Origin of the sequence: Persephonella marina EX-H1, from assembly GCF_000021565.1 — a bacterium.
Lineage (GTDB): Bacteria > Aquificota > Aquificia > Aquificales > Hydrogenothermaceae > Persephonella > Persephonella marina.
Genome location: NC_012440.1, coordinates 1,320,648 through 1,551,333 on the forward strand (window position 1 = coordinate 1,320,648; position 230,686 = coordinate 1,551,333).

The following is a 230,686-nucleotide window of genomic DNA, read 5'->3' on the forward strand; positions in this document are numbered from 1 at the left end:
GCAGGAAAACTGATTTTGTCTCACTTAATGCCGGTTTTGCATTCCATGCTGTAGGAGTTGTTGATTCAGTCAAAGAAGGTATTGAACTTGCGAAAGAAACCATTTATTCTAAAAAAGCCTATGAGATTCTGGAAAAATTAAGAGAATACTCTAAAGGAGGTTAAAGGTGGAACTGGTACTTTCTGGATTTATAGCAGGAGCATTTTTTATCCTTATGATTATTATGTTCTGGCTTGGTTATAAGGAGGCTTACAGACACAAGGTTGAGGATCCTGTTAAGATTGAGGAATTTTATGCAGGTGAAGGCTGGGATAACGATACCCTTTTTGCCTATAAAAAGATCGTTGATACCATTCACAGAGAACTTAATGATGAGGAGCAGAAGTACTTTATGTATCTTGTGGAGGAAGGTTACAGAGGAGACTTCCTTATAAGAAAGTTTTTAGAGTTCTCAAGACAGTTTAAAGAACATCATTAAAGGAGGATATTAATGGCCTGCAGGGAGTTAGAAGGTAAGCTCGCATTTATAACAGGTGGGAGCAGAGGGATTGGAAGAGCTATAGCACTTAAGCTTGCTGAGATGGGATCTGATGTGATCATAAACTACTACAAAAATAAAGAGAAAGCTGAAGAGGTTGTGAAGGAGATAGAGAGTAAAGGTGTTAAAGGATATGCCATTCAGGGTGATTTTGGAAATAAAGATGATATAGACAGGGTTTTCAACCAGATAAAGGAAGATTTTGGATATCTTGATATATTCGTAAGTAATGCTGTTGCATCTGGAAGAGAGGTTGTTGGTGGATTTGCTCCATTTTTAAGGCTTAAAGAGAGAGGAACAAGAAGAATATTTGATATAACAGTTATGGGCTTTATATGGTCTGTTCAGAAAGCTGTTCCACTTATGGAAGGGAGAGAAGGAAAGATAATTGCCATATCATCAACAGGAACAAGGGATTATATGCCTAACTATGCTATACATGGAGCTGCAAAGTCTGCACTTGAGGCTCTCGTTAGATACGCTGCTGTTGAGTTTGGTGAGAAGGGAATTAATGTTAATACAGTTTCAGGTGGTCCTATAGATACTGAGGCTATACAGCTCTTCCCTAACTACGAAGAGGTTAAGGAAGGAACTATAAAGCTTACACCACTTGGAAGAATGGGTGTTCCTGAAGATATAGCAGGTGTTGTTGGATTTCTATGTACAGAAGATGCTAAATGGATACAGGGTCAGACAATAATTGTTGATGGTGGACTTTCACTTGTGAGGGGTCGTTAATTTGGGAGCGACCCTTTCTGTATCATCTCTGAAAGGGAACTTATAGTCATAGATATATCATTTATCTGAGTGAGAAGTTCCTTTTCTATCTCTTTTATCTTTGAAGGTTGATCTATCGTTTCCTCAAACTGTATAAGAAGCTCTCCTATGGCATCAACTATATGTCTGTTCTTTACAAAAAGATCTTCCATGAATATGGGGATATTTGTCTCTATCATAGGCAGTGTAAAGAGTATCCAGGCAAGGGTCTCAGATGTAATGATGGATATATGTTTCAGCAGGTGAGCATCCTCCACCTCATTTATATGCTTTATAAGATCGGTGGTTTTTTTCAGACTTTTTGAAAATCTATCAAAAATAAACGCACTATCCTTTAGTGTAAGCTCCTTTTTCTCATTTATTATTGAGTTTATCTCTGCCTTCTGGCTTATTATGTAGCTCTCTAAATCACCTAAAAGGTACTCAACATAAAGATTATTCTTTCCCATTACTCTTTACTTATGTATTTTTTGATCATACTCTTAATCTTCATCATAGTTTTTGTGTGTATCTGAGATATTCTTGATTCTGTAAGTCCTAAAACCTCACCTATCTCCTTCATAGACAGCTCTTCATAGTAGTAAAGTGTTATAACAAGTCTTTCTCTTTCATTAAGCTTAGAAATTATATCAGAAATGATTTTTTTCAATTCTTCCTCTTCAACATACTTGTCAGGTGTATCGTCATTTATTGATATGATCTGCCACAGTTTCGTATTTGCGTCCTCATCAGATCCAACAGTTGTATCTATAGATATAAGACCGCTGTTTGATATCTTCTCAGCATACTTCATGTACTCCTCAACATCCATACCTAAATACTCTGCGATCTCCTCAGGTGTAGCCTCCCTTCCCAGTTTTTGTTCAACCTCTAAGATAGCAGCCTCAATATGTCTTGCTTTCTGTCTCACGTTTCTTGGAACCCAGTCAAGTTTTCTGAGAGAGTCTATTATCTGACCTCTTATTCTGATCTCAGCATATGTTGATAGTTTAACACCTTTTGATGGATCGTATTTGTTGATCGCATCAATCAGACCAAGAACACCTGTGTTTATCAGATCCTCCTCAGTTACAGTTGGAGGAAGATTCTCCTGCTTCAGGCTCTGGACGATATAGTTGATCTTTGGTAAAAACTCCATGATAATCTCGTTTCTCTCTCTGTTTGAAATCTTCATCTTTTCCTCCTCCTTAATCAAACTTAAGATTTATCCAGTTATTTAAGATTCTTCTCCAGAAATTTTCCTTTTTTTCTGGAAGGTTACCCTCTAAAATGGCCTTTGCAACAATTTCTAAATCCTGACTGTACTTTGAGTTTGGATATCTTGATGTTAAAACGAACCTCTCCCTGATTGATTTTGAAAGTTTCTCATCTTTTCTTATACAGCCGTAGTATTTTATCGTTTTTCCTGAGAACTTCCTTATAACGTTATTTGTTGCGTTGTATATCCTTTCTGCTTCCTTTTCGTTATCCGTCATATTTACAACAAGACCAAGTTCCATGTTTCCTGTGTTGTAGTTTGATATTATCCTGCATATAGCGTAAGAGTCTGCTACAGCTGTAGGATCAGGTGTTGTTACAACAACAGTTTTATCAGCGGCAAGGCAGAAGTTAATAACACTTTCTGATATACCTGCTGATGTGTCTATAAGCATTATGTCAAATGAGTAGTATATATCCTGAAGTGAGTTGAGTATGAACATCTGCTGTTCTTTCGGGAGGTTTGCAAGCTCCTCAAAACCTGATGCTGCTGGTATAAACTTTATCCCATATTTTGAAGACCAGATTATCTCATTTATATTTTTCTCCCCTGTAAGGAGATGGAGAAGGTTGTATTTAGGTTTTTCGTTCAGAACTATATCAACATTTGCAAGTGCTAGATCAGCATCAAGTATGAGAACGTTCTTACCCATTTTCTGTAGTATGTATGCCAGATTTACAGTGAAGCTTGTTTTACCAACACCACCTTTACCAGATGTTATAGATATAACCTGAAAGTCAACAGATCTGTTTTTCTTTACCATATTTCTTAAGCTTTCAGCCTGATCTCTCATCATCTGTAAACCTCTACAAGCTGTGTAAGAATTTCAGATGCTTCTTTAATATCCTTTGGTACATCCATTCCATCGGTTATATAGCTGATCTTGTAATTCCAGTTTAGAATTATGAAAATAAGAGGAATACTGTTCTGTATCTCATCGTATTTTGTCAGTATCAGATGATCTATATTGAATTTTGAGAAGTAGTTTATATCCTTCTCAACTATATTTTCCTTCCTTGTTAAAGGAACTGTGAGAATATTTTCAGACTGACTGCTGTTTGTTATGAAAGATACTATCTTTTCAACCTCAGGAAGCTGTTTTATATTACCCGGTGTGTCAAAGAGTATATGATCAAACTCCTCAAATGCATCTTTGTAAAGGATAAGATCCTTCTCATTTTTAATAAGGAAGAATGGTATCTGCATTATCTCACAGAACTTTTTAAGACTTTCCGATCCCCCTATCTTGTAAAAATCAAATGATGCTATGGCTATCTTTCTGTTTTTATTGAATTTCAGGATAGCTCCTATCTTTGCCACTGTTGTGCTTTTTCCAGAGGATATATTACCCAGAACGGTTATATACTTCTTTTTGAAAGGGTCTTTCTCAATCTTTTCCTGTATATCTATTCCCTCTATGTTCTCAGCTATTTTAAGGTAGATACCTTTTATCTCGTCTAACAGACTCTCTTCAAGCTTACCCGGTATCAGTCCTTTATCAAGGATTGAGAGAAGTCTTGATAGGGGGTTAAACTTATGATCTATCTTATGTATGTTTTTCTTAAGTTTTGTTTCCTTTTTTTCAGGTGATGCTGCGAGGATCTCAAATCTTCCATCAATCTCTTTTATTGAAAGGATTATTGCGTTATCTCCAAGATCCTCCCTTATCTTAACCCATCCCTCTTGAAGATTGTCAACTTGAAAGATCTTCATTTTCATCTTAATCTCCTCCGCTGTGAATATATAAAGCAAGATAAATGCCAAACTGAGAAGTGTTGTTAATAGTTAATAATTCGTAGAGAGGGATATTAAAATGCAGTCAAAAGTATGCATTTTTAGAGGTAAATGATCACAATAGCAACGGAATAATTTTTCTCATGGGATATTGAAAGACTAATATTTTCAGGGTTTAGAGAGGATTCTCTGTCCTGGAAACTGGGGTGCAGTAAAATTTCTGCAGGTTCTCCCTGCTTTCCTGTTATCTCGATATCTTTATATTTTAATTTTTTTCCAAAAGCCTGGTAGTAGGCTTTTATAAACGCCTCTTTTGCGGCAAACCTTGCAGAAAAACATTCTATCATCATTTTTTTATTTTTGCAATACCCTATCTCCCTTTCTGTAAATATCTTTCTCAAAAATGTATCTCCATATCTCTTTAAAGCATTCTCTATCCTTTTGTTCTCAACGATATCAATACCTGTATATAATCTCATCTGATCCTTCCTAAAATCTCATTTACAATCTGGTATGGAGATTTTCCTTCTGTACTGATTCTTATATCAGCCTGTGCATAAATTTTTTTTCTTTTTTCAAAAAGTTCCTTTATCTCTTTCCTGTTTTTTTTCAGCAGAGGTCTTTCATCATCACCTTTACATCTTTCAAAAACTGTTTCAAGCGGTGTATCAAGCCAGATAACAGTCCCGTTTTCTTTCATCTTTCTCATATTTTCACTGTCCGCACCAAGACCGCCACCTGTTGAGACAACAAGATTTTTAGATCCCAGAAATCTCTCAATCATTCTCTTTTCAAGATCTCTGAAGTAGCTTTCACCTTTTTCCCTGAATATATCCTTTATCTTTTTTCCTTCCTCCTTTTCTATCTCCTGATCTATATCTACAAACCTGAATCCTAATTTTTCGGCGAGAAGTTTTCCGACTGTTGATTTTCCACTTCCCATAAAACCAACAAGGTATATATTTCTCATCAGACTCCCTCTTTTAAAGATAGAACAAATGCTGTTCCTGTAAGAAGTAAAAGGCTGTAAAAAGAGTAAAGGATAGATCTGATTATACACAGTCTGTAAAGGAATCTGTTTATAAGAATGTTTGAACAGAAACCTGAGATGATAACGAGAGCAACAGTTAAACTGTAATGTTCAGACAAAAATGTTCCGGGAATAAGGTAGTCTGTTACGGAAAAAATGAAAAGATATACGATAACCCCTGAGAAAAAGATCACTGCTTTTTTTAATATTTCCATGTTAATATTTAATTTTAACACTTTTGGGGAGTGTTAATTGATTGTAAAGGTAAAGGTAAAACCAAACGCAAAAAAAGAAGAGATCAGGGAGATACAGAAGGATTATTTTGAGATAAGGGTTACAGTTCCACCTGAGAAGGGAAAGGCGAACAGCAGGGTTATAGAGCTTCTCTCAAAACACCTTAAGATCCCAAAATCAAGGATAAAACTTAAAAAAGGTGAAAAATCAAGGGAGAAGATATTTGAGATCATAGATTAAGCTACCAGTAGTCAGGTGCATTTGAGAATAAATAATAACAGCTGGCAAGTAATACCATATAACCTGTAATAATACTAAGAACTGTGTATTTTATACATTCCTTTCTGTTCAACTTGAAAATATGTTGAAAAAAACCGTATATAACAGTAAAAATCAGGATATGCGTAAATATTGATGAAAATCCTGTAGATATTCCTGTTATGTCCTGAATAAAAGCTGTCAGAAAGAATATAAGAGGAAAGGATACTAAAAAAACAGAGATACCTGACAGGAGTTTTATCACAGATCCTTTCATAGTATTAACATTGCATCACCATATGAGAAAAATCTATATCTTTTTTCAACAGCTTCCCTGTATGCTTCAAGTATAAAATCCCTTCCTGCAAAGGCGGAGACCAAAAGGAGAAGTGTTGATTTTGGAAGATGGAAGTTTGTTATCATACTGTCAACAATTTTGAAATCATACGGTGGGTATATAAATATATCGCTGAATCCTTCCTTTTTTCCTGTCTGTGCGTATGTCTCAAGTGTTCTCACAACTGTTGTTCCAACAGCCACAACTGATCTTCCTCTTTCTTTTGTTTCCCTTATAAGATCAAGTGTTTCCTCAGGTATCTGGTAAAACTCTTCATGCATCTTGTGTTTTGTTATATCCTCAACAGTTATAGGTCTGAATGTTCCAAGACCAACATGTAGTGTTACAAAGGCTGTTTTTATCCCTTTTTCCTTAAGTTTTTCTAAAAGTTCCTCTGTGAAATGCAGCCCTGCTGTTGGTGATGCTACAGCACCTTCCTTTTTTGCGAAAACAGTCTGGTAGTAATCTCTGTCTTTATCCTCATCTTCCCTCTCAATGTAAGGGGGAAGAGGTATATGACCGTATTTTTCTATGAGATATTTAATATCTTCGCCTACAAGCTGGACAACAGCCTTTCCTTCATCCAGTTTTTCTAAAAGTTTTACCCTGAAATCCTCAGATATTATTACGACCTGTCCTTCTTTTAGTCTTTTAATATTCTTTATAAGAGCTTCCCAGACATTCTCAGTTACAGGTTTTAGAAGAAATATCTCTATCTTTGCACCTGTTTCCTTTCTTCCTATAAGTCTTGCAGGGATAACCTTTGTGTCGTTTAAAACAAGGAGATCTCCCTCTTTAAGATAATCTCCTATATCCCTGAATATTCTATGTTCTATGGTTCTTTCTTTTCTGTTCAAAACCATAAGTCTACAGCTGTCCCTCGGTTCAACAGGATACTTTGCTATAAGCTCCTTAGGAAGTCTGTAGTCATAATCTGACAGTCTGTGCATCTTACTTTGTGAACCTTGAGATTATTATGAATATTAATGATAGGACTATACTCAGTACAATTGATGTTGCTAAAGGGAAGTAAAAAGTGAAGTTATCTCTTTTTATATAGATATCTCCAGGAAGTCTTCCAAGCCCAAATGGGAGCTTCTCAAAAAATGTTATAAGAACTCCTATAATCACAAGTAAAACGCCTATAAGTATTATAGTTTTTCCTAATCCTTCCAATTTTCCTTCCCGGAAATTTTTTCAAAAATATATGTCTGTCATGTGAAATTTTCCATTATATTTTTTAATCTCTCTGTGTTCTCTTTTATATTATCATCCTTAAAAACAGCTGACACCACAGCAACATTTCTACAGCCCGTTTTCAGAAGATCAGTCAGGTTTTTCTCATTTATTCCACCTATAGCAACAACAGGCTGGACCGATATTTTCATAACCTCTTTAAGTTTTTCCAGACCTGCATACACAGCATCTTCCTTTGTTGACGTGGGGAAAACTGATCCAAAGCCTATATAATCAACAGGAAGGCTGTTTGCCTTTATCACATCCTCAATCTTTTTTGTTGAAAGTCCTATGATTTTTTCAAAGCCAAGTATCCTTCTTGCAACCTCAACATCAAGATCATCCTGTCCAAGATGAACACCATCTGCATCTACAGCAATGGCTATATCAATCCTGTCATTTACAATAAAAGGGATGTCGTATTTCCTGCATACCTTTTTTATAACAACAGCCTCCTCATACATCTTTTTTGAGCTTTTATTTTTTGCTCTGTACTGTATAACGGTTGCACCACCGGATATAGCCTGTTCTATACAGCTGTAAATATCCTTTCCCTCAAGGAGTTTTTCATCTGTTATAACGTAAAGTGAAAGATCCATCCTTTCCAACTTTCTAAAACCTGCATTATTTATTATCATTTAATATTATACGATTTGATTTTGAAAAAATTATCGGTTATTCTAATAAAACGGCGTTTGACTATCGTAGCGAGGTAGGGTTATGACAGGTTACTTAGCACTGCTGATATTCTTCGTTATTGCTACAGTTATTGGAGCTGCAATGCTTATAATAAACAGACTGGTAGCTCCTAAAATCCCTGATCCTATGGAAGGTTATACATATGAGTGTGGTGTTCCTCTGTACGATAAAACATCACATCTCTCCTTAGAGCAGAAATACTATCTACTCGGCTTACTTCTCGTTCTGTTTGACCTTGAGGCAGCATTTGTTCTGCCGTGGGGTGCTGTCTTTAAAGCTATAGCTGAGATAAACCCATGGCTGATATTTATTGAGATGTTTATATTCCTTTTCATACTGATACTTGGATATATATATGCCTGGAAAAAAGGAGCGTTAAGATGGCAGTAAAACATAATAATGGGATAATACTTACTACAGTTGAGGAAGTTCTTAGCTGGGGTAGAAGGAACTCTTTATGGCCTGCATCTGTAGGTCTTGCATGCTGTGCTATAGAGATGATGCATACAGCAGCATCAAGATTTGATACTGACAGGCTCGGTATAATATTCAGAGGTTCTCCAAGACAGTCAGATGTTCTCATAGTTGCTGGAACTGTTGTTAACAAGGTTGCACCTATGTTAAAGCTTATATACGATCAGATGCCAGACCCTAAATGGGTTATAGCTATGGGAGGTTGCTCATCTGCAGGTGGACCGTTCCCAACATACGCAACACTCCAGGGTGTTGACAGAATAATACCCGTTGATGTTTATGTTCCAGGATGTCCTCCAACGCCACAGGCACTCCTCTGGGGAATACTTGAGCTCCAGAAAAAGATAAAGGCTAAAAAAGAAGGTAAGGTTTGGGAAGAGATACCTGTCAGAGAAGTGCCTACAGCTTCTCAGCCAATACCTATTAAAGAGAAATCACCTCTTGGATTTTAATAGAAGCTCCCATTTTTGGGAGCATTTTCCCCTTTCATATACCGGGATTTAAGGGGTATTATTTTGCATTTATGGGCTGATTTGGAAGAGCTTAAACTTCTTGAGGGGAAATTTTCTGATATTCAGATAGAAAAGACAGAAAACTTTACCTCAATCACGGTTAAAAAAGAAGATCTTTTAAATGCTCTTGGATTTTTAAAGGAAGACTTAGGCTATAAGATGTTTATTGATCTTACAGCTGTTGATTACTACCCGCAGGAACCAAGATTTCTCTGCGTTTATATACTTTTCTCACCTGATAAGAAGAAAAGGATAGCTGTAAAATGCTGGGCTGAAAATGATTCGGTTCCGTCTGTTATATCTCTCTGGAAAGGTGCTAAATGGGCTGAAAGAGAGGTTTATGATCTTTTTGGTATAAAGTTTGAAGGGCATAACAATCTTGTCAGAATGTTTCTGTGGGAAGGTTATAAATACCATCCTTTAAGAAAGGACTTCCCGAAAGAAGGTATACAGGAGGTCTATCTCCCATCTCTAAATCTTAGACCTGAGGAGATACCTGCTCACAACTACAGTCCCTACCATACATATGTTCCAACTATGGAAGAGCTTGAGAAAACACAGAAAAGCAGGATGGAAAAGCGGTCACAGATAGTTCTTAACTGGGGTCCTCTACATCCCGGAACTCACGGAACTATATGGTTTCTTTTTGATATGGAAGGGGAGACTATAAAGAACTGTGAGATCATACTTGGACAGCTCCACAGGGGAATTGAGAAGCTTGCAGAGGATCTGACCTATACACAGATAATCCCATACACAGACAGAATGGATTACATATCAGCTCTGTGCAGTCAGGTGGCATATGTAAATACCGTTGAAAAGCTTTTAGGTGTTGAACCTCCTGAAAAGGCGAAATGGATAAGAACTATGATGTGTGAGCTACAGAGGATAAACTCTCATCTCCTCTGGCTTGGGACATACGCACTTGATCTTGGAGCTCTTACGATATTTCTGTATGCCTTCAGGGAAAGGGAAAAAATTATGGACATAATAGAGGGAATTGCCGGTATAAGGCTAAACTCTACTTACATAAGGATAGGAGGTCTGTCTAAGGATCTGCCCGAAGGTGCTTTAGATGTTATAAAACATTTTCTTCAGGACTTTCCTGAAAAACTTGATGAGTATGAAACTATACTCACGAAAAACAGGATATGGCTCAGGAGAAATCTTAATATAGGTATTGTCAATAAAGAACAGGTTTACCAGTACGGACTTACAGGTGTTGTGGCAAGGTCTGCAGGTGTTCCTTACGATATAAGAATGTTACAGCCTACAGATGCTTATGATAAGGTTGATTTTGATATTCCACTTGGAAGGGTCGGTGACTGTTATGACAGGTATCTGATAAGAATGGAGGAGATGAGGCAGAGCCTTAGAATAATAGAGCAGTGTGTTGAAAAGATAGAAAAACTTAAAGATGATAAGCATATATCAACGGAAAACCCCTATGTTCTTCCAACACTTGATGAGGTCTTTAACTCTATTGAGTCTATGGTCAAGGATTTTAACCTCAGGATTTATGGAGAACAGGCACCTGAAGGTGAGATATATATGTCAGGTGAAAATCCAAGGGGAGAGCTTGGATTTTATATTGTGAGCAAAGGGGATGGAAAACCTTACAGGATAAAGATAAGATCAGGTGCTTTCTATAATCTCCAGATATTCCCTGAACTTATAAAAGGAAGAACTGTTGCTGATGCTGTTGCTTTACTTGGGAGCCTTGATCCAGTTGTTGGAGAGACCGACAGATAATTGTAAAACAAACACTGTTTGATTTTTAATTGAGATATGTTAAGATGTTTTAAATAAATTAGTAATGACGAGGTTAGGATGGAACTACTCGGGACGGTTATCGGCGTTACTGTGAAATCTCTGATATTTATAATCGTTATGTTCCTCGCTGCAGCTTATCTAACATTACTTGAAAGAAAATTTGCAGGTCATGTCCAACAGAGACCAGGTCCACTTCATGTTGGGCCACACGGTTTTCTACAGCCTATAGCTGATGCTTTAAAGGTTCTTACAAAGGAGGATCTTGTTCCTGATAGTGTTGATAAGGTTCTTTTCTATATGGCATCTCTTCTTGCATTTGTACCTGCAATAATGATACTTGCAGTTGTTCCTTTTGGAGAGCCTTTTACAATTTTTGGACTTGAGATCAAACCTTATGTTACAGATTTGAATATAGCTATCTTATTAGCACTCGCATTTGGTAGTTTATCAATATACGGTGTTATATTTGCAGGATGGGCTTCTAACTCAAAATACCCTATGATAGGGGGTCTCAGGAAAGCTGCTGTTCTTATAGGTTATGAGGTTGCACTCGGTTTTGCTATGGTTGGTCCTATTATGCAGGCTGGAAGTTTTTCATTAAGGGAGATCGTTGAAGCCCAGTCCGGTATGTGGTTTATAATCCCAAATATACTCGCTTTTGTTGTAATCATATTCGCGATACTTGCTGAAACTGGAAGAACACCTTTTGATGTTCAGGAGGCTGAAGCTGAACTTGTTGGTGGTTATGTTACTGAGTACACAGGAATGAAGTTTGGTCTTTTCCCTCTTGCCGAGTGGTATATAGCAACATTTGTACTTAGTGCTATTGCTGTTATACTCTTCTTTGGTGGATGGCAGCCTTTACCTTTAATGGGATGGCTTCCAATACCTGATATTATCTGGTTCTTTATAAAAGTATTCCTTCTGTTTATGTTCTTCCTCTGGGTTCACTGGACACTGCCAAGATACAGGGTTGATCAGATAACAGAGCTTGCATGGAAGGTTATGCTTCCTTTAGCTCTTGCAAATATACTTGTTGTAGCACTCTGGATAATCTTCATAGGATAGGATGGTAAAGATAAAGTACGTGGAAAGACCTGAGCTTACAAATAGGGAAAGGATATTTTTTGTTGATTTTATAAAGGGTATGAGAGTAACATTCAGAAATCTTTTGAGGAAGACTGTTACAACAGCATTTCCTTTTGAAAAATTAACTCCTCCAAAAAGATTCAGAGGAACACACGCCCACAGAGTTAAAAATGGAAAGGAACCACCATCTTTTAAGGTTATTGAGAAATTTATGGATATAGATACCGGTGAGAGCAGATGTGTTGCGTGCTATATGTGTATGCAGGCATGTCCTGTTCCATTTCTATTTAACATAGAGGCTGTCCAGCTTCCAGACGGAAGAAAGAAGGTTGTAAGATTTGATATGAACCTTTTAAACTGCATGTACTGTGGGCTCTGTACGGAAGCATGTCCCGTTGACTGTCTTATCATGACTGACATATATGAGACAGCATCTTACCACAGGGCTTCCTGTGTTTTACATATAGATGATATGGCGAAAAGAGGTATTGATTTTGATAGAAGAAGGTATGATGAACCTGATAGAATCTGGATAGATGACGATCAAAGATCTAAGTTATGGGGGCAGATTAAATGGAGTTAAACACGGTAGCTTTTTATACCTTTTCAACACTTGCTATTTTATCAGCTGTAGGTGTTGTATTTTTTAAGAACATTATCTATGCGGTTCTCTCTCTCATATCAACATTAATAATGGTTTCAGGTCTCTTCTTCACAATGGGAGCAGAGCTTATAGGAGGTCTGCAGATACTCATATATGCCGTTGCCATTGTTGTATTTTATGTTCTTGTTATATCAACAGTCCCGGAGTTTAAGGGAAGATCTGTAGATCCAAAGTATATGCTCACGTCTATTCCTGTTGGATTTCTCATATTTATTGAGCTTGCCTATGTATCCCTTTACGGAGCATGGGAAGCTAATAAAGGTATTTTCACACCTGAGGTTGTTAATGAGGTAGGTAATGTTAAGGCTGTTGCAACAATGCTTTTCACAAAGTATCTCTTCCCATTTGAGGTTGCGTCACTTATTCTCCTTGTTGCTATGATAGGGGCAATCCTTATAGGTAGAAAAGATCATGTAATAGATGAGGAGGCTGAAGGGTAATGGTTCCTTACGAGTATTATGTTGTTTTAAGTGGTCTTCTAATGGTTCTCGGGCTTATAGGTATCATAATCAGGAAAAATCTTATAGCTATGCTTTTATCCACAGAGCTTATGCTTAACGCTGTAAATATTGCCTTCGTTGCCTTTGATATGAAACTTTACGATGTTTCAGGTCAGGTTTTTGTTTTCTTCATTCTTACAATAGCTGCAGCCGAAGCTGCTGTTGGTCTTGGTCTTATTATGGCTATTTACAGACTTAGAAAAGATGTTGATGTTAACACACTCACAGAACTAAAACTATAGGAAGAGGAGCGAGATGGAGTATTTATGGATTATACCTTTTTCTCCACTGATAGCATTTATAATACTTGGTCTTTTTGGATATAAGTTTTTCAGAGAACCTTTAGCCGGTATTATAGCTGTTGGGGCCGTTGCTTTATCTGCTGTTGTCTCTGTTATAGGTTTTATTAATGTTGCCTCAACAGGTGAACACCATGTTTTGAAACTTTTTACATGGATGCCACTGGGGGATTATGAGATCTCCGTAAGTATTCTCTGGGATCCTCTTTCTGCGTTAATGACATGTGTCGTGACGGTGATATCAACATTTATATTCCTTTTCGCTGTAGGTTATATGAGAAATGAGCCTTCATACCCAAGGTTCTTTGCTTATCTATCTTTATTCGTATTTTTCATGCTGATGTTAACACTTTCAGATAACCTTGTTCAGCTCTTCTTTGGATGGGAAGGTGTTGGTCTTGCTTCATACCTCCTTATCGGTTTTTACCACCACAAAAACTCAGCGGCAGATGCTGCCTTTGAGTCATTTATAACAAACAGGGTTGGTGACTGGCTGTTCTTAACAGGTCTTATACTTGCATTTGTAACATTTGGAACACTTGATTATATAGATATCTTCAACCAGTTACCTGAGGTTGGGTACTGGACCATAACGATAATAGCACTTCTACTTTTCGGTGGTGCTGTTGGTAAATCAGCTCAGATAGGGCTCCATATATGGTTGCCTAACGCTATGGAAGGTCCAACACCTGTTTCAGCTTTGATCCACGCTGCTACAATGGTTGCAGCAGGTGTGTATATGGTATCAAGACTTATGCCTATATTCTCCGCTTCTGATATAGCACTTGATACAGTTCTTTTTGTTGGGGTTGCATCAGCGTTTATAGCTGCAACTATGGGACTTGTTCAGAACGATATTAAGAGAATTATCGCTTACTCAACGATGTCACAGCTTGGATATATGTTTGCTGCTGAAGGTTTAGGTCTTTTCAGTGAAGGGATGTTCCATCTTGCTTCCCACGCTGTTTTTAAAGCTCTCCTATTCCTTGCAGCAGGTAGTGTTTTAATAGGTATTCACCATATACTTAATGTCCAGAAGATGGGACAGCTAAGAAAGTATATGCCTATAACGGCTGTTACATTCCTTATAGGTGCTCTTGCACTTGCAGGGATACCACCTTTTGCAGGTTTCTTCTCAAAGGATCCTATTATTGAAGGTGCATACGAGATATCAAAGCTTGCATGGTTCTTCCTCTGGTTTGGTGCAGCTTTAACGGCATTTTATATATTCAGACTTTACTTCCTTGCATTTGAGAATGGGGACAGACTTGATCCTCATATAAAGGAACATGTTAAAGAGTCTCCGTGGACTATGACTGTTCCACTTGTTGTTCTTGCAACAGGTGCTGTTTTCCTTGGATTTTTCAAGGATTTCTTTGGAAACTTCCTCAAACCTTCACTTGATCCACAACATATGACATTTTTAAAAGAAGATGTGAGAATCTTTGTTGAAGAAGGTCTTTCAAGGGCTCACCATGTTCATATGGCTGAAGATGCATGGCATTTTATGACACACTCACTATCCTCACCTTTAGGACTTCTTCTGCTGTTTACAGCAATTGGTGGTATATTCTTCGCCTGGGTTATGTATCAGATCAGACTTATCAGTCCTTCAAAGGTTGCAAGGGATTTCAAACCTCTATACCTGCTTCTTTACAACAGATGGTACTTTGATTTCATATACTATGCGATATTCGTTTACGGTTACTACAGATTCTCAAAGATACTCTGGTGGATAGGTGATAAGTTCATAATTGATGGAATCGTTGATGGAACTGGAAAGGTCTCTCTCGCAACAGGTGGTGGTGTGAGACTTATACAGACTGGAAGGATAAGTGCATATGTGATGCAGATGGCTGTAGGAATAATGATATTCCTTGGAATATTCTTACTCTTTAAGTAGGGGGCTGTAGAATGAATGTAGAGTTTGTATCGGCTGGATTTCCGCTGATTACTTTAAGTATAGTGATTCCTGTAGTTGCGGCAGCACTGCTGTTTGTGTTGAAAGAAGAGCTTGCAAAACCTGTAAGTATAATAACATCAGCTATAGTTTTTCTGATCTCAACATTTATGCTTTTTGCATACGATTACAGCTCATATAAGATCCAGTTTTATGAGAAGTATACATGGATACCACAGCTTGGTGTAAGTTATGAGGTTGGTGTGGATGCTCTCAGTTTAACAATGGTATGGCTGACAGCTCTTGCTTTCCTCGTGTCTTTCATCTGGAGTACAAATATACAGAAAAGGATAAAGGAGTACTTCATATCATTTCTTATACTTGAAGCTGCCTGTATAGGTGTTTTTGTTTCATGGGATCTTGTATGGTTTTATATATTCTGGGAAGCGATGCTCATTCCTATGTTCCTCATTATAGGTATATGGGGATATGCTGAGAGAATATACGCAGCTACAAAGTTCTTTATTTATACATTCTTCGGTTCCCTTTTCCTTCTTATCGGTGTTATAGGAATGTACATATACCAGTATTTCAATAAGGATGTGCTTTCAACAAGCTATTTTGATCTTGTAAACCTTAACCTTCCGTTTAATCTTGAGATAATATTCTTCCTCTTACTTGCACTTGGTTTTGCTATCAAGGTTCCTATGTGGCCTTTCCATACGTGGCTTCCAGCTGCTCACGTTCAGGCTCCAACGGCAGGTTCTGTTATACTTGCAGCGGTATTGCTTAAGATGGGAACTTACGGTTTTGTAAGATTCTCTCTACCATGGTTCCCTGAGGCTTCAAAATACTTTGTTCCCGTAATGTTCACACTTGGTGTTATAGCTATTATATACACAGCTATGATGGCATTATCACAGACTCATATAAAGAGAATAATAGCTTACTCATCTGTCTCCCATATGGGGTTTGTTACAATCGGTACGTTTGCACTTAATATGGAAGGTATGAACGGTGCGATAATAACTATGATCTCACACGGGTTTACATCAGCTGCATTATTCCTTGCGGCAGGTTATATATACGACAGGGTTCATTCTTACGAACTTAAAGATCTTGGAGGTCTTGCCAAGTTTATGCCTGTCTTCGCAACACTTTTTATGATATCAGCTATGGCATCAGCAGGACTGCCAGGTCTTTCAGGATTCGTTGGTGAGTTTCTATCACTGGTTGGAACATTCAAGGCAAGTGTGTTAACAGCCGTTTTAGCTGGTCTCAGTCTGATTGTTGGTGCCGGTTACACACTCTGGCTTTACCATAAATCTATGTTTAAGGAGAGCCTTTTAACACCTGAGAAGATACATAGATGGGAGAAACTCAAAGATATGAACAGTTTTGAGCTTGCATCTTTTGTTCCCCTTGTGATAATGATGTTTGTTCTCGGTATATACCCTGCATGGTGGATAAAATTAATAGAAACTACTTCTGCAGCTATTCTCTCAAAGATAATAGGAGGCTAAGGGATGTCAATATTACAGCAATTAGTTTCAGGAATTGGTGTTCCTAACTTTGGAGTTATACTTCCGGAGATTATCATACTTATAACAGCTTTTATACTACTCGTTGTTGAACTGCTGATAAGAAGCAGGGTTGTTATATCAGCAATAACAGTTACAGGTCTTATCTTAGCTGCAGCTTCTGTATTTTTAATAAAGAAGGGAGATGTTACATTTTACGGACTTTATGTTGTTGATATGTTCTCACTTATATTCAAACTTTTCCTGATACTTACAACACTTTTTGTTGTTATAAATCTGAAACCTTATCTTGATTCTAAAAAATCATACTACGGTGAGTACTACTATATTATTCTTTTTGCCCTTATAGGTATGATGATAATGGTCTCTTCACCAAACCTTGTAACATTCTATATAGGACTTGAGCTTTCTGCTGTTTCCATATACATACTTGCAGGTACATTCAGAAAGGATTACAGATCAAAGGAAGGTGCATTTAAGTATCTGATAATGGGTGGTATGGGGACGGCTATAATAAGTTATGCTATAGCTCTCATATACGGAAGAACAGGATCATTTGATTTCTATACAATAGCATCACTTATAAACAGTAACAATATTGATGTTGGAATTTCAGGAGCTTTAATTCTTCTTATAATAGGTCTTGCTCTTAAGGCTGCTGCTGTTCCTTTCCATTTCTGGACACCTGACGCTTACGAAGGAGCTCCAACACCTATAACAGCTTTTATGGCGGTTGCTGCCAAGATAGCAACATTTGCTGTTATACTGAGGGTTATGGTTGAGGCTTTCCCATTTATATCAAAGGAGTGGAGCTTTGCATGGGCTATACTTGCAGCAGCTTCAATGATAATAGGTAATATCATAGCTCTGAGACAGGAAAATGTTAAAAGGATGCTTGCTTACTCATCAGTTGCACACACAGGTTATATCCTTGCTGCTATCGCTGCTCCTACAGGAATGGGATTTTCAGCACTTATCTTTTACTCTCTGATATACATATTCATGGGAATAGGTGGATTTATACTCCTCTCTGCTTTAGAGAAGAACCACAACTGGTCTAACCATATAGATGATTTTAAAGGACTCGCTAAAAGAAGTCCTATGATGGCTCTCTTTATGCTTATATTTATGTTCTCAATGCTTGGTATACCGCCTACAGTGGGATTTATGGGTAAGTTAGGAGTGTTCCTCGCTCTTATCGGTTCAGATATATGGTGGCTTGCTGTTACACTTGTTGTTATGAGTATAGTGTCTGCAGGTTACTATCTGAGGGTTGTTATATACATGTACATGTATGAACCTGTATCAAAGGCAAGACTTAACTTTGCTATGACAGAGATGTTTACTGTGGCATTTATGGCTGTTTTTGTTCTTATACTCGGAATATATCCTACAGTTTTCTGGGGAATATCAACAACATTAAGCTCATTACTTATAGCAGGTATTGGTAGATAAATGAGAGGGGAGGTCTATGTTTTGTCTTCTCCGGCTGGAGGGGGCAAAACAACCCTTTCTAATCTTCTTTTAAAAGAGATACCTAACCTGAAAAAGATAGTCACATGCACAACAAGAAAACCCCGTCCCGGAGAAAAAAACGGTATTGATTATATATTCCTGACAAAAGAACAGTTTGAAGAAAAGATAAAAAAAGGAGAGTTTTTAGAGTATGCTGTGGTTCACGGGAATTATTACGGAACACCTAAGGATCAGGTTTTTTCACAGATAGACAATGGTAATGATGTTCTTCTTGTTATAGATGTTCAGGGGATGAGGCAGATAAAATCAAATATGGATAATGTTATAACGATATTTATGATACCCCCTTCAATAGATGAGCTTGTAAACAGGATGAGAAGAAGGGGAGATAGTGACCAGGAGATACAAAGAAGACTTCAGACAGCTATGAAGGAGTTTCCAGCATGGAAGGAGTACGATTATATAGTTATAAATGATATACTTTTAGAAGCCAAAGAGGCTGTAAAACATATAATTCTCTCAAACAGATATAAAACATCAAGGTTTGATCTGAATAAAATACTTGACAGCAGATTAAGGGAATTAATGAAAGATGGATAGGATCTCAAAGATACTTTTTTATCTTTATCTCCTTTCTATATTTTTAGCCTCTGTATATCCTGTTAAAGAGTTACCAGCAGATGACAAACTTACACATTTTTTAGCTTATTTTATTCTTGCCGTTTTAATGAGATTTTCATTGAACACAGGATACTGGAGTACTTTCTTCTATGGATCTTTTTACGGCTTTTTTATAGAGACTGTTCAGTACTTCCTTCCTTACAGATCTGGTGAGTACGGAGATTTTGTTGCTGACACCTTTGGAGTTCTCTGTGGACTTTTCAGTTACTTTTTATTTGAGTTTGTTTATCTGGAATTAAAAAACAAAGAGTGATATATTATTCTATTCATACTATGTGAGGAGGTTCTGTAATTGAATAAAAGACCTTTGATAGAACAGGCATTAAAAAGGGTTAACAACAGGTATGAGCTTGTTCACGCCGCAGCAAAACTTGCCAAGGATCTGTATGAAACTGGAGCGGAGAGCTACGTAACTGAAGAGGGAATCCCTTTAAAGAAGACTGTAATATCAATAAATGAGATAGCAAAAGGAAGAGCCGTTATACTCAGGAAGGAGTAGTAGTATATGTGTATTTAGAAAAGATATTTTTTAATTACAAATTAGGAAGGTTTTTCTTCTCCTTTGCACTTTTATTCGCATTCTCAGTTTTTGCAGGAACATTCAGATCAAACTATGATACATTTCCTTACGCTGCTGTAATACTTTTTTCATACACACTGACAGCCTTTTTCTCACTTTATATAAAAAGGATTAACTTTCTTGACTTTCTCCTAGATGTTACATTTCTTTCAGCACTGATATTTACAGATTTCAATGCTATGAAATACTTTTCGGTTCTTTACCTTATAGTTCTTTTCTTCGCAGGTTTTATTCTGAAGCCTTTTTATGCTTATTTTATAGGATTTCTAGCACTGCTTATTTACGGTTTACTCTTTTTCCTTAACTGGAATTTTAAGGATGCAGGTCTTATAAATCTTCTTCTGAATGGATCAGCTTTTGGGATCATAGTTTATGCGGGGACAAAGGTTAGAGAGAAGATACAGTTTCAGGAGGAGTATATAAGGTCTCTTGAGAGGGAGAAACAGCAGGCTGAACTTTACAAAAAGCTTTACAGGATCGGGGCTGAGCTTGCACATGAGATAAGGAATCCCCTTGCTTCAATACATGGTGCTGCACAGCTTTTAAGTGAGGGAAATATTAATGAAAGACTTCTCGGTATGATAAAAAAAGAGTCTGAAAGGCTTGATCAGCTTTTAAAGGAGTTTCTGCTTTTATCAAAGCCGAGGGAGATACAGGAAAGATCAATAAATATAAGAGAGTTTTTGAAACAGCTTGTAAGTCTTTATGGAAGTGAAGACAAAAAGATAGAGCTCAGGGTTTATGGAAATCCTGTTATATACATTGATGAGAGGGAGCTACATTCAGGAATATCAAATATAATAAAGAATGCTATTGAGTGGGCAAAAAGTACTGTTATATTAAAGGCTTACGAAAAGGATGGCAATCTTATTATTGAGATAGAGGATGATGGGGAAGGTATTAAGGAGGAAGACAGGGAGAAGATATTTGAGCCTTTTTACACAAAAAGAAAATCAGGGACAGGTCTTGGACTTGCTATAGCTAAGAGGGTTTTTGTTGAGAATGGTGGTAATATTACCGTTGAGGAAAGTGATCTTGGAGGGGCAAAATTTCTTATACAGATACCATTGGTGAGGGAAAGATGAGAGCTATAGTTGTTGATGATGAGAAAAATATCTCAGAGCTTCTGAGTATTCTTTTAAGTGAGTACGGTATAGAGTCAGATATAGCCTCAACTTACAGTGAGGCGAGATCTTTTATTCAGGAAAAGTACTACGATCTGGCTCTTCTTGATCTCAGGCTTCCTGACGGATCAGGTATTGATATCCTTAAACAGATTAAGGAGAAAAACCCAAAAACTGAGGTTGTTATAATAACAGCTTTTGCTTCATCTGAAACAGCTGTTGAGGCTATAAAGTTAGGTGCTTATGACTATATATCAAAGCCTTTCAATATTAACGATCTGAGGCTGATAATAAGAAATGTTAAGGAGAAGATAGATCTTGAAAGAAGGATATGTGTTGAGGAAGAGGAGAGGTTAGAGGGTCTGGCAGGAAAGTCTCAGGCTATACAGAATGTTAAGGATACTATAAAAAAGATAGCACCTTACGATATAAACGTTCTTATCGTAGGGGAAAGCGGAACAGGGAAAGAGGTCGCAGCAAAGATGATACACAGACTCAGCAGTAGAAAAAATAAACCTTTCGTTGCTATAAACTGTGCTTCCCTTCCGGCTGAACTTCTTGAGTCTGAGCTTTTCGGTTACAAAAAAGGTGCATTCACAGGTGCTGTATCGGATAAGAAAGGTCTTATAGAGGAGGCTAACGGCGGAACATTATTTCTTGATGAGATAGGGGAGATGCCTATGCCCCTTCAGGCAAAGCTTCTAAGATTTCTTGAGGAGCAGATTATAAGGCCTCTGGGTTCAACAAAGGAGATAAAGGTTGATGTGAGAATAATATCAGCAACAAACAGAAATCTAGAGGAGGAGATAAAAAAAGGTAATTTCAGGGAGGATCTTTACTACAGACTTGCAACAATAATAATAAAGATGCCCTCTTTAAGGGAGAGAAAAGAGGATATACCTTTACTTGTTGAGCAGATACTTAAAGAGATAAAGATGAAGTACAACAAGAATATAAAAAGGATATCACCTGATTTTATGAAATATCTTATCTCCTACGATTATAAAGGAAATATAAGAGAGCTTAAAAATCTTCTTGAGAAGGCTGTTATCCTTTCTGATGGGGAAGAGCTGAACTTCATACCTGCATTTCCTGAAAAGTTCAACTCTCTTTATATAGACAACCCCGAGGATGAGTTTACAGTTAAATCATTTCCAGAAGAGGGGGTTGATCTGAAAGAGGTTCTTTCAAGGATAGAGAAGGCTTTAATATTTAAAGCTCTTGAAAAGGCTGAAGGTAAAAAATCAAAAGCTGCTGATATACTCAGACTTACATTCAGGGAGTTCAGGTATAGGCTTTCAAAGTACAGAGAAGACTCCGAAAGCTGAGAAATTCTCAATATTATTGATATATAATAATTATTTCACAAAATTTCTTATCTGGAGGCAAGAATGTCTGAAGAGATAATTGAGAGCAGAAGGGATCTTGTAAAAAGATTAAAAGAGAAAGGGATAAACCCATATCCACATAAATTCAGTGTGACAGCAAAACTTGATCAGATAAGAAAAAAGTATGAACTTCCTGTTGAGAGGGATAAAGAGTATATCCTTAAAGGAAGGATAAAAAGGGTATCTAAAAGGGAAGACAGATATATCATAAGATTTGCTGATCTGACTGAGCCTGTGGAGATACAGGTTATCTTTCCGATAGATAAGGGAAAAGTATCTCCAAACACTGTATGCTCCTTTAAGGGATATCTAGATCGTATAGATGGGAAGTTAACACTTGTGGCTGAAGAGGTTCTTGAAGGAGAAGAGGGAACAGCTGTAAGTGAGGTTAAAAGGGTTTACGATCTTGATCCTGGAAGGGAGAAGGTCAGCGTAGCTGGAAGGATCGTATCTTTCAGGGATCAGGGGAAGGCAGCGTTCGGTCATATTCAGGATGCTGACGGTAAGATCCAGATATACTTCAGAAGGGACACACTTGGTGATGAAAAGTACAACGAGGCTATGGAGATACTTGATATAGGAGATATTGTTGGTGTTGAAGGAGAGCTTTTCAGAACTATGACAGGTGAGTTAACTGTTGAGGTTAAGGATTTTAAGCTCTTAACAAAATCATTAAGGGCTTTACCTGAGAAATGGCATGGACTGAAGGATGTGGAACTGAGATACAGAAGAAGGTATGTTGATCTTATAGCAAATCCAAAGGCTAGGGAGATATTCAAGATAAGGTATAAAGCTATAAAAAGTTTGAGAGAGTTCCTTGAGAGTGAAGGTTTTATGGAGGTTGAGACTCCAATACTCCAGTCTGTTGCATCAGGTGCTATGGCAAGACCTTTTATAACACACCACAACGCACTTGATATTGATATGTACCTGAGAATAGCCCCTGAACTTTATCTCAAGATGCTTATAGTTGGAGGATTTAACAGGGTTTACGAGCTCGGGAGAAACTTCAGAAATGAGGGTATAGACACAACACACAATCCTGAGTTTACAATGGTTGAGTTTTACGCTGCCTACATGGACTACAACGATCTTATGGATCTTACTGAGAGACTTATGAGAAAGATACTTATGGACACAGTAGGAAAGCTGAAGATAACCTGGGAAGGTCAGGAGCTTGATTTTTCAAAGCCGTTCAGAAGACTTAGATTTTTTGATGCACTGAAGGAGAAGACAGGTAAAGATAAGGAGTTTTTCCTTGATGAAGGAAAGGCGAGAGAGTTTGCAAAAGAGGTGGGGATACCTAAAGCTGAAACATTAACACATCTGAAGATACTGGACAAACTATTTGAACATTTTATAGAAGAAGACCTTGTTCAGCCTACATTTGTTATAGATTTTCCAAAGATACTCTCACCTCTTGCAAAAACACACAGGGATGATCCTGATCTTGTTGAGAGGTTTGAGCTTATTGTTAACAAGCAGGAGATAGCAAACGCCTATACCGAGCTTAACGATCCTGAGGATCAGAGGGAAAGGTTCTTACAGCAGCTCAAAGAAAAGGCCGCAGGTGATGAAGAAGCTATGGATATTGATGAGAACTTCCTTACAGCCCTTGAGTACGGTCTTCCTCCAACAGGAGGTGAGGGTATAGGGATAGATAGACTTGTTATGATGCTAACAGACAGCCCATCAATAAGGGAAGTTATACTATTCCCAACATTAAGACCTGAGAAAGATTGATTTATGACAAGGATTTTAAACTTTTCTATATTTAATCTTATATAACTGTCGGAGGAAAGATTTAATTGAAAAATAGGTTTAGAGGTGCACTTGTTGGTGCTGCCGTTGGTGATTCAATGGGAATGTGTGTTGAGGAGATCCCTTTTGATGAGGTTATACTACATTATGGAGATAAGATAACAAATATATGTGAGCCACATCCAGCATCTCCAGCTTCTTATCTAAAGGCAGGAGAGACATCAAGCGAGTTTGAGATAGTTAAGATAGTTGCCCAGTCACTATCTGAGAAGAAGATCCTTGATATAAAGGATATTATAGAGAGATATATACAGTGGGAGGAGAAAGAAGAACTGCACAGCTATGTAGATCCCTACTTTCTTCTTGCTATTGATGCTCTTAAAAATGGAAGGGAGATAGAGAGAGGTGGAAGCTCAATTGAAGGGGCTCTGCCGGCAATCCCACTTGGTATGTACCATTACACAAATCCTGTACTTGCTGTGGAGGGAACAAAGGCTGTTGTTATGCTGACACACAGAAATGAGATCGTTATAGATGCTGCATCAGTTATAGCTGTTGCTATTGGTGAGCTTTTACAGGGAAAGTTTTACCTTGAGGATGAGTATCCTTACTTTATAAAACTTTTAAAAACATTTGTCCAGAAAGATGAGACAAAGTTTTATCTTGACAGGGTTGAGGCTCTCATAAAAAGGGATGCTTCCTATGAAGAGGCTGTTAATGAACTTGGTAATGGTTCCTATGCTTTAGAGGCTCTTTCGCAGGCATTATTCATATTCCTGAAAACCCCAGAAAATACGGAGAATGTTATAATACATGCTGTAAACTCTTACGGTAATTACGGTGGAGATACTGATTCAATAGGACTTATAGCAGGTGCTTTTGCAGGTGCTTATAACTCTGAGGAAAGTATCCCATCTAGATGGAAGGTATCATTGAAAAACTATAGAGAGATTGTTAAACTTGCAGATAAGCTGTACACAGTAGCACAACATTAGAGGAGGGATAGCGTTAGATGGCAAAGAAGAAGGGAAGGTTGCAGGAACAGTTTTTGAACGCTATAAGAAAGGAAAAGGTAAGGGTTAATGTGTATCTTGTGAACGGTGTTAAGCTGGAAGGAAAGATAAGGTACTTTGATCCTTTCACAATTCTTTTAAAAGAGGGACCAAGACAGGTTTTAGTATATAAACATGCAATAACAACAGTCATTCCTAAAAGAGAAATAGAGTTTGAGTTAGAAGAAGAACAGCAGTAAATCTGATAAAAATCATTTGACTGGGGGATTTTCTGCTGTTATATTATTAGTAATAGTTATCAATAAAAATAATAAAACAACCTTAAAGGAGGAAAAAAATGTTTAAAAAAGTATCATTAATGTTTGGTGCTGTTGCTGTGGTTTCGTCGACAGTATTTGCATCAGATACAGCATTACTTGAAAAGGCGAGAGAGCTTTTTAAGCCATTACCAGCTGAGATACCTGCCCCTAAAACAAACCCCACAACACCTGAGAAGGTAGAGCTTGGTAAAAAACTTTACTACGATCCAAGACTGTCGCTCAGCGGAGTTATAAGCTGTAACACATGTCACAACCTTGCAACATTTGGTGTTGATAATGTTGAAACAGCTCTCGGACACAGATTTTTAACAGGTGGAAGAAACTCTCCAACAGTTCTTAATGCAGGTTTTCATATAGCACAGTTCTGGGATGGAAGAGCCAAAACACTTGAAGACCAGGCAAAAGGTCCTATTCTTGCCCATGTTGAGATGGCAATGCCAAACCCTGATTTTGTTGTTTTAAAACTAAAAACAATCCCAGGTTATGTTGAGGAGTTCAAAAAGGTGTTTAAAAACGATCCTGATCCTTTAACATACGACAATGTTGCAAAAGCTATAGCTGCATTTGAGAGAACACTTGTAACACCATCAAGATTTGATCAGTTCCTGAAAGGAGATACAAACGCATTAACAGAAAAAGAGAAGGAAGGTCTTAAACTTTTCATAGACAAAGGATGTGCAAGCTGTCATAACGGTGTAGCTGTAGGTGGTGGAATGTTTGCAAAGTTTGGTGTTGTAAAGCCTTATCCTACAGCTGACCTTGGAAGATTTAAGGTAACAAAGAAAGAGGAAGACAAATTTGTATTTAAAGTTCCATCCCTCAGAAATATTACCAAAACATACCCTTACTTCCATGATGGAGCTGTGTGGGATATAAGGGAAGCTGTAAGAATAATGGGTGAAACACAGCTTGGAATAAAACTGACACAGGAAGAAATAGATAAAATAGTTGCTTTCCTTGATAGCCTTACAGGTGAGATTCCTGAGTCTGCAAGGACTGTCCCTGTACTACCTCCCTCAAGCAAGGACACCCCAAAGCCCAAAGCTGACTGATTATTCTTTTCTCTCCTAAACCTTTCCCCCTTTTCAGGGGGATTTTTTTGTTAAAATGAGATAAAAAAGGAGTGTTATGGGATTTTACAAAAAAATCAAAGTTAGGAATCTGGATGAGCTTGAGTCCTTTGCCACTGCTCTGTCTAAATGTTTAAAAGGTGATGAGCTTATTCTTCTAAAGGGAGATCTTGGTTCTGGGAAAACAACATTTACAAGATTTTTAGTTTCCGCAATTGATAGGGAAGCAGGGGAGTATGTGAACTCACCTACATTTTCTGTTATGAATGAGTATGATACTGAAAAGTTCAGGATATATCATATAGATCTTTACAGGGTTAAAAGCTTTGATCTTTCAGATATTCTTGGAAAAGGTATTGTTATAGTTGAGTGGCCTGAGGATCGTTTTGAGGAAATAGATATCCCACAGATAGTTTTGAGTTTTGAAATAAAAGATTATGATGAAAGGGAGATAACCGTTTATCTGAAAGGTGCTGATTATATAGCTGAATGTATATAAAAGGGGCTTAAAGCCCCGATGATTTATTCTAATATCTCTAAAACAGCTCTCTTATTCTGTTTTCTAGCAACAGCTGCTAAAAGTGTTCTTATCGCTCTTGCCGTTCTTCCCTGTCTTCCTATAACTTTACCAAGATCTTCAGGAGCAACTTTAAGCTCTATAACAGTGGTTTTTTCTCCTTCAATCTCTTTAACTTCAACTTTGTCCGGATGATCAACGAGAGATTTTGCAACAAATTCAACCAATTCTTGAAGTTTACTCATCTAACTTCCCTCCGTTAGTTTTTTCAGCTTCAGGACTATGCCTTTTGTTCTTCGTATCCAAATTGTTTCAGGATTTTTAAAGCTCTTTCTGTTGGCTGTGCACCTTTAGCAATCCATTCTTTTGCTTTTTCAACATTTATATTTCCTGTTTTTAATATAGGGTCGTATGTTCCTATATAGTCTATATACTTTGATTCCCTGGGAGCTCTGCTGTCCATAACAACCATTCTGTAAACTGGATGCTTCTTTCTCCCGGCTCTTGAAAGTCTAATTCTTACCAAGTTTCCACTACCTCCTGTTATTAAAATGGTAAATTAGGCATATTAAAAGGAAGTTTCATTTTACCAGATTTTTTCATTTTTTTCATCATCTTTTTCATCTCTTTGTACTGTTTTAAGACTCTGTTCACATCCATTATCGTTGTTCCACTTCCCCTTGCGATTCTTCTCTTCCTGCTGCCGTTTATAATATGTGGGTTTGCTCTCTCTTCAGGTGTCATTGAGTTTATTATAGCCTCTATTCTTATAAACTGTTTTTCATCAACTTTTAAGTCTTTAATCTTACTTCCCAAGCCCGGTATCATCTTAAGTACATTCTCAAGGGGTCCTAAATTCCTTATCATCTGGAGCTGCTGTTTAAGATCATCAAGTGTGAACTCAGCGTTCATCACCCTTTTAGCCATCTCTTCGGCTTTCTTCTCATCTATAGCTGTCTGCATCTTTTCAAGGAGTGTCTGTATATCACCAAGCCCTAATATCCTCTGTGCTATCCTGTCAGGATGGAACTGCTGGAAGTCTTCTATCTTCTCACCAACACCTATGAACTTTATAGGAACACCGATAACCTTTCTTACAGAAAGAGCTATACCACCTTTTGCATCACCATCTAACTTTGTGAGAATCACACCTGTCAGACCAACTCTGTTGTGGAACTCTTCCGCTGTGCTTATAGCATCCTGACCCTGCATTGCGTCAGCAACATAGAGTATCTCTGAAGGGTTTACCTTCTCTTTTATATGGACAAGCTCATCCATAAGTTCCTGATCTATATGGAGACGTCCTGCTGTATCAAGTATGATATGAGAAAGACCGGCCTCTTTAGCCTTCTGTATAACCTTTTCTGTAAGCCTTACAGCATCTTTCTCTTCCTCATCTATAAAACATGGAACATCAATTGTCTTGGCGAGTGTACAGAGCTGTTTTCCAGCTGCCGGTCTTCTAACGTCTGTTGATACGAGACCAACTTTGTATCCTTTTGATTTAAGCCATTTTGCAAGTTTACCTGCTGTTGTTGTCTTACCTGTTCCCTGAAGACCGACAAGCATTATAACTGTAGGTGGCTTTTCTGATCTCTGGAGGGGAGCTTCCTCACCTAAGATATTCAGAACTTCATCATAGATCAGTTTTATAACGGTCTCACCTGCGTTCAGACCCTTTATTACTTCCTGACCTACAAGTTTCTGTTTTAGATCGTCAAGAAAACTCTTTATAACCTCAATATTAACATCAGCTTCAATTAGAGCCCTTCTTATATCCTTGAGAGCTTCCTCAACAGTTTTTTCATCTAATCTTTTTACTCTTTTTAGCTTCTCAACTATACCGCTAAATCTTTCAGTTAATAACTCAAACATCGGTTACCCTCTTTGGAATATTTTTATTTTTATATTATCACACATCTGAAAAGCATAATAATAGTATCTTTGTATAATTTTTCAATATCTGTTTTTATCATCATTATTTTAATTATTTGATCTGTGACAATTGAAAATCTTAATCTTGAATTAAAATAATATTGACTTCAGGATGCTAAGTTATTAGCTTATTATTTAAAAGTATAAGAATTTCTTTATCTCTTTGTTTTTAAATAGGGGATGTAATGACTGTTGTAATTAGAAGCAGATTATTACTTTTTATCTTAAGTTTACTTCTATTACTTTCAGGAACATCCTATTCATCAGATAAGATATACGTGAAAAACTTTCTTATAGTTGGTAATAGAGCTTTAAACTGGGATGAGATTTACAGTATAGTTAAACCTTACAGAAACAGATATCTATCCCTGAAAGATCTGAAAGATCTAACAGACAGTATTACAAAAAAATATATAGAAAAGGGTTACATAACATCTAAAGCCTATATACCACCTCAAAATGTAAGTGATGGGATTATAATCATCAGGATTTTTGAAGGGAAAATCGGTGAGATCAGAACAGATGGAGAGTTTGACCATTACAGTAAAGAGTTTGTAAACAGGTACTTTATACCTCTAAAAGAGGACAAGGCTTTTAACAGATTCCATCTTGAAAAGGTTCTCCTTGTTCTAAACAGCTACAGTGATCTTTCAGTAAAGGTTAACGTTAAGAAAGGATCAGAACTTGGAACTACAGATTTAGAGATCAAAGTCACAAGTGATAGATATCCATTTTCTGGGGCTGTGTTTTATGACAACTATGGATCAGAGTACACAAGTAGAAACAGATACGGGATCAATCTAAACTTCGGAAATCTTTTAATAGAAGGATCAAGTCTTTCTTTAACAGGAATAGTAGGTGACAGCTATAACAAGTTACATACAGGAAGTCTCTCCTACCAGTTTCCTTTAGGTCCTTCAGGTTTACTGACAGGTTTCTTGGTTTCTGTAGGTAACAGTAATATAGGAAAGGAGCTTGCTGTTTTAAATATAAAAAGTTACTCAGAGTATTACTCAGTTTATTTCAGCTATCCTGTTTTTAAATCTTTTATAAAGGATCTTTCATTAAAAGGATCATTTAATGTTACAAACTATAAACAGTCCATACTGAATCAGACCACAACGAAAGATAAATACAGGTATATAGATCTTGGTATTGGATACATAAAATCAGGATACAGATCCCGTACAAGTTTGGATATCAAGTTTGTACAGGGATTGGGGGAAACGTTAGATGATATATTTGGAAGCAGCTCTTACAACACAAGAAGTGGTGCGGATAAGGGCTTCTCAAAACTTGAGTTCTCTGCAGTAAGGAATCAGTTGGTATCGGACAGATTTATGCTGATCTTAAGATTGAGGGGACAGTATTCTGACGATACCTTACTTTCATCTCAGAACTTTTATATCGGTGGTCCAGCATCAATAAAAGGTTATCTTTTAAGTCAGTACGGAGGAGATTCTGGATACGCTTTATCTGGAGAAGTTAGATTTATGCCTCTGGAAAGAAAGGATAGATTGCAGCTTGCACTGTTTGCTGAAACAGGTCAGGTATTTTTAAATAAAACTTCCATAGGACAGTACAAGGATAAAACACTTACAGGAGCAGGATTTGGGATAAGATCAAGACTGTGGTGGGGGATAGATCTGACAGCTGATTTGGCATTTCCTTTAGATCCTGAGGTGGATGGTGATGACAGGGAGTACAACTTTTATATTCAATTAATAAAAACGTTTTAAACAGGAGGATGCTATGACTGAAGCAACAGAACCACTTTACAAACAGATAGAGATAATAAACTCAGATATCCATAAAGATCTAAGGATATCTCCTCTGAAGGATTTTAGAAGATTTAAAAATCTAAACTCCTGTATCGTTCTCGGTGGTGAGTTTGCAGAGGCATCAAAGTTTTATCCTATAGTCTTTATAAAAACAGCTAAAGAAGGAGTGACGCCTGTCATCATTCTCGGTTTTGATCAGAACTTTTTTGTTGATGAAGATGGCAAATGGAAGGAAGGCTATTACATTCCAGCTTTTGTAAGAAGATACCCCTACATCCTCGTGGAAGAAAAAGGAGAGAAAGAGGAGGACAGAAAGCTTTTTGTTGCTGTTGATAAATCATATGAAGGATACAACGCAGAGAATGGAGAGAAGCTGTTTAACGAAGATGGAAAAAACACAGATTATCTGAACAGAATGATTGACTTCTTACGGGCTTATGATCTTGATTACAATCTGACAATGAGATTTGCTAAAAAACTTGAAGAGCTTGATCTATTCCAGACAATAGAGGCAACAATAAAAACTCCAGACAACAGAACATTTGTTATGAAAAATCTCCTTGCTGTAGATGAGAAAAAGCTTAGAGAACTTGAGGATAAGGAAGTTCTTGATCTTTTCAGATCTGGTTTTTTAGGCTGGATATATGCCCATCTTATATCACTTAATAACTTTGCGAGAATTGTGAGGTGAAAACTTTAAAATTGTTTGAGGTTTTCAGCCATGGGGAAGACAAATCTTTTAAGGAAGAAAAGATGGGATCTGTTTGAAAAGGCTGTTTTAAGAAGAGATATTTTAAAGGGAAAGTATAGATCTCCTGAAAGGGAAAGATCAGGTCTGTTCAGGATAATCGCAGGAGGTTCTGCATCAACACTGATACTTCTGTCCTCATCGTACGGTCTTCCCAAGGGAGCTACCGTCGTTTCTGGGAATGTTTCTATAAGTACAGATCCTTCAAGGATGATCATAAATCAGGCTACAGATAAGGCGATACTGAACTGGATCTCCTTCAGTATAGACAGGGGAGAACTTGTCAGGTTTAATCAGCCGGGTGTTAACTCTGTAATTTTAAACAGGGTAACAGGTCAGGATCCAACTCTGATCTTAGGTCAGCTGATAGCAAACGGAAAGGTATTCCTTGTAAATCCAAACGGTATAATCTTTGGCAGGTCTGCTGTTGTAGATGTTGCAGGTTTAGTGGTAACCACACTTAATATATCCGATAAGGATTTTCTGTCTGGAAACTATAAATTTTCTCAGATGGATGACAAGGAATTAAGTCAGATTGTTAATAAAGGTGAGATAAAGGTTTCGGAGGGAGGGTTTGTAGTTCTTTCTGCACCATCTGTTTCAAATGAAGGACTTATTTACGCAAAATTAGGTACTGTTGTTTTAGGTTCAGGAACTCAGTTTAGCTTTGATTTTACAGGAGATGGGCTTGTTACATACTCTGTGGAAGCACCTGTTGGTGAGAAGGTTCTTGATTTAGAAGGAAGATCTGTAGACACAGCTGTCTCAAACAGAGGTGTTATAAAAAATGATGGTGGTACGGTTTTACTTACAGGAGATGCTGTCCAGCAGGTGTTTTCTTCAATAGTAAACAATGAGGGCGTTATAGAGGCAAACTCACTTTCTATAAAAGATGGAAGGATTATTATTGAAGGAAACTCAGGAACTGTTAAAAATTCAGGTGTTATAGATGTATCTGCAAAAAAAGACGGTAAAGAGGGGAGTATCTCAATAACAGGGGATACTATCATAAACAGCGGTGTTATAAAAGCTGATGGAAATGATAATGCTGATGCTGGAGAGATCTATATATACTCAGAAAAGCTGACGGAGTTAGATCAGAACTCTTTAATTCAGACTGTTGGAAAAGGTAAAGACTCAGATGGTGGTTTTATTGAGGTAAGCTCGGAGAAAGAGGTTAAGTTAGGTGGGCAGATCTATGTTTACTCGGAAAAAGGAAAGGCAGGAAAAGTTCTTATTGATCCTGAGAACCTTATTATAGATACAGATTACTACTCTGCAGGTGGTGATTACCTTTTTGAAGCTACAAACAGTATCACAGTTAATCAGAATGTAACAGTATCAACGAGAAATACAGGAACTCCGACGGCTAACGGTGGAGCTCCAAATGATCAGCTCACATCCCCTTCTGTTGGAAATTCTGGAAATTTAGAGCTTAAAGCACCTAACATAACAATAGAATCTGGAGCAAAACTTCTAACATTTGCAGATTCTGGATATACATCCGGTTATCTAAAGTTAACAGCCACTGGGAGTAATACAAATATAACAATCAATTCTGGAGCTGTACTGAAAGGTGGTGATATAACAGTATCAGCAACATCTAGTAATGAGGACAGTTTTGATCCGGTTAGTGATGAAGCTGACACTGTTATTATTGATTTTCTTGATCCTTTTACTGAGTACTACGCACCTGGCAGTAAAGTAAATGCTGAGGCGATATCTAAAGTAGACATTAAAGACCAGGCAACCTTAGAGGGTAGCAGTGTAACTGTTACAGCCTCTTCAACAGGAACTGTATCATCAGAGGTTCATCTTAACCAGACTCTTGTAACATATGCAAAGGTTAAATCTCAGGCAGAGGTAAATATAGACGGTATTATAAAATCCTCTGGAACGATTGATATAAAAGCAACATCCACAGAAAATCTGATATCACACGCAACAGCTGTAAATGCAGGTCAGAGGGTCACCGGTGAGGATATCTTTATAAGTGTTGCCTATGGAAAGGGAGACCTTATATCTAAGGTCACAGTTGGATCAACAGCGGATATAGAAGGTGGAACGGTAAGTATAAGTTCAACCGGAACTAAAAATGTTTCTATAAAGGCAAAAGGTGCTGCTTATGAGGATGGAACACTAAGTGGAGCTGTGGCTGTAGCTTTCTTAAGTGATACTGTTGAGACTTCCGTAAACGGAAAAGTGAGATCGTTAACCGGTAATGTTGGTATAACCTCAACACTTGATGTAACAAAAACAGAAACTAAAACTAATGCAGCCTCAGGAACTGGACTTTTAACTCCTGTCACTGATACGGCAACATTTTTAGAGGTTAAAGGTGTCAACAAATTTATAGACAAGTATGTTCCCCTTGGTGAAGAGGGAAGCGGGAAGACAAAATTCAGTTTTTCTATAACGTTTACATATCTTGACACAAAGTCTGATGTTCTTTCGTATGTTGGCTCAGGTGGAGATATAAGATCAAATCTGAACATAGATATAAAGTCAGAACTGAAATATAAGGATAACGGTATTCTGTCAGGGGCTTCTGCTTCAGTTAATAACAACGATGAGAACAAGAAGGAATACTCAGTAGCTGGAGTAATAAATGTTGTAAAGGCTGATGAAAATGTAAAAGCCTATGTTGGGAGTAACGCGGTCTTAAATCTCCTTGGAGATCTTTCCGTTTACTCAAATATATATATACCCCATGGTTACACTCCTGCTTATAAAGATGGAATCCTTTATGACATAGGAATGGGAGATTTCTTTGATGAGGTGAGAAGTTATATCGCAGAAGTTACCCCAAACACCCTGACCCTCAGTACCTCAGGTGGTGATGTGGTCGGTGCGGCAGGAACGGTTAATATCGCTGTATTTAATGAAAAGTCTTATGCTTATATAGATTCTAACGCATCTGTAAACCAGGATGAAACTTTTGTGACAAATCCAGGAAAGGTCTCAGTTAAAGCTGAAAACCATTTTGAGTACTTCAACTACGGTGGCGATATAGGTGGAGATTTTTCAGGTCAGGATAAGACAGCTGTAGGTGGATCTTACCTTGGTGTGGATCTTACAATGGATACACAGGCTTACATAAATGATAACGTTTCTCTCAGAGCTGAAAATCTTCTTGTTAACGCCTATACAGATCTTTTCCTTGCAAACGCAGGTGTTGCAGGTGGTTTTGCAGATGAGTACGGGATAAACGGTGTATTCAATTATGTCTCACTTAATGAAACAACAAGATCTTTTGTTGGAAATGGATCTGTTCTAAATATAGGTGTGACACCTGTTGATCTAAATAACAACGGTATTTTAGATCCAGATGAGACAGAGAGCCTTGTCGTAAACGCTGTTTCCAGAAATAGAATCCTGAATGTTTCAGGAGGAATAGTAAAGTCCCACAGTGTAGGAATAGGAGCTTCTGTATCAATAAATAATATAACAAGAAATACTGAAGCATATCTTTCTGGAACTGTATACACAGAAGGTAATATAGGAGTAAGTTCAAAAACGGAAGGATGGATCTCTGCTGGATCTTTAGCAGGATCGTACACATCTCCAAACCGTTTTAAAGGTATAGAAGAGGATGATCCTCTGGATGGAGTCAGTCTTCCAAACCTTTTTGGTGAAGAGAAACAGGATGCTTCAAAACCACAGTCCGGTATCGCTATTGCCGGAACAAGCTCTGTAAACATAGTTGATAGCACAACAAAGGCATATATAGATAGTGCGATAATTTCAGGCGGTGGTATCTCCTCTGGCAGCGTAGATGTAAATGCTCTTGATAAATCTGGAATTTATGCTACAGGTGGAACTGTTGCTGTAGCAAAAATGTCAGGAAGTTCTGCAGGTCTTGCCGGTGGATTTTTCGGAAATTATATCACCACTGATATACAGAGTTATCTATCTTCATCCGATCTTGATATCTCCTTTCTCAGTTTAAAGTCTGAAGACAGCACTGTTATTATGGGTGTTGGGGCTGGTGGTGCAGTTGCCATTAACAGTGAGAGTAAGATATCCACATCTCTGGCAGGTGCTGTTTCCAAAAACAGCATAACAAAGAACATTCTTTCCTATATTTACAGCTCATCGGTTGACTCTTCTGGATCAGTTTCTACAGATGTTGCCGACACATCAGATATCATTTCAGCTGCCGGTGATGTTTCTGTATCAGGTTATGCTGCTGGGGCAGCTATCGCATTGAATACTGTTTCAGGGGAGGAGAAAGCTTATATAGAAAGTTCCGATATATCTGCGGACAGTGTTTCTGTAAAATCTGAGAGTAACGTATCGGTAAAAGATATTAGTGTTTCAGCCTCAGCATCCTTAGATAAGCTCGCTGCGGCAGCTTCGGTCTCTATAAATGATATTTCAGTTAATAACAGAAGTTATATCAGAGGTAAGAGATCATCAGGTATATCAGCTTTAAATGATATAACGGTAAGGTCTTCATCAACCCATACCATAACCATTATCTCAGGTTCGGCGGCTGTAGATAAAACGTTCTCAGGTCTTGGTATAGGTGGATCAGCTTCTTACAACAATGTTAATAATGAGGTTGATTCTTACATAGAAGGTAGCTCTGTAAGCTCTTCAGCTGGAAATCTAACTGTGTCCGCAACTCAGAGTATAGATAGTTTAACAGTTTCTGTAAATACACAGCTTTCAAAACTGAATATTGGTGTAAATCTGGCTGTAAATAATTTTAGCAACTTTACAAGATCATACATAACAGGCTCGTCAGTTGATGTTTTCGGATCTGTTGGTGTTCTTTCAACATACACGGGAAGTAATGAGGTTTACGGTGGTGTTGTTCAGGGTGGAAGTGGCGGATTCGGACTTGGAGGTTCAGGTGTTGTTAATATATACGAAAACACAACAGATGCGTATATAGACTCATCAGATATCTCAGGCAGAGGAAATAAAGGGATAACACACAGTAATGCAGACCAGAATAAAGCTGATGAGGTCTCATCAGGTGTTGTTGTTGTTGCAGATGCGAGAGAAACAGAAAAAGCTGGAACAGCTACAGCTACTGTTAATGCCAGTGGGGCTCTGGCTTTAGATGGATCTTTGAGTGTTGATCTTTTCAAAAATAGCACAAATGCCTATATAAACAGTTCTAATATAAATCAGGATAACTCAGCTGATAATCCTGTCCAGTCTGTAAAAGTTAAGGCTTACTCAGGTGTTGTTGTTGATACAGGAAACGGAGGACTTAACTTTGGTTCAAATGCAGGGGTGGGTCTCTCTGCAGGTGTTGTGAAGATCCAGAACAGAACATCATCATATATTAATAACTCCGATGTGAACAGTAAAGATGGTGGAGTTCAGGTAACATCCAGAACTCTTGAGGATATTCTCACAGTATCAGTTGCAGGATCTATATCAAAAAATATATCATTTGCAGGATCAGGTAATGTAATCTATTTAGACAGTTCAAACAGCTCATACATACATTCATCAACAGTCAAAACTGAAGGAAACATTGATGTTATCGCGGAAGATACTGTAAAAGTCGGTGATAAGGATCAGAACGGAAATTATGATGCTGGTGCTGTAGCCGGTAGTGTATCAGTTGGAGGGACAACAGTTGGTGTAGGTGGTTCTGTAAATGTTGTGAATGTTAAGAATAAAACGTATTCGTATATAATCAGCTCAACCACTGATTCAGCTTTAACAACTACAGTTTCAGCAAACTCAGATAAGCTTTTTTCCATGTATGCTGCAAATGTTGCTGCTTCTGCAACAGCAGGAATAGGTGGTTCTGTAAATGTTCTGTTGGTATCGTCAGATACAAAGGCTTTCATAGGTTCTGACGATTCTGGAAATGGTTCTGATATTAACAGTTCATTCAGAGGTGGAAGTCAGACTGTAAATGTGAGCTCTACAGATAAAACAGATTACAAAGGTGGTGTGGGAAGTGGTGAAGTATCTAAGTTAATAGCAGCAGGTGGAGCTGTAGATGTTGCGATAATAAATGTTAAGAACCGTGCCTATATCGGTGAAAATACAACTGTAAAAGCTGATTACTCCGTAGGCGTAACAGCCTACACAGAAAACAAGGTTGACTCTACAGTTATAGCCTTTGGTGGTGGTCTTGGTGGTGTGGCAGGTTCTGTGTCTATTGCTAATATAGGTAAAGCGTTTGATGCAGATCAGGATGAGGCTACAGGAGATATAGGCGGAAGTATTGACGGAAGTATAAACAGATACACAGATTTAGATTCTGGAGATCAGAGTATAAACAATGATTTAACTGATGCAAAAGCAGGACTTACAGTCTCAGATAGTGTTGATCCTGGTGCGAATTTTGAGAGTGTGACAGCAGCATTTGTTGGGAAAAATTCAAATGTTTCCTCTGGATCTGGTGGTATAAGAATAAATGCAACTGAATCAACAGCTATAAGTTCTGTTGTTGGAGCTATAGCAGGTGGAGCTGTTGGTGTCAGCGGTTCTGTCTCTGTTCAGAAGAATTACTCAAATCTTTTCTCGTACGCCGACTCAGGTTCGGTTTTATCCTCAACGGGAGATATAACATTAGATTCTTACAGAACTGTAAGTGCAGGGATAAATACCTATGCAGGTGAAGGTGGTGGTGTAACACTTGGAGCAGCTGTTTCTTACCTGTATCTCGGTGGTGATATATACTCCTTCTTAGGAGATAATACTCAGGTTACGGATACGCCAAAACTCAGCCTGAAGTCACAGGAAGTTAACAGTGCAGAGGTAAGAGCTTACGGAACACATGCAGGTGTAGCTGTTGCAGGTGGTGCTGCATCAAAGGTTGTCTTAGAAAGTAATGTTCACTCGTATACAGGAAGTGGTGTAAAGATCGGAAGTTCTGAAGATAAGAACAGGGTAAAGAATGTATCAATAATCTCTGATACAGACACAACGGTAAGAGCTTCTGCTGTTCCTGTTAATGTTGGAGCTGTGTCTGCACAGGCTGCTGTTGTTGATATCTCATATAAAACCAATGTCAGATCTTATACTGGTTCAGGAAATCAGGTGTTCATATCAGGACTCCTTGAGGTTGGATCTAAAGCAGCGTACGAGATTTACGGCTCTACAACAGGTGTTAATTTAGGAGGTGCTACCGCCGGTGCTTCAGTAACAACGATAGATATATCACCTGATCTTAAGTCATATCTGTCAGGTGGAAACAGTATAGATGCAGAAGATATAAGTATCTACTCAAAGGTGGAAGATCCATCAAACACATCTGCAGATGGTTCGGCATATGCTGAGGCTAAATCTTCAGCATCCTCAGGTGGAACACTTTTAGGTGCGAACGCTTCCGTCTCAACGGTAAATAACACAACGAACATTGAAACTTACATAGGAACAGGTTCAGATATCAGATACGGAAACAGCCTTTCCCTTGAAAGCTATCTGAAAGGAAGAACGTACAGTTATGCTACAGGAATTGGGGTGGGATTTGTTGGTATTGGTGCAAGTGTTACGGAGAACAGCTCACAGATAAATGTGAGTACAGGTTTAAGATCAGACAGTAATATTTACTCGGATAATGGAAGTTTTGCTCTTAACGCATACTCCCTTTACGGCTCAAAGGCTGAGTCTGTTGCAGGATCTGGTGGAGTAGTGGCCGGAAATGCATCTGTTGCAAAAAATGATATAACAGGAACTAACAGGGTTTATATAGATAGCGGTTCAAGACTGAAAGGAAAAACAGGAAGTATAAAATCTGAAAGAGATATTGAGTTTAACAGTTTTGCAGACAGTAAAAACGCATCTGTACTTGGTATGAGCGGTGCTTATTCAGAGGATTATATACATGATTCACATTCTAAAGTAGATATAGGTAGTGGATCATCTCTTGAATCCTACTCTTTATCTGTAAAAGCGAAGAACAGACATTCTAAAAAAGCTTCAGGCTGGTTTGGCGGAAAAAATAACTCTGAAGCAGGATCGGGAGGTGTATATTCTGGTGCGGCTTCTCTAACATCTGTAAGATTAAAGAATATAAACGCTCAGATAAATATAAATGACGGTGCTAATCTGAAATTACTTGGAAATCCTACAAACTTTTACAATCTTGAGAGTATGCTTATAGAGGCATATGGAAATATAGATCTTGACGCTAATGCAAAGCTTTCAGCAGGTGGAACTATAGTAGGTGCTAAATCTGATGTAAAGGTGGAGGCGGATGAAGGTATAGGTTCTGCTGTAAATATCGGAAATAATGTTCAGATGCAGATTAACGGAAATCTCACAATAGCTGCATCAACATCAGGAAAGGCCAGTGCAAAGGCAAAAACAAACACTTACGGTCTTGCCGCTGCAGGTCAGGGAAAGTCAAAAGCAAGCCTGGCTGTTAACGACAGTATAAAGATAAACTCCGGCTCAGATATAAGAGTTTTCGGGGATGCAACCCTTGTAGCAGGCAAAAGTTCTGGTGGAAGTGGATATATAGAGACATACGCAAATACAGATGTTTACAATAAAACCGCCTTTGCTTATAGTGGGTCTCCTGATGCTGACGCAACATCGGTAAAAAATGCGTTCATATCTGTGGGATCTGGATCATCACTTAAAACAGGAAGGGATATAAATCTGTCTGCGGAGAAAGGTTATCTTTCCGCTTATGGGTATGGAAAGGCAACCGATGCATCCAGAGAGGCTATAGAATCTATAGTTTCAACAATCTCAGAGACATTTGGTGGTGATGAAGTCTCCCTTGATACAATCGCAGGAAGCAGTGTAAAAGCAGGTTCTGGTAATGTGGAGATAAATGGACTTGTGGAAACAGGCCTTTACAGACATGTTTATATAACCTTTGGAAATGGAATGGATCCTGGTTTTTATGTTGAGGAAGAATATGATTCTGCTCAAAATCTCGTATCAAATCTTGTTCCAAATAGAGTTGAGTATGAAAACGGAAAATGGAATGTTTACGACAGGGATGGTAATTTTGTAAAAACTTTAACCCCATCTGAGCAGAGTGAGATAGGTGTAGACTGGGAGATACTGAAAGATATCAGGATCGCAACATCACTTGATAAACAGATAGAAGAGCTTAAAAAACTTAAAAGCCTTTATCCTGAACTTTCGCAGGATATAGATGCAACAATAGCAACACTTGAAGGCCAGAAAACAGATCCGGCAACAAATCAGACAACACATATCATAAAACTTAAAGATATAGTGGCATCTTCTGGTAATATAAGCGTTAGAGCTGACAACCTGTATGGTTTTGGAAGTTTAAAAGCTCCCGGCGATGTTAAGATAGAGATAAAAAACAACTCTCCTCTTCCTATTGAAGTAGGTCAGATAGAGATCCCTAAGGATTACGGTGGCAATATAGAGTTTAACGGTAAAAAGGTATCCCAGACATCAGATGTTTTACTTATAAATGATAATAAGCTACTTCCGGTTAACCTTTCTCTTCAGGATGCACAGAACAGCGAATCACCATCTATTCTTATAGAGTCCACATACAGCAAAAAATACGCTGGAACGGACAGTAACGGAAAGGTTTTCTACAAATATCCACCACCCATACTTGTTGGACCTGTCAATGCCATATCTGCAGATGATGACAGCGTATCTGTAAGTGGGGACTCTCCTACAGGTAACAAGGCTATATCAAACTTTGCAGGTTCTGTAACTATCAGAAATAATAACGGTAGTGTTTTTGTGACAGAGGATATATTTGCGAACACCATCACAATATCAGCAGGTGGAAACTTTGTTTTCAACAATCCAAAACTTGTTTTTAATGTGGCTTACTCTCCAGAATCGTACTTTTCTTCACTCCATGATTATGCAAAAGGACAGCTTTCTTCACAGAATGACGGTAATGTTTCGTCTGATAGCGACACTAATTTACAGAACAGTTACGACAGCCTTATTGCTGGAACGTATAACCACTCAAATAAATATCTCCTTGCGGGGAACAATATATTTATAAATGCTGAAATTATAAATGTTAACGGCCTTATCCAGAGCGGTATCCCTTATAAAGATATAACGATCACAGATGATATGATAAACAATGCTATAGCATCAGGAAATTACACTCTGTTTAACGGAGAGGAACAGTACGATCCGGGGAGAGATCTTTTTGTAGGTAAGTACAATGTAACGATAAACCCTGATGAGAAAAAGGTTTATGTCTCAGGTCTTGATATAACAGGTGGAACTGTATTTCTATCAGGAAAGATAGCAAATACAGGTGGTGGAAAGATAAATGTACTGGATGGATTTGGAAAAATAAATATAAACAACCAGAGCAGTTACGAACTTGTACTTGATTCTGTAGATACAGGAAATATAGAAGGAAAGGTTACCATTGTAGACAAGCTTAAAGATAACGGAACTGGAAAGTATCTTGTAACAGAGATAAGAAGAATTGGTAATGAGATAAGGGTTTACACAAATCAGGGTGTTGACTCAAACCAGGCAACAGTATTAACGGCAACTGCTACAGGCAGGACAACATCTTACAACCCGCTTTCAGGCCTGAGATACTACTGGATGGAAGGTTACACAACCTCTACCTATACCCTGACAGAGTACTATAAAGAGTTTAATAAATTCCTTGGCTTTATTCCTGTATCAGAAAGGAATTTCACTAATAATGATATAGTCAGTCAGGTCACAAGAAATCTTGGAAGTTCGGAGATTGACAGTGGATTTGTCCAGGGATTTATGAGAGATTCTAACGGAAATATAATAGCCAATCCCCCAGAGTATAACTTTGACAAAATAACAACAACGGATTATGACTTCACATTTACTGAAAACTTTTCAGGCACTAAATGGGATTTCTTAACTAAGAAAACATGGATAAGAAGGATCACTCACAATTATACAGGAACAACAACCAAATTATACTCTTCCGTTAAAGCTGATTATCCTATAGAGATTGTATTTACAGGTGAGGATGTAGGTGAAGTAAATATAAACAGTACAACAGATGTAATTCTGAAAGGAGGAATAACAAATAAAGGAGGAGCTGTAAATATAAATACAGGAGGAAGCCTGTACACAGAAAGCCTTGCTCCTATTAATGCAAGTGTAATAAATATCAATGCACCGGATTCCGTTGGAACTGTTGATAACCCTATAAGAGTAAGTGGAGATCCTGCAGTTTCCGTCGGTGCAAATCTAAATGGTGTTTATATTGACGCTGTATCAAGTAATATCCTGGTCTCAACAGGAATAAACACTGCAGGAGATCTTAGAATAAGATCTGATAAAGGAATGACAATTGTTGGACTACTGAAAGGTAAGAACATACATTTAGAGGCGGTAGATGGACAGATAACTTCAGGAAATCCATCAGATCCGTACATAAATATAGACACAGATATAGACAACGGCGGTAAACTTTATATGACAGCAACCTATGGAAATATTTATGTTAGAGAGGTAACAGGAGATCTATCTGTTAATACAGTTAGCACACTTGGAAATGTGTTTATACAGGTACCTTCAGGATCTCTTGTTGATGGAAATCCAAATGAGAATGTTGATAAGAGAACAGCTTTAGAGCTTGAGCTTCTTTATAACGATCTTGGTCTTCAGGGATTGTCAGCACAGCAGTTAAGGGATCAGCAGATAGATGCTTACAAACAGAGTATGGAGATAGAGTACGATAAATACTGGCGTGAGTACAGAGATCTTAAACTTAATCCTGACGGAACATACTCATACACACCTTATGAACCTGTGGAGTTTAAGTTCAGTCCTGAGGAAGTGGCTGCACTGAAGGCTCAGGGCTGGACAGACCAGATGATATCAGATTATGAACAGGATTTAACAAACAAATACAACACATGGGGACAGTCAGATTACGATCCTAACTTCAGTTACATACCAACACAGAGCGAGCTTGATAAACTTACAGCAAACGAATGGACGGATGATCAGTTGAACAACACTCTGCCAGCATCACTATTTAACAAGAATATAACCGATACAGAGTACAAAATTGAAGATCCAAATATAATCGGAAATAACGTAACTATTATAGCTTCGGGATCAATAGGAAAGGATAAGAAGGAGAATATCGTTTTCTACTACAACGACACAGGAAGGTACACACAGGCAGAGCTTGATGAGATTAAAAGAGCTCTTGTTGCAGCAGAAAGACAGGATATAGAGATAGACAGGGATAATGAGGTTATCATTATCAAGCAGAGGGATGATATTGATGTTGAGGCACTGGGTTCCATCCAGGCAATAGCTGGCGGATCTGTTTACATAGGTTCAGAGCTTAATGTAAATATCTCAAATATATACAGCAGAGATAACTGGGTAAGAATAAAAACAGGAGAAGGAATTTACTCAACATCACCGGGACTAAATGTTGATGCACCTGAAGGACTGATTATAGAAGCTTCAAACGGACCTATAGGAACAGAAATAAACCCTGTATCTGTTTCAGTAGGACAGGATGCAACAATAACCGCAAGGGCTTCGGGGGATATTAATCTCTTGGTACCTTATGGTGATCTTAATATAGACTATATCTACAGCAGGGGAGATGTTAATCTCGCTGTTCCTAACGGCTCAATAATTGATTTTTACAGTGATAGTACAGAAGATATCACAGCAAAATCAGTCACACTTACAGCCGGTATGTACGGCGGTCTTCCGGGAAGCTACGATAACGCACTTGATATTAACCTTACAGATGAAAACGGTAAGATCAGTTTATACGGATATGGTAGTTTCAATATATACAAGGAAAACTCCATACTGTTTGGTGATATAAATATAGGTGGCGATCTGACACCTAAAACATTCGGTGATATAACATTCACAGGTAAAGTCGCTGCCAACAGCATACAGATAGACATTCCTGGCAGTATTACAGTAAATGAGAATACAGGTATAGCAACTGTAACAGGTCTGATATTTAAATCAAACAGCGGAAGTATTGATATAAACTCATCTCTCAGCAGTAATGGATATATATCCTTAATATCAGATAAAGGTATTCACAGTTCGGGAAGGATTTACTCATCAGGGGCTATGCTCCTGAAAACACCAGGTGATATCATATTTGATGGAGATGGTGGAGCTGGATCTGGAGTTTCTCTGTTTATGGAAGCTGGAAAGAATATAAATCTAAACTCTAAAGGTGGATATTTTGCACCAGAAGTCACAATTAATGCAGGAGAAAGCTTTTACACAAACAGTCCTATATCAGGAAACACAATAGACATAAACACAAACGTAGATTTTACCGCAGATATTAATGGGTATATAAGAGGATACTCATATCTCAATATTAACGCAGGAAACTACTTCACAGCAAAAAACGGACTGTCTGCAAAAGGTGACCTCACATTAAGATCAGGAAATGATATGAATCTTACAGGCTTTTTAATAGGAGACAATATAGATATAACATCTGGAGGAAGTTTTACAGCAGAGAGTGATCTGTATATCTCAAGTATAAGCTCTGTTAATATATCTGCTGTTGATGATATATTCCTCGGTATGAAAACAACATCAAGGGGAGAGATAAATATTACAGGGAAAAATATAACCATAACAGATACTGTCCAGTCTGTTGAAGATATAGACTTTATTGAACCGGAGTTTAATTTAGAGCTTGATCTTAACAATCTTGTTGACCTGATAAACAACAACAGATCCACTATAGCCCAGTACTTAGAAAGCGGGTTTGATCTTGGACAGACCTTACAGAGATCTGAGGATATTTATATAAATCATACAGACTTCCTGAATTTAATGGGTTCAGATCTTGGTATATACGCACAGGTTAAAAGCTTTCTGTTTAATAATCAAGATCCAACAACGACACTATCCGGTGTGCCTGCCGATGGTCAGATAGGTTCAAGGCTTGTTATAAACAACCCTGTTCAGAATGTATCGTACACACCACCTTCAGTTATTGTTACTCCTTCTGATACTGACAGTGTAAATATCTCAGCTGTTAATGATATAAATATTGACACGGCTATACTCTCAACAGGAAATGTTGATATAACAGGGCAGAGCATTTATATAAAAGGTCTTGCAGGGGGTAAGTATCTCAGTATAGATGCTGGAAAAGGTATAGAGATTGGAGAACATACACTCCTTCATGGAGTGTTCAGTACAGATATCAGCTCTCCTGAAAGAATAAAAGGTTCAAAAGTGGCTATAGCAACAAATGGTGAGATGAACATATCCGCCCCAGTTATTGATATTGAAGGATTTATTTACGCATTTAACAATGTAAACCCAACTATCAAGCAGATAACAGACTATCTTGATCCGGTTTTAAATCTTGATTACATACTTAACACCCTTGATATGAATCCTTCAGTTGATGCATCAATAAATATTGCAGGTGGAGAGTCCATAAACTTCAAAGGTGCTATCGTTTCAACAGGTGGGGTTGATATATCAAGTAAAGATATATCAATGACCTCAGTAACAGCTGGTAATTACGTATCTATAACCTCACCAAGTAGTATAACAATAGGAAGTGATTCAGTTGTTTACGGTGTTACGACGATAGATATTGATGCAGGTGGAGATCTTAGTATAGATGGGTTCTTAGGTAACAACGGTATAGTTACACTGAACTCAGGTGGAGATGTTCTGATAAAAGGTTCTGCTGTCTCAATAGCTGATCTCCCACTTGATCTGGAAACGATCATAGACGCTGCAGGAAAGCTTACCGCTGGAGATGTTTATTCAGCTATCGTTGATTTTGCAGGAACTTACAACCCATCAGATTCTAACGGTGTATTCCTTAATGCACCTGACGGAGATATCACAATCTCAGGAAATTTTGTATCCACAGCTACAGCGAAATTCACAACAAACAACGTTTACATATCAGGAACTGCTGGAGCAAAGAACTTTGTTGCTGAAGTTCCTGGTGATTTCATAACTGAGGAAAGATCTATCGTTTATAACCTTGGAAAACAGATCATAGATGTTGAAGGTTATGTAAAGATAGGTGGATATCTTTCAGGAACAGGAGAGGTAAAAATAAGCTCAGATAAAGATGTTACAGTATCAGGATATATACTCTCTGTAGGAAATGTTCCATTCACCATAGATGATCTTGTAAGGGTTGTAGGAAGTAGAAATGTTGATCTTCCTTACGAAAAGGTCAGGAATTTTGAAGGAGAGTTTAATGCTCTTAATAACAACACAATAGATATTTACGCAAAAGGAAAGATTGATGTAACAGGATACATACTTACAATGGCAGATGTTACATTAAAGGCTGAGGACAGACTGAATATAGATCATGTTGTTTTAGGCAACTCTGTTACACTTGAAAGTCCCAATGATATTCCTGTAAAAGATAACACGATCATAGCATCCTACGATTTTGTAAATATAAACACACCTTCAGATGTTCAGGTAGGTGGAACTGTCGCTACAAATGGATCAGCATCAATAAACGGAAACAATGTGTTTATATCAGGTAAGGTGCTTTCAAATGATAAACTTCCTATCAACCTGAGCGATTACATAAAACAGGCTTTAGATATGACGCCAGATAGTCTGTTCAATGAACTTAAAGATGATGCTTACAATCTTACAGGTAACGATATAAATACCGTTGATGTGAACGCAAAAGGTTACGTTGATATTACAGGTGGAATAGTTTCCAATGCAAGGGTGAATATTGATGCTGGATCTTTCCTCAATGTTGATGGAATAGGGGTTGTTACTGTAAACGGTGCAGATCTTAAAGCTGGCGATACTGTAAATATCAACTCTGTTGTTAAATCTACAGAGAAGGATGTGATCATAACATCAGGTTCAGATATCTCATTAAACGGGGCTGTATTTGGATTTACAGATGTTTCTATAAATTCAGGTGGAAAGCTGATAACAGGTGAAAAAACAGCTATCTTTGGTAGAAACTCTATCTCTCTAACTGCAGATAAGGATTTGGTTTATAAAGGTTTTGCAGGTAGTAAGGATAGGATAGAGATAACAGCAGGAAAAGATATAAATCTGAAAGGTTATTTAGCTGTTTATCCAGAATTTGAGTTCGGAGACGAACTGTTCACTGAAAATACAGATCCAGGAGATCTTTACAGAAGAGTTAAAAAAACAGATGCAACTTACTCATTTAAGGACAGAGGAAATGTTAGTGTTGTCTCTAACGGAGGTAACACTGTAGTCTCAGGAACTGTTTTATCCTCAGACAGACTGTATCTGGAAGGAAAAGGAACGTTTATAACAGGTATTGTAGGAGGATACGATTTAGATATAAGATCGCCTCAGATATTTGTATCAGGTTCCAAATCTGTTATTTACGAATCAAAAGATCAGAAGATAATCTCAGATGGGGATATACTGATTGGTGGATATCTTGGAAGTGACAGTAATATAGAGATAAACTCCGGTTCAAATCTTACAGTTAACGGCTATATAGTTTCTAATGATGATCAGGCTACAGATATAGATGAGCTGTTCAGAATTACAGACGGAGATGGATCTGCAGTTGTTGAAAAAGGAAAGCAGTTTATAAAGAATTACAGGGATAATATATCAGATCAAAAAGAAAACTCTGTGCTGATCAGTTCTGGAGGGTTTACAGAGATAAATGGTGGTATCCTATCCTCTTCTGAGATCAGTGTAACCTCTGATAGTATATCAGTTAAAGGTCTCGGTGTCATAACTGAGGACAATCTAATCCTTAAATCAGGAAAGAATGTTGAGCTTTATTCAGGGGTTAAAGCATTAAAAGGTTTAGCTGAAATCTCAGCAGATGACAGGATAGTCAGAGTTGGAGGACCAAGGGAGATTGATGATCTTGATATTGAGGCTGTAAATACAGAACTTTACGGATTTAACGGTATAGGTTCTCCGTCTAATCCTATCAGAATAAGAACAGAAAAAATAAAGGCTGATTCACAGAATGGTGGGGTTTATATCGATCTTTACGGAGATTCCTACGCTGAAACGATTACGGCTGGAAATGGGGATATAAACATAAATCTTTTTGATGGAGATCTGAGATTTACAGGTATTACTGCAGATAAAGGACAGATCAGTATAAATGTTAAGAGAGGCAGTGTTACAGGAGTTGATGATCCTCATATCTCAGCAGATGGAAACACATTCATTGAAGCTGAATATATAAATTATGAAGGAGATACCCCAATCAGAATGAAGCTTGATAAAGAGATATTTGTTGTTGATTCAAAATCTGATAGATGGATGTTTGATCTGTCCCAGCCTGTTCCTGAATGGATCGTGTTTAACAAAACCCTTTACGGTGGTAGAAAACTTGATGTTGTTATGGAAGCTTTATCTTCAACAACAGTTCCACCTGAAGAGATCATTAAGATAATTGAAGAGAGGGGAATAGTTGAACCTGAAGTGAATAAAGAAAAAGAGGTGATCAACTACTCACAGTTAGAGACGGTATGGTAAAAAGATCTTTGTAACAGCTTTCTTTCCTTCTGATATAATTGATTTATGGAAAAAGTATCTCTTATTCTATGGAGAAAAAATGAGAAATATAATAAATCTGTTTTTTTCGTTCTTAATCTTTCTTTCTTCCACAGTTTACGGAGGTGAAAAAGTGATAAAAAATATACTTCCAAATAGAGTAACAATACTTTTTAAAGAGACTAAAGGGGAAGGGATAATAGCAGGAACTTTATTCATAAAAGGTGGAAGCTTTGAGGATCCTGAAGGAAAGAAAGGTTTGACGAACCTTACAGTTAAAATGCTTATAAAGGGATCAAAAAACTACTCATCATACGATATAAACAAGGTTTTTGAAGATAGCGGTGGATATATATCAACATCTGTTGGTGAGGAGTTTTCAACAATTGAGTTTGCGATGAGAACTGAGGATCTGAAAAAAGGGCTGAAAATACTGAAGGATATAATATTTAATCCTGTTTTCCCTGAGGATAAGCTGAAAATAGAAAAGGGTAATGTTATCGCACAGATAAAGGCGAAAAAAGAGGAAGGTTTCTCATACGGTTTTGATGAGCTGAGAAAGCAGATCTATAAAGGAACCCCTTACCAGTACTCACCTCTTGGTGAGATAGATGATATTGAAAAGATAACAAGAGAAGACCTGAAAGAGAGATGGGATCAGCTTTTAAACGGTAGCAGATGGGTTGTTTCTTTTGTTGGTGATATAACTTACAGTGAGGTTGAGAATGATATAAAAGATCTTTTTGAGAAAATAGATAGAGGTCAGGAGTACCAGTATCCTGTTTACAGTTACTACATAACAGGTGAGAGATGTAAAACATTAAAAAGGGAAGGAGCTCAGACAACGATACTTGTTGCTTACAATGCTCCTCAGGCTACAGACAGATATTACTTCAGTATGAAGGTTCTCAATGGGATAGCTGGAAGTGGTTTTACATCAAGGTTATTTCAGGAACTTAGAGAAAAAAGAGGACTTGCCTACGCTGTAGGCTCTTTCTTTCCAACAAGGGTAAATATGGGAAGGCTGATAGCCTATATAGGAACAGCTCCGGAGAAAACTGAAGAATCCCTTAAAGGTATAAGGGAGGTTTTAAAAGGTATTGGAAAAGGTGTTACAGATGAGGAGCTAAAGACAGCTAAGGAAAAGATAATCGGGAATTTTCTTTTAGAGCATCAGACAAGGGCAAAACAGTCGTGGTATTTAGGCTGGTTTGAGACTATAGGCTTAGGTTACGAGATGGATCAGAAATATCCGGAGTATATAAATAAGGTGACAAAATCTGACATAACAGAAACATGGAAAAGATACATTCCTGAAGGAAATATATGCGTTATAGTAAGACCATAGGAGGTTTAAATTGATCTGGTTTACAGAGTACTGGACTGAAAATGTAGGGCTTACAGTAAAAGCAGATCAGGTTAAAAAGATAAGATCAAAATACCAGGAGATACTTGTTCTTGATACTCCCCAGTTTGGAAAGATGCTGATACTTGACGGTCTTGTCCAGACAACAGAAAAGGATGAGTTTATATACCATGAGATGCTCGCACATCCAGCACTTTTAATGCATCCCAACCCTGAGAGAGTCCTTGTCATAGGTGGCGGAGATGGTGGAACTGTAAGGGAAGTTCTTAAACATAGCTCTGTTAAAGAGGTTCACCTTTGTGAGATAGATGAGGAGGTTATTCTGATATCAGAAAAGTACTTTCCCAGTATCTCTGAGAAATTAAGGGATCCTAAGGTAAAGATATTTATAGAGGATGGTAATGAGTTTCTGCAGGAGAGGCAGAACTACTACGATGTGATAATAATGGACTCTTCAGATCCTGTAGGAGCATCTGAGGTTCTGTTCAGGGAAGAGTTTTACAGAAAGGTAAAAAGCTCCCTCAGACACGATGGAATAATGGTTGCACAGACGGAGTCACCTGTCCTTCAGGAAGAGTACTTTTCAAAAGCTTACAGGGAGATAAGAAAGGTTTTCAGAAATGTTGGTGTTTATCTTGCTTATATACCTACGTATCCATCAGGTATGTGGAGTTTTACAATAGCATCTGATTTTATAGATATAACAGATACAACACGTAATATTGAAAAGGTTAAGGAATTGAAAACAAAGTATTTCTGTGATAGTATATATGCTTGTCTTTTTTCACTGCCCAGATTTGTTCAGGACATTTTGAAAAAATCTTAAAAGGAGGTAAACAATTGGCAGAAGTTTTAAAGAAGATCGCTGAGAGAGCAACGGAGAAAACAAATATCAGGCTGATTCCAAGGAATGTTGAGAGAATACTGGCGGCACTTCAGGTAACATCGGATTTCTGGAAGGTTGTTGATTATTCTGATCTGCCTGTTCCAGCAGCATCTGAGATATCAAAAGGTCTTATTGAGGAAGGGTTTGTAAAGGTAGAGAATGATGAGCTCTTTCTTACAGAAAAAGGGTTAAACCTTGTTAAAGAGTTAAATATACCACCATATGTTGATTATACATGTCAGGCTTGTGAGGGAAGAGGAATACCATTTTATGCAAATAAAGAATGGTACAGAACGTTTGTTGAGCTTGCTAAAGACAGACCGAAGGCTATACAGGAGTATGATCAGGGGTCTGTTACTCCAGAGACAACAGTTTCAAGAGTTTTATTCCTTGACTCAAGGGAAGACCTTAGAAACAGGGATATACTTGTTATGGGTGCTGAGGATGATCTGACAGGACTTGCTGTTGCATTAACAGGTCTTCCAAGAAGGGTTCTAATACTTGATATAGATGAGAGAGCTATTGATTTTGATAACAGAATATTCAAGGAGCTTGGAATAGACAACGCAGAGGCTATAAGATTTGATCTTAGAAATCCATTCCCAGAAGAATGGATAGGAGCTTTTGATGTTTTTATAACTGATCCACCGGAAACAGTTAAAGCTTTTAAAGCGTTTATAGCAAGAGGTATAGCATCACTTAAAGGGGAAGGTTCTGCAGGATACTTTGGACTCACTCTCAGAGATTCTTCTTTAAACAGATGGCAGAAATTCCAGAAAGCACTCATAAATGATTACGGAATGGTAATAACAGATATCGTTCAGGACTTTAACGCATATATGAACTGGGAGTACCACAGTGAAACAAGAGCTCAGAAAGTTGCTCCGGTAAATAAAGGACCATCAGATATATGGTACAGATCAGCATGGTACAGAATAGAGGCAATGCCAGGATTCAAAGGTGAAAATATCCAGATAAAAGATGAGGTCTTCAGGGAGCTTTACTTAGACGAAGAAGGATCAACAACATAAAACACGGGGGCTTTAAGCCCCTTTTTGTATATCATCTATTCAGAGAGAAATGACACTCAATGTTAAAGAAGATCTAAATGTCTGCTCACTTTTTTAGTATCCAGCTTGACATATTAATATTTTGCTCCTATATATTAGGAATATAGTCCCAAAAAATATAGGAGTATGATCCTGAAATTTAAGAGGCATTTGGAAGATATCTTAAAAGATGCGGTAAAAACCTTTCCTGCTATTTTCATCTCAGGAGCAAGGCAGACCGGTAAATCCACATTATCCATAGAACTTTGCAGTAATTATATAACTTTTGACGATATAAATGCATACCTTTCAGCTAAAAATGATCCGGTTAACTTCATTATGCAGATAAAAACTCCTGTAGTTTTAGATGAAGTCCAGAAAGTACCAGAAGTTTTTGAGGCTATTAAGAAAAGAATAGATACAAACAGAAAACCTAATGAGTTTATTCTAACTGGTTCTGTAAATATTCTCAGGTTTAGAAAAGTAAAAGAGAGTTTAGCAGGTAGATTGGCTATATTTGAGCTTTATCCTTTATCTATCTTTGAGGTTTTTAATAAAAAAGAGAATCTGATTGAAAAAATCTTTTCAGGAAAATTTTTAGAAGAAAGTAGAAGTAACTTATCCTTTGATGACCTGCTTGGCTTTATATTAAAGGGCGGTTTTCCAGAGATACATAAGATAGAATCAGAAAAGATGAGATACATATGGTTTAGCTCTTATGTCAGCACTTATATAGAAAAGGATGTTCTGGAGCTGGGAGAGATCAGAAATATAGATAAATTTTTAACTCTTTTGAATATTATCTCTTCCTATTCAGGGAATTTAATAAACAAATCAAAGATTTCCCAGTTTGCTGGTATTGATAATAAAACGTTAGATTATTATCTTAATTTACTTCAGCTTATATACCAGATAAAATTCCTGAGACCCTTCAGTCAGAACGTTAAAAAAAGATTTATCAAAACTCCAAAGATCTATTTTAATGATACAGGACTTCTATGTTATCTGCTTGGAATTACTTCTATCAACGAGCTAAAAAAACATATCTACTTTGGCAATATTGTAGAAACATTTATGTTTAATGAGTTTTTAAAACATTCAGCCTGTTCTCAATATCCAGTGGAGATTTTCTTTTACAGAACTACAGACAAAAAGGAGATAGATTTTATACTGAAATACAGAGGAGAGTATATTGCTGTTGAACTGAAAACTTCATCAACTGTTTCAGAAAAGGATTTCTTACCAATGAAGGATATTTACAGCCTGCTAAAATATGGGATTGTTCTGTATAAAGGGGATAGAGTTTTTTCATTTGGTGACAGATTTTTTGCGGTTCCATTTAAAAATATCTTTTAAAGGTGATCGTTTTTTCAAACACTGTTTGATTTTTCCAACGGAAGGATTATATAATAATCAGTCTAATAAAAACTAATTTGGAGAGGTGTAAAATGGGCTTTTTAGAGGAATACAGAAAGCATGTTGAGGAAAGGGCTAAGCTCGGAATACCGCCACTTCCTTTAAATGCTAAACAGGTTGAAGAGCTGATAAAACTTCTTCAGCAGGTTCCTATCGTTGAGGAAGAGTACCTGATGGATCTTTTCCTTAACAGAGTTCCACCAGGTGTTGATGATGCTGCATTTGTTAAAGCTAAATTCCTGGCTGATATAATTGAAGGTGAGAAATCTTCTCCGGCTATCACTCCTGTTCACGCAGTTCAGATACTTGGAACAATGCTTGGGGGATACAACGTAGAACCGCTCGTAAAGGCACTTTCCCATAAAGATGAGGAGATAGCTAAGGAGGCTGCTAAAGCTCTTAAAAATATACTCCTTGTTTATGATTACTTTAATGATGTTGTTGAGCTTGCAAAATCTGGAAATAAGTATGCTCAGGAAGTTCTTGAAAGCTGGGCAAATGCTGAATGGTTCACATCAAAAGATCCTCTTCCTGAGAAGATAACTGTAACTGTTTTCAAGGTTCCAGGTGAGACTAACACTGACGATCTCTCACCTGCGAGGGAGGCATCAACAAGAAGTGATATTCCATTACACGCATTATCAATGCTCCAGGCAAAGATGCCTGATGCGATAAAAACAATCCAGGAGTTAAAGAAAAAAGGACATCCGGTTGCATTTGTAGGTGACGTTGTTGGAACTGGATCTTCAAGAAAGTCTGCAACAAACTCTCTTATGTGGTGGATTGGTGAAGATATACCTTATGTTCCAAATAAGAGAAGAGGTGGAGTTGTAATAGGTGGTGTTATAGCTCCGATATTCTTCAACACATGGGAGGACTCAGGAGGTCTTCCAATAATAGCTGATGTTTCTAAGCTTGAGACGGGAGATGTTATTGATATATACCCTTACGAAGGAAAGATCGTTAAAAATGGTGAGGTTGTTGCCACATTTGAGCTTAAGCCAAACACACTTCCGGACGAGGTTAGAGCTGGCGGAAGAATCCCGTTAATTATCGGAAGAAATCTTACAAGAAAGGCAAGGGAAGTACTTGGAATGCCTGAAGAGCAGATATTTATAAGACCAGAGCAGCCACCTGAGAAGGAAGGTGTTGGTTATACACTTGCCCAGAAGATGGTAGGTAGAGCATGTGGAATGGAAGGTGTAAGACCTGGAATGTATGTTGAGCCTCAGGTCTTAACTGTTGGTTCTCAGGACACAACAGGAGCTATGACAAGGGATGAGATAAAAGAGCTCGCTGCCCTCTCATTTGGAGCAGACCTTGTTATGCAGTCATTCTGTCACACAGCTGCTTATCCAAAGCCGGCAGATGTTAAGCTCCAGATGACACTTCCACAGTTCATCATAAAGAGAGGCGGTGTATCTCTCAGACCTGGAGATGGTGTTATACACTCATGGCTTAACAGAATGGTTCTCCCAGATACTGTTGGAACAGGTGCTGACTCACATACAAGATTCCCAATAGGTATATCATTCCCTGCGGGTTCTGGACTTGTTGCATTTGCTGCAGTTACAGGAACAATGCCTCTGAATATGCCAGAATCAGTTCTTGTCAGATTTAAAGGTGAGATACAGCCAGGAATTACAGTCAGAGATCTTGTAAATGCAATTCCTTACTATGCTATAAAACAGGGACTTTTAACTGTAGAGAAGAAAGGTAAGAAGAACATATTTGCAGGAAGAATACTTGAGATAGAGGGTCTTGAAAATCTCAAGGTTGAGCAGGCTTTTGAGCTTTCTGACGCTTCAGCAGAGAGAAGTGCTGCTGCATGTACTGTAAAACTGAACAAAGAGCCTGTTATTGAGTACATACAGTCAAATATAAAACTCCTTGAGAAGATGATAGAGGCTGGCTATCAGGATGCAAGAACACTCCAGAGAAGAATAGACAAGATGAAGGCATGGCTTGACAATCCTGAGCTTCTTGAGGCGGATGAGAATGCTGAGTACGCTGCTGTTATAGAGATAGATCTCAATGAGATAAAAGAGCCTATACTCGCATGTCCAAACGATCCTGATGATGTTGCAACACTCTCAGAGGTTTTAGCAGATGAGAGAAGACCTAAGAATATAGATGAGGTGTTTGTAGGATCATGTATGACAAATATCGGACACTTCAGAGCAGTTGGTGAGATACTTAGAGGAGAAGGACAGATACCAACAAGGCTGTGGATAGTTCCACCTACAAAGATGGACGAGAGACAGCTTATAGAGGAAGGTTACTACAACATTTACGGTGTTGCAGGTGCGAGAACTGAGGTTCCGGGATGTTCACTCTGTATGGGTAACCAGGCAAGGGTTAAGGACGGTGCTATAGTCATGTCAACATCAACAAGAAACTTTGACAACAGAATGGGTAAAGATGCTAAGGTTTACCTTGGATCTGCTGAGATATCTGCTATGTGTGCTATACTTGGAAGACTTCCAACAGTTGAGGAGTACCACAAATTTATGGAAGAGAAGATAGCTGGAAAAGAAGATCAGATCTACAAATTCCTGAACTTCCATGAGCTCTCAGATGAGGAACTTGATATTCTCGTAGCTGACGCTTTATACACATTCTGATATAAGGGGCTTTAAGCCCCCTTTTTCTAATTAAACCCATCCTTTCTTCCGAAAGTGTTATAAAAGTCTGGAGAAAGGTATGGGTTATATCTCTGTATGTATCATTCAGGAAGATCCAAAAAGTCTGAAAGAGACAGTTGAATCCCTTGAAGGAAATGGAAAGTTTATCAAAGAGATAATATACACAGGGGAAGACCAGAAGATTCCTGATATAAAATATCTCAACCAGTACTCTGAAAATAGAGCCTTTCTTAGAAATAAATGTATCCAGAATGCTACAGGCGATTTAATACTATGGCTTTCTGACACAACACAGCTTGAAGATACAACACTTGAAGAGTACGATCAGGTTTTAAAAGAGTTTCCAGATGTAGATATCATATATCCAAATGAGATAGTTGTAGACCTTAATGGTGAAGAGAATATCAAGAACTACAAGGACTGGTATGGAAATGAGATTGAGCTTATACAGGGACTTACCCTGGAAAGTTATATCCCACAGTGGGGGGTTCTCACAAGAAGGGATCTTTTTGAAAAAACAGGTCTGTTTGATGAGGATTTTGAGGATTATGAGTTTTACAGACTTTTAGCTTTAAATCTTAAAGGTATAAAGCTTAAGCATTCTGAGGAGAGTTTTGTAACAAACCGGATAACAGAAAGCTTCATAGACACATCCTACAGATCAAAAACCTTACGTGATACTTTAAATCTTTATGACTGGAAAAGGGAGATATTTCCCCTTTTAAAATGGGATGAGAATGAGAAGCTTGCTTTAACCACAGCCTATACAACGATAGGGGATAAACTGAAAAAGTACCTTGATCTTTTAAACGCATCAGAGTATTACAGAAAAGCTATCCTGACATTTCATAACCAGTACTCTTTAAAAAAGCTTATAGATACTTTTATCTCAATGGGGGAGTTTGATAAGGCATTATATCTTACTGAGGAACAGGGACTGGAAGAGGAGGAGGTTAAAAATTACAGAACATTTATAGAGAATATCAAAAAACTTATAGACAGACTTGAAGATCTTGTTAAAGAAGGAAAGATAAAGGATGTTCTTACTTCCATAAATGATGTTGTGAGCGTTTATGAGGGAGCACCTGTCTATAATATTTTAGGCGTGGTTCATTTCATTCTTAAGGATTATGAAAACTCCTTCAGATTTTTAACAAAAGCTGTTACTATGAACCCATTAAAAGAGGAGTATGTAGAAAATCTTTTTGATGTTGGAAGATTAATTAACAGAGAAGAGAAAGTCTATTCCCTTCTTGAGAGACTCAGACCTTAAACTTCACAGATTTTTTACTAATTTTTCTGTAAAATATTAGAAATAAAAATAAGAATTATTCTCAAGGAGGTATAGGTATGAAAAAATTTGTAGTCGGGCTTTCATCTCTTGTACTTGCAACATCTTCATTTGCAGGTGGTGGCTGGAGTTATCACGGGGAACACGGACCGGAACATTGGGGCGATCTAAAAGATGAATACATAATGTGTAAGATCGGTAAAAATCAGTCTCCGGTAGATATAAACAGAATAGTTGATGCGAAATTAAAACCTATAAAGATAGAATACAGAGCAGGTGCAACAAAGGTATTAAATAATGGACACACAATAAAAGTTTCTTACGAACCGGGAAGTTATATAGTTGTTGATGGGATAAAATTTGAGCTGAAGCAGTTTCATTTCCACGCACCAAGTGAGCATAAATTAAAAGGACAGCATTACCCGTTTGAGGCTCATTTTGTTCATGCAGATAAGCATGGTAACCTTGCTGTTATAGGTGTTTTCTTTAAAGAAGGAAGAGAAAATCCTATCTTAGAAAAGATATGGAAAGTTATGCCTGAAAATGCAGGCGAAGAGGTTAAACTTGCACACAAGATAAATGCTGAAGATTTACTGCCAAAGGATAGAGATTACTACAGATACAGCGGTTCTTTAACTACTCCACCATGTTCTGAAGGTGTAAGATGGATAGTTATGGAAGAGGAGATGGAGATGTCAAAGGAGCAGATTGAGAAGTTCAGAAAGATTATGGGTGGAGATACAAACAGACCGGTTCAGCCTTTAAATGCAAGAATGATTATGGAAAAATAGTTTAAAGCCCCTTTTAAGGGGCTTGTTTTCTTACCCGTTTTAAGGGTATTTATGATAAATATCAGGAAAATTTATCTGATATATATTAATTATATTTAGATCGTACTTTTTATTTTAAGGAGGTTTATATGAAAACTGTTCTTGATGTGCTGTTCTCAATGAAAACCACCATTATCCTGATGTTAATATTTGGTGCTGCTGTTGGTATAGCAACTTTTATTGAAAATGATTTTGGTAGAGAGACAGCTTACGTTATTGTTTATGGCTCTAAATGGCTTGAGTTTGTAATGGTTCTTTTAACAATAAATCTTATAGGTAACATATTTGTTTATAAGATGTGGCAGCCTAAAAAACTTCCTGTTTTTATATTCCATCTCTCCTTTGTATTTATCTTTATTGGAGCTGCTATAACGAGATATATAGGATACGAAGGAATGATGCATATAAGGGAGGGACAGTATCAGGACACTATGTACTCAAGGGATCCTTTCCTTCAGATAACAGCAGAAAAAGATGGTAAAAAATACCATAAAGAAGAACCTATGATGCTTTCAGCCATTGGCTTTAATGGGTTTGAGGAAAAGATTGATATTGATGGAAAACCTCTGATAGTAAGATATAAAAATTATATAAAAGGTGTCAAAACCCAGCTCCAGGAAGATCCAGAAGGAAAGCCAATTATCACATTGAAAGCATCATCAGGAATGGACACAGTTGATCTTACACTGAAAGAAGGAACTGTAGAAGATTTTGGAAGTTTTGTCTTCCTTTTTGAAAATCCTGATGAGTATAAAGGAAGGCTTGAAGGTAAGGATTTTGTTTTCTTCTATATTAAAGACGGTAAATTCTTCTTAAAATCAAACCTGCCTGTAAAATGGCTGAGAATGGCAGATCAGTCACAGGGAAGTATAGAGGCAGGAAAAGAGGCTGAGCTCCAGACAGGGACATTATACTCTGTAAGCGGTCTTAACTTTGTAGTGAGACAGGCTCTTCTTAAAGGAAAAGAAAAGGTAGTTCCTCTTCCAAGGGACAGAAAGGTTCTTCAAAACAGTTCTGTTCTATCCGCTCTTTTTGTTGATGTTGAGTATGATGGAAATAAAAAGGAAGTTGTACTTCTTGGAAGAGGTGGTGGTACACCTGGAATTCCTGCTGATATCCAGATAGGAGATCTTAAGGTTTCTCTTGTCTGGGGAGCAACAGTTATAAAACTTCCATTCCAGATATACCTTGAGGATTTTGTTCTTGAAAAATATCCAGGTTCAAATAAGGCTTCATCTTATGAGAGTCATGTTATTGTTATAGATGAAAGAAATGGTCTGAGAATGCCTTACAGAATTTATATGAACCATCCTCTTAACTACGGTGGTTATAAATTCTTCCAGATGTCCTATGATCCCGATGAAAAGGGGACAGTTCTTTCGGTAAATCATGATCCGGGGGTTCTTCCTACCTACATAGGATACGGACTTTTAGCACTTGGACTTTTACTTAACCTGTTTAATCCAAAGAGCAGGTTCGGGAGGACTTTAAGAATGCTTAATAGAAATGACAGTATGAGATCTTTACTTGCTTTATTATTCCTTCTCTTTTCAGTATCAACAGGAATCTCCCACGCTTACCCTGGTATGCAGGAAGATCAGAAGAAGGAAGATGTATCTATTCCAAAAAAGGTTGATATGAACGAGATAATAAACACTGTTAAAAAGATTGACAGGGATCATGCCGATAAATTTGGAACAGTTCCTGTACAGAGCAGTGATGGAAGGATAAAACCTTTTGATACATTGTCACTTGAGGTTGTAAATAAGATACATGGTGGAGACACCATACTCGGTCTGAATCACAATCAGGTTGTCCTTGGAATGTTCCTTATGCCGGGACCCTGGCAGTATATAAAGATGATAAAGGTTAAACATCCAGCCATTAAAAAGGTTCTCGGTATTCCTCAGGATGAAAAGTATTTTGCATTTATAGATGCCTATGATGAGAAAGGGATGTACAAGTTTGCCTCTGCTGTTGAACAGGCACAGAGGAAAAATCCTGCTGAAAGGAACACTTTTGATAAGGAGATATTAAAACTTGATGAAAGGCTGTACATATGCTATCTGGTTTTTACAGGGGAGATACTGAGAATATTCCCGAAGGAGAACGATCCAAATAACACATGGTATGGTCCGAGGGATGCATTAACAACATTCCCTCAAAAACAGAAAGAGGAGATACAGTTAATACTCTCAAATTATATACACGGTGTTCAGCAGGGTTTAAAGAATGGAGACTGGACTAAGGCCAATATGGCTATAGATGATATAAAACAGTTTCAGAAAAAATACGGTTCAGCGGTTTTACCTTCAGAAACAAGACTTAAAGCTGAGATACTGTACAACAAGCTTATCATCTTTGAGAGACTTATACCTGTTTACTTCCTTATAGGTTTTATAGCCCTTGGTGTTATATTTGCCCAGATATTCAATCCAAGAAAGAACTTCCAGAAAGCAGGTCTTGTTATAGTTGTTTTACTTTTCCTTGCATTTTTAGTTCATACATTTGGCCTTGGTCTTAGATGGTATGTTGCCGATCATGCACCCTGGACTGATGCTTATGAATCAATGCTTTTCATATCTTGGGCTGTTGCACTTGCCGGTATAGTTTTTGCAAGAAAATCACTTTTTGTTCTTGCATCAACAGGTATATTTGCTGGTGTTTTCCTCTTTGCCGCTCATCTTGGATGGCTTGATCCTCAGATAACAACAATAGTTCCAGTACTTAAATCTTACTGGCTTTTACTGCACGTTTCTGTTCTGACTGCGAGCTACGGATTCTTAGGACTTTCTGCCGTTCTTGGAATTCTTATACTCATACTTTTTGCTATTAAAAGCGAGAAATTACTTGGTAAGGAAAGGGTTAAAAGAATTGAGGAAGGTATAAAAGAGGCAATAAAGATAAATGAGCTTTCTCTGATAATAGGTCTCTCACTTATAATAGTAGGAAACTTCCTTGGTGCTATATGGGCTAATGAGTCATGGGGAAGATACTGGGGATGGGATCCAAAAGAGACCTGGACGGCGGTATCTGTCCTTGTTTACGCAGCTATAGTTCACCTCAGATATGTTCCCGAATGGTACTCTGTATATAAGATGGCTGTGTTCTCAACACTCGGATACTTTGCAATACTGATGACATACTTTGGTGTTAACTACTACCTCTCAGGTCTTCACTCTTATGCAGCAGGAGATCCAGTTCCTATACCAACATGGGTTTACTGGGCGGTAGGATCCCTTGGTTTACTGATAATACTTGCTTATAGAAATAGAAAGTTAAGCTGAGGAGAGGGAATTTTCTCCCTCTTTTTTTATTTATACAAAAAATGAGATTTATTCTTATTTAGATTAAAAAGTTGCTGTTATCATTATCTTTTTAAAAACTAAAAAAGATATTGACTTTTAGAAAAATTATTATTACTATAAAAAAGTAATTATGATAGTTAATGTATTTTGTATATAAAAATATTGATCTTACATTCATGATTTTCTCATTTTTAGATTTTAGATTTAGGTTAAATCAAATAGAGAGGAAAGGGTTATGAAGGTAAGAGCGATAGTCGGAGGGATCCTTATAATATCAGCTTCTTCATTTGCAGCTCCTGTGGAAGATATAAGAAACACAGTTCATAATTTAGCGACCTACTCAACGGACACTGATGAGGTCTGTGTGTTCTGCCACACTCCTCACGGATCTAATCAGGCATTTACCGGAGCTCCTCTCTGGAACAAGCCTATAGATACAACGGTGACATTCCAGGTATACGGTGGAGGAACAACAATCGGTGGAACAACAGTAGGTCAGCCTGGTGATGTTTCCCGAGCCTGTCTTTCCTGTCATGATGGTGTTAGCGGAGTTAATACTGTAATTAACCTTCCGGGATCAGGAGGATGGAATACATCAGGATCAAACCTCAACTACAGAGGTTCTAACCTGCCCTGGAAAATGCCATGGCCTTTCGCAGTTGGTAAAAACGGTAATGGTGGTAACTACGATCTTAGAGATGACCATCCGGTTGGTGTTGTGTATAGAGGAGACGAGACAAATCCACCTGCAAGCTTAAAGCCAACAAATACGGATATTACTGGATGGAATATATCTGGGGATAAAGATGGAAACCCAGGACCAACTATAGGAGATCTTTTAAGAAATGGAAAAGTTGAGTGTGTAAGCTGTCACAACCCGCATCTGAATGCAGCAAGATTCTTAAGATCTGGTGATGGTAACGCTTACAGTAATGTATGTTTAACATGTCATGGAAAGTAGATCATAAAAAAGCCCCCGATTTTCGGGGGCTTAAAAAGTCTCATTCTAATGTTTTAAGATAAACTCAACTAAAGCATCTATCTCTTCATCGGTCATAGCTTTAAGTTTTCCCATCTGTGGCTTCATCATATTGAATCTATCGGGCCAAATTATAGGTTCAGCTTCGCCTCTTAAGAATGCTTTTAGCTGATTGGGGTTGTTCTTGTAAAACTCAGCTATAGTCTTAAGCGAAGGTCCTATAGCATCTTTAGTTTCCTTATGACATATAGCACACCTGTTTGTTTTATTGTTAAACAGCTCTTTGCCGTCAATAGCAGCGAAAGCTGTTGTGGCAGTTAGTATTATAGCTGCTGCTGCACTGAACTTCTTCATCTTTTACCCTCCTTATTTTTAAGTATTTTCTCATCCTGAGAAATTATCTTTATTTTTCTGATAAGCCATCTGTCATTATTTTTTACCAGGTCATACCTCATCTTATATCTTACTTCTGTTTCAGGATGTGCGACAACTCCCCTGGAAATATCTATATACCTGTATGTCCATTTTTCATCTGTAAATGCTGTAGCTGTATCACCGTTTACAGATATGTTTGTGAACTTTATATCAAGCAGCTTTGCATCCATATAAAGATTACTCTCATGCCATGACATTATCCATATATAAAGCTTCTCAGCTACTCTTCCGACAGCTATGTCGGACATCATATTTTTGAATGTGATAATATCAGGCAGATTTTTACTTTTTGATGCCTGTATAACCGTATGGTTGTATATCTTAATAACCTCCTTTATATCCTTTATATCATCTGCCTTAGCCTGTACTACGTATAAAAAAGCTGTAAGTACAATCAGGAGATTACGGATAGCTGTCATAACCTCCAGCATTCCAGTTGTGACATCTACCTCCACCACCACAGGCCGGTGCATAAACATCACTGTTGTTCAGAACAGTGTTCCATTTAAATCCGTCCATCATTAACTGTAATGTTCCGTTGTAGTTAAAGTTGTAAGGTTCCGGCATGGTTCTGTATCCAAGCAGTCTTGATACAGGTGATCCATGTGGGACGGCTATGTGACATTTTACACATGCTATAGAATACATCGCACCTGGTCTTGTCAACATATGAACGGCAGCCTGTGTAAGATCATGACAGTTTGTACAGAATAATCCCTGTGTTGTTCCTGCCTTAACATCACCTGTTGTGTAAAGTGTCCCATCAGGTTTTGTAGGCCAGTTTGTGTTTGGTCCTTTAAGCATGAACTGGTGTGTAGAACCATGAGGTCCTCTTGGATCTCCAAGGGCTTCATTATCGGTTCCGTGACAATCTGTACAGTACATAGTCTGATTTCCCACATTTGCATCCCACGGAGGCAGAACCTGTGTATTTGTTAGAGGTTGAGCATACCTTCCATTTGCCTGATTCCATCCGCTGAGTGTTCCCATCTCATTTGTCGTCATTACAACAGGGTGTGCTGATCTGTTATATGGGTTAAACTCACAGGACTGGTCTGTTAAAGGTATACCGCTCTGTGATGAGGTAAATGTTGTCACACAGTCTGTAGTGACCGCTCCCAATGCCCATCCAGAGTGACATTTCATACATATCTGATACTCTTTTTGAGCTTCAGCTGTAGTGTTGTAAGTTGAAGGTTGAGTCCATCTTTGAGGCCATACAGGTTCAACACCGTAAACACCTGCCAGAACATTTGAGACAGCGTTTGATGGGTTCTGAGGATACCATCCTGATGTATCAGCTGTGGCAGCATGGTTACCAGGTTTTGCTTTGTGGGGATTGTGACAGTCCATACACTCAGCATGTTTTGAGTCTGAAAACTCTATACCAAAACTTCCGGTAGGAACTCTCGGTACGCCAGAACCATATAAAACATCAAGAGGGGTATGTATATTCTGGTACAGTGCGTCCATAACAGGGTGACCGTAAGTTTTATTAGGTGGCAGCAGGCTTTCTATATCCTTGGCACCTCCTGCACCGTGACATGGAGCAACGTTTGATGCTGATGCTGCTCCTGTAAAACATGTAGCCTCCTCAACTTTTCTGAGAAGAGGTTTTCCCTGTGATCTATGAGGTGTATGACAGTTTCCACATCCGAAGTCTGCCACAGAAACGGGAGCTCCTTCACCGTAAACGGTTGTAACATTTGTATCTGAGTAGGTTAATGTCTGTGTATCATGGGCACTCCCTGTCCATCCAGGTTTGTTGTGACAGGATATACATGTTTGCTTGAAATCCTGGGCAAGATTTCCAACATCAACCCTTAAAAATCTTTTATTTTGCTTGTGAGGGTCGTGACATGATGTACACTCAACGTAGTCTTTACCGGAGTAATTGTACAGTTTTATAGGTGGTGATGGTGTGGCTGCAAGTTCTACGGTTTTAACTGTACCATCTGCAAATGTAACCTGTATTGATGGGTTATACTCAACAGCGACGGGATGATGTACAGACAGGTCTGTCCCTATAAATGTTCTTAATGTAGAAGGTAACGTTCCGTCTGGATTTACGTTTTGCATCTGTATAACTGTATTCCCCAGTTCAGTACCTCTTACTATATAAACAGCACCTATAGCAACAGTTCCATCATGACAGCTCAGACACTGTCTGGATATTATTCCTGGAGATCCTTCAAATTCTGATAGTTGTTGAGGAGCTGGATAATTAATTCTCTGGATAAATTCGCTATCATAAAGAGTATAAACGGAGGTAGGCATCTTTCTATTCCACAGAGGTGTTCCTTCCTGTTCATGGTGAGGTATATGACAGAAGACACATATCTCTGTCTCGGAAACAGCTTTTATATTTCCAGGTCCTGTTACGGAAAGATTGTGCAGTGTATTCTCAATTCCTGCATAACTAAAAAATGATAGACTTAAGAACAGTAATGTAGCTTTTCTAATAAACATGATTAATCACCTCCTTTCAGATACCTTAGAACCTGGATCCTCATATTGTAAGAATCGGAAACAAAAATATAATTTTTACTTGAGATTGAGATATCTTCGGGAAATGCAAACTCTCCATCTCTCGTTCCGTAATAACCTACTACAAGAAGAAGCTGACCTTTCTGGTTAAAGATCTGTACTGCACTAAGTAGTGTATCTGTAACGTAGATATTACCATCACTATCAACAGCTATACCTCTTGGATTTGCGAATGTTCCAATTACCGTACCTCTTTTTCCAAATTTTCTTAAAAACTTCCCGTTCTCATCAAATATCTGTACTCTGGCATTCATAGTATCAACGACATACAGATTTCCCTTTTTGTCCAATGTTATAAATGTTGGTTTATTAAACTCACCATCACCTTTACCTGTCTTTCCTATCTGTTTTATAAGCTTACCTTTTAAATCAAAGATGTATATCTTCCCAGCAACCGTATCTGAGACGTACAGCCAGCCTTTCTTGTGATTAATAGTCAGTCCTGTAGGTCTTTTAAGAAAACCAGATCCGATTTTTCCTTTGTATCTTTTATTATTGTCAAATACGAAAACAGCTCCGAGAACAGAGTCAGAAACGTATATATTTCCTTTTTTATCAACAACAACATCAATAGGGGATGAGAATTTGTAATCACCTATGTTATCAATGTAGTCCACTTTTTTGTTTTTAAAATCAAATATAAATAGAGTTTTAGCGCCCGTATCTGTAAAGTAAAGTCTATTCCCTATGAAGTATGAACCGAACGGTTTTATTATCTGTTTTTTCTCTTTTCCTATTATCACATCTAAGATCTTGCCAAAGAAACCCCTTTCACCTTCTACATCTTCAACTTTTTTGATAGACTTTATCCATTCTATCTTTGGTTTATCTGGTGGCGGAGGCCATACAAGCTTTTCCTTCGCATATATATTAAACTGGATAATAAGCATTAAAAGTAGGATAAAACGCATCTCTTCCTCCGTTAAAAGGGTCTGTAGACTTTAAAGTAAGTTACATAGTTTCTTCTTTTTCCGTAGTAATCACTGTCTTCATAGAAGTACTGCAGATCCCAGTTAAAGTATAAACTTCTTATTCTGTAGTCAATTCCTGTTTTGGCTACAGCGTAATTTTTGTTGTAATACGTGTCTCTGTAAACATCTATGCTGAATTTGTATAGAAGTCTCTTTGTAAATTTGTAGGTAAGGTTTAAGTTTCCGAATGGATAAAATCTCTCCTTCCTGTTTTTACCTTTATAGTATTTAAATCCAATACCGGAGCCAAAAACACCCTTCCATCCAAGTTTAGAGTGGTATCTTATCGCATTTGAGGTTTCTATATTTTCGTAAGATGTGGTAGTAAATTCTTTATCCTTAACGTAGTATCTGCTGTCCTGATAGTAGTATGTGGTGTAGTGATCAAATTTCATATTTTTGCTTAATTGGGATGTTAACCTTTCGGTTATTGAGTACGTATCATTCCGATCATCCTTACTTGATCTATACTTTGATCCAGAACCGGATATCAGAAACTGTGAATCAAGGAACGAGAATTTTTTACTGAGACCTCCGTTTAAACTTAATGTTCCACCGTATCTTTCTATTCTATTTGTTTCAATCTGGCCTGTTACTCCCACACCTCCAAAGATATTTAACGTTTCTGAAACCTGCTTGCTGTAATTAAGATTTGCACCTGTGTTGAGGAGATTTATATCTGCATCTGATCCTCTTGATACAAACAGGAGAAGGTTGTGTGTTAAATTCCAGTTTTCATTTATTGTGTAGCTTATATTCTCATTAAATGTCAGGTATGTTATATCTGAGTAGATACTCTCGTTTCTGCTTAAGTTTAAAGAAACGCTGGAATACAGTTTTTCTGAAGGCATCCAGTTAAAATTAATATTCCCTGTATAATCTTTCAGGTCTGTATAGCTGTTGCTGTAGTATCTGGCATACGCTCTTAAGTTCGCTGTCTTTGAAGGTCTGAGGTTGTAATCAAATTTGATATTGTTTATATCCTGATAAACATCTCTAAATGAGTTTATGGTCAGATATTTCTGGGTATAGTCATCAATATTTTTCTGTAATGTGATATTTATTGAGCTGTTGGTGTTTGTTTTTCCGTATGAAACCATATACTCTTTTGTTTTCCTGTACTCTTCAAAATCTATACCAACAGAGTTAGCCTTTGTGTTTTTGTAACCGTAACTGATCCGCGATTTTACAAAGTTAAAGCTACCAAATATACCGTAACTGTCCGTTTTCCTTTCAACGTATGAAGTTCTGTCGTAATATGTGTACCATAGCGGAGACTGTGTCCTTTTAGCAAATATGTTTACTGGAAATGGAGAGCTTTTGAGCAAGCTTATATCTATATTGTATCCCCAAAGTTTAGATGTAGAGTCACTTTTGTACTCATCTGTTTTTAGTGTTGAGTCTTCTTTCATAAAGCTGACACCAAGCCTGTATGTGGCTAATCTTGGGCTGTAAACATAACCATCATAATTGAGCTCATAATACTGTTTGAAGGAATCTCTTGTTGTTTTCCTGTACTGATCTTTATAATTTTCTTTCTTATACGTAAACTCAATCTTTCCCCAGAATCCTCTCTGTTTGTGGGTCCACATATACGCAGGTATGAACAGCAGTCCGCCAAGTATCTTTTTGTAAAGAGGGATCTCTACTTTTTCTTCCTCAAAAAGTGTGAGTTCTTCCTCTTCTTCAAACTCTGTAATATCCAGTGAAGATGTGTCTTCAAGTTCTTTTTCAGAAACCAGTTCTGGCTGCTGAACTTTTTCCTTCTCTTCTGGTATCTGCTGGATCTCTTCTATAAGTTTTTCTTCTTCTACGACTGGTTTTTCAGGGGCAGCTTCTGGTACTTTCTCAATCTCTCCTTCAGTTTTTGCAACAGCTGGGGGAGTTACTGAAGGTTTTTCAGAAACAGGTGGAGGAACTACGGGCACTGCAGCTTCAACCTTTTCTTCGGATTTTTTTTCTTCTGGCTGTTTTTCAGCTAACTTTTCTTCCTTTTTCTCTTCCTTTTTCAAGTAGTCTGAAACCTTTGATATTAAAGATTTAACAAGTATACTTTCGTAAGGAAATGTTTTCTGAACCTCTTTGATTAACTTATAGCTGTCAAAAAGACCGTATCTTACGGTGTAATAACCACTGTTTGTTTTGTATATGAAGGTATTTTCTTTTATTTCTGGAGGTAACTTCTCAAGGAATTTTCTTGCATTTTCCTCTCTTTTGAAAGAGGCCAACTGAAGTGAGTAGAGATACTCCTCTTTTGCCTGAAATACCTGGCTTTCACTCTGGGCTGATGCAACTTTTAATCCAAGGGGTAAAGATCCTTTAGGTATGTTTTCTTTAAAAACTGAATATCTCAAAGAGTACTTACCATCTTCCTGTTTTACAAGATCTAAATTATCCTTGAATACAGGTGGTAGTTTTTCAATATATTTTTTAGCCTCATTGTAGTCTTCAAATGTTTCAAAATCTATACTGTACTCAGAGAGAATACCAATACTTGCTAAGGTCGCAACCGATACTAAAGCGGTAATTAAATACCTTCTTTTCATCTTTCTTCTCTCAGGAATCTTTTTTATCCTCGTAGATCTCTACCTTCAGGTTTTTCTTGGCATCTTTTATAAGTTCATTAAACTTTCTTTCCTGCATTACCTCTGTAAGTTCTTTTTTCAGCTTATCTTTTATTTCCTCATAAGGAACAAGTCTTGGAGGTCTTTTATCCTCAATCTTCACTATATGAAGCCCAGTATCAGTCTCAATTATTTTACTGACCTGTCCAACATCAAGTTTATATATCTCTTCCTCAATCTGTTTTGGAAATCTTCCCTTGTGAACGTAACCTATATCTCCACCTTTTATCCTGCTCAGATCATCTGAGTATCTGTAAGCTACATCACCAAAATCTTTTCCTTCTTTTATCTCCTTATATGCTTTCTTTGCCTTTTCTCTGGCTTTCTCCCTTCCTTTCGGATCGGAGGGATCAACCTTGATATATATGTATCTTACTTTTACGGAGGCAGGTTCTTTGAATTTATCTTTGTTTTTTTCATAGTACTCTTTAAGGTCTTTATCGGTTAAAGATACTATTGCATACTTTTTGATGAGTTTATCAACTAAAAGCCTTTTTTCCAGCTCTTTTTTAAATCCCTCAATCGTAAGACCGGTCTGTTTTAAAAGTTTTTCAAGATTCTCTTTTGATTTGTACTGCTTTATCAGCTGATCCATAAGATTATTGATCTCTTTTTCCGTCACTTTTAATCCTTTCTTCTTTGCTTCATAATATAGAAGTTCCCTGTATATGAGATTCTGGATTGCTTTTTCCCTTATCTCTTTAAGTTTTTCCTCAGTTATATTCCTGTGATAAAAGTTCATAGGTAGAAGAATTTTCATCATTCTCTGAACTTCCATCTCTGTAATCTCAACATCTCCTACCTTTGCAACAACTTTATTTTTTGTGGATGGATCTATATTCCATCCAAATCCTTCATATGCATAAACGGATGTTATTAAGCCTAAAAGAAAGATTATTACCTTGAACATTATTTCTCCTTTTTAAGATACTTGAATATCTGTATCCTTTTATTTAATGAATCAACAACAAAAATTCTGTCTTTTTCATCAATATAAATTCCGGCAGGTAAAAGGAATTCTGCAGGTCCAAATCCAGGGCCTCCTATATAGTACAGTAGATCTCCTTCAGATGAAAATATCTGAAAGTTATTGAATGCAGCGTCAACTACGTATATATTACCATCACTATCAACAGCTATTCCTTTAGGTCTTGCAAATCTTCCAGGAAGATCTCCAATTCCGCCAATAGTAAGAATATGCTCAAAATCTTTTGTAAAAACCTGAATTCTGAAAAGCTGTGTATCGGTAATATATATGTTGCTGTTGTTCTTGTTTACGAATATATTTGTTGGGTAGTTAAACTCACCTGGTCCGTCCCCTCTTCTTCCAAAACCGAAAAGGTAGTTTCCATCAAGATCATAAACCTTTATTCTGTGATCAAAGGTATCAACCACATACAGCCTGTTCAGATCATCATCAACCGCAAGACCGACAGGTTTTTTAAACTCACCTTTCCTTCCTATCGCAACCACAAGCTGTCCTTTCGTATTAAACCCAAAAACTTTCTGTAGTTTCGCATCCGAGATGTATAGAATTCTTTTCTTTTTTGAAAATGTGATCCCCATAGGCAGTTCAAAGGGTATAGGAAAGTGAAGATCTTTTAATTTCTTAGTTTTTAAGTTATAGGAGTAAATAAGAGCATGGGCTGTATCGGTAAAAAATACAGTACTCCCAACAGCAACAACACCGTAAGGTTTGCCAAGATAATCAGGTAGTTCCAGTTCTTTTTTCTCGCCGAAAAGAAAATCCAGAAAGTTACTTTCACTCTCTCTGGATATATCAGGAATCTGGCCTAAGTATTTAATCCTTACCTCAACACCAGGTCTTGGCTCAGGAAAATATAAAGTCTGGGCTTTCGCCCTCTCAAATATAAACAGACCTATAAATAAGCATAGAAAAATATTTTTATAATTCATGGCATCCCATACAGAACATACTACCTTTATTAGGGTGTCTCAGGAAAAGTTTGTTTGTTGAGTGTGGATCGTGACAGCTTCCACACTGTATCCTGCCGTTGTAATCTTTAACAAGATCTCCTACAAAGTTTTTCTTTCCCCATCCAATTAATGGGCTGTTAAATGGCTTTAAGTAATATGTACCTGGTCTGTAAACAACAAATACAGGATGACTGTGTACACTGACACCTGTTGATGCTCTTCCAAATGTTATATTTGGTGCATTTGCACCATCGTGACATGTTAGACATGCTAAAGATGCAGGTAGCATCTCTTTCAGAATCTTTTTCTTTTTAGACTGACCGTAAATCGTAAAGTTTTCTACAGGTTTTTGTGGATCCCATTTGAATTCTACTTCCACGAAGGAGGTGTTAATGTTTAATGTGTGACACCATATACAGAGGGCTAACTGTGACCCTTCAACATTTGGGTTTAAAAGTCTTCCGTTGTGCTCTGCAAGATTATGTTTAGTATCCTCAATACCGGCATATAATGAAGCTGAAAAAGACAAAAAAACTATTAAATAAAAAAAGAACATTGCAGTTCCTACTTTTTCTCAGATTTTGTTTCGGTTTCTGCCTTTAATTTTTTTGAAGGTTTGTAGCTTTTGATTTCTCTGTATTTTTCAGGGTATTTTTTCTTCCATCTTTCACTTAGATACTGGAATACCTGTATCCTTTTGTTCATAGAGTCTGCAACATAAAGTTTGTCTGACCTGTCAACGTATAGTCCTGCTGGGAGATTAAACTCTCCAGGACCAAAACCAAACTTTCCTATGAACAGTAATAATCTTCCTTTGTCGTCAAATATCTGTATATTGTTAAACGCAGCATCTGCCACATAAATATGACCTTCACTGTCTATGCCAACACCTTTTGGTCTGGCAAATGTCCCTGGAACAACGCCCAGTTTGCCGAAAGATCTTATAAACTCACCTTCAGGGGTGAAGATCTGAACTCTGAAATTCATAGTATCAACAACAGCAATATTGCCGTTTCTTCTATCTATTGCTATGTTTGTAGGGAAGTTAAACTGACCTTCCTCTTTACCTCTTTTTCCAAAGGAGAAAAGAAATCTTCCATCTTTTAGGGAGTAAACCTTAACCCTGTGATCAAGAACATCAACAACATATATACGTCCTAACTTTTCATTTAGAGCTATACCTGCAGGTCTCTGGAGTAAACCGGGTCCTTCAGGCTCGCCAATCGTTGTGATCAGTTTTCCTTTTATATCGTAGACAAAAACCCTCTGTTGTTTTGCGTCAGCAACATAAACTTTTCCGGTTTTGTCTACATCAATTCCTACAGGAATTCTGAGTTTACCCATCGGCTTGTCGCCGATGAAAGAGACTTTCTTGTTTTTTGGATCAATAACGAATACTACCGCGGTCACAGTATCACCTGCGAATATCTTACCGAACCTGCCTGCTACACCGTAGGGTTTTATTAGGTTTCTGGGAACATCCTTATCTGGTTCACCTAACAGAACATCAAGGGCACTTTTACCCTTGAAATCAGATTCCCCGTGGTAGCTACCAAGATAGAGTATTCTTGGTTCTTCAGGGGGGAGGGGCCAGAAGATCTTCTCAACCTTCTGAGGTTTCTTCGCGGCCCCACATGAGTATAAAATCAGCCCAATCGTCAGTAAGATTAAGTACTTATAGTTTATTTTGCGTGACATGTTAAACAGAGCTGGCTACCAGTATTCGCAAGTCTGAGGAATGTTGGGTTCTCACCAAGGTGAGGATCGTGACATGATACACACTCAATCTTTCCTGCTCTGAGAAGGTCACCAACTGTAGGTCCTGGATTTCCGTCCTTATCTCCAGCTATAACAAATCCTGATGGAAGTGCTGTTGTTGTTGGAACAAGTGAAGCTGGTGGGCTTGCCTCATCACCTCTGTAAAGAACACCTACTGGGTGGTCGTTTCTGAGGTCAGTTCCGATCTGCGTAATACCTGATGGCATTGTAGCAGCTGTTCCAGCTGGTATTGTAGTAGTTCCGTTGTCTACTGTGAATGCAATAAGGTTACCTGCTGAGTTCCATCCACCTGAACCAGGCAGGTTTATGATTGAGTTGATAGCGTTAACACCGTCGTGACATGAGAGACATGCTCTTGAAACGTCACCTGGCTGTCCTACAGTTGTTCCACCTGTTGTCTGTCCTCCACCGTAAACCTGGTAAGTTACTGTTGTGTCAATAGCTTTGTTCCAGAGTGGAGCACCAACGAATGACTGGTTAGATCCGTGAGGAGTATGACAGAACACACAGATCTCGTTGTTAACATCTGCTGGGTTTGCAGCACGGATTTTGTTCGCAGTGTTGCTCAGATCATGCTTTGATCCTGCGATAAGAGCCATTGAACTGCTCACTGAGAGCCCTACCGCAGCTACAATGCCTGCGTAGACAAGCTTTTTCATCTCTACTACCTCCCTTCATTCTTAAATTTAAATGGCCTCGCCTTTCCTCTCTCTACTCTTCACCACTAAATCTATCCTATTTTCATGAAAAAATCGTGAGAGTTACCATTTTGATTCCTATTCTAAAAACATACTAATAATTAATATCATTTAAAGTTTGAAAAGTCAAGCATTACTATGATTAAATATACTTTATATGATACTAATATTCAATATAATAATTATTGACCTATATCAATGTTTAGTTATAAACTAAGAAACAATAATATATGAAATAAGGGGTGGCTACGATGAAAACCATTTTTTATTTTTTAGCCCTTTTTATTTTTGGTTACGCAGCAGCAGAGCAGGGAAAAACTCAGGAGGAAAAACCACCTATCGTGCCGGAAAAAAGAGTTCTACACCCACCTTTTGAGATCGGTGATTGTACGCTCTGTCACGTGGAGAAGGACGGTAATAAGTACGCTCTTTCCCAGGAACCTCCTGATCTGTGTTATATGTGTCATGAAAGGAAGGATACGAAAACCAGAGTTCACGGGCCGATAGCTGCAGGTATGTGTACAGCCTGTCACGATCCTCACCAGTCAGATACAATGAGACTTCTGAAAGCAGACTCTGTTAATGATCTCTGTTTCGCATGTCACGAAGATAAGAAAAAACAGTTTTTATCAAAACCATATATGCATCCACCTGTTAAGGATCAGTGTATTAACTGTCACGATCCTCACCAGGAGAATCATAGGTACAGACTGTTTGCAGATAGAAGGTTTGATCTATGTGTATCATGTCATGCTGATAAAAAGGAATGGGTTGAAAAGGTAAAGAATAAACACGGTGCTATAAAGATAAAAGATAGATGTCTGAACTGTCACGATCCACACTCATCTGAGAATGAGAAGTTCCTCAGAAAACCGACGGCTATGGATGTGTGTTTAACATGTCATAACAAAGAGCTGAAGAGGGAAGAGGATGGGGTTACATTAATGAATATGAAAAAGCATCTTGATGAAAATCCTGACTGGCACGGGCCTATACAGTGGGGTGACTGTGCAATGTGTCATAACCCCCACGGTTCAGACAACTTCAGAATGCTAAAACTTCCATTCCCTGAGACATTCTATGCCAGCTTTAATATTAACAAGTACATATGTTTTATGTGTCACGAAACGGAAAGATTTACTGAAGTTCTCACAACAACAGCAACGAACTTCAGAAATGGAGAGGTAAACCTCCATTATGTTCATGTTAACCAGAAAAAGGGTAGAACATGTAGAGCCTGCCATGACTGGCACGCAACAAGAGATACACCTCACCATATTAGAAAGTATATGAAGTTTGGAAAGATAAAAGCACCTTTAAGATACATACCTACTAAAACAGGTGGTTCATGTGCTCCTATGTGTCACCCAAGGAGGTATTACGATAGAGAAAATCCTGTAATCAACAAGAGATAGGGATAAATAGGGGCTTATGCCCCTATATAATATATGTGAGGACGGAAGGATGGGGAATGAAAAGAAAGATGATGGCAGACTGGAAGAAACCCACGAAGAGAACGAGATAGGTGGAGAGAAAAAGGCAGGAAAGAAAGGTTTTTTAATCGGGGTTTCTTTACTTGTTGCAGGTGTTGTTATTGGGCTTGTAATAGCCTACATAGTTGTATATGCCGTTAAACTGACAGGTGGTGCCCAGTTCTGTAAGTCATGTCACCCAATGCAACCTATGTATAAAGCCTATTCAAAGGATACGCATGGTGGTTGGGGAAGAAGTGGGTTTGTGGCACACTGTACTGACTGTCATCTTCCTCACGACAGTATAATCGGATACCTTGTAAGAAAGGTTCAGGTCGGTCTACACGATTTTAAGGTAATGGTTTTTGGTGATCCAAGTAAGGTAAACTGGCATGAAAAAAGGGAACACAGAAGATACTTTGTTTACGATTCAGGATGCCTTCACTGTCATGAGAACCTTCTTGCTGCAACAATGAAAAAGAAGAAAGCATTTATAGCGCATAAGGCATACTTTTCTGGAAAACTTGTGGTCAGGATAGGTCATGAGAAGGATAAGGCCCACTGTGTAGACTGTCATAAACATGTAGGTCATAAAGATTTAGGTAAATATTTACCACCGCCACCACCAGAAGAAAAACTGATTGAAGAATCAGAAAAACTTATAGAAGAATCAGTAAAAGAGCTTGAAAAAGAAGAAAAATCAGAAAATAAGCATAACTCCGGTAAACATTAGAGAGGCTCAAGATGGAAAAATTAAAAGGGATGCTAACTAAAGTTTTTAAGTCAAAGAAATTAATAATAGGTATCATTCTATTTGGAACCATCATCGTGTTTGCAGGGGGTGGATATTATCTGTGGCAGAAGAGGATTCCTCAAAAAACGGCTATGGTTCTGAAAAATATAGTTCACAATCTATTTTTTGAAAAACATCATCCAGGGGATATATATGGTGTGGTTCATATAGAAGAGCATGGTGAAGAGATAGAACTCTCTGAACTTGAACTTCCAGAGGAGGAGAAGGAAAGAATAAAGGAAGAGGAAAAGATAGAAAAGGAACTCAAAAAATTAGAAAAGAAAAAGGTAAAGATTGCAAAAGCTCCAAAACCTAAAAAGATAATGAAGCCTCTACCTATTGAGGAATATCCTAAGGAACTCCTCCCTCTAAAGAAGGTCTTACATAAACCTTTTAAGATGGGAGCCTGTGCTATATGTCACGAGGTTGATGAACATGGAAAGGTTATAAAGGTTGGTAAAAAGTATGTTCTGACAAAGAGGACAATAGAGGATCTCTGTTACTCATGTCATAAAGAGAGATATATAAAAAAGTATGACCACAAACCTGTTAAAGAGGGGAAATGTTTAAGCTGTCATGATCCTCACCAGAGCGATACTAAAAGATTACTTAAAGCCCCAACAGTTCCACTGTTATGTGTTTCATGTCACGATCCTAAAAAAGCCAAAAAGTTAAAGATTAAGAAGGTTGTAAATATCAAGGTTAAGTACAAACATAAACCTGTTGATAAAAACTGTCTCAACTGTCACGACCCTCACACTTCAAACTATAAAAAACTCTTACTTACAAAACTTGACTGGAGAAAAGATTTCTGTCTTGACTGTCACTCAAAGGTAAAAGATCCAAAAGTTAAGAAAAAGATTGATCTTATTCCTTTCCTCAAAGTTGTTAAAGTTCAACACAACGCCGTTTATGATGAGGATAAGTGTGCTAACTGCCACAATATTCACGGATCAAATAATAAAGGAATGCTTAAAGAACCCCAGCCTAAGGTATGTCTTGAATGTCACGATGAGGAAGTTAAAAAGGAAGAAACTGGAGAGCTTCTTATAAATATGGCAAAACATCTTAGAGAAAATAAATACTGGCACAAACCTATAAAAGAGGTTGAGAAGAGAGGAGGCTGTGCTGCCTGCCATAACCCACACGGTTCTAAGTATCCATACATACTTAAGAAGTTCTTCACAAAAGAGTTCTATCTTGAAGGTTCAAAGTTTGGAGATATGATGTGCTTCAGCTGTCACAAGGAAAAAGAGAGATTTACAGAAAGGATAACCGTTAAGGCAACTAACTTTAGAAATGGTGAGCTGAATCTTCATTTTATCCATACACAGGGTAAAAAAGGAAGAACATGTATAGCATGTCACGATCCACATGCTTCAAAATGGCCTACACTTATAGGAAAGTATACAGAGTTTAACGGAATACTTTTCCCTATAAGATATAAGAAAACGAAAACAGGTGGTTCATGTGCTCCTGCCTGTCATGATGAGTTCAAATATGATAGGTTAAAACCTGTTAAAAATATCGGTGCTATAAGACAGGAGTTTAAATAATACTTGTGGACTGAGTGAAATGGGAAGATTAATTGGATTTATAGGACTGCTTTTATTTTTTTCGAGCTTAACCGTATACGGTAAGGAGGATAAGGTTATACGTATTCCATTACATTTAAAGACAGAAAGTAAGGATCCTATAGAGATAATACAGCCGTACGACAACAGTATCCATTATGAGGATACCGCCTCAATAGTAATAAAGATTGATCAGAAAAGGGTTAAGAAGATAGAGGTTATAACAACATACCAGATATTCAAACTTGATGCTGAGGAAACTCTTCTATACAAAGACAAAAAAAGAAAAGAGGTACATCATATAAAGATAAAGAAAGACAGGGATACTTACTGTAAAAGTATAAACCTCAGATATGGGAAAAATCTCATTCAGGTTATCGGATATACAAAAGACGGTAAAAAGGTAAAGAAGGTTGTAGAGATATATCTTGCATCTCCTGTTCTCAGAGCATACAAATATCCACCTCCCAAGTATAAGGAGATCTTCTTCCACAAGGATGAGAATGAGATAGTATGTGTAGAGTGTCATGATATGACAGTTAATGAGATAAAAGGTGTTGCTTTTGAAGATGTTACAAAATCTAACTGTTATCCCTGTCATAAAAAGTTGATGACGAAATATGAGTACAAACATGCACCTGCAAGAAACTGGCTGTGTGCAACAACCTGTCATACAGGAAAAACAGGAAGGTTAAATAAAAGGCTTGAAGGAAAATCTAAGTATGTGTATCCTGAACCTCAGGGTGAACTGTGTTATACTTGTCATAAGAAAAAACTTAAAGAGTGGGATGAGAAGAAATTCCATCACGATCCTGTAGTTGCCGGTATGTGTGACAAATGCCATAATCCACATGCTTCACCTTATAGGTACTTTTTGAGAAAACCTGTATGGTACCTCTGTACAACATGCCATGAGGATAAAATTTTAAGAGGCCATATCGCATTTACATTTCTTGGGAAACCTCACCCTACAAAAGGATATAAGGATCCTTCTGATCCTAAACAGGAGAGGGAACTGTCCTGTATAAGCTGTCATGAACCGCATTCATCAGATAATAACTATATGCTTGTAAAAGAGTTTAAAACATTGTGTAATATGTGTCATAAGAAGTAATTTCAGGGGAGACAAGATGACAAGACTTTTAGTTATTTTACTGGTATTTGTGATTTTTTCAGCATCTAATGCGATTGAGATTTTATCGCCTTTAGATAAGGATATATATCAGGAGGAGTTTGCCTCCGTATCTGTCAGACTCTCACAGGATGAGGTAAAAAAAGGTTCCCATATATTAATAAATGTAAATGGTGCGAGGGAGTACAAAATAAAGATAAGTAAAGACAGAGATACTTTCTGTAAATCTGTGAAGATAAGACCTGGAGAGAACAAAATAAAGGTGATCTATTATTCATCAGATGGTATTGAGGGGGAGAAAGAGGTATCCGTCTTTCTCTATTCTCCGATATATAAAGAAGCTGAAGAACCACCTTACATTTATGAGGAAGTAGCTTTTCATCAAAAAGAGAATGAGAATAAATGTTCAAAATGTCATGATATGCGTTCTCTGAAACCTGAGGTGATTCCACCATCCCCTGAATCTTCACCATGTTACAGCTGTCATAAGGTTTTAACATCAAGAGCCAGAGTGCATGCTCCTTCTGCAAACTATGTTTGTAATTACTGCCATATTGATGAAGGTAAAAGTTATGAAAGGTATGAGACACCATTTCCTATAGCTGATACATGTTTTTCCTGTCATGAGTTTAGAAAGAAAGTATGGTGGAATAAAAAGTATATTCACGGCCCAACATCAACAGGTCAGTGTAATATATGCCATAACCCCCACTCATCAGATAATCTGTTTTTTGTTAAAAAGCCTATATGGAATCTATGTACATCCTGCCACAGTGAGAAAGCATCGGGTGTTCACGTTGTTGCCGGCTTTGTTTACGGAAAGTCACATCCAACTAAAGGAAGACCGGATCCATCCAGACCTGGAAGAGAGCTGGTATGTTCAAGCTGTCATAATCCCCATGGGTCAAACTACAAATTCTTTTTCAACAACGATTATACAGGTGACAGGTATATATGTCTGATGTGTCATAAAAAATAAGCTAAATCAGATACATATTCTTTCCGATCCATTATATATAAGTCCAGAATCAGATTTACAGACCAGACAGTAAGTTAGTGCTTGTTAACCGAGTATGTTTGGACTTATTATTAATTTGTCATAATATTTAGTAAATATTCACTAATTAATTTTTGCTTATATATTTATATTATAAAATCATTTTTGGAGGAAAAGAATATGGCGAAGGTAGTAATCGTAGGGGCAGGATTTGCAGGCCATTACGCCGCACTTGTTCTTCAGGATGCCCTGAAAGGAAAGGGCAATCATGAAATTACTGTCATCAGTCGTGTTCCTAAGTTTACCTACATTCCTTCTCTAGTCTGGGTAGGAATAGGGCAGATGACAGCTGAAGAGACACAGTTTGACCTGAAACCTGTTTACGACAAAGTGGGGATCAATTACATTCATGGAACGGTTACAGAGGTACATCCTGATGATCAGTATGTTGTTGCTCAGCTCCCTAACGGTGAGACACAGAATGTGAGCTATGATTATGTTATTATCGCAACAGGACCTTACTTAAATTTTGCTGCTACTGAAGGGTTAGGTCCGGAAAACGGGTATACACAGTCTATCTGTACACCTCCTCACGCAACACAGGCAGCTTCAGCTTATCTTGATCTTGTCAGCAGAATGGAGAAAGGTGAGAAGGTAAAGATTATTGTAGGAACAGGTCACGGTATGTGTACATGTCAGGGAGCAGCTTTTGAGTATATCTGTAACATCCATAACGATCTTGTGGATAGAGGTTTAAGGGATAAGGCTGAACTTCTCTGGATATCAAACGAACCTGCTCTCGGTGATTTTGGTATTGACGGTTTAGAGATGAAGTATAAAGGAAATATCTTTACATCTGAAGATATGGTCAGATATGTATTTGAACAGTACGGTATTAAATGGGAGATTAAATCTCATGTTAAAAAAGTTGAGCAGGGTAAGGTTTACACATTAAATCTTGATGGTGAAGAGAAGGAGTTTGATTTTGATTTTGCTATGCTTATACCTCCATTCAAAGCACAGCCTATAAAATGGATAGATAAAGATGGAAACGATATAACAGAGAAGATGTGTAACCCTGCTGGATTTGTTAAGGTTGATGCTAACTACGGTAAACCTTATGAGGAGCTTGATGGTCCTGACTGGCCTAAAACATACCAGAACCCTATCTACAAAAACGTGTTTGCGGCAGGGATAGCATTTGCACCTCCAGGTCCTTTATCAAAACCTGCGAAGGCACCAGATGGAACTCCGATCGGACCTACACCACCAAGAACTGGTTATACTTCAGAGCTGTCAGGAAGAGCAGCAGCTCTAAATATAGTTGATCTTATTGAGGGTAGAGAGCCTTCCCACACAGCTTCAATGGCTGAAACACCTGGTTTATGCGTAGCTTCTATGAAAAACCATCCAACTTCTGGTGAGGCTGCAACTATAGCTATATACCCTGTTGCAAGAAACAGAGCTAAATACCCAGAGTACGGAAGAGATCTTGATCTGTGTATAGCTGAGGTAGGTCTTGCAGGTGCATGGTTTAAAGCTATGCTCCACCATGCATTCCTCTATAAACTACAGGCTAAGCCTGGATGGAAGCTTATACCTTAAAAATTGATGGAGGTTTGAAGGATGAATAAACAGCAACTTATGGATAAAATGTGGAAAGTAAGAAAAAATCTTATAGTTCAGGCTTTCAGATTTATTGCACTTGGACTCCAGTTCTGGAAGTTAGTTAAGAAAGCTCACTGATTGAAGGCCCCCTCAAGGGGGCTTTTTTTAAAGAATTATCTCAACAGAAAGGTCTATCTCTTCCAGTATATTTGCCACCTTTAACGCTTCCTCAAAATCACCTTCATAAACAACGGCTTTTCCTTTTGTGTGAATCTCCCAGGTAAGGTTTTGGGCTGTTTCAAGATCACATTTTATAGCTTTCATTATCTGGTAGATCACCTCTTCAAAGGTGTGCCAGTCGTCATTGTAAACAACAACTTTTGCAGGTATATAGGTCTGAACGTCCTTTTCAACTTCAACCTCAAAACCTATACCCATAGACCTAACCTCTGTACAGTTTTTTCTTAAAAATATACTCCTCAACCTCAGGAAGTACAAGATACTTTATTGATCTGTTCTCTTTGACTCTCTGTCTTATCTCTGTTGAGGATATATCAATTCTTCTTGTATCATAGAAATAAACAGCTGTCTTTTCTTTTTCTATAATCTGACTTTCGGTTATAGTCTTCTGGAAGTTTTCCTTTAAGAATCTGTTTACCTGATCCTTCGTGTCTTTTCCCCTCCCAACAACTATAAAACTACAGCTTTCAAGTAGTTTTTCAGGGTCTTTCCATCTTTTAAGTGTTAAAAATGCATCAGTTCCAACAATAAATGATGGATAGTATCCTGTTTTTTCCCTGTAGACTTTTACAGTATCTATGGTGTAGGACTTTCCCTTTCTCTTTATCTCAAGATCGTCTATCTCAAAATAACTGTTATATCTTAAAGAAAGCCTCAGCATCTCTATTCTGTCTTCTGCTGAGGCTCTGCATTCAGGTTTCAAAGGGGAATGGTAAGCCGGGATAAATATTATTTTAGAAAGGGAGAAGAACTCCCTTATATCCTCAGCTATCCTTAGATGCCCTATATGTACAGGATCAAAACTTCCACCGTAAAGGGCTATCATCTGTTTAATCTTTACCCTTCAGTATAGGTAGAACTGTGTATATTTTGGAATTTCCTCTCTGTACAAACAGAAGAACAGTCTCTTTATCTGCTGCTTCAGCCTTCTTGATAATATTCCAGAACTCATTTGCTGATTTAACAGGCTTTCTGTTTACTGAGAGGATGATATCTCCACTTCTGAGACCTGCCTCATCTGCTACAGAACCGTACTTGACACCGTAGACAAAAACACCGTATGGGATTTTTGGAATTCTGTATTTCTCAACCATCTCAGGTGTTATATCCTGAACGATCAGCCCGTATTTTGCCTCCATCTCTTCCATATTTTCAACAGAAACTGTCTCTTCCCACGGAACTGTCTTAACTTTTATATCAATTTTTCTTCCGTTTCTTATAACCGTTACGGTAACCTCAGTTCCCGGTGGGTTTCTCATAATAAGCTTCTGTAGATCGTTTATATCCTCAACCTCTTTTCCATTAACAGCAACAATAATATCACCTGATTTTATACCAGCTTTTTTAGCAGGACCGTCCTCCATCACCTGGGAAACTAAAACACCTTTATCAACACCAAAATGTTCAGCAAGTTCAGGTGTTAGAGGCTGTATGATCACGCCTATCTTACTTCTTTTTACTTTTCCATATTTAAGAATCTGGTTCATAACCCATTTTGCCTGGTTTATAGGAACAGCAAATCCAAGACCCTGTGCACCTGCTATTATGGCTGTATTTATACCAACAACCTCACCTTCAAGGTTTATTAATGGTCCGCCTGAGTTTCCAGGATTTATCGCTGCATCCGTCTGGATAAAGCCCTCACCTGGATGTCCCTCAATCGCTCTGTCTAAGGCTGAGACGATACCCATAGTTACAGTTCCGGAAAGTCCAAGTGGACTTCCGATAGCGATAACTGTTGCACCTACCCTGAGTTTATCAGAGTCTCCAAGCTTGAGAATATGCTTCTCAGCGTACTTATCTATACCTTTTTTGAAAGGAACAGCTATAACAGCAAGGTCGCTCAGCTTGTCCTTACCTATAACCTTAGCCTCTATAACCTTGTTGTTCTTGAATCTGACTTTAATGTTTGTGGCATTCTCTATAACATGGTTGTTTGTAAGAAGGTAAACAAGCTTCTTCTTTTTGTCTATCTTTACGATAAATGCTGAGCCAAGTCCTTCCTGTCTCTGTGTAAACTCTCTCTCATCTGGAAACCCGAAAAAATCACCGAAAGGTGTTCCTGCAAAAGGATTTACCATCTTTACTTCTCTTATGGTAAAAACGGTAGCAACACCAGGGGATACATTCTCAACTAACTTTATCCTTTCCTCTTCTATCTGGCGCATAAGAGTGGAAGCAAAAGATATGTTAAAGATCATTAGGGATGTAAAAATCAGGATTAGATGTTTCTTTAACATTTAATTTCCTCCGTATTTTTTGTTTTAATAATATAACTGTAATGTGAAATTTTAGTGAAGGAGTGTTCATTGATTGAGGGACTTCTTGTTGATCTTGATGGGGTACTTGTAAAGGACGGTGAGCTTAACATTTTTGAGGATGCTCCTTTGTTTATAGAATTCCTTCATAAGAATAATATACCTTTTAAGATAGCAACTAACAACTCAAGGAGACCACCTTCACAGATAGCCTCAATACTGAGAGAAAAAGGGCTGGATATAAATGATGATGATATAGTCTCCCCTCTGTCTGTAGCTCCAGAAGTTCTTAAGGAAAAAGGGATTAAAAGTTTATACATAATTGGGGCTCAAACGCTTAAGGATTACTTTAAGGAAAAAGGTTTTGATGTTAAGGATGATGAGAATGTTGAGGCTGTTGTTATTGGTATGGATAAAAGTCTGAACTTTCATAAATTAAAGGTGGTTACGACAGCTGTGAAAAGATTTAACGCAAAGATTTATGCACTCAACAGAAATCTGATATCGCAGGATGATGATGGGATGCTCTTTCCCGGTGTGGGATCAGTAGCAAAGATGTTTGCATATGCGTGTAATACAGATTTTGAGCATTTTGGAAAGATGAGCGATCTTTACAATGATGTTATATTCAGAAGTCTGGGAAAACCTGTTGAGAAACTTGGTATAATAAGTGATGATCTGTTCGTTGATCTGAAAGGTTACGGATCTATTGGACTTACAACTATTTTTATAACAACAGGAAAATACAGGGTTGAGGATATCAAAGATTTTGAACCTGATTATATATTTAACTCTCTTAAAGAGATAACGGAGTTTATGGGAGCAGATTGATACAGAAGTTAAAACTTTATGCAAACTTAGTAAAATTTGAGCACACGATATTTGCGATCCCTTTTGTTCTTGCATCTGTATTCATACTTGAAAAGGGACTTCCTGATCTTGAAAAGGTCTTCTGGATTTTGGTTGCAGCCATTGCAGGCAGAACAGCAGGAATGGCATTTAACAGATTTTTTGATCTTCCTTTTGACAGATTGAACCCGAGAAGTAAAAACTGGGTCTCTGTTACAGGTGCTGTAAAGGCTGGAGAGATATTGGCCCTTGCGATCGTATCATCTGGTATTCTTGTTTTCTCAGCATACCAGCTTAATAAACTCGCCTTTTATCTTTCTCCTATAGCGATACTTCTTCTTATAATCTATCCCCTCGGCAAGAGGTTTACTAACTTTGTTCACCTAATACTTGGGGCTGTTTATTTCATTATTCCTGTTGCTGTTTCAGTTGCACTTAAAGGAACAGTTGAGATCTCAATGATCTTTCTTGGTCTTGGTATGGCTTTTTGGGTTGCAGGATTTGATATTTTTTATGCTCTACAGGATGTAGAGTTTGATAGGAAGGTTGGTGTTCACTCAATCCCTGCAAGGTTTGGAATAAAGAGAGCTATAATCTTTGCAAGGATTTTTCATTTCTTAACTTTTGTTTTCCTTGTTCTAACGGGGATTTATGCTGATCTTGGGAGTGTATATTTCTTCGGCCTTATAGTCCTGACAGGATTCCTAGTATACGAACACTCACTTATAAAGGAGAATGACCTTTCTAAGATAAATGTGGCATTCTTTACTGTCAACGGTTATGTAAGTGTTCTTTATATGGTTTTTGTAATTACAGATATATACCTGTGAATTTTTCATATATAATAAGGTCAACAGACAGAAAAGTGGAGGAAAAGGATGTCAGCTAACTTCACGGATGTTTTGGAGATAAAAAAGATTCTACCCCATAGATACCCATTTTTACTTTTAGACAGGATACTTGAGCTTGATCTTGAAAACCTTAAGGTAAAGGCTCTAAAAAATGTAACTGTAAATGAGGAGTTTTTTAACGGGCATTTTCCTGAGTTCCCCGTTATGCCAGGTGTACTCATTATAGAGGCAATGGCTCAGGCAGGTGCATATCTTATGATACAGAAGGCAAGGGCTGAAGGTATAGAGGGAGACTTTACAGTTCTTTTTGCAGGTATAGAGAACGCAAAGTTCAGAAAGCCCGTTGTACCGGGAGATCAGATCATATTTGAGGTGGAAGGACTGAACATAAAGAAGAGTATGGGGAAGATAAAAGCTGTGGCAACTGTTGATGGTAACGTTGTGTGTGAAGCAGTTCTTATGGCAGCCCTGAAAAAAAGCTGATCATATAAGTCCTTCTGAGCTGAAAGAGAAATAACCTTTCTTCCCTACTATTATATGGTCTAAAAGTTCAAAACCCATCTTTATTGATAGATCTTTTATAAGTCCTGTGAATTTTATATCTTCCTTAGAAGGCTCAGGGGATCCTTCTGGATGATTGTGAACGAGTATTATCCCGTAGGCGTTGTATCTTAAAGCAGGAATAAAGATATCCCTCGGTTTTATATTAACAATATTTAAAGATCCTACAGCTACAATTTCCTCACCAAGGAGCTGGTTCATCGTGTTTGTGTACAGAACTAACATCTTTTCCTGTTTTTCTTTTGAAAGCCATTTTATATGTTTGAAAACGTCTGAAGGTTTTTCAAAGATGATGCTCTCTTCATCCTCCTCAACCCTTTTTATTATCTCCCCTATGGACAGTATCTGTAATGCTTTTGCTTTACCTATACCCTTTATTTTTGTGAGATCCTCTATTTTTAGATCTTTCAGATCCTTCAGCTTTCTGTTCTTCAGTATTAGATCAGCAAGACCTAAAACATTAAGATCCTTTGTTCCCTGTCCTAAGGATAATGCAAGAAGTTCAATATCTGAAAGTGAGGATATCCCGTACTTTAGAGCTTTTTCCCTTGGCAGAAGATCTTCCGGAAGATCCTTAATTTTCTTTCTGTATATGTACTTCTTAAAGTTCATTCCATACCTTACTGTTATATAATTTCAATACATTTTAATTGAAAAATAAAAAAATTCAAAAGGAGGCTGTTATGAGATTTTTTGCTGTTGTTCTGTTCACACTTTTTTCCTTTCTCTCAGTTAACGCAGGTGAAAATCCTGTTGTTAAAATGGAGACAAACTACGGCGATATCTATATTGAGCTCTATCCTGATAAGGCACCTAAGACTGTTGAGAACTTTTTAAGATATGTAAAGGAAGGTTTTTACAACGGGCTTATATTCCACAGGGTGATACCTGGATTTGTTATACAGGGCGGTGGATTTTATCCCGGAATGAAGTATAAAGAACCTACACATAAACCTGTTGTTAATGAGTCTGACAACGGTCTTTCCAACTTAAGGGGAACTATCGCAATGGCCAGAACACAGGATCCACACAGTGCAACATCCCAGTTTTATATAAACCTTAAGGACAACACGTTTCTTGATTATGGAAGAACACCACAGAAATGGGGATACACAGTTTTCGGGAAGGTTATAAAGGGAATGGATGTTGTTGATAAGATATCAATGGTAAGAACGACCACAGTTGGTTATTTCAGAGATGTTCCTGTTGAGCCTGTAGTTATAAAATCTGTTAAGATAGAAAAGCCTTAAGGTTTACCGTATCCCCCTCCACCGGGGGTCTCTATCCTTATCCTGTCACCTTTTTTCATTTTAACTGAGAACTTACCTTCTTTCAGTATCTTACCTTTCTCTGTGATTATATAATTTCTCCCTACCTCTCCTGGCTTTCCGCCAAAAAGTCCATACGGCGGTATTCTTCTTCTTTCTGATATTACAGTAACTTCAGCATCTGTTAATAGCTTTATCTCTCTTATGATACCGTCTCCACCTCTGAAAAGCCCCTCTCCACCTGAGTTTTTCCTTACAGAGTACTGTGTGACCATGAACGGATAAGCATACTCAAGGGCTTCAATGGGTGTGTTAAGTGTGTTTGTCATATGTGACTGGATCGCACTTTCACCATCACCACCTGCAAAGGCTCCCATTCCACCACCTATCGTCTCGTAGTATGTAAACTCTTTGTTCGTGTCTGGATCCTTCCCACCTATGGTTATATTGTTCATACTTCCCTGACTTGCTGAAGGTATGAATTCAGGCAATGCTTTTGATAACGCACCGAGGACAACATCCACAATCCTCTGTGATGTTTCAACATTTCCAGCTGAAACAGCTGAGGGTGGCGTAGCATCAACAACAGTCCCTTTTTTTGTTATTACCTTTATAGGCCTGAAACAGCCGTCATTTGTCGGGATGTTCTCCCTGATTAATGATCTGAACACATAAAAAACAGATGAGAGTGTTATAGATCTGACAGCGTTTATACTGCCGTTCACCTGAGGATCTGAATCGGAAAAATCAAGAAAAGCCTGATCATCATTTATCTCAAGTTTAAGGCTGATCTTTATATCCCTGTTTCCAACCCCATCATCCTCCATATAATCCTCAAATGTATAGATACCGTCAGGAATATCCTTTATTCTCTTTCTCATAATCTTTTCAGAGTACTCAAGGAGCTTTTCCATATAAAACTCAACAGTGGATAGGGAGTATCTTTTAACCAGCTCTTCTATTCTTTTTATCCCTGTTATATTAGCCATTATCTGTGCATAAAAATCCCCTTCCCTCTCTTCAGGTGTTCTCACATTACCCTTTATAATATTAATTATTTCCTTATCTATCTCTCCCCTTTTAACAAGCTTGACAGGTGGTATAACTAAACCTTCCTGAAATATTGAGGTTGAGACAGGCATTGATCCGGCGGAGACTCCCCCAATATCCGCATGGTGTGCTCTATTTGCGACAAAAAATTTAAGACTCTTATCTATAAAAACAGGGGCTATCACTGTTATGTCAGGAAGGTGTGTTCCACCCATATATGGATCATTCAGTATAACCATATCCCCTTCATCAAATGAGCAGTTTTCTATAGCTGATTTAACTGATGCTGACATAGACCCAAGATGGACGGGGATATGAGCCGCCTGTGATATAAGACAACCCTCTCTGTCAAATATGGCACAGGAGAAATCCTTTCTCTCCTTTATGTTAGGTGAGAATGCTGTTTTCTGGAGTATAACCCCCATCTCCTCTGCTATAGCTGAAAGCTTATTCTTGAATACTTCAAGCATTACAGGGTTTATCTCCATACTACCCCTCAACACTCAGAATTATATTCCCAAAATCATCCACATACCCTGAGGCAAACTCCGGTATTACTACCGTTGATGAATACTCAACGATAATAGAAGGGGTATCTATAATATTTCCGGCTTTCAGTTTTTCCCTCTGTATAACAGCTGTTCTTATATATTTTCCGTTGAAGTAAACATCCCTGTAACCGAGGATGGCTTCTCTGTCTATCCTTTTATCACCTTTTTCTATCTTTTTCAGAGAAGGCTTTTCAGTGATACCGTATGCTCTTAATCTTACATTTACTATCTCTATATCTGTATCTTCCCTGCTGTACCCGTAGTACTTTCTGTGTGTCTCGTGAAATCTTTTATCTATACTATCCCCGTACGGAACAATAAGCTCATAAGACTGACCTTTGTATCTCATATCTAACAGGCTTTCCGTGATTATATCTTTACTATCAAACCCTTCTTCCATAAGATCCTTAAAAGCCTTTTCTTTTAAAGTTTTTATAACCTCCTCAAGATGTGGGATGATGCTTTCAGAATAAATGGACATCACTGTAAGGGAGTAATCCTTTATAACATCTGACATTAACATCCCAAATGCTGAAAGAACACCTGGATTAACAGGTATTATCACCTCTGGTATGCCAAGTGATCTTGCAAGGAATGATGCGTGCAGTCCACCAGCACCACCGAATGAGAAAAGGGAAAACTCTTTTGGATCGTAACCTCTCTCTATTGATATCTTTCTTATAGCATCTTCCATCTTTATATTTGCAACTGTAAGTATACCTTCTGCTGTCTCGTAAGGATCAAGACCTGTTTCAGATGACAGTTTTTTCATGAGATCTTCCACCCTTTCGGGGTATATCCTCATATTCCCACCTAAGAACATCTCAGGAATAAGTCTGTTCAGGAAAAGATTTGCATCTGTGACTGTGATCCTTTCCCCTTTTCCGTAACATACAGGTCCCGGATCTGCTCCTGCACTTTCAGGTCCTACATTGAGTGATCCACCTTCATCTATGTAAGCTATAGATCCTCCTCCCGCTCCAACTGTATGTATGTCTATAACAGGAACTTTAACAGGAAGATCTGTTATCTCATAATCTGTTGTAAATGGTATGCTCCCATCTAAAAGTGATACATCTGTAGATGTTCCTCCCATATCAAAAGTTATGATCTTTTCATAACCTGCCATCTTTCCAAGCTGAAATGCACCAACAACACCTCCTGCAGGTCCAGAAAGAATCGTTCTTACAGATTCTTCTTTTGCCTTTTTTGGTGATATTGATCCACCGTTTGACTGCATTATTAAAAGTCTGTCATCCTCTGATATATTCTCCTCAAGATGTGATATATACCTGTCCATAACAGGCATGACGTAGCTGTTTAAAACAACCGTTGATGATCTCTCATACTCCCTGAACTCTGGAAGTATCTGTGATGATATGGATACATAGAAATGATCTGACAGCTTTTCTTTCAGTGTTTTCTCATGTTCTGGATTTAGAAAAGAGAATAAAAAGCAGACAGCAACAGACTGGACGGAACTTTCCTTAAGTTTTTTTATCAGTTCATCTATCTCTTCCTCAGATATATCCTTTACTATCTCCCCTTTTGAGTTTACACGGCAGTCTATACCGAATCTTAGATCTTCCGGAACTATAGACTCCTTCCTTCTGTAATGTAGGTTGTAAAGCTCCTTTCTGTTCTGTCTTCCTATAAAGATGATATCTTCAAAGCCTTTATTTGTTACAAATGCGGTTTTTGAACCTTTCCTCTCAAGTATTGCGTTTGTCGCAACGGTTGAGCCGTGAATTATATACCTTTTCTTTCCTCCTGCTACCTTTTCTATTCCTTCTAAAACGGCCTCTGCAGGGTTTGATGGGGTTGATAGCAGTTTGTATATACCCCATCTATCTCCCTCTTTATAGACGATATCGGTAAATGTTCCTCCTGTATCTACACCGATCACTACCATCTTTTCTAATTTCTTACCCAGTGAACCCTCGCGTACTTCCATCCTTCTGGATACTGAATTATCAGATCTCCCTTATAAGCTCTGTGAACAGCCTCACCTATTCTTCTTGCAAGATGTTCATAGGTTGTTGTCACTACAATCTTCCCGTCTTCCTCTTTTATCTCAATAATTCTTTCCAGAGGTCTGTAAGCCATCTCCTCCTCTTCTGTATTTTTTATAAGATTGATGATCTCGTCTTTATGTTCTTTAAGAAACTCACCTTCCAGAACAACATACCCACCTTCATACCTGTCCTCTATTCTTCTACATGCCGGACATACTATACTTTCAGCATTCTCCGGAACTGGCTCAATCCATTCAAATATACCGTCGTGAAAAACAACACCACACTTTTTACATACAGATGGATCGTGGTACTTCTCCTTTGTAAAGTAAGGATCGTGAATGTACTCCTTTATCAGTCTGTCCTTTCTGATACTCTTTCCCATCGGAACCCTCCTTAGCACTATTATGCCTTAATTAATATAAAAATAGGTTACAATTATATCAATAAAACCTTACTCAAGAGGTGGGAAAATGAGTCTTAAAGTTTACAACACTCTAACAGGAAAAAAGGAGGAGTTTGTTCCTATAAAACCGGGTGAGGTAAAGATATACACCTGTGGTGTAACAGTTTACGATGTTAACCATGTAGGGCATGGGAGAAGTCTTATCGTTTTTGATGTTATAAGAAGATACCTCAGATATTTAGGATACAACGTTTACTTTGTCAGAAACTTCACGGATGTTGATGACAAGATAATAAACAGAGCAAAAAATGAGTGTCTCCCATTTACAGTTATAGCTGACAGATATATAAAAGAGTACTTTCAGGATGCTGAAAACTTCCGTATAGAGCCTGCTGATGTTGAGCCGAGGGTTACAACGCACATTCCGGATATTATAGATTTTATACAGAGGCTTATTGATAAAGGTTACGCTTACGAAGTAGAGGGAGATGTTTATTTCTCCGTCAGAAAGTTTAAGGAGTACGGTAAGCTCTCAAAAAGAAGTGTTGATGAGCTTATAGCAGGTGCGAGGGTTGAGCCAGGTGAGAAGAAAAGAGATCCTCTTGATTTTGCATTATGGAAGGCATCAAAGGCAGGAGAACCTGCATGGGATTCACCATGGGGAAAGGGAAGACCTGGATGGCATACAGAATGCTGTGCGATGATATTTAAACATCTTGGAGAGACGATAGATATTCACGGTGGTGGTCTTGATCTTACATTCCCTCACCATGAGAATGAGCTTGCACAGGCTGAGGCTTTATCAGACAAACCTTTCGCAAGATACTGGATACACAATGGACTTGTTACCGTAAACGGTCAGAAGATGTCAAAATCTCTTGGAAACTATATAACACTTAAGGAGATATACTCAAAGTATGATCCTGATGTCCTGAGACTACTTGTCCTCTCAGTTCACTACAGAAGTCCACTTGATTTCAGCTGGGAAAAGATGGAAGAAACTAAAAAGGCTTATGAAAGGCTCAAAGGTGCAATAGATGAGTACGAGATACTCAAAAAACTTCCGGAGAATCCTGATTTTGATGAGCATCTTTATGATGAGATAGCAAAAGCTGAGCAGGGATTTTACGCTGCTATGAGTGACGATTTTAATACGCCTGAAGCTTTAGCATCACTTTTTACTCTTGTTAGAGAGATGAACATTCTCAGAGATAAAGCTGTTAAAAGTGGAGGGATCTCAAAAAAAGCCCTTGAGTCTTATAAGGAGGCCTCAGATGTTTTACACAGCATAGGTAAGGAGATATTTGGTCTTTTTGACAGCCTCCAGCCATGTATTGAGGTTGAGGAGATAAAGGTAGAGAAGGCTGAGGAAAAGATAGATACTCAGCTTGTTGAGGCACTGATAGAAGTAAGAAATAAGGCCAGGAAGGAAAAGCAGTTTGAGATAGCTGACTACATAAGGGAAAAACTTTCACAGCTTGGCATCGTTATTGAGGACACACCTGTAGGAACAAAATGGAAGAAAAAGTGATATGGCTCAGGAAAGATTAGCGGCAAAGATATTTGACAGTATAGTTAACGTATACGACAGATTCCTGAACTTTGCCACATTCAGCAGGATAAACAGATGGCAGAGAGAACTTATAGAGAATACACCTGAGGGTGAAGTGTTTGTTGATGTTGGAACAGGAACAGGCGAGATAGTAAAAAAGATCAATGAGATATATCCCGAGACAGATGCTGTGGGGATAGATGTTTCATTTAAGATGCTGAAGGTTGCTAGGGAAAAAACAGGTGAGAAAAATCTTTTTATACAGGCATCGGCGTATGACTTACCATTTAAGGATAAAACTGTTGATTCTGTTCTCCTCTCTCTTGTTTTCAGACATCTTAATCCTGAAGACGCTGTAACAGAGTTCAGACGTGTTTTGAAGGATAAAGGCTGTATATCCATACTTGATATCTCAAAACCTTCCAGATATATCTACAGAACCATGTATTTTTTTGCTGATAAGATATTCAGACCTGTTGGAGAAAGGATATTCACAAAGGAAGAGTACGATTACTTTATAGAGTCCATAGAGAACTCAAAATCCGAAGAAGAGCTTGAGAGATTTATGGAAGATTTTTCTTTCAGAAAAATTTACAGCTCAAAAAAGTTTGCTGGAATGGTTATTATAGCCGTTTTTCAGAAAGTTAAATAAAATAATATTATAATGTTTTAATAAATATCAAAATATAAAAGAGGTGTGTGATGAAGGAATTTATAGTAAACGCTATCAATTACGACAAAAAGATCGTAACAACAGCTATAGAAAGTGGTGCCGATTACATCATAATACCTGAGGATAAAGAGGAAGAGGCAAAAAAGCTTGGAAGGGTTAACTTTATAATCGCAGATAAGAAAGGGAATCTCACTGATGATTTTGTTATAGTAACAATAAAAAACAAGCAGGATGAGGAAAAGGCAGCACAGTTAGCAAAAGCTGGAAAAAAGGTCATAGTCAGAACAACCGACTGGACAATAATCCCTCTTGAAAACCTTATAGCCCAGTCTGAAAACATCTACGCAGAGGTCAAGAACGCAGATGAGGCAAGTATAGCTGTAGGTATTCTTGAAAAAGGTGTGAAAGGTGTTGTTCTTGAGACAGAAGATCTTAACGAGATAAAAAGGGTTGCATCTGTTATAAAGGAAACAACTGAGAAAGTTGAGCTTATCAGGGCAAAGGTAACAGCGATAATTCCTGTAGGAATGGGGGACAGGGTTGCTGTTGACACAACCTCACTCTTTAAAAGGGGAGAGGGAATGCTTGTTGGAAACTCATCTGCAGGCATGATACTTGTACATGCTGAGACAGAAGAATCACCATATGTTGCCTCAAGACCTTTCAGGGTAAATGCAGGTGCTGTTCATATGTACACAAGGGTTCCGGGTGGAAAAACTGTTTATCTTTGCGAGCTTGAGGCTGGTAAGGAAGTTATGGCTTATGATATTGACGGGAATGGAAGGGCTGTTGTCGTAGGAAGGGCAAAGATTGAGAGAAGACCTATGCTTTTGATAGAGGCTGAATACAACGGGAAAAAGCTGAGTGCTGTTCTTCAGAATGCTGAGACTATAAGGGTTGTTGGTGGTGACGGCTCTTTAATATCAGTTGTTGATCTTAAAGAGGGTGACGAGATACTGGGATATGTTGAGGAAGCTGGAAGACATTTCGGTATGAAAGTAGAAGAAACAATACTGGAAAAATAAAATGAACACACAACTAAAGGTAGGCTTATTTGTCCTTATTATATCCGGTATATTCGCCTACTTAACAATCGCTTTTAATGACAGAGGTTTTGGTCAGGATACACAGGATTACTATATTTACTTCAATATGGTTGAGGGACTTTCAAAGGGAGCGGATGTACAGGTAAAAGGTGTAAAGGTAGGTAGAGTTGAGGATATCGTTTTTAAAAACAGCATAGTTGAGGTTAAGGTTTCTATAAGAAAGGATGTTCCCCTTTATAAGAATGCTGTTGCATACATAAGAACACTTGGCCTTATGGGGGATAAGTATGTTTATATAGATCCGGGGACGCCAGATGCGGGAAAGCTACCTGAGAAAGCAATAATCAGAAAGGGACAGGTTTTTACCTCAGCTGAAGAGGCTTTTTCATCAGCCGCTGATGTCGCAAAAAAGGTTGAGATACTTGTTGATAATCTTAACAAGGCTATAGAAGAAGGAAATCTTACAGAACTGATCAGAAGGATAAGAGTACTTGCAGAACATACAGATCAGCTTGTACAGGAAAACAGGAGAGATCTTAGAAGAACCATAGAAAATGTGAGGGTTATAACAGATAACCTGAGAACCCACCTGCCTGAACTTATAGCTAAACTTGACAGGATAACAACACATCTTGAGGCTATAACAGGTGATAACAGGGATGATATAAGGGAGCTTGTTAAAAATCTTAAGGAGACATCTGTTGCGTTAAAGGAGAAAACACCTAAGGTTCTTGAAGATATAGATCAGGCAGCACTTCAGGTCAGGGATACAGTCGGTGAGAACAGAGAGGATATAAGAAGTGCTGTTGAGAAGATAAAAGATGCCTCCTTAAAGCTTGACAGGATTCTCGCAAAGATAGATGAAGGAAAAGGAACAATAGGGAAGCTTGTGAATGAGGATGACCTTTACAACAATGTGAATGAAGGAGTTAAATCTTTCGCAAAACCATTTAAAGTGATAAACAGATCAAAACTTGATATAAAGCTTTATGCTGAAACACATACGGGAAATGAGGATGTAAAGGCCGGTATAGCTGCTATATTCTCACACAGACCAGACAGGTATTTATACTTTGGTGCATTATCAAACACGAATGGTAAGGTTTTAAAGGAAGAGGAGTACCAGACAGGATCAACTGTAACAACTAGACTTACAAGGAATTACGGAATACTCTTTGACGTCCAGTATGCTGGAAAGCTGTTTGGTGAAGATTACCCATCATTATGGGTAAGGGCTGGTCTTAAGGATTCTGGAGCTGCAGGAGGTTTTGATATCCATTTTTCTGAAAACTTTAAGCTGAAATCAGATATTTACAATTTTGACAGAAGATTTGCATCAGGAGAACCTGCCCATCCACAGCTGGATATTGTGTTTCAGTATAAATTCGGCAGTTCACCTATTTTTATAGATTTAGGTGGATCGGATCTTCTGAATGATGGGGTAAGGGGTGTTTTCATAGGTGGAGGTTTCCTGTTTAACGACAATGATTTAAAATATATCTTAGGTTCTGTACCAAAACCTTAATAATATGAGGACAAAAATGGATAAAGATGCTTTTTTAAGAAAAGTGAGACTTTTTTCCGGTCTTAAAGACGAGGAGATAAAGGAGATATCAAAATATTTTCATTTTAAAGAGTTCCACAAAAATGAGTATGTTTTTTTTGAAGGAGATGAGGAACCTGGTATATACATTGTTATAGATGGAATTATAAAATTAACAAAAGAGACGGCAGAAGGTAAAACGGTGATCCTCAGACTTGTTACACCAGGAGAGGTTTTTGGATGGCTTGTTCTTGGTGAGTCTAAACCAACAAGCACATACACAGCACAGGCATTGATAGACTCAAAAGTTCTTTATATATCAAACGCTGATTTCCTCAGACTTATGACAGAATATCCAGCTCTTGCTGTAAGGATTACATGTGAAGCCAGTAAGATGGTTCTTGAAGCTTACGACAGACTGAAAAGCCTCGCAGCTGAGAAGGTGGAGGGAAGGATAGCAAGTCTTCTCCTTGAGCTTTCCAAGAAGATAGGTGAGGATCAGGGAGATAAGATTGTTATAAAAGCCCCAATAACCAGGCAGGATCTGGCTGAGATGACAGGAACGACCGTTGAAACAGCCATAAGAATCATGAGTAAATGGAAAAAAGAGGGGCTTATAAACACAGAAAGGGGTAAAATAGAGATACTGGATCCTGAATATCTGGAAACGCTCATATCGTAATCTGACAATCTGTTTAAAAGATCTTGAATTTTATTTTCTCTTAGTATATATTATAAATATAATAATATTCTAATATATTAAAAAATTGATTTAAATCAATTTTTAGAGGAGTGGTTTATGAGAAAGCTACTGGTTAGTTTGGTTTTACTAACTTTTATAGGTGTTGGTTCAGCAGAGGAGATTACTCTCAAAAAGGCTATAGAGACCGCACTTGAGAACAGCTACCAGTTAAAGGCGTCCCAGAATCTGCTGAAGTCAAAGGAGTACCAGCTTAAAGCAACGAAAGGTCTCAGATGGCCCTCACTAACTTTCAGCGAGATATTCATGAGAACTAACAATCCCGGCTGGGGAATGATGAACACTCTTAATCAGAAAAGGCTTGATATGAACTCATCATCAAACTTTGTTAATATGACATCCTTCGGTTTCCCACCGCCTACCTATCCTGAGATAAACAACTGGCAGACAAAGTTAGAGTTCCAGCTTCCTATCTACACGGGTGGAAAGATATCCACAGGAATAAAGATGCAGAAGGAGGAGTATGAAGCCTCAAAGCTTGATCTTGAGAGAACAAAACAGAAGGTTATCTATGATGTATCAAAGGCTTACTACGGTGCATTACTTGCGAAAAGAGCTATAAAGCTTGCAAAGCAGGCATATAAATCTGTTGAGAAGCATTATAAAACAGCAAAATCCATGTATGACAACGGTCTTGCCATATACGCAGATGTTCTCAGAGCAAAAGTTTACCTTATGAATGTTAAAAACAAGATAACAGAGGCAGAAAATCAGTACCTTGTAGCAAAAAGAGGTCTTTTACTTGCTATGGGACTGGATAAGGTGGATCCTACTCAGATTGAGGTTGTAGGTGAGCTTAAGTTTGAGGACACAGACAGAACTGTAGAGTACTGGCAGAACTTTGCTATGAACAACAGACCTGATCTTATCGCTCTGAGACAGAGGGTTGAGAATGCCAAGAGAATGGCTGATTTTACAAAGTCTGACCTTTTCCCAACTATCGGTGCATTTGGCTCTTACGAGCTTAATGATAGAAAAACACCATTTGGTACAGACGGCAGATGGTGGACTATAGGTGTGGCACTGAACTGGAAAGTTTTTGACGGTTTCCAGAGCATAAATAAATATAAATCTGCTAAAGAGATTTACAGACAGTACCTACACCAGAAGAAAGGTTTTGAAGAGTATATTAAGTTCAGCGTTTACAAAGCTTACGCTGAGCTTCAAACAGCAAAGGAGAAGCTTACCACGGCAAAACAGAACCTGAAATGGGCTGAAGAGGTATTAAAAATAACAGAGAAGAGATACAAGAACCAGATGGCATCAATGATAGATCTTTTAGATACACAGACAATGTACGACAAGATAAGTTTTGATCTCGCAAAGGCTGTTTATGAGGCGCAGATAGCCCTTTTAGAACTTCAGTTCCAGTCTGGAGCTTTAAACAAAGAAAAAATTGGAGGAGATAAATAATGGCAGGATTAATAAGATTTACCCTCTTTTTCTTGCTACCTGTATTTGTTCTTATCCTCTGGATGGGAGGTTATCTTACACCAAGGGTTGAGCCAGGTTATGCTGAAACTGAGGCAAAAGCTGTTACAGGTATAAAAACGGCGGTCATAAAACCTACAGTTATGAAATCTGAGTATGAGGTTGATGGAACGGTAACATCAAACAACAACGCAAAGGTTTCAACGAAGCTTATGGCAAAGATACTTGATATAAAGGTAAAAGAGGGTGACACAGTAAAAAAAGGTCAGCTTATAGCTGTTCTGGATGACAGTGAGATAAAACAGAACATAAGGGAGGCAAAAGCTGCCCTTGAGGAGCTCTCAAAGGCAAGGGAAGAAGCACTCGCAGGAAGAGAGGCTGCTAAAGCCGGGTATGAGTTTGCTAAAAGAACATACGAGAGATTTATGAACCTTTATAAAGATAACGCCATCTCAAAACAGCAGCTTGAAGAGATTGAAACAAAGATGATAGGTGCAAAAGCACAGCTTGATATGATTGATGCAAAACTTAAGCAGATAGATGCAAAGGAGAAGCAGGTTAAGGCAAAACTGAAGTATGCAAGAATTATGCAGAGTTATGCTTATGTTAAAGCACCATTTGATGGTGTTGTTATAAAGAAGATGAATGATATAGGTGATATGGCTGCCCCGGGAATGCCTATAGTGATAATCGGGGATAAAGATCTCAGATTTTTAGCACAGATAGATGAGAAGCTGATAGACAAGATACACATAGGAGATGAGATAGATGTTTATATAGAAACTATAGGAAAGAAACTTAAAGGAACGGTAGTTGAAAAGAGTAAGTCAGTAGACCCTATGAACAGAAGTTTCACAGTTAAGATAAAAATACCTTACATAAAAGGTGTTACACCGGGAATGTACGGAAAGATAAAGATACCTGTTAAGTCTGAGGAAAAGATACTTATTCCTGAATCAGCAGTTGTTAAATGGGGACAGCTTAAGGCTGTTTATACTGTGGATAAGAACGGCATATTACATCTAACATTTGTGAAACTTGGAGACAGAATAAACGGTAAGTACGAGGTTGTTTCTGGTATTGATGCTGGCACAGAGATAGTTGTTGAAAATACTGAAAAAGCTTGTGACGGCTGTAAAATCAGATAATCAGGTGGAGGTAAAAAATGGAAGATAAAAATAGATCCTATGGACTGGCAGGAAGGATAGCAAGAGCCTTCATAAAATCACCTCTCACACCTCTTATGGTTCTTGCATCTCTTCTGCTAGGGCTTTTTGCTGTTCTTACAACACCGAGGGATGAAGAACCCCAGATAGTAGTCCCTATGATAGATATTATCGTTCCTTTTCCCGGGTCTGAGGCTGATGAGGTTGACAAACTTATAACAAAGCCTCTTGAAAAGATAATGTGGGAGATTCCCGGGGTTGATTATGTTTACTCCTACGCAGGTGACGGATTTGGTGTAACAACTGTCAGGTTCTATGTTGGTGAGGATCCTGAAGATGCACTTGTCAGACTTTACAGTAAACTGATGTCAAACTACTACAGAATGCCCCAGGGGGCTATGGAACCTATAGTAAAACCAAAATCTATAGATGATGTCCCTATACTTGCACTGACATTTTACAGTGATAAGTACAGCTCCTACGAGATAAGAAGGGTTGTTGAGCAGGTTGAGGATGAACTGAAACAGCTTTACAACATCTCTGAGACAACAATATTAGGGTCAAAACCAAAATCTATATACATATATTTTGATCCTTCAAAGCTAAACGCCTACCATATACTTCTACCGCAGGTAGTTCAGGCCCTTCAGTATGCAAACAGCTCACTGCCATCAGGTGAGTTTGATAAGGGTAACTACAGATTCAAACTGAGAACAGGACAGTTCTTAAACTCTGTTAAGGATGTTGAGAATGTTGTTATAGGTGTTTACAACAACAAGCCTATATATATAAAGGATGTTGCAAAGGTTGAGATAGGAGAAGGAGAGGTTACAAATATAGTCCAGTTTGGTTATGGAATAAGGGGAGAAGGAGATAAAAATAAACTTTACAATGCTGTAACACTTGCTATAGCTAAAAAAACAGGCAGTAATGCTGTTGTAGTAGCAGAAAAGATACTTGAAAAGCTTGAGACTTTAAAGGGTAAAGTAATACCAGCTGATATCCATGTGAAAGTTACAAGAAATTACGGTGAGACAGCTACAGAAAAAGCTAACGAGCTTATTGAGCACCTTCTTATAGCAACATTCTCCATAGTTCTTCTTATAGCTGTAACACTTGGATGGAGAGAGTCTCTAATAGTTGCAGTAACAATACCTGTAACACTTGCTATAGCACTTTTCTTAAGTGAGATGTACGGGTACTCCCTTAACAGGGTTACTCTTTTTGCCCTTATTTTCTCAATAGGTATTCTTGTTGATAACTCTATCGTTGTTCTTGAGAACATCCACAGATGGTTCTCAATGAGAAAACTCCCAAATGAGAAAGCTGCTATTGTTGCTACAGATGAGGTTGGTAACCCAACAATACTTGCAACATTCGCTGTTATTGTTGCTCTTCTCCCAATGGCTTTTGTTTCAGGTCTTATGGGTCCTTATATGAGACCTATACCTATAAATGCATCTGTTGCTATGTTCTTCTCAATGCTTATAGCTTTTATACTTACACCTTACCTTGCATTAAGATGGCTGAAGCACGACCACGAACATGAATCTCCTGAAGCGTTAGAAAAGGAGGATGAAGCGAGGGCAGGAATCCTTGCAAAGCTTTTTGAAAGAATATACATGCCTCTATTTTTAAGCAGGATTAAGAGATATATCTTCTTAGGCTTTATGGGATTATTGCTCGTAGGATCTGTATGGCTTTTTGTTGAAAGGGTTGTTCTTGTTAAGATGCTCCCTTATGACAACAAAAGTGAGCTTTTCGTAGTACTAGACATGCCTGAAGGAACACCTCTTGAGAAAACATACAAGGTTGCAAAGGAGATAGCAGAGTATGCAAAAAATGTGAATGAGGTTGAGAACTACGTTATATATGCCGGTATACCTGCACCGTTTGATTTTAACGGTCTTGTAAGACATTACTACATGAGAGAAGGAACACATTATGCGATGATAAAGATAAATCTTATAGGCAAACATGAGAGAAAGGCACAGAGTCACCAGATAGCCGAAAGAATAAGAGGAGATATAGAAAGAATAGCCAAGAAACATGGGGCAAAGTATGTTGCCGTTGTTGAACCACCACCTGGACCACCTGTTTTATCACCTATTGTTGCAGAGGTATACGGTCCTGATTACAAAACACAGCTGAAGATAGCTGATGAGATAAAAAATATCTTTGAAAAAGCTGAAGGTGTTATAGATGTTGGTATATACGCAAACCTTCCACAGAGACAGTACATCCTGAAACCTGACAGGGAGAAGATAAAGAGATACGGCTTTAATGAGGATATGATAGTTAAAACTGTCAGGATAGCTCTTGCAGGATACTCTGTAGGCTTTATCCACTCTGCTGAAGATCTTAACCCTGTAAATATAGTTGTGAGACTGGATGAGAAGTACAGAACATCTATCAATGACATTCTATCTATGAAGATACCTACACCAAAGGGTGCTATTCCTCTTGGTTCACTTGTAACGGTTAAGGAAGGTTCTGCAAAGAATGATATATACAGAAAAAATCTCCAGAAGGTTGTTTATGTTATAGCAAATGTTGATGATACAGTTGGATCACCTGTTTATCCTATAGTTGATCTTTCTGAAAAGATAAGAAATATAAAAACACCAGATGGAAAGGGTGTTGAGATACTTCTAACACATCAGCCACATCTTGAGGACAGATACTATGTAAAATGGGATGGTGAGTGGCAGGTTACATACGAGACATTCAGAGATATGGGTATAGCCTTTGCGGTAGCCCTGATAGTTTTATACATACTCCTTGTTGGCTGGTTTGGATCATTTAAGATGCCTATGGTTATAATGTCTCCAATACCTTTTACACTTGTTGGTATAGTTCCTGGACATTTCATTATGGGTGCGTTCTTTACAGCAACATCAATGATAGGATTTATTGCTCTTGCAGGTATTATTCTGAGAAACTCTATACTTCTTGTTGAGTTTACACAGCAGAAACTTCAAGAGGGTTACGCCCTTGAGGAAGCATTACTCGAGGCAGGTATAGTCAGAACAAGACCGATCCTTTTAACAGCCGCAGCTGTAGTGGTAGGTGCTTTTGTTATTATCTTTGATCCTATCTTTAACGGTCTTGCTATAGCGCTTATATTTGGAACTATAGCATCAACACTCATAACACTTGTTGTTGTTCCTGTTCTTTACTACATGATTGTTGGAAAGACAGCGGTAAAACTTGATATGCCACCTGCAGTTCCTGTTGATGAGAAACCTGAAAAATAATGAATGAAGGGCGGTTAAACCGCCCTTTTATTTTTAAAATCCCTCTTTTTTTGGCTGTCTGCTCATCAGTATTCTGACAGCTTCCTTAGGACTTAAACCTTCATAAACTACCTGATACACAACCTCTGATATTGGCAGTTCAATACCAAACTTTTCCTGTATCTTTTTGAGAGCCTCAACAGTTTTTACACCTTCAACAACCTGACCAACCTCTTTTAAAGCCTCTTCTACCGAGTATCCTTTTCCAAGAAGTATCCCGAATCTTCTGTTCCTTGAAAGCTCTCCTGTTGCTGTAAGGACAAGATCTCCAAGACCTGCAAGTCCGTAAAGTGTCTCCGGCTTTCCACCAAAAGCCTTTGCCACCTTTGTCATCTCGTAAAGACCCCTTGTTATGAGGCTTGCCCTTGCATTATTTCCAAGACCAAGTCCGTCACTTGCTCCTGTTGCTATTGCTATAACATTCTTTACGGCACCACCTATCTCTGCGCCGATAATATCCTCCGTTATATAAAGCCTGAAAGTTTCTGTATTAAGTTTTTCCTGTAGTTTTTCCCCTATTTTTATGTTCCCTGCAAGTGTTACAGCTGTTGGAAGTCCTAAAGCCACCTCTTTTGCAAATGATGGACCTGAAAGGGCAAATATAAGATCATCCTGTATACCCAGAACTTCCTTTATTATGTCTGATATAAGCTTTAATGTGTTTATCTCTATCCCTTTTGATGCTGATATTACAGGAATGGATATGTCATACTTTATCTTTTTCAGAACTTCTCTTACACTCTGTGTGGGAACAGCAACTATAAGTATGTCGCAATCTTTTACAGCTTCGTTTATATCTGTGCATCCTCTGATATTTTCTGAGAGTGTTATATCAGGCAGATATTTACTGTTTTTTTTTATACTGTTTATCTCATTTATGGTTCTCTCATCCCTTCCCCATAACGTTATCTGTGAGAAATTTTTGGAAAAAGCCTGAGCGAGAGCTGTTCCCCAGCTTCCAGCTCCTAAAACTGTAAGTTTTTCAAACACCATAACGTCACCTGTTTTTTTCTTGTCACAGAGTTAACATTAGCATAAAATATCAGTATGGATTTAATAGTATCAAAACCACAACAGTACCTAAATAAGCGTATATTAATTATATCATCACTGGTAGGTTTCATCCTGAACCTTGTCCTACTTGGTGGTTTTCAGTTTTATCTCTCACATATTGAACCTGCAAAGATAGAAAGGGAGACAAAGATAAGGTACGTAAAATTGAAGGAACCTGTAAGGAAAAAGAAAAGTAGAAAGAAAGTTCTTAAAAAACAGTACACAAAAAGATCTGAAGAAGGGAAAAAAGAGATAGAGAAGCTTAAGAAAAAGGTTGTAGCTCCAAAAGCTTCTTCGGGAAAAAATGTATCAAGCAGAACTGTAGTCCCTGCATTAACACCTGTCCTTCCTGAAACTGTTAATCTTGAGGAGAAGGAGGTTGCCTTACCTGATCCTGAGATAGATCTTGGAGAGTTCTCTGAGATCCCTGCTGAGACAGGTGATATAAAGGAGTTCACAGCTATAACAAAAGGGGAGTTCAATCCATCATTTGGAACTGTGCTTTCTAAGTTTGACTCATCAGCAAGGGGAACAGCTGCAGGAAGGAAGCTTGTTTACAAACCTGATCCACCAAAGATAAAAGCACCTGTTCCACCACCACCTGTGAGAGTCAAGCTTTGGGTCAGGAAAGATGGAACTGTTTATAAGGTTGAACTTCTTGGAACAACAGGGGATAAAAGAGTAGACCAGATAATAAAAAGTTATGTACAGAGCTGGAAGTTTAATGAGATAAATGAAAATGAGATCCAGTGGGCCATAACAACAATAAGGTTTAAAACAACCTCCTGATGGCAAAATTTACAGGGATATTCTCAGAATCATTAACAGCTGTAAAATCGTTTAAATTAAGAACCTTCTTCTCCGTTATAGGTATTGCCTTCGGTATAGCATCCCTTTCAATAATTGTTGCTGCTGTTGAGGGTGCTTTCAAAAGGGCCTATGAGGTTGTTGAATCTTTTGGACCTGACAGCGTTCTCATATTCGGTGGATCCCAGGAACAGAAGGGTATAAGAAGCAGACAGAAAACGCTCACCATATACGATATAAAGGATCTGAAGAGAGCCTTTCCTGAGATAAAGATAATTATGCCTATAGTAAGGGTGAGAACTAAGGTTTACTACAGGGGAAATGTTGAGGAAACAAGGCTTTACGGTGTTGATACGAACTTTGAGGAAGCCTGGTCATGGTATCTGTTAGAGGGGAGGATGTTTACTGATCAGGAGCTTAAAAGGAAAGAGAATCTGTGTATTATAGGAAAGTATATTAAGGAAACACTTTTTAAAAATGAGGATCCTTTAGGGAAAAGCATAATACTGAACAGACTTCCCTGCAGGGTTATAGGTGTTTTATCTGAGAGGGGGACCACACCTACAGGGAGGAACCTGGACAACAGGGTTTTAATGCCTTACACAACGGTTATGTACAAGATAAACCACGACCCTGTTTATATATCCTCAATAAGGATAAGATATTATCCCGGTGTTGATCTAAGCAGTGTAATAAAAGAAACAGAAAGATTTCTAATAATGAAACATCACGCAAGAAAAGATGACTTTTTTATTCTGTCACCTACAGAGATACTTAACTTTCTTGTTGCATTAACAGGAACGCTGATACTTTTTTTAGGCTTTTCATCAACTATATCACTGAGTATAGGTGGCTTTGTTCTTGCGAATCTTTTTCTCCTGTCAGTCTCTGAGAGAAAAAAGGAGATTGGTATAAGAAAAGCCCTTGGAGCAAAGAAGAAAGATATCATGCTCCAGTTTATAACCGAGGCAGTTATAATAACATCCATCGGAGCTTTTATAGGATTTGGACTGGGTGTTATAAGTGCAAAACTTCTGAAAAATATTGTTGACTTTCCTGTTCATTTCTCCATTGAGGGATTTTTGATAGCCCTTGTTGTATCTTTCATCGTAGGTGTTGTTTCTTCATTAAATCCTGCGTTGAAGGCTGCAAATCTAAATCCTATTGAGGCGATAAGAGGATAATGTTGAGAAAGTTTATCAACGGTATAAAGGTTATCTTAAGAATATTCAGGGAGCACAAACTCAGATCAGCCCTGTCTGTTCTTGGAATAGCCTTTGGTGCTTTCGCACTGATAACTATGATTTCCGTTTCTGAAGGGATGAAGGAAAAAAACAGAAGGGAGATTGAGAAATTTGGTAAAAATCCTGTGATTGTAAAGTCAGGTAAGGTTTTTGTAAGAAGAGGAAGACAGAGAGCAATCACAACATCAACAACACTTAAGCTAAGAGAGGTCCAGATAATAAAACATCAGATTCCTTATATAAAAAAAGCGATACCTGCCTATATGATAGATTATCCTGTCAGAAATAAAGGGATAACAGTTTTCACAACAATAGTCGGAACAAAAATAGAGTATCTGAAATACAGAAATCTAACTGTAAAAAGGGGAAGATTCTTTAACCGGAATGAGGAAAAATCTGCAGCAAAGGTTGTTGTCTTAGGTAGCAAGATAGCGGAAAAATTCTTTGGAAATGAAGACCCTGTAGGAAAAAATATACTGATATTCAGGGTTCCCTGTAAGGTTATAGGCGTTCTTGAAGAGAAAGGTGTAGATCTTGCAGGTGTTGATCAGGATCTGCTTATTTATACTCCTTTAAAAACAGCTATGAGAAGACTTGCAAATGTGGATTATATAAACACGATATATATTGAGGTTGACAGGCAGGAGAACATACCTTTTGTAAAGTCCCAGCTTATCTCGCTTCTGAGGAAACTCCACCATATAAAACCAGGTGAGAGAAATGATTTTACAGTCTTAACAGCTGATGATATCCTCCGTATGCAGAATGAGGCTATAAGGATATTTACTATTTTAGGCTCTATTTCTGCTGTCATATCTTTTGTGATAGGTGGTATAGGTATTCTCTCCATAATGATACTTATTGTAAATGAGAGAATTGAGGAGATAGGCATAAGAAGGGCTGTTGGTGCTACAAGAAAAGACATAATATTCCAGTTTTTAACGGAATCTGGATTTATATCCTTTACAGGGTCTGTTCTTGGTGTTCTTTCAGGAATTTCCGTATCCTTCGTCATATCAGTCCTGATAAATATACCTTACACTATTATCTACCATTATCTTATATTCACATTTTTCTCATCAATCATAATAGGTATATCTGCGGGGATGTATCCCGCATTTAAAGCGTCAAGTATAAATCCTGTTTCTGCATTGAGAAGAACATAAATATTTGTTTCTATCAGCCGAAAATCTATTTATAGACTAATAACTTTGAGGGGATGAGTTGTCCTTAAGGAAAAAATTTATCATAAAGCTATCCATCACACTGATTGTTCTTGTACTGTTTATTGCTGTGATATCAACATTGTCTTTCAGAAAATACGGTCTTAAAACAGCTGAGAATACGAGCAGAATAGTTGCTGAACTTGTAAGAGATGGTCTTACGGCACAGATGGTAACGGGAACGATTGATCAGAGAGATCATTTTTTAAAACAGGTTGAGAGTATAAAGGAGATAAGTAATCTGTGGGTTGTTAGAGGGGACGCTGTTAACAGGCAGTTTGGGAATGGTAAAAACTCGGAAAAGCCAAGGGATGAGCTTGATATAAAAGCTATACAGACAGGGAAGATCCAGAAAAAAATAATAGATTCTTCTGAAGGAACGCTTTTCAGGATAACAATTCCCTATATAGCAAGCTCAAATGGAAGTATTAACTGTCTTAACTGTCACAATGTTAATGAGGGTGATGTTCTTGGTGCTGTTAGTATAGAGCTTGATATAACGGAATCAAAGATAATGGCTGTAAAGACTGTAATCTTGCTTTTAATTGCCTCAGTTGTAGTTCTTATTCTCTCAGGAATTTATATGTCACTTTTTGTCGGTAAGTATGTAAATCTTTTTGAAAAGCTTAAAAAAGTGATGAAAAAGGCTATTCATGGTGATTTTTCCTCAAGAATTGATACAGATCTTAAGGATGAAGCAGGTGATACTGTTAGAGAGTTTAACAGATTTATGGAAGAGCTACACCAGAACTTCAGTGAGATAAAAAAGGTTATGGATGGACTCGCCTCTGCAGACCTGACTGTTAGAATAACAAAGGATATGGAAGGGGAGTTTAAATCTCTAAAGGATAATATAAACAAAAGTATAGATGCCCTATCAAGAACCCTCTCAATAACGATAAAAGGTTTCAACCAGATACTTGACAGACTTAAGATATTAGCTGACGAGATAAGATCCGTCTCAGAGAATATGGAGACACAGAATATAAATATAAGAGATATAAACAGCTCTATAGATCATATATCTGAAAGTATCAAAAAGATATCTGTAAACACAGAAAATGCACAGGATATGAGCAGACAGGTTCAGTCTGACATACTTGCAGGAGAGAAAGATCTTACAGAGATGGAAAATGCTATGAAGAATCTGACTGAAGCAGGGAAAAATATACATTCTGTTACAAGAAGTATCATATCAATAGCAGACCAGACAAATCTTTTAGCCTTAAATGCTGCGATAGAAGCTGCAAGGGCAGGGGAACATGGAAAAGGTTTTGCTGTTGTTGCTGATGAGGTAAGAAAGCTTGCCGAGGATACATCAAATCTTGCAAAGGATATACAGATAATGGTAAACCAGATACTTACAACGATAAATGCAACATCTGAGATACTTGAGAAAACACATTCAGGCTACAAAGAGATGTCTGTTACATACAACGAGATGGCACAGCTTATGGATGAGATAGCATCAGCTATACAGAAGCAGACAGAGGCTATCATAAATATGAGAAAGAGTATTGAGAATATAACTAAAATCTCAGAGCAGAACACAAGTAAAAACAAGGATGTTGCAGATCATATGCAACATCTTTCACAGATAGCAGACAGGGTAAAACATGAGGTTGAGAAGTTTAAAGCTGAGGAAAGTCCTTAGAAAAATCCTTTAACTTTGTAAATCTGTCTGCCACCTGTATTATAGTTCCTTCATCAAAAGGTTTTCCTATAAGCTGCATACCTACAGGCAGACCATCCTTAAATCCGCAAGGTATACTCATACCTGGTACACCTGCCATATTAACAGAAACTGTGAATATATCTGACAGATACATCTGGAGCGGATCATCAACCTTTTCACCTATCCTGAATGCAACGTCAGGTGTTGTTGGTGTCAGTATGATATCTACACTTTCAAATGCCTTCATAAAGTCCTGGTATATCAGTGTTCTTACCTTCTGTGCCTTCAGGTAGTAAGCATCATAATAACCTGAAGACAGAGAGTATGTTCCGAGCATTATCCTTCTTTTTACCTCAGCCCCAAATCCTTCATCCCTCGTTTTTGAGTACATCTCTTCAAGATCGCTGTAGTCTGAAGCTCTAAAGCCATATCTTACGCCATCATATCTTGCAAGGTTTGAGGAAGCCTCAGAGGGAGCTATTATGTAGTATGCTTCTATAGCATACTTTGTTGTAGGCATTGATATACTTACAAGCTCAGCTCCTTCCTTCTCAAGAAGCTTTGCAGACTCCATAACAAGCTCTTTTATCTGTGAATCAAGTCCTTCAACAAAAAATTCTTCAGGGATACCTATCTTTATCCCTTTTATGTCTTTATCTAAAAACTTTGTAAAATCAGGAACTTCCCTGTCTGCAGATGTTGAGTCCTTAGGATCTTTACCTGAGATAATATTTAGGAGTATCGCTGTATCCTCAACAGTCCTGGTAAATGTTCCTATCTGATCAAGCGAAGAGGCGAAGGCAACAAGCCCGTATCTTGATACTCTGCCGTAGGTAGGTTTCAGACCTATCACACCACAGAAAGCGGCAGGCTGTCTTATAGATCCACCTGTATCAGATCCAAGTGCGGCAGGAGCCAGCCCCGCCGACACTGCTGCTGCTGAACCTCCCGATGACCCTCCCGGCACTCTATCTAAATCCCATGGATTTCTTGTTACGAAAAATGCAGAGTTTTCCGTTGATGAGCCCATAGCGAACTCATCAAGGTTTGTTTTACCAGTAATTACATACTCTTTATCCTTTAATCTCTTGATAACAGTAGCGTCAAATGGTGGCACGTAGTTCTCAAGAATCTTTGATGAGCATGTGGTTCTTATACCTTCTGTTGATATATTATCCTTGATGGCTATCGGTATGCCAAAAAGTTCAGGTATTTCAGAAAGATCTGAGATCTTTTCATCAAGCTGTTTTGCCCTTTCAACAGCCTGTTCTGTGAGATCTGTAACATAGCTTTTTATCTTAACCTCAACATCTTTGGTTCTCTGTGCAAAACTCTCTATTACCTCTGAAGGTTTTACCTCTTTCTTTTCAATCAGTTCTTTAAGCTCTTTTATGGATCTTTTCCAGAGTTCCATTCCCTTACCTCTTAAAGTTCATGTTCTTCAGGCGATGAAGGAGGTTCTTTAGGTGTTATCCTGTCAAAATACTCAGAGTATCTTCTATCCGTTAGATCAAGATTTTTTTCTGCTTCCTCAGCATGCTCTTTACAGAGTGTAGTCCATGGGACAGCTTCAAGTCTGTCCTCTTCTATCTCTTTACCACAAACCTCACATATACCGTATCTTCCTTCTCTCATCATCTGGAGAGATTCGTCTATCTTTCTGATTATCTCTATCTCTATATCTTCAAGCTCACCAAGTACCGTTTCTGTATAATCTATTCTTGCATAATCTTCAAGATCTTCAGGGATTGTCAGACCTTCATCTGTGAGTTTTTTCATCGTCTCTTCCTGTTTGAAATACCTGTCAAGTATCTGCTTTTTCTTCTCAAGAAGTATCTTTCTAAACTTTTCCATCTTTTCCCTATTCATAACTGAAAAACCTCCGGGAGAAACACAAACTGTGCTTTTATATACGGTTTAAATAATATCACAGTGTAAGTCGTACCTTCAAATTTTCTCTGATATAATCTTTTTAGGGATAATTTTCCAAAGAGGTAAAGATATGAAGATAGGTACACCTTTATCTTACAACAGTACAAAGATGCTTCTTTTAGGTAGCGGTGAGCTTGGGAAGGAGTTTGTGATTGAGGCACTCAGACTTGGTATTGAAGTTATAGCTGTTGACAGCTACCAGTTTGCGCCTGCACAACAGGTTGCCCAGAAATACTACGTTATAGACATGAAAAATCCTGACCAGATAAGAAATATAGTATACAGGGAAAAGCCTGATTTCATAGTTCCCGAGATAGAGGCTATAGATACAGATGTTCTGCTTGAGCTTGAGAAGGAAGGTTTTACGGTAGTTCCGTCAGCAAAAGCTGTGAAATACACTATGAACAGAATAGGCATAAGAAGGCTTGCTGCTGAAGAGGTCGGACTTAAAACCTCAGCCTACAGGTTTGCCTCTGATATAGACACTTACAGAAAGGCTATACAGGAGATAGGCCTTCCGGCTGTTGTAAAGCCTGTTATGAGCTCTTCAGGTAAGGGACAGAGTATAGTGAGAGAAAAGGATCAGATAGATAAGGCGTGGTATTACGCACAGGAAAATGCAAGGGGAAAAGGTGGAGAGGTAATAATAGAGGAGTTTATAGATTTTGATTTTGAGATAACACTGCTTACCGTCAGAACAAAAAATCAGGGAACGCTCTTCTGTGAGCCTATAGGTCATATCCAGGTTGAAGGTGATTACCATGAGAGCTGGCAGCCCCAGCCTATGTCTGAGACAGCACTTGAGAGAGCTAAAGAGATAGCAACAAAGATAACGGATGCACTTGGAGGATATGGTATCTTTGGCTGTGAGCTTTTTGTTAAAGGAGATCAGGTATGGTTTAATGAGATCTCGCCCCGCCCACATGATACGGGAATGGTAACACTTGTTTCGCAGAATATGTCTGAGTTTGAGATACATCTGAGAGCTATACTTGGACTTCCAATAGATATAAAACTTTTATCCCCATCAGCTTCTTACTGTTTCCATGCGTCAGACTGGGGTGTTGCTCCCGTTTATGAGGGGGTAGAAAAAGCCCTGTCTATCCCTGACACAAAGATAAGAATATTTGGGAAACCTACAACAAGACCGAAAAGAAGAATGGGTGTGGCTCTAGCAACAGGAAGCAGTGTAGAAGAGGCAAGAAAAAAAGCTAAAGAGGCAGCACAGAATATAAAGGTGGTAATTTAGGTGATTTTATGGAGCTTGGAAAATACAAACATGACCTGAACTCTTTTATTTTTAAAATGGAGGCATCAGCACAGTTATTACAGGATCCTGAAGGTCTTTCACATGATGAGATAAAACTGATATCTGACATAATCCTGAATAACACAAAGTTGATAAAACTTTTCTTTGACTGTTTCACATTACTTGAGAGACTGGAAAAGGGAGATTATATACCAAAAAAGAAAAAGGTAACCATTGAGGATATTACCGTGAACGGTGATCCAAAAATAGTTGAGCTTGTTATGAGTATAATCAAAATCCTGAATAAAAATCCTGCCCTTATTGTTGAGCCGATAAAAAACAAGGTTATCTTCCAGGGAAAGTTCGTACCTGAAAACCAGATAGAACAGTTCTTTATTGATTTTTTAAAAAAAGCTCCTTTATTTAATAAATTACAGGTGGATATTACAGAGGATGAGATAGTTCTGACATGGTAAAGAGGATACTTATAGTTGATGATGATAGAGATATCCTTAACCTGATGAAATTAAAACTGAAAAATTACGGGTACACCATATTCACCGAGTCATCACCTGTTGAAGCTTTAAACAGAATCAAAGATGAACATTTTGATCTTATCCTTGTTGATCAGCTTATGCCTGAACTTTCCGGACTTGAGTTTATAGACAGACTGAAAGAGAGGGATATAAAAACCCCTGTGATCCTTATGACAGCCTATGGGAGTCTTGAAGATGCTGTTCTCGCAATGAAAAAGGGAGCATTTCACTATATTACGAAACCTATAAATTTTGAAGAGCTAAAGATAATAATAGATCAGGCTTTAGAGGTATCAGACCTAAAAAAAGAGCTGAACGAACTTAAATCACTTCTTTCCACAGACATCATTGCAGAAAGCCCCCAGATGAAACAGGTACTTGAGACGGCGAAAAAGATAGCTCCATTTGATACAACAGTTCTAATAACAGGTGAAAGCGGAACAGGAAAGGAGATGATAGCAAACTTTATCCACAAAAACAGCCTGAGAAAAGAAAGACCTTTCATAGCCATAAACTGTGGAGCTATACCTTCTGAACTACTTGAGAGCGAGCTTTTCGGTTATAAAAAAGGAGCTTTCACAGGGGCAAATACTGACAAAAAAGGTCTTATTGAGGAGGCTGAAGGTGGTACATTATTCTTAGATGAGATAGGAGAGCTTCCACTTGATCTTCAGGTAAAACTCTTAAGAGTTCTGCAGGAAAATGAGATAAAGCCCATCGGTAGCAACAGACCTAAAAAGATAGATGTAAGATTTATAGCAGCAACAAACAGAGATCTCAAAAAGATGGTTGAGGAAGGAAAATTCAGGGAAGATCTGTACTACAGGATAAATGTTATCCCTATACATATACCCCCTCTCAGGGAGAGAAAAGAGGATATAATCCCCCTTGCACAGTACTTTATAAATAAGTTCTGCTCCAGATACGGTATTCCTAAAAAAAGGCTTTCTGAAAAGGCGAGGGAGAAGCTCTTAAATTACGATTACAAGGGGAATGTGAGAGAGCTTGAGAACATTATAGAAAGAGCTGTTTTAACAACAGAAGGTGAGGAGATAACGGACATTCCAGTAACTGTATCAAAAAGATACATATTGTCGCAGGAGCTTAAACCTTTTAAGGAAGCTAAAAAGGAGTTTGAGGAGAGTTATCTTAAAAATCTCCTTGAGAAAACCGACTTCAATATATCAAAAGCTTCAAAGATAGCAGGTATTACAAGAGCCCAGATATACAGGATGATTAAAAGGTATGGAATAGAGGGTTAGTGTATCTAATTGATACACACCTGTATCAATTCAGCACAAAAAAACCGGCTTCTTCAGTTGTGAAAATCCCAGGTCTAATCTATAAATTATTGAAAAATAAGGTAATTTTAATTTTTGGCACACTGTTTGCTTATATATTAACCGAAGGAGGAAGAGATGGGTAAAAAGTTTTTATCAAAAGGACTGCTTTTAAGTTCGGTTCTACTTTTTGCTTGTGGTGGAGGAGAGAGTAACGATCCTTACATAAACCCGTATGCGTCTACTGTGAATGGAGAGATAACGCAGCAGAATCTGACAGCAGCCGGTTATCAGGTGGACGGTAAGGATCTTCAGTATGTTTCGGCTTTCTCAATGGAAAATGGGAAACTTGTTTATACATCTTCAGTTATAAACCCGGATGGAACTTTTAAGCTAAATCTGAAAAAGGATCTGAAGTACAGTTTTGTAATATTTGACAGCAATTATAACCCTGTACTTTATGTGAAGCAGAGCACAAAGAACGTTCTTATTATCAGGGGAGATACCTACGTAAAGATCATAATAAAGCTCAATCCAGATGGAACGATCACAGTTGTAAATCTTGAACATGATCAGAACACAGTTTTTGACTGGGACGATGCTTTTGATGATACAGATGGGGATGAGATCCCAGATTTTGCTGAGGATGATAACGATGGTGATGGAAATCCTGATTACGACAGGGATGGTGACGGCATTTTTGACGGCATAGAGGACAAAAATAACAACAGCTATATAGACGGCTCTGAGGATACAGATAACGATATGTTACCTGATCCTATTGATGATGATGATGACAATGATGGTATACCTGATGATCAGGATGATGACTGAATTAAATAAATATCTTACAAGGAGGATTAGTCATGAGAAAAGAATTTAAGAAAAAAGCTATATTAGGCGGTAGCCTTTCCCTCTCTGCTCTGCTCTTTGCCTGTGGAGGAGCTGGAGATGTTGCATCTGATTCGCCTTACGCTACAGTTACAGGAACTGTAACATCAGCTTCCTCTACAGGCAGTCTTTCTACAACTGGTATTGACATAGGGAATGTAAATCTCTCGTTCATAGCAGCTGTTGCTATTGATAACGGAAAGCTCGTTTATACGGCAGATGATATTGATAACAACGGTAACTTCAATCTTAAACTGAAAGAAGGTCTTGATTACGCGTTTATACTATTTGATATCAGCAAGAAACCAAAGCTTATAGTGAAAGACAGTAACGGAAATGCTATCAAGATCAATGGAGATGGATCTGTTAATATCTCATTAAGCGACAGTGATGGGGATGGGATTCCGGATACAGCATCTGTCAATATAACAGGTTCAGTGAGCCTGACAAAAGATTCACAGCTTGATGATAACGATAATGACCATTACCCAGACGGTATTGAAAATATAAATGCAGGTGGATCTGTGAATCCAGACTATGATGAGGATGGTGACGGCATTTTTGACGGTATAGAGGATAAGGATGGTGATGGCTATATAGATGGACATGAAGACTCAAACAGCAACGGTATACCGGATGTTTATGAGGATGATGACAAAGACGGTCTTCCAAACTACCTTGATGACAGCGATGGTGACGGATATCCAGATCATATTGATGAAGATGACAGTGATGGTTATAAGTACGAGATGAAAGGAACTGTTTCAAACATAGACACAACAACAGGAACATTCGTATTCACATATAACGGTACAGATTACAACGTTTCTGTAACAGATACTACTGTCTGTGAGATAAACGATACTTACTATAAGGGAGCTGACTGTTTATCACATCTTACTGATGGAGCTTATATAGAGCTTAAAACTAATGATGATATATCAACAGCAACAGATATCTCAGCAGTCAAGTTTGAGATGGAGGATGAAGGATACGAAGATCACTCATCTGACAGCTACCGTTTTGAGATATATGGAAAAACAAAGAATATAGATCTTACAAACGGAACTTTTGTTTTTGACTGGAACGGAACAGAGATTACGGTCTCTGTAGACACAAATATAAAGTGTGAGATAAATGATGTCTACTACTATGGAACAGACTGTCTCAATAATTTAGCTGACAACCTTTGTATTGAGCTCAAAACATCTGACGATGTGTATAACTATGATGGATCAGCACCAATAACGGCTGTTGAGTTTGAAACATCTGACGACTGCGGGACTTCCTATTAATTTCTGAGGGGGAATATCCCCCTCTTTTATGTCCAAAAAAGAAAGAGGAAGAAGGTCATGATAGAGGAGAGAAAGGCTACCATTCTCATAGTTGATGATGATCCTCAAAACAGAATGTTACTCAGATTTTTCTGTAAAAAATGGGGCTTTGATGTTGTTGAGTGTAAGAATGGAGCTGAGGCTGTAAAGGAAGCTAATGAAAAGGATATAGACATAATATTGATGGATCTGATGATGCCGAAACTTGATGGATTTTCAGCTTTAGAAGTGCTTAAGAACAACGAGAAAACAAAATATATACCTGTGATAATACTCACAGCTGCAGAGGATACAGAGTCAAGAATAAAAGGTATAGAGCTTGGAGCAGATGACTTTTTTACAAAACCTATAAACATACATGAGTTAAAGCTCAGGTTAAAAAATAGTTTAAAACTAAAGTACTACAATGATACACTCAAGAATTACAACCTATACCTTGAAAATGAGCTCAAAAAAAAGATATCTGAGGTAAAGAGAGCCTACATAGACTCGCTTTACAGACTTACAAAGATAGCAGAATACAAAGACAGGGAGACAGGAGATCATCTTAAAAGAATAGGATACTTTTCCAAGGAGGTTGCTGTAAGGCTTGGCCTTGGATCCGAGTTTTCAGAAAATATATACCATGCCTCACAGATGCATGATATAGGTAAGGTCGGTATTCCTGAAAAGATACTCCAGAAAAACGGCAGTCTTACACAGGAAGAGTTTGAGATAATGAAAAAACATACAATAATAGGTGCTGATATACTTAAGGGATCACATATATCGGTCTTACAGATGGCGGAGAAGATAGCAAAATACCACCACGAAAAATGGAATGGTGAAGGATATCCCTTCAGGCTGAAAGGAGAGAGTATCCCTCTCTCAGCAAGGATTGTTGCTCTGGCTGATATATATGATGCTTTAAGATCTGAAAGGATATACAAACCCCCGCTCACTCATCAGCAGGCAACTGAGGTTATACTTAATGGGGACAACAGAACAAAACCGGAACATTTTGATCCGGAGGTTTTAAATATATTCAGGAAGTACCACAGAACTTTTGAAGAGATATATGAAACTGTTAGAGCGGTATCATGAGAAAGATACTTTTATTTTTTATCTTACTGATAGGTTTTACTTATGCATCAGACGTGACTTACAGATTTGGAAGGGGTCTGTCTGTTGATAACAGGTTTTATCTCGGCGGGTATACCTCTTTTCAGTACGAACACAGGGAAAATGGATACTATGAGTACAAGATAGACGATATAGCTGTTCTTGGATTTTACAGACAGGGCAAACTCAAGATATTTGGAGAGCTTGAGGCAAAGAACTGGTATGTGAAGAGAAAAGGAAGTGAGAGTGAGTTTAATCTGAAACTTCACACTGAAAGATTTTACCTTGAGTATGCATTTAATGAGTCTTTCAAAACCAGAATAGGAAGGTTCATAACACCACTCGGGATATGGAACCAGGTTCATATAAATGCATTAAAATGGACAACATCCGATCCAGTAACGGCTGAATGGTTTTACCCGAGGTTCTCAACAGGTCTGGACATATACGGTTTTCTTCCTGTTATAGACGATACAACCGAGTATCACTTCTTTATCCAGAAAACAAAAAATATTGATGATGCTTACAACAACGTAAGGACAAACGATTTTATAGGATTCCAGTTTAAAAAGTTCTTTGGTATAAACAGGTATTTTGGTATAAATGGTGGTAGATATTATGATACTCAGTTTAAGGAGACATCTATCTTCCTGGGGATCTTCGGATATCTGAATATAAAAAGATTTTACCTGATGGGAGAAGGTTATATAGCCCACGAAAATGAGGAACACCATGCGGACTACAGCGGAAGGATAGATAAAGAGTCATACTATATCCAGACTGTTTACAGAGTTTTCTCAAAAAACTATCTCGTTGTCAGGAATGAGTACTTTAAGGATAGATCAGACAAAGGATATCTGAACGTATGGACTTTTGGCTGGAATTATAAACCTCTTTTTAATATATCAATAAAAGGAGAGTACCAGTTTTTTGAAAAAAGGGATAATAGATTTTTAGCATCTTTTGCTGTGCTTTTTTAAGGATTAGATGAAAAAAAGCTTTTTGGGAGTGATCTTATCTATATGTTTGTTTTTTTATGCCTCTTTTTCCGGGGATATTGCTGTTATAACAGGTAAAAATACTCGTATAGACAGAGTATCAAAGGAAGATCTCAAAAAAATATACCTGAAGATAAAGATATTCCTGAAAGGTCAGAAGGTTGTACCTGTAAATCTCCCACCGAATTCCAGTCTAAGGCAGATATTTCAGGAAAAGATTCTTGAGATGGATGATGAACAGCTTAACTTATACTGGAATGAGATGTACTTCCACGGTATAGAGCCCCCTCTTGTTCTTTCTTCGGAAAAAGCTGTGATAAGGTTTGTAAAGAAAGTGAAAGGGGCTATAGGATACGTAAGATTAGAAAATGTTGATAAAGGACTTAAAATAATTTACATAATCAGGGAAAGATGAAGAAGATACTGATAATTGATGATAATCATCAAAATAGGCTTCTTATAAAGATGATCTTACAGAAAAAAGGGTACACAGTTATTGAGGCAGAGAGTGGAGAAAAGGGTCTTGCACTTGCCTTTGAGCAAAATCCTGACCTTATCATACTTGATATGATGATGCCTGAGGTTGACGGCTGGGAAGTTATGGAAAGATTGAAAGAAAACAGTAAAACGGAAAATATACCGATCATAATATTCTCAGCACTTGATGATCTGGAATCCATTGAAGCTGATGGATTTATACCAAAGCCTGTTGATGTTAACAGGCTTATACAGACGGTCTCGGAAGTGATAGGATGAGATTAAGGAGTATAAAATACAGGATAGTTTTATCATTTCTTGTGGCAAGTCTTATCCCTTTTATAGCCTCAATATTTCTTGTTTTTAAAAAAGGTGAGGAACATCTTATAGATAATATAATTGATCAGCAGTACAGTCAGATAACATTTCTGAAAAAAACTATCCTTAGGGATTTTCACAATCTTCATACAGAGCTTTCATTCTGGTCTGAAAACCAGATACTGAACGATATACTTGTTGATGATATAGATAAAAGAATCCAGAAATTTCTTTTCAGCATAAAGGAAAATAAAGATGTGAAAGGGGTTTTATTCGTATCAAATATAAAAGGGGTAATAATATCTTCAACAGAAAAATCCCTTTTAGGTAAAACAATTAATTCTAAATATCTTGAGAACTATTTTTCAGATCTTCACCATTTCAGACTTTTGGATAAAGATGTTATAAAGCTTTCTGTTCCTGTTTATTCATCATTTCAAAACCAGAAGATAGGCTATCTGGTACTCCTTTTGTATCCAGACTATTTCAGTCAGTACACATTTTCAACAAGAAACAGTATTAACAGTATTTACAACAGAAAGAACAGACTTTTTATAGGTAGTGAGATACCTGTACCAAAAAATTTAAAAGATGAAGGTTATTTTGAGTTTGGAAATTTCCTTACAATCTATAAAAAGATAGATGATCTCTATCTGAGAGACTGGTTTATACTTCTCCAGCTGAATAAGGAGTCTATATTCTCACCTTTGAAATCAATGGAAACTATCTTTATAGGGGTTGCCCTCTGCGGTATGGCTATCATTCTTATACTTTCCTCAGTTGTGGCAACAAGACTTGTAAAACCTGTAAAACTCCTTACAGAAACGGCAGATTATATCTCAAGAACGAAGGATTACTCTAAAAGGGTTGATATAAGGTCTGAAGACGAGATAGGTATCCTCGCAAAGGCTTTTAACAATATGCTTTCAGAGATCCAGTCAGCACTTGAGAAGATAAAGCAGGAAAACAGAGAGAGACTAAGACTTTTTACAAAACTGATAGAGATAATAAACAGGATAACATCAGCAAACTCAGAGATGGAGGTTATAGATATTGTCACACAGGAACTTGAGAGCTTCCTTAATGTTGAAAAGGTTGAGTTTACAAAAGACAAGAAACCAGGTGGGATAAGTATTCCTGTTGATACAGAATCTGTAAAAGGTTTTATACATTTTGATCTGAAAAGGGATATAACTGTAGAAGAGGAACAGTTCTTAAAATCCATAGGCAGAATGATAAATCTTTATATAGAAAGGCTTGAGCTTTTACACAAAGCCCAGTCAGCATCAAGGGCAAAATCAGCTTTCATATCAAATATGTCCCACGAACTCAGAACACCTTTAAACAGTATCATAGGTTTTGCACAGTATCTCCAGATGGCGGAGACGGACGAGGAAAATATAAAGGCAGCCAGAAGTATAGAGCTTGCAGGGAGACACCTCCTTGACATGATAAATGATATCCTTGATTTCGCAAAGATTGAGGCTGGAGCTGTAAAGGTAAACAAAAGATCTTTTCCTGTTAAAAAGCTTATAGATGAGATCTCCGCTATGGTTCAGCCTCTCATTCAGGAAAAAGGACTGAAGCTGATACTTCCTGAGAACACAGACACAGTTATAAACACAGATTACAGACTTTTAAAACAGGTTTTACTTAACCTGCTCTCAAACGCTGTTAAATTTACGGAGGAAGGCTACATAAAGATAGATGTAAGAAAAGATAACGGAAAGATATACTTCTCTGTTATAGATACAGGTATAGGGATATCAAGGGAAAATATAGATAAACTCTTTAAGGACTTTACACAGCTTGAAAATCCTTTACAGAAAAAGTACAAAGGAACAGGCTTGGGCCTTGCCATATCTAAGAAATATATTGAACTTTTGGGAGGTGAGATTTACGCATACAGTGAAGGAGAGGGAAAAGGGGCAAAGTTTGAGTTTTATATTCCACTTTAGTTTTTATCCCTTTTTTGTCTTTCTAGCTCTTTTCTCACTCCAAACAACAAACGCATAAAGAGAAAGGGCAAATATGGAAACTCCAAAGATTAAAAATACTAAATACTGTTCAAGAGTCATTATTACTTCCTCCATAAGATATAAGAAAAAAACCTATCATTGAAAATAATAAAAAAACAACAAAAGCTATTAATCCTAATGTAGATGAAAATTTCCCTCCACCCCAAAAAGATATATTTAATGTTTAAAATGTCTCATTCCTGTGAATACCATAGCTATCCCGTGTTCATTGGCTGCCTGGATAACCTCATTATCCCTTATAGATCCACCTGGCTGTATGATAGCCTTTATCCCATACTTTGCAGCCTGATCAACACTGTCTCTAAATGGGAAGAACGCCTCGGAGGCTAAAACTGATCCTTCCGTATCAAGATTAAACTCTTCAGCTTTTTTAACAGCTGTCTCTAAGCTGTCAACCCTTGATGTCTGCCCCGGTCCTATCCCAACTGTTGCTTTATTTTTTGCAATTACAACAGAGTTTGATTTGACATGTTTAACAACCTTCCATGCGAATAAAAGATCTTCCATCTCCTTATCTGTAGGTTCTCTATCCGTTACAACTTTCAGCTCATTATAAAGCTGTGTATCCCTGTCCTGAACAAGTATTCCACCTGATATCCTTCTGTAATCAGGACCTTCAGCTTTTTTATCAAAGTTCTTTATCTTAACAAGCCTTAAATTTTTCTTCTTCTCTGTGAGATAATCAAATGCATCCTTATCAAAGTCCGGAGCAACAATAACCTCAAGGAATATCTCTGTCAGAGCCTTTGCTGTATCAATATCAACAGATCTGTTGAAAGCAACGATACCGCCAAATGCAGATTTAGGGTCCCTTGATAGAGCCTCTCTGTAAGCTTTTTCAGGTGTATGGGATATAGCAACACCACATGGATTGTTGTGTTTAACTATAACACAGGCTGTCTCATCAAACTCCTTAACAAGATTTACAGCCGCCTCAACATCAAGAAAGTTGTTGTAAGACATCTCTTTACCGTGTAAAACTTCGCTTTCAGCCACTGAAAGACCTTTGTACTCAACTGGGGATATGTAAACGGCAGCTTCCTGATGGGGATTTTCACCATATCTGAGAGTATCCTTCTTTCTGAATGGTACAGAAAACTCCTCTGGGAATTTCTCATCTATACCGAACTTCTCATTTAAAACGGAAGATATAACACTGTCATAAAATGCTGTATGTCTGAAAGCTTTAAGTGCAAGTTTCCTTCTTGTTTCTAAAGATGTTTCTCCTTTTTCTTTAAGTTCTGATATAACAGAACCGTAATCCTCAGGATCAACTATTATAGTAACAAATTTATGATTTTTGGCTGATGCCCTTACCATGGCAGGACCGCCTATATCAATATTCTCTATGATCTCATCAAGATCAGCCCCTTTCCTAACTGTCTGTTCAAAAGGGTATAGGTTTATAGCAACAATATCTATAGGTTCTATTCCCTGCTCTTCAAGCTGTTTCATATACTCAGGGTTGTCCCTTACAGCAAGAAGACCGCCGTGTATCTTTGGATGAAGGGTTTTTACCCTTCCACCCATTATCTCAGGAAAGCCTGTTATATCTGAAACCTCTGTAACATCTATCCCATTCTCCTTTAAAACCCTTGCTGTTCCTGATGATGATATGATCTGAAATCCGAGTTTCTCAAGTTCTTTCGCAAACTCAACAACCCCTGTCTTGTCAGAAACGGAGATCAAAGCTTTTCTTCCCATTCTTTACCTCACATTGATTATTTCTGAGTAAAAATTATACTACTGTAGAGAGATTCATAAAAATCCTTGTGGTAAAATTCTTTAATACACAGTTTTACGGAGTTGTATATGCTTGGGATTGAGAAACTTCTTGAGAAGATACTGCACAGACAGAAGCTCCCTAAGGAAGAGAGGGAAAAGATCGATATTGATATAAAGACCAAGTATGTTCACGGTCTTCTTTTTTATAACTCTTACTTTGATCATCTATCAAAAGCCCTCTCAAAGGACACAGTATGCCTTATCGTTGGTGGGTGGATAAGGGACAGACTTCTGAACAGACCTCTATCAAAAAAGATTGATATAGACTTTCTCGTCACAACAGATCCATTTGAGATAGTAAAAAGATTTAAAAAGATACTGGGAAAAGGTGATATATTCCGTTTTGAAAAGGAAAAGGATGTTGCAACCATAATCTTTTATGAAGGTGATCACAGGTACAGATTTGATTTCTCGTACTTTGATATATCTGACATAATGGAAAATCCCGACCTTGATTTTTACGACAAGGAAAGGGAGATAATAAAAAGGATAGAACAGGATCTTATGACAAGGGATTTTACCATAAATGCGATGGCTGTAGTCTTTGATGATACTATAGGACTCGGAGCTTCACAGACGGTACTTTTTGATCCATCAGGTGGACTTGAGGATCTTCAGGCGGGAATAGTAAGACCTGTATCCTATGAGAATATAGAGAAAGATCCTGTAAGGATACTTAGAGGTTACAGAATAGCACAGGAGATAGATTTTGAGATAGACAGTGATTTTGAGAGATGGGTAAAGAAAAATGCTTCCCTTGTAAAGAATGCACCATCTGAGAGATTGAGGGATGAGATACTTAAGATATTTGATAAAGAAAGATCAGCTGATACAGTTGACAGACTTATAAAAGCAGGTCTTCTTCAGCAGATCATCCCAGAAATTGAAAGTATGATAAAAATAAGAAAAACAGGTGATTTCCACAAGTACGATCTTTTAAATCACTCCCTTAAAACAGTTGAGTATATGGAGCAGTTCTTAAAAAAAAAGAGATTTTAAGATCAACGATAGATAAAAGACTTCTTCAAAATCTTGGGAAAAAAGAGTTTCTGAACGATTTTACAGATATAACCCTTTTAAAACTTACAGCATTCTTCCATGATATAGGAAAGGCTTATGTAAAAAAGAAGGACAGAAAATATATAGATCACGATATAAAGGGAGCTGAGATCTTCAAAAGAAGTATATCAGAGGAGCTTTCACTTGGGAATAAGGCAACAAACTTTGTATCAGAACTTATAAAAAATCACCTCTCAGTTTTCAGACTTTACTACCTCTACAGAAATAGGGATATCACAGACAGTGATATAAACTTTTTCTGGTACGAAAACAAAGAGAATGCTGTTCATCTTTTTATCCTTACTATATCCGATGCTTACGGAACTTCTGAGGATGATCATTTCCTTGAAAAGATAAGGGAGTTTATCATATATCTACAGAGTTACTACTTTGATATCTACCTGAAGAGTATTGTTGAAACTCCCCTTCTATCAGGGAAAGAGATAATGGAGATACTATCTATAGAACCTTCCCCAAAGGTTGGCTATATAAAAGATAAACTCCTGAAAGCCCAGATAGAAGGGAAGATAAGAACAAAACAGCAGGCTGTTGAGTTTATAAAGGAGTTAGCCGGATGATTAAACTATAATACCACCGCCAAGGAGTATATCACCGTCATAAACGGCTAAAACCTGTCCTTTTGCGAATCTCTCCTCAGGTTTTTCAAAGTAGGCTGTCAGTCTGTTACCTTCTATACTTACATCCTTTATTTTTACAGCTTTCTGTCTGTATCTTCCCTGAACAGACAGACCTTCCTTTTTCCATTTTTCCACGGGAACAAGGAAGTTAAAATCTTCTGAGCTTACATGATCTGTTAGAAGTTTTTCCCTTTCACCAACAACAACTGTATTTCTTTCAGCATCTTTTTCTATAACATATAAAGGCTCTCTCCATCTAACACCAAGACCTCTTCTCTGTCCTACCGTGTAAAAAGGCAGACCTTTATGCTTTCCTACCGTTTTTCCATCAATATGTACAATATCTCCAGACTCAAATGCCAGAAGATTGTTTTCAAGAAGATACTCAGCAGGTGTTTTCCCGGCTGTAAAGCAGATCTCAAAACTCTCCTTTTTCTGTGAAACAGGTATTTTGTAATCCTCAGCTATCTTCCTTACCTCCTCCTTTGTCAGGTCTGAAAGTGGGAAGATAAGAAGATCAAGAACATCCCTTTCTAAAAGTGCCATAAAGTAAGACTGATCCTTTTTAATATCTGATCCTCTTTTTATAACCTTACCATAAACCGGGTGATCCTCAATTTTTATGTAATGTCCTGTTGCGAACTTATCTGCACCAAGAACGATATTTACAAACTTTGCGAGCCTTCCTGTTTTTACCTCCCTGTTACATACGGAACAAGGGTTAGGGGTTTTTCCTTTCTTGTACTCCTCAACAAAGTAGTTTATAACCTTCTCTCTGAATATATCCTCCCAGTCTATGACGTAATGCTCAATCCCAAGATATGAAGCTACCCTTTTTGCATCTTTTATGTCCTGTGGAGAACAGCATACCTGTATATCATTTGAACAGACTATACTGCTTAATTTCAGAGTAACACCTATAACATCGTATCCTTTTTCCTTAAGGAGGAGTGCTGCAACAGAGGAGTCCACTCCTCCGCTCATACCGACAGCTACTCTCATTTATTTCATCAACTCCCCAAGCTTGAATATTGGCAGGTAAAGGCCTACAAGTATAACCCCAACAATTCCACCTATGAAAACCATGAGCAGAGGCTCTATAGTTGAAAGGAGACCTTCAACAGCCCTGTCAACCTCGTCCTCAAAGAAGTCAGCTATCGTATCAAGCATCTCATCAAGTCTTCCTGTGTTCTCACCGACCCTTACCATCGCGATAAATATAGGCGGGAATAGTTTTGGATCAAGTGACTGGTATATCTGTTTACCCTTTTCAACCTCATCTTTTGTTTTGTTAATGGACTTTTCTATAACAACATTCCCTGCAACTGTTGATGCTATCTCAAGGGCTCTTATTATCGGAACACCACCGCTAACAAGTGTTGAGAGTGTCCTTGAGAATTTTGCAACAGCACCTTTTCTAAATATCTCACCTAAAAGGGGAAGATTTAGGAATACCCTATGCCAGAACTCTTTACCAGCTCTTGTTTTGTATATATACCCGTTCAGGATGAAAAGACCAAATATTCCTGCAAATATATAAAGGATGTTTGCCTTAACAAAGTTACTTGCATCAATAAGAAACTGTGTGAGAAATGGAAGCTCAGAACCCATACCCTTATAAAGCTGGGCGAATGTTGGGACAATAAAAGTGAGAATTCCAAGAACTATAACCGTTGCGATAACAACAACCATTGCAGGATACCATGAAGCACTTATCAGCTTTCTTTTAATAGCTGCTATCTTCTCATAATATACAGTTGCCCTTTTAAGAATAACATCAAGATTACCTGACTCTTCTGCTGCTGCTGTCAGATTAACCAGAAATTCTGGAAATGCTTTGGGGTGTTTCTCCATAGCCTTTGCAAGTGACATACCCGCCATAACGTCTTCTTTTACTGATTTTAAAGCATCTGCGAGGGTTTTGTTTGGAATCTGTTCTGACAGTATCTCCAGAGCCTCCGCAATACCAACACCTGCGGATATCATCGCTCCAAGCTGTCTTGTAAATATTGCAAGATCTTTCTCTTTAACCTTTGGTTTGAATATATCTATACTGATCTCTTTTTTGGGAGCAAGTTCTATCCTTATTATCTGGTATCCCTGTTTTGTAAGCTCAGTTTCCGCAGCACCTACATCTGAGGCGTATATGGTATCCTTTTTTAGGACTCCGTATTTATCCCTTGCAGTATAAATAAACTTAGGCATCTCTTCCCCCTGCTTACTTTAGTTTTAGTAATCTTTCAAGCTCCTGAGGTTCAGGTGATATCTTAAGACCGTCTTCAGGTGTAATCAGTCCCTCCCTTATAGCTCTCATAATAGACTGGTTCATCGTCTGCATACCTGTTCCAACCTGTCCTGACTGCATAAGACCATAGATCTGGTGTATCTTATTTTCTCTTATAAGGTTTCTTATACCTGTTGTCGGGATGAGAACCTCATGTATGAGAACCCTTCCGCCACCTATCCTTGGAAGTAATCTCTGTGATATAACCCCCTGAAGAACAAAACTGAGCTCTGTTCTTATCTGATCCTGTTCATGTTCAGGGAATACGTTTATTATACGGTTTATAGTCTGTATAGCTGTGTTTGTGTGAAGTGTTGCAAAAACAAGGTGTCCTGTTTCTGCTGCTGTGAGTGCTGCCTTTATAGTCTCAAGGTCCCTCATCTCACCAACAAGTATAACATCCGGGTCTTCCCTTAATGCATACTTCAGTGCTATAGCGAAACCACCTGTATCGTTACCAACCTCCCTCTGTGCAACAAGTGATTTTTTATGAGGGAAAAGATACTCAATGGGATCTTCAATGGTTATTATGTGGTACTGGAAGTTTGCATTTATATAATCAATCATAGATGCAAGTGTTGTTGTTTTACCAGATCCTGTTGGACCTGTAACAAGAACAAGTCCCATACTTTTTCTACAAAGCTCTTTAACAGAAGGTATAAGTCCAAGCTCTTCCATAGGTTTTATCTCGTAAGGAATCCTTCTTAAGGCTGCTGCAACACTTCCCCTCTGTCTGAAAACGTTAACCCTGAATCTTCCTATACCCTTTATACCTATTGAGAAATCAACCTCATTTTTGTCCTCAAATGTTCTCTTCTGTTTTTCATTCATTATTGAGTATATAAGTTTCTGTGTGTCCCTCGGGTATAGAACAGGATAGTCTGAAAGGTATGTGATCTTACCGTCTATCCTGAGTGTTGGAGGTGCTCCAGCTGTAATATGTATATCCGTTGCATCCATCTCAAGTGATTTTCTTGCTATCTCATCAATTGTTAAAGAAAGTTCTCTTTCCATGATCTCCCTCTATATTTTTATTTCATTAAAACCCTTTCCACCTCTGCTATATCTGTAATACCTCTTTTTACTTTCAGCAGGGCATTTTTGTATAGTGTTCTCATACCTTTTTTTATAGCAAGCTCTCTTAGCTGTGCCGCATTTGCCCCTGAGAGAATAGCCTTTCTTATCTCATCATCAACCTCAAGTATCTCATGAACAGCTGTTCTTCCCTTATACCCTGTTCTGTTACATTTTTCACAGCCATTTGGGTTATGTGTGTAAAACTCACCATTTTTTATATCCTCATCTGAGAAACCAAGACCTTTCCAGAACTCAGGTGGGTATGTTGCAGGCTTTCTGCAGTGTTTACATAGTTTTCTTATTAATCTCTGGGCAAGTATAAGATTTACAGCTGTCCCAACAAGGAAGCTCTCAACACCTATATCAATAAGTCTTGTTATAGATGATGGTGCATCATTTGTGTGAAGTGTTGAAAATACAAGGTGTCCTGTAAGTGCAGCTTTTATTGATATCTCAGCTGTTTCCCTGTCCCTGATCTCACCAACAAGTATGATATCAGGATCCTGTCTTAAAAATGCCCTGAGAGCTTCAGCAAATGTCAGACCTATATGTTCTTTTATCTGAACCTGATTTATCCCCGGTATTGATACCTCAACAGGATCTTCAGCTGTTGATATGTTCACATCCTCTGTATTTCTCTCCATAAGAGCTGTATAAAGTGTTGTTGTTTTACCAGATCCTGTTGGACCTGTAACAAGAACCATTCCCCACGGATTGTATATAGCCCTTCTTATCTTTTCTAGATCGTCAGGTTCAAAACCTAAATCCTCAAGCTTCAGACCAAGATAGGACTCTGCGTCCTGAATTCTCATAACGACCTTTTCACCGTAAACTGTAGGAACGATTGAGACCCTGAGATCTATAGGTTTTTTATCTATCTTTACCCTTATTCTTCCATCCTGGGGAAGCCTTTTTTCAGCTATATCAAGATTGGCCATTATCTTGTATCTTGCGACAAGGGCTTCTTTAACGGTTGATGGAAGTTTTTGAACCGTTCTCAGTATTCCGTCAATTCTGTATCTTACCCTTAGCTCTTTCTCGAAAGGCTCTATATGTATATCTGAAGCACCCTGTCTTACAGCATTCACTATAAAAAGCCTTGATGCCTTAACTATAGGAGCCTCTTCAGCCCCAGCTAAAACCTCGGCGACATTTATATCTTCCTCTTTCTGTATCTCCTCCTCCACCTCAGCATCAAGTCCAAAACTGCTTATAAGCTCTTCAGCTGATGTGTCGGGAGCTATCTGGTTCAGAAGATTGTTTATCTCGGAAAGTGTTGCAACATAAACATCTATATTTTTTATACCCAAGAATTTGAGATACTGGACTATCTCTTTATCAATAGGGTTGAATGCTGCTATGGAAAGCGTCCCATCCTTGTAAAAAAGGGGGACAAACTTTTTCTTTTTCATATATTTGTAAGATATTGTTTTGACAACATCATTATTCTTATCTAAGTAATGCTCTTCAGGATCGTAGGGCTTTAGATTCAGAAACTTAACGAAAAAGTCCTTTATCTTTACCTCATCTGTTATCTTTCTGTCTACAAGGTAGTCAAGTATTTCCGTAAAATCCTTTCCACTGAGTGCAGGATTGTCTCTTACCTCCTCAGCTGGAACGAGACCATTTTGAACCATTAATCTGAGGAAGGTTAATTTCCTGCGGCTTTTGTAGTCTACATTTTCCATTCCGTAACCTTTAGTTATCTTAATCTGAATTTATTATATAATAATAGGAAAAGTTATCTAAAAGTCTAACTATATTAATTTTCGGGAAAAAGGAGAAAAATTTGACTGAAAACGGTATAAAAAATATAAAAAGGATACTTATAGCAAATAGAGGAGAGATCGCAATAAGAGCGATTAGGGCTATTAGAGAGTTAGGTGGCGAATCAATAGCAATCTATTCAGAAGCGGATATAAACTCACTTCACAAGGATCTTGCAGATATCTCGATATGTGTTGGTAAGTCCCCTGCGAATCAGAGTTATCTGAATATACCTTCAATACTCTCTGCTATAGAGGTTTCCTACGCTGATGCTGTTTATCCAGGATACGGATTTCTTGCAGAAAATCCACATTTTGCATCTATATGTGAGAAAAGTAATATAAAGTTTATAGGTCCAAAGTCTGAGACTATAAGGCTTACAGGGGATAAAGCTGCAGCAAGAAAGGCAGCTGAAGAGGCTGGAGTTCCGATAATTCCTGGAAGCCCTCCTGTTGAAAATCTGAAGGATGCTTTAGAGATAGCATCAGATATAGGTTATCCTGTTCTTATAAAGGCTGCAGCAGGTGGTGGCGGCCGTGGAATGAGGGTTGTCCATAACGAACAGGAGCTCACAAGGCTTCTTCCTGTTGCCCAGAGGGAAGCTGAGGCTAACTTTGGTGATCCAAGGGTTTATATAGAGAAGTTTATTAAAAATCCAAAACATATAGAGATACAGATACTTGCAGATGAGTATGGAAATGTTATTTATCTCGGTGACAGGGAGTGTTCAATCCAGAGGAGACACCAGAAGCTTATTGAGGAATCTCCGTCTCCTTTCATAAATGATAAAGTCAGAAAAGAGATGGGTGAGGCCGCTGTTAGATTTGCGAAACATGTTGGTTTTACAGGTGCAGGGACTGTTGAGTTTATAGTTGATGAGGATATGAACTTTTACTTTATTGAGATGAACGGTAGGATACAGGTGGAGCATCCTGTTACAGAGATGGTCACAGGAATTGATATAGTAAGCTGGCAGATAAGGATAGCTGATGGTCAGGAACTTACCCTGAAACAGGAAGATGTAAAACAGAAAGGGCATGCCATAGAGTTCAGAATTAACGCAGAAGATCCGGATACTTTTACACCAAATCCTGGAAAGATAGAGAGGCTTTATCTGCCTGGTGGTTTTGGTGTAAGGGTTGATACACACATATACCAGGGCTACACAATCCCTCCGTACTACGATTCGCTTATAGCAAAGATAATAGTTTACGGTAAGGACAGAGAAGAGGCTGTGATAAGGGCAAAAAGAGCATTAAACGAGCTTATAGTTGAAGGTGTTAAAACAACAAAAGATTTCCATCTCAAGATACTTGGTGATCCTGAGTTTCTGTCAGGAAGGTATACAACACAGCTTGTTGACAGGAAATATCTGGGAATAACAGAATGATAAAGGTTCTTACAGTAGGCCCATTAGAGGAAAATACCGTTATACTAATTGACAGATCCGGTAAAAAAGCTGTAGTTATTGATCCTGGTGCTGAAGGTGAAAGGATACTGAAAGAGCTAAAACCATATGAGACTGTTGCCATTCTCGCGACACACGGACATCTTGATCATGTAGGTCAGGTTGGCTTTTTAAAGGAGAAACTGAATGCCCCTTTTTATATGAACAGAAAGGACAGCTTTCTTATCTCAAATGATATATTTCCGGGATTTTCCCAGATGATAGGTGCTTACCCATGCCCGGAACCTGATTTTGATCTTAGAGAAGGTGATATTATAAATTTTGGGGAGAGCAGTCTGGAGGTTATTGAGACACCGGGACATACGCCAGGTGGAGTATGTTTCTACAACAGGGAAGAAGGATACCTCGTTGCAGGTGATACTATATTTAAAGGATCTGTAGGGAGAACAGATCTTCCTGGAGGTGATCCACAGACACTTATGAGATCCCTACAGAAGATAATCTCTCTTCCTGATAATACAGTAATAATATGCGGGCATGGTCCAGAAACAACAGTCGGAGAAGAGAAAAGATCAAACCCTTATATCACAGGGAGGTTTAATATAGATCTATGGTAAAGATCGGTGCCCATGTTTCCTCTTCAAAATCACTTGATCTTGTTTTTGACAGGGGCAGGGAGATAGGGGCAGATACTATCCAGTTTTTTCTTAGTTCTCCAAGATCCTGGCACTGGAAGGAAAGATCCGATGAAGAGAAAGAGCTGTTTATCCAAAAAAGAAGGGAAACAGGAATAAGCCCTGTTATCGCCCACTCATCATACCTGTTTAATCTCGCTTCCTCAGATCCTGTATTGAGAAAAAAATCTATAAACGGTGTTATCAGAGAGCTGAAGCTGTGTGAAGAGCTCAAGATAGATTACTACGTTATACATGCAGGTAAATCAAAAGGTCTAAAAGAGTCAGAAGCTGTAAAAAATATAATAGACAGCGTAAAGGAGATATTCTCCAAAGTTAAACTTAAACATACATTCTTCCTTTATGAGACACTCGCAGGACAGAAAGGTGAGATAGGAAAGACAACAGATGAGCTTGCACAGCTGATGGAGCCTTTTAAAAAAGAAAATACAGGAGTATGCGTTGATACATGCCACATATACTCTGCAGGGTATAAGATAAACGATGAAGAGGGTTTTTACAGTTACAGATCTGAGCTCTCAAAAAAGATAGGTCTTGAAAATGTAAAGGTTATACACTGTAACGACTCTAAAACACCTTTTAACTCAAAGAGAGACAGACATGAACATATAGGAGAAGGATCTATAGGGTATAAAGGGTTTGAATTTTTCCTGAATGATGAATATTTTAGAAGACTGCCTTTTATACTTGAGACACCAAAAACAGCTGACTGGGATATAAAGAATATGGAGAGATTAAGAAGGTTAATAAGAACTGCGCCCGTAGCTCAGTAGGAAAGAGCACCGATTTCCGGGGTCGGGGGTCGCAGGTTCAAATCCTGCCGGGCGCATATTGAGATAAAATAATATTGGAATAAAAATTACAGGTGGAAAGATGAAGATTTTGAGCAGAGAGGTATTAAAAGAGATTGAGGAAAGGCTGTCTAAATACATGGACAGCGAAGTTGAGTTCATACTTAAAATAGGGAATTACATACTTGACAGCGGTGGGAAGAGATTAAGACCTGTTCTTGTTCTGACATTTTCAAAGCTTTTAAAGGGAGAGAATGAGGAAAGAGATTATCCTATAGCTGTTGCTATGGAGTATCTTCACACAGCTTCACTTCTCCATGATGATGTTGTTGATGGAGCAGAAACGAGAAGAGGGAAAGCTGCAGCAAACAGGGTTTTCGGTAATGACACAACAGTTCTGACAGGGGATTATATGTATGCAAACGCCCTTTACCTTTTCTCTGTTTACGGTGATATAGATATGATAAGAAATGTTTCTGATGCTGTTAAGAAGATGTCAGAGGGTCAGCTACTTGAGCTTAAGAAGATAGGTGACATAGATATGAGGGAAGAGGATTACTTCAGGATACTTGAAGGTAAAACTGCAGTTCTATTCGGAAGCTGTTGTTATGTAGGAACCGCACTCGGTGGAGGATCAGACAAACAGAAGAAAAGTGCATATAACTACGGACTTAGCATAGGTATAGCCTTCCAGCTTATAGATGATCTTCTTGATTATATAGCAGATGAGAAAAAACTTGGTAAGCCTGTCTGTAACGATCTGAGGGAAGGAAAGATAACATATCCTCTTCTTTCCGTTCTTGATAAGCTCTCTGAAGATGAAAAAGAGTTTGTAAAAGGTGTGATAAGAGACCTTAACCCTGATAAAAAACATATTGAAAGGGTAAAAAATATGGTAAAAGAAAAAGGAGGGTTTGATAAAACTATAGAAAAAGCAAGGGAATATGTTGATACAGCTGTAAGGGAACTTGAAAACTTCCCCGATAGTGAATATCTTAAAGAGTTGGAAGAGCTTGCAAAATACATAGTTGAGAGGGAATTTTGATGAGAAGAACGATACTTAAATCAAAGATACACAGAATAACAATAACTGGTGCTGACCTTCATTATGAGGGCAGTCTCACACTGGATGAGGCTATTATGGAAGCTGCAAACCTCGTCCCTTTTGAGAAGATAGAGATTTACAATGTTAACAACGGACACAGATTCTCAACATATGTTATACCGGGACAGAGATACGGTGGAGAGTGTATATTAAACGGTGCAGCTGCAAGATTAGGTCACGCGGGAGATATAATCATAATAGTTTCCTGGGCAGACCTTGACGAGGAAGAGCTGAAAAACTTTAAGGTTAACCTTGTTTATATGGACGAGGAGAACAACATAAAAGAACATAAAGTTACAACTGTATTTTCCGAAGAAGTTAAGGAGATAGCAGAGAGAAATAAAAATCTTGTAAGGGATTAATCATGGAAAAGAAAGGCTGGGTGTACTCAATTTTTTTTATAATCCCAGCCTTGCTCATATCTTGCTCATCAAAAAAGGTAGAGCCTGAAGCATACCTTTTAAAAAAAAATGGTAAACCTGTAATCATCTTAAAACAGGGAAAAAAGAAAAAGATCATACCTGTATCTTCCGTTCATATAAATGAGAAGGACTTTCCACAGTTAGACAAAGAGGACGAGGCTATACTTTACGAAGAGTCTCTGAAGACAGGTATAAAGATACCTGACAGAAAGGAGATAAGAAAGTTCCTTTACTACTACGGAAAAAAGAACAGAAAGTTCACACAGGAAGCCTTAAACAGAGCTTCTTATTATCTTCCTATGATAAAAAAGATATTTAAAGAATACGGTCTTCCTGAGGAGCTTGCTTACCTTCCTATAATAGAGAGCGGTTTTGATCCTTACGCAACATCAAGATCAGGAGCTGCCGGTATCTGGCAGTTTATGAGAATAACAGGAAAAAGGTTCGGCCTTAAGATAAACAGAAAGATAGATGAGAGAAGAGATCCTTACAAATCAACTATAGCGGCGGCAAAATATCTTAAGTATCTTTACAACTACTTTGGCAGATGGGATCTTGCCCTTGCTGCCTATAACTGTGGAGAGGGATGTATCCAGAGGAGTTTAAGCTGGAACTCAAAGGATTTCTGGGATATAAAACATAAACTTCCTGACCAGACAAGGGATTATGTCCCAAAATTCTTTGCCGCTGTTCTGATAGCAAAGAAACCTGAGAAGTTCGGTATAAAAATCAGGAAAAGAGAGGAGTACATAGTAAAAACAAAAAAGGCGAAAACAACATTCAGCCTTAAAAAGTTCAGCAGGATATACGGTATAGATTACTACCTTCTAAAGAGATACAACGCACATCTTGTAAAAGGTGTTGCATACAAAGGCTACAGCATAAATATACCTGTGAAAAAGGCTGTTGCCTTAAAGAAAAAACCTGAGGTCAAGAAGGTCTCTTACAAAAAAAGGTATATCATACATATGGTAAAAAAAGGTGAAACTCTTTACAGAATATCAAAAAAATATGATGTTCCGGTTGAAGAAATTATAAAAGCGAATAAAATAAAGGACGGTAAGATAAAAGCAGGTCAGGTCTTAAGAATACCTGTTAAAGAGGTGACATTAAGGTAGATGATTAAGAGAAGGAAAACAAGAGAGATAGATGTTGGTGGTGTAAAGATTGGTGGGGATAATCCCGTTGTAGTCCAGTCAATGACAGACACAAAAACACATAATATTGAGGAGACCCTCTCACAGATAAAAAGGCTCGCAGATGCAGGCTGTGAGATCATAAGGGTTGCTGTCCCAACTGAAAAAGATGCTGAAGCCCTAAAGGAAATAGTCAAAAGATCACCTATACCTGTTATAGCTGATATACATTTCTCACCAAGAATAGCATTCACAGCACTGGAAAGCGGGATACACGGTATAAGACTGAACCCAGGAAACATAAACGATGAAGGAAAGATAAGGGAGATACTTCAGGAATGTAAGAAAAAGAATATAACAGTCAGATTAGGCGTAAACTCAGGATCACTTGAGATGGGTATACTTGAGAAGTACGGGTTTCCTTCAGGTGAGGCACTTGCAGAGAGTGCTCTGAACTGGTCTGAATTCTTTGAGAAAGTGGGATTTACAAAATTTAAGGTTTCCATAAAAGGCTCTGATGTTCTCCAGAATATTGAGGCGAATAAGATCTTTGCAGAAAAAACTGATATACCCCTTCATATAGGAATAACAGAAGCTGGACCTGCAGGGAGAGGATCTGTTAAATCTGCTGTGGGTCTTGGGATTCTTCTTTATATGGGGATAGGCGATACGGTAAGGGTATCATTGACAGCCGATCCTGAGGAGGAGGTAAAGGTCGCCTACCAGATATTACAGTCACTTGGACTGAGAAGAAGAGGAATAGAGATAGTATCCTGTCCAACATGTGGAAGAATTGAGGTTAACCTTCCTGAGGTTGTTAGAAAGGTTGAGGAAAAGCTTGACGGTAAAAACATTCCTATAAAGGTTGCCATTATGGGCTGTGTTGTTAACGCTATAGGAGAGGCGAGAGAGGCTGATATAGGTCTTGCCTGTGGAAATAAATCTGCGATCCTGTTCAAAAAAGGTGAGCCTGTAAAAAGGGTTTCTGAAGATCAGATGATAGATCAGCTTTTAAAAGAGATAGATAACTTAGAGATATAAATGGAAAAGGAAAGTCTACTTCCATACATCGCAGGAATGGTAGAATCTTCAGGAAGTATCACATTCAGGAAGGACAAAAGAACAAAAAACTCTGTCTATCCTGTAATCACAATAAGATCATACGGCAGTGAAAATCTCAAAAGCATAAAAGAGATATTTGGAGGATCAATAATAAAAAAAGGAAGCAGATGGGAGATAGTCCTATCCCACAGGAAGGCTTACAACCTACTAAAAAATATATACAGCTTTCTAATAATAAAAAAGGAAGAGGCTGATCTGGTGTTTGAGCTTTACTCAGACAGATTCACAAAAAAGTACGAACCTGAAAGGAAGAGGAAGATAGTTAAAAAAATGTTAAAATTAAAATCCTTCAGGCTTAAGAGTATAAAAAATGGAGAAAGCTCCGTTCTGAGATGGCTGGAGGAGATAGATGGAAACCCTTGAGATAAAACTTAAAGGCGTTGCTGTTGATGTTTTCTCCCACGAATGGATTGATGAGGATGTTTTAAACAGATCGCCTGTCGTTCTTGAAAAGATTGAGAAGAGAAAAGGTGGATTTACTCTTTTTATGAGATCTGTAACCGGAGCTGTTGAGTGGTACTTCTCAAAAGGACTGACAGTTATTGAGATTAGGGAAAATAAAGGATCTAAATATTTACATATAGAACATGAGGACGGTCAGTACTGGGTTGATCTTCCAGCTGACAACAGAGTTATAAATTTTTTAAAAGAGTTTATGGAGGATCAGGGATAGATGGAAAGGTTAGTTGAGAAAGCTGAGATCCTTATGGAAGCTCTACCTTTTATCACAAAGTTCAGAGGTAAAACATTCGTTATAAAATACGGCGGAAATGCTATGGCAAAGGCTGATCTAAAGGTTGCCTTTGCACAGGACATACTCATGCTCAAGTATATCGGTATAAACCCTGTTATAGTTCACGGTGGTGGACCACAGATTGGACAGATGCTGAAGAGAATGGGACTTGAGAGTAAGTTTGTAGGTGGACTCAGGGTTACAGACAGGGAAACTATGGAAGTTGTTGAGATGGTTCTTGGAGGACTCGTTAACAAGAGTATTGTTATGCTTATAAACAGATACGCAGGAGGTCATATAAGGGCTGTAGGTCTTACAGGAAAGGATGGAGGTCTTATAAGAGCTAAAAAGCTGGATGCTCAGGAGTACTTCAGACAGATGGGAGATTTCAGGCCTACAGAACTTCTTGATCTTGGACATGTAGGTGAGGTTGAGTATATAGACACTCAGATCTTGAAACATCTTGAAGAGGACAACTACATACCTGTTATAGCACCTGTAGGTTTTGATACGGAGGGAAACGCTTACAACATTAACGCCGATTTTGTAGCCTCAGCTGTTGCAGGGGCATTGAAAGCTGAAAAGGTTATATTTTTGACAGATATTGAAGGTCTGAAAGATGAACAGGGGAATACAGTATCATCCATAAACGTTGAAAGGATAAACAGGATGATAGAGGAAGGTGTTATAAAAGGAGGGATGATACCTAAGGTAAAGGCATGTATTCAGGCATTATCGCAGGGCGTAAAGAAAGCCCATATACTTGATGGTAGAATCCCTCACTGTGTTTTACTTGAGATATTTACGTCAGAGGGGATAGGAACTGAGATAGTTTCCTGATCAGGTAAGTGAGATCTCCTCAACTGTAACGAATGTTCCTTTTTCTTTTATAAACTTTATAAGTTTTCTGTATGTCTCATTAGAGCTGAGTGTCTTGCTGTCCCCTATAATGATAACCTTTCTTTTAGCCCTCGTCAGAGCAACATTTAGCCTTCTAAGATCATCAAGAAATCCTATCTCTTCTTCCGGGTTTGATCTTACAAGGGATATAACGATAACCTCTTTTTCCCTTCCCTGAAAACCGTCAACAGTTTTCACCTCAACATCAGGGATTATCTTTTTGAGATAATCCTCATGATCCTTGTAAGGTGTTATAACACCTATATCTTCAGTAAGTACGCCTATCTCCTTCAGTTTTTCCACTATAGATTTAACAGCTTTTGCCTCTTCAGGGTTGTACTTTGATCTGCTTCCCTTCTTCTGCTTCTCTAAAAACTTACCTTCTGTATCAATAAAAACAACAGGGGTATCATCTGTTATTGGGGCATCACCTTCCTTTCCTGTAATATCCGAAAGCTTCCTGTCCTTTACGCTCTCGTCTGATATAAGCTGACCGTCGTAAAACTCCTCAGATGGAAACTGCTTTATAATATCATTCATCCTGTACTGTATCTTGAGCATATATGTGTTTTCCGGGTATATCTTCATAAATCTTTCAAACATCGTAAATGAAAGATCCTTAGCATCAGGATTTAGAACTGTAGGTGGAAGCTGTTTGTGATCTCCAGCCATAACAACCTTAAGTCCTTTTATAACTGGGATAAGACATGAAGGTTCTGTTGACTGTGATGCCTCATCAATAAAGACAACATCAAAAACGTAATCTGATAAAAACTCACTTCCAGCTGTTGAGTTTGTCGCACATATAACCTCTGCACTGTTTAGTATATCGTTTATGATCCTGTCCTCTATCTTTCTTTTTCTATCTGAGAGCTTCTTTATCTCCTTCTGGAGTCTTATCCACTCAGCCATACTTTTTAGTGTCTCTATCCTGTGTCCCCTTACCTTTTTTCCAGATTTTGCGTACTTTAAAATATCACTGTAAGAGAGTCCCCTTCTTCTCTGGGCTGTAGGTTTTTTATAGCTCTCCTGAAGAGATTTTAATTTTTTTATCTTCTTTTCTATACTCCTCACCTCGTTATAATCTGGATGGCTTTCAGCAACAGCATCAAGTGAAACATCAAGTAGCTCCTTCTTGAGCCTTGCAGGATGACCTATCCTTACAACATTAACACCTCTCTCAACAAGGCCTTCAACAATGTTATCAACAGCTGTATTACTGTCTGCTGTGGCTAAAACCCTGTCCCCCTTGCTTACATGCTGGATTATAACCTCTAAGAGTGTTGTTGTCTTACCAGTTCCGGGAGGTCCGTGTATCATGAAAAGCTTATCACTGCATACAGCTTTTTTTACAGCTTCCCTCTGAAACTGATTGAGGCTCTCGTTGAAGAACTGTATCTCCTCTTCGCAGACTGTATATCCGTTATCTCCTAAGACTGTGTCCTCAGGGAAAAATGAGTAGCCTTTCTCAAACATATGTAGTGTTCCTGACATTCTCTTGAATGTTATATCATTAACAAAAAGATCTATTCTCCATTTTTTTCCGGAAGGGAGGATCTGTGAAAACACAACTGTTATAAAATGTTTTCCCTTTTCAAAGACTGTTCCTTCAATACCATCCCTAAGAGGATGCTTTCTGCTGACAAGAACAACATCACCTACATTTATCTGGTGGTCAGGCATATCTTCTTTGAAGAATCTGTAAACCTGAAAATCTCCTATGATCTCCCCTATATACCTTCCCTGAAGACCTAAGATAGCCCTTCCCTTTTTCTGTCTCTCCTTACCTGAAAGGGATAATATCTCGTTAAGATGAAAATCCTTCTCAGCTTCTCTTTCAAGCTCTACAAGGTTTTCCCAGTATGTTACGTATTCCTGTTTATCCTTAAATCTTAACCTCAAACTTTCTCCTTATCTGTTTTTCTTTGCAAGAAGCCAGTAAACGACTCCAAGGGACAACACTATAGCTCCATAACTTAAAAGTTCAAGTGCTTTCTCAGCGGAAAGGGATACAATAAGTATCTTCCTTATAACAGCGGCGAGGGCTACACCTATAAAAGCTCCTATAGCAAAACCGCCACCTTTCAGATGTTTTATCTCTTCCTGCATAAGCTCACTTACAGCCCAGAGGATCAGAAGTGTACCAAGTGTCATAAGTATCCCTTTTTCTATAGGAACGATCCCCATAACAAGCTGGTAAATATCGTAGATGAACAAACCGAGGACAAAGAATGAGACAAGTATAAGTGCACCTACAAGTGTAAAATCAAGCATATCTGAGAACTTTTTTGATATAACAAAGAGCGTTTTCTCAAGTTTTGTCATCACCTGGTATCTGCTAAGCTCCTCTTCTCTGTACGCAGCTGTGAGAATATCAAGATTTATATCAAGAAGCTTTCCTATGGACACAACAAGCTGGTTTCTCTCTTCTGAAAGACCGAACTCCTTATTTATCTTCTCAATAAAAAATCTCCTTATAAAGTTAAAGCTTGCGTTAACATAATGTGTTGGAAGACCTATATCAACATGTTTTTCTCCAATCCTGTAAAGTCTCAGAAAGTATGCGTAATCGTACTTACCTGAAAGGAGATCATCATACCACTCTCTAAGTTTGTCCTGATGTCTCTTTACGGTAGCATCATCTTTCAGAAAGTTTTTTGTCTCAGGAAATCTGAATATGAACTGGTAGAACCTCTCTATGAACTCCTCTTTATACTTTTCCATAACAGGTTTAAGGTAGTTTATATTCTTTATATCCCTTTCAGTAAAATCAAAATCTTTAAGTATCTGTTCAAATCTTTCCATCTAACCCCTCTTTGATGTTTTTTATCATTTATTTCTGTTTAAACAGAGATTAATTTATAACAAAAAGGATGAGGAGACAATGAATTTAGAAGATCTGAAAAAGACAGAGAAAAAGGAAGAGTGTTTCAAGTGTGGAGTTGTTGCTATCCTGTATGAAGATCCAAATATTGAAGGACTATACTTCTGTGAGAAATGCTGGCAGGAGAGGATAAAAACAGAAGAAATAGAAGAATGGGGATTTGATGAAGAAATCCCCTATGAGTGATCTTATTTTTTTCTCTTTCTTCTTTCCATTCTGTTTTTGTATTTAATGACCTTTTTCTTTTTCTTCTTTTTCCTGGCTTCCTGTTCGTCAGTTGTTGCTGTTGCCTCTTTAAGCAGTCTTTCTGTCTCTTCCTCTTTTCTTCTCTGTTCTTCCTGTATCTCCTCTTCAGAAGCTATCTGGACTTTGAACAGATACTCAAGTGTGTTCTGTTTTGTTCTGAAAAGCATATCCTCAAAAAGATTGAAAGCTTCCTTCTTGTACTCAACGAGAGGATCTCTCTGTGCGTAACCTCTCAGATAAACTGACTCTCTCAGTCTGTCAAGCATATGGAGGTGTTCCTTCCATAAAGAATCAAGAACCTGGAGTGTTATGTATCTCTCAAACTCTCTCATAACTTGAGAGCCTGCCTGCTCTTCCTTGTTTTTGTAAAACTGTTCTAACTGCTCAAATATATGATCCTCAAGCTCTTTTCTGTCCCACTCTCTATCCTCAGGTATCTTTACATCAACACCAAGCCACTCTTTAAATGATTTTTCAAGCTCTTTTAACTCCCATTTTTCTTGATACTCCTCAGCAGGTGCGTACTTGTCTATATAGAACAGAGACACATCGTAAAGCCACTGTTTAAGCTCTTCCTGAAGGTTAGCACCTTCAAGTATATCCCTTCTCAGAGAGTATATAACCTGTCTCTGCTTGTTCATAACATCATCAAACTCAAGAAGTCTCTTTCTTATCTGGAAGTTCTGACCTTCTACCCTTTTCTGTGCATTTTCTATAGCCTTTGATACCATCGTACTTTCAATAGGCTCTCCATCAGGTATCTTAAGTCTGTCCATCAATGCTTTGAGTTTATCTCCACCAAATAGTCTTAAAAGATCATCCTCAAGTGATAGGTAAAATCTTGAGCTTCCAGGATCCCCCTGTCTTCCAGCTCTACCTCTGAGCTGGTTATCTATCCTTCTACTTTCATGTCTTTCAGTTCCTATAACAGCAAGTCCACCAAGCTCTATAACCTTTTTCTTCTCTTCCGCTGTTATCTTCTGAGCTTCCTTTAAAGCTTCCTTGTACTGCTCCTCTGTTGCCTTTTCAGGTGTAAGACCTTTCTTTTTCAGTATCTCCTTTGCTAGAAATTCAGGGTTTCCACCAAGTAGTATATCCGTTCCCCTTCCTGCCATATTTGTAGCTATGGTTACAGCTCCTATTCTACCTGCCTGTGCTATTATCTCAGCCTCTTTTTCGTGATGTTTTGCGTTTAATACATGGTGTTTTATACCCTTTTTCTTTAAAAGTGCTGAGAGATGCTCTGATGTCTCAATTGATGCAGTACCAACAAGTATAGGTCTTCCCTGATTGTGTAGTTCCTCAATCTCTTTTATTGCAGCCTCATACTTCTCCCTTTTTGTTTTGTAAACAAGATCAGGATAGTCCTTTCTTATAACAGGTTTGTTTGTAGGTATAACCAGAACATCAAGACCGTAAATCTCCTTAAACTCCTCAGCCTCTGTCTCAGCTGTACCTGTCATACCTGCAAGCTTGTCGTACATTCTGAAGTAGTTCTGGAATGTTATTGATGCTAACGTCTGGTTCTCAGCCTCTATTTTAACACCTTCCTTAGCCTCTATAGCCTGGTGTAACCCGTCAGACCATCTTCTTCCCGGCATAAGTCTTCCTGTAAACTCATCAACAATTATCACCTCTCCATCTTTAACCACATAATCAACATCCCTGTGGAACAGGGTGTTTGCCCTGAGAGACTGTGTTATGGCGTGGAGTATATCTATATTTCTTGGATCGTAAAGGTTTTCAAGATTAAAGTACTTTTCCGCTTTCTCAACACCTTTTTCTGTCAGAACTGCTGTTTTGTTCTTCTCATCTATCTGGAAGTCCTCATCCTTTACAAGTGTTTTAACAAAAGCATCAGCCGAGTAGTATATACTCACATCCTCACCTGATGGACCTGAGATTATAAGGGGTGTTCTTGCCTCATCTATCAGTATTGAGTCAACCTCGTCAACTATAGCGTAATGATGACCTTTTACCTGAACGATCTGATCCTTAGAAAAGACCATATTATCTCTCAGATAATCAAATCCAAACTCATTGTTCGTTCCGTAAGTTATATCGGCCTCATATGCCTGTCTTCTCTCAGCCTCAACAGCCTCAGTAAAGAAGTTCTTTCTCGCCTCTATATTGAACAGCTCTGAAGGAAGAAGCTCTCCTTCATAACCTTTGGGCCATACTCTCATATCTTTTTCAATAGCCTCGTTGAACTTATCCTCATCAACCCATTTAACGATAAATGACTGGTGGTTTGTGTTAATAACACCAACATCAAGACCTAAGAACTTGTATATAGATCCCATCCATACGGCATCCCTTTTTGCAAGGTAATCGTTAACAGTAACAAGATGTACACCTTTTCCTGTAAGGGCGTTCAGATATATTGATATGGAGGCAACGAGCGTTTTACCTTCACCTGTTTTCATCTCAGCAACAGTTCCCTTATGCAGAGCCATAGCACCTATAAGCTGAACATCAAAAGGTCTAAGTCCAAGTGTTCTCTTTGCAGCTTCCTTAACAAGGGCAAATGCTTCAGGGAGAATATCAACCATCTCTCCCTGTGTTATAGCATCCCTTAACTTCTCATCAGATCTTACTTGCTTGATTAGCTGTAAGCTTTTTTCCCTTATCTCCTTGTTTGAAAGACTGTCAAACTCTTTTTCAAGCTGATTTATCTTATCAACAAAAGGTTTTAATTTTTTTATCTCCCTTTCATTTTTTGTACCGAATATCTTTTTGACAAAGAAGCCTATCATCTGGTATTTCTACCTCCAGAATTTAAAATATAGATGAAATTATAACATTATTAATAAGATATGATTTTTTTATATTTAATCTATCTGGACTTCCTTTTTCCTGTTTTTTAGAAATATCTCATAAAAGATAAACCCTGCTATACCTAAAGATATTGATGCGTCAGCTATATTGAACGCAGGCCAGTGGTAATCTTTTATGTAAATATCTATGAAATCCCTTACAGATCCGATAAATATCCTGTCGTAAAGATTTCCGATAGCCCCTCCTGCTATAAGAGAAAGGGAGTAAAACTCCCAGTTTGAAAGCTGTGATCTTTTTATATAGGCGTAAATCATAGTTAAGATAGCTGCTACTGTGGAGGCAATAATAAGAATCAGGATTCTGACAGCTTCAGGAGCTTCTGCAAGAATCCCAAAAGCTGCTCCCCTGTTCCACACCAGTGTAAGATCAAAAAAACCTGGAATAACTGTGATACTGCCGTGAAACAGATACTTAACGGCAATATACTTTGTAATCAGATCAGCAGCTATTATAAAAAAAACCGTGGCAAGAAACTTGTAGTATCTTTCCATATTATTCAGGTATATTCTTGTTTTCTTCTTCTTCCTGGAATGTGTCAGGAATTATATGGTAATAGCTGATATCTTCATTTCTACTTGAGAAGGATTTTATTGTCTCTTCATTCTGACTGCACTCAATACACAGTCTCACCCAGGGAATAGCCTGAAGTCTCTTCTCACCGATTGGAGCTCCGCACTCTTCACAAACGCCGTATGTACCGTTTTCTATCTTTTTAAGAGCGATATCTATTAAAAAGAGTGTTTCCCTTTCTGCCTGTGAGAGTTTGTAAAGAGTCTCCCTGCTCAGTTCAGAAGCAACAATGTCAGCAGCATCATCAACACCTGTTTTCTCGTTAAGGTCTTCACTGTTGTTGTTGGACAGAGACTCAATAATTTCTGATCTTTTCTGTAAAAGCTCTTCCCTGATCTTTTGTAAATCCATGATAAAATCCTCCCGAAAAATAAATGAGCATACTAAATATAATTTTTTTTTATATTTGTCAAGATGTTTGGTCAATATTTTTCATTTATTTTTAAAAATGTTAATATATTAATTTCAGTAAACAACTTTTAAGGGGTTGATATGTTAGCACAGAATATAATTAAATACTGGAAGTTTTTACTCGCTATAGGGATAATACTTGCTGTTGGTGGGCTTTTCATACCTAACCAGATACTTGGAAAGATCGTTGAGTTTACAGGATTTGCTATTCTTGCAGTAACCGCCTATGTTCTCGGCTACAAGATGGCAACAGATGAGGCGGAAAAGTATATAAGGTCTGAGATGGAAAAACTCGCAAAAAGGGATATAAGATACAAACTTGCAAGTGAGAAGATGATAAAACATCTAAAGGGTAAGATCTAAATGTCTCAGCTGAGCAAAAATAACAAAACTGTAAAGGTCTATCAGCTTAAAGAGTATCTCAAAGATTATCCTAACAGGGTTGTTGCTGAGATATACTTAGAGGTTTTACAAAATTTTGATGATGATGAACTTGTTCCAGACCTTATTCTTGAGAATCTACTTCTCTCACCTGAAGACTTTAAAGAGGATGCCTGAGAGGAATGGAAGTTCTTAAAGACAACCATTTCAGAAAAACATTATTTGCCGGAATGGTAGGTAATGTTCTTGAGTGGTATGATTTCGTTGTCTACGGATTCTTAGCTGCCATTCTTGGAAAACTTTTCTTCCCTTCAGGTGATCCGACTGTTGAGCTTTTGAAATCGTTTGCCGTATTTGCTGTTGGATTCTTTGCAAGACCTGTAGGAGCACTTCTTTTTGGATATGTTGGCGACAGATTTGGCAGAAAAAGGTCCCTTATGATATCAATTCTCCTTATGGCTGGATCAACGACAGCCATAGGACTGCTTCCAACCTATGCACAGATAGGAATTTTAGCTCCTACATTACTTGTTATCTTGAAGATCATGCAGGGTCTTTCTGTTGGTGGTGAGTATACAACATCAGTATCATTTGTTGTTGAGCATGCACCTAAGAATAAAAGGGGATTTTTTGGAAGTGTTGCTATACTCGGAGCTGTTGTTGGAATCCTGCTTGGGTCTGCCTCAGGGGCTGTGATAACGAAGATTCTGTCGGAGGACGATCTTTACGGCTGGGGCTGGAGAATTCTATTTTTCACAGGGATATTACTTGGTTTTATAGGATATTACGTAAGAAGGAATATTGAGGAAACTCCCAAATTCAGAGAGCTTGAGGAGAAAAAAGCTGTTGATAAACACCCTGTCAGAGATCTTTTTAAAGAGGCAAAGTTAAAATTTTTCAAAACATTCTCTCTCAGCACTTTTCAGGCTGTAGGTTTCTACACAATATTTGTTTATATAGCAAACCATCTGTCTGTTTTTGTTAAATTTCCAAAAGCTACAGCTTTAACTATAAATACGATAAGTATGATCATCCTAGCTATCCTTATACCTCTTTTTGGGGTAATATCAGACAGGATAGGCAGAAAGCCTCTTATTCTGTTCTCAACAGGTATGACAGTTTTACTTTCCTATCCTCTTTTTGCTCTTCTTTCAAAAGGGGATTTTTATTCTGCTCTCATTTCACAGATTATATTTTCCCTTATAACAGCAGGATTTATGGCTATACTCCCAACAACACTCGTTGAGATATTCCCAACTAAGATAAGAAATACAGGCTACTCTCTCGGATACAACCTTCCTTTTGCCATATTCGGGGGAACAGCTCCTTTAATATCAACATATCTTATTAAAACTACAGGGGATATAAACTCCCCTGCATTTTATCTTATAGCAGCAGCGTTCCTTGCGTTTGTTGTTGGGATCACACTAAAAGAAACAGCCAAAGAGCCGCTTCAGTAATGAACACAAGGGTATTTATAGCAGAGCTTGTTCAGGATATACCATTATGGGTTGTTCTTTTTATGAGCGTTTACACAGAGTACCAGAATGACAGAATATTCTTTGCATCACTTGTCTTAGGTGTGTTAGCTACAGCTTATATTCTTTATCAGATGAAAAAGGGGAGTTACAGCTATGAGACCTTATTTGACAAGCCATCAGAAGCGTTGCCCTTTTTAATATACTCATTTTTCCTTCTTATACTCCTTATCATCCTCACATTTCAGGACAGGCTTTATATGGGAAGTATAATCTGGCTTTATGTTATATTAGGCTCCATTGGTGAGATGTTCTTTATGAGAAAGGACAGATCTGAGAAAAAATAACCTTGATTAAACTCTAACCCATTATTAGATTAAATCTCAGAAAATAATTTCAAAGGGAAGGTAAGTATGGAAGTATATGCCGGTCTTGCAGGTATTCCTGTAGTTAAATCATCTATAAGCTATATTGATGGAGAAAAGGGTGTATTAGAGTATCGGGGAATTCCCATTGAAGAGCTTGCAAAAAACTCAAACTTTTTAGAAACATCATATCTGCTCGTTTTTGGAAAGCTCCCTTCAAAAGAGGAGTATGAAAAGTTTGTCTCCGATGTAAAGGACAATCTATTTCTAGACAGATCAATAATCCAGTTTTTAAAAGATATACCTCCAGAAACACATCCTATGAAAGTTCTGCAGTCAATTATTCCTGTTCTTTCGGCTTTTGATGAAAACAAAGAGGTCCTTGATGAAAAACACCATTACTCAGCACTTGTAAATCTGTTAGGCAAAGTTCCAACTATTCTAGCCACATGGAAAAGAATAAAGGAAGGAAAAGAGATAGTTATGCCTGATCCTTCCCTTGATTATGGAGAGAACTTTCTTTATATGATATCTGGAAGAAAACCTGATAAATTGGAAGGAAGGATATTTGACAGATGTCTGATTTTACACGCCGAGCATACTATAAACGCTTCCACATTTACAGCTATAGTTGTTGTATCAACACTTGCAGATTTTTACTCTGCTGTCTCCTCAGCTGTTGGCTCACTCTCCGGAAGACTTCACGGAGGGGCAAACGAAAGGGTCTACTACATGCTTAACGAGCTGAAGCATATTAATGATATAGAAGGTTATGTTGATCAAAAGCTGAGCAGAAAAGAGAGAATAATGGGTTTTGGTCACAGAGTTTACAAGACATACGATCCAAGGGCAAAGATAATAAAAGAGATGCTTGATCAGATATTAAGCTTAAAGGGAAATAATGAGCTTGTCAGAATAGCAACAGAGCTTGAGAAGATAGTTCTGGACAGACTGAAAGGTAAAAAGATATATCCCAATATAGATTTTTACTCAGGAATACTCTACAGTCTCCTTGGAATTCCTGTTGAGTTTTATACACCTGTTTTCGCCATGGCGAGAATATCAGGATGGATAGCTCACTGTAAGGAGTATATCAGGGAAAACAAACTTTTCAGGCCTACTCAGATCTACGATGGGGGGCATAACATAAGATACCTTCCTTTAGAAAAGAGATAGAAAGTGTTAGTCTTGACATAAGAATAAAAGACTGTAATTTAATACTACAAAATATAGTAAAAAGAGGTCTGTTATGGAAGGAATGGGTCATGGAGGTATGTGGATCCTGTGGATTCTTGGAGTTCTCTTTTTAGGAGCAGGATTCCTTGCCTTCATTAAGTATCTTTTTAAATAGGAGTTGAAAATGCATGAAAAACATGAGGATCACCACAAACATACCGGCCATGTTCATAAACATGAGAAACACCACGAACATCCACATAAGCCTGAAGAACACCACCATAAACCGTCTGAGGATCACAAAGGTCATGATCACGCAGCTCATATAGAGGAGTTTAAGAAGAGATTTATCGTCTCTGTAATACTTACTGTTCCTGTCCTGCTTCTTTCTGAGATGATCCAGAGATGGTTTGGTTTCAGTATAACTATCCCATTTCAAAAATGGGTTCTTCTTTTGCTATCTTCTGTTATCTACTTTTACGGTGGATATCCGTTCTTAAAAGGGCTTATATCAGAGATAAAAAACAGACAGCCCGGTATGATGACACTTATCGGGACAGCCATATCTGTTGCATTTTTCTACTCAGCTTTCACAGTCTTTGTAGGATTTGGAAAGGAGTTTTTCTGGGAGCTTGCAACTTTAATAGATGTGATGCTGCTTGGTCATTATATAGAGGCTAAAAGCGTTCTTGGAGCATCAAGGGCTCTTGAGGAGCTTGTAAAGATAATGCCAACTACAGCACACCTTATTAAAGGTGAAGAGATAGTTGATGTAAAGGTCTCTGATCTTAAAAAAGGTGATGTTGTCCTTGTAAAGCCAGGGGAAAAAATACCGTCTGACGGGATAGTTATTGAAGGTGAAAGCTACGTGAATGAGGCTCTCTTGACAGGTGAGTCAAAACCTGTTTTGAAGAAAAGGGGAAGTAAGGTTATTGGTGGATCAATAAATCAGGAAGGGGTCTTAAGGGTTAAGATAGAAAAAACGGGAGAGGAGACATACCTTTCACAGGTTATAAAACTTGTTAAACAGGCTCAGGAAAGCAAATCAAGAACCCAGGATCTTGCGAATAAAACAGCGGCAGCACTTTTCTATATCGCAATGGCTGTTGGGATAATAACATACACCGTCTGGTTTTTTATAGAGACACCAGATTTTGCACTTGAAAGAGCTGTTACAGTTCTTGTTATAGCATGTCCCCACGCACTTGGTCTTGCAGTCCCTCTTGTTGTGGCAATATCAACATCCATGACAGCTAAAAACGGGATACTTATAAGAGACAGGAGAGCTTTTGAACAGGCAAAGGATCTAAATGCTGTGATATTTGATAAGACGGGAACATTAACGGAAGGTAAGTTTGGTGTAACGGATATAGTATCTTTCATAGATGAAGATGAGCTGTTACAGCTATCAATGTCCATAGAGAGAAACTCAGAACATATCATAGCAAAAGCTATAACAAACTATGCGAAGGAAAAAGGGATAAAGCCTTTAGATGTTAAGGATTATAAAACTATACCTGGAAAAGGGGCTTTCGGTGTTGTTGACGGTAAACAGGTTTATGTTGGCAGTCCAAATCTTCTGAAGGAGTTTGGGATAGAGATTGAGGACGAAAGAATAAAGAGACTTCAGGAGGAAGGTAAGACTGTGGTTTTTGTTGTGATTGATGGACAGTTGTCAGGGGCTTTTGCTCTCTCTGACAGGATAAAACCTGAGAGCTATGAGGCTGTAAAACAGCTTAAAGAGATGGGAGTCAAGGTTTTTATGCTTACTGGAGATGCTGAAGAGGTTGCAAGATCAGTATCTCAGGAGCTTGGTATAGATGATTATTTTGCCCAGGTTTTACCACATGAGAAAGCCCAGAAGGTTGAGCTTTTAAAAAATCAGGGTTACAAGGTTGGAATGGTAGGAGATGGGATAAATGATGCTCCAGCTCTTGTTACAGCTGATGTTGGTATAGCGATAGGAGCAGGGACAGATGTTGCGATAGAAAGTGCAGATGTTATTCTTGTAAAAAGTAATCCTGCGGATGTTCCTAAGGTCATAAAGATATCAAGGATGACATTCTCAAAAATGGTTCAGAATCTGTGGTGGGCTGCAGGATATAACATTGTTGCCATTCCACTTGCAGCAGGTGTTCTTTATAACTACGGTATTGTTATACAGCCAGCGGTAGGTGCTATCTTAATGTCAATAAGTACAGTGATCGTATCACTGAACAGCCAGACATTAAAGCTTTCAAAGGTTTGATAATTTACTACTGAAAGATTGAAGTTTATCTCTAAGTTATAATATTAATAACGACTTTTAAGGAGAATATGGAAGTTTGAGAATAGGCTGGATTGAGTATCTTAATACGCTCCCTTTTAATTTTGAAAAAACAGGTCTGAAACTGGACTTTCCATATCAGCTTATTAAAGGAGTTCCTTCACATATAAACAGATTACTGTCAGAAGGCGGTATTGATGTAGGTTTTATCTCTTCAGCCCATTATATTGAAAACTTCAGGGATTATCTTATAATTCCGGATCTTTCCATAAGTGCTCTAAACAGAGTAAAATCTGTGATAATCCTTTCAGATGTACCTATAGAAGAGATTAAAAACATACACCTTACAAAGGCATCAAAAACATCAAGATATCTTACAAAAATAATATTTGAGGTGTTTCTGAAAAAAAGTGTTACATACTTTGATCTTGAGGATGGGGATATTCAGGGAAAAGAGTCTGTTCTTCTTATAGGTGATAATGCTATAAAGTATGCTCACTCAAAACGCTACAGTTACGATCTTTCAAGTATATGGTATAAAAAAACAAAACTTCCGTTCGTTTTTGCTCTATGGTGTGTTAGAAAGGATTACTACAAGAAAAATAAAGATAAGGTAAAAGAACTTTACAGAGTGCTTAAGGAATCAAAAAACAGATTTTTTGAAGATCCTGAAAGGTATGTTAAAGAGGATGATAAAGCTGTTGAATATCTTAAGAATTTAGATTACTGTTTGTCATCTGAACATCTAAAAAGTCTTGAGCTTTTTTCGGACTATCTTCTTGATATTGGACTTATAATTGAGAGACCTGTTTTTCAGTTTGCTGAGGTGTAGGTATGAAAAGAGTTGTGTTTGACAGTAAAGAGGTTTTCCCATCAAAGATAATATGTGTAGGAAGGAACTACACAGATCATATAAGAGAGCTTGGTAATAAAAATCCTGAAGAGATAGTTCTTTTTATCAAACCAAACAGCAGTATATCTGATATTTTGCTGAAACCGGATGAAAGATGCAGGTATGAAGGGGAGATATCTTTTATATTCAAGGATGGACAGATAGCAGGTGTAGGATTAGGTATAGATCTGACACTTATTGATGTCCAGAAAAGACTGAAGGAGAAAGGTCTTCCCTGGGAAAAGTCTAAAGCTTTTGACAACTCTGCTGTTTTCTCAGATTTTGTGAGGGTTGATAGTATAGATTATATAAGAATGGAGCTCTGGATAAACGGAAAACTCCGTCAGAGCGGATCTGTCTCACAGATGATTTACAGTGTAGACCAGATAGTTAATGAGATAAAGAGGTATTTCAGTATCAATGATTACGACATACTGATGTGTGGAACACCTGAAGGTGTAGGAGAGTTTGAAAAAGGGGATATATTTATAGGGAAGATATTTTCAGGTGATAAACTTTTAACTGAGGGAAGATGGACAGCAGAATAGTTACAGCTGATGGAACAGAAACATTTATTAACGAGGAGTACAACGAGGCTTACCACAGCACAAAAGCGGGAGCATACACGGAAAGTCTACACAAATTCATAAAACCTACAAAAATACTGGAAAAAGCTTTAAAAAATAAAGAAATCTATATACTTGATGTAGGTTTTGGTCTTGGTTACAACGTTGCTACAGCTATAAAACATGTAAGGGATCTATCAAAAGATGTTTCTATACATATAACTTCCGTTGAGAAAGATAAAGATGTTTTTGAAAAGATAAGACAGCTTAATATACCTGACAGCCTGAAGGATGCTTATGAGATTATCCTTTCTGGGAATATTGAAGGTGATATATACTCTGTTAAAAAGGAATATCTGGATCTTAAGGTTATATTTGGAGAAGGAAGACAGATACTTAAGAAGCTGTCAGAAGAAGGTATAAAGTTTGATGCTGTGTTCTATGATCCATTTTCTCCTAAAGTAAATACTGAGATGTGGACTGTTAATATATTCAGGATAGTTAAAAGGCTGATGAAGGATGATGGAATTCTTGCTACATACAGTGCCTCACTTGCTGTCAGAAAAGGTCTTATAGAGGCAGGTTTCAGGATAGGTCTTGTTGAACCTGTTGGAAGGAAGAGCTACTCCACAGTTGCAACAGTATCAGGTGATATACCACCTTTGACGGAAAAGGAGAAAAAAAGACTGGAAAGCTCCCCGTATGCTGTTCCTTTTTACGATAATGATGATCTGACACTCAAAAAGGAAGAGATAAAAAGTAGATGGGAATTGAAAATCTCTAAAAATTCCAATAACATAAATGAAAAATAGGGAGGGAGAGCTTGAAAAAGGTACTGTCTATTATTTTTTTAACAGGTTTAATAAATCTTTCGTTTGGAGGACAGGCAACAGCTGTTATATCTGTCAGTGTTGATGTTGAAAAGTCTAAGAAAGAACAGAAGGCAGAAAAAGCTGTTAAAACTGAGAAGGATAAAAAAGATTCTGAGAAGGAGTCTGACGAATAGATATACACCTAAAGCATTTTTTCTACAGTTCTGAAAGGGAAATAGCTTTCCTCAAGTATTTTTATGTATTTCTCAATATCAAGAGGTTTCGGATATCTCATGTATATCTCAAGTGGGACGCCTTTTATGTAACTGTCCTTAACATAGATAATATTTATCTTTTCACCTGGATTTACCTTTATCCCCTCTTTTAGAAGTGTTCCTGCGGTCTCTGATATATCCGTTCTTTTCTGGTATGTGGTGGGATCCTTTGATACCCTTTTCCTTACTGCAAGCTGGAATATACTGAAATCACCTTTCTTTAATCTATCCCTGTATTTTTTCAGTATATCCTCTGTATCCCTAAGCTTCTCGAAGAACTGTTTTCTGTTTTCAGCTTCCTTTAACTTTTCAAGTATCTCACTCTGGAATATCTTAACAAACTGCGGTGAGTCGGATCTTCTTATTTCTATACCTCTAACCTTTAACTCTCCGTTCCTGAACTTTCCATAAAACCTGTTAGGTACGCCTATACCATCTTCCTTTGATGGGAGAAATACAATCCAGTCAAATATACCCTCAAGATTTATCCTGAAATCTATAAGATTTTTATTTATCCCTTTAAATCTCCTTTTCAGCTTTTCGTTTAAGACAGTCTCAAGCTCTCTGTAATCTTTTTCCGTTGCATCTTTTCTGTAAATCCATACAGAATCTGTTAATGCATGTAAAAGTCTGAAACCTCTGCTCTCTGCTATCTCCTTTACAAAGAGTAAAAGCTGTCTTCCTATAGCTGTTGTTGTTTCGTGGGACTCTATCCTTCCGAAAACAGCATTTTTGTATCCAAGGTATCCAAAGCTTACAACAAGAAGCCATTTTAAACCTTTCTGTCTCCTGTCAAATATCTCTCTTCTGTCCTGTGATCTTTTCATAAGCTCTTTGTAATGAGTCCTCCTGTTTAAAAGAAATCTGAGGGCTTTTGGGACTATACCTTCCCTCTTTGTGCATACCCTGTAACCTGTAGGTAGTTTTGCTGTACATTCTCTGTGAGAGCAGTTTATAGTTTCGTATGAGAGATTGTAGTTTGCTATTATTGAGGGATACATTGAGAAAAAATCAAGCTCGGCAACATTTTCAAAAACACCTGTTATCGGTCTGAAGGAAAGACCACCCCTATCAACATCTATAAGCTGGTCTGCTGTTTTTGGGTCTTCCGGGAGATTTTTTCTGAAAGGGATAAGGTATCCTTCTTCAAAAGCCATTCTGATCTCAATGGATGTTATAGGTGTTCCTATCGTTGTTCTTGACAGCTGCTGTAAGGGGATTGAAGATATCCTTCCAAGCTCAATAATACCGTCAAGGCCTATCTCCCTGTAAAAAAATGAGTTTTTTGGGTCTATATGTATCCTTCCAAGTAGGTATGTTGAGTCTGCTGTGTAAACTGTCTGTCCGTAAGAGATGAAACTTCTTCCCTTTTTTGTGAAAGGCTGTGTTTTTATCCTGTTCAGGTTCTGGACGCCTGCTTTTATAAGATTTGGGATTACTATCTCATCCCCGTATTCAACAATCAGGATATCAGGGTCTTTTTTTTTAAAAGCTGTGAGAGATACTCTAAATTGCCATCATCTAAAACTATACCTGATTCCCCTTCCATCTCAATGTATAGAGGAGGCAAATGTCTCATAAACTTTGGATTTCCACCTTCTATATCCGGCTTTATTCTCATTATCCTCAGATCAAAAATCCTGTAATCTGTTCTCTCCGCACTGTCTATCTTTCTGAACATAACTTTTCCATTCCTCTCAACAGGTTCTACAGTGCAGAATGGAAATATCTTTTTTTCATACATAAATATCTGAGCAGGTGTGAGCTGTATGTTGTATATATCAGTATCTTCAATAACTCTGTTTTTCCTCAAAAGATGTACAGCTTTAAGGTATGTAAAAGGTGTGTTTGTTGTTAGCTTATAAACCTGGAGTTCACCTTTTAGAAGATCTTTTTTTAATACTTTCTCAATCTTTATCTTCTTCCCAAATCTTTTGATCAGAAGCTTTAAAGCATCTTTACTGTTTTTCTCACCGATATAGAAGTAAGGTCTGAACCTTCTGAAAACGGAAAATCTCTTCCCATCTTCAGATAAAAGCCATATATGTATCCCGAAGGAGTCAGAGTATATATCAAGGATCTGAAGCTTTCTTTTTACCATTTTTCAGTTCCTGTATCTCTTTTTCCATCTCTATAAGTATTGAAAATATTATGCTCTCTACAGGATTTATACTTCCTGAACTCCCTACAGCCTGAGAGTGGAATTTTGCGTATGAGAAAAGTCTGTCAAATATCTTTTTGTCTTCCTTCCTGAGAGCTTTTCTAAAAAGTGAAAGCTCATTTTTACTGAGCTTTATTATCTGTGTTCCAGAAGGGATAGTTTTCCCCATTTCTTACCTCAGCTGTTAACGGTTATATTTGTGAACATAAAGCTCTCACCAACGATAAAAACAGGAAGATTTATACCTTTTATCTTTTCAACTACAGAGGAAAGGGACAGTCTTTTTTCGTCCTCAGATATGCTCTGGTCTTTCAGAACCTCATCTATGTCGGAGATGATTATAACATCGGGAGCTGTTTTCAGGCTTTTGTCTATAGCTGTTTTAAGCTGGAAAACGGTAAAAACTCTTACTATCTTTATAAGGTTTAAAAGTTTCTTTGGATCTAAGTTCTCAAATTTTGCCACATTCGTTATAAGAAATGGGTTAAACCTGTTCCCACAATCTATAAGAGACACATTTTTTGAGCTTTTTGTGAATTTGTAAAGCATGTAGTGGTAGTGATACTTTCCGTTTGATATCTCTATCTTTTCCCACTGTTTTTCAAGCATACCGATAGGAGAGATCCCATTATAAACCATAACTAAAACCTCCTTTTAAGTCCTCTGTAGGATCTTATTATTCCTTTAACCACACCCTGAACCTGAATCCTGTCAGCTTCGTAATACATAGGCTCAAGCTCCTCATTTGCAGGAACAAGCTTTACCATCCCGTTATCCAGTAGATAAAACTTCTTCAGTGTTGCCTCTTCTCCATCAATGAGAACAACAGCAACCTCCCCGTTTAAAACGTCTTTTCTGTTTTCAACGATAATAATATCCCCGTCCATAATATGCTCATCTATCATAGAGTTTCCCTTTACTTTCAGGGCGTAACAGTTATCACACTGGATAAGGTCTGTCAGATCAACATACTCAAATATGTCCTGTTCTATCTCTATAGGTCTTCCTGCTGCGATATGACCGTAAAATGGGAATTTTAAAGGCTCTTCCTCAAAAAGCTTTTCTCTATTAATCCTGATCTTACCTCTACCTGTTCTTATCAGGTAGCCTTCTTTTACGAGTTTTTCTATATGCTCATGGATTGTTGAGACTGCAGAAAGACCAAAATAGTCTGCTATCTCCTTGAGTGTTGGACTGTATCCGTACTGGGAATAAAACTGGCCTATAAACTGTAGTATCTCTTTCTGTCTTTTTGTTAACAATATCCTAACCTCCTGTTTTTTAATATAACCGAAAAAAAACCGAAAATCAAGTTTTACACCTGTAGGATTTAAGCCGAATAAATGTTAAAATATTCATATAAAACAGGGAGGTACACATTTGGAACTTGTAATAGATAAAAATGATCTTCAAAACCTCTTGAAAAAGGCTATATCAGCAACAGAAAAAAAATCAGCACTTCCAATACTTTCAAACTTTTTACTTGAAGCAAAGGATGATAAGCTCACAGTTCAGGGTACAGATCTTGAGGTTCATGTTTCTGTCTCTGTTTTTGCCAAGATTGAGAACGAAGGAACTGCCTGTGTTAATGCTAAAAAATTAACAGATATATCAAGACTTCTCCCGAGCAATGAGGTTTATATAAAACTTGAGGACAGCACACTGAAGATAAAATCTGGAAAGACAAAGTACAATCTTCCTGTTGCTCCTTCAGAGGACTTCCCACAGATGTATCCATTTCCAGAGGATAACGCATTTTTGATCTCAGGAGATAATCTCCAGAAGGCTATAGGAAAAACAGCCTACGCCTCATCTAAAGAGGAAAGCAGATACGCACTTCAGGGCGTTCTTTTCAGATCGCTTAACGGGAATATAGATGTTGTTGCAACAGACGGACACAGACTCGCACTTTACACTATAGAGAGAACAGGTAAAGGTGATATAAACATAATAGTTCCACAGAAGGCTTTAAATGAGCTTAAAAAGCTCCTGACAGGTCTTGAGGATGTTGAGGTTGCAGCTACAGACCAGTACGCATTTTTCAGAACTAAAGAATGGATACTTATGACAAGACTTTTAGAGGGAGTTTTCCCTGATTATACACAGGTCATCCCTTCAGAGTTCTCAAGGGAGATAAAGATAGATAAAAAGGAGTTTCTTGAGTCTATAAAAAGGGTCTCAGCTGTTATAGAAGGAGACACAAAGCCTATAAAGCTCACCTTAAAGCCTGAGATACTTGAGCTGAAAAGCGTTTCTGTTGAGTATGGAGAGGCTGTTGATGAGCTGAGTGTTGATTATGAAGGTGAGGAGTATTCTATAGGATTCAATGCAAAGTATCTTATTGAGGCTGTTGAGGTTATAGATGGGGATGAGGTTGTGATAAAGTTTACAAATCCGAATGCACAGACATTAATAATACCTGCAGATCAGGAAGACAGGTATAAAGCCATTGTTATGCCTATGGAAATTTCCTGATAAATATATATCTTATCCTGCTGAAAAATTTATTTTAGGAGTAAAAGGTTGGAAGAGAGAAAAGATACAGTTACAACCGAGGAATACAGAGCTGAAGCTATAGATGTTGTTGAGGGTCTTGACCACGTAAGGGCAAGGCCTGCCATGTATATAGGTGATATATCTGAGAGAGGTCTCCACCATCTCGTCTGGGAGCTTATTGACAATGCCGTTGACGAGGCAATGGCAGGTTTTGCGAAAAATATATCCGTTGTAATACATGAGGACGGCTCAGTTACAGTTGAGGATGATGGAAGGGGAATTCCTGTAGATATCCACCCAAAAACAGGGCTTCCAGCTGTCCAGATGGTTTTTACAGTTTTAGGTGCAGGTGGTAAGTTCTCAAAAAAGGCTTACCAGTATTCTGGTGGTCTCCACGGTGTTGGTGCTTCTGTTGTTAATGCTCTATCAAGATGGCTTGTTGTAGAGGTTTACAGGGATGGTAAGGTTTACAGACAGGAGTATGAGTTTGGTAAGCCTATAACACCTCTAAAAACTGTAGGTGAGACACACAAAACAGGAACTAAAGTAACATTTATGCCTGATGACACAATATTTGAGACGGTAAAGTTCAAGTTTGATACTATCTCAAAAAGATGTAGGGAGCTTGCTTTCCTGCTTCCCGGTGTGAGATTTTTCGTCTCAGATGAAAGGGTTGATATAGATGAGGAGTATCTTTATGAAGAGGGTATAAAAGATTTTGTCAGAGTTCTTAATGCTGCAAAGGACCCTCTTTTCAGTGATGTTATATACGTTAAAGGCGAACAGGACAGGATCATAGTTGAGGTAGCATTCCAGTACACAAGAAGCTACAACGAGGTTATAGAGAGTTTTGTTAACAACGTGAAAACCGTTGAAGGTGGAACTCATGTTGCTGGTTTTAGGGGAGCTCTTACAAGGGCTATGAACAAAACCCTTTCAGGAATGAGACTTCCAAAAGAACTGAAAAGCGGTGTTAAAGGTGAGGATCTCAGGGAAGGTCTTACAGCTGTTATATCTGTAAAGGTCCCTGAACCTCAGTTTGAAGGTCAGACAAAATCAAAACTTGGAAATCAGGAAGTAAAAAGGGTTGTTGAGAATATTGTAGGTGAAGCTCTTTTAGAGTTTTTTGATAAGAACAAGGATATAGCTGTAAAGATAGCTGAGAAGGCTATAGAAGCTGCGATAGCGAGGGAAGCAGCGAAGAAGGCAAAGGAGATATCAAGAAGAAAATCATTCCTTGAGGACACATCACTTCCCGGAAAGCTTGCAGACTGTTCTGAAACTGATCCTGAGATATGTGAGCTTTTCATAGTTGAGGGTGAGTCTGCTGGTGGTTCTGCAAAACAGGGAAGGGACAGAAGAACTCAGGCTATTCTTCCTCTAAAGGGTAAGATACTTAATGTTGAGAAGGCGAGAATTGATAAGATACTCTCAAATGATGAGATAAGATCAATAATAAACGCAATAGGAACAGGGATAGGGCTTTCGACAGAGGAGGATGATGAGGGATTTGATCTTTCAAAGCTCAGATACCACAAGATAATACTTATGGCTGATGCCGATGTTGATGGGGCACATATCACAACACTTCTGCTAACACTGTTTTACAGATACTTCCCACAGATAATAGAGAACGGATTTTTATACATAGCACAACCTCCCCTTTACAAACTTAAAAAGGGAAGATCTGAGATATACGTCAAGGATGATGAAGAGCTTGCAAAGATCGTTATAGATTTTGCATCGGATGAGATAACATTTGAGGGGAAAAATCTTACGAAGATACAGATAAAGGATCTTGCAAAGAAGGCAAAAGAGTATTCAGATCTAAAAAGATCAATATACAAGAGAAAAGATAAAAAGGTTATAGATGCTGTTATTGATCTTAATATAACTGAGGATGACCTTACAGATGAAGACAGGGTTAAGGAGATCGTCCAGAAGTTAAGGGAGAAACTTCCTGAGTATAACGTATACTATGAGAGAAATCTTTTTGAGGGTGATATAGAGATATTCTGCGTCAGGGAAGAGAGATTTAAACAGGTACAGAACAAGATAGATGATGACTTCCTAACATCTTACGCTTACAGAAGAATACTTGAGCTAAGCTCCGAGATAAAACAGATCGTTGGTGAACTTCCTTTAACTATGAATTACAAAAATAAGGAGGTTACCGTTACAGATCTTGATCAGCTTTACGATGTTATATGGGAAGCGGGAATCCATGGTGTGGAGATACAGAGATACAAGGGTCTTGGTGAGATGAACCCTGAACAGCTCTGGGAAACAACGATGAACCCCAAAACAAGAAGACTTATGCAGGTAACACTTGAGGATGCTGCACTTGCAGATGAGGTTTTCTCTATACTGATGGGTGAGAAGGTAGAGCCAAGAAAAGAGTTCATCATGAAATATGCTAAAGAAGTGAGAAATCTGGACGTGTAGGAGGTTAATCTCCTACTTCTTTTTCTCCTCCGGTGGAGGAACTGAAACAATCCAGTCAACTATTATCTCAAGCTCCTCAGGCTGTATCTGTGGATGTGAAGGCATCTTCATATCAAGGAATTTAAACCATTTACCTGAACTTCCTTTTCTTATAGTTTCCCTCAGATACTGCTTTGTAGCCTCAATATCATTGTTAAACTCTTTAAGATATTTTGATTTAACCATATAAAAACTTGGTCCTGCCACAATCCCGTAGTCTGCGTGACAGCCTTCACATCCGTACTTTTTAAAAAGTGCATAAGCTTTTTCTTTGTCAGCAGCAAAAGCTAAATTTGATATAAGCAAAAGGGATATTATGAAAACTCTCATTTTTAACCTCCGTATAACTATACACAGTATTATATTTAGTATATCAGAAATTAAAACCAAGGCTTTACAATATTACGAACAGAGGCTAAATTAATAATTCAAACATCTGTGTAATCAGAGTTAATAAGAGACTCTTGGAATAATTAAACGGGAGAACCTCTATATGAACGGTTCTTATATAGGGTATTTAGATATAACGGACATATTCAAGAATCCTCTCTTTAAGGGGGGAGAGGTTGTATTCTTTCTTTTAGATAAAGATCTGAACTTTAAAAATGTAAGCGAAAATATCAAAACTGTTCTTGGCTATTCATCCGATCAGCTGGTAAATAACAGGGTGAATTTTCTGGATATTGTTCACAGTGACGATATTAATAAGGTTAAAGACATTCCTAAAAAGATTTTAGACAGAAAAGGTCTGTTTCAGATAGATAACCTAAAGCTTAGATCAAAAGATGGAAAGGAGGTTTATGTATCCTGCAGAAAGATATATATAAAAGGAAAAGATTCAGATTATTTTATAGGTTACATACTTGATAAAACAAAAGAGGTTGAGGAACGATCGCTCTTTGAGACTATATCAAAGGTTGCCCCTATAGGTATTTTTCTCCAGAGGAAAGGGAGGCTTGTTTTTGTAAATAAAAAAGTGGAAGAGATAACTGAGTACAGTGAGAAAGAGCTTCTGGATATGGATGATATCCTGCTTATAGTACATCCTGAAGACAGGAAAAAGGTAAAAGAAGTTATTGAATTAAGAAATAAAGGGATAAAAAAGTTTGCAAACTACAGGATAAAGATTATAACAAAAAGCAACAGGATTAAATGGATTCATATAAATTCTGAAACTGTTTCCTATCACGGTGAGTACTCAGGAATTGGGACGATAGAGGATATAACAAAGGAGGTTCATCTTGAAAAGGCAAAGGAACTTCTGTTCAGGATAAACAGACTGATAATGAAGATAAGCGAGATAGACGTTCTTTTAAAGGCTGTAGTTGATACACTTATCAGTGTTGATGACTTTTCTGATGTTTTCATTGCAGAGGTTGATGAGAACGGACAGATAGTTCCCAAGTACTTTGATAAAGGGAGTGTTATAACAAACCTTTTCAACAGACTTGAGAGTCTTCCAGAAAGAGAGGTTCTTAACAAGATGGACTATTTTTATATAAGGGATGTTGAGGAAGTTGAGGATTTTGAAAACTGGAAAGAGTATGTAAAAACTGCAGGGGCTGGATCGGTCCTTCTTATACCTATATTTATCCACGACAGTATTAAGTATGTGATCGTCATATACGCAAGGGAGAAAGACTACTTTTTTGATGAGGAGATATCCATATACAGAGAGATATCGGATGATGTTGGGTTTGGTATAAGGTATATACAGCAGCAGAAAGATCTCTTCCACAAGGAGTTTTTTGATACGCTGACAGATCTTGGAAACAGAAAGTTACTTCTATCTGAACTTAAAGAGCTTGTAAGAGAGGAGGAGGAGTTCTATCTGGTTTTTTTAGATATATACAACTTCAGATTTATAAATGAAATATACGGCGAGAAGGTGGGGGACTTACTTCTAAGGGAGATCGCAGATACACTTAAAGAGTTTTTAGACGGTTACAAGATATTCAGGTCAGGATCGGACACATTCACAGTTGTTGTGAGGGATAAGGATATAATGTCCGTTCTTGAAAAAATAAGGCTTGCCTTTACAATACCATTTTCTATAGAGGATCATATTATCCATCTTGATTTTAATGTTTCTGTTGTTAAGTATCCTGAAGATGGTAAGTCAGAGACAGATATATACATAAAAGGTGAAAGAACGCTGGAACTCTCAAAAAGTAAGGGAAAAAATCATATACTTTTCTATAACGAAAAGGATTACCAGAAGGTTAAAACTATAAAGGAGATAGAAGAAAAGATAGAAACAGCTCTTATAGAAAACCAGTTCACATTCAATCTTCAGCCTGTTGTTGATTTTAAAACTGATAGTGTGATCGCCGCTGAAGCTCTGATAAGATGGAAAACGCCTGAAGGAGAGTACATACCACCATCTGAGTTTATACCTATAGCTGAAAAAACAGGACAGATAAAGGATATTGATAATCTTATGCTTGTTAAGGTCAACGATATTATAAACAGATGGAAGAGGGAAGGTTTAAACCCTGTAAAGATATCAGTGAATGTAACTCCCCAGAATATAGAAGAGATCATATACAAGATAAAATCAACAAATAAGATGGTATTTTTCAAGGTTCCTGAAGGGGAGCTTCTTTTAAACAGTAAGTACATAATAATGGAGATAACTGAAAGGGATCTTCTTGATCTTTACAGACAGAAAAAGGATATAGACAATCTGAGAAAGATGGGATTTGAGATATCTATAGATGATTTTGGTACAGGTTTTTCAACATTAAAATATCTGGCTAATATAAATGTTGATTCTATAAAGATTGATATGTCCTTTATAAAGGATATGCTTATTGATGAGAATGTTCATAAACTGGTCCAGTCTATAATTAACATAGCAAAGATATTCAATATAAAAACAATAGCTGAAGGTGTTGAGACTGAAGAGCAGTATATTGAGCTTAAAAAGTTAGGCTGTGACAGGTATCAGGGTTATTACTTCTCTCCACCACTTGAGCCTGAAGAGTTTGTAAAATTCCTTAAGAAGTAGTAAACAAGAGGAACGAATATCAGTGTGAGGAATGTTCCCACAATGAGTCCACCTATTGCCACAACGGCAAGAGGGGCAAGTCTTTCAAGCCCTAAAGCCCATGCAAAAGCGATAGGTACCATACCTGCAGATGTTGCAAAGGCTGTCATAAGTACAGGTCTGGTCCTTATATTTATACTCTCTAATACAGCTTTTTTTAGATCTCTGTTTTTTTCATAATGCATGGTTATAAAATCTATCAACAGAATGGAGTTCTTTACTATTATTCCTGACAGCAGTATAAGCCCCATCATAGCTGGTAGCGATCTATGGTAATCGGCCAGTAGTAAAGCCCATATTCCACCTATAACAGCAAGTGGGATTGCTGATATTATTGATGTTGGTGCTGAGAATGATCTGAATGTAGGAACCATAGAGAAAAAGAGCAGAACTATACCGAACCCGACAGCTTTAAACATCCTTCCGAGTGAATCAGACAGCTGTTTTACCTCGCCCTGATCGCTTATCTCATAACCGTGAGGAATTTTAAGATCATCTAACGCTTTTTCTGTTCTTCCTGCAATGTGTGTTACAGCTCCCTTTTCTCTGAAGCCGATAATATCTATCGTATATCTCAGATCCTGTCTTGTGATTATCGTCGGTTCAACAATCTTTTCTAACTTTGCGAATACAGAGAAAGGAACTTTCCCTTTAGGTGTGTCTATATAATACTCATTGAGTTGATCTATGTAGGATCTCTTAGCTTCCGGAAGGATTAATTTTATACCGACGGGGTTCTCATTCTGTATGTTCATAAGTGATACATTTGCTCCTTTTACAAAGGCTGATATCTGGGAGATAAAACTGTATGGTGTGAGTCCAAACTGTTCAAGCCTTTCACTGTTCAGAACAATCCTGTAAGATACCTTGTCCATATCCCAGTTTTTGTATACAGATTTCAGCCCTGTTACATTTTCCATCCTTCTCAGTATCTCATTTCCGATAGAATCAAGTCTGGATAGGTCATCACCAGATACCATGATATCAACGGTACCTTTTATATTTGACATTGGTGTGGCACCGTACTCAAATACAGAGACATACTTTATATCTGGTAACTGTGATATCTTTTTATAAAGATCCCTCTGTATCTTCCATATATCCTTTTCCCTGTCAAATCTCGTGTTGTATGTAACTGTTATCGTTACAGACTGTGGGGAGTTTGATCCGATTGATAGTACACCGGGTTCTGATCCTACAGCTGTGGATATCTTTTCTACGTTTTTATCTGAGGATATAATCCTGTTTATTCTTTCTGTTATCTTTTCAACCTTTTCTGGAGATATGTTTGAGTTCAGAATCACATTCAATTTTACTATCCCCGTATCCATAGGAGGCATCATCTCATTTCCAAGAACCGGTATAACAAATCTGACACTTAAGATAAGAACAGCTATTAACGGTATAAAGTACACCAGTGGATGAACCTTTCCATAAACAGCTCTTTTTACAGCACCTGTATAAAAATTTTTTAAAGGCTCGAGTAATACTGATACAACCTGGTAAACCTTTTTCTCAAATATGTTTTTTCCTTCAGTTTTTTTGAGTATATACGGGGATATAAGGGGGATAAATGTTATAGAAACAAAGTAAGAGACCCACAGAGCTATAAGCAATGTCTCCGATAGAGGTCTGAATATCTTTTCCGGATAATCTCCAACAAACAGAAGGGGAACAAGAACAGAAGATGTGGCAACAGTTCCTCCTAAGATAGCAAGCATGACCTCTTCAGTTCCTTTCAGAACTGCTGTTTTTACATCCTCACCTAGCTGGTGGAGATGCCTCTCTATATTTTCAAGGACGACAACAGCATCATCTATGAGCATTCCAAGGGCGAGAATAACAGCTGTCAGGGTTACTATATTGAACTGGATATCAAAAAGCCACATAAAACCTATCGTTATACTGTAAACGAAAGGTATTGATAAAGCAGCAACGATCATCTGGCGTATATTTGCAAGGAAAAGAAAGATTACGATTGAGACAAAGATTATCGCATCCCTTAAAGCCTCAAACATATTTGATATGCTGAGGGATATGATCCTTTCCTGTGTGTCAGCTATCTCAAATTTTAGAGATGGGTATAACTTCTCAAGCTCCTTTACTTTTTCTTTTACATTATGGATAGTATCAAGGGCTGAAGCATCTATACTTCTCTGAACGGCGATAGCTACTGCCTTTTTCCCGTTTCCAAAATATAAGGAGAAGTTGTCCGGATAGCCGTACCGTACAGATGCTATATCACCAAGTCTGACATTATCCCTTATTACCAGATCTTTGATTCTATTTATATCTCTGAACTTACCGTCGTACTTTATAAGGAAATAACCTTCATCATTTATGATAAATCCTGCAGGGTATGTTATGTTCGACTCCCTTATCTTTCTTATTACAAGATCAACCGGGATGTTAAGTCTGTTCAGCTTTTCACTGTTCAGCTCTATGTATAGCTCCTTTCTGTATCCGCCAAAAATATCAACATTCTCAACACCTTCAACCTTTAAAAGCTGATCTTTTATCTGGTTTTCCGCTAACTGTCTTACATCCGCAAGTGAGATTGATCTGTCTTTGGGATATACAGCATAAACTAAAACAGGCTGTGTGTTTGAGAATATCCTGTATATAGCGGGATCTTTTATATTTTCTGGAAGTTTTCCCTTTACTTTTGATAGTGCATTTGAGACATCCGTTACCGCCTCTGAGAAATCCTTTCCATACTCAAACTCAGCCGTTATAACAGCCATCCCGTCAGTAATTGATGATCTTACGGTTCTCAGTCTGTCTATGGTGTAAAGCTGCTTTTCAATGGGGATAACAATGTTCTCAGATATATCCTTGGCAGAGGAGCCTTCCTGTGTTATAACTACAGCCACCTGAGGTCTGTCTGCATCAGGAAAAAGATTTCTGTCCTGATGAAAGTATCCATATATACCTATAATCGAGAATATTATTATCAGTGATAATGTCGTATGATGATTTTTCAGAATAAAATGTGTAAACTTTTCCATCCTAATCCTTACCTTCTGTAACTATTTTTCCTTTTCCCATGAATAAGGCTCTTCTCAGTGTTGGGTCTGACCCCACGGCAACAACCATTCCTTCAGTTAGATCACCTTTAACAACAGCTTTATCCCTGTATACCCCTTTTAGCTCTACAGGTATTTTTATAAATTTTCCTTTTTTCTCTGTTATAACGTATCTTTTTCCGGTCAGATCAAGTATTGAGTTGACAGGTACTATAAAACCGTCATCCGTTTCTAAATAGATCTTCACAGGGATGTTAACTCCAACAGGAATATTTCCCAGACTGTCTGACTTTATCTCAATCTGGGGCAGTTTTATCTCTGATGTTACATATTTCTTAGATATATATCCTTTTATATCTCTCCCGTTAAATGCTATCTTTACAGGATATCCTTCATCAATTCTGTTGTATATATCTGGAGGGATGTTTACCAGAATCTTTCTGCCTGTGTAAACCTCCAAAACAGGTTTTCCTGCAACAGCGAAGCTACCTTCATAAAGGAATATCCTTCCGATCTGACCATTAACAGGAGATCTGACAGTTCCGTATTCTGCAAATATCTCAAGTGATTTTATCTTACTCAGAAGAGATTCTATCTTTTTGTTCAGCGCATCTATACTTTTCTGGATTACTTTCAGGTCTGTTTCTGCTTTTACAAGTTTCAGGTGTGAAAGTTCTAATGCTTCCTCTGGTATTGCCTTATTTTCAAAAAGTATCCTGTCCCTTTCGTATATATTTTTTGTGTATTTGTAGTTTGCTTTAGCTGTTTTCAGTTTTTCCCTGTTAATCTCAATCTGATCACGGAGATACTCAACCTCTTTTTTCAATGATTTTATATCTTCCTCTATCTGTCTTGTGTCTATGACGGCTATAGTCTGACCTTTTTTAACTGTATCTCCCTCTTTTACATTCAGTTTCAGGATATTCCCCGTTATTTTTGATGAGAGCTTTACAGTCTTCTCGGGAAAGACGGAGCCTGTAAAATCTCTGTAAATCTCAAGTTTTCCCCTTTTCACAGCCTTTCCCTCAAGAATAACAGAAACAGGTTCTGGTTTTATATCATTTTCAAGGGCTTTTCTTTTTTCCCTGAGGATCTTTATTCCTCCTGCTATTAAAAGGAAGACAATAAAGAACGCTATATATTTCCTCATATCATTCCTCACTGATTAAGTAGTTAAGGTATGCAATCTCTGCTTCCCTTTTATAAAAGGCTTCGTAGTATCTTGTCTCTGCTGATATTCTGTCTGATTTTGCTTTCAGCAGGTCAAATATATCAGATACACCGTTTTCATACTTTATCTTTTCTATCCTTTCTATCTCTTTTGCAAACTCTATCCTTTTTTTGGCTGATACTATCTCCTCTTCATAGATCCTTATTCTGTTTAATACCGTATTTATCTCCTTTTTCAGATTTAAAAAAGCAGATCTCTCCCTCTCACTGTAAAAAAGATACTCTTTCCTCCCTTCAGAAACAGCAGAAGCTCTCCTGCCAAAATCAAACAGGGTATACCTTATATTTAAACTGATCTTATAGAAATCAAAACTTTCTCCAAGTGCATACTTTTTTGAGTATGCTAGATCAAGATCAACCCGTGGATAGTATGCAGATTTCTGCCTCTTTATGAGATTTTTAGCTTTTATTTTATTTAGCTGTTCTTTCTTTATATAAAGTAGATCTTCATACCCTTTTATCTCCGGAACAGGACTGCTTTTATTTATATCGCTCAGTCTATCAAGTTCTATGTCTTCCCTGCCTACAAGGGTCTTTATTGTGTATTTCAGATCTTCTATTTTGAGTGTTATCTTTTTCAGCTCCGTTTCGGCCTCTTTTAGCTGGTAATCTACTTTCAGCAGATCAACCTCAGCTTTCTTTCCGGCTTTTACAGATACGATCACGTTTTCTTTCAGCTTTTTAAGGGAACTGATATAACTTTCCACAGCCTTTTTCTGCTTTTCAAAGGAAAGTATCTGAAGGTAAGATGATTTTATACGGTATACAAGCTGATTTTTTGTGAGTCTTTCCTCAGTATCTGCTATCTTACCGCCTATACGTGATATTTTCAGATCTGTCTCAGTTCTGAAGCCTGTAAATAAAGGGACGCTGTAGCCTATACCAAAACTGTAAAAGTTGTTGGCAAAAGTCATTCCTGATATTCCTTTTTTCGGGTCTAAAAAACCGAGGTTTGTTTTCTCGCTGAAGTGATCAAAACCTCCATAAATGTATAACTTTCCGTATCTTGAGGATCTTATCTGTTTTTCTTTCTCCAGGTATATCTCTTTTTTTATCCTTTTTTGCTTTAAATAGGGGCTGCTGATTAGAGCCTGCTGTATAAGCTGGTCTAAGGTCACCCCAAAGGATGAGAAACTTATAATAAGCAGTAAGGCGATTACTCTTTTCATCCCATCTAAGTTATATAATTATAACTTAATATATTCTCAAAACTTCTTGATGTCAACCCATTTTGAAATTTTTGGGAAAGTACTTATATTGACAGAGCCGGATAAAAAGATTATTATTTATCAATAATAGTAATAATTACTGATAAAAGATGGATCAAAAACTAAAAGACAGTCTTATTATATCGCTTTCCTTTCTTTTAGGACTTTTTATAATCCTGTTTATATTTCTATTTATCTGAGAGACTCTATATTTGCTTTCAGTTTTATGATTGTCTCTTCATACTCCATCTCAGGGTCTGAGTCAGCAACAATTCCACTTCCAACATATATACTGCATCTTTTGCCCTTAAAAATAGACTGTCTTATCGCCACACTCATAACAAAATCCAGATCAGGTTTTATAAGGAATGTGGCACCACAGTATACAGATCTGCTCAGATCCTCAAGCTGTGATATTATCTCCATAGCTCTTATCTTTGGAGCTCCTGTTACCGATCCCGGTGGGAATGTGTTGTCTATTATCTCCTGAAGTGAGATGGATTTTTTTAGCTGAGAACTTACAGTTGATACCATCTGAAAGACGGATCTGTATTTCTCTATCCCGAAAAGCTTTTCAACCTTTACAGATCCCTTTTCTGATATTCTTCCAAGATCATTCCTCATAAGATCTGTGATCATGAGATTCTCAGCCCTCTCCTTTTCTGAACTTTCAAGCTCAGATCTGAGCTTCTCATCCTCTTCAGGGGATCTTCCCCTTTTCCTTGTTCCCTTTATAGGTTTTGTTGTGATCCTTCTCCCTTCCTTCCTTAGAAAGAGCTCCATAGAAGCCGACACAACAGAAAAATGTATATCCTTTATAAGCATGAGATATGGGGCAGGCTGGTAGTTTATCAGATTGAAAAATACGGTCTCAGGATGAAAAAAACCTTTTATATCAACTCTATGGGCTATATTGACCTGGTATATCTCTCCTCTTGATATAAAATCTTTTGCTTTAAGGACTTTTTCTATATATCTTTTCCTGTCTGTTCTGTATATTACATCCTCAATCTTATTTTTTAAATGTAGTTCAGGAATACTTATTTTTTTATAATTTTTAAAGAATATCCCGTAAATATCAGGAATTTTTATATCGTCCTGCTGAGGTATTCTTTTTTTTAAAGCTATCTTTTTACCATAGTTGTAAGATATAAAACCAGCACAGTAGTATCCTTTTTCCTTTATTAATTTTTCTATAAATAAAAAAGGTTTTTCCGTTTTAATCTTTCTGTCTTCTATGTACAGTATTCCATTTTTATAAACAAGTTTTATTATCGGTTTATCAAACAGATATACTCCCTTATCTTTAAACCATCCATCCCTTTCAGAGTACAAATACACTTTCATTAAAACTTCCTTCTGTAACAAAAAATGTTTATAATTATAATTAAGGATTACTCTAAGAGAGAAATAATGAGAAAGCTTATACCTAAAGAAGAGCTTGATGCACTTTTTAAAGAAATATACAACACGGAAACAACAGAGATAGATTATACTACAGATAGAAAAGAATTAAAACTATTAGATGCAAGATACAGATTTTTAATGTACAGGTATAAAACGGCACTGAAGAAGATATTTGTCTCAAATATACCCATTAAGGTCAGTATAAAAGAGACATCTGTAACAAAGAACAGGGAAGTTGAGGATAAAAATAACTTTCTCTACTCGTACGATGTGGAGGGAAAGTTCAGATTTTTCATAGGGATCTCTGAGAGTATTGCAACAGTTGAAAGAAAGATATATGAAGAGAACATTTACTCCCTTTTTAAAAATGAGAATAACCTCCACAGTATAATGGAAAATATATCACTTTCCATTGTAAAAACTGTGCAGAATGACTTTCCTTTTAAATTCAAAAAGATAAACAGCTCGGCAGTCCAGTTTTACAACGATGATTTTATAACGTTTGATTATAATCTGGAATTAGAAGGAGACAGTATCACAGTATCTCTTTTCTTTGAGGAACTGATGCTGGAGGCTGTTGAGACAGATGTGTTTATATTCTCTCCTCCAACATCCTATGGTAGAAAGTTACTGGAAAAGCTTAAAAGAAAGATTATCCTTAAACTATCTGTTGATAGCGAGCCTGTAGATATTGATCTTAGCAAGCTCAGAAAAGGTAGTGTTATAGACCTTGATAAGATAAAATTTATGAACAGTGTAAAGGGAGAAGAAAGATAGATAGGTTAATATCGGATTTTTTAAAGGACAGGGTTGAGGATTTTAAAATAAAAGATGGATATTCTGGAGAGGTTGAAGGGGGATACTACTGCATATCTTCAAAAAAGGGAAATCTTTATATAAAGAATGATCTTTTTGTTTTCTTTGTTTTTCAGGAAGGGTCTGGCTGGGGAGAAAGTCTGTTTGAGAAGATATTTGAGGATAAGGATTACAGATCGGAGATTATTGAAAGTTCAAGGAAGGTGAATGGGACGGTAAGTGTTGATATAGTTGCAGATGGTAACCTTTATGAGAATGGGATTATTATAGAGCCTTTCATTGAAGAGGAAAAGGAGGAGGTTCCCTGTCAGAAGAATATACCACTTCCTGTTGTTATTAGACTGATGAGCAGGGATATTCCTGTTTCAGATATTGATAGAATAGGAGAAACAACGGAGATCCTCGTTTCAGAAAAGGAAGAAAAGGATGTTGAGCTTCTCGTGAATGGAGAGATAATAGGAAAGGGTGTGGTTTTTAAAGATAGCGGTTCTTTAAAACTAAAAATAACTGATCTGTATCTTTAAGTATGGAAGCTTTATTTTTTTCCTGGATAATACTTCTTATAGCTGTTTACTTTTTAAACAGAGGGATAGAGAAGCATATATTCCTCTATCTGTCCATAGTTCCCCTTTTTCTGTCCTCTATATCGGAAAATTTCTACATGACAGCGGAGTTTAAAGACTTTTTTTATATACTGTTCATTCTGTTTGTTTTTCTCTTTCTTAACAACGATAAACCTTTAAAATTTAAGATACCTTTTGTTGTATGGTTCCTCGTCCTTGGGATGGTATCTCTTGCAGGATCTGTTTACAGTAAAGATTATCTTACATTTACGGTTCCCCTTGCTTTCATAACACTGATGTTCAGAAATTACAGAAACCGACTTGATTTCCTTATATGGACCTTGATAGTTTTCTTTAATGCTGTCCTTTTCCTTGCATTAAACAGTTTCTTTTACTACGGAAACCTTCTTCTTCCTGTATACATTCTGATAAACAGTATATCCGAGTATACTGAGACAGCAGAACAGGAGAAAAAGGATTACAGAGAGCTTGTTGATAGAGCTATACAGAGTGAGATACAGAAACAGTACTCTGAACTTGATGATGAACTTAAGATAACATACAAGAAGCTAAAAGAGATATTCAAGCTGAGTAACTACACAATACTTCCTATAAAGCTTGAGGATATTGCCGAGAGGGTTGTTGAGGGATTACACAATCTTGGTTACTCAGGTGTTATTATATACATTGAGGATAATGATAAGGAGATATTCAAAAAAAGCGGGTTCTTTCCTAATATTAAAAGATTCCGTGAGAGCAGGTTTGAGGAGATAGATAAGATACATATATCCGAGGATGAAAAATCAATATTTCTTCCAATGTACAGTGATAAAGGTAAGATAGGGATATTAGGTGTTTACAAAAAGGAGAGAATATTTCCCAAAGAGATAGAGTATCTCTCAACATACGCAAACTCCGTTGCAACATCTATAGCGAAAACACTCTACTTTGATAAGATAAACAAACTTCAGGAGCTTTTTGGAAAAACGTTTGAGTCTGTTGATATTGGTATAGCTATCGTTGGTAAAGATTTTCAGGTTGAGACTGTAAACTCTGCGCTTGAGAAGATAGTTGGACATAAGATAACAGGTGATCTGTTTGAGAACATACCTGAACTTCTTCCTTTAAAATCGGAGATAGAAGAAGTTATAAGTAAAAAACAGCCTCTTGATACAGTTTTCTCATCAGTAAGCAAGAAAGGTTTTATATACAGGGTTAAGGTTCTTCCCCTCGCATCAACACCTGAGGAGAAGGAGCATATAGAGAAGCTTGTTATCATTATTGAGGATATAACGGAGAAAGAAAAGTTAGAGGCACAGCTTTTACAGACAGAAAAACATGCTGTTATAGGAAAACTTGCGGCGGGACTGTCCCACGATATAAAAAATCCTCTTACAGCTATCTCCGCTTATGCATTTACAGTTAAGAAAAGGGGAGAAAAGCTAAAAGATAAAACACTTATAAATCTCGGAGAAAAAATAGAAAATAACAGCAGAAGGGCCGAGGATATAATAAACAAACTTTTAAATTATGCCAAACCTTCATACTACAAGGAGAAAAAGGTTGATCTCAGAGAGGTTTTAAATACATCTATAGATTTCTCAATCCCGGCATCAAAGAGAAAAAATATTAAAATAAATAAGAGGCTTGAGAAAGGTGTTTTTGTTTATGGGGATCCTGGATCTCTACAGCAGGTCTTCATAAACCTTATAATAAACGCTGCTGAGGCTATGAATTATTCAGGAAATATATGGATATCGCTGAGAAAAAATGGAAACAGAGCTGTTATAAAGATAAGAGACAGCGGAGAAGGGATACCTGATAGTATTAAGGATGAGATATTTGATCCGTTTTTTACAACGAAGGAAAAGGGAACGGGTCTCGGTCTTTCAGTCGTCAAAAGGATCGTAAATGACCACAGAGGTGAGATAGATTTTGAAAGTAAAGAGGGAGAAGGAACAGAGTTTATAATAAAACTACCTCTTGCAGAGGACGAGTGATGGAAAAGGGAAGGATACTTATAGTTGATGATGAGGTGGATATCCTCCAGTCTTTCCAGATAATCCTTGAGGAAGAAGGTTACTATGTGGAAACGACAGATAATCCAAGAGAAGCTCTGGAGAGACTGAAGGAAAAGAGTTTTGACCTTGTTATGTCAGATATGAGAATGCCAAACATGACAGGTGAGGAATTTCTTATAGAGCTGAGAAAGTTCAATAAGGTTACAAGCTTTATCGTTATGACAGCTTACGGAACGATTGAGAATGCTGTCAGATGTATGAAGGAAGGGGCTTTCCACTATATATCAAAACCTATAGATTTTAACGACCCAGGAGTCTGGAAACTGATACAGGAAGCTGTGGAAAAATCTCAGATACTTCAGGAAAATATAAGACTAAAGACAGAGCTTGAGAGTTTAAGATCTGACAAAAACCCGATACTAACAAAAAATCCACAGATGCTTCAGATTATAGAGTATATAAAAAAGGTTGCACCCCTTGATCTTACGGTACTCATATATGGAGAAAGTGGAGTTGGTAAAGAGCTTGTGGCTAAGGCCATTCACAATCTCAGTACGAGAAGTGATAAGCCTTTCATACCAATAAACTGTGCAAATATATCACCTGATATTATGGAAGCTGAGTTTTTTGGTTATAAAAAAGGATCTTTCACAGGTGCAACAGAGGACAGGAAAGGGATAATAGAAAGGGCCAACGGAGGGACGATATTTTTAGATGAGATAGGAGAACTCCCGTTAGATATACAGGGGAAGCTTTTAAGATTTCTTCAGGAAAAAGAGATAAGAAGGATAGGGGACGACAGGGCTATATATGTTGATGTCAGAGTTATAGCGGCAACAAACAGAGATCTACAGAAGCTTGTTTCTGAAGGTAAGTTCAGGGAGGATCTTTTTTACAGGATAGAAGGGCTGAAGATTTATATACCACCTTTAAGGGAGAGAAAGGAGGATATACCGGTTCTTGTTAAGAATTTTATTGATATTTTTAATGAAAAATACGGAGGAAATATAAAAGGGATCACATCAAAGGCTATGGAGATACTCCTGAACTATGACTGGCCGGGGAATATAAGACAGCTTGAGAATGTTGTAAATAAAGCGTGTGTCCTTGCATCGGACAGTGAGTACATAAATGAGAATCATATAGATCCATCCATAAAGTTCAGTATAAAACAGGAGTTTCCACTTGAGTACTCACAGGCAAAAAAGATGCATATGGACAGATTTATGAAAACATACCTTAAGGTTCTCCTTACAATGACTGAAGGAAATATCACACAGGCGGCCAAACTTGCCAATATTGAGAGACAGTCACTCCAGAAACTTCTGAAGAAGTACAATGTTAACCCTTCAGAGTTCAGGAAGATCCCTTGAAAATTACCGTTATATGTATAACTTTTGTGCAAAAACAGGAGGACAGGTTTGCTTAGAGAGATGGTAAAGATAAGGGAGAAAGATATAAATCTTGTTGAGTATGACAGATTTCTGGAAAAACTGTCTGAACTTACTGTAAATGAGAAAACAAAGGAAAAGATAAAAAAACTCAGACCTTTAACGGAGAAAAATGATGTTTTAAAAGCTGTTTCGGTTACAGATGATTTTATAGATATTGTAAATAAGGAGGGATACTTCCCATTAACGGAGTATCCTGATATTGAAGAGGCTATAGGTCTTCTATCAATAGAGGAAAGTATTCTTTCACCAAAGGAGATCCTTGATATAGGGAAGATACTTAAGATATCAAGGGATATTAAGAAAGTTCTCTCACCTTATATAAAGGAAAGGGAAAATATACAGCCATTGTACAGGGATCTTTTCTCCTCAAGGGAGATAGAGAGGATAATAGAGGACAGTATTGATCCTTCAGGTATGGTTAAGGATTCTGCTAGCAGGGATCTTTTACAGATAAGAAAAAGTATAAAAGAGGTTGAGAAAACGCTTATATCAATACTTGAGAACATTATAAACAGCCATAAGTATCAGGATGTAATACAGGAGAGAATAATAACTGTAAGAAAGGACAGGTATGTCATCCCTGTAAAACAGAACTTCTCATCAAAGATAAAAGGTATCATACACGACAGATCATCATCAGGACAGACAGTTTATATTGAACCTGTAAATGTTGTTGAGCTTAACAACAGGCTCTCAGACCTTAAGATAAGAGAGCATATAGAGATTAGAAAGATACTTAAATTTCTGACCGATATTCTGAGAAACAGGCTTACAGATATAAGAAAAACATTTGATGCTGTAATCAACTTTGACTATCTTTACACTGTATACAAATTTTCCTCAGAGTATAAAGGTGTTTTTCCGGGAGTTTCAGATCAGCTTAACCTGATAGAAGCAAGACATCCACTCTTTCTGATGAACTCAAAGGATTTTGTACCTGTAGATATAAAGATAGAAAAATCAAAAAAGGGTCTCGTGATAACAGGTCCAAACACAGGTGGAAAAACTGTTACACTTAAGACAGCGGGACTTTTATCCATGATATTCCAGACGGGGATACCTATTCCCGTATCAGAGGGAAGTGAGATACCTGTTTTTGACTGGGTATACGCAGATATAGGAGATATGCAGAGCATAGAGCAGAACCTCTCCACATACTCTGCACATATAAAGAATATTCAGGAGATACTTGAGAGAATAACGGAAAGATCACTTGTTCTACTAGATGAGCTTATTCCAGGAACAGATCCTGATGAGGGATCTGCTATAGGTATAGGTATCATGGAAAAGATAAAGGAGAAGAACGCCTACTGTATGATAACCACTCATTTCAAACAGATAAAGATGTTTGCCCTTTCTGATGACTATTTTGAGGTTGCTTCTGTAGGTTTTGACAGGGAAAACCTGACCCCAACATACAGTATTCATTACAGATCAGTAGGTCAGAGTATGGCTTTTTACATAGCTGAGAGACTTGGATTTGATGCAGATATTCTCCACAGGGCAAGAAGATATCTGTCTGAAAGCTCACTTAAGCTCTCAGAGGCTATTGAAAAACTTGAGAGATATAAAGAAGCCTATGAGAAGGAGCACTCAGAACTTGTCAGACTGAAAAAACAGCTGAAAATGGATCAGGAGAGATACTCAAAACTTGTGAAGGAGCTTGAAGAGGAAAAGAAGAAAAGATGGAGGTCAGCAACTAAGGAGGTTGAAGAGTATATTGAAAATCTGAGAAAAGAGGGTTACAGGATACTGGATGAGATAAAGAAAAAGCCGACTGGAAAAGAGCTTGAGAGATTTATCATACAGAAGAAGAGAGATATAGAGGGCATCATCCCTGAAGAAGATCAGTCAGCTGAATCTATAGATATTGGGGATAATGTAAAGATAAAAGGTAAAAGTACTGTAGGAGAGGTTATATCTGTAAGGGAAGACAGGGCAAATGTGAACTTTAATGGTATCAAGATATGGGTTAAGCTCTCAGAGCTTGAGAAGGTGGAGAAAGAAAAGAAAGATAAGGAGAAGAGATTTAAGATCAGAAAATCTGTAACTCCAGTAGGAAAGCCTGAGATAAAGCTTATAGGAAAAACAAAGGAAGAGGCATTAAGGGAGCTTTCTGACTTTATAGATAAAGCTGTTGTTGAGGGATTTACAACCTTAAGGATAATCCATGGTTATGGATCGGGAATACTGAGAAAAGCTGTCAGGGAATATTTAGACAGACTGCCTTATAATATTAGCTACGAGGATGCACCTTACCATGAGGGAGGTATGGGTGTTACAGTTGTTCACATAAAATAAGGAGGGCATTATGAAAAAGATAGCTATTCTTCTTGAGGATCTTGTTGAGGATGTTGAGTTTATATACCCACTTTACAGATTTATGGAAGAGGGTTATGTAGTTGATGTTTTAGCTCCGAGGGTTGGAGAGTTTTCAGGAAAGAAAGGTATGATCTTCCACGCATCTAAGAGGGTTGATCCTGATATGGCAGACTACTATGATGCGGTTTTTGTTCCGGGAGGATACGCACCCGACAGATTCAGAAGGGACAAGGAAACGATTGAGTTTATAAGGAATATGTATAAAAAAGGAAAGATTGTAGCGGCTATATGCCATGGACCCTGGGCGTTAATATCTGCAAAGATAGTAAAAGGAAAGAGGATAACAGCATTTTTCTCAATAAGGGATGATATAGAAAATGCAGGTGCTATTTATACCGGAAAGCCTGTTGAGGTTGATGGTAATATTGTGACAGCAACAGACCCTAAAGCCATGCCTGAGATGATGAAGATACTGACAGCAATGCTGAGAGAGAGATGATGAGAAGATATCTTGGGATTGATATAGGCGGAACTTTTATAAAGTTCGTATACAAAAAAGGTGATGATATAGAGAAAGGGAAGGTTTACATAAGAGAGATAATCTCAAAAAACAGACCTGATCTTATAGTAGATGAGATAAGGAAGATAGTAAAAAAATACAGACCTGATATTTTAGGAGTTGCTGTAGCAGGTCTTATAGACAAAAAGACAGGAGTTTTAACAGCATCGCCCAATATAAAGCCTTTGGAGAACTTCCCATTTAAAGATGAGCTTGAAAACTCTTTAAAGATACCTGTTTATATTGAGAATGACGCATCTCTCGCTGCATACGGGGAGTATCTTTACGGAGCAGGGAAGGGGTCTGAGATACTTATATGCCTTACACTTGGAACGGGTCTTGGTGGAGGAGCTGTCATAAATGGAAAACTTCTTACGGGTGTATCAGGCTCAGCTATGGAGATAGGTCATACAACCATTGAGATGGACGGTCTCCCATGCCACTGCGGGAGAAAAGGATGTCTTGAGTCCTATGTATCGTCGTACGGGCTTGAGAGGATATACTACCTTTACACAGATCAGAAGATAAGCTCATCGCAGATAATAACACTTGCAAACGAAGGTGATCTTACAGCTATGAGATCTATGGAAAGATTTTCCGAGTATCTTTCAGTAGGATTGATGAATATCGTTCATATATTTAACCCTGACAGGATTGTTCTTGCTGGAGGTATAACGGAGAACTATCCTGCTGTTGTAGATATGGCTGTATCAAATCTCAAAAATATAGCCTTTCACCTTCCGTTCAGGGATCTTACTGTTAAAAGGGCGGAATTAAAAGAGTTCAGCGGTGCTTATGGGGCTCTTGGGTATGCGGAAAATGAAAGTAGGTAATCTTATATATAACGCACTTGGAAACTCATTCTCCGTTATACTCACATCTGAAAAATCAGCTGTCCAGCTTTCAGATCAGATCAGTTTCATTTTTAAAGGGAAAGATGTACAGCTTTTATCTGTATGTACTGAAGACCAGCTAAGGTTAAGACTTGGTATAGATGAAAGGATACTTGATATAACTGTTGATGAGTATCTGAAGATAAGGTCTGATGAGTTTGAGGATATCTTCTTTTTAGATGGAGATTCTTATTCTTTAGAGATAAAAGATCCGGATCTTCTTTTTAAAGCAGGGATGGTAAGGACTGAGTATATCCGTCTATCCAGTAAAGAAGGAAAAGTTTATATAGACGGGGAGAACTTCCTCAGATCTATCTGTGAGTATGTATTGATCTTTAAAGATCAGACCTGAGGAGCTTTCTCTTTCTCGGCTTTTGATCCTGATGTTTTTTTCCTTAAGAATCTTTCAAGATCAACAATTATCGGTGATGCAACATATATAGATGAGTATGTTCCAAATACTATACCTATTAAAAGTGCTAAAGCAAATCCTTTTAAAGACTCACCACCGAAAAGGTATAGAGCTAAAACGGAGAAAAGTGTTGTTCCTGAAGTTATTATTGTTCTTGCAAGGTTCTCATTTATACTCTGATTCACAAGAAGCTGTAGATTTTTCTTACCTCTTATCTTTATATTCTCCCTTATCCTGTCAAATATTATTATTGTGTCGTTAAGAGAGTATCCCAGAACTGTAAGTATAGCCGCTATAACAGCAAGATTAACCTCTATCCCGAAAAGGGCAAAGATACCAAGTGTGATAATAGCATCATGGAAAAGGGGGATAACAGCTCCAAGTGAGAAAACAGGCTCAAACCTGTAGCTGACGTATATCAGTATAGCCACAAGAACGGCAACTATGGAGTAAACGCTTGCCTTTCTCAGCTCCTCACCAACAACAGCTCCTATATAGTCCATCTTTCTGATCTCATACTTATCCTTAAATTTCTCATCAAGAGCTTTTTTAACCTTTGCGTATATTTCAGCAGACTTTCCCTTTTTCAGAGAGACCCTTATCTCATACTCCCTTTTGTCAGTTCCTATCTCCTGGATCACAGAGTCCTGAAGATTCACTATCCTTAAGGCGTTCCTCACATCTCCTGTATTAACAGGCTCAGAAAATCTAACCTGTATAGATGTCCCACCTGTAAAATCAAGACCGAAATTAAAACCCTTTGTGAAAATAACACCGAGACTCAGAAGTACAAGAAGTATGGAGAATATGTACCCCTGTTTTTTTATCTTTAAAAAATCTATATTTGGAGGCTCGTTCAGAAAATTTCTCATCTTCTCCCTCTAAAATGCGTATTTAAGTGATTTTCTACCGCCAAGAACTATATCAAGGAAAAGTTTTGTAACAAAAAGTGCGGTAAATATTGATGTTATAGTTCCTATTGATAGGGTTGCAGCAAAACCTTTTAAAGGACCAGTTCCAAACTGGAAAAGGACAAATGCAGCTATGAGTGTTGTTATCTGGGCATCAAGTATGGCATCCCATGCTCTTTTAAATCCTTCTTCAACAGCAACCCTTAATGTTCTTCCCCTTTTCATCTCCTCTTTTATCCTTTCAAATATGATAACGTTAGCATCAACAGCCATACCTATATTCAGGATTATACCTGCTATACCAGGAAGTGTAAGTGTAACATCAAGGAATACCATAACAGCCCAAAGAAGTATACCGTTAAATATAAGTGCCACAATTGATATAAATCCTGATACGGCGTATCTCCAGAGCATAAAAAGTCCGACAAGAACAAGAGCAGCTATACCTGCATTAACAGTTTTTTCTATTGAGTCCTTACCAAGTGTTGGACCTATAACCCTCTCTTCAAGTATGTGAACAGGTGCAGGTAAAGCCCCCGCCCTTAAAACTATAGCAAGATCGGCAGCTTCCTCAGGTGTGAAATTACCTGTTATCTGACCTGCTGATGATATCCTTGATCTTACAACTGGAGCGGATATAACCTTGTTATCAAGGACTATTGCAAGTCTTTTTCCGATCATCTTTGCTGTTGCTTCACCGAATATCTCCGCTCCTTCAGAGGTTAACTCAAAATTAACAGCGGGCTTTCCGGATTGATCTATCGTTGTTCTTGCATCTTTAAGCATTGAACCTGTTACTATAGGTGTGTCCTTTACAAGAAACCACTCTTTCACTGTCTGTCCGTTTATATGTTCCTCAGGACCTTCAAGTATCTTCGTTCCTTCAGGAAGACCATCAGGGTATTTTTTAAGAAGCTCCTCTTTACTGAATGCTGTGTCTACAACCTCTAAAAGCTCAAGCTGTGCCGTTTTACCTATGATTGATTTTGCCCTTTCAGGATCAACAACACCTGGGAGTTCAACAAGTATTCTCCTCTCTCCCATCTTTGCAATATTGGGGTTTAATGTGCCAAACTCATCAATTCTGTTTCTCAGAGTCTCAACAGCCTGCTGGACTGTCATCTTCTTTATCCTGTCAAGCTCCCAGGGCAGTAGCTGAACTACAAGATTTCCGTTCTCCGTCTCCACCTTTACCTGTGGAAACTCATCTTTTATTATCTTTAAAGCTCTGTTTACAGTTGTTGGATCAAGAAGTGATACAACAGCTTTACCGTTTACAACCTTGCCGCTTAGAACCTCTATTCCGTTATCCTTCAGCTTTTTCTCTATATCCCTTACGAGCTGTTTGTACTGTGTGTTTATAACGTGATCAACATCAACCTCAAGGACTATACTCATCCCTCCCTGAAGGTCAAGTCCAAGCTTGATAGGTTTTGTGAATATAAAGTAAAGTGAGGCTACAAGGATTGCGAATACAACCACTAACTTCAGTTTTATATCCTCTTTCAAATTTCACCCCTTATTAATCTTTTTACAAAAGCTTATTATACATCATCTGTCTGATTATTACATACCGGATTATTGAAACATAACAGAAATATATTTAATATATATTAGGTAATAAATCTATCTGGAGTGGGCGATGAGAGGAAAATTTATACTTACAGCTGCAGTTGCTGCAGGATTAATATTCTATCCTTCTTCTGGAAAGGATTACAGTAAGGATCCACCGTTTGGATTTGATCTTCTGAATCCTGTTAAGGTGACGGTAAAAGATAAAGTTATAAACGCGTTCAATCCAAAAAATCCTTACAACATCTTTATAAACTATGAGCTTGGTATGCACTGTGTTGGATTTGATATGTCTTACTGCTGTGTGATCCCTCCTTACAACAGTATTCAGGCACAGGCTTTTAAATCAGGAATGGATGGAAAGCTTCCACAGATGCTAACACCTGATGACAAGGTAAAGCTTTACTACTACGTGAGGGACAACAGCTACAGTGAAGGAAACAAGATGAGATACTGGCAGGTACCAAAGGATGTTAATGGTGATGGGGATATGAATGATCCTGGAGACAATCTCGCAAACTATGTCTGGACTCATCTCTTTATATATCAGGATCTTGAGGGAACTATACCGAAGAAATGGTCAATAAAGAAAAGATTGAGAATAGGAAATGAGATACAGATACCTATAGATGCAGGTCCGAGCGGTAAGCCTCTATCAGGTGGATATATGGATTTTGCAGGTGCTAAAGGTAGTAATATCGTTTTTACAGACAGTATGGTTCCAGAGGTAAAAAATGTTCCTCTTGTTCTTACAGCCTCATTTATATGGGATGCTCTTGGACTTCCTCTTACAGCATTTAATGACAGTAGAAGAAAGGGAACAATAAGAACTATAACGAACAAAGATTTCCAGCCTTACCAGTATTCAGTTGTTGAGCTTCACAGGGAGGATGGGAGACCTGTAACGATAAATGGTAAGGTTGTGTCTTTCTTTGGAACAAACCCTGTTGATATACCGAACTGTTATACCTGCCACTCAGGAGAGGGTCTTGCGGCAAGAATGGCAAGACAGGCAGGTCTTACAAAGTTTGATCAGGAGTATGAATACTGGAAGAAGCATTACCCTGACATATCTGAGTTTATGGCAAGACAGTCACAGGCGTCTATAAATATTCTTGAACTTCATGATAAAAGACATGGGACAGAGTTTTTAAAGGAGTATAACCCTGAGGCACCTACGAACAGACTTGGTTCTGTGGGTGTTGTTTACTGTGCAGACTGTCATGGGGACAACATATCAGGTAACCTACAGTCTCCAAGACCTACAGCTACAGGTTATAAACTTAAAAAGGCAAAACCTCTAACAGAGGCGATACATGCGAAGCATGCTGTTGCCATACCTATGCCTGATAAGGGAGGCAGAACCCAGAACTGTCAGGCATGTCATCCTACACACTGGCAGGCTGAGGAGATGAACGATTTTGCAACAAATCCTTTCCAGATTGTTGATGATAATGGAAATCCAAGATTCTCAGACTCAGATCACAGGGTTGCAGGAGGTGGCTGTTATCTCAGAAGGGATGCCCACTCAAATCCTGATGTGAAACCTCCTTTCTTCCTAAATGAGCTTGGTAAATGGTATCTGAGAAATGTGAGTAAGGTTGATGAGAACGGAAATCCTATAGATGAGATAAGAGGCCTTACCTGTACTAACTGCCACAACAGACTTAATATAGAGCTTTACAGGTATGATAACCTTGAAGATGTTGTTTTACAGAAAGGTAAAACATTAAGGAATAAATCTATTGAAGAGATAATAAAAGTTATAGCAGGAGGTGATTATAAAAAGTTCAGAGATTACTATGCTGATCCTAAGATAACGAAGGAACAGAATCCTGTATACGATCTTTATGCTAAACATAAAGGGGCAACACTCGTAAAGGCAACAAAGGATAAAGAAGGAAAACTCAAGCTCCTCCCATGGAATGCAAAAGAGGGAGATCCTGTCCCTTACGATGCTGCATCTGCAGGCAAGGACTGGTGGCTTGCTCCAGCTGAACCTCACTGTGCAAACTGTCATATAGCTCCTTTTGTTGAAAGTGAAGGTGGGAAGTACTTCCCAATAGATCAGCCCAATAAATACTCTCTTTACAGATACTCTAAAGCTCATGGTTCAATAGCGTGTCAGTCATGTCATGAGTCCATACATGGCCTTTACCCTGTAAGGTATGAAGGGCCTGAGAGAACTGTTGATCTAACAACACACCAGCAGGCTTTACAGTTTTCACCTGATGGAAAGTATGCAGGACCTGTAACATGTGCTGCCTGCCATACGGTCAATAAAAAAGGTGTTCCTGTCCAGCTTGCTGGAACAAAGTATGAGAATGATTACTGGGCTTCTGTTGTTTTGATACATTTTATGAGGGAAGGAGATCAGAAGCTTTCAGTTGAGGAGCTTGTTAAAAAGTATCCATATGAGAGATCTTCAAAGATAGTTAAGGAAGGATGGATGTAAATCCTGCCTCAATTTTTCTTTCCCCCTCTTATAGAGGGGGCTTTTTTACTGTATCTCTATCTTGTATTTTTCCTTGTACAGCTCCTCAAACTCTTCAAGTTTCTGGCTGTAACCTTCTCTTCCCATAAGAGCGTAAGTGAAATTTTTACCTTCCTCAACAGCCGGCTGATCAAAAGGATTTATCTTGTACAGATAACCTGAGAATCCTGTTGCCATCTCGTAAAGGTATATGAGCATCCCTATATTGTATGGTGAGATTTTATCCATAGATATGGTTATATTTGGAACCTTGCTTTTTATAAGAGCCGCTTTTGTTCCAAGGAGTTCTTTGTTAAGTATCTCGTGTAATGTATGTCCGGATAGGTAATGTATATCCTCCGGGATCTCATCCGGGATCTTAAAATCCTCTGCCCTTCTCTCAACCTGGATGAATGTTATTATCTTGTCTCTCAGACCGTCTCTGTACAGCTGTATCTGTGAATGCTGATCTACAGTTCCAAGAGCCTTTACTGGTGTCTGTCCAAGTCCATCCTTTCCTAAACTCTCAGCCCAGAGCTGTCTGTACCAGTCAACAAATGATGAGAGTTTCTCACTGTATGGCATCATAACTGATATTGTTTTTCCCCTTCTCATATTTGCTATGTAATGTGTTATTGCTATAAGATAGGCAGGATTATGTTCAACATGCTCCTCAATTGAGCATACAAGATCCATCTTTTTAGCACCTTCAAGGAGCTGATCTATATCTATCCCAAGAACAGCTGCAGGAAATATTCCTACAGGAGATAAAACTGAAAACCTACCTCCAACCTTTGGTGGAACGTGAAGTATCTTTATATTGTTTTCTTCACCAAATCTCTTTAAAAAACCCTTTTCAGGGTCTGTTGTGAAAACGAGATGCTCATTCCATCTTTCACCTAATCTCTTTTTCAGAATATCAAGAACTATGGCGAAGTTTGCTATAGTCTCAACAGTTGAACCTGATTTTGAGACAACATTAAAACATGTTTTCTCAATATCTATAATTTCCAGAATTGAGCTGAACTTGTCTGGATCTACATTATCCATTATGAAAAATTTAGGCCTGTCATAGATATTATGATTTATGCTTTTTAAACTCTCAAAAAGCATCTGGGCTCCAAGTGAAGACCCACCAATACCTATGAGAACAAAGTAATCAAATCTTTCAGATATCTCTTTTGCGAACTCTTTTATCTCCTGTGTGTCCTGGTATGGAAGCTTTGCGAAGTAAAACTTTCTCTCCTTTTCCTTCTGTATTCTTGCGTGTGTTTCTATAACAAAATGTCTGAATGACAGTAGCTCCTCCCTTAGTATACCGTCCCTCTCGCCTATAGTTTCAGCCATAACATTTGTGTAATCTATCCTTATCACCACCTGCCCCCTTACATATATTTTTTTAAGATCTCCGGAATATCAAAACTTCCGTCTTCCCTCTGGTAGTTCTCCATTATCGCAAGGAGTGTTCTTCCTACTGCAAGACCTGATCCGTTAAGTGTGTGAACAAACCTGTTTTTACCATCTTTATCCTTAAATCTTATCTTCGCTCTCCTCGCCTGAAAGTCCTCTGTGTTTGAGCATGAAGATATCTCCCTGTACCTTTTCTGTGAAGGTATCCATACCTCTATATCATATGTTTTTGCTGCTGAAAAACCGAGATCACCTGTGCAAAGCTCAACAACCCTGTATGGAAGCTCAAGCAGCTGTAATACCTTTTCGGCCTCTCTTACAAGCTTTTCAAGCTCTTCATACGAGTCTTCTGGTTTTACTATCTTAACAAGCTCAACCTTATCAAACTGGTGCTGTCTGAGAATTCCTCTCACATCTTTTCCGTGAGATCCTGCTTCCCTTCTAAAACAGGGTGTGTACGCAGTGTAGTACTTTGGGAGTTCTTCCTCCTTCAGTATCTCTCCAGCATGCAGGTTTGTGAGTGATACCTCAGCTGTTGGAAGGAGATAAAGATCCTCCTCACTTATTCTGTAAAGGTCTTCCTCAAATTTTGGTAGCTGTCCTGTTCCTACAAGTATCTCTGATCTGACAAGGACAGGCGTCCATACCTCTGTGTATCCGTGTTCTTTTGTATGAAGATCAAGCATAAAGTTTATCAACGCTCTCTCTAATCTTGCTGCTTCACTGTACATAACTGTAAATCTTGAGCCTGAAAGTTTAGCTCCCCTTTCAAAATCAAGTATCCCGAGTTTTTCCCCAATATCCCAGTGTGGTAGAGGTTCAAAATCAAACTTTCTCGGTTCTCCCCATCTTCTTATCTCAACGTTGTCCTCCTCATCCTCACCTACTGGGACTGTCTCATGGGGAATGTTTGGAACTGTGAGAAGAAGGTAGTTAAACCTTTTTTCAATATCCTTAAGATCCCTCTCAAGCCTCTCTATCTTTTTGTTTTTTGCCTGAACCTCATCCTTTACTTTTTCTGCTTCTTCTTTTTTACCTTCTCTGAAAAGAAGACCTATCTCTTTAGATAGTCTGTTTTTCTCTGCTTTGAGATCCTCAACCTCCTTTATTATCCTTCTCCTCTCCTCGTCAACATCAAGTATCTCATCAATCATCTTCTCGTATGCAGGGTCTCTCTTTGATAATCTCTCCTTCACAAATTCAGGGTTAGATCTAATCAGCTTTATATCTAACATTCTCCACCTCTACTTTGCGTATATATCGTTAAGTTTTTTCTTTATCCTCTCTTTAAGAGGTAGTCCTTTAACAGCCTCTTTCATAAGTGACTGGATATCCTGCATCTTCCTGAAGTATGTCTCGTAATCAAGCTGATCCTCATACTGGTTTTCAACAACCCTCTCTGCAAACTCAAGGTATAAAACAGCCTGCTGATACTCACCTTTACTCATAGCGTCCTTAGCAGCCTCTTCAAGAATCCTCTCATACTCAGGTTCTATCTTAAGGTTGTAGTTTATCTTAAGTCCCTCTACAAAAAGATCTGCTGATCTTCTTATATCCCCTTCATCAGCCTTTCTTTTTGCTTTCTTAAAGTAAACATTTGCCATATCTGTGAAAAACTTTTTCTCTTCAGGCATAAGCATGGCTGCAGACTTCAGATCCTGAAGAGCCTCCTTATACATCTCAAGAGCTTCATAGGCCTTTGCCCTCAGGTAGTATCCATCAACAAGATACTTGTTTTCACTTAAAGCTTTTGAAAGGTTTTCAATAGCAGCTTTATAGCTTTTTGCATTTAAAAATATCTTTCCAAGGTTGTAGTAATACTTGTAATCTCCACCTTCCGTAACATTATTGAGATATTCCATAGCTTTTGAGTCATTTCCCCTCTGGATTTCTATCTGTGCAAGGTAGGAGTACACATCCTTGAAATCCGGATTGAGCTCAACAACCTTTTTGAAGTCAGCTTCAGCCTCCTTCAGTCTCTCAAAGTAAAGATGAACTTTTCCCCTTTCAAAGTAAGCTTCCCAGTAATCTGGTTTGAGATTTATAGCCTGAGTAAACTCAGCGATCGCTGTCTCCACAACCTCATCATTAAGATCCTTAACGGCAACTTTCCCCCTCCAGAAGTATACTTCCGGTATATCTGGATCCTGAACAATAGCATCATCAAGATAAACGATCGCCATCTCATAATTTTCTGTTTTATATGCGTTTATAGCCTGCTGTAGTAAGTTAAAAGCGTCCGTAGCCATAGCATCTTCCCTCCATTTAAAAACTGGTATAATTTTACTACTAACAGTACTAAATTTAAAATATAATGAAAAATGTATATTTAAAAATTTTAGCATCTTTTTTTATAGCGATAATCTTTCTATCCATTATTGTTCTAACAGGATATTTCATTATCACAAACTACAGAATATTTTTAAAAAATCTCGGTATATATGTTCAGGACGACTGTCGTTACAGAAACTCAAAAATAATATGTAGTTATATAGATATCACAGACAGAAAGAGTTTTGATTTCAGACTGAGGAATGTTGAGGCCGATCTCTATCTCAGGAATCTTTTCTATGAAAAAAAGGCGATTGATCTTTTTATTGAGCGTTTAGATGGTGAGATCAGTATAACTGGTAAGAAAAAGAGGAAAGGTTTTAATCTTCTTATACTTGATCTTATCTCAATCTACACCGATATACACCTTGAGGATGGTGAGATAACTATCAAAGGGAATAGGGATGTAAAGATATCCGGAATTAACTTTTACGAAGAGGATTACAGATTTTTCACTAAAAGACCTGTAAGTATAGATTTTGAAGGTAAGTTAGTTCAGGTTGAAAAGCTGGAAGGTAAGATAAAAAGGGCTGACAGGATATATATTGACAGACTGAAACTGAGGGAAGATAAAAACTATTTTGATCTTGAGGGGTTTATCCATTTTAATGGAGACTTTTTTGTTAAAGGGAAAGGGGTTTTAAGGAATTTCTCCTTTAAAGATCTTTCTGTAAGAAAGATGGACTTAAATCTTAACATATCAAAGGTTGAGGGGGATATCTCAGGTGTTGTGGATTATAAAACATCCAGGCTTATCTATGGTGATATATCAGCTTCAGAAATAAAAGGTGAGTTGAAGATCATATACACAGGTATATTCAGACTGATAAATACATTCTCTTCAGATGATCTGGTTTATAAAGGGTACAGGTTTGAAGATCTTAGTCTTTTATCTGATATAAATCTTAAAAGGGAAGGTTTACACTCAAAAAACAGCTTCAGTTCTAAAAGGTTTGTATTCAAGGATTACAGCTTTCACGATATAAGATCTGATTTCTTAGCTGAAAAGAAAAGAGATTACATATCAGCTGAAGGGGATTTCCATATTGAGAATATCTCCGGATCTTTCGGTTCTAAAATCTCAGATAAAGAGAGAAAGGTAGATATTTATATAAAGTATGCAAAGCTTTCTGATATCTTAAAAAAGGCTGACATAAAGGATATAGACGCTGATATTAGTGGTAAGATTGATATAGATCTTTTAAAAAGATCTTTAGAAACATCAATTGATATTAAGAATGCCTATGTTTACGGTCTTGAGTATGATACCGGAACATTAAACAGCTTTACAGATCTTAATCTTTCCGTAACAAACCTTGATATTATACTGAACAGAGAAGATGGTTATCTGTATGCTGGGGGGAGTATTAACGGCAGGTATATTGATCTGGAAACACTGTTTGAGAACCTCAGGCTGAAGGATCTGAAAGTAATCAAAAAGTTGGAAATAAAAGGGGATGTATACGGAAGAGGATCTGTTTACGGAAGTTTAGACAGCCTGAAGGTTGATATAAATGGTAAGGTAAGGGATTTCTATTACAAAAATATGCATATCCCTCTACTTGAGGCATCATTCTCATACTCTCACAGGGATAAGAATATATATATAGGGGCTGACACACCTGATAGATCAATCAGATCTGATATCTCTGTGAATATAAAGCCTTTTAAACTGGATATCGCACTTAATTTTAAAGATGCTGATCTGAGATTTACTTCTGATTATCTGAAGGGTATACTCCCTACACTTTTTGAAAGGGTTTACCCCCTGAATGGGACTGGAGAGCTAAAGATAACCGCTGATAGAAAAAAATGGGATATTTATATGGATCTTCCGGATGTTGAAGCGTTTGTTGTTGACGCAGGTGATTATGTAAACACAAAAGTTATAGGTGAGATATCAAAAAAATACAGAAATATAAGTGCGTATATATTCAGAAAGGATTTCTCTCTTAAAGGAAGGAAGATCAGCGATCTTTCAGGAAGCTTCAGTATGATAAATGAGAAGGGGATGTTTCAGGTAAAGCTTACAGGTCTTGATATTTTAGATTCTTTCAATCTTTTTCTAAATGGAACGTTTGATACAGGGAAAAATGTCATATCAGGGGATATATTCTCCTCACTTACGAAGGGAGATCTGAGATCTGTTCAGAATCTTAACTTCTATGGTGATTTTAAAAAGGTTTCAGGTGTTTTATTTAATGAGATGTATATGAGAGAGAAGAAGTTCTCAGAGAATTTTGTCAGTTACAGCTACCATTTTTCACCTCTGCCAAAGATAGATATATCAGCTGATAAGATCAGATTTTTTATAAATGATAGGGCAGGTCTTAGGGCTGAAAGTATAAAAGGGGAGATCTATCTTCCAAAAGGAAAGAAAACCCTTGATGGTTTTTTATCAGTAGAGAGACTTCAGCTGTTCAGAAATAAAGTTCCTGTAACGGGTACTCAGCCTTTCAAAATACGTATAAAAGATGATGTTGTCTATACAAAGAGTATAAAGTTTGACGGAATGATATCAGGCCTTATAGATATTCTGAGTTACAATTACAGGACTCAAAAGCTTTATCTATCTGCCGAGGGAAGAATTAACAAACAGCTTATCTCTGAGGCCATACAGCTTGGATCTGCTGCTGGCTTTATAAACTTTTACGCAGGATATGACGGGAGTATAAAAGATCCTATAGATCAGATAATTCTTACACTGAGATCTGACAACCTCAAGATAAAAACACCATACACAAGAGATCTTATTGAGTTTAAAGAGGTAAAACTTGATCTTTCTGAGGGAAAGCTGGATATAGATCTGTATGGGGTAACCCCATCAACACTTTTTGGTGAGAGCTTTCTTTCTGTCAAAGGGGAGAGTTTTATTAAGTATCTTAAAAACAGTTATAAGATTGATATAAATATGCTCCCGATAAAATACAGCAATATATTTGTTGGGAATATCAGTTCAAGACTGGATATAACATCCCAAGAGAAGGACAAAACTGTTACACAGAGTATAAAGGGAGAGGTTTACTTAGGTGGGAGGGTAAGAATAGATCAGTCTGTTATAGACTCCTTCAAAAAGAAAGAACAGAAAAAGATACTTACAGCAAAAGAGAAGGTTGAGCAGAAACAGATACTCAAGAAGGTTTTACTTGATCTGCATATCTCAACCTACAGTCCTGTATATCTTTATGGAAGATGGGGTAATGCTTACGGTGAGGGAAGGGTAAGTGTAACAGGAGCTTTATCTTCACCTTTAGTAAACGGTGAGTTTAATATCATCTACGGAAGGATAAACTATATGAAAAACAGATACAACATAGATTACGCAAATATAAGTATTATAGATAATGAGGCTTATATAAATGCCCGTCTTTCAACATCTGTTGCGGATACATTTATATTTATAAATATCTATGGATCCGTCAAAAAACCGAGAATAGATTTCTCATCAAGCCCTCCAAAATCAAGGGACGAGATACTTTCAATACTTCTTCTGAAGGACACACCTGCAGCACTTGAGAACATACCTGTGTTCAAAACGATAGGTAAGATAATATACGCACTCATACCTTTCAAGGACACGGAGGGGAAAGGTCTTTTCAATACAGGTTTTGAGGTACTCCTTAATCCCCAGTACTCTCCAACACAGGGTATAACAGCATCAATATACGCAAAAAGACCTCTAACAAGAAGGATATATATAGCTCTTTCAAAACCTCTTACAGAAACACAGGAGTTTCAGGCTTCAGGATGGTATGAGCTTGGTATAAAAATAACAGAGAGAACATCATTCCAGTTCAGAAGTTTTGAGACTGGAGAAGGGGAGTTTGATATAAACTTCAGCCTACCTTTTGACTTTTAAAACTCTCTGCAAGCTCCATAAAGTTTTTTAACAGTATCTTACCGAAGTCTGTAAGTATTGATTCTGGATGAAACTGGACACCCCATATAGGGTATCTCTTATGTTTTATTCCCATAATCTCGTCATCTTCTTTAGTCCATGCAGTTATCTCAATATCTTCTGGAAGTGTATCTCTATCAATAACAAGGGAGTGGTATCTCACAGCTTTAAAAGGTGAAGGTATACCTTTAAAAAGATCATCACCGTTGTGGTATATATCAGATGTTTTTCCATGCATTAAACATTTAGCCTTTATTATTTTAGCTCCAAATGCAGCACCTATAGACTGGTGACCTAGGCACACACCAAGTATAGGATATCTCCCTTTGTACATCTTTATAACATCAACAGATATTCCAGCTTCATTTGGCGTACATGGACCTGGAGATATAACAATAGCATCAATATTCTCTATACTGCCTATATCTTCAGGTCTTATCTCATCATTTCTCTTTACTGTAACGTCAGCTCCAAGTTCAAAAAAGTACTGGACTATGTTGTAGGTAAATGAGTCGTAATTATCAATCATAAATATCTTCATATCTTCCACCTAAAAAATTTTTAAGGCTAAATTTAATATACCAAAAATCCTTTACAAATTATGAAAATATTTTTGTGGGGCAAGAATTAAGGCATCTGTATATGGTAAAATATAGATAAGAAAATATTACAGGAGAGTGTTTTATGTCTGAAATTATCAAACAGCCAATAGAAGAAGAGGTAAAGTCTGCCTACCTTGATTATGCTATGTCCGTTATTGTAGGCAGAGCTATACCTGACGTCAGGGACGGTCTGAAACCTGTCCAGAGAAGAATTCTTTATGCTATGAATGAGCTTGGGCTTTATCCAAATAAACCGTATAAAAAGTCTGCGAGAGTGGTGGGTGAGGTCCTCGGGAAATATCATCCACACGGTGATACATCTGTTTATGATGCCCTTGTCAGAATGGCTCAGGATTTTACGCTGAGATACCCTCTCATTCAGGGTCAGGGAAACTTCGGTTCTATTGATGGTGATCCACCGGCTGCAATGAGATACTGTGTCACAGGGGACACGCTTATAAATACAGACAGAGGTCTTATAAAAATAAAGGATATAGTTCCTGATAGCGAGGAGAACTCGGATAATCCAATAAATATAAAGGTTCAGTCTCTTAATAGAAAGATAAACCATTCGGATATGTTTTTTAACAGTGGGAAGCACAAAACGATAAAACTGGAAACTGAAGAAGGTTACGAGATAGAAGGTAGCTTTAACCACCCTGTTCTCACATGGACCACAGAGAATGGAAAACCAGTTTATAAATGGAAAACCTTAGACAGTATTAGAGCAGGTGATTATCTTGTGGTGAGCAGAGAGAATGATATAGACAGCGATCAGGACTTGATCACGGAGGAAGAGGCTGTTCTACTTGGTTCTCTTGTTTCTGAAGGGTATATATCCGAAAACAGGGCTGGATTTAATAACACAGATGAGGAGTATGCATCTGTTTTTGAAAACGCCTATAAAGACATTTATGGAGATACCTTCTGCAGGTATGAGAGAACTTTAAAAAGTGGGAAAACCTTAGTTGAGTACCAGATACACCATAAAGAGATAATCCAGGATATAAGAGAAAAGGAGTTTGACAAGAAATCTTCAGACAAAGAGATACCTTTTGTTGTTCTTCAGTCATCAAAAAGGGTACAGAGAGCATTTTTAAAAGCTCTGTTTGAAGGAGACGGAACTGTATATGAAACGGCAAGAGCTGTAAATATCTCTTACTCTTCAAAAAGTAAAAAACTTTTAAAGCAGCTTCAGGTTCTTCTCCTTAACTTTGGTATCGTATCAAGAATACACAGGGATAAGCAAAATTACAGATTGATCATTTCTGGATACCAGAATATAAAACTATTTAAGGAGAAGGTTGGTTTCTTAGGTAAAAAGCAGGAAAAACTTATAAAGCTTGTTGAAAAAATTTATAAAAAGGAAACAGCAAACAGCAAAACTGATTTTATACCTTTTATCGCTGATTATATAAGGGATAAGTACAGAGGAAAAGGTTTTAATGAGTGGCTTTCAAAACATTCCCTTGACAGATACCATAAGATAGAAAAGTACTGGGATACCTTATCAAACATACTTGATGAGGAAGACAGGTCACTTCTTAAAGAGCTTCTTTATAACAGGTACTACTTTGCAAAAGTAAAAACGGTTGAGGAAACAGGTGAGAAGATCGTTTACTCAATCAGGGTGAAAAGTGACTGTCACTCCTTTGTAGGAAACGGAATTGTTAATCACAACACTGAGGCGCGCCTTACAAAGCTTGCAATGGAGATGCTCGCCGATATAGACAAAAATACGGTTGATATGAAGGAGAACTTTGATGCTTCATTAATGGAACCGGAGGTTCTCCCAGCTAAATTCCCCAATCTTATATGTAACGGTGCTTCAGGTATAGCTGTTGGTCTTTCAACAAACATCCCACCTCATAACTTCTCGGAGGTTGCTGAGGCTTTAAAATACCTTGCTGAGTTTCCAAATGCTACAGTTGAGGAGCTCTGTCAGTTTATAAAAGGTCCGGACTTTCCTACAGGTGGGATCCTTATAACACCTTTTGAGGAGATAGTTAAGATATACACAGACGGAAGAGGATCTGTAACTGTAAAGGGAAAGGCAAGAATAGAAAGACTCCCAGGAAACAGGCACAGGATAATAATCTATGAGATACCTTATCAGGTAAACAAGGTAGAGCTCATAAAGAGAATAGCTGAGCTTGTTAGAAAGGGACAGGAGAAAGGTATATCAGATCTGAGAGATGAGTCTGATAGAGATGGAATAAGAATAGTTGTTGAGCTGAAAAGGGAGGCTGATCCTGAAAAAGTTCTTAAAAAACTCTACAGAAGAACACAGCTTCAAAAATCAATACCTATAAACCTTACTGTTCTGGTTGGAAAACAGCCTAAAACAGTTGATCTTAAAGGTCTGTTACAGGAGTTTATCAAACACAGGGTTGATGTTATAACAAGGAGAACACTTTTTGATCTTGAGAAGGCTGAAAACAGACTCCATATAGTTGAAGGACTTCTTAAAGCTTTAGAAAATGCAGACAGAGTTATAGATATAGTTAGAAGCTCAAAGGATGTATCATCAGCAAGATCTCAGCTTGTTGAGGAGTTTGAGCTTTCAGATACTCAGGCACAGGCTATACTTGATATGAGACTTTCAAGATTTACAGCACTTGAAGGGGATAAGCTCTATCAGGAAGCGGATGATCTCAGACTGAAGATAGAGGAATACCAGAGAATACTCTCATCTGAGGAAGAGAAGATAAGGGTTTTCATAGAGGAGATAGATGAGCTCCTTGAGAAGTTTGGTGATGAGAGAAAAACTGTGATAGTTGAAGAGAAAGAGGCAGGTCTGACATTTGAGGAGCATTATATACTGGCTGTACTGAGTAGCGGAAGGATATTAAACAGAAGAATAGATGATGATGCTGATAAAAAAGATATATTCCAGAAGGTTATGAATGAGGTTGTATCATCTGTGAAACCTGGTGAAAAGCTTATATCTGTACAGGAGGTTGAGAGCTCTATTCCTATAGCATTTATAACAGATAAAGGTAAAGCCTACTGGAGTCTTGTGGCTGATCTTCCAAAGGGAGAAGGAAGGATAAATATTGATGAAGGTGAGATTGTTGGAACAGCTTTCAAAGGTGAAGGAGAGGAGGACAGGCTGTTTATTCTTACAAAAAATGGAATAATAAAAAGAATGTCCTATGAGGATATATTCTACAAATCACAGAACCACTCTATAATACCTCTTGCTGAAGATGACTGTGTGGTAACAGCATTTGCAGATGATCATCCTTCCCTGATAGGCGTTTACACAAGAAAAGGGGATCTGCTACTTTTTGAGAGAAATCAGGTAAGGGTTACAGGTGATAAGGCTAAAGGTGTTGAGGCTATAGATCTGGATGAGGGAGATACTGTAGCAGGAGGATTCCTGATCAACAGTGAAGATCTCATTATGACTGTGACCAAAAATGGTTATACTAAACTTGTAAGGAAGGAAGAGTTTTTCACAAAGGAAGGGAAGGTAAAGAAAAGAGCACAGAAAGGTCTTATGGCTGTCAAGCTCGGTAAGGATGACTTCCTTTCTGTAGCTGTTCCCGTTGAACTTGATGAGACCGTTTACTTCTCAACAGAAAAGGGGAGAGTTTTAAAGCTGATTGTTGATCAGAAAAGAATACCTGTTGCAAAAAGAACAGCTATGGGTGATCCTGTTCTAAAGATAGAAGGTGACTATGTGGTAAGGGCTGTTAAGCCTAAGATAAAATCTGAAGAGAATGACGGTTAGAATCCTTCTTATTTTAGGAATACTTATAGGACTGTATGCGATTTTAAATAATATAGGCGGAGTTATCTCCGCCTTTAAGATAAGTGATCCTACGCTTTTAACAGCAAAGCTTCTTCAGAGCCTTCTTCCTGTTATTGCAGGAGTTGTCATAGTATGGGTTTCTGCCCTTAACCTTTACGACATTATTAAAAAGAAGTGATTATTTCTGTTCCTGGAGAAGTTTTCTGTAGAGGGCGTTTCTCTCATTCTCACAGGACTGTATATCCTTCAGTATCATCTCTTTACACTCTTCATCATCAAAGCAGAAACCGTTGTTTTTGTACTCTGTCAGAAGATTCCAGAGTGCGAGACCTTCACAGTATCTCCATTTTTTGTTCAGATCTCCCTTTTTCTCCTCTTTTATACATTTCTCAATCTGTGCAACGTATCTCTCACAGTCCTTTTTTGACATACCTGCGAGAGATGATCCAGAGATGAGTAAGATAGCAGACAGGAAAAAAATAAGCTTTTTCATATCCTTCTCCTTTTTAGAATATTCTAATTTAATTATATACTTTTTTATAAATATTTCTAACTTTATTAAAAAAATGTATATGCTCTTTGTAGTCTATGTACGTCCAGAGGAAAGGCTGGAATGAACCGTGATGATACCAAAGTTCAAGCTCAACAAATATACCTTCTCCTATGTATACCCTGTTTCCCCTGTATTTAGATGTTGCAACTACAACCTGATCCATATCTATATAAAACGGATCTATATTGACTGTTCTCTTCCCTTCTATTCTCATATCATCCTCAATCTTCATACTCAGCTTTTTTATATCTCCTATCTCAGATTTATCTATAACTCTGTCTGTGATTATAAATATCTTTCTCAGATCTTTTCCCATCTCTTTCTCATAGTATTTTGAGTATTCAAGACTGAAATGGTCCGTTTTTTCAATGATTTTACCGAAATGATGATTTATAGTTTGGAAGGCCTGCTCTAGGAACTCTTTCCGATTCCACATCAAACCAAAACCTAAGAGAGCTTTAATGCTTTTTCTCACCTTTTGCCATTCTTATAGCATGTTTAAGTAGTGGAGCAACAAGTCTTATATTGTCTTTAACACCACCTGTACTTCCTGGAAGGTTTACTATTAAGGTGGCATCACCTATTATCCCGCATACTCCCCTTGAGAGTAGAGATTTAGGTGTAAATCTTATCCCAACTATTCTCATAGCCTCTGAGAATCCTATCATCTCTTTTCTTATAACCTCTTTTGTTGCCTCAGGTGTGACATCCCTTTTACTGAAGCCTGTTCCACCTGTTGTGAATATGATATCAACCCTGTCTGAGAGATCTTTAAGCTCTTTAACTATAAGATCCTTATCATCTGGGAGTATCTTGTAGTGAACAACCTCTCCACCAAACTCATTCTGGATGATATCTATAGCTGTTTTTCCGCTTCTATCCTCTGCCTCACCTTTTGAACATGTATCGCTCAGCGTTATAACAGCACATCTAAGACCTGAGAGATCCTCCTCGTAATCTGATTTTCCTCCTCTCTTTTCAAGGAGCTTTATATCACCTATAACCATATTTTTGTCAAACGCTTTAAGCATATCGTAAACATTTAAAAGAGCAGCAGAAACGGCTGTTAGAGCTTCCATCTCAACACCTGTTCTTCCTATACATTTAACCTCAGCTGTCACATAAACACCATCTTCCTGGAGCTGTGTGTTAACAACAACATGATCTATCATTATGTTATGGCAGAAGGGAAGTATATCAGCTGTTCTTTTTACACCAAGCATGCCTGCCATCTGTGATGCAGATAAAACATCACCTTTAGGAACCTGATTGTTTTTTATCATCTCAACAGATTCTGGACTCAAGTATATCTTTCCTTCAGCTTTAGCTGTTCTTATAGTCTCAAATTTATTTGATACATCAACAGGTCTGAATCCCATAACTTCCTCCTTCGTTTTATCAAGTATGACATAACGATCAAATTATACAGTATATATCCTTCAGATTTCTACCTTCCTCTGCCCAGTCAAGACCGTAGCCTATCACAAATTTATCTGGAATAACAAACCCTACATAATCGGCATCAAAATCAACCTCTCTTCTCTCCTTCTTATCAAGAAGAACACATGTTTTTAAAACTGATGGCTCCCTCTGTTTTAATGCTTCAACGAGGGCTTTTAAGGTTCTTCCTGTGTCTATAATATCATCAACAATAAGAACATTTTTACCTCTTATATCCTGTGCAAGGTCTTTAACAAATATCACCTCACCTGAGCTTTCCATAGATGTGTTGTAAGATGATACCTGCATAAAGTCTATATACACTTTTCCTTTCAACTCCCTTACAAGATCTGCCATAAATATGAAAGATCCTTTCAGAATACCTACAACGAGTATATCCTTTCCTTCAAAATCCCTGGATATCCTTTCGGCAAGCTCTTTTACTTTTTCCTTAATATCCTTTTCCTTTATAAGTACTTCAGCTTTTCTTCCCTTTATCTCCATCTCAAACTCCATTTTTTATAAAAAATTATCATAAATTCAGCTTCATTAAAAATGCATCCTCACCTGTTGTGTAGTACTTTTCCCTTATACCATACACATAAAAACCAAAATCTGAGTAAAACCTCACTGCCTTTTTGTTACTTTCTGAGACCTCAAGGAATACTGAATTAACACCTGAAGAGATACACTCATCTATAAAATCAATGAGAAGTTTTTTGCCTACCCCCCTTCCCTGAAAGTTCTTATCAACAGCTATCATAAGAATATGGGCTTCATCATAGATGATCTCACCACTTAGAAAACCGACAATAGTATTGTTCAGAACAGCAACGGTTTTATAACTGAATGGATTTGCAGAAAGGATCATACGATCAGACCAGGGATTCTTAAAATTCTGGTGTATTATATCCCTTACTTCATCTAGATCCGATTCTGAAAACTCCCTTATATTTATATCCATTAACTGTTTTTTGAGTCCATCTCCTCTTTAAGCTGATCAAGGTCTATACTACAGCTCTCACCTTTCAGATCCTCGAATATATGACCTAAATGCTCCTTCTTTGCCTTGAGATAATTCTTGTTGTAAGGGTTAGGTTCTATTATCAGAGGTATTCTCTCAACAACCTCAAGACCAAATCCTTCAAGTGCAACTATCTTCCTTGGGTTGTTTGTCATAAGTTTCATCTTCCTTACGCCTATATCCAGTAGAATCTGAGCTCCCGTTCCAAAATCTCTAAGATCAGCATTGAAACCTAACCTGTGGTTTGCCTCAACTGTGTCATATCCTTCTTCCTGAAGTCTGTAAGCTTTAATCTTGTTTATTATTCCTATACCCCTTCCTTCATGACCTCTCATATAGACAAGAACACCTTTACCTTCAGATGCTATCGTTTTAAGTGCTGCGTGTAACTGTGACTGACAGTCGCATCTCAATGAGCCAAATATATCTCCTGTAAGACATTCTGAGTGAACCCTTACAAGTGTAGGCTTGTCAGGATCTATATCTCCCATAACTAAAGCCACATGTTCAGATCCATCAAGTGTATTTTTGTATCCGTATATCTTAAATGTTCCGTATTTAGTTGGTAGATGTGCTTCAGCCTCTCTTACTACAAACTTCTCCCTTTTCAGCCTGTACTGGACTAGATCTGCTATTGTTATTATCTTAAGATCGTATTTTTTAGCAAACTTTATCAGATCAGGAAGTCTTGCCATAGTACCGTCTTCCTTCATGATCTCACATATAACGCCTGCCGGATAAAGACCTGCAAGTCTCGCAAGATCAACGGAAGCTTCCGTATGTCCTGTTCTCTCAAGAACACCACCAGGTCTTGCCATCAAAGGGAAAACATGACCTGGTCTGACAAAATCCTGAGGTGTTGCATCTGGGCTTACAGCCAGTTTTATAGTTACAGCTCTGTCATAAGCAGATATACCTGTAGTTGTTCCGTACTTTGGATGGGCATCTATAGAAAGACAGAATGCCGTTCCATTAGGATCAGTATTATTCTGTGTCATAAGTGGTATATCAAGTTCCTCAAGTCTCTCCCTCAGCATAGATAAACAGATAAGCCCTCTTCCTTCCTTTGCCATAAAGTTTATCGCATCAGGTGTGACCTTCTCTGCAGCCATAACAAGGTCACCTTCATTCTCCCTGTTGGGATCGTCAACAACTATCACCATCTTTCCCTGTTTTATATCTTCTATAGCTTCCTCTATACTGTTAAATCTGAACTCCATCTTTTTCACCTCAGATGTAATAATTTATCTATCTCTTCTTCAGCCTTTTTTTCATAATCTGTTTCTTCTTCCTGGTTATGTTCTATCTTTTTCTTTACCTCTTTTACTTTATACTGTATTGTAGATGTTCCGACGACAGCCTGCTGGAAATAGGATGCAACTATAGGAAGAAAATTAACGTATGCGTAAAGGATAAAACCTATAGTCAGTATCAAAATTGCTATCTTGACCATAACAACACCTCAGTATCATCAATCATTTAATAATTAAAGTTATGCTTATACATAAATATTTTCAAATATTAAGAAATCTTAACAGAAATTTAATATTTTTTTAAATTTTTAAGGATAGAATCTTTTTCGGAAAATAAAAAAATAATCTGGAGGTTAAGATGAAAAAGGTTTTAATGTCGGCGCTTTTGATCGGAACATTTTCAGTAGCATCTGCAGGAGAGATCAGTGATCCTGTTGTAAAAAAACTTCTTGAAAAGGGTGTTATAACTGAGCAGGAAGCTTTAGAGCTTGATAATAAAAAAACAGCTACATTTTCAAAATCTAAAAAGCTCAAGTTTGGTGGTAAGGCTTATATAGGCTACACATTTACAGACAGAAATAACGGATCAGATTCAGGTTCTTTTGAGGTTAGAAGAGGCTATTTTGTAACAAAGTTTTACTTTAACAAAAAAGATCATGTCAGATTTACATACGATATCTCATGGCAGTATCACAAGGAAAAGGAGTCTGAAGGAAAGGAGATAAGTCTTAAAGTAAAACATCTCTATCTTTATAAGGATATCTCTAAAATAATACCTGGAACTGCTTTTGAACTTGGTATAGCACACACACCATGGCTTGATTATGAGGAACATTCTGGCTGGTGGTACAGATCTATTTCAAAAACTTTTTACGAGGCTTCAGACGGTGCACATCTCCTCCCATCAGCTGATGCAGGTATAGATTTTAAAACAAAATTTGAGTATTTCTCAGCTGAGTACGGACTGTTTGATGGTGAAGGGTACGATCATATAGGGAGAAGTGACAAAGGTAACAAGCAAAACAGACCTATGATTGAAGGAAGGGTTACATGGCATGTTTTAGGTGGTGGAAAGAAAAAACCTAAACCTTTAACACAGAGATACGCCAACATATCTGTTCACGCTTTAAACAGCTATAATCATAGAGGTTCTGATAAAGATTTCTCTGTTCTCCAGCTTCATGCAGTTTACAATCAGCCCTTATTCCTGATAGCCGGACAGTATATAGACGCAAGCTGGGATGATCCTAACGCAAAGGATAATGATGGGAAGGGCTACTCATTTAACTTTGAGCTGAGACCTTTTATGAAGAACAGAATTGCTCTATTTGGAAGATACGACAGATGGGATGCAAGGGGTAATTCCTATGATAGAAAGATGTATATTTATGGTGTTGCTTACCATATGAACAAGTATGTTACATGGATAATCAATGGTATAAAAACAGATTACGAAAATGATAATACAAAGGATTACACAAAATATATGGTAACAGCAGAATTACACTATTAAGAGGCAGGAGGATAAGAGATGAGAAAGTTTTTAACAGGAATGGTCATATCAGGTTTTATAACTGCTGTTTCTTTTGCAGGTGATGTTATAAACGGGGCAGGTGCTACATTCCCGTATCCTGTTTATGCAGCGTGGGCTTACCAGTACTACAAGGAAACAGGAATAAGAGTAAACTACCAGTCTATAGGCTCAGGTGGTGGCGTAAGACAGATAAAAAACAGAACTGTAGATTTTGGAGCATCAGATGCTCCACTTGATCCTAAAAAGCTTGATGAGTATAAGCTTTACCAGTATCCTGCGATAATAGGTGGTGTTGTTCTTGTTGTTAATATACCGGGTGTCAAGGCAGGACAGTTAAAACTTGATGGTGATACGGTATGCAGAATATACCTTGGTGATATAAAGTACTGGGATAACGAAAAGATAAAAGGTATGAACCCTTCATTGAAGCTTCCCCACAAAGAGATAAAGGTTATACACAGATCTGACGGATCTGGAACAACAGCTATATTCACAACATACCTTTCCCAGGTCTGTGATGACTGGAAGAGCAAGGTTGGTGCAGGTAAAGCTGTTAAATGGCCTGTTGGTATTGGTGGTAAAGGTAACGAAGGGGTTGCCAACTACGTTAAAAGACTTAAGTACTCTATAGGTTATGTTGAGTTTGCCTACGCAAAACAGAACAGACTGAGATACACAAAGCTTAAAAACTCTGCCGGAAACTTTGTTGAGCCGAGCTTTGATACATTCTCAGCTGCAGGTGCAACGGCGAATTTTGATCCTGAAAAACATTTTTATCTCTGGATGGTTAACGCACCTGGAAAGAACGCATGGCCTATAGCAGGTGCTTCATTCATACTTCTCGCAAGGGAAAAAACTGAGAGCAATAAAAAGGTAAATAAATTCTTTGACTGGGCTTTTAAAAATGGTGATGAAACTGCAAAAAGACTTGTTTACGTTCCTCTACCTGAAGAGCTGAAAAAGAAGATAAGAGAGTACTGGAAGAAACATGGTATAGCCCCATAATCCTGCTGCTGCTGAATCTTCCAGAGGGCTTTTTGCCCTCCTTTTTTGATATAATGAATTAAATACCATCTGAGGGATAAGAAAACGGTATGAAAAAGTTCTTTAAGCTTCCTGCTGCAGATCTGATTTTTGCTGTTATATCTTTCTCAGCTGCTTTTACGATCTTTACACTTATCTTCTCAACGATAATAGTTCTTTACAACGAATCATCCCTTGCCATCCATAAGTTTGGTCTTCTGAATTTTATATTTACTGTTGACTGGGATCCTGTAAGGGAGGTTTTTGGGGCAGCTGCAAGTTTATACGGAACACTTGTAACAACAATACTCGCCCTTTCTATAGCCATTCCTGTATCTATAGGAATAGCTATATTTCTTACAGAGATATCTCCCCATTTCTTAAAGACACCTATAGGTGTGGCTATAGAGATGCTTGCAGCTATCCCAAGTATCATCTACGGTATGTGGGGACTTTTCACACTTGCACCTATAATGGCTGAGTATATCGAGCCTGCATTACAGTCTGTATTTGGTGATATTCCTGTAATAGGAAAGCTTTTTGAAGGAACACCTATGGGTGTTGATCTTCTCACAGCAAGTATAATTCTGAGTATAATGATAACCCCTTTCATAGCAAGTATATCAAGGGATTCCTTTAATCTCACACCTGATATTGTTAAGGAGTCTGCCTACGCACTTGGAGCTACAAAATGGGAAGTTATCAAGGATGTAGTTATTCCTTACTCAAAACTTGGTGTTTATGGTGGTATAGTTCTTGCACTTGGAAGGGCTTTAGGTGAGACTATGGCTGTTGCCTTCGTTCTTGGTAATAAGCACCAGATAACACCTTCCCTTCTTGATGCAGCTGCAACAATAACAGTAACGCTTGCGAATGAGTTCACGGAGGCTGACTCAGATATATACCTCTCTTCACTGTTCTATCTTGCCCTCATACTTTTCCTTATGAGTTTTACAATACTTGCTGTTGCTAAATTCTTCCTGCTTAGAGCAGAGAAACATTACCAAAGGTAAAGAAGATGGATCTAAAAACAAAGAGAAAGATAAAGGGAAATATAGCTCTCTTCCTGTCAACAGCAGCCGCTTTTATGGGCCTTTTCTGGCTTGTTTTTATAATATTTGATGTTCTCAGACACGGGATCACAGCTATAAACCTTGAGCTTTTCCTTGAAGATCCTGCACCTCCAGGTGTCCCGGGTGGTGGTCTGAGAAATGCGTTTGTAGGACAGTTTTTGATAACATCCGTCGCAACTGTAATAGGTGTTCCACTTGGTATTCTCGGGGGAACATTTATAGCTGAGTATGCGAGGGGAACCGTTTTTGCGAAGATAATAAGTATACTTTCGGACATTATGGTCAGTGTTCCTTCTATCGTTGTTGGAACGTTTATATACGCACTTCTTGTTAAGCCTTTCGGTCATTTTAGTGGATGGGCTGGAGCTGCAGCACTTGCCTTTATAATGGTTCCTGTTGTTCTCAGGACTACAGAGGATATGCTCAAACTTGTTCCGTGGACTTTAAGAGAGGCTGCATTTGCCCTTGGTGCTTCTTACTTCAGAGTTATAAAGGATATAGTTTACAGAGCTGCAGCAACAGGAATTCTTACTGGTGTTATACTTGCTATAGCGAGGATAGCCGGTGAGACAGCTCCCCTTTTATTTACATCATTTAACAACTCTTACTTTACAACAAACATGAATGAGCCTATAGCATCACTCACAGTTACTATTTTTAACTATGCTATGGGACCTTATGAGGACTGGCATGAGAAGGCATGGGCTGCTGCTTTTATAATCACAGTTGTTATACTTATAGTCACTGTAACTTCCCGTATGATTATACACTGGAGGTATAAAGGTTAATGGAAGATAAGATCAAGATAGAGGTAAGAAATTTCTCTTTTTACTACGCAAAATCTGATAAACCCGCCCTTAAAAATATAAATATGCCTGTCTATGAGAAGAAGGTTACAGCCCTTATAGGTCCTTCCGGCTGTGGAAAGACGACACTTCTGAGAAGTTTCAACAGGATGCATGATCTTTACTACGGTAACAGGTATGAAGGTGAGATCATAATGGACGGAAGGAATATACTTTCAGATGATATTGATCTTATAGAGCTCAGATCAAAGGTTGGGATGGTATTCCAGAAGCCAACACCATTTCCTATGAGCATATTTGACAATGTGGCTTATGGACTTAAACTTAGAGGTATAAAGAACAGATCAGAGCTTGAAGCAAGGGTGGAGAAAGCTTTAAAGCAGGCAGCTTTATGGGATGAGGTTAAGGACAGGCTTAAGGACAGTGCTACAGGTCTCTCTGGAGGACAGCAGCAGAGACTTGTTATAGCGAGAGCTTTAGCTGTAGAACCTGAGGTCCTGCTTTTTGATGAACCAACATCAGCACTTGATCCTATATCTACAGGTAAGATTGAAGAGCTTGTTGTTGAGCTTAAAGAGACTGTAACCATAATAATAGTCACACACAATATGCAGCAGGCTGCGAGAGTCTCAGACTACACAGCATTTATGTATCTGGGAGAGCTTGTTGAGTTTGACAAAACGGATATCATATTCACTTCACCTAAGAAAAAACTGACAGAAGATTATGTAAGTGGAAGATTTGGATAATTAAGGGAGGTAGTTATGCTTATAAAACCAAGACTTGAAGAGATAAGGGACAGGCTTATACAGATGGCTGAGATGGCTGATCTTATGATAGAGAATGCTGTTAAGGCTATCATAGAGCACAACCCTGAGTATCTAAAGGTTGTTGAAGAGCTTGAGCCAAAAGTTGATCAGATGGAGGTTGAGAATGAGACTCTTATAATAACAACTATAGCAAGATTCCAGCCAGAGGCAAAATATTTAAGAATCCTTGTTATGGATCTTTTTGTTAACAGGGATATAGAAAGGATAGGTGATCACGCAGAGAATATAAAGGAACAGGCTGAGAGGATCTTAACAAAACCTAAGCTTAAGGAGTATGTTGATCTTCCTGTTATGACAGAGATAGTTTTAGGTATGGTCAAGGATGCTGTAAAATCACTTGAAAATCTTGATACAGAGCTTGCAAGGGATGTTATAACAAGGGATGACAGGGTTGATGCACTTCATGAACAGATCATAAGAGAGATATACACATACATGGTTGAGGATCCTAAGAATATAAAGGTTGGTATAAGGCTTATCACTGTATCATCAAATCTTGAAAGAGTCGCTGATATAGCAACAAACCTTGCAGAGGAAGTTATATATATGAAAGAAGGTAAGATGCTCAGACATCAGGAATTAGATAAAGATGAATAATAATCAGATAGATACTGAAGTTATCCTTAAGTTTTTAGACTTTCTTAAAGAAGGTGTGATTGTTGTTGATGAAAACCAGAATATTGAGTATATGAACGCTTACGCCAAGGATATTCTCAAGAACGATATTAAAGGGATAGACCCTCTGGGAAAGCATTTTTCTGAGGTTATAAAGAATAACTACCTTTACTCAATAATATCCTACAAAAACAAGAGGGATTTCAAAGAGGAGATAACAATAAATGATGATATATTCCTTATAAGGATGTATCATATAAACAACAAGAAGGTTCTCCATTTTCAGGACATAACACTGTTTGAGATATACAAACAGGCAAAGAAGGATTTTGTCTCAAATGTATCACACGAGCTTAAAACACCGATAGCCGTTATGAAAGGTATTGTTGAAACACTTGAGCAGGAAGAGGATGTACAGACAATAAGAAAGTTTCTGAATATGGCAAAAAAGAGAATAGATCAGATGGACAGTCTTATTAACGATCTTCTCATTTTAGCCAAGTTAGAATCAAAGGAAGAGAAACTGAACATAACAAAAGCTGATCTTTCAAGGATAGTGAACTCTATATTTAACGATCTTGAGCATCTATCAAAGGAGAAAAATATAAAGCTCATAAATGACATACCTGAAGGATTTTTGATAGATGTTGATCAGAAGAAGTTTGATATCCTGTTAAAAAATCTTATAGAGAACGCTATAAAGTACAACAAGCCTGAAGGTAGCGTTACAGTCTCAGCTGAAAGGAAAGATGGAGAGATCCTGATAAATGTTACAGATACAGGGATAGGAATACCTAAGGAATCACAGCCTCTCATATTTGAGAGATTTTACAGGGTTGATAAATCAAGAAGCAGAAATGTGGGAGGGACAGGTCTTGGACTGTCAATAGTGAAGCATATAGCAGAGGCTCACAACGGTAAGGTTGAGGTAAAAAGTGAGCCTAACGTTGGATCAACATTTACAGTAAGGATACCTGAAAGAAGAGATGGCTAACGTGGTCATATTTACAGATCTTGATGGAACTCTTCTGAATCATGAGGACTACTCATTCAAAGATGCCATCCCATCATTAGAGAGGATAAAGAAAAAAGGAATTCCTCTTGTTATAGTAACAAGCAAGACAAAAAAGGAGGTTGAACTTATCCAGAAAGAGCTTGGTATAGAAGAGCCCTTCATTGTTGAGAATGGCGCAGCTGTATTCTTCCCGAAAGGCTACAGAGGTTTCAATATAAGATGTGATCAGGAAAACAGGTACTGCATAATAAAACTCGGAAGGGATTACAGAGAGATAAGGGATTTTATAGAAAAGATAAAGGACAAATTTAAGATAAAAGGGTTTGGGGATATGACTGTTGAGGAGATAGTGAGGCTTACAGATCTTCCCTATGACAGGGCAGAGCTTGCAAAGGAGAGGGATTTTACAGAGCCTTTTATCATTGAAGATGAAAAGGATATTAAAGATTTAGAGGAGATAGCAGAAAAAGAAGGTTTTAAGATAACAAAAGGAGGAAGGTTTTACCATCTCATAGGGAAGGGTCAGGATAAGGGAAGGGCTGTTCAGATAGTAAAAAAGGTATTTGAGGAAAACTATGGTGAAGTACCACTGACTGTTGGACTTGGGGACAGTAGAAATGATATACCGATGCTAAGGGAAGTTGACATCCCGATTCTGATACCACATATTAATAAAAAGTACGAGTCTGTTAATCTTCCCGGCATTATAAAAGCTGAATATCCAGGAAGTAAAGGATGGAACGAGTCTATCTGGAGAATACTTAATGAGATTGAAAGAGGTTGCTGTTGAGATCTTTCTCAGCTCTATCCGTAGCGTCCATCCTGAGAACATAATTCCCCAGAACCTGTCATTAACAGATAATCTCATTAAAATCAAAGATTATGAGTTTCCTTTAGAAGGTGATCTTTACGTATTTGGAAGCGGAAAGGCATCTGTTGAGATGGCAAAAGCTGTAGAAAAGATTCTTGGAGACAGGATAAAGGAAGGTGTTGTTGTATGTAACTACACAGAAAAGCTGGAAAAGATAGATGTTGTAGAAGGATCACACCCTGTTCCAACTGAGAAAAGTGTTAAAGCCGGTGAGTTACTCCTTGAGAGGATCTCAGCCCTTAAAGAGAATGACACTTTCATATACCTTCTCTCAGGTGGAAGCTCAGCACTTATTGAAAAACCTATCCCACCTGTAACTATTCAGGATCTTCAAAAAACAACACATCTTTTACTTGAAAACAGTATCCCTATAGATGAGATAAATGTTGTGAGAAAACATCTCTCTCTAATAAAAGGAGGGAGGCTGGGGGAAAAAACAAAGGGGAGGGGGATTGTTCTTGTTCTATCAGATGTTATAGGTGATGACCTTTTTACAATAGGATCGGCTCCTCTTTATTACGACAGATCTACCTATGAGGATGCTTATAACATACTGAAAAAGTACAACATCTTTGATAAGATCCCCGATTCTGTTAAAAAGGTTATACAGGATGGTATCTCAGGTAAGATACCGGACACTCCAAAAAGTGAGAATCCTAATATAAAACATTTCATAATAGGAAGTAACTTTATAGCACTGAATGAGGCAAAGAGAAAGGCTGAGGAGTCTGGATACAGATCTTACATATTCACATCACTGCTGAAAGGTGAAGCAAGGGAGGTTGCAAAAGTTATAACAGGAATAGGACTTGAGATAAAAAGATCAGACAACCCTGTTAAAAAGCCTGTGTGTATCCTTTTCGGTGGTGAAACGACAGTTACCGTAACAGGAAATGGAAAGGGAGGGAGAAATCAGGAGCTTGTTCTTTCAGCTTTAAAAGAGATAAAGGATACGAATGGGATAGTCTTGCTGAGTGGAGGAACGGATGGGATTGATGGAAATTCTGATGCAGCAGGTGCTGTTATAACAGCAGACTCCTACAGAAAGGCTTTATCACTTGATCTGAATATTGATCAGTATCTGGAGAATAACGATTCTTACAGCTTTTTTAAAAAAACGGGAGATCTGATATTTACAGGAAAAACGGGAACAAATGTTATGGACATTATAGTAATGATAGTAGAGGGTTAAGATGATGATAGTTCTGCCAAATGTAAGATTTTCAACAGCTTTAAGGGAGGATGCGAGAAAGAAGATAGAGAAGATAGGATATGCTGATATAGTTGTTGGTATCCCTTCTTACTACAGCCAGACAACCATATCACATGTTATTGAGACTGTTGCAAAGGGGCTTGATAGATACTACTCAGACAGAAAGGCGATAATATTCGTCTCTGATGGTGGTTCTACAGATGATACAAGGGAAGAGGCGAGGGCTACAGATATAAGTGCGTACAATATAGAGAAGATAGTTTCTATATACAGAGGTATACCAGGTAAGGGATCTGCCCTGAGAGCTGTTTTTGAGGCTGCTGAGTTTTTAAGGGCTGAGGCTGTTGCAACATTTGATTCTGATCTTAAATCTATAACACCTGAATGGATTAAGAATATTCTTGATCCTGTTTTCCAGGGATTTGATTATGTTACACCTTACTACAGAAGGTATAAGTTTGATGGAACAATAACAAACAATATAGCCTATCCTCTAATAAGAACACTTTACGGACTTCGTATAAGACAGCCTATAGGTGGTGATTTTGGTATGTCAAGGAAGCTTGTTAAGGACTATCTTGATGAGGATGTGTGGGAGACAGATGTTGCAAAGTTTGGGATTGATATATGGATGACAACAACAGCTATTGTTAAAGGTTACAGGATATGTCAGGCAAGACTTGGGGCGAAGATACATGGGGAGAAAGATCCTGCTAAGGATCTTAGCGGTATGTTCAGGGAGGTTGTTGGAACAACTTACAATCTTATGGAAAAGTATGAGACTTTCTGGAAGAAGATAAAGAAATCAAAGGAGGTTCCCGTTTTTGGTGAGTTTGCAGGTGTAGAGCCTGAACCTTTTGAGATAGATCTTGATGAGAGTATAGATTACTTCAAAACAGGCTACAGAAATTTTGAAGGGGTCTGGGAAAGAATTCTTGATGAGGAAGATATGAAGGTGATAAAAGATCTTTTCAAGGTTGAGAATAATGAGGAGTTTGTAATGCCTGTAGAAACATGGGTAAGGATAGTTTACAGGTATGCAAATATATTCCACTCAACTGAAAGGCAGAAATTCAAGGTTTTAAATACTATGATACCCCTTTACAACGCCCGTGTTGCTTCTCTTGTTAATGAGCTATCGGATAAATCTGATCAGGAGGCTGAGGAATACTACAACAAACAGGCTGAAGTTTTTGAGGAAATGAAAGATTATCTGATAAAAATATGGAAATGAGGGAGGCATTTTCATGGCAGACTTTTTCCAGAATGGTGTTATAACGACTCTTCAGAATTTCAGAAACAGATCCCTTGAAGAGCTGGAATATGAGCTTGAGCTGTTCTCAAAAAGGAGAAATATGGTTCTTCTGCTACCTGCTCTGTACTCTGAGTTTGAAGGACCTGCAATGCCTAAGATAATACAGGAGCTTAAGGATATAAGGTATCTGTATAAGATAGTTCTCTCCCTTGATAGGGCTACTGAGGAGGAGTTTAAAAAGGTTAAAAAGATAATGTCAGAAATAAATACAGAAGTTAAGGTTATATGGCATGATGGACCGAGGATGCAGAGGTTGTACAGGGAGCTTGAAGAAGCTGGATTTAATGTGTCTATACCAGGTAAAGGAAGATCCGTATGGATGAGTCTTGGGTATATACTCTCAGATGCGGACGCATACGCCATAGCCCTTCATGACTGTGATATAGTAAATTACAGCAGAGAGCTGCCTGCAAGACTTCTTTACCCCGTTGTTCATCCTGCTTTAGATTTTGAGTTCAGTAAAGGATACTATGCCAGGGTTACACATAAGCTTTACGGAAGGGTTACAAGGATATTTTATACACCTTTGATAAGGGCTCTTATAAGGATACTTGGATGTAACAGATTCCTTGTTTATCTTGATAGCTTCAGGTATGCCCTCTCAGGTGAGTTTGCATTTATAAGAACACTTGCAAGGGGTATAAGAATATCTCCAACATGGGGTCTTGAGGTGTCTATGCTGAGTGAGGTTTACCAGAACACATCATTTAACAGGATATGTCAGGTAGAGGTTATGGATACTTATGAACATAAACATCAGAAACTTGTAAAATCAACATCTGAAGGACTTGTAAAGATGGCAAGTGATATAGCAAAAACTCTTTTCAGAGTTCTTGCACACGATGGTTTTGTTTTTTCTGAGGCGTTTTTCAGAACACTTCTCACAACATACCTTCAGGAAGCGAGATACGCTATAGAAAAGTACAACGCATTATCCTTGATAAATGGTCTTACGTACGACAGGCATGCAGAGATAGAGGCTATTGAGGTTTTTGTTGATGCCCTCAAAAAAGCTGAAAAGGAGTTTATAGAAGATCCTATAGGTGTTCCCCTTATGTCAGCATGGGTAAGGGTGAGAGCTGCACTTCCTGAGATCTCAGACAAACTTATAAGGGCTGTTGAGGAGGACAACTCTGATGATTAGAACTCCCATAAAGCTGTTGTCAGATATTTTTCTCCACCATCCGGACATATAAAAACTATAACACCTTCATCAATCTCTCTTGCAAGCTGGATCGCAGCCTCAAAGGCAGCTCCTGAGGACTGACCTACAAATATGCCTTCTTTTCTCGCAAGCTCCCTTGCCCTCTCGTATGAGATATCTGTTCCTATAAACATCGTTCTATCAAGTCTGTTCTCATCAAAAATACCTGGTTTTATTGATGTTTCTATATACTTCAGTCCTTCTATACCGTGGAAAGGGCTGTCAGGCTGGACGCCTATAACCTGAATATCAGGATTGAATATCTTGAGTCTCCTCCCTGTTCCCATAACCGTTCCACCTGTCCCTATACCTGCAACAAAATGTGTTATTCTACCTTCAGTCTGCTTCCATATCTCGACAGCTGTTGAGTAGTAATGGGATCTCCAGTTCGCATCGTTATTGTACTGATCAACGTAGAAATATCTGTCAGGATATTTTTCTATAAGCTTTCTTACGTAAATAATAGCCCCATCTGTACTCTCAAGAGGGTTTGTGTAATGTATCTTTGCACCGAAGGCCTGTATTATCTTCTTTCTCTCCTCACTTACGTTTGCAGGCATTGCAAGTTCAACTCTGAAACCGAGAGCTGTTCCTATCATAGCAAGTGCTATCCCTGTGTTACCTGATGTTGCATCAAGGATTATCTTGTCTTTTGTAAGTTTGCCGCTTTTAACAGCCTCAACAAGCATCCTTGTTGCAGGTCTATCCTTTACAGACCCACCCGGGTTGTAACCTTCAAGTTTTGCGTATATCTCTACATCTTTTTCTTTTATATCTTCAGGAAGGGAGTTTTCAAGCTTTATTAGAGGTGTGTTACCAACAAGTTCAAGTATTGATCTTCTGGTTTTCCTTATATTCTCATCATGTTCGCCTAATATCCACAATCTTTTTCACCCTGACTGTATTTTATTAAAGTTTAAAAATTTTATCCTTTTTCAGCCAGTTTTTGAAGGGCTAATTTTAAAGCCTTTTCTAAATTATCGGTCTCTTTCAGAACATCTTTTGCTACAGATAACACCCTTTTTTTATCAAAACCAAGACCTGTAAGTGCATCAACAAGATCCTTTAAAAGCTCATTCTCAATAAAATCGAGCTTCCCCTGAAGCTCAAGTACTATCCTCTGGGCTGTTTTCTTACCAACACCCTGTGCTGTTGTTAATGTTGTTATATCACGGTTTTCAACAATCTCAAAAAATCTCTCAGGACTGAATGATCTTAATATGGAAAGTGCATGTTTAACACCAACACCATTAATACTTAAAAGTCTGTTAAAGATCTCCCTTTCCTCAGGTGTTTTAAATCCGTAAAGCTCAACCCTGTCGTCCTTTATAAACATCTCTATAAACACAACAGATTGATCCTTAAGATCAGAGGGTGATCTGAATCTTAAAGCTACTGTTCCAAGATCAATAATGTAGATATCATCTTTTTTATGTTTTATCTTTCCTTTTAAAAACTCGATCATAAGAAAACTCCTGAAAGATATGGTAAATCTATTTTCATGTTAAAATATAATAAAGTAAAGGAGGTTTGAAAATATGATAGCCCTCCCGATGATCATAGGTGGTCAGAAAGTTTACAAGGAAGAAAAAATAGATGTTATATATCCATACACACTTGAAAAGGTAGGGGAGGTTCCAAAAGGTTCTCCAGAGGATGTTGAGAAAGCTATAGAAAAAGCAAAGACAGGTTTAAAGAGACTTAAGGAGCTATCCTCATATGAAAAGTACAAAATCCTTATGAAAGTTGCACAGTTACTTGAGGAGAGAAAGGAAGAGTTTGCAAAAACTGTTGTTTATGAAGTTGGTAAAACGATAAGGGAAGCAAGAACAGAAGTTGAAAGATGTATAAACACGATAATATTTTCTGCTGAAGAGGCAAAGAGAATTGAAGGGGAGTATGTTTATGTGGATGCATCTCCGAATGGTAAGGGTAAAAAAGGCTTTTATTTCAGAGAGCCTGCCGGTATCGTTTCTGCAATAACACCTTTTAACTTCCCTTTGAATCTCACAGCCCACAAGATAGCTCCATCTATAGCTGCAGGATGTCCGTTCATACTTAAGCCGAGTGAGAGAACTCCCTTATCTCCCATAATGCTCTGTGAGCTATTCCTTGAGGCAGGTGTTCCTGAGGAGGCTGTTTCGGTAATACCGGGATACGCTGATGTTGGACAGGCTATGACAACACATCCTGATGTAAGGGTTGTTTCATTTACAGGAAGTCTTAAGGTTGGTGAGATAATAGCAAAACAGGCTGGACTGAAAAAGATAGTTATGGAGCTTGGATCTAATTCCGCTGTTGTTGTTGATAGGGACGCAAACCTTGAGCTTGCAGCTAAAAAATCAGTTTTAGGCGGTTTTGCCCTTGCAGGACAGGTATGTATATCTGTTCAGAGAGTTCTTGTTCATGAGGATGTTGCAGATAGGTTCCAGAAGTTGCTGAAGGAAGAGGTATCAAAGCTCAAGTTTGGTGATCCAATGGATGAGAATACGGATGTTGGACCTGTTATAGCTGTTGATGAGGTTAACAGAATACAGTCATGGATAAAGGAAGCTGTTGAAAAAGGTGCAAAGATTGAGACAGGCGGTGTTTCATGTGCAGAGGAAAAAACTGTTTTCCAGCCTACAGTTGTTGTTGATGTACCGGAAGAGTCAAAACTCTTCTATGAGGAGGCTTTTGCACCTGTTGTTACTGTAAAGAGATTCAGGAGTATTGATGAAGCCCTGGAGCTTGTAAACAGATCCAATTACGGTCTTCAGGTTGGTGTGTTTACAAATAACATAAAAAATGCATGGAAGTTTATACAGGATGCTGAGGTTGGTGGAGTTATAATAAATGATATACCTACATTCAGAGCAGATAACATGCCTTACGGTGGTGTGAAAGGAAGCGGTATTGGAAGGGAAGGTCCAAAATTTGCGATAGACGATTATACAGAGATAAAAATGGTGATTTTTGATCTGAATGCATAAAAAATATGCAGTTATACGAATAATTGCACAAAATAAGTGCATTGAATACTGGTAGAATAACGATATTACTTTATTTAATATTGGCAGGATATTTGCTTGATTATAAAATTCAGGAATACTTGGAGGGTGTAAATGAAGAAAATTGAAGCTATTATCAAACCTTTCAAACTTGATGAGGTTAAGGACGCTTTAACTGAGATCGGCGTTTACGGTATGACTGTATCTGAGGCAAAGGGTTTCGGAAGACAGAAAGGGCACACTGAGCTTTACAGAGGAGCAGAGTATGTTATTGATTTCCTTCCAAAGCTTAAAATAGAGATTGTTGTTGATGACTCAATGGTTGAGAAGGTTGTAGAAACAATAGCGAACACAGCAAGAACAGGAAGAATAGGTGACGGAAAGATCTTTATAATACCTGTTGAGGATGCTATTAGGATAAGAACAGGTGAAAGGGGACCGGAAGCAATTTAGTTTCATAAAATCAAATCAGGAGGTACTTTAAATGGCTATGATTCAGTGTCAAACGCCAGATGATGTTTTAAGAGTTATTTCAGAAAAAGGAATTGTTTTTATTGACCTGAAGTTTTCAGATCCTTTTGGACAGTGGCAACACCTGACAATACCAGCACATGAGTTTTCGGCAGAGAGCTTTGAGAACGGTATTCCTTTTGACGGCTCATCAATAAGAGGCTGGAAGGGAATACAGGAATCAGACATGCTCCTGATTCCAGATCCAAAATCTGCATTCATAGATCCGTTTATAGAAGAACCTACTATATCACTTGTTTGTGATGTTGAAGACCCTATTACAAGAGAGGCTTACAACAGAGATCCAAGACAGATAGCTAAGAAGGCTATTGAGTTCTTAAAGTCAACAGGAATAGGTGATATCGCTTTCTTCGGTCCTGAGGCTGAGTTCTTCATATTTGACGACATCAAGTTCAGCAACGGTCCAAACCACTCTTACTATGAGATAGACTCAGTTGAGGGCTGGTGGAATACCGGAAGAGAAGAGATGCCAAACCTCGGGTACAAAACACCTTACAAGAGAGGATACTTCCCTGTTCCACCACTTGACAAGATGTCAGCTATAAGAAGGGATATGGTTAAAACTCTCGAAGAGGTTGGAATAACAGTTGAGAGGGAACACCACGAGGTTGGTACAGCAGGTCAGGGAGAGATCAACTTCAGATTTGCTGATCTTGTAACAACAGGTGACAATGTTCTCAAATACAAGTATGTTCTCAGAAATGTTGGATTCAAACACGGAAAATATGTAACATTCCTTCCAAAACCGATAGCCGGTGATAACGGAACAGGAATGCATATACATTTCTCTATCTGGAAAGGCGGAGAGAACATGTTTGCAGGAGACCAGTATGCTGGTCTTTCAGAGATAGCTCTTTACGCAATTGGTGGAATCATAAAACACGGAAAAGCTATAGCAGCATTCACAAACCCAACAACAAACTCATACCACAGACTTGTACCTGGATTTGAAGCGCCTGTAAGACTTGCATACTCTGCAAGAAACAGATCTGCTGCTATCAGAATACCTATGGGCTCAGCTTCACCAAAAGCTAAAAGAATAGAGGTAAGATTCCCTGATGCATCTTCAAACCCATACCTGGCATTTGTTGCACTTTTAATGGCTGCAATTGATGGTATTGAAAACAAGATACATCCAGGTGAGCCTTTAGATAAGGATATCTACTCACTCTCACCTGAGGAGCTTGCAAACGTTCCTGAAACACCAGCATCTCTCCAGGAAGCTATTGATGCGTTAAAAGCGGATATGGACTTCCTCCTGAAGGGTGGTGTTATGGATGAGGACTTCATACAGATGTGGATAGAGACAAAACAGGAAGAGGTTGACGCAATAAGACTCGTTCCACATCCAAAAGAGTTTGAACTTTACTACGATATCTAAGATGTATGCCCCCTTTTGGGGGCTTTTTATTATAGACAAATTCATTTATAATCTATTATCTATAAAAACCATTTCACTAATGGTGTCAGATTGGATGAGAGATCTAAAGCTGCCATAGAGTCGTTCCGTCAGGCAACGGAGCACGATATAACATCTTTTTTAATTCTCGTTTTCATAATTCTATTACTTCTATTTCTTATCCTGCTCGGTTTTCATTTTAAAAAGACCATAAAAAACAAACTTATGAAAAGACTGTTCTTAAAAAATCTGAAGGAGAGGAATATACCTGAAAAGGCAGGAGAGATCATCTGGAAGTATTCCAGGAAGCTCGGTAGAGATCCTTTCCTTGCACTTGAGTTTAAAGCACCATTTGAGAAGGTTATATCACTGTATGTAGAGGAAAATCCAAATTATGATGAGGAGATGCTAAAAGAGCTGAGAAAGAAGCTCGGTTTTGATATATGTCCGCCTTTTGTTCCCCTTTCATCAACAAAAGATATAGATATATTCCAGTCAGGAAGAATAAGTACAGATAATAAAGAGGTCTACAACGCTGCTCTTTATGACAAGGATGAGAAACATATGTACTGGTATCTTATAGATGCCCACACAGATCTCCCACATCTTAAAGGAAAGGTTGTGAAAATAACCCTTTTAAGAAGAGGAGATGCCATTTATAAAATATCAGGTGTGGTTGAAGACACGTTTGTTGAGCTTGATAAAACTATTCTCAAACTTCCCCACACATTTGATATGGAAAGAATTCAGAGAAGAGAGCATGCAAGGGTTGATGTTGAGATCCCCGCTGTTGTTGAAAAGATAGAGATACTCCCAAACGAGGTTGAAAAGGTTAAGAGAATAGAAGGTCTTATAGCTGATATAAGTGTAGGTGGAGCAAGGTTCTGTATCTCAGCAGATAGAAGAACTGAAGCAAATCTCAATATAAATAATGAGGTCAAGCTTATATTCACAGTAGAAGGGAGAAAGTTAGAGATAAACAGCGTTATCGTAAATATATATGAGAGAAAAACAACAACCTGTTACGGTATCAAATTCAAGAAGATGAACAAGTATGAGGAAAATATACTTGCAGATTTTATAAAAAAAGAACAGAAAAAACTTATGAAACTCATCCAGATGCAGAGGGGATAATCTGACCGGATTTGCCCATACTCACTCAGAACATTATATTTAAAAGTTAAGAGAAAGATACATAAGCTTCTTTAGAGGGGTAGGGAACATTGTTAAATGTGAGAGTTTTTTTATTTTTCCTCATTATATCTATCCTTTCCTGCAGTCTTGACTACTCCTCTATGGATGTTGAAGAACTTGAGATTTTATATAAAAAGGAGAATAAAAATGAGGTTCTTCCATATCTGTGCAGAAAGTACTACAAGAAGTATCAAAAGGAACTGATAAACAAGGATTATATATTAAATAAAACCCAGGAGTATATGGATAAAACTGTGAATTACTGTGCTCTATCCTTCAAGAAGTTAAATGATATCGGTTCAGCCAAGATCCTGGAAGAGCTTTATTTCTCAAATTATGTAAACACTAAAAAGGATTTTTTATACTTTATCTACTGGGCTTATAAGGCGGGAGATAAAGACACACTTGATACATTTATCAAAAAGGACTCTGTGATATTTGCTGTTCTTTTCCATTCAGACAGGCTTATGAACTATCTTGTGAAGGATATAAATTATATCTCCGACAGGGAGGTTATAAACAGGTTCAAGACAGCATACAGACTTTTAGTTGAGTATCAGAAGGATATAAAGGATCTTGATAACTCATGGCTTTTCTACACGGATAAGGAGTATATATCAAGATCTTTTTCAGAGCTCACAATAGGTTTTGATCAGCTTATCAGAGATATGAAATCAAACAGATTCCTGATCTCAGAGATAAGGGATAATCTGTCAAAGTATGAGAAAGCGTACTTTTCAAGCAGAACAGCAAAAAAGTATGTGGAACTTTTTTACACTCTAAAAGCCTTAATGAGAATAAATCTGGATAACTTTTATATATTTACATTAAAGAAAGAGGATATAAACAGAGGTATAGCCAGAGCTATGAATGTGAAGGAAAAGGACACAGATATACTTCAGGAGGTACTTCCGGTGATAAAGGAGTTTGTAGAGGAGAAGGATAAATATATAAAAAAATACGACGAAATACTTAAAAAGGAAAGTTAGAGATTATGGCAAAAAGAAGACTTTCTAAAACAAATATCTTTATCTTGACGCTAATACTGGTAGTTGTTCTTGGGAATTTTCTTATTCTGACTATAGCAAATGATAAACAGATATACCAGTTATCAAAAGAGCTGGAAACACAGGCAGAAAAGTTTTACCAGAAAAAGGAGTTTGAAAAATCCCTTGATTTTTACAAAAAGGCTTTAAAGAACTATGAAGACCTTACCATTTACAGATTCTTTGTTAAGGATGATATAGAAAGGGTTAAGAAGAAACTTGAGACAGATGAAAATTTCAGGAAGCTGTCACAGGGATACGTTTATTTTAACGGTAAATGGGTAAGTGAGAAGGAGCTGAGAAATCTTCTCAGGGAAAAGTCAGAGTTGATAAATGATATTCATATAATTCTTAAAACAGCTAAATTTTTCGGTGATATCTCATCACTTGAGAATGATATAAAGGTTTATGAAAGCGGGCTTGAGCTGATAGAAAAAAGTAAGTTCAGAGAAGATCCTGATGTAAAAAATCTTGAGAACCAGATAACAGAGAAGCTGTATGACCTCTATGTAAAGGCTGGAAGCAGGTACTACAAACTTGATAATCTTGATAAAACTGTCAGATACTACGAGAAGGCTATCAGAATAAAGGATGATCCTGATCTGAGAAAAAAACTATCCCAGATATATATAGAGCTCGCTGAAAGATATATAAATGAGAAAAGGTTTAATGAAGCACTTGATACAGTTCTGAAGGCAAAAAAATTAGGATTTAAAACGGATGAGCTTGACAGGAAGATAAAAGATATTGTGGCAAAACTTCATCCTGAAAAGATAAAAGGTGTTGAAGATCCGTCGGTCTATTTCTTCCTGTCAAAAAAATCATACGAGAGTGGCGATTACGAAAGAGCCGCAGAACTGTGTGAAAAGAGTGTAAACCTCGGCAAGAAAGATAAGGAAAGTCTCCTTCTGTGTGGAAAGATATATTTCAGCTTAAAAGATTACGAGAGATCACTTGAGTATATAGATAGAATTTCCCAGATGGATGAGGAAACGGAGATATTAAAGGGCATGAATCTCTTTTATCTGGAAAAGTATGAAGAGGCTTTACCTCTTCTTGAGAGATACTCCAATAAAGAAGATGTGAAAGGTTACCTGTTTGAGATATACAGAAATCTGGGAGATCTATACTCAAAAGATGATCCTGATAGAGCTCTCTCTTTATTTGAAAAGGCCGCTGCTTTAAAGGAGGATCCAGAGGTTTACAGAAAGATGGCGGATATCTTTTTTAACAGAAAGGATTTCAAAAACGCCTACAGGTATTATAAAAAGGTTTTATCACTGAATCCGAAGATGAGAAAAGATATTCTGCCAAATTATATAAAATCTGTGAAGGTGCTGGCAGAGAGGAACTTCCAGAATAAAAACTACAGAAAGTCTCTTTCATTCTATACAGAGTATCTATCAGTATACCCGAGGGATGTAAAGATATTAGAAAAGGTTGGCGATATATACAGACTCCTTGGAAATAAGAGAACGGCTATAAGTTACTATGAGAAAGTGATGAAAATTAACAGAAAGTACTTTGACAGGAATCTGTCCGGAAAACTTTTAGACCTTAGACTTGAGATGGGTGATATATACTTTGCAAACGGTGAGTATGAGAAGGCTATATACCATTATAAGAAAGCCCTCGTTTTTTCTGACAGCGAAAAACTTGCTGAGAAACTGGCAAAAGCTTACATAAAGATGGGTGACAGATATCTTAAAAGGAAAATTTACGATAAAGCACTTGATTACTATATAAAAGGTATATCGCTTAAGCCATCCCTGGGTGTTAGCATAGAGAAGAATCTTGGTGAGGCTTATATAGGTGTGGGAGAGATACTGTTTAAGAGAAAGGATTATAGAAAAGCTGTTAAATACTTTAAAAAGGCTGAGAAATTCCTTAAAGATGATTTCAGAATATTTTACTACAGAGGTCTTTCATACCTTAAGATGAAAGATTATGAGAATGCTATAAAAGATTTAGAAAAAGCTGTATCAAAAAAGGGTGATCTTTATGAGATCAAACTTAAACTTGCCAGACTGTATCTCGGTAAAAAGGATACAGGTAATGCAGAAAGGTATATAGACGATCTCATCTCAAAGGGTAAGTTTCTTGACAAGGTTTATATGATGAAAGGTGATATATATCTATTAAAAGGTGATACGGAAAATGCATTTGTTTATTACATAAAAGCTGAGGAGAGTGGAAACCACTCTGGGGAGCTTTACTTTAAGCTTTCAAAGATATATTTCAAAAAAGGAAACAGCCTTAAAACTGTATCTTATGCAACGAAGGCTATAAAAAAAGGATACAGAGATAAGGATGTTTACTATCTTAGGGGAATAAGCTATTACAGGCTTAAAGACTACAAAAATGCTATAAAGGATTTTAGCTCTTATATAAAACTTGATCCTGATAATCCTGAGGTTTACTACCTTAGAGGTAAGCTTTACTACGAACATGGAGATTTTTCAAAAGGGGATTACGGAAGGGCTGTTTCAGACCTTAAAAAAGCTGTTGCACTTGGCCATAAAGAAGCGGAAGAGTATCTAAAGAAAATTGAAAATAAGTAAAGATCATTTTATCCTATAATCCTAAAAAATCTCAGGGGAAGCAGATGGAAAAGTATCTGATCAATGAACTGAAAAAAGAGGAAGCCTGGAGACTGTTTAAGATAATAGGGGATTTTGTAGATGGATTTGAGGTTATGCCCCAGTTTATTCCCGCTGTTACATTTTACGGTTCGGCCAGGGTTAAGGAAGGAGATAAGTATTATGAGGCTGCAAGGGAGCTTGCAAAAAAACTTGTAAGTAAAGGCTTCTCCATTATAACAGGTGGTGGCCCCGGAATTATGGAAGCTGGAAACAGAGGTGCTAAGGAAGGTGGTGGTAAATCTGTAGGTCTTAATATAAACCTTCCACTTGAGCAGGAACCAAACCCTTACGCAACTGTAACTATAAACTTCAGATATTTCTTTGCAAGGAAAGTTATGTTCAACAAGTATGCCACAGCCTATGTTCTCTTTCCCGGTGGTTATGGAACACTTGATGAACTTACAGAGACGCTTGTCCTTATACAGACAAAAAAGGTCAAGCCTTTCCCCGTTATACTTTACGGTTCAGAATACTGGAACGGTCTTGTTGAATGGATAAAGGATGTTGTTCTTGATAAGGGCTTTATAGATTCTGAGGATTTCAATCTCTTCCAGATCTCGGATGATCTTGACCAGATCGTTGATATAATCGTAAGCTTCTATGCACAGCATTATGAATATGAGATTTGAGGATCTAAAAAAACAGCTGAAAGATCTCCAGAAGATAGGGGAAGGCTGGAGAGGTGTTGTATATAAAGGTGTTCTTAACGGTAAAGTGGTAGCCGTAAAAGTTCCAAAGGAGCCTATACACAGAAATGCTATTAAAAAAGAGGGGAGTATACTGAAAGTTGTAAACAAAGAGGGTATCGGTGGAAAACTTATACTTGAGGGGGATGATTTTATAGCATACGAGTTCATAGAAGGAGAGCCTTTAAAAAAGGTTCTGAACAGAGAAAATGCAAAGATCATATTCAGCCAGCTTCTTGAGCAGGCGAGGAAGCTTGACCTTCTTGGAATAAGCAAGGATGAGATGCACAGACCACACACAAATGTTCTTGTTGATAAAAATCTAAATGTACACCTTATAGATTTTGAAAGGGCGAGGAAAACAGAGAATATACAGAATGTTACACAGCTTGTTCAGTACTTTCTCTCTGAGGGATCAAAATATCTTCCACCGTTTGATAAGGATGAGCTTATAGAAGCTGCAAGGGAGTACAAAAAGGACAGATCAGAAAAGAACTTTGAGAGAATAAGGAAAATACTGGGTCTGTAAGATGCTGAAGGTAGGTTTAACAGGTTCTATAGGAACGGGAAAATCAACTGTAGGAAAGATATTCTCTGAGCTTGGAGCTTATGTTATAGATGCTGATAAGGTAGTTCACACCCTTTTAAAAAGGGAAGATATAAAGGAAAAGATAAGGAAAGAGTTTGGTGATGTTTTTGATAGTAAGGGAGAGATAGACAGAAAGAAGCTTGGAAGTATAGTTTTTAAAGATCCAGAAAAGAAGAAAAAACTTGAGAGTATCATTCATCCTGAAGTCAGAAAGGAGATAGAGAGGAGTATAAAGAAGATAGAGGATAAGGATCCTGAAAGTATTGTGATTGTAGAGGTTCCCCTTCTTATAGAAACAGGTTCCTACAGGGATTACGATATTGTTATTCTTGTTTACGCCCCAGAAAAGCTCCAGCTGGAAAGACTTATTAAAAAAGGATTTTCTAAGGATGAAGCACTCAGGAGGATAAGATCTCAGCTCCCTATTGATGAAAAGATAAAATACGCAGATATTGTTATTTACAACACAGGGGATCTGAAAAGATTAAGAGAAGAGGTTGAGTCTGTGTACAGGAAACTTAAGGAGAAGGTAAAAAAAGAATGAGAACTATTATACTGCTTCTTACATTTTTGATCTTTTCTCTGTCCTACGGTGTGGAGATAAGGTCTGATATAAGGCTGGAGATAATCTCACAGATAAAACTGCTCCAGGAGGAGAAGGAAAAGCTGAAAAAAGATATTCTTAATGCGGACAGTGATGAGAAGGTTTATATAAGGAAAAAGATAAAGAAGATTGATAAAAAGATAGAAAAACTTAACGATCTACTTGAACATTATGAGAAAAATATTTCTAACGCTGGTTAGTTTCTCATTTATATTTCTTACAGGCTGTACAAAAACAGAGGATCAGCCTGATGTTATTGTGGATATAGAAGTATCAAAAGAAGGATATAGGCCTGATAAGATATACCTGAACAGAGGTGATGTAGTTCTTTTCAGAGTGAAAGCTGTTGATGAAGGTATAGGTGATGATTACAGTCAGGAGTATTACGGCCACTGTTTTTATATTCTCCCACCTTATGATGTTATGCTTGAAAATATAAAAAAGGGAGAGACAAAGCAGATAAAGTTAAAGATGATCTATCCAGGAGAGTTTATATTTACATGTCCTTACTGCTCAGGAGTTTTCCCAACAAAAGGCACTATATACGTCAGGTAGATCTTAAAAACATTCTGTAAACAAAAAATCCGAGTAAAGGGAATATACTGAGTATAAATGTTGCGACCTTATAAGAAAAAGCTTTTTCTCCGAGGACAAAAACAACACCTCCCCATATAAGAGGTGACACTATACTGGCCATCCTCTCTGATAATGCCATAAATGCAAACCTTGTGGTTAACTGGTGTTCGGGGGATATTGATATAAGGACAACTCTCATCGTTGTCCAGAGGGATGAGAGGAGCATACCAAATACTACAGCAACTATATAGATTGTAAACCTGTCTGATAACAGAAGAGCTAAAAATGCCAGAAACCACCCGAGGAACACAAACTGGAAAAATCTTACAGGTGAGACCTTATGGAGTAAAAATCCTACAGCGGGAGCACAGATGATAGCAAATATACCTGCTAAAGCTATTATGTTTACTATCTGATCCTGTGAGAAGAGCATTACTTTATTAAGGTAGATGGACATAAATATGATAAGTCCATGGGCTGCATCTGTTAGAAGAAGGACAGCAAGTATAAAAAGAAAAAAAGGTTTATCTCTGAATATCTCTCTGATATTTATCCTGAAAAACTTTTCTTTCTTCTTTGATCTGACAAAAATAACGGAAGGAATGGCAAAAAATGTGAAAATGAATGCTGTTATAAGGAATGTCTGTGACGGACTGTCTGCGAGATAGTTAGATATCAGAAGGCTTACAACACCTCCTATATAGCCTATCCCAACGCCAACACCTGAGATAAAACCTCTCTCCTTCTCTGTTGATATGTCGTAGAGCAGTGAGTTATAAAATATAAGACTCTGCTGGTAAAAAAGGTTCATAACAAAGAATATTGACAGCGCAGCGATAAGTGAGTCTATAAAGTAAAGTGTGAAAAGGAAGAATATAACAGAAAGAACAGCAAACTTGAAGAAAAGATCTTTGTATCCTCTCTCATCAGCAAACTTTCCTGTTATTATCCCTAGGAATATTGATATAAAAACAGATAGTGAGTAAACAACTGAGTAATGGTAGGAGCTTCCACCGAGTGTATTTATGATCCATAATGGGAAAAATACAGATATTATATTTGCTGAGAACACAGTCTCGGCAAAATCAAAAAGAGCCCATGATAGAAAAGGTATCTTTCTCATAGCAGATTTACTGATCTTTTTAGTTTTTCTATCTCCTCATCTGTCAGTTCTCTAAAATCACCTTCCTCAAGATCCTCATCCAGACGTAAAGGTCCAATTCTCACCCTTTTAAGATAAAGAACAGGATGACCAAGCTCTTCCATTATCCTTTTTACGATATGGTATTTACCTTCACGTACTGTTATATATATCTCTGATCTTTCCTCTGAGGTTGATATGATATTTATTTTGAAGGGTTTTGTTCTGTACTTTTCCTTTTTTAGGACTATACCTTCCTTCTCAAATCTTGAAAGATCAAGATCTGATATGTCCCCTTTAACTACTGCGTAGTACTCCTTCTCAATCTCCCATTTTGGATGGGCTATTCTGTGTGCAAGCTGACCGTCATCTGTTATTATTAAAAGGCCTTCTGTATCAATATCTAACCTTCCTACAGGGAAAAGTTTTTTACTGAATGGGAGATCAGCAAAAAAATCCATAACAGTCGGGTATCTCTCATCTTTAACAGCTGTTATATAACCTGAAGGTTTGTTGAACATATAGTAGTGATACTTTCTGTACTTTAAAGGCTCTCCCTCATAATAAACAGTATCTTTTTCAGGATCTATCTTTGTGTCTGGACTTTTGACGACAGTATTATTAACAGATATAAGACCTTTTTTGATTAACTTTTTTACCTCTTTGCGGCTACCAAGACCGAAATCTGCAAGAAATTTATCTAATCTTATCTTCAGTTCCTCATAAAAAGAGGGGATCTTTCTGTCCCCTCTCTATAGGATCTTTACTTTACTTTCTCTTTTAAAGCTTTAGCAGCGTGGAAAGTAACAACCTTTCTTGCAGGTATTGTGATCTCTTCTCCTGTTCTTGGGTTTCTACCTTTTCTTGCTTTTCTTTCTTTGACGTTGAATACGCCAAGACCTGGGAGAGCTACTCTTTCACCTTTCTCAAGAGCTTCTGTAAGAGCTTTCACGAATGCGTTAACACATCTCTCTGCAGATGCTTTTGTCACTCCTGCCTCAGCTGCTACTTTTGCTACGAGTTCTGCTTTTGTCATGGTTGACCCTCCTGTAATTTAATTTTAAAAATACCCCAAAATCGCAATTTATCTATATCTGGGGCAAAATCTATACTTTAATTTATATTAATAATCTCTTAAAAGTCAAGGGTTTTGTCTTTATTTTTCAATATTTTTGGCAGTTTTAATATAAAATGGGGGTCAGAACCCCCTGATGGATCTATTCCTCTATAATCTCTGTTACTAAAGCTCCGGAAGGACATTCTTCAGATATCTCAGCAGCTCTTTCGGCTATCTCACCTTCAATAACAGCACCGTCTCCACCAACATCATCTTTTACTTTAGCTATACCATCCCCCCTGTCTTCGTAAACCTCAGGAAGCTCATCATAACATAATGCACAGGCTGTGCACAGGTCCTGATCCACTGAAACTTTGACTTTCATCTTACTCACCTCCCAAAGATAATTTAATCTATGCTTTTTACTGTTCCGCTTTCAACATAGTATATGTTATCAGCAGCATCCTCCACTTCAGTATCGTGTGTTACTATTATAAGCTGTCTTACAAAATTTTTCCTTTTTAGCTCCAGTAACAGATTTATAAGTTCTGATCTTCTCTGATCATCTAGATGAACTGTAGGTTCGTCAAGAATCAGCACCTCATTCTTTGATGATAAGAATCTTCCTATAGCGAGTCTTAAAGCTATACCGAGGGCTGTTCTCTGACCTCCACTTATTGCGTTAACCGGTATAAATCTGTCCTTTTTCTCTAAAGTTGGAACTAAAAGTGTTATATCAAAACTTTCCGAGAATCTTACCTGCTGGAAAGGAAAACCGAATATTGAAAATATCTGATTTGTCAGTTTTGGAAGCTCATAAAGGGCTGTATCTCTTATTATTTTCTGTATTCCGTCGGGTCCTAACGCCTTTTCTATTCTTCTGTATTTTTCAGCCTTTTCCTGATTTATCTGTATATCTTTTCTAATCTCTTCAGCCTTTTTGATCTCCTTCTCTTTTAAAGATATCTCTGTTTCAAGTTTGGTTATCTCTCTTTCAAGGTCTGATATCCTTTCTGTTAAACCCTTAAGCTCCATCTCACTGTTCTCAATCTCAGATCTTATATCTTCCAATCCCTTTTCTATTGTGTTTATATCTTTAACTGATCTTTCAAGCTTATCTTTTTCCTCAGACAGATTTTTTATCTCGTCTTTTGAGTTTTTTATCTCATCTATCAGCCTGTCTTTCCTCGAGACATACTCTTTTATTGAGAAGTATCTTTCTACTTTTTTCTTAAGATCCTTGTACTCCTCTTTTACTTTTTCTGGGTCTTCATTCTTTAGCTTTTTGCTGAGTTCTCTGACTTTAGCTTCCACAGTTTCAACTTCCTTTTTTATCTCATCCACATTTATCTTGGAAAGATAACTTTCTGCCTCTTTATACCTGAGATAGTTATTCCTGTTTTCTGTCAGGAATTTTTCTATATCAGATCTTTTATTCTCTATATCCTTCAGATCATTCAGCCTTTTCTGGCTGACAAAAAGTTTTGATCTTATCTTTAGCATCTCTCCTTCAGCTTCTTTATGCTTCAGGAAGTACTCTCTGTACTCTGAAAGCTTTTCCTTTATGTATACCTCTCTCTCTAAAAGCTCTGATAACTTTTTCTCCTTCTCTTTCACCTCTCTGTATCTTTTTCTGAGATACTCAAGTTTCTGGTCTATCTCTTTTACAAGTTCATCCTTAGTATGCTGGTCTAAAGGTCTTTCACATGTAGGACAGCTTCCTTCAAGGGAGTCTATCTTTTCCCTTTTCTTTTTCAGCTCCTTTCCTTCAGCCTCTATCTCAGCTTTCTCCTTTATCGCCTCCTTAATCTCCTCTTCCAGTTTTTTTATGTCCTGCTCACAGTTATTGATAAGCTGGTTTATAGCGATTGGGTTGTGTACGAGAACCCTGTAGATCTTTTTATAACCTGTAAGCTCCTTTGCTATCTCCTGAGCATCTTTCATACTTTCAGAGAGCTTCTTTTTCAGCTCCTCAACCCTTTCTTCAAAACCTTTCAGTTCACCTTTAAGCCTTGATATCTCATTTATCTTGTTTTGGATATCCTTTAGCTCTTTCTCTTTCTCCTCGTACTGGTGTGCTATCTTCCCTAATCTTTCCTTCAGTTTTTTTCTCTCTTCAATCTCGTCTATCTTTTCCTTCAGGGCTTTAAATCTTTCATTCTCCTTTTCTAAATTTCTAAAAAGCTCAATGATCCTTTCTACCTTTTCATATCTTTCAACAAAAGGTCTGAGTGTACTCAGCTCTTTCTCTTTATTCTTTATATCATCAAGCTCTTCCTGTCTTGTTTTTATGATTCTTTCATGGTTCTTTATCTTTTCCTCAAGAATACCAATTCTGTGTTTTGTTCTCAGTATCTCTTCTTTTTCTTTTATATACTTTTCAAATCTGTCTTTAAGATAGGATATCTTCTTTTCTATCTCATCCTTCTTTTTTTCAATAATCTTTTTATCTTTTTCCTTTTTTCCCTTTTCCTCCTTTAACTTTTCAAGATCCTTCTGGATCTCGTGAATGTCTGGAAGGGCAGAGCTTATATACTTTATCTGGGATTCTAAAGCTCTTCTCTTTTCAGCTGCATGTTCCGATATTATCTGGTAAAGGGTCATATCAAGTATCTCTTCAAAAAGTTTAGCCCTTTCCCTGGGCTTCATCTCTATAAGGCTCTCTATATCCCCCTGTCTGATGAGAACAGATGAGAAGAATGTTTTCAGAGTAAGACCTGTCAGTTTTGGGATCTCCTTTGATATATTTTTCTGGTAGTAAGGAAGGAATCTCTCCCCTCTTTTTTTAAAAACCGTTCCTGATGATACAGCCTTTTTACCTTTAATAGATACAACCCTTTCTATCCTGTATGTTTCCCCACCTTTTATAAAATCAAGCTCCACCTTCGCTTCGTTCTTTCCCCACTGGACGATATCCTGAAGGTTTCCCTTTGATGTTTTTCCGTAGAGTGCGTAGGATATACCTTCAATTATTGAGCTTTTACCTGCTCCGTTTTCTCCTATAAATACTGTTATACCTTTATCCGGGAAGTTTATCTCAGTTTCTGTATGTGTCAGAAAATTCTTAAGGTATATCCTTTTTAAAATCATTTACTGACCTGTTTTCCAAGCTTTTTCTCAACAGACTCTATCTTCTGTTTTAGCCTTCCAGATTTTCCTTTCCTTATATCAAACTTAACTACAGAGTATACCCTGTTACAGTCTTTTTCAAGCTGTTTGTAAGCCTGATCTATTATCTTTAAGGCCTCTTCCATTGTTTCTACCTCAAAAACCGTTCCCATAGGTGTGAGCTTGTAGTTTACACCGCTTTCATCTATCATCTTTATTATTCTGCTTACGTAAGGGCTTACGCTCTCACCTTTATCAGTAGGAAACATGGCAAACTCAACAAGTACCGACATATTTCTCACCTCTTTTTTCTATAATTTTAACAGAAGGTATATAATTAGTTTAGATTTAATGGAGGAAAAGTTTTGATAGTAAAGATAGAGAAGCTTGTTTACGGTGGAAAAGGTATAGGTAAGTTAGATGGAAGGGTCTGTTTTGTCCCGTTTGTCCTTCCTGATGAAGAGGTTGAGGTTGAGATAAAAAAGGAAAAGAAAAGTTTTATAGAGTGTGAACCTTTAAGTATTGTTGAAAAAAGTCCTTTCAGGACAGATCCACCATGCAGATATTTCAGGTACTGTGGAGGGTGTGATTACCAGCATATCACCTATGAAAAGCAGGTTGAGATAAAAGCTGAAATCCTTTTAGAAACATTAAACAGGATAGGCAGGCTAAATATAGACAGGATAGATAAGATATACCCTTCAAAAAAGCCTTTTAACTACAGAAACAGAACTCAACTGAAGATAAGAGGGGAGAAGATAGGATTTTATATGAGGGAGAGCAGACAGATCATAAATATAGACAGCTGTCTTCTCCTTAAAGAGGATATTAACGGTATGATTTCAGGTGTGAGGGAGATCTTAAAATTTCTTATTTTTCAGCCTGAGCAGGTACATATATACTCATCATCAGATGGGGAAGCTCTTGTTAAGTTTGTTTACCAAAAAAGGGTCAGGAGATTCCCTTTAGGTCTAAAACATCTTAGATCTTTCTTAAGTGAAAAACTAAAAGGTGCCGGTATATACCACAGAAAGGACGATCTGCTAAAAAGGGATGTACTCCTTGGAGAGAGCTATATTTACGAAGAGTACGGAGGTATAAAGTTCAGGGTCTCAATGGACTCCTTCTTTCAGGTAAATGTCTACCAGGTTGAAAATCTACTTGATGCTGTCTTACAGAATATTGGAGATCATGAGAAGGCTGTTGATCTTTTCTGCGGTGTTGGAACTTTAACACTCCCTTCTGCCAGATATATAAAGGAGATATACGGTATTGAGTCAAACCCTTATGCCGTTAATGACGCAAACCACAACAGAAAGCTTAACAGGATAAAGAATGCTAAATTTTTTAGAATGGATGCAAACAGATCAGGTGGTTTTATAGCTGAGTTAAAGCCAGATCTTGTTATAATTGATCCTCCCAGAACGGGAGTTTCAGATGATCTTGTGAGAACATTCCTGGATACAGATTCTATAAAGAGGATAATCTATGTATCATGTAATCCTTCAACACTTGCAAGGGATCTAGGTTATCTTAAA

At 37.8% G+C, this 230,686-nt stretch carries 204 protein-coding genes, 1 tRNA gene and 3 pseudogenes (2 of these 208 only partly in view); 133 read left to right on the forward strand and 75 right to left on the reverse strand.

Annotation, left to right across the window (positions count from 1 at the left end):
- The 3 genes in view from trpD to PERMA_RS06930 are tightly spaced (at most 12 nt apart) and all read left to right on the forward strand, a layout consistent with a single transcriptional unit that may run on beyond the window.
- Nucleotides 1-164 carry the 3' end of an anthranilate phosphoribosyltransferase gene (gene trpD, locus PERMA_RS06920; RefSeq protein ID WP_012676504.1) on the forward strand. It extends 856 nt beyond the left edge of the window, so 164 of the gene's 1,020 nt are visible here — the last part of the coding sequence; its start codon lies beyond the left edge, outside the window; the stop codon is at nt 162-164.
- A gap of 2 nt (nt 165-166) precedes the next feature.
- Nucleotides 167-478: a hypothetical protein gene (locus PERMA_RS06925; RefSeq protein WP_012675585.1), complete on the forward strand. Its 312-nt coding sequence runs from the start codon at nt 167-169 to the stop codon at nt 476-478.
- A gap of 12 nt (nt 479-490) precedes the next feature.
- Entirely contained in the window at nt 491-1,276 is a 786-nt protein-coding gene (locus PERMA_RS06930; RefSeq protein ID WP_012676849.1) for an SDR family oxidoreductase, read from the forward strand.
- On the opposite strand, the gene PERMA_RS06935 is transcribed toward PERMA_RS06930, so the two are convergent.
- The 7 genes from PERMA_RS06935 to PERMA_RS06965 form a co-directional block, all read right to left on the reverse strand.
- Complete coding sequence (locus PERMA_RS06935) at nt 1,273-1,764, reverse strand: hypothetical protein (protein WP_015899005.1); 492 nt, start codon at nt 1,762-1,764, stop codon at nt 1,273-1,275. The genes PERMA_RS06930 and PERMA_RS06935 overlap by 4 nt on opposite strands.
- Nucleotides 1,764-2,489 (reverse strand): sigma-70 family RNA polymerase sigma factor, encoded by a 726-nt coding sequence (locus PERMA_RS06940; RefSeq protein ID WP_012676214.1) that lies wholly within the window; start codon nt 2,487-2,489, stop codon nt 1,764-1,766. Before PERMA_RS06940 ends, PERMA_RS06935 begins: the two co-directional genes overlap by 1 nt.
- Before the next feature lie 13 nt (nt 2,490-2,502).
- Entirely contained in the window at nt 2,503-3,369 is an 867-nt protein-coding gene (locus PERMA_RS06945; protein ID WP_012675386.1) for a MinD/ParA family protein, read from the reverse strand.
- Nucleotides 3,366-4,292: a flagellar biosynthesis protein FlhF gene (locus PERMA_RS06950; RefSeq protein WP_012676945.1), complete on the reverse strand. Its 927-nt coding sequence runs from the start codon at nt 4,290-4,292 to the stop codon at nt 3,366-3,368. The genes PERMA_RS06945 and PERMA_RS06950 overlap by 4 nt, the downstream gene beginning before the upstream one ends.
- Nucleotides 4,293-4,408: 116 nt before the next feature.
- On the reverse strand, nt 4,409-4,786 hold the full coding sequence (gene acpS, locus PERMA_RS06955; RefSeq protein WP_012675296.1) for a holo-ACP synthase: 378 nt from the start codon (nt 4,784-4,786) through the stop codon (nt 4,409-4,411).
- The gene (locus PERMA_RS06960; RefSeq protein ID WP_012676579.1) at nt 4,783-5,277 is read right to left on the reverse strand and encodes a shikimate kinase; all 495 of its coding nucleotides are present in this window, start codon (nt 5,275-5,277) and stop codon (nt 4,783-4,785) included. Before PERMA_RS06960 ends, acpS begins: the two co-directional genes overlap by 4 nt.
- Nucleotides 5,277-5,552, reverse strand: coding sequence for a hypothetical protein (locus tag PERMA_RS06965; protein ID WP_012675412.1), 276 nt, complete (start codon nt 5,550-5,552; stop codon nt 5,277-5,279). The genes PERMA_RS06960 and PERMA_RS06965 overlap by 1 nt, the downstream gene beginning before the upstream one ends.
- A gap of 37 nt (nt 5,553-5,589) precedes the next feature.
- Here PERMA_RS06965 and PERMA_RS06970 point away from each other — a divergent pair, with 37 nt between their 5' ends.
- Nucleotides 5,590-5,811 carry a DUF167 domain-containing protein gene (locus tag PERMA_RS06970; protein WP_012675816.1) on the forward strand — a complete coding sequence of 74 codons (222 nt, stop codon included), beginning with the start codon at nt 5,590-5,592 and terminating at the stop codon, nt 5,809-5,811.
- A 291-nt stretch (nt 5,812-6,102) separates the two neighbouring features.
- Here the strand turns inward: PERMA_RS06970 and queA are convergent, their stop codons facing one another.
- From queA to thiE, 3 genes are read right to left on the reverse strand one after another with little or no spacing between them, the layout of a single operon-like run.
- Nucleotides 6,103-7,116, reverse strand: a complete 1,014-nt coding sequence (gene queA, locus PERMA_RS06980) for a tRNA preQ1(34) S-adenosylmethionine ribosyltransferase-isomerase QueA (protein ID WP_012675303.1) — start codon at nt 7,114-7,116, stop codon at nt 6,103-6,105.
- Between the two features lies 1 nt (nt 7,117).
- The gene (locus PERMA_RS06985) at nt 7,118-7,342 is read right to left on the reverse strand and encodes a DUF2905 domain-containing protein (RefSeq protein WP_012675840.1); all 225 of its coding nucleotides are present in this window, start codon (nt 7,340-7,342) and stop codon (nt 7,118-7,120) included.
- Nucleotides 7,343-7,380: 38 nt separating this feature from the next.
- Nucleotides 7,381-8,001, reverse strand: coding sequence for a thiamine phosphate synthase (gene thiE / locus PERMA_RS06990; RefSeq protein ID WP_238527232.1), 621 nt, complete (start codon nt 7,999-8,001; stop codon nt 7,381-7,383).
- Between the two features lie 121 nt (nt 8,002-8,122).
- Here thiE and PERMA_RS06995 point away from each other — a divergent pair, with 121 nt between their 5' ends.
- The 20 genes from PERMA_RS06995 (at nt 8,123) to tsaE (ending at nt 26,765) form a co-directional block, all read left to right on the forward strand.
- On the forward strand, nt 8,123-8,491 hold the full coding sequence (locus PERMA_RS06995; protein ID WP_012676121.1) for an NADH-quinone oxidoreductase subunit A: 369 nt from the start codon (nt 8,123-8,125) through the stop codon (nt 8,489-8,491).
- The gene (locus tag PERMA_RS07000; RefSeq protein ID WP_015898926.1) at nt 8,482-9,027 is read left to right on the forward strand and encodes a NuoB/complex I 20 kDa subunit family protein; all 546 of its coding nucleotides are present in this window, start codon (nt 8,482-8,484) and stop codon (nt 9,025-9,027) included. Before PERMA_RS06995 ends, PERMA_RS07000 begins: the two co-directional genes overlap by 10 nt.
- Before the next feature lie 63 nt (nt 9,028-9,090).
- Nucleotides 9,091-10,839 carry an NADH dehydrogenase (quinone) subunit D gene (nuoD, locus tag PERMA_RS07005; RefSeq protein ID WP_012676398.1) on the forward strand — a complete coding sequence of 583 codons (1,749 nt, stop codon included), beginning with the start codon at nt 9,091-9,093 and terminating at the stop codon, nt 10,837-10,839.
- 78 nt (nt 10,840-10,917) lie between these two features.
- On the forward strand, nt 10,918-11,928 hold the full coding sequence (gene nuoH / locus PERMA_RS07010; protein ID WP_012675614.1) for an NADH-quinone oxidoreductase subunit NuoH: 1,011 nt from the start codon (nt 10,918-10,920) through the stop codon (nt 11,926-11,928).
- A gap of 1 nt (nt 11,929) precedes the next feature.
- The gene (locus tag PERMA_RS07015; protein ID WP_012676436.1) at nt 11,930-12,532 is read left to right on the forward strand and encodes a NuoI/complex I 23 kDa subunit family protein; all 603 of its coding nucleotides are present in this window, start codon (nt 11,930-11,932) and stop codon (nt 12,530-12,532) included.
- Entirely contained in the window at nt 12,523-13,053 is a 531-nt protein-coding gene (locus PERMA_RS07020) for an NADH-quinone oxidoreductase subunit J family protein (protein WP_012675817.1), read from the forward strand. Before PERMA_RS07015 ends, PERMA_RS07020 begins: the two co-directional genes overlap by 10 nt.
- Nucleotides 13,053-13,355: an NADH-quinone oxidoreductase subunit NuoK gene (gene nuoK, locus PERMA_RS07025; protein WP_012676795.1), complete on the forward strand. Its 303-nt coding sequence runs from the start codon at nt 13,053-13,055 to the stop codon at nt 13,353-13,355. Before PERMA_RS07020 ends, nuoK begins: the two co-directional genes overlap by 1 nt.
- 13 nt (nt 13,356-13,368) lie before the next feature.
- Nucleotides 13,369-15,315 carry an NADH-quinone oxidoreductase subunit L gene (gene nuoL / locus PERMA_RS07030; protein WP_012676116.1) on the forward strand — a complete coding sequence of 649 codons (1,947 nt, stop codon included), beginning with the start codon at nt 13,369-13,371 and terminating at the stop codon, nt 15,313-15,315.
- A gap of 11 nt (nt 15,316-15,326) precedes the next feature.
- Entirely contained in the window at nt 15,327-16,835 is a 1,509-nt protein-coding gene (locus PERMA_RS07035) for a complex I subunit 4 family protein (protein WP_012676205.1), read from the forward strand.
- A gap of 3 nt (nt 16,836-16,838) precedes the next feature.
- Nucleotides 16,839-18,308: an NADH-quinone oxidoreductase subunit N gene (locus tag PERMA_RS07040; protein ID WP_012675641.1), complete on the forward strand. Its 1,470-nt coding sequence runs from the start codon at nt 16,839-16,841 to the stop codon at nt 18,306-18,308.
- 21 nt (nt 18,309-18,329) lie between these two features.
- Nucleotides 18,330-18,929 carry a guanylate kinase gene (gmk, locus tag PERMA_RS07045; protein WP_238527219.1) on the forward strand — a complete coding sequence of 200 codons (600 nt, stop codon included), beginning with the start codon at nt 18,330-18,332 and terminating at the stop codon, nt 18,927-18,929.
- Nucleotides 18,922-19,263, forward strand: a complete 342-nt coding sequence (locus tag PERMA_RS07050; protein WP_012675852.1) for a VanZ family protein — start codon at nt 18,922-18,924, stop codon at nt 19,261-19,263. Before gmk ends, PERMA_RS07050 begins: the two co-directional genes overlap by 8 nt.
- A 39-nt stretch (nt 19,264-19,302) precedes the next feature.
- Nucleotides 19,303-19,509: a DNA-directed RNA polymerase subunit omega gene (gene rpoZ / locus PERMA_RS07055; protein WP_012676743.1), complete on the forward strand. Its 207-nt coding sequence runs from the start codon at nt 19,303-19,305 to the stop codon at nt 19,507-19,509.
- A gap of 8 nt (nt 19,510-19,517) precedes the next feature.
- Nucleotides 19,518-20,675 (forward strand): sensor histidine kinase, encoded by a 1,158-nt coding sequence (locus PERMA_RS07060; protein ID WP_012675861.1) that lies wholly within the window; start codon nt 19,518-19,520, stop codon nt 20,673-20,675.
- Nucleotides 20,672-22,042 carry a sigma-54-dependent transcriptional regulator gene (locus PERMA_RS07065; protein WP_012676456.1) on the forward strand — a complete coding sequence of 457 codons (1,371 nt, stop codon included), beginning with the start codon at nt 20,672-20,674 and terminating at the stop codon, nt 22,040-22,042. Before PERMA_RS07060 ends, PERMA_RS07065 begins: the two co-directional genes overlap by 4 nt.
- Nucleotides 22,043-22,105: 63 nt before the next feature.
- Nucleotides 22,106-23,845, forward strand: a complete 1,740-nt coding sequence (lysS, locus tag PERMA_RS07070) for a lysine--tRNA ligase (RefSeq protein ID WP_012675654.1) — start codon at nt 22,106-22,108, stop codon at nt 23,843-23,845.
- Nucleotides 23,846-23,910: 65 nt separating this feature from the next.
- Nucleotides 23,911-24,858 (forward strand): ADP-ribosylglycohydrolase family protein, encoded by a 948-nt coding sequence (locus PERMA_RS07075; RefSeq protein WP_012676231.1) that lies wholly within the window; start codon nt 23,911-23,913, stop codon nt 24,856-24,858.
- Between the two features lie 17 nt (nt 24,859-24,875).
- Nucleotides 24,876-25,115, forward strand: coding sequence for an RNA chaperone Hfq (gene hfq / locus PERMA_RS07080; RefSeq protein ID WP_012675392.1), 240 nt, complete (start codon nt 24,876-24,878; stop codon nt 25,113-25,115).
- A 98-nt stretch (nt 25,116-25,213) separates the two neighbouring features.
- The gene (locus PERMA_RS07085; RefSeq protein WP_012676304.1) at nt 25,214-26,248 is read left to right on the forward strand and encodes a cytochrome-c peroxidase; all 1,035 of its coding nucleotides are present in this window, start codon (nt 25,214-25,216) and stop codon (nt 26,246-26,248) included.
- Between the two features lie 76 nt (nt 26,249-26,324).
- Entirely contained in the window at nt 26,325-26,765 is a 441-nt protein-coding gene (gene tsaE / locus PERMA_RS07090; RefSeq protein WP_015899046.1) for a tRNA (adenosine(37)-N6)-threonylcarbamoyltransferase complex ATPase subunit type 1 TsaE, read from the forward strand.
- A gap of 23 nt (nt 26,766-26,788) precedes the next feature.
- Here the strand turns inward: tsaE and PERMA_RS07095 are convergent, their stop codons facing one another.
- The 3 genes from PERMA_RS07095 to ffh are packed head-to-tail and all read right to left on the reverse strand — an operon-like array spanning nt 26,789 to nt 28,658.
- Entirely contained in the window at nt 26,789-27,028 is a 240-nt protein-coding gene (locus PERMA_RS07095) for a KH domain-containing protein (protein WP_012676045.1), read from the reverse strand.
- A 35-nt stretch (nt 27,029-27,063) separates the two neighbouring features.
- On the reverse strand, nt 27,064-27,309 hold the full coding sequence (rpsP, locus tag PERMA_RS07100) for a 30S ribosomal protein S16 (RefSeq protein ID WP_012676897.1): 246 nt from the start codon (nt 27,307-27,309) through the stop codon (nt 27,064-27,066).
- Between the two features lie 20 nt (nt 27,310-27,329).
- Complete coding sequence (gene ffh / locus PERMA_RS07105) at nt 27,330-28,658, reverse strand: signal recognition particle protein (RefSeq protein ID WP_012675777.1); 1,329 nt, start codon at nt 28,656-28,658, stop codon at nt 27,330-27,332.
- Nucleotides 28,659-28,903: 245 nt separating this feature from the next.
- On the opposite strand from ffh, the gene PERMA_RS07110 reads away from it, so the two are divergent.
- The 12 genes from PERMA_RS07110 to PERMA_RS07165 all read left to right on the forward strand — a co-directional run bounded on the left by PERMA_RS07110 (nt 28,904) and on the right by PERMA_RS07165 (nt 62,420).
- Nucleotides 28,904-30,457 (forward strand): ShlB/FhaC/HecB family hemolysin secretion/activation protein, encoded by a 1,554-nt coding sequence (locus PERMA_RS07110; RefSeq protein ID WP_012676647.1) that lies wholly within the window; start codon nt 28,904-28,906, stop codon nt 30,455-30,457.
- A 13-nt stretch (nt 30,458-30,470) separates the two neighbouring features.
- A complete protein-coding gene (locus PERMA_RS07115) occupies nt 30,471-31,190 on the forward strand; it encodes a SapC family protein (protein ID WP_012675550.1) in 720 nt (239 codons plus the stop codon).
- A 30-nt stretch (nt 31,191-31,220) separates the two neighbouring features.
- Complete coding sequence (locus tag PERMA_RS07120) at nt 31,221-48,650, forward strand: filamentous hemagglutinin N-terminal domain-containing protein (RefSeq protein WP_012676383.1); 17,430 nt, start codon at nt 31,221-31,223, stop codon at nt 48,648-48,650.
- A 79-nt stretch (nt 48,651-48,729) separates the two neighbouring features.
- Complete coding sequence (locus PERMA_RS07125) at nt 48,730-50,016, forward strand: M16 family metallopeptidase (protein WP_012675485.1); 1,287 nt, start codon at nt 48,730-48,732, stop codon at nt 50,014-50,016.
- A 10-nt stretch (nt 50,017-50,026) separates the two neighbouring features.
- A complete protein-coding gene (speE, locus tag PERMA_RS07130) occupies nt 50,027-50,860 on the forward strand; it encodes a polyamine aminopropyltransferase (RefSeq protein ID WP_012676411.1) in 834 nt (277 codons plus the stop codon).
- Between the two features lie 14 nt (nt 50,861-50,874).
- Nucleotides 50,875-51,951, forward strand: a complete 1,077-nt coding sequence (locus PERMA_RS07135; RefSeq protein WP_012675663.1) for a bis-aminopropyl spermidine synthase family protein — start codon at nt 50,875-50,877, stop codon at nt 51,949-51,951.
- 189 nt (nt 51,952-52,140) lie between these two features.
- Entirely contained in the window at nt 52,141-53,325 is a 1,185-nt protein-coding gene (locus PERMA_RS07140) for an ATP-binding protein (RefSeq protein ID WP_202944140.1), read from the forward strand.
- A gap of 92 nt (nt 53,326-53,417) precedes the next feature.
- Nucleotides 53,418-56,009: a bifunctional aconitate hydratase 2/2-methylisocitrate dehydratase gene (acnB, locus tag PERMA_RS07145; RefSeq protein WP_012675924.1), complete on the forward strand. Its 2,592-nt coding sequence runs from the start codon at nt 53,418-53,420 to the stop codon at nt 56,007-56,009.
- Nucleotides 56,010-56,088: 79 nt separating this feature from the next.
- Nucleotides 56,089-57,303 (forward strand): glycosyltransferase family protein, encoded by a 1,215-nt coding sequence (locus PERMA_RS07150; RefSeq protein ID WP_012676569.1) that lies wholly within the window; start codon nt 56,089-56,091, stop codon nt 57,301-57,303.
- 77 nt (nt 57,304-57,380) lie between these two features.
- Nucleotides 57,381-58,112 carry a carbonic anhydrase gene (locus tag PERMA_RS07155; RefSeq protein WP_015898908.1) on the forward strand — a complete coding sequence of 244 codons (732 nt, stop codon included), beginning with the start codon at nt 57,381-57,383 and terminating at the stop codon, nt 58,110-58,112.
- A 128-nt stretch (nt 58,113-58,240) separates the two neighbouring features.
- Entirely contained in the window at nt 58,241-61,438 is a 3,198-nt protein-coding gene (locus PERMA_RS07160; protein ID WP_012676139.1) for a cytochrome c biogenesis protein CcsA, read from the forward strand.
- A gap of 256 nt (nt 61,439-61,694) precedes the next feature.
- Nucleotides 61,695-62,420: a cytochrome c3 family protein gene (locus tag PERMA_RS07165; protein ID WP_012675305.1), complete on the forward strand. Its 726-nt coding sequence runs from the start codon at nt 61,695-61,697 to the stop codon at nt 62,418-62,420.
- A 45-nt stretch (nt 62,421-62,465) separates the two neighbouring features.
- On the opposite strand, the gene PERMA_RS07170 is transcribed toward PERMA_RS07165, so the two are convergent.
- Genes PERMA_RS07170 through PERMA_RS07215 form a run of 10 tightly spaced genes read right to left on the reverse strand, consistent with a single transcriptional unit; the run spans nt 62,466 to nt 73,391 of the window.
- Entirely contained in the window at nt 62,466-62,792 is a 327-nt protein-coding gene (locus PERMA_RS07170; RefSeq protein ID WP_012676429.1) for a c-type cytochrome, read from the reverse strand.
- Nucleotides 62,789-63,292 carry a hypothetical protein gene (locus tag PERMA_RS07175; protein ID WP_012676682.1) on the reverse strand — a complete coding sequence of 168 codons (504 nt, stop codon included), beginning with the start codon at nt 63,290-63,292 and terminating at the stop codon, nt 62,789-62,791. The genes PERMA_RS07170 and PERMA_RS07175 overlap by 4 nt, the downstream gene beginning before the upstream one ends.
- Nucleotides 63,276-65,342, reverse strand: a complete 2,067-nt coding sequence (locus PERMA_RS10550) for a cytochrome c3 family protein (RefSeq protein ID WP_012675232.1) — start codon at nt 65,340-65,342, stop codon at nt 63,276-63,278. The genes PERMA_RS07175 and PERMA_RS10550 overlap by 17 nt, the downstream gene beginning before the upstream one ends.
- A gap of 2 nt (nt 65,343-65,344) precedes the next feature.
- Nucleotides 65,345-66,331 carry a 6-bladed beta-propeller gene (locus PERMA_RS07185; RefSeq protein WP_012676733.1) on the reverse strand — a complete coding sequence of 329 codons (987 nt, stop codon included), beginning with the start codon at nt 66,329-66,331 and terminating at the stop codon, nt 65,345-65,347.
- A gap of 11 nt (nt 66,332-66,342) precedes the next feature.
- Complete coding sequence (locus PERMA_RS07190) at nt 66,343-68,937, reverse strand: SPOR domain-containing protein (protein ID WP_012675831.1); 2,595 nt, start codon at nt 68,935-68,937, stop codon at nt 66,343-66,345.
- 10 nt (nt 68,938-68,947) lie between these two features.
- Nucleotides 68,948-69,925 carry a peptidylprolyl isomerase gene (locus PERMA_RS07195; protein ID WP_015898890.1) on the reverse strand — a complete coding sequence of 326 codons (978 nt, stop codon included), beginning with the start codon at nt 69,923-69,925 and terminating at the stop codon, nt 68,948-68,950.
- On the reverse strand, nt 69,925-70,932 hold the full coding sequence (locus tag PERMA_RS07200) for a 6-bladed beta-propeller (RefSeq protein WP_012676163.1): 1,008 nt from the start codon (nt 70,930-70,932) through the stop codon (nt 69,925-69,927). The genes PERMA_RS07195 and PERMA_RS07200 overlap by 1 nt, the downstream gene beginning before the upstream one ends.
- Complete coding sequence (locus PERMA_RS07205) at nt 70,922-71,509, reverse strand: cytochrome c3 family protein (RefSeq protein ID WP_012675274.1); 588 nt, start codon at nt 71,507-71,509, stop codon at nt 70,922-70,924. The genes PERMA_RS07200 and PERMA_RS07205 overlap by 11 nt, the downstream gene beginning before the upstream one ends.
- An 8-nt stretch (nt 71,510-71,517) precedes the next feature.
- Complete coding sequence (locus PERMA_RS07210; protein ID WP_012676224.1) at nt 71,518-72,651, reverse strand: 6-bladed beta-propeller; 1,134 nt, start codon at nt 72,649-72,651, stop codon at nt 71,518-71,520.
- Nucleotides 72,636-73,391, reverse strand: coding sequence for a cytochrome c3 family protein (locus tag PERMA_RS07215; RefSeq protein ID WP_012675836.1), 756 nt, complete (start codon nt 73,389-73,391; stop codon nt 72,636-72,638). Before PERMA_RS07215 ends, PERMA_RS07210 begins: the two co-directional genes overlap by 16 nt.
- Nucleotides 73,392-73,681: 290 nt before the next feature.
- Between PERMA_RS07215 and PERMA_RS07220 the strand changes: the two genes are divergently transcribed.
- From PERMA_RS07220 to PERMA_RS07245, 6 genes are all read left to right on the forward strand, one after another.
- Nucleotides 73,682-74,845 carry a cytochrome c3 family protein gene (locus PERMA_RS07220; protein WP_012676558.1) on the forward strand — a complete coding sequence of 388 codons (1,164 nt, stop codon included), beginning with the start codon at nt 73,682-73,684 and terminating at the stop codon, nt 74,843-74,845.
- A 49-nt stretch (nt 74,846-74,894) separates the two neighbouring features.
- The gene (locus PERMA_RS07225) at nt 74,895-75,635 is read left to right on the forward strand and encodes a cytochrome c3 family protein (RefSeq protein WP_012676352.1); all 741 of its coding nucleotides are present in this window, start codon (nt 74,895-74,897) and stop codon (nt 75,633-75,635) included.
- Between the two features lie 11 nt (nt 75,636-75,646).
- Nucleotides 75,647-77,251, forward strand: coding sequence for a cytochrome c3 family protein (locus tag PERMA_RS07230; RefSeq protein WP_015898852.1), 1,605 nt, complete (start codon nt 75,647-75,649; stop codon nt 77,249-77,251).
- 19 nt (nt 77,252-77,270) lie between these two features.
- Nucleotides 77,271-78,383 carry a cytochrome c3 family protein gene (locus PERMA_RS10555; RefSeq protein ID WP_012676906.1) on the forward strand — a complete coding sequence of 371 codons (1,113 nt, stop codon included), beginning with the start codon at nt 77,271-77,273 and terminating at the stop codon, nt 78,381-78,383.
- Between the two features lie 16 nt (nt 78,384-78,399).
- Nucleotides 78,400-79,380: a cytochrome c3 family protein gene (locus PERMA_RS07240; RefSeq protein WP_012676526.1), complete on the forward strand. Its 981-nt coding sequence runs from the start codon at nt 78,400-78,402 to the stop codon at nt 79,378-79,380.
- A gap of 198 nt (nt 79,381-79,578) precedes the next feature.
- Complete coding sequence (locus tag PERMA_RS07245; protein ID WP_012675208.1) at nt 79,579-81,003, forward strand: NAD(P)/FAD-dependent oxidoreductase; 1,425 nt, start codon at nt 79,579-79,581, stop codon at nt 81,001-81,003.
- Nucleotides 81,004-81,171: 168 nt separating this feature from the next.
- On the opposite strand, the gene PERMA_RS07250 is transcribed toward PERMA_RS07245, so the two are convergent.
- From PERMA_RS07250 to PERMA_RS07260, 3 genes are read right to left on the reverse strand one after another with little or no spacing between them, the layout of a single operon-like run.
- Nucleotides 81,172-81,444 carry an ATP-dependent Clp protease adaptor ClpS gene (locus PERMA_RS07250; protein ID WP_012676341.1) on the reverse strand — a complete coding sequence of 91 codons (273 nt, stop codon included), beginning with the start codon at nt 81,442-81,444 and terminating at the stop codon, nt 81,172-81,174.
- Between the two features lie 4 nt (nt 81,445-81,448).
- Nucleotides 81,449-82,072, reverse strand: coding sequence for a nicotinate (nicotinamide) nucleotide adenylyltransferase (gene nadD, locus PERMA_RS07255; RefSeq protein ID WP_012676030.1), 624 nt, complete (start codon nt 82,070-82,072; stop codon nt 81,449-81,451).
- A 4-nt stretch (nt 82,073-82,076) separates the two neighbouring features.
- Complete coding sequence (locus tag PERMA_RS07260) at nt 82,077-83,486, reverse strand: Do family serine endopeptidase (protein ID WP_015898952.1); 1,410 nt, start codon at nt 83,484-83,486, stop codon at nt 82,077-82,079.
- Between the two features lie 69 nt (nt 83,487-83,555).
- On the opposite strand from PERMA_RS07260, the gene PERMA_RS07265 reads away from it, so the two are divergent.
- The 3 genes from PERMA_RS07265 to fabZ are packed head-to-tail and all read left to right on the forward strand — an operon-like array spanning nt 83,556 to nt 85,687.
- On the forward strand, nt 83,556-84,335 hold the full coding sequence (locus tag PERMA_RS07265; RefSeq protein WP_012676516.1) for an HAD-IIA family hydrolase: 780 nt from the start codon (nt 83,556-83,558) through the stop codon (nt 84,333-84,335).
- A complete protein-coding gene (locus PERMA_RS07270) occupies nt 84,332-85,183 on the forward strand; it encodes a UbiA-like polyprenyltransferase (RefSeq protein WP_012675676.1) in 852 nt (283 codons plus the stop codon). Before PERMA_RS07265 ends, PERMA_RS07270 begins: the two co-directional genes overlap by 4 nt.
- A gap of 48 nt (nt 85,184-85,231) precedes the next feature.
- Nucleotides 85,232-85,687: a 3-hydroxyacyl-ACP dehydratase FabZ gene (fabZ, locus tag PERMA_RS07275; protein WP_012676751.1), complete on the forward strand. Its 456-nt coding sequence runs from the start codon at nt 85,232-85,234 to the stop codon at nt 85,685-85,687.
- On the opposite strand, the gene radC is transcribed toward fabZ, so the two are convergent.
- Nucleotides 85,688-86,377: a RadC family protein gene (gene radC, locus PERMA_RS07280; RefSeq protein WP_012676703.1), complete on the reverse strand. Its 690-nt coding sequence runs from the start codon at nt 86,375-86,377 to the stop codon at nt 85,688-85,690. It abuts the gene before it with no gap.
- Between the two features lie 71 nt (nt 86,378-86,448).
- Between radC and PERMA_RS07285 the strand changes: the two genes are divergently transcribed.
- Nucleotides 86,449-87,015 (forward strand): peptidylprolyl isomerase, encoded by a 567-nt coding sequence (locus tag PERMA_RS07285; RefSeq protein WP_012676957.1) that lies wholly within the window; start codon nt 86,449-86,451, stop codon nt 87,013-87,015.
- On the opposite strand, the gene PERMA_RS07290 is transcribed toward PERMA_RS07285, so the two are convergent.
- Genes PERMA_RS07290 through PERMA_RS07300 form a run of 3 tightly spaced genes read right to left on the reverse strand, consistent with a single transcriptional unit; the run spans nt 87,012 to nt 91,034 of the window.
- Complete coding sequence (locus PERMA_RS07290) at nt 87,012-88,571, reverse strand: hydantoinase B/oxoprolinase family protein (protein WP_041530911.1); 1,560 nt, start codon at nt 88,569-88,571, stop codon at nt 87,012-87,014. The two genes, PERMA_RS07285 and PERMA_RS07290, sit on opposite strands and share 4 nt — an antisense overlap.
- 1 nt (nt 88,572) lies before the next feature.
- Nucleotides 88,573-90,588, reverse strand: coding sequence for a hydantoinase/oxoprolinase family protein (locus tag PERMA_RS07295; protein ID WP_238527220.1), 2,016 nt, complete (start codon nt 90,586-90,588; stop codon nt 88,573-88,575).
- Nucleotides 90,552-91,034, reverse strand: a complete 483-nt coding sequence (locus tag PERMA_RS07300; protein ID WP_012676324.1) for a BCAM0308 family protein — start codon at nt 91,032-91,034, stop codon at nt 90,552-90,554. The genes PERMA_RS07295 and PERMA_RS07300 overlap by 37 nt, the downstream gene beginning before the upstream one ends.
- 88 nt (nt 91,035-91,122) lie before the next feature.
- Between PERMA_RS07300 and cysS the strand changes: the two genes are divergently transcribed.
- The 8 genes from cysS to PERMA_RS07340 all read left to right on the forward strand — a co-directional run bounded on the left by cysS (nt 91,123) and on the right by PERMA_RS07340 (nt 102,483).
- Complete coding sequence (gene cysS / locus PERMA_RS07305) at nt 91,123-92,586, forward strand: cysteine--tRNA ligase (protein ID WP_012675842.1); 1,464 nt, start codon at nt 91,123-91,125, stop codon at nt 92,584-92,586.
- A gap of 1 nt (nt 92,587) precedes the next feature.
- Complete coding sequence (locus PERMA_RS07310; RefSeq protein WP_012676474.1) at nt 92,588-93,259, forward strand: class I SAM-dependent methyltransferase; 672 nt, start codon at nt 92,588-92,590, stop codon at nt 93,257-93,259.
- Nucleotides 93,260-93,309: 50 nt separating this feature from the next.
- Complete coding sequence (locus tag PERMA_RS07315; RefSeq protein ID WP_012676013.1) at nt 93,310-94,305, forward strand: 3-dehydroquinate synthase II; 996 nt, start codon at nt 93,310-93,312, stop codon at nt 94,303-94,305.
- Between the two features lies 1 nt (nt 94,306).
- Complete coding sequence (locus PERMA_RS07320) at nt 94,307-95,851, forward strand: MlaD family protein (protein ID WP_015899012.1); 1,545 nt, start codon at nt 94,307-94,309, stop codon at nt 95,849-95,851.
- Nucleotides 95,852-95,867: 16 nt separating this feature from the next.
- Entirely contained in the window at nt 95,868-96,551 is a 684-nt protein-coding gene (locus tag PERMA_RS07325; protein WP_012675754.1) for a Crp/Fnr family transcriptional regulator, read from the forward strand.
- Nucleotides 96,552-96,668: 117 nt separating this feature from the next.
- A complete protein-coding gene (locus tag PERMA_RS07330) occupies nt 96,669-98,042 on the forward strand; it encodes a TolC family protein (protein ID WP_012676657.1) in 1,374 nt (457 codons plus the stop codon).
- Nucleotides 98,042-99,208 (forward strand): efflux RND transporter periplasmic adaptor subunit, encoded by a 1,167-nt coding sequence (locus PERMA_RS07335; protein ID WP_012675337.1) that lies wholly within the window; start codon nt 98,042-98,044, stop codon nt 99,206-99,208. Before PERMA_RS07330 ends, PERMA_RS07335 begins: the two co-directional genes overlap by 1 nt.
- Before the next feature lie 17 nt (nt 99,209-99,225).
- Entirely contained in the window at nt 99,226-102,483 is a 3,258-nt protein-coding gene (locus PERMA_RS07340) for an efflux RND transporter permease subunit (protein WP_012676388.1), read from the forward strand.
- Nucleotides 102,484-102,516: 33 nt separating this feature from the next.
- On the opposite strand, the gene PERMA_RS07345 is transcribed toward PERMA_RS07340, so the two are convergent.
- A complete protein-coding gene (locus PERMA_RS07345) occupies nt 102,517-103,515 on the reverse strand; it encodes an NAD(P)H-dependent glycerol-3-phosphate dehydrogenase (RefSeq protein WP_012676266.1) in 999 nt (332 codons plus the stop codon).
- Between the two features lie 54 nt (nt 103,516-103,569).
- Between PERMA_RS07345 and PERMA_RS07350 the strand changes: the two genes are divergently transcribed.
- The 4 genes from PERMA_RS07350 to PERMA_RS07365 are packed head-to-tail and all read left to right on the forward strand — an operon-like array spanning nt 103,570 to nt 108,503.
- Entirely contained in the window at nt 103,570-104,364 is a 795-nt protein-coding gene (locus PERMA_RS07350; protein WP_015899045.1) for a hypothetical protein, read from the forward strand.
- Nucleotides 104,364-105,566: an ABC transporter permease gene (locus PERMA_RS07355; protein WP_012676064.1), complete on the forward strand. Its 1,203-nt coding sequence runs from the start codon at nt 104,364-104,366 to the stop codon at nt 105,564-105,566. The genes PERMA_RS07350 and PERMA_RS07355 overlap by 1 nt, the downstream gene beginning before the upstream one ends.
- A 2-nt stretch (nt 105,567-105,568) precedes the next feature.
- On the forward strand, nt 105,569-106,792 hold the full coding sequence (locus PERMA_RS07360) for an ABC transporter permease (protein WP_012675466.1): 1,224 nt from the start codon (nt 105,569-105,571) through the stop codon (nt 106,790-106,792).
- Between the two features lie 58 nt (nt 106,793-106,850).
- A complete protein-coding gene (locus PERMA_RS07365) occupies nt 106,851-108,503 on the forward strand; it encodes a methyl-accepting chemotaxis protein (RefSeq protein WP_012675744.1) in 1,653 nt (550 codons plus the stop codon).
- Here the strand turns inward: PERMA_RS07365 and gatA are convergent.
- Both gatA and PERMA_RS07375 read right to left on the reverse strand, forming a co-directional pair.
- Nucleotides 108,481-109,938 carry an Asp-tRNA(Asn)/Glu-tRNA(Gln) amidotransferase subunit GatA gene (gene gatA / locus PERMA_RS07370; RefSeq protein WP_012676927.1) on the reverse strand — a complete coding sequence of 486 codons (1,458 nt, stop codon included), beginning with the start codon at nt 109,936-109,938 and terminating at the stop codon, nt 108,481-108,483. The two genes, PERMA_RS07365 and gatA, sit on opposite strands and share 23 nt — an antisense overlap.
- 11 nt (nt 109,939-109,949) lie before the next feature.
- Nucleotides 109,950-110,393: a TraR/DksA family transcriptional regulator gene (locus PERMA_RS07375; RefSeq protein ID WP_012676626.1), complete on the reverse strand. Its 444-nt coding sequence runs from the start codon at nt 110,391-110,393 to the stop codon at nt 109,950-109,952.
- A 133-nt stretch (nt 110,394-110,526) separates the two neighbouring features.
- On the opposite strand from PERMA_RS07375, the gene purT reads away from it, so the two are divergent.
- From purT to PERMA_RS10560, 10 genes are all read left to right on the forward strand, one after another.
- Entirely contained in the window at nt 110,527-111,705 is a 1,179-nt protein-coding gene (gene purT / locus PERMA_RS07380; RefSeq protein WP_015898898.1) for a formate-dependent phosphoribosylglycinamide formyltransferase, read from the forward strand.
- Nucleotides 111,706-111,713: 8 nt separating this feature from the next.
- Entirely contained in the window at nt 111,714-112,181 is a 468-nt protein-coding gene (locus PERMA_RS07385; RefSeq protein ID WP_012675511.1) for a hypothetical protein, read from the forward strand.
- Nucleotides 112,175-113,503 carry a sigma-54-dependent transcriptional regulator gene (locus PERMA_RS07390; protein ID WP_012676258.1) on the forward strand — a complete coding sequence of 443 codons (1,329 nt, stop codon included), beginning with the start codon at nt 112,175-112,177 and terminating at the stop codon, nt 113,501-113,503. Before PERMA_RS07385 ends, PERMA_RS07390 begins: the two co-directional genes overlap by 7 nt.
- A 156-nt stretch (nt 113,504-113,659) precedes the next feature.
- Complete coding sequence (locus tag PERMA_RS07395) at nt 113,660-114,355, forward strand: hypothetical protein (protein WP_012676420.1); 696 nt, start codon at nt 113,660-113,662, stop codon at nt 114,353-114,355.
- A gap of 32 nt (nt 114,356-114,387) precedes the next feature.
- Nucleotides 114,388-115,707 (forward strand): hypothetical protein, encoded by a 1,320-nt coding sequence (locus PERMA_RS07400; RefSeq protein ID WP_012675294.1) that lies wholly within the window; start codon nt 114,388-114,390, stop codon nt 115,705-115,707.
- Nucleotides 115,708-115,764: 57 nt separating this feature from the next.
- Nucleotides 115,765-116,829, forward strand: coding sequence for a response regulator (locus tag PERMA_RS07405; RefSeq protein ID WP_012675703.1), 1,065 nt, complete (start codon nt 115,765-115,767; stop codon nt 116,827-116,829).
- Complete coding sequence (locus PERMA_RS07410; RefSeq protein ID WP_012675555.1) at nt 116,826-117,827, forward strand: hypothetical protein; 1,002 nt, start codon at nt 116,826-116,828, stop codon at nt 117,825-117,827. Before PERMA_RS07405 ends, PERMA_RS07410 begins: the two co-directional genes overlap by 4 nt.
- Nucleotides 117,828-117,834: 7 nt before the next feature.
- A complete protein-coding gene (locus PERMA_RS07415) occupies nt 117,835-118,260 on the forward strand; it encodes a type 2 periplasmic-binding domain-containing protein (RefSeq protein WP_012676479.1) in 426 nt (141 codons plus the stop codon).
- A complete protein-coding gene (locus tag PERMA_RS07420) occupies nt 118,257-118,601 on the forward strand; it encodes a response regulator (RefSeq protein ID WP_012675645.1) in 345 nt (114 codons plus the stop codon). The genes PERMA_RS07415 and PERMA_RS07420 overlap by 4 nt, the downstream gene beginning before the upstream one ends.
- Complete coding sequence (locus tag PERMA_RS10560; RefSeq protein ID WP_012676198.1) at nt 118,598-120,598, forward strand: HAMP domain-containing sensor histidine kinase; 2,001 nt, start codon at nt 118,598-118,600, stop codon at nt 120,596-120,598. The genes PERMA_RS07420 and PERMA_RS10560 overlap by 4 nt, the downstream gene beginning before the upstream one ends.
- A gap of 237 nt (nt 120,599-120,835) precedes the next feature.
- Here the strand turns inward: PERMA_RS10560 and purH are convergent, their stop codons facing one another.
- Nucleotides 120,836-122,383: a bifunctional phosphoribosylaminoimidazolecarboxamide formyltransferase/IMP cyclohydrolase gene (gene purH, locus PERMA_RS07430; protein ID WP_012676755.1), complete on the reverse strand. Its 1,548-nt coding sequence runs from the start codon at nt 122,381-122,383 to the stop codon at nt 120,836-120,838.
- 108 nt (nt 122,384-122,491) lie between these two features.
- Here purH and PERMA_RS07435 point away from each other — a divergent pair, with 108 nt between their 5' ends.
- The 3 genes and pseudogenes from PERMA_RS07435 (at nt 122,492) to PERMA_RS10915 (ending at nt 124,101) form a co-directional block, all read left to right on the forward strand.
- Entirely contained in the window at nt 122,492-123,463 is a 972-nt protein-coding gene (locus PERMA_RS07435; RefSeq protein ID WP_012675689.1) for a tRNA nucleotidyltransferase/poly(A) polymerase-related protein, read from the forward strand.
- A 50-nt stretch (nt 123,464-123,513) separates the two neighbouring features.
- Nucleotides 123,514-123,723 (forward strand): annotated as a pseudogene (locus PERMA_RS10980) (HD domain-containing protein); the annotation flags it as partial.
- Nucleotides 123,724-123,969: 246 nt separating this feature from the next.
- Nucleotides 123,970-124,101 (forward strand): hypothetical protein, encoded by a 132-nt coding sequence (locus tag PERMA_RS10915; protein ID WP_012676117.1) that lies wholly within the window; start codon nt 123,970-123,972, stop codon nt 124,099-124,101.
- On the opposite strand, the gene mnmA is transcribed toward PERMA_RS10915, so the two are convergent.
- Genes mnmA through PERMA_RS07455 form a run of 4 tightly spaced genes read right to left on the reverse strand, consistent with a single transcriptional unit; the run spans nt 124,102 to nt 129,210 of the window.
- A complete protein-coding gene (gene mnmA / locus PERMA_RS07440; protein WP_015898855.1) occupies nt 124,102-125,163 on the reverse strand; it encodes a tRNA 2-thiouridine(34) synthase MnmA in 1,062 nt (353 codons plus the stop codon).
- On the reverse strand, nt 125,164-126,366 hold the full coding sequence (locus PERMA_RS07445) for a type II secretion system F family protein (RefSeq protein ID WP_012676425.1): 1,203 nt from the start codon (nt 126,364-126,366) through the stop codon (nt 125,164-125,166).
- Nucleotides 126,367-126,379: 13 nt separating this feature from the next.
- Nucleotides 126,380-127,459, reverse strand: coding sequence for a type IV pilus twitching motility protein PilT (locus tag PERMA_RS07450; protein WP_012675268.1), 1,080 nt, complete (start codon nt 127,457-127,459; stop codon nt 126,380-126,382).
- Nucleotides 127,460-127,476: 17 nt separating this feature from the next.
- On the reverse strand, nt 127,477-129,210 hold the full coding sequence (locus tag PERMA_RS07455) for a GspE/PulE family protein (RefSeq protein ID WP_012676535.1): 1,734 nt from the start codon (nt 129,208-129,210) through the stop codon (nt 127,477-127,479).
- Between the two features lie 101 nt (nt 129,211-129,311).
- On the opposite strand from PERMA_RS07455, the gene accC reads away from it, so the two are divergent.
- The 11 genes from accC (at nt 129,312) to argB (ending at nt 137,541) form a co-directional block, all read left to right on the forward strand.
- Nucleotides 129,312-130,679: an acetyl-CoA carboxylase biotin carboxylase subunit gene (accC, locus tag PERMA_RS07460; protein WP_012675692.1), complete on the forward strand. Its 1,368-nt coding sequence runs from the start codon at nt 129,312-129,314 to the stop codon at nt 130,677-130,679.
- Entirely contained in the window at nt 130,676-131,314 is a 639-nt protein-coding gene (locus PERMA_RS07465) for an MBL fold metallo-hydrolase (RefSeq protein WP_012676097.1), read from the forward strand. The genes accC and PERMA_RS07465 overlap by 4 nt, the downstream gene beginning before the upstream one ends.
- Entirely contained in the window at nt 131,308-132,165 is an 858-nt protein-coding gene (locus tag PERMA_RS10660) for a deoxyribonuclease IV (RefSeq protein WP_012675804.1), read from the forward strand. The genes PERMA_RS07465 and PERMA_RS10660 overlap by 7 nt, the downstream gene beginning before the upstream one ends.
- Nucleotides 132,148-132,221 (forward strand) — tRNA-Arg (locus tag PERMA_RS07480). Before PERMA_RS10660 ends, PERMA_RS07480 begins: the two co-directional genes overlap by 18 nt.
- Before the next feature lie 44 nt (nt 132,222-132,265).
- A complete protein-coding gene (locus PERMA_RS07485) occupies nt 132,266-133,228 on the forward strand; it encodes a polyprenyl synthetase family protein (RefSeq protein ID WP_012675926.1) in 963 nt (320 codons plus the stop codon).
- Nucleotides 133,228-133,650, forward strand: coding sequence for an aspartate 1-decarboxylase (panD, locus tag PERMA_RS07490; RefSeq protein WP_012676776.1), 423 nt, complete (start codon nt 133,228-133,230; stop codon nt 133,648-133,650). Before PERMA_RS07485 ends, panD begins: the two co-directional genes overlap by 1 nt.
- A 2-nt stretch (nt 133,651-133,652) precedes the next feature.
- Complete coding sequence (locus tag PERMA_RS10565; RefSeq protein ID WP_012676745.1) at nt 133,653-134,828, forward strand: lytic transglycosylase domain-containing protein; 1,176 nt, start codon at nt 133,653-133,655, stop codon at nt 134,826-134,828.
- Nucleotides 134,829-135,887 carry a flavodoxin-dependent (E)-4-hydroxy-3-methylbut-2-enyl-diphosphate synthase gene (gene ispG / locus PERMA_RS07505; protein ID WP_012675905.1) on the forward strand — a complete coding sequence of 353 codons (1,059 nt, stop codon included), beginning with the start codon at nt 134,829-134,831 and terminating at the stop codon, nt 135,885-135,887.
- On the forward strand, nt 135,888-136,331 hold the full coding sequence (locus PERMA_RS07510) for a hypothetical protein (protein ID WP_012676964.1): 444 nt from the start codon (nt 135,888-135,890) through the stop codon (nt 136,329-136,331).
- Nucleotides 136,318-136,641: a hypothetical protein gene (locus PERMA_RS07515; RefSeq protein ID WP_012676128.1), complete on the forward strand. Its 324-nt coding sequence runs from the start codon at nt 136,318-136,320 to the stop codon at nt 136,639-136,641. Before PERMA_RS07510 ends, PERMA_RS07515 begins: the two co-directional genes overlap by 14 nt.
- Complete coding sequence (gene argB, locus PERMA_RS07520) at nt 136,642-137,541, forward strand: acetylglutamate kinase (RefSeq protein ID WP_012676702.1); 900 nt, start codon at nt 136,642-136,644, stop codon at nt 137,539-137,541.
- Here argB and PERMA_RS07525 read toward each other — a convergent pair whose 3' ends face one another.
- Nucleotides 137,542-139,503, reverse strand: a complete 1,962-nt coding sequence (locus PERMA_RS07525; protein WP_012675833.1) for an IGHMBP2 family helicase — start codon at nt 139,501-139,503, stop codon at nt 137,542-137,544.
- A 9-nt stretch (nt 139,504-139,512) separates the two neighbouring features.
- On the reverse strand, nt 139,513-140,406 hold the full coding sequence (locus PERMA_RS07530) for a protoglobin domain-containing protein (RefSeq protein ID WP_012676962.1): 894 nt from the start codon (nt 140,404-140,406) through the stop codon (nt 139,513-139,515).
- Nucleotides 140,407-140,485: 79 nt separating this feature from the next.
- Here PERMA_RS07530 and PERMA_RS07535 point away from each other — a divergent pair, with 79 nt between their 5' ends.
- Nucleotides 140,486-140,671 carry a hypothetical protein gene (locus PERMA_RS07535; protein ID WP_012676616.1) on the forward strand — a complete coding sequence of 62 codons (186 nt, stop codon included), beginning with the start codon at nt 140,486-140,488 and terminating at the stop codon, nt 140,669-140,671.
- A gap of 2 nt (nt 140,672-140,673) precedes the next feature.
- Here the strand turns inward: PERMA_RS07535 and secA are convergent, their stop codons facing one another.
- The 3 genes from secA to PERMA_RS07550 all read right to left on the reverse strand — a co-directional run bounded on the left by secA (nt 140,674) and on the right by PERMA_RS07550 (nt 144,490).
- Entirely contained in the window at nt 140,674-143,487 is a 2,814-nt protein-coding gene (gene secA, locus PERMA_RS07540; RefSeq protein WP_012675677.1) for a preprotein translocase subunit SecA, read from the reverse strand.
- A gap of 75 nt (nt 143,488-143,562) precedes the next feature.
- Nucleotides 143,563-144,060, reverse strand: a complete 498-nt coding sequence (gene lspA, locus PERMA_RS07545) for a signal peptidase II (RefSeq protein ID WP_012676663.1) — start codon at nt 144,058-144,060, stop codon at nt 143,563-143,565.
- 1 nt (nt 144,061) lies between these two features.
- Nucleotides 144,062-144,490, reverse strand: coding sequence for a TraR/DksA family transcriptional regulator (locus PERMA_RS07550; protein WP_012675467.1), 429 nt, complete (start codon nt 144,488-144,490; stop codon nt 144,062-144,064).
- A 141-nt stretch (nt 144,491-144,631) separates the two neighbouring features.
- Between PERMA_RS07550 and PERMA_RS07555 the strand changes: the two genes are divergently transcribed.
- From PERMA_RS07555 to PERMA_RS07600, 11 genes are all read left to right on the forward strand, one after another.
- Nucleotides 144,632-144,913, forward strand: a complete 282-nt coding sequence (locus tag PERMA_RS07555) for a hypothetical protein (RefSeq protein WP_012676354.1) — start codon at nt 144,632-144,634, stop codon at nt 144,911-144,913.
- Entirely contained in the window at nt 144,914-145,108 is a 195-nt protein-coding gene (locus tag PERMA_RS07560; RefSeq protein WP_012675218.1) for a hypothetical protein, read from the forward strand. It abuts the gene before it with no gap.
- Nucleotides 145,109-145,113: 5 nt separating this feature from the next.
- A complete protein-coding gene (locus tag PERMA_RS07565; protein WP_012676123.1) occupies nt 145,114-146,391 on the forward strand; it encodes an MFS transporter in 1,278 nt (425 codons plus the stop codon).
- On the forward strand, nt 146,391-146,756 hold the full coding sequence (locus PERMA_RS07570) for a hypothetical protein (protein ID WP_012676806.1): 366 nt from the start codon (nt 146,391-146,393) through the stop codon (nt 146,754-146,756). Before PERMA_RS07565 ends, PERMA_RS07570 begins: the two co-directional genes overlap by 1 nt.
- A gap of 66 nt (nt 146,757-146,822) precedes the next feature.
- On the forward strand, nt 146,823-147,950 hold the full coding sequence (locus PERMA_RS07575) for a citrate/2-methylcitrate synthase (RefSeq protein ID WP_012675715.1): 1,128 nt from the start codon (nt 146,823-146,825) through the stop codon (nt 147,948-147,950).
- Nucleotides 147,951-148,023: 73 nt separating this feature from the next.
- Nucleotides 148,024-148,125 (forward strand): cytochrome c-type biogenesis protein CcmH, encoded by a 102-nt coding sequence (locus PERMA_RS10860; RefSeq protein ID WP_148206416.1) that lies wholly within the window; start codon nt 148,024-148,026, stop codon nt 148,123-148,125.
- A gap of 9 nt (nt 148,126-148,134) precedes the next feature.
- Nucleotides 148,135-150,198 (forward strand): heavy metal translocating P-type ATPase, encoded by a 2,064-nt coding sequence (locus tag PERMA_RS07580; RefSeq protein WP_012676689.1) that lies wholly within the window; start codon nt 148,135-148,137, stop codon nt 150,196-150,198.
- Nucleotides 150,199-150,274: 76 nt separating this feature from the next.
- On the forward strand, nt 150,275-151,048 hold the full coding sequence (locus tag PERMA_RS07585) for a menaquinone biosynthetic enzyme MqnA/MqnD family protein (protein WP_012675541.1): 774 nt from the start codon (nt 150,275-150,277) through the stop codon (nt 151,046-151,048).
- Nucleotides 151,049-151,050: 2 nt separating this feature from the next.
- A complete protein-coding gene (locus tag PERMA_RS07590; RefSeq protein WP_012676633.1) occupies nt 151,051-151,656 on the forward strand; it encodes a fumarylacetoacetate hydrolase family protein in 606 nt (201 codons plus the stop codon).
- Nucleotides 151,641-152,486, forward strand: coding sequence for a tRNA (5-methylaminomethyl-2-thiouridine)(34)-methyltransferase MnmD (locus tag PERMA_RS07595; RefSeq protein ID WP_012676713.1), 846 nt, complete (start codon nt 151,641-151,643; stop codon nt 152,484-152,486). Before PERMA_RS07590 ends, PERMA_RS07595 begins: the two co-directional genes overlap by 16 nt.
- Before the next feature lie 11 nt (nt 152,487-152,497).
- On the forward strand, nt 152,498-152,680 hold the full coding sequence (locus tag PERMA_RS07600; protein ID WP_012675822.1) for a hypothetical protein: 183 nt from the start codon (nt 152,498-152,500) through the stop codon (nt 152,678-152,680).
- 8 nt (nt 152,681-152,688) lie between these two features.
- Here PERMA_RS07600 and PERMA_RS07605 read toward each other — a convergent pair whose 3' ends face one another.
- The 5 genes from PERMA_RS07605 to lexA all read right to left on the reverse strand — a co-directional run bounded on the left by PERMA_RS07605 (nt 152,689) and on the right by lexA (nt 156,184).
- Nucleotides 152,689-153,918, reverse strand: a complete 1,230-nt coding sequence (locus PERMA_RS07605; protein ID WP_012676793.1) for a DNA polymerase domain-containing protein — start codon at nt 153,916-153,918, stop codon at nt 152,689-152,691.
- Nucleotides 153,919-154,223: 305 nt separating this feature from the next.
- The gene (locus tag PERMA_RS07610; protein WP_012675878.1) at nt 154,224-154,862 is read right to left on the reverse strand and encodes a 3'-5' exonuclease; all 639 of its coding nucleotides are present in this window, start codon (nt 154,860-154,862) and stop codon (nt 154,224-154,226) included.
- Entirely contained in the window at nt 154,834-155,091 is a 258-nt protein-coding gene (locus PERMA_RS07615) for a DUF8156 family protein (RefSeq protein ID WP_015898861.1), read from the reverse strand. Before PERMA_RS07615 ends, PERMA_RS07610 begins: the two co-directional genes overlap by 29 nt.
- A gap of 8 nt (nt 155,092-155,099) precedes the next feature.
- Nucleotides 155,100-155,561: a hypothetical protein gene (locus tag PERMA_RS07620; protein WP_012675256.1), complete on the reverse strand. Its 462-nt coding sequence runs from the start codon at nt 155,559-155,561 to the stop codon at nt 155,100-155,102.
- A 2-nt stretch (nt 155,562-155,563) separates the two neighbouring features.
- Nucleotides 155,564-156,184 (reverse strand): transcriptional repressor LexA, encoded by a 621-nt coding sequence (gene lexA, locus PERMA_RS07625; RefSeq protein ID WP_012676236.1) that lies wholly within the window; start codon nt 156,182-156,184, stop codon nt 155,564-155,566.
- 118 nt (nt 156,185-156,302) lie between these two features.
- On the opposite strand from lexA, the gene dnaN reads away from it, so the two are divergent.
- Both dnaN and gyrB read left to right on the forward strand, forming a co-directional pair.
- Nucleotides 156,303-157,397, forward strand: coding sequence for a DNA polymerase III subunit beta (gene dnaN, locus PERMA_RS07630; RefSeq protein ID WP_012675527.1), 1,095 nt, complete (start codon nt 156,303-156,305; stop codon nt 157,395-157,397).
- A gap of 48 nt (nt 157,398-157,445) precedes the next feature.
- Entirely contained in the window at nt 157,446-159,863 is a 2,418-nt protein-coding gene (gyrB, locus tag PERMA_RS07635) for a DNA topoisomerase (ATP-hydrolyzing) subunit B (RefSeq protein ID WP_012676394.1), read from the forward strand.
- Between the two features lie 12 nt (nt 159,864-159,875).
- Here the strand turns inward: gyrB and PERMA_RS07640 are convergent, their stop codons facing one another.
- A complete protein-coding gene (locus PERMA_RS07640) occupies nt 159,876-160,232 on the reverse strand; it encodes a c-type cytochrome (protein WP_012675584.1) in 357 nt (118 codons plus the stop codon).
- Between the two features lie 163 nt (nt 160,233-160,395).
- Here PERMA_RS07640 and PERMA_RS07645 point away from each other — a divergent pair, with 163 nt between their 5' ends.
- Nucleotides 160,396-162,912: a sensor domain-containing protein gene (locus PERMA_RS07645; RefSeq protein WP_012676240.1), complete on the forward strand. Its 2,517-nt coding sequence runs from the start codon at nt 160,396-160,398 to the stop codon at nt 162,910-162,912.
- On the opposite strand, the gene PERMA_RS07650 is transcribed toward PERMA_RS07645, so the two are convergent.
- From PERMA_RS07650 to PERMA_RS07665, 4 genes are all read right to left on the reverse strand, one after another.
- Nucleotides 162,858-165,959: an efflux RND transporter permease subunit gene (locus tag PERMA_RS07650; RefSeq protein WP_041530915.1), complete on the reverse strand. Its 3,102-nt coding sequence runs from the start codon at nt 165,957-165,959 to the stop codon at nt 162,858-162,860. The two genes, PERMA_RS07645 and PERMA_RS07650, sit on opposite strands and share 55 nt — an antisense overlap.
- A 1-nt stretch (nt 165,960) precedes the next feature.
- A complete protein-coding gene (locus PERMA_RS07655; protein ID WP_012676072.1) occupies nt 165,961-167,127 on the reverse strand; it encodes an efflux RND transporter periplasmic adaptor subunit in 1,167 nt (388 codons plus the stop codon).
- A 1-nt stretch (nt 167,128) separates the two neighbouring features.
- Entirely contained in the window at nt 167,129-168,376 is a 1,248-nt protein-coding gene (locus tag PERMA_RS07660; protein WP_012676512.1) for a TolC family protein, read from the reverse strand.
- Nucleotides 168,377-168,607: 231 nt separating this feature from the next.
- Nucleotides 168,608-169,762 carry an anthranilate synthase component I family protein gene (locus PERMA_RS07665; protein ID WP_012676041.1) on the reverse strand — a complete coding sequence of 385 codons (1,155 nt, stop codon included), beginning with the start codon at nt 169,760-169,762 and terminating at the stop codon, nt 168,608-168,610.
- Between the two features lie 66 nt (nt 169,763-169,828).
- Between PERMA_RS07665 and PERMA_RS07670 the strand changes: the two genes are divergently transcribed.
- The 8 genes from PERMA_RS07670 (at nt 169,829) to PERMA_RS07705 (ending at nt 178,802) form a co-directional block, all read left to right on the forward strand.
- The gene (locus PERMA_RS07670; RefSeq protein ID WP_012676832.1) at nt 169,829-170,599 is read left to right on the forward strand and encodes a hypothetical protein; all 771 of its coding nucleotides are present in this window, start codon (nt 169,829-169,831) and stop codon (nt 170,597-170,599) included.
- A gap of 242 nt (nt 170,600-170,841) precedes the next feature.
- On the forward strand, nt 170,842-171,162 hold the full coding sequence (locus PERMA_RS07675) for a FliM/FliN family flagellar motor switch protein (protein ID WP_012676040.1): 321 nt from the start codon (nt 170,842-170,844) through the stop codon (nt 171,160-171,162).
- 2 nt (nt 171,163-171,164) lie between these two features.
- Nucleotides 171,165-173,201 carry a two-component system sensor histidine kinase NtrB gene (locus PERMA_RS07680; RefSeq protein WP_012675589.1) on the forward strand — a complete coding sequence of 679 codons (2,037 nt, stop codon included), beginning with the start codon at nt 171,165-171,167 and terminating at the stop codon, nt 173,199-173,201.
- Nucleotides 173,201-174,595 carry a sigma-54-dependent transcriptional regulator gene (locus PERMA_RS07685; RefSeq protein ID WP_012675808.1) on the forward strand — a complete coding sequence of 465 codons (1,395 nt, stop codon included), beginning with the start codon at nt 173,201-173,203 and terminating at the stop codon, nt 174,593-174,595. Before PERMA_RS07680 ends, PERMA_RS07685 begins: the two co-directional genes overlap by 1 nt.
- Before the next feature lie 48 nt (nt 174,596-174,643).
- Entirely contained in the window at nt 174,644-176,977 is a 2,334-nt protein-coding gene (locus PERMA_RS07690; protein ID WP_012675333.1) for an endonuclease MutS2, read from the forward strand.
- A 10-nt stretch (nt 176,978-176,987) separates the two neighbouring features.
- The gene (locus tag PERMA_RS07695) at nt 176,988-177,497 is read left to right on the forward strand and encodes a type 1 glutamine amidotransferase domain-containing protein (protein WP_012676135.1); all 510 of its coding nucleotides are present in this window, start codon (nt 176,988-176,990) and stop codon (nt 177,495-177,497) included.
- Entirely contained in the window at nt 177,497-178,390 is an 894-nt protein-coding gene (locus PERMA_RS07700) for an ROK family protein (protein ID WP_012675630.1), read from the forward strand. The genes PERMA_RS07695 and PERMA_RS07700 overlap by 1 nt, the downstream gene beginning before the upstream one ends.
- Entirely contained in the window at nt 178,377-178,802 is a 426-nt protein-coding gene (locus PERMA_RS07705; protein WP_012675602.1) for a hypothetical protein, read from the forward strand. Before PERMA_RS07700 ends, PERMA_RS07705 begins: the two co-directional genes overlap by 14 nt.
- Here the strand turns inward: PERMA_RS07705 and secF are convergent.
- Both secF and secD read right to left on the reverse strand, forming a co-directional pair.
- The gene (secF, locus tag PERMA_RS07710; RefSeq protein ID WP_012676467.1) at nt 178,793-179,734 is read right to left on the reverse strand and encodes a protein translocase subunit SecF; all 942 of its coding nucleotides are present in this window, start codon (nt 179,732-179,734) and stop codon (nt 178,793-178,795) included. The genes PERMA_RS07705 and secF overlap by 10 nt on opposite strands.
- Before the next feature lie 9 nt (nt 179,735-179,743).
- Nucleotides 179,744-181,282 carry a protein translocase subunit SecD gene (gene secD / locus PERMA_RS07715; RefSeq protein WP_012676757.1) on the reverse strand — a complete coding sequence of 513 codons (1,539 nt, stop codon included), beginning with the start codon at nt 181,280-181,282 and terminating at the stop codon, nt 179,744-179,746.
- A 133-nt stretch (nt 181,283-181,415) separates the two neighbouring features.
- Here secD and PERMA_RS07720 point away from each other — a divergent pair, with 133 nt between their 5' ends.
- Complete coding sequence (locus PERMA_RS07720) at nt 181,416-183,800, forward strand: hypothetical protein (RefSeq protein WP_012675330.1); 2,385 nt, start codon at nt 181,416-181,418, stop codon at nt 183,798-183,800.
- Between the two features lie 45 nt (nt 183,801-183,845).
- Here the strand turns inward: PERMA_RS07720 and PERMA_RS07725 are convergent, their stop codons facing one another.
- The 3 genes from PERMA_RS07725 to PERMA_RS07735 are packed head-to-tail and all read right to left on the reverse strand — an operon-like array spanning nt 183,846 to nt 187,477.
- Entirely contained in the window at nt 183,846-185,192 is a 1,347-nt protein-coding gene (locus PERMA_RS07725) for a glucose-6-phosphate isomerase (protein WP_049756070.1), read from the reverse strand.
- An 11-nt stretch (nt 185,193-185,203) separates the two neighbouring features.
- The gene (gene serS, locus PERMA_RS07730; RefSeq protein ID WP_012675855.1) at nt 185,204-186,463 is read right to left on the reverse strand and encodes a serine--tRNA ligase; all 1,260 of its coding nucleotides are present in this window, start codon (nt 186,461-186,463) and stop codon (nt 185,204-185,206) included.
- 9 nt (nt 186,464-186,472) lie between these two features.
- Nucleotides 186,473-187,477 carry a tetratricopeptide repeat protein gene (locus PERMA_RS07735; RefSeq protein WP_012676934.1) on the reverse strand — a complete coding sequence of 335 codons (1,005 nt, stop codon included), beginning with the start codon at nt 187,475-187,477 and terminating at the stop codon, nt 186,473-186,475.
- A gap of 65 nt (nt 187,478-187,542) precedes the next feature.
- On the opposite strand from PERMA_RS07735, the gene PERMA_RS07740 reads away from it, so the two are divergent.
- A complete protein-coding gene (locus PERMA_RS07740; RefSeq protein ID WP_012675229.1) occupies nt 187,543-191,418 on the forward strand; it encodes a translocation/assembly module TamB domain-containing protein in 3,876 nt (1,291 codons plus the stop codon).
- On the opposite strand, the gene PERMA_RS07745 is transcribed toward PERMA_RS07740, so the two are convergent.
- A complete protein-coding gene (locus PERMA_RS07745; RefSeq protein ID WP_012676083.1) occupies nt 191,396-191,998 on the reverse strand; it encodes an anthranilate synthase component II in 603 nt (200 codons plus the stop codon). The genes PERMA_RS07740 and PERMA_RS07745 overlap by 23 nt on opposite strands.
- Nucleotides 191,999-192,141: 143 nt before the next feature.
- Between PERMA_RS07745 and PERMA_RS10990 the strand changes: the two are divergent.
- The 3 genes and pseudogenes from PERMA_RS10990 to PERMA_RS07755 form a co-directional block, all read left to right on the forward strand.
- A pseudogene (locus PERMA_RS10990) lies at nt 192,142-192,499 on the forward strand (DNA gyrase subunit A); the annotation flags it as partial.
- Nucleotides 192,487-195,795: a DNA gyrase subunit A gene (locus PERMA_RS10965; RefSeq protein WP_472853287.1), complete on the forward strand. Its 3,309-nt coding sequence runs from the start codon at nt 192,487-192,489 to the stop codon at nt 195,793-195,795. The pseudogene PERMA_RS10990 and the gene PERMA_RS10965, both read left to right, overlap by 13 nt.
- Nucleotides 195,785-195,994, forward strand: coding sequence for a hypothetical protein (locus PERMA_RS07755; RefSeq protein ID WP_012676331.1), 210 nt, complete (start codon nt 195,785-195,787; stop codon nt 195,992-195,994). Before PERMA_RS10965 ends, PERMA_RS07755 begins: the two co-directional genes overlap by 11 nt.
- On the opposite strand, the gene PERMA_RS07760 is transcribed toward PERMA_RS07755, so the two are convergent.
- The 7 genes from PERMA_RS07760 to PERMA_RS07790 are packed head-to-tail and all read right to left on the reverse strand — an operon-like array spanning nt 195,995 to nt 200,286.
- Nucleotides 195,995-196,309, reverse strand: a complete 315-nt coding sequence (locus tag PERMA_RS07760) for a hypothetical protein (protein ID WP_012675536.1) — start codon at nt 196,307-196,309, stop codon at nt 195,995-195,997.
- Between the two features lie 28 nt (nt 196,310-196,337).
- Complete coding sequence (locus tag PERMA_RS07765; protein ID WP_012676636.1) at nt 196,338-196,844, reverse strand: DUF4416 family protein; 507 nt, start codon at nt 196,842-196,844, stop codon at nt 196,338-196,340.
- Nucleotides 196,828-197,748: a bifunctional molybdenum cofactor biosynthesis protein MoaC/MoaB gene (moaCB, locus tag PERMA_RS07770; protein ID WP_012675566.1), complete on the reverse strand. Its 921-nt coding sequence runs from the start codon at nt 197,746-197,748 to the stop codon at nt 196,828-196,830. The genes PERMA_RS07765 and moaCB overlap by 17 nt, the downstream gene beginning before the upstream one ends.
- Nucleotides 197,749-197,785: 37 nt before the next feature.
- Nucleotides 197,786-198,313 (reverse strand): hypoxanthine phosphoribosyltransferase, encoded by a 528-nt coding sequence (hpt, locus tag PERMA_RS07775; protein WP_012676708.1) that lies wholly within the window; start codon nt 198,311-198,313, stop codon nt 197,786-197,788.
- A 28-nt stretch (nt 198,314-198,341) separates the two neighbouring features.
- Nucleotides 198,342-198,773 (reverse strand): ribosomal protein S18-alanine N-acetyltransferase, encoded by a 432-nt coding sequence (gene rimI, locus PERMA_RS07780; protein ID WP_012675825.1) that lies wholly within the window; start codon nt 198,771-198,773, stop codon nt 198,342-198,344.
- Nucleotides 198,773-200,053 (reverse strand): bifunctional 3,4-dihydroxy-2-butanone-4-phosphate synthase/GTP cyclohydrolase II, encoded by a 1,281-nt coding sequence (locus PERMA_RS07785; RefSeq protein WP_012676950.1) that lies wholly within the window; start codon nt 200,051-200,053, stop codon nt 198,773-198,775. The genes rimI and PERMA_RS07785 overlap by 1 nt, the downstream gene beginning before the upstream one ends.
- Before the next feature lie 5 nt (nt 200,054-200,058).
- A complete protein-coding gene (locus tag PERMA_RS07790) occupies nt 200,059-200,286 on the reverse strand; it encodes a hypothetical protein (RefSeq protein ID WP_012675340.1) in 228 nt (75 codons plus the stop codon).
- 158 nt (nt 200,287-200,444) lie between these two features.
- On the opposite strand from PERMA_RS07790, the gene PERMA_RS07795 reads away from it, so the two are divergent.
- From PERMA_RS07795 to PERMA_RS07845, 11 genes are all read left to right on the forward strand, one after another.
- Nucleotides 200,445-201,599, forward strand: coding sequence for a hypothetical protein (locus tag PERMA_RS07795; RefSeq protein ID WP_012676180.1), 1,155 nt, complete (start codon nt 200,445-200,447; stop codon nt 201,597-201,599).
- A gap of 18 nt (nt 201,600-201,617) precedes the next feature.
- Complete coding sequence (gene pstS / locus PERMA_RS07800; protein ID WP_012675995.1) at nt 201,618-202,625, forward strand: phosphate ABC transporter substrate-binding protein PstS; 1,008 nt, start codon at nt 201,618-201,620, stop codon at nt 202,623-202,625.
- A gap of 89 nt (nt 202,626-202,714) precedes the next feature.
- Complete coding sequence (gene pstC / locus PERMA_RS07805; protein WP_015898991.1) at nt 202,715-203,656, forward strand: phosphate ABC transporter permease subunit PstC; 942 nt, start codon at nt 202,715-202,717, stop codon at nt 203,654-203,656.
- 5 nt (nt 203,657-203,661) lie between these two features.
- Complete coding sequence (gene pstA / locus PERMA_RS07810; protein WP_012675588.1) at nt 203,662-204,504, forward strand: phosphate ABC transporter permease PstA; 843 nt, start codon at nt 203,662-203,664, stop codon at nt 204,502-204,504.
- A complete protein-coding gene (pstB, locus tag PERMA_RS07815) occupies nt 204,504-205,271 on the forward strand; it encodes a phosphate ABC transporter ATP-binding protein PstB (protein WP_012676741.1) in 768 nt (255 codons plus the stop codon). Before pstA ends, pstB begins: the two co-directional genes overlap by 1 nt.
- Nucleotides 205,272-205,286: 15 nt before the next feature.
- Nucleotides 205,287-205,949 (forward strand): phosphate signaling complex protein PhoU, encoded by a 663-nt coding sequence (gene phoU, locus PERMA_RS07820; protein WP_012676455.1) that lies wholly within the window; start codon nt 205,287-205,289, stop codon nt 205,947-205,949.
- Nucleotides 205,942-206,961 (forward strand): sensor histidine kinase, encoded by a 1,020-nt coding sequence (locus PERMA_RS07825; protein WP_012675624.1) that lies wholly within the window; start codon nt 205,942-205,944, stop codon nt 206,959-206,961. The genes phoU and PERMA_RS07825 overlap by 8 nt, the downstream gene beginning before the upstream one ends.
- On the forward strand, nt 206,954-207,772 hold the full coding sequence (locus tag PERMA_RS07830) for an HAD-IIB family hydrolase (protein ID WP_041530917.1): 819 nt from the start codon (nt 206,954-206,956) through the stop codon (nt 207,770-207,772). Before PERMA_RS07825 ends, PERMA_RS07830 begins: the two co-directional genes overlap by 8 nt.
- Nucleotides 207,747-209,045, forward strand: a complete 1,299-nt coding sequence (locus PERMA_RS07835) for a glycerate kinase type-2 family protein (RefSeq protein ID WP_012675354.1) — start codon at nt 207,747-207,749, stop codon at nt 209,043-209,045. Before PERMA_RS07830 ends, PERMA_RS07835 begins: the two co-directional genes overlap by 26 nt.
- Nucleotide 209,046: 1 nt before the next feature.
- Entirely contained in the window at nt 209,047-210,300 is a 1,254-nt protein-coding gene (gene ggs / locus PERMA_RS07840; protein ID WP_012675407.1) for a glucosylglycerate synthase Ggs, read from the forward strand.
- A 13-nt stretch (nt 210,301-210,313) separates the two neighbouring features.
- Complete coding sequence (locus PERMA_RS07845; protein WP_015899019.1) at nt 210,314-211,525, forward strand: glucosyl-3-phosphoglycerate synthase; 1,212 nt, start codon at nt 210,314-210,316, stop codon at nt 211,523-211,525.
- Here PERMA_RS07845 and cysM read toward each other — a convergent pair.
- Together cysM and ruvA are read right to left on the reverse strand one after the other, a co-directional pair.
- Entirely contained in the window at nt 211,522-212,469 is a 948-nt protein-coding gene (gene cysM / locus PERMA_RS07850) for a cysteine synthase B (protein WP_012676510.1), read from the reverse strand. The genes PERMA_RS07845 and cysM overlap by 4 nt on opposite strands.
- Nucleotides 212,470-212,510: 41 nt before the next feature.
- Nucleotides 212,511-213,050, reverse strand: coding sequence for a Holliday junction branch migration protein RuvA (gene ruvA / locus PERMA_RS07855; protein WP_012676260.1), 540 nt, complete (start codon nt 213,048-213,050; stop codon nt 212,511-212,513).
- Nucleotides 213,051-213,123: 73 nt separating this feature from the next.
- On the opposite strand from ruvA, the gene PERMA_RS07860 reads away from it, so the two are divergent.
- From PERMA_RS07860 to PERMA_RS07910, 11 genes are all read left to right on the forward strand, one after another.
- The gene (locus PERMA_RS07860; RefSeq protein WP_015898975.1) at nt 213,124-214,557 is read left to right on the forward strand and encodes an aldehyde dehydrogenase family protein; all 1,434 of its coding nucleotides are present in this window, start codon (nt 213,124-213,126) and stop codon (nt 214,555-214,557) included.
- Nucleotides 214,558-214,689: 132 nt separating this feature from the next.
- A complete protein-coding gene (locus PERMA_RS07865; RefSeq protein ID WP_012675942.1) occupies nt 214,690-215,028 on the forward strand; it encodes a P-II family nitrogen regulator in 339 nt (112 codons plus the stop codon).
- A 31-nt stretch (nt 215,029-215,059) separates the two neighbouring features.
- Nucleotides 215,060-216,487: a type I glutamate--ammonia ligase gene (gene glnA / locus PERMA_RS07870; protein WP_012676471.1), complete on the forward strand. Its 1,428-nt coding sequence runs from the start codon at nt 215,060-215,062 to the stop codon at nt 216,485-216,487.
- 90 nt (nt 216,488-216,577) lie between these two features.
- Entirely contained in the window at nt 216,578-217,639 is a 1,062-nt protein-coding gene (locus tag PERMA_RS07875; protein ID WP_012675322.1) for a flagellar brake protein, read from the forward strand.
- An 89-nt stretch (nt 217,640-217,728) separates the two neighbouring features.
- The gene (locus tag PERMA_RS07880) at nt 217,729-218,688 is read left to right on the forward strand and encodes a hypothetical protein (RefSeq protein WP_012676691.1); all 960 of its coding nucleotides are present in this window, start codon (nt 217,729-217,731) and stop codon (nt 218,686-218,688) included.
- Between the two features lie 5 nt (nt 218,689-218,693).
- The gene (locus PERMA_RS07885) at nt 218,694-221,306 is read left to right on the forward strand and encodes a tetratricopeptide repeat protein (RefSeq protein ID WP_012675558.1); all 2,613 of its coding nucleotides are present in this window, start codon (nt 218,694-218,696) and stop codon (nt 221,304-221,306) included.
- A gap of 44 nt (nt 221,307-221,350) precedes the next feature.
- Nucleotides 221,351-222,016, forward strand: coding sequence for an LOG family protein (locus PERMA_RS07890; RefSeq protein WP_012675850.1), 666 nt, complete (start codon nt 221,351-221,353; stop codon nt 222,014-222,016).
- Nucleotides 222,006-222,602, forward strand: a complete 597-nt coding sequence (locus PERMA_RS07895; RefSeq protein ID WP_041531137.1) for a protein kinase — start codon at nt 222,006-222,008, stop codon at nt 222,600-222,602. Before PERMA_RS07890 ends, PERMA_RS07895 begins: the two co-directional genes overlap by 11 nt.
- Before the next feature lies 1 nt (nt 222,603).
- Nucleotides 222,604-223,206 (forward strand): dephospho-CoA kinase, encoded by a 603-nt coding sequence (gene coaE / locus PERMA_RS07900; RefSeq protein ID WP_012676707.1) that lies wholly within the window; start codon nt 222,604-222,606, stop codon nt 223,204-223,206.
- Complete coding sequence (locus tag PERMA_RS07905; RefSeq protein WP_012676570.1) at nt 223,203-223,466, forward strand: hypothetical protein; 264 nt, start codon at nt 223,203-223,205, stop codon at nt 223,464-223,466. Before coaE ends, PERMA_RS07905 begins: the two co-directional genes overlap by 4 nt.
- Complete coding sequence (locus PERMA_RS07910) at nt 223,438-223,821, forward strand: cupredoxin domain-containing protein (protein ID WP_012676288.1); 384 nt, start codon at nt 223,438-223,440, stop codon at nt 223,819-223,821. Before PERMA_RS07905 ends, PERMA_RS07910 begins: the two co-directional genes overlap by 29 nt.
- Here PERMA_RS07910 and PERMA_RS07915 read toward each other — a convergent pair.
- From PERMA_RS07915 to PERMA_RS07940, 7 genes and pseudogenes are all read right to left on the reverse strand, one after another.
- Nucleotides 223,814-224,965 carry an MFS transporter gene (locus PERMA_RS07915; RefSeq protein WP_012675447.1) on the reverse strand — a complete coding sequence of 384 codons (1,152 nt, stop codon included), beginning with the start codon at nt 224,963-224,965 and terminating at the stop codon, nt 223,814-223,816. The two genes, PERMA_RS07910 and PERMA_RS07915, sit on opposite strands and share 8 nt — an antisense overlap.
- Nucleotides 224,962-225,504 (reverse strand): pseudouridine synthase, encoded by a 543-nt coding sequence (locus PERMA_RS07920; RefSeq protein WP_012676276.1) that lies wholly within the window; start codon nt 225,502-225,504, stop codon nt 224,962-224,964. The genes PERMA_RS07915 and PERMA_RS07920 overlap by 4 nt, the downstream gene beginning before the upstream one ends.
- A gap of 69 nt (nt 225,505-225,573) precedes the next feature.
- Nucleotides 225,574-225,720 (reverse strand): annotated as a pseudogene (locus PERMA_RS10920) (S4 domain-containing protein); the annotation flags it as partial.
- 26 nt (nt 225,721-225,746) lie between these two features.
- The gene (locus PERMA_RS07925; protein WP_012676179.1) at nt 225,747-226,019 is read right to left on the reverse strand and encodes an HU family DNA-binding protein; all 273 of its coding nucleotides are present in this window, start codon (nt 226,017-226,019) and stop codon (nt 225,747-225,749) included.
- A gap of 181 nt (nt 226,020-226,200) precedes the next feature.
- Nucleotides 226,201-226,425, reverse strand: a complete 225-nt coding sequence (locus PERMA_RS07930; protein ID WP_015898899.1) for a ferredoxin — start codon at nt 226,423-226,425, stop codon at nt 226,201-226,203.
- 23 nt (nt 226,426-226,448) lie between these two features.
- Nucleotides 226,449-229,130 carry an AAA family ATPase gene (locus tag PERMA_RS07935; protein ID WP_012675812.1) on the reverse strand — a complete coding sequence of 894 codons (2,682 nt, stop codon included), beginning with the start codon at nt 229,128-229,130 and terminating at the stop codon, nt 226,449-226,451.
- Nucleotides 229,127-229,441 carry an MTH1187 family thiamine-binding protein gene (locus PERMA_RS07940; RefSeq protein WP_012676763.1) on the reverse strand — a complete coding sequence of 105 codons (315 nt, stop codon included), beginning with the start codon at nt 229,439-229,441 and terminating at the stop codon, nt 229,127-229,129. The genes PERMA_RS07935 and PERMA_RS07940 overlap by 4 nt, the downstream gene beginning before the upstream one ends.
- A 72-nt stretch (nt 229,442-229,513) precedes the next feature.
- On the opposite strand from PERMA_RS07940, the gene PERMA_RS07945 reads away from it, so the two are divergent.
- Nucleotides 229,514-230,686: the 5' portion of a class I SAM-dependent RNA methyltransferase gene (locus tag PERMA_RS07945; protein ID WP_012675512.1), read on the forward strand. 93 nt of this gene lie beyond the right edge of the window; the window shows 1,173 of its 1,266 coding nt (coding positions 1-1,173); it begins with the start codon at nt 229,514-229,516; its stop codon lies off the right edge, out of view.

Coding starts and splice junctions, on each gene's coding strand:
- PERMA_RS07035 (WP_012676205.1), top strand. CDS start 15,327: ATGAATGTAGAGTTTGTATCGGCTGGATTTCCGCTGATTACTTTAAGT.
- PERMA_RS07405 (WP_012675703.1), top strand. CDS start 115,765: ATGATAGAGGAGAGAAAGGCTACCATTCTCATAGTTGATGATGATCCT.
- PERMA_RS07150 (WP_012676569.1), top strand. CDS start 56,089: ATGGGTTATATCTCTGTATGTATCATTCAGGAAGATCCAAAAAGTCTG.
- PERMA_RS07570 (WP_012676806.1), top strand. CDS start 146,391: ATGAACACAAGGGTATTTATAGCAGAGCTTGTTCAGGATATACCATTA.
- PERMA_RS07670 (WP_012676832.1), top strand. CDS start 169,829: ATGAGAAAGCTTATACCTAAAGAAGAGCTTGATGCACTTTTTAAAGAA.
- PERMA_RS07065 (WP_012676456.1), top strand. CDS start 20,672: ATGAGAGCTATAGTTGTTGATGATGAGAAAAATATCTCAGAGCTTCTG.
- PERMA_RS07450 (WP_012675268.1), bottom strand. CDS start 127,459: ATGGAAAGAGAACTTTCTTTAACAATTGATGAGATAGCAAGAAAATCA.
- PERMA_RS07925 (WP_012676179.1), bottom strand. CDS start 226,019: ATGACAAAAGCAGAACTCGTAGCAAAAGTAGCAGCTGAGGCAGGAGTG.
- PERMA_RS07680 (WP_012675589.1), top strand. CDS start 171,165: ATGGAAGCTTTATTTTTTTCCTGGATAATACTTCTTATAGCTGTTTAC.
- nuoH (WP_012675614.1), top strand. CDS start 10,918: ATGGAACTACTCGGGACGGTTATCGGCGTTACTGTGAAATCTCTGATA.
- PERMA_RS07205 (WP_012675274.1), bottom strand. CDS start 71,509: ATGTTCTTTTTTTATTTAATAGTTTTTTTGTCTTTTTCAGCTTCATTA.
- PERMA_RS07580 (WP_012676689.1), top strand. CDS start 148,135: ATGCATGAAAAACATGAGGATCACCACAAACATACCGGCCATGTTCAT.
- PERMA_RS07640 (WP_012675584.1), bottom strand. CDS start 160,232: ATGAGAGTTTTCATAATATCCCTTTTGCTTATATCAAATTTAGCTTTT.
- PERMA_RS07550 (WP_012675467.1), bottom strand. CDS start 144,490: ATGGATTTACAAAAGATCAGGGAAGAGCTTTTACAGAAAAGATCAGAA.
- PERMA_RS06930 (WP_012676849.1), top strand. CDS start 491: ATGGCCTGCAGGGAGTTAGAAGGTAAGCTCGCATTTATAACAGGTGGG.
- PERMA_RS07200 (WP_012676163.1), bottom strand. CDS start 70,932: ATGAATTATAAAAATATTTTTCTATGCTTATTTATAGGTCTGTTTATA.
- PERMA_RS06940 (WP_012676214.1), bottom strand. CDS start 2,489: ATGAAGATTTCAAACAGAGAGAGAAACGAGATTATCATGGAGTTTTTA.
- purH (WP_012676755.1), bottom strand. CDS start 122,383: ATGGGAAGAAAAGCTTTGATCTCCGTTTCTGACAAGACAGGGGTTGTT.
- PERMA_RS07165 (WP_012675305.1), top strand. CDS start 61,695: ATGAAGGTAAGAGCGATAGTCGGAGGGATCCTTATAATATCAGCTTCT.
- PERMA_RS07245 (WP_012675208.1), top strand. CDS start 79,579: ATGGCGAAGGTAGTAATCGTAGGGGCAGGATTTGCAGGCCATTACGCC.
- PERMA_RS07910 (WP_012676288.1), top strand. CDS start 223,438: ATGAGAAAAATATTTCTAACGCTGGTTAGTTTCTCATTTATATTTCTT.
- PERMA_RS10550 (WP_012675232.1), bottom strand. CDS start 65,342: ATGTTTATTAGAAAAGCTACATTACTGTTCTTAAGTCTATCATTTTTT.
- PERMA_RS07295 (WP_238527220.1), bottom strand. CDS start 90,588: ATGGAAGTACGCGAGGGTTCACTGGGTAAGAAATTAGAAAAGATGGTA.
- PERMA_RS07095 (WP_012676045.1), bottom strand. CDS start 27,028: ATGAGTAAACTTCAAGAATTGGTTGAATTTGTTGCAAAATCTCTCGTT.
- PERMA_RS10965 (WP_472853287.1), top strand. CDS start 192,487: ATGAGATACTGTGTCACAGGGGACACGCTTATAAATACAGACAGAGGT.
- ispG (WP_012675905.1), top strand. CDS start 134,829: ATGATTAAGAGAAGGAAAACAAGAGAGATAGATGTTGGTGGTGTAAAG.
- PERMA_RS07225 (WP_012676352.1), top strand. CDS start 74,895: ATGGGGAATGAAAAGAAAGATGATGGCAGACTGGAAGAAACCCACGAA.
- PERMA_RS07865 (WP_012675942.1), top strand. CDS start 214,690: ATGAAGAAAATTGAAGCTATTATCAAACCTTTCAAACTTGATGAGGTT.
- PERMA_RS07720 (WP_012675330.1), top strand. CDS start 181,416: ATGAGAGGAAAATTTATACTTACAGCTGCAGTTGCTGCAGGATTAATA.
- moaCB (WP_012675566.1), bottom strand. CDS start 197,748: ATGGGATTCAGACCTGTTGATGTATCAAATAAATTTGAGACTATAAGA.
- acpS (WP_012675296.1), bottom strand. CDS start 4,786: ATGAGATTATATACAGGTATTGATATCGTTGAGAACAAAAGGATAGAG.
- PERMA_RS07000 (WP_015898926.1), top strand. CDS start 8,482: ATGGCAGTAAAACATAATAATGGGATAATACTTACTACAGTTGAGGAA.
- PERMA_RS07700 (WP_012675630.1), top strand. CDS start 177,497: ATGAGAAGATATCTTGGGATTGATATAGGCGGAACTTTTATAAAGTTC.
- PERMA_RS07115 (WP_012675550.1), top strand. CDS start 30,471: ATGACTGAAGCAACAGAACCACTTTACAAACAGATAGAGATAATAAAC.
- thiE (WP_238527232.1), bottom strand. CDS start 8,001: ATGGATCTTTCACTTTACGTTATAACAGATGAAAAACTCCTTGAGGGA.
- PERMA_RS07220 (WP_012676558.1), top strand. CDS start 73,682: ATGAAAACCATTTTTTATTTTTTAGCCCTTTTTATTTTTGGTTACGCA.
- PERMA_RS07020 (WP_012675817.1), top strand. CDS start 12,523: ATGGAGTTAAACACGGTAGCTTTTTATACCTTTTCAACACTTGCTATT.
- PERMA_RS07655 (WP_012676072.1), bottom strand. CDS start 167,127: ATGAGGAAATATATAGCGTTCTTTATTGTCTTCCTTTTAATAGCAGGA.
- ggs (WP_012675407.1), top strand. CDS start 209,047: ATGATGATAGTTCTGCCAAATGTAAGATTTTCAACAGCTTTAAGGGAG.
- PERMA_RS07310 (WP_012676474.1), top strand. CDS start 92,588: ATGGCTCAGGAAAGATTAGCGGCAAAGATATTTGACAGTATAGTTAAC.
- PERMA_RS06945 (WP_012675386.1), bottom strand. CDS start 3,369: ATGATGAGAGATCAGGCTGAAAGCTTAAGAAATATGGTAAAGAAAAAC.
- PERMA_RS07650 (WP_041530915.1), bottom strand. CDS start 165,959: ATGGAAAAGTTTACACATTTTATTCTGAAAAATCATCATACGACATTA.
- PERMA_RS07040 (WP_012675641.1), top strand. CDS start 16,839: ATGTCAATATTACAGCAATTAGTTTCAGGAATTGGTGTTCCTAACTTT.
- argB (WP_012676702.1), top strand. CDS start 136,642: ATGGAAAGGTTAGTTGAGAAAGCTGAGATCCTTATGGAAGCTCTACCT.
- PERMA_RS07335 (WP_012675337.1), top strand. CDS start 98,042: ATGGCAGGATTAATAAGATTTACCCTCTTTTTCTTGCTACCTGTATTT.
- PERMA_RS07190 (WP_012675831.1), bottom strand. CDS start 68,937: ATGAAAAGAAGGTATTTAATTACCGCTTTAGTATCGGTTGCGACCTTA.
- PERMA_RS06995 (WP_012676121.1), top strand. CDS start 8,123: ATGACAGGTTACTTAGCACTGCTGATATTCTTCGTTATTGCTACAGTT.
- PERMA_RS07560 (WP_012675218.1), top strand. CDS start 144,914: ATGTCTCAGCTGAGCAAAAATAACAAAACTGTAAAGGTCTATCAGCTT.
- fabZ (WP_012676751.1), top strand. CDS start 85,232: ATGTCAGCTAACTTCACGGATGTTTTGGAGATAAAAAAGATTCTACCC.
- PERMA_RS07350 (WP_015899045.1), top strand. CDS start 103,570: ATGGATTTAATAGTATCAAAACCACAACAGTACCTAAATAAGCGTATA.
- PERMA_RS07015 (WP_012676436.1), top strand. CDS start 11,930: ATGGTAAAGATAAAGTACGTGGAAAGACCTGAGCTTACAAATAGGGAA.
- PERMA_RS07355 (WP_012676064.1), top strand. CDS start 104,364: ATGGCAAAATTTACAGGGATATTCTCAGAATCATTAACAGCTGTAAAA.
- PERMA_RS07195 (WP_015898890.1), bottom strand. CDS start 69,925: ATGTTCAAGGTAATAATCTTTCTTTTAGGCTTAATAACATCCGTTTAT.
- PERMA_RS07885 (WP_012675558.1), top strand. CDS start 218,694: ATGGCAAAAAGAAGACTTTCTAAAACAAATATCTTTATCTTGACGCTA.
- PERMA_RS07895 (WP_041531137.1), top strand. CDS start 222,006: ATGAGATTTGAGGATCTAAAAAAACAGCTGAAAGATCTCCAGAAGATA.
- PERMA_RS07610 (WP_012675878.1), bottom strand. CDS start 154,862: ATGGTAAAAAGAAAGCTTCAGATCCTTGATATATACTCTGACTCCTTC.
- PERMA_RS07695 (WP_012676135.1), top strand. CDS start 176,988: ATGAAAAAGATAGCTATTCTTCTTGAGGATCTTGTTGAGGATGTTGAG.
- PERMA_RS10565 (WP_012676745.1), top strand. CDS start 133,653: ATGGAAAAGAAAGGCTGGGTGTACTCAATTTTTTTTATAATCCCAGCC.
- PERMA_RS07740 (WP_012675229.1), top strand. CDS start 187,543: ATGAAAAATGTATATTTAAAAATTTTAGCATCTTTTTTTATAGCGATA.
- PERMA_RS07290 (WP_041530911.1), bottom strand. CDS start 88,571: ATGGAGATAAACCCTGTAATGCTTGAAGTATTCAAGAATAAGCTTTCA.
- purT (WP_015898898.1), top strand. CDS start 110,527: ATGAAGATAGGTACACCTTTATCTTACAACAGTACAAAGATGCTTCTT.
- PERMA_RS07410 (WP_012675555.1), top strand. CDS start 116,826: ATGAGAAAGATACTTTTATTTTTTATCTTACTGATAGGTTTTACTTAT.
- PERMA_RS07315 (WP_012676013.1), top strand. CDS start 93,310: ATGAAGGAATTTATAGTAAACGCTATCAATTACGACAAAAAGATCGTA.
- hfq (WP_012675392.1), top strand. CDS start 24,876: ATGGCAAAGAAGAAGGGAAGGTTGCAGGAACAGTTTTTGAACGCTATA.
- PERMA_RS07835 (WP_012675354.1), top strand. CDS start 207,747: ATGAGATTGAAAGAGGTTGCTGTTGAGATCTTTCTCAGCTCTATCCGT.
- PERMA_RS07930 (WP_015898899.1), bottom strand. CDS start 226,425: ATGAAAGTCAAAGTTTCAGTGGATCAGGACCTGTGCACAGCCTGTGCA.
- PERMA_RS07760 (WP_012675536.1), bottom strand. CDS start 196,309: ATGAAAAAGCTTATTTTTTTCCTGTCTGCTATCTTACTCATCTCTGGA.
- PERMA_RS07555 (WP_012676354.1), top strand. CDS start 144,632: ATGTTAGCACAGAATATAATTAAATACTGGAAGTTTTTACTCGCTATA.
- mnmA (WP_015898855.1), bottom strand. CDS start 125,163: ATGAGAGTAGCTGTCGGTATGAGCGGAGGAGTGGACTCCTCTGTTGCA.
- PERMA_RS07210 (WP_012676224.1), bottom strand. CDS start 72,651: ATGTCACGCAAAATAAACTATAAGTACTTAATCTTACTGACGATTGGG.
- PERMA_RS07785 (WP_012676950.1), bottom strand. CDS start 200,053: ATGGAGTTCAGATTTAACAGTATAGAGGAAGCTATAGAAGATATAAAA.
- PERMA_RS07110 (WP_012676647.1), top strand. CDS start 28,904: ATGACTGTTGTAATTAGAAGCAGATTATTACTTTTTATCTTAAGTTTA.
- phoU (WP_012676455.1), top strand. CDS start 205,287: ATGCTTATAAAACCAAGACTTGAAGAGATAAGGGACAGGCTTATACAG.
- PERMA_RS07155 (WP_015898908.1), top strand. CDS start 57,381: ATGAAAAAATTTGTAGTCGGGCTTTCATCTCTTGTACTTGCAACATCT.
- PERMA_RS07185 (WP_012676733.1), bottom strand. CDS start 66,331: ATGCGTTTTATCCTACTTTTAATGCTTATTATCCAGTTTAATATATAT.
- PERMA_RS07485 (WP_012675926.1), top strand. CDS start 132,266: ATGAAGATTTTGAGCAGAGAGGTATTAAAAGAGATTGAGGAAAGGCTG.
- PERMA_RS07530 (WP_012676962.1), bottom strand. CDS start 140,406: ATGGAAAGATTTGAACAGATACTTAAAGATTTTGATTTTACTGAAAGG.
- PERMA_RS07915 (WP_012675447.1), bottom strand. CDS start 224,965: ATGAGAAAGATACCTTTTCTATCATGGGCTCTTTTTGATTTTGCCGAG.
- PERMA_RS07620 (WP_012675256.1), bottom strand. CDS start 155,561: ATGGTTTATAATGGGATCTCTCCTATCGGTATGCTTGAAAAACAGTGG.
- PERMA_RS06950 (WP_012676945.1), bottom strand. CDS start 4,292: ATGAAAATGAAGATCTTTCAAGTTGACAATCTTCAAGAGGGATGGGTT.
- PERMA_RS07830 (WP_041530917.1), top strand. CDS start 206,954: ATGGCTAACGTGGTCATATTTACAGATCTTGATGGAACTCTTCTGAAT.
- PERMA_RS07455 (WP_012676535.1), bottom strand. CDS start 129,210: ATGGAAAATGTAGACTACAAAAGCCGCAGGAAATTAACCTTCCTCAGA.
- PERMA_RS06960 (WP_012676579.1), bottom strand. CDS start 5,277: ATGAGAAATATATACCTTGTTGGTTTTATGGGAAGTGGAAAATCAACA.
- gatA (WP_012676927.1), bottom strand. CDS start 109,938: ATGGAACTCTGGAAAAGATCCATAAAAGAGCTTAAAGAACTGATTGAA.
- queA (WP_012675303.1), bottom strand. CDS start 7,116: ATGCACAGACTGTCAGATTATGACTACAGACTTCCTAAGGAGCTTATA.
- PERMA_RS07375 (WP_012676626.1), bottom strand. CDS start 110,393: ATGAATAGGGAAAAGATGGAAAAGTTTAGAAAGATACTTCTTGAGAAG.
- serS (WP_012675855.1), bottom strand. CDS start 186,463: ATGTTAGATATAAAGCTGATTAGATCTAACCCTGAATTTGTGAAGGAG.
- PERMA_RS07790 (WP_012675340.1), bottom strand. CDS start 200,286: ATGGTCAAGATAGCAATTTTGATACTGACTATAGGTTTTATCCTTTAC.
- PERMA_RS07345 (WP_012676266.1), bottom strand. CDS start 103,515: ATGGTGTTTGAAAAACTTACAGTTTTAGGAGCTGGAAGCTGGGGAACA.
- glnA (WP_012676471.1), top strand. CDS start 215,060: ATGGCTATGATTCAGTGTCAAACGCCAGATGATGTTTTAAGAGTTATT.
- coaE (WP_012676707.1), top strand. CDS start 222,604: ATGCTGAAGGTAGGTTTAACAGGTTCTATAGGAACGGGAAAATCAACT.
- nuoL (WP_012676116.1), top strand. CDS start 13,369: ATGGAGTATTTATGGATTATACCTTTTTCTCCACTGATAGCATTTATA.
- PERMA_RS07395 (WP_012676420.1), top strand. CDS start 113,660: ATGGGTAAAAAGTTTTTATCAAAAGGACTGCTTTTAAGTTCGGTTCTA.
- cysS (WP_012675842.1), top strand. CDS start 91,123: ATGAGTCTTAAAGTTTACAACACTCTAACAGGAAAAAAGGAGGAGTTT.
- PERMA_RS07400 (WP_012675294.1), top strand. CDS start 114,388: ATGAGAAAAGAATTTAAGAAAAAAGCTATATTAGGCGGTAGCCTTTCC.
- PERMA_RS07935 (WP_012675812.1), bottom strand. CDS start 229,130: ATGATTTTAAAAAGGATATACCTTAAGAATTTTCTGACACATACAGAA.
- lspA (WP_012676663.1), bottom strand. CDS start 144,060: ATGGAAAGATACTACAAGTTTCTTGCCACGGTTTTTTTTATAATAGCT.
- PERMA_RS07845 (WP_015899019.1), top strand. CDS start 210,314: ATGGCAGACTTTTTCCAGAATGGTGTTATAACGACTCTTCAGAATTTC.
- PERMA_RS07175 (WP_012676682.1), bottom strand. CDS start 63,292: ATGACAGCTATCCGTAATCTCCTGATTGTACTTACAGCTTTTTTATAC.
- PERMA_RS07390 (WP_012676258.1), top strand. CDS start 112,175: ATGGTAAAGAGGATACTTATAGTTGATGATGATAGAGATATCCTTAAC.
- PERMA_RS07325 (WP_012675754.1), top strand. CDS start 95,868: ATGGATAAAGATGCTTTTTTAAGAAAAGTGAGACTTTTTTCCGGTCTT.
- PERMA_RS07755 (WP_012676331.1), top strand. CDS start 195,785: ATGACGGTTAGAATCCTTCTTATTTTAGGAATACTTATAGGACTGTAT.
- pstC (WP_015898991.1), top strand. CDS start 202,715: ATGAAAAAGTTCTTTAAGCTTCCTGCTGCAGATCTGATTTTTGCTGTT.
- PERMA_RS10555 (WP_012676906.1), top strand. CDS start 77,271: ATGGGAAGATTAATTGGATTTATAGGACTGCTTTTATTTTTTTCGAGC.
- PERMA_RS06965 (WP_012675412.1), bottom strand. CDS start 5,552: ATGGAAATATTAAAAAAAGCAGTGATCTTTTTCTCAGGGGTTATCGTA.
- PERMA_RS07320 (WP_015899012.1), top strand. CDS start 94,307: ATGAACACACAACTAAAGGTAGGCTTATTTGTCCTTATTATATCCGGT.
- PERMA_RS07170 (WP_012676429.1), bottom strand. CDS start 62,792: ATGAAGAAGTTCAGTGCAGCAGCAGCTATAATACTAACTGCCACAACA.
- ruvA (WP_012676260.1), bottom strand. CDS start 213,050: ATGATCGAGTTTTTAAAAGGAAAGATAAAACATAAAAAAGATGATATC.
- secA (WP_012675677.1), bottom strand. CDS start 143,487: ATGATAGGCTTCTTTGTCAAAAAGATATTCGGTACAAAAAATGAAAGG.
- PERMA_RS07330 (WP_012676657.1), top strand. CDS start 96,669: ATGAGAAAGCTACTGGTTAGTTTGGTTTTACTAACTTTTATAGGTGTT.
- PERMA_RS07240 (WP_012676526.1), top strand. CDS start 78,400: ATGACAAGACTTTTAGTTATTTTACTGGTATTTGTGATTTTTTCAGCA.
- PERMA_RS07215 (WP_012675836.1), bottom strand. CDS start 73,391: ATGAAAAAGCTTGTCTACGCAGGCATTGTAGCTGCGGTAGGGCTCTCA.
- PERMA_RS07575 (WP_012675715.1), top strand. CDS start 146,823: ATGGAAGTATATGCCGGTCTTGCAGGTATTCCTGTAGTTAAATCATCT.
- ffh (WP_012675777.1), bottom strand. CDS start 28,658: ATGTTTGAGTTATTAACTGAAAGATTTAGCGGTATAGTTGAGAAGCTA.
- PERMA_RS07615 (WP_015898861.1), bottom strand. CDS start 155,091: ATGGGGAAAACTATCCCTTCTGGAACACAGATAATAAAGCTCAGTAAA.
- radC (WP_012676703.1), bottom strand. CDS start 86,377: ATGAACTTTAAGAAGTACATATACAGAAAGAAAATTAAGGATCTTCCG.
- PERMA_RS06935 (WP_015899005.1), bottom strand. CDS start 1,764: ATGGGAAAGAATAATCTTTATGTTGAGTACCTTTTAGGTGATTTAGAG.
- PERMA_RS07285 (WP_012676957.1), top strand. CDS start 86,449: ATGAGATTTTTTGCTGTTGTTCTGTTCACACTTTTTTCCTTTCTCTCA.
- PERMA_RS07120 (WP_012676383.1), top strand. CDS start 31,221: ATGGGGAAGACAAATCTTTTAAGGAAGAAAAGATGGGATCTGTTTGAA.
- PERMA_RS07735 (WP_012676934.1), bottom strand. CDS start 187,477: ATGGCTACGGACGCTTTTAACTTACTACAGCAGGCTATAAACGCATAT.
- lysS (WP_012675654.1), top strand. CDS start 22,106: ATGTCTGAAGAGATAATTGAGAGCAGAAGGGATCTTGTAAAAAGATTA.
- PERMA_RS07125 (WP_012675485.1), top strand. CDS start 48,730: ATGAGAAATATAATAAATCTGTTTTTTTCGTTCTTAATCTTTCTTTCT.
- PERMA_RS07590 (WP_012676633.1), top strand. CDS start 151,051: ATGAAAAGAGTTGTGTTTGACAGTAAAGAGGTTTTCCCATCAAAGATA.
- PERMA_RS07510 (WP_012676964.1), top strand. CDS start 135,888: ATGGAAAAGGAAAGTCTACTTCCATACATCGCAGGAATGGTAGAATCT.
- PERMA_RS07905 (WP_012676570.1), top strand. CDS start 223,203: ATGAGAACTATTATACTGCTTCTTACATTTTTGATCTTTTCTCTGTCC.
- PERMA_RS07465 (WP_012676097.1), top strand. CDS start 130,676: ATGATAAAGGTTCTTACAGTAGGCCCATTAGAGGAAAATACCGTTATA.
- hpt (WP_012676708.1), bottom strand. CDS start 198,313: ATGGAGATAAAGGGAAGAAAAGCTGAAGTACTTATAAAGGAAAAGGAT.
- PERMA_RS07515 (WP_012676128.1), top strand. CDS start 136,318: ATGGAAACCCTTGAGATAAAACTTAAAGGCGTTGCTGTTGATGTTTTC.
- nadD (WP_012676030.1), bottom strand. CDS start 82,072: ATGATAGCCCTTTACGGTGGAAGTTTTGATCCTGTACATATAGGGCAT.
- PERMA_RS07420 (WP_012675645.1), top strand. CDS start 118,257: ATGAAGAAGATACTGATAATTGATGATAATCATCAAAATAGGCTTCTT.
- PERMA_RS07565 (WP_012676123.1), top strand. CDS start 145,114: ATGGAAGTTCTTAAAGACAACCATTTCAGAAAAACATTATTTGCCGGA.
- PERMA_RS07385 (WP_012675511.1), top strand. CDS start 111,714: ATGGAGCTTGGAAAATACAAACATGACCTGAACTCTTTTATTTTTAAA.
- tsaE (WP_015899046.1), top strand. CDS start 26,325: ATGGGATTTTACAAAAAAATCAAAGTTAGGAATCTGGATGAGCTTGAG.
- PERMA_RS07890 (WP_012675850.1), top strand. CDS start 221,351: ATGGAAAAGTATCTGATCAATGAACTGAAAAAAGAGGAAGCCTGGAGA.
- PERMA_RS10560 (WP_012676198.1), top strand. CDS start 118,598: ATGAGATTAAGGAGTATAAAATACAGGATAGTTTTATCATTTCTTGTG.
- PERMA_RS07260 (WP_015898952.1), bottom strand. CDS start 83,486: ATGTTAAAGAAACATCTAATCCTGATTTTTACATCCCTAATGATCTTT.
- PERMA_RS10660 (WP_012675804.1), top strand. CDS start 131,308: ATGGTAAAGATCGGTGCCCATGTTTCCTCTTCAAAATCACTTGATCTT.
- PERMA_RS10915 (WP_012676117.1), top strand. CDS start 123,970: ATGGAGATACTATCTATAGAACCTTCCCCAAAGGTTGGCTATATAAAA.
- PERMA_RS07435 (WP_012675689.1), top strand. CDS start 122,492: ATGCTTGGGATTGAGAAACTTCTTGAGAAGATACTGCACAGACAGAAG.
- PERMA_RS07050 (WP_012675852.1), top strand. CDS start 18,922: ATGGATAGGATCTCAAAGATACTTTTTTATCTTTATCTCCTTTCTATA.
- PERMA_RS07705 (WP_012675602.1), top strand. CDS start 178,377: ATGAAAGTAGGTAATCTTATATATAACGCACTTGGAAACTCATTCTCC.
- nuoK (WP_012676795.1), top strand. CDS start 13,053: ATGGTTCCTTACGAGTATTATGTTGTTTTAAGTGGTCTTCTAATGGTT.
- PERMA_RS07795 (WP_012676180.1), top strand. CDS start 200,445: ATGAAAAAGGTTTTAATGTCGGCGCTTTTGATCGGAACATTTTCAGTA.
- pstS (WP_012675995.1), top strand. CDS start 201,618: ATGAGAAAGTTTTTAACAGGAATGGTCATATCAGGTTTTATAACTGCT.
- PERMA_RS07595 (WP_012676713.1), top strand. CDS start 151,641: ATGGACAGCAGAATAGTTACAGCTGATGGAACAGAAACATTTATTAAC.
- PERMA_RS07745 (WP_012676083.1), bottom strand. CDS start 191,998: ATGAAGATATTTATGATTGATAATTACGACTCATTTACCTACAACATA.
- PERMA_RS07920 (WP_012676276.1), bottom strand. CDS start 225,504: ATGTTCAACAAACCTTCAGGTTATATAACAGCTGTTAAAGATGAGAGA.
- PERMA_RS07860 (WP_015898975.1), top strand. CDS start 213,124: ATGATAGCCCTCCCGATGATCATAGGTGGTCAGAAAGTTTACAAGGAA.
- PERMA_RS07665 (WP_012676041.1), bottom strand. CDS start 169,762: ATGAAAGTGTATTTGTACTCTGAAAGGGATGGATGGTTTAAAGATAAG.
- PERMA_RS10860 (WP_148206416.1), top strand. CDS start 148,024: ATGGAAGGAATGGGTCATGGAGGTATGTGGATCCTGTGGATTCTTGGA.
- PERMA_RS07685 (WP_012675808.1), top strand. CDS start 173,201: ATGGAAAAGGGAAGGATACTTATAGTTGATGATGAGGTGGATATCCTC.
- secF (WP_012676467.1), bottom strand. CDS start 179,734: ATGAGAAATTTTCTGAACGAGCCTCCAAATATAGATTTTTTAAAGATA.
- PERMA_RS07230 (WP_015898852.1), top strand. CDS start 75,647: ATGGAAAAATTAAAAGGGATGCTAACTAAAGTTTTTAAGTCAAAGAAA.
- PERMA_RS07825 (WP_012675624.1), top strand. CDS start 205,942: ATGAATAATAATCAGATAGATACTGAAGTTATCCTTAAGTTTTTAGAC.
- PERMA_RS07660 (WP_012676512.1), bottom strand. CDS start 168,376: ATGAAAAGAGTAATCGCCTTACTGCTTATTATAAGTTTCTCATCCTTT.
- PERMA_RS07085 (WP_012676304.1), top strand. CDS start 25,214: ATGTTTAAAAAAGTATCATTAATGTTTGGTGCTGTTGCTGTGGTTTCG.
- PERMA_RS07940 (WP_012676763.1), bottom strand. CDS start 229,441: ATGTCGGTACTTGTTGAGTTTGCCATGTTTCCTACTGATAAAGGTGAG.
- acnB (WP_012675924.1), top strand. CDS start 53,418: ATGGGCTTTTTAGAGGAATACAGAAAGCATGTTGAGGAAAGGGCTAAG.
- PERMA_RS07300 (WP_012676324.1), bottom strand. CDS start 91,034: ATGGGAAAGAGTATCAGAAAGGACAGACTGATAAAGGAGTACATTCAC.
- panD (WP_012676776.1), top strand. CDS start 133,228: ATGAGAAGAACGATACTTAAATCAAAGATACACAGAATAACAATAACT.
- PERMA_RS07250 (WP_012676341.1), bottom strand. CDS start 81,444: ATGGGTATAGGTTTTGAGGTTGAAGTTGAAAAGGACGTTCAGACCTAT.
- PERMA_RS07445 (WP_012676425.1), bottom strand. CDS start 126,366: ATGCCTAAGTTTATTTATACTGCAAGGGATAAATACGGAGTCCTAAAA.
- PERMA_RS07415 (WP_012676479.1), top strand. CDS start 117,835: ATGAAAAAAAGCTTTTTGGGAGTGATCTTATCTATATGTTTGTTTTTT.
- PERMA_RS07160 (WP_012676139.1), top strand. CDS start 58,241: ATGAAAACTGTTCTTGATGTGCTGTTCTCAATGAAAACCACCATTATC.
- pstA (WP_012675588.1), top strand. CDS start 203,662: ATGGATCTAAAAACAAAGAGAAAGATAAAGGGAAATATAGCTCTCTTC.
- PERMA_RS07605 (WP_012676793.1), bottom strand. CDS start 153,918: ATGGCTTTTGAAGAAGGATACCTTATCCCTTTCAGAAAAAATCTCCCG.
- PERMA_RS07340 (WP_012676388.1), top strand. CDS start 99,226: ATGGAAGATAAAAATAGATCCTATGGACTGGCAGGAAGGATAGCAAGA.
- pstB (WP_012676741.1), top strand. CDS start 204,504: ATGGAAGATAAGATCAAGATAGAGGTAAGAAATTTCTCTTTTTACTAC.
- PERMA_RS07535 (WP_012676616.1), top strand. CDS start 140,486: ATGAATTTAGAAGATCTGAAAAAGACAGAGAAAAAGGAAGAGTGTTTC.
- rimI (WP_012675825.1), bottom strand. CDS start 198,773: ATGGATATAAATATAAGGGAGTTTTCAGAATCGGATCTAGATGAAGTA.
- PERMA_RS07645 (WP_012676240.1), top strand. CDS start 160,396: ATGAACGGTTCTTATATAGGGTATTTAGATATAACGGACATATTCAAG.